Below are 163,968 nucleotides of genomic sequence, written 5' to 3' on the forward strand. Positions count from 1 at the left end.
AGTACCTGTGCTCAAACAAATCGTGGAATTTATAGCTGTATTCTACGTCGGCAGGTTTTTTACCCAGCCTAATGTGGCGGATATACTTTTGCATGGTGGTAAAGAGTGTGGAGTCGTGGGTGATATCGCCCCATACGGTAATGGTCTCCTGCTCCGGGTTTAGCTTCATTTCCTGCATCACAAAAATAATGTAGTAAATAAAGTCTTCCGGGCTTACGTAGTGGAAGATGTTGCAAAACTCCAGGCCACTCTGGCTGACTACCAGTACCGTGACATAGTTGCGTTCTACAAAGACGTAAATGCGCTTTTCGGTACGGCTTGCCTGTAAAAGTATACTTTTGATCAGGGCGCTTGTCTGATGTACAAACTGTACTTCTGTACCCGGGAAAATACCAAGAGCCGTTTCGTGAATGGCTGCATCCAGGGCAAAGATATTTACCGCTTCCAGGCCGCTGTGCCTGTATGATAAGATGACATCCTGCTCAGGGTTTACCTGACTATGCAGACGCAGGTAGTCCGTTTGGTGGTCAGGGTCGTAAAGTGTTTCGGGTACCAGTGTAAAGTGCTGATTACTTACCGACATACGGACTGTTTGCCAGTTTTTTTCCTGCAACAAAGGGTTTTCCAGCGCCACCATGCGCAGCTGCTCGGCAATCTGCACCGGGTTAAACACCGAAACCAATTCGTAATCTTCCAGCACCACAAATTTATTGCGGTTGGTGTCTACTACTGCCATGCGTATGGCTTTCTGGCTTACCGAGATGTACAGATTGGAAACTGATGCCTGTGCCAGCGAGAAAGCCTCGTCGTAGATTTTGTGTGATAGCCGGTAATGTACGCTTGTTGTGTTCAAAGTATAAATTTGGTGCAAGGCTGTATTTATAGATGCTGCCTGTGCAAGTATAAAAAAAATATGGCAAATGGCAGCACAGGCTACTTACCCGCAATAAAATAATGATCTAAGCCCAGCAGGTCATCGAGGGAGATCAGGTGTTGTAAGATGCGGTGTTTGTCCTGTATGGGTATGGCTATGATGTCTTTAATACTTAGCCACGCAAGGCTTTCTATCAACTGCTGGTCTGGCGCTGCCTCCGGGTCTGTGCCGGTTTTCAGTTCGCCGGCAGTTATACTTACCTCAAAGAAAAGCTCCATGGCATGCAGCGGGGGCTGTAGAAACTCGTTCACGAACAAAAAGCGGTTTACCTTTACGGTAAGGCCGGTTTCTTCCTTAAACTCACGTACTAGGCAATCCTGCACCGTTTCGCCATAGCTGAGGCCCCCGCCCGGTGGTGCCCAGAATGCACTGTTGCTAATAGTATGGCCATGTTTTACCAGTAGCAGTTTGTCTTGATATATGCAGATGCCGCACACCCTCACCCGAAGTTTATCGGCATAGCTGGCAGCTTTAGGATTTAGCTCTGTCATGTTTGTTAACCATTGGCATTGGTCGTAAATTTACAGAATGATTCAAACGTTTAACCCTGAATTTGAACAGGACATACGCTTAAAGCTGGAGCGACAGGAATTCATGAAGCTCATGGGCTTTAACGTAACAAAGATAGAAGTTGGCCGGATTGAAGGCGAACTTATACTGGAACAAAAGCACAAACAGCACAAAGGTTTTGCCCACGGCGGCGTAATTGCCACGCTGGCCGATATTGTGGCCGGCTTCGCAGCCGTTAGCCTGGTGCCCAAAGGTCATCATGTAGTTACAGCTGAAATAAAGGTGTCATACTTTCACCCCGGTGTAGGCGATAAGCTGATTGCCAAAGGCTACGTAATAAAGCAGGGCCGAAAGCTCAATTTTTGTGAGGCGGAAGTATACGTGGTATGTGGCACCGATGAGCCGCTACTGATTGCCAAGGCCAGCGCAAGTATGGCCAACATCAGGCCGGAAGAGTTGAAGAGCTAGTTTCGTTATTCGTTGTTAGTTGTTCGTTATTAGTTGTTTGTGGTAGATGTAAAGATGCAATTCGTTGCGTCTTTTCTGTAAACAACCTCACAGCGTCTTGAAGACCTGTGAGCGTCTTGGTGGCAACATAGCAAAAGCTCTTGATTTAACCCTCAGAGGATTTAATGCCCCTTTATTCCTGTTGTATGGCAGGAAAGGAAGTATAAAGCGAAAGAGTTTAAGAGTTAGAGAGGTTGAGTGTTAGAGAGTTAAAAAGTTTTGAATGAGTGATTGAGTGAATAAACAATCAACAATCAGCAATTAGCAATCAACAATTAACAATCAACCACCCACCCATTCATAATTCGTAATTCATCATTCATAATTTAAAAAAAATGCGCCCAGTAGAAGCCTTACGTTCCAGTTTTCCATTTGAGCCAACCGAGGACCAGGCGAAGCTATTTACAAAACTGGACGAATTTATACTTGATAAAGCGCAGGAGCGTCAGGTGTTCCTGTTAAAGGGATATGCCGGTACAGGTAAGACCACCGTGGTTACCTCGCTGGTGAAAATCCTGAACAAGTTTGGCTACAAGTATGTGTTGCTGGCCCCTACGGGTCGTGCCGCCAAGGTAATGGCCAGCTACAGCGGAAAAACTGCACACACCATCCATAAAAAGATATACCGCCAAACTGCCAATCCATTTTCCGAAGGCCTGAGTTTTACCCGCATGCCCAACAAAGCCGACAACACGATTTATATTGTGGATGAGGCCTCGATGATTTCGGATGAGAGCGGCTTTGGGGAAAATGGCCTGTTGCTGGACCTGTTGCAGTATGTGTTTGAGAAAAAGAATAACAAGCTGCTGCTGATCGGCGATACGGCCCAGCTGCCTCCGGTTGGCCAGACATTGAGCCCTTCGCTGGACGGTGAATACCTGAAGCATAATTTCCGGTGCCATGTGGAGCAATTGGAGTTAAGGCAGGTAATGCGCCAGGCCGAGAAGTCGGGTATACTGATGAACGCCACCAAGCTGCGCGACCAGATGAAGCAGGAACACCTGGATATAAAGCTGTTTACCAAAGGCTGGCGCGACATTTACCAGATGACCGGTGAGAAGCTGGAAGACGGTTTACGCTACGCCTATGATAAATTTGGCATCGAGGGCACGATCGTGATCTGCCGTTCCAACAAAATGGCCAACCTGTACAACCAACACATCAGAAGGCGTATTTTCTTTGCTGAGGATGAATTGGGGGTAGGTGATTACCTGATGATCGTGCGCAACAACTACTTCTGGCTGCCAAAAGACTCTGATATCGGTTTTATGGCAAACGGTGACTTTGTGGAGGTAACCAAGATCATCCGCTACGAGGACATGTACGGATTCCGGTTTGCAGATGTGCGCGTGCGGTTCATCGATTACCCGGATGCCCCTGAGGAGGAGGTAAAGATCATGCTGGACACGCTTTACACCGATGCCCCGGCACTGCCTGCCGATCAGAACAAGAAACTGTATGAAGAGGTGCTGCAGGATTACATGGACATCAAGAACAAGCGTGAACGCTATAAAGAGCTCAAGAAAAATCCATACCTGAATGCCCTGCTTGTGAAGTTTGCCTATGCTTTAACATGCCACAAAGCACAGGGTGGCCAGTGGAAAGCGGTTTTTGTAGACCAGGGATTTTTGAAAGAGGATATGGTGAACGAGGAGTTTGCACGGTGGCTTTATACTGCCCTAACGCGATCGTCGGAGGAACTGTACCTGCTGAACTTTAACCCCCAATTATTAGTTAGTTGACAAAAGAAAACGATATTTTGCATCGTTTTTGCTCTGTACAGAGTATAATACCTATCGCTTAAATCTTAACCCTTTATAAAATGAAAAAAATACTTCTTTCTTTCGCATTTGCTGCACTTGTTGCTGGCGGCGCTGTGGCGCAGGAAAAACCAAAAGCTAAAGTTTCAGCTCCACAAGAGCAGGCAGTTAATGGTCCGGTTCTTACGTTTGAAGAGTCTGAGTTTAACTTTGGCGACATTGCACAGGGAGATGTGGTAGAGCACGTTTTCAAATTTAAGAACACTGGCACGCAACCACTTGTTATTGAGCGTGTTGATGTTACCTGCGGTTGCACCACACCAGCCTGGACGAAAGAGCCTGTAATGCCGGGTAAAACAGGTACTGTAACAGCCAAGTTTAACAGCGCAGGAAAACTGGGCCAGCAAAAGAAGCCGATCACTATCCACTCTAATTCAGCTGACGGCGTGAAGTATGTTTATATTGTGACGAATATCAAAGAGAAAGCAGCTGCCAGCGCAAAGCAGTAGTTTGCTTTTATACTTAACCTATAAAAAGAGAGGGCTGCCAACTAAATGGCAGCCCTCTCTTTTTATAGGTTATTTATACTTACAGCGCTTTTAGAATGGCATAGAACAGGGCGCCCCAGCCAACAATAAAAAAGGTGCCGCCAATTGGAGTGATGGCACCCAACCAGGTAATACCGCTCAGGCAAAGCACATAAAGTGAACCCGAGAAAATAAGTATACCTAGGAAAAAGCACCATGCCGCCACCTGCAAAGCCGGTTGTTCTACCCTGAACAGCAGCAGGCCAACCGCCAGTAAAGCCAAGGTATGGTACATCTGGTATTTAACTGCTGTCTCAAAGGTATCAACGCGGCCAGAGCTTTCCAGTAGTTTAGCAAGGGCGTGTGCGCCAAAGGCACCAATGGCAACGGTTAATGCTCCTAATGCGCTTGCGATCAGAAGTATGGTTTTCTGTGTCATGAGTTAATTTCTTAGGCTTCGCCCTCGCCTTCAAGCGCCTCAATTACCTGCTCTTCAAATTCCTGCTGGCTTTCGTATTGCGTAAACTCAAGGGTTTTGCCCTGTGCTTTCAGCTCCTGAACAACATCCAGTGCTACCTCAAGCGGCTCTACTTCCTTGCCACTTAGATCCGAGGCCCAGTTTGCACCTACCAGCAAAGCGTCGCTGTACATGCCCACGCACCAGTTCTCCAGAAACTCCACTACAGAAATAGACTCCGGCGAGTAGTCTGCCCAGTCGTCTTCGGCGCAGGCTTTGGCACCTTCCGCATCCGACCAGAAAAGAATTACCTCCGTGTCTTCAAACTCCGCAGAGCTGGAAGTAGCCCAGGTATCGTCTTTGGCTAGTCCCCATACTTTGTTTGTTTCTACGATTGTCTTTACAAACTTCTTATAGCTTTTTTCAGCGTCTGTAGTGCTTTGGGTCATGTGGTTGTTGTTTTAATGTGTTAGTTGTGGTACAAAGGTGTATACTTTTAAGCTTAGTTTAAAGATATGGTTTTATTATTTATTTGTGGCAGTGTCTGCTAGGTGTTGTAGGGTGTTAAACTACAGGTCTTTGAACAGGTTTGGGTAATCTGTGATGATGCCGTCCACACCCATGGCCTTAAGTGCCTGCATTTCCTCTAAAGTGTTCACCGTCCAGGGAATCACTTTCATGTTCAGTTCGTGGGCTTTTTGCAGAAGGGAGGGCGTAACCAGTTTATAGTATGGGCTGTAAATGTCAGGCACAAAGCCGAGCTTATCCAGGTTTTTATCAAGGTTCCGCAGGTTCTCAACCAGCAGCGAGGTTTTAATCTCGGGATACTTTTGTTTCAGCACCTGCAGTGTGCGCACATCAAAAGACTGTATGATGACATAGGGTGCGATGCCTTTCTCAAGTATAACCTCCATCAAGTTATCTACAAACTCCTCAGGTTCCGGGTGGTAAACGCCATCGCCGGAGGGTTTAGATTTGGTTTCGATGTTGTAAAATACCTGCGGAATATGGTGCTTGCTGATGTAGGCCTGCACGGTGTCTATCACTTCGGATAGGAGGGGTTTATAAGTTTTCTGCAGCTGTTGTTCCGGAAACTTTTTGTAAAACCTGGAACCTACATCATACTTTTTTATGGCTGCGTAATCGAGTTGGTAAAGTATGTGTTCCTTTGCCTCTGTTGCCGGAATTCTATCGCCATCTGGCAGCAACTCGTGGTCGCGGTTAAAGTATGGGTCGTGGGAGAGTAGTACCTGGCCGTCTTTACTGATGTGGGCATCCATTTCCAGGGTTGTAACGCCTAACTCCAGTGCCTTCAGCATGGCGGGAATGGTGTTTTCGGGCATCAGGCCACGTGCCCCGCGGTGTCCCTCCAGGTCAAAAGCGGGAAGCTGTACAGTTGCTGACGCAGGTGTGGCCATAGGCGCAGTTTTAACCGGTTTACAGGAAGTATAAATCAGCAAAACGATTAGGAGGCATGTGATGAGTTTATGCATCGGCTAATGTTTTTCCCTGAACTATACTTCCATTTAAATATTAAAAAGTATACGCAATAGGCCTCGCAAAAGCTCTAAATTCAGGCTAACGATTGTAGTTTCTGCTACCAAAAATACCACTGCCTACCCGGATCATGGTGCTGCCTTCCTCCAGGGCAATTTTCCAGTCGGAGGTCATACCCATGGATATTTCCCGGAAGTCGTCGTTTCCGATAAAGAACTTTTCTTTTAGCTGTACAAAGCAGTAGCGCAGGCTACGGAACTCGGCACGAAGCTTTTCTTCGTCGTCGGTGTTGGTGGCGATGCCCATGACGCCTGTGATCCGGATAAACTTCATCTGGCGGTACTCCTCCGACTGCAGCAAAGCATCCGCTTCTTCCATCGTCATGCCATACTTTGTCTCTTCGTCGGCAATGGAGATCTGTAGCATGCAGTTTACAGGCAAGGTGCGGTTAAACTGCTCGGCGCGCTTGTTAATCTCCATCAAAAGCTTCAGGCTGTCAACGGATTGGATGGTGTCTACGAACTCGGCAATGTACTTTACTTTGTTTGTTTGCAGGTGACCGATCAGGTGCCAGGCTATATCGTGTGGCAGTTTGTCGCGCTTATCAACCAGTTCCTGCACCTTGTTTTCGCCAAACAGGCGGTGCCCCGCATCATACGCCTCCTGAATCACCTCCACCGGATGCGTTTTAGTAACCGCCACCAGCCGGCAAGGCGTGTTGCGCAGCTGCTCGTCAAAGTATAAAATGTTATCCTTAATGCTCATAGTTTAGTTATTCGTTGTTCGTTGATAGTTGTTCGTTATTTGAATGAGAGGTTTGTTTATTACCTCATCCATTCACTCATTCACTCATCCACTCATTCAAAATTCCCTCCCTCAGTCTTCCAGCACATTGGTGATGAAGGTGTTTTTGAGCAGCATCCAGCACAGCAGCAGGAGCAGGGCCCATTTCAGGTATACCTGGTAATAATCGCGGGTGTCGCGGAAGCGCCTTTCTGTTACCTCGGTTTTCTCCAGACGGTTGATGTTCTGGAAGATCTGCTGCAGTGCGTTTCTGGAGTCTGCCCTGAAGAACTGGCCTTCACCTATCTGGGCTATTTGCCGAAGACTGGTCTCATCCAGCTTTGTTTCAACGTAAAGTGTCTTGCCCGATTCATCCACATCGTAGGCCACCTGCCCGTCTTTTCCTATGCCGATGGTGTAAAGTTTAATGCCGTAAGCGTATGCCAGCTGCGCTGCCAGTTCGGGGTCCAGGCTGCCTGCGGTGTTCTCTCCATCGCTTACAAGTATGATCACCTTGCTTTTTGCCTCAGAGTCACGCATACGGTTTATGGCCACTGCCAGTGCGCTTCCTATGGCCGTACCGTCGTTTGGTATCATCCTAAACCCAATGGATTTTATACTTTCGCGCAGCAGCTGGTAATCGGTTGTGAGCGGGGCAAGCGAATAAGCATCGCCGGCAAAAAGCACCACCCCGATCCTGTCCTGCACACGGCCCCCGATAAAATCCAGGGCAACATCTTTGGCTGCTTCCAGCCGGTTCGGCTTAATGTCTGTCAGTTCCATCGAGCCGGAAATATCCAGTGCCATAATGATGTCGATACCGGCTGCGGTTTGTTCTATCTGCTCGTTTACGCGTTGCGGACGGGCCAGCGCTATAAGTACCAGTATCACAAAAAGCATGAACACGAGTGTTGGCAAGTGCCTTAGCAGGCTGGTCCATTGCCATTTCACTTTATCTGAAAACAGGGCCATGTCCAGTTTGCTCTTGCCGCTGTAAGAGAGCAGCCACCGGAAAATGAACAAGAGCAGCACCACAGGTACGGCATACAGCACCAGCGGGTACACCCACTCAAAAGAGCGAAGGGTACTGTAGCTGAACCATTCCAGGCTTAGCCAGTCCCAGAAATCATCGGGTAATTTTCGCATTTCTGATCTGTTCTCGCTGTGATTTGTAACGGCCTTTGGCAAAACGCCGGAGCATGCCCAGGGCTTGTTTGGTTTCAGTGTCGGCCTCTGCGGCCACGTTGCCATAAATGGCTTTGTCGCAGGTGCGCAGGGCGTTGTTTACGTCTTCGTCGTCGTGGTAAAATTCCACAATTTCCTTTGTGGTGAAAGAGTTGATGGCACTGCGTTCCAGTTTAGTAAGGTAGTTTTTCCAAAGCGAAACTGCCTTTTCCATACTTTGCGAAGAGCCGGACTTCACGAACCTGTCGAGGTGTGAGTTATAGCGCGACGTAAAGTATAAGTGGTCGTTGCGCAGGCGGTAAAGTTTATACTTCCGGATAATGGCTTGCCCAAAAACGAACCAGATCAAACTCACCAGCACCAGGCCCGCAACAATGTACACCAGCAACAATGGCCAGTTAAAACGCTGCTCTACTGCGGCCAGCTTCGTATTTTCCTTAACTGCAAGCGGCTCCTGCACTTTGTTTACCATCTGTTTTACAATAACGGCATCCGCACTGGCAAACACCTGCACCGTATCTGAGTTTCGTAAAACGTACACAGGCAAAGCCAGTTGCTGCACGGGTGCTGTCTCGAAGGTGCGCAGCGTGTAAATGGCGCTGTCGGTACTGATGCCGGCTTTTGTGGTGGTGGGAAAGTATAATTTACTTACAAACTCAAAGGGTGCAAAATTATAGTTAGAGTCAGGGAGCACCACCTCCTGGGTTGCCGGATGCTGGTGCACCAGCGTGTATTGCAGCAGCTGTCCGATCTTGGCCGTGTCCTGGGCAAAGTTTCCGGAGGGCTTTCGTGGCTGTTGCGCATGCAGGCTGACCTGCACCAGAAACAGAAGTATAAATAAGAGCTGGTTACGCACTTCGTTTGGTTGTTTTGTTTCTTAGCCTGAACAGGTTTACAAGCTGCGGCACATAGTCTTCGTTGGTCTGGATAGCCAGGTAGTTTGCCTGGTACTTCTGGCAGATGCGCACCACTTTGTCCTGATTTTCAGTGTAGCGTGCAATAAACCGTTTTTGGAACTCCTCACCTGAGGTATTTAGCCACACGGTTTTACCGGTTTCCTTGTCCAGCACGGGCACAATGCCCATGGCGGGCACCTTCAGTTCCCGCATATCCTGCAGGTGTATCACGATCAGGTCGTGGCGTTTTGCCAGCATGGCCAGCTCTTTTTCGTAATCAACATCAATAAAGTCAGAGATGAGCAAAATGATGCTTCGCCTTTTGATGATATCGAGGGTAAGCTTTATGCCTGCCGCGAGGTCAGTTTTTACCGATTGCGGCTTTAACTCGTGCAGTGCCTTGATGATGGCGTAGGCTTGTTGTATGCCTTTTGCCGGCTTTATATATTTCTCTTTTTGGTCGGAGATGCAGATGATGCCGATCTGGCTTTGCTGCTGCGCCGCCGAAAGGGCCAGGACGCCACAGATCTCTTTGCCAACGTCAATTTTCTGCTGCTTACCAGTACCTATACTTTGCGAGGCGCTCACGTCCAGCATCAGAAACACCGACTGCTCCTTTTCCTCGCGGTAGGTTTTCACGAAGGTGCCGTGGCCTTTAGCAGACACGTTCCAGTCGATGGAGCGCACGTCGTCGCCGTACTGGTAGGCCCGCACATCATCAAACTCCAGTCCTGTGCCCTTAAACACAGAATGGAAATCACCCTGCATTTGCGTGGTTATCGCCTTGCGGATGCGGATCTCATACTTGCGCAGCTTTTGAACAAGCTCTTTCATGATACGACTACTATGGCCTCAGATTTTAAAATTATGATATATTCTCGTAATTTTCAGCTGTGAAAAGACTTTTCTACATACTTTTTTGCATCGGATTGCTTGCCTGCGGCGAGAAAGAAACGAAGCAACCCGCCGGTCTGGTGCCCCGCGACCAGATGGTGCAGATCTTAGCTGATATCCATACGGCTGAGGCACAGATAGAATCAAACATGGTGTACCCGGATACGGCCATGATGAGCTACAACTACGCTGAGCAGCAGATCTTTAAAAAACATGGCGTAACAGAGCAGGAGTTTAGGGATACGTACCAGTATTACAAGGATAACCTAAAGGAGATGGACAAGCTATACGAGATAATCGTGGACACGCTGAGCCTGCGCGAAACCAAGGCAAGGGCTACCTCAACTCCTCAGCTAACCCCGGAGCAATAAGCTCAGCTATACCTGCCTTATAGCTAATTAACTCAAGTTGAGTGGCTCTTATTCTAAAACTGGATTTACCCACCCTTAACCCCTCCCGAGAGCAGGGCTGTTAAGTTCTAGTGAAATTGTCCCCTTGAGGGCAGGGCCATTTCATTCTACATTTTGCTGGCGCGGATCTGTGATCCGTGACTTGTTATACCGTTGGATTTGCAATCCAACTGGGCCAGAGGCCCAGCCATAGCCCGACACGAGCGAGGACGCACGCGCCATAATCATGTAATTTAATAGAATGAAAAGGCCCTGCTTCTCGGAGGGATTAGGGGTGTGTTCCACATACCAGAAATTAAACTGTTGTTGTATTTCGCAACTTGAGTTAATTAACAAAGCTCTTACATCAGCTTACTGCCATTCGGTACTTTGGCGGCAGGCTGGGCAAGTATAATGTCCCCGTTCTCGTCGGCGAACCCGGTTACCAGCACCTCCGACATAAATTTTCCGATCTGTTTCTTGCCCAGGTTGGTAACGCAGAGCACCTGTTTCCCTATTAGTTCTTCTTTAGTGTAGTGCCTGGTTATTTGCGCACTCGATCTTTTCAGCCCAAGCGGGCCCAGGTCCACGGTTAGTTTATAGGCTGGTTTACGGGCCTCCGGAAAATCCTCGGCGTCTACAATGGTGCCTACGCGTATATCAGTTTGTTCAAACTGTTGCCAGGTAATGGTATCCATAGTTTCGGATGGTGCGTGCATATATATTCTTTGATTTCAGTTTTGAATACCTAAGTATAAAGCTTGTCGTGCTCAATTCAAAGTATAAAATCAGCGTCCTTACTACGTGCGGCTTAAATGGAAAGTATAGGTATGATTCCTTGAGCTTCTGGTTTCCAGAAACTGTGCTTACAAGCCGGAAGAGGCTTGGCTTATAACCCTGTAGAAACTAATCGTTTTGGCACACCGTAATGCAAAGCAACAGGCAGGGCCATACTTTGGCAGCCAATCCTGAGCAAAATCTTGAACTATGAACAACGAATCCGGAGCTAGCATACCTTTTTGGGTAAAAGACATTTCTTTTTTAGAGACCCACCAACTTAACGAGAACCTTGCCTGCGATGTGTGCGTGGTAGGGGGCGGAATAGCAGGCCTTACCACTGCCTACCTGCTTGCCAAAGAAGGCAACAAGGTGGTTCTTTTAGAGGCAAAATCTATTGGTGGCGGCGAAACGGGCCGAACCACTGCCCACTTGTCCAATGCACTGGATGATCGCTTCTACAACCTGATAAACCTGTTTGGGAAGGACGGGGCACGACAGGCTTGCCAGAGCCATGCGCGAGCCATCGAGATAATAGAGCAGATCGCTAAAGAGGAAAGTATAGACTGCGACTTTAAGAAAGTGAACGGTTATCTTTTTGCCAACAGCCGTGCCCAGGAAGAAGACCTGATGAAGGAGCTGGAGGCGCTGCAGCAAATAGGCTGGCGTGATGTGGTGCTTCGTAAAGAGTGCCCGGTGCTAACGCTGACCGCACTGCCTTGCCTGCAGTTTCCGGAGCAGGCCCGCTTTCATGTGCTTAAATACATGGCTGGCTTACTGAAAGCTTTTGTAGAAAAAGGCGGCCGGGTATACACCCACTCCAAAGTGATAGACTTTAAGCCCGGCCTGGTGAACACCGTAAAAACCGAAGATGGTCACACGGTTTCGGCAAACCACCTGGTGGTGGCAACCAACACTCCTGTAAATGACCTGGTTACGATGCACACGAAACAGGCACCGTACCGTACTTATGCCATAGGTATTGCCGTGCCTAAAGGTGTTGTTGCTGATGCCCTGTTCTGGGACCTGGACGATCCTTACCACTACATAAGGCTGCAGAAAGCAGATGAGCGTGGCGCCGAGAGCGACCTGCTTATAGTTGGCGGCGCAGATCACAAGACCGGCCACGACGACCACCCGGAAAAGCATTTCTATGCGCTGGAGCGTTGGGCCAGGCTTAAGTTTCCGATGGCTGAAGAAGTGGAATACAGATGGTCCGGACAAGTGTTTGAGCCGGTAGACAAGCTCGCTTTCATCGGCAGGAACCCCGGAGACAAAAATGTGTATATCGCTACCGGCGACTCAGGGCATGGCATGACGCACGGTACGATAGCCGGAATGCTGATTACCGACCTAATCATGGGCCGGAACAATGAATGGGAAAAGATCTATGACCCAGCCAGGATCAGTCTGAAGTCGGCGGGCACCTTTGTAAAGGAAAATATCGGGGTAGTGGCGCACATGGCGGATCATGTTACGCCAGGCGAGGTAAAAGACCCTTCGGAGGTAATGCCAGGCATGGGCCGATTAATGCGAAAAGGGGCGTCTAAAGTGGCAGTATACTGCGACGCCGATGGCGTACGGCATGAATGCTCGGCTGTTTGCACCCACATGGGCTGCATCGTGCACTGGAACAACGTTGAGAAATCCTGGGATTGCCCGTGCCACGGCTCGCGCTTTGACCCATACGGGAAAGTAATAACAGGACCTGCCATTAAGAACCTGGAGAAATTGCAGTAGGTGATGAAGTATAAAAGAGAAGGTCCGGATAAAACTTATTATCCGGACCTTCTCTTTTATACTTTTGATTTTACTTAAATGCCTGTAGCTGATCTAATCGTTGTTTGATGTTGTCTGCCCAGGCTGCCTCCTCCGGCTTGTTCAAGCCATGGCTGCAGGATTTGTCGAATAATTCCTGCTCTGCTTTCCACGCTTTAAAGGCTTCGTTAACCGTAATAGTTAAATTACCTTTCAGGTTACTGCAGCTGCTTCCGAGGGTCTTTAGCTTTTTCCGTAGCTGGCGTGCGTGCACTTCTGTCAGGTCAAAGTGCAATTGCTCGTGCTTTAAAAGCGACTCAGACTTTTTGTTCTTAGACCATGACTCCTCCGGCAAAAACACACATTTTACATCATACGAAAATGCATTGCTGCTACATTTGGCATCAACGGCCAGGTTGGCTGCTGTCAGGGCATGGTGCGGGTTCTCCGACTCAGGTGCTCCTTTAAAATCGTCCCAGGTAAGCCTGCGGGTTTCTGACCAGGTTAGCTTTTCGGCTACTCTGGTTTCAGTGGTTTTGGCAGGCTCTTTAGAGCCCACAGGGGCATTTAATCCGGTTGCGGTTATGGCATGGGACAAAAGCCCGGCCCATAACGACAGGAGAAAGGAGGCTATAAGCATGTTAACTTCGGCTAAAAAGTTGAAACTCTATACTTTGCCAACGCACGGCCTTTTAATTTAGTGCCAAGTTATAATACAATTTTTCGATATTGGCCGCTAAGTGCCTTAAATCGGAGGAATAATAAAACGGCAGCTACGGAAAGTCCAACTAATAGCCCTGCCCAGACGCCGTTAACCCCGAAGCCCAGTTTAAAACAAAGTATATAGCCCACCGGTAAACCGATCACCCAGTAAGCCAGCAGCGAGATAAGGCTCGGTATACGGACATCTTCCAGGCCACGCAAGGCACCTAGCCCCACTACCTGTACCCCATCCGAAATCTGGAACAGCGCCGCAATAATGAGCAGGGTAGAGGCGATCTGAATTACCTCCACGTCATCAATATAAAGCATCGGGATTAGCCTGTTGCCTACCACCATCAGCAAACCACTGGCCAGCATAAACAGAGCACCCATGGCAAAGCTACTAAACCCGGCCACGCGCATCCCCCTGAAATTACCCAGCCCTTTCTGGTTACCTACCCGGATGGTGGCAGCTGCCGCAATGCCACTGGCCATCATGTAGGTAACTGAGGCTACGTTAATGGCGATCTGGTGTGCAGCCAGCTGCTTGGCTCCCAGCCACCCAATCATGATGGCAGAAAAACTGAAAGCACCCATTTCAAAGATCATTTGCCCTGATATAGGCAATCCAAGCTTGAAAATGCGGTAAATGTGCATGAACGAAAGATGGCGCAAGCGCAGGTAATGCCTGAATATCTCGAAGCGTTTTGCAAAGACCACGTAACCGCCCATCATCATGGCCATCACCACTCTTGAGATGAACGTTGCCCAACCGGCACCAAGCAAGCCCATTGGCTCGAAGCCCAACTTGCCGTAGATGAGTATATAGTTGAGCACGATGTTGAGTGAGTTGGCTACCAGCGAGATATACATAGCCTGCTTGGTAAGCGAAAGTCCCTCGGCAAACTGCCTGAACGCTTGGAAAACCATCAGGGGAACCATAGACAGGAACAGTACATTGATGTAAGGAACGGCCAGTTTCACCACGGCTTCCGGCTGATCAAGGTACGTGATGTAGGGCGAAAGGAAAAAGCCGGCTATGAACAAAAGTATACCTAGTATGACATTGGATACAAGGCCATTCAGGAGCAGTAGCGAAATGCGTGTGTAGTTTCTGCGGCCTTCGGCAGCGGCAATAAGCGGCGTAATGCTGTAAGATACACCAAGGCCAAACACCAGCGTGATCATGAAGATGCTGTTGCCCAGCGATGCGGCTGCCAGCGGCAAGGTACCGATCTGCCCTACCATCAAACTATCGAACACACTCACCATGATATGGCCCAACTGGCTGAGCACTACCGGGAAAGCCAGGGTAAAGTTTTTGGAAAAGTGTTCTTTGTATTCTGCGGTGTTCATGGCAAAGGCGTATCAGGCCGCAAAATTAGCTTTTTTATTTTGGATGGAAGGGCTTATTGGGAAGAAAGCAGTGCGGTTATACTTTAATTAAAATATAAGTATAAAAATCATAACCAGTTACTGGCTGAAAGCATTGTTTACTGGCACAGTACACCTTAAGTCAAGGCTTATTCATGGCCTTCACAAGCTGAAAGCATGCAACATTTATAGCCACAAGTTGAAAACTTGCGGTAGAAGAGTATTTTATACTTGTGTTCTAAGCGTACCTCCGAGGAGGTGAACTTTGATCGTGCATTTGATTCCCCTCTTGAGAGGGGCGCAGGGGTGTGTTTATATCTGCCTGGTTTATCTTATATAACTCAAGTTGCGAGATACAACAACAGTTTAATTTCTGGTATGTGGAACACACCCCTAACCCCTCTCAAGAGGGGAATTTCGCAGATGTAAAATTATTTCCCTCCTCTGGACTAGCCTAAACGAGCGTTTTGAGCTAGCGAGCGCAACTCTTTAGTGGTGGGTTAATCTCAACTCAGGTTAATCCTCCAAAAGATTACTACTGCAACCTATCCAAAGCAGTTGCCAACCGATTCATGGCATCCTGTAGCTTTTCAGTTTGAATGGCAAAAGAAAGGCGGGCATGTCCTGGTGAACCGAAATTGTCTCCGGGAGCAATGCTAAGGTTAAACTCCTGCTCCAGGTAAGCGGCCAGATCCATACTTGTAGTCAACACGTTACCCTGTGGCGTTTTTTTATTGAGGTATGCGCTAAAATCAGGGAAAAAGTAATAGGCCCCCTCCGGGAGATGATACCTCACACCAGGGATTGCGTCCAGCGCATCAGCCATCACTTTACGATTATGAGCCAGAATAGGCAACATTTCCTGTAAGGCCGTTTCCTGATGTTTCAGCGTAGCTTGGGCCGCTTCCTGCACAAAAACGCTCAAGCCAGAAAGCGTTCCAGCCTGGAAACTTACGCATTTCTTTACCCAGTCTGCCGGGCCAAGTATAAACCCGACACGCCAGCCCGACATGGCAAACGACTTGGAGAAACCGTTTACAATGAAGATCTTTTCTTCTTTTGCCCCCATGCAGGATAGGAGAGAAGTAAAAGGCCTGCTGTAATTAATATGGTCGTAAATCTCATCAGATATGATGTAAAGGTCCGGGTACTCGTTTGTTACCTCCAGCAAATCCTCCAGTTCCTCTTTTGTGTAAAGGCGGCCTGTCGGGTTGCCGGGGTTGGTTAGTAAAAGTATACGGCTGTTTTTGGTCAAGGTATTCCGCAGCATATGAGGTGTTAACTTAAAACCCTCTTCCAACTTGGTTGGCAGAGGCACCAGTTTACCGCAGTTATACTTCATCAACTCATGAAACCCGAACCAGGCTGGTGTTGGAATTACCACTTCATCGCCTTGCCTGAGTAACACGGTAAACAAGTTATGAAGCGCCTGCTTGCTGCCAGGCGTTATCAGTACCTGTTCTGGTTTCACCGCCAGGTCCATGGCGTTATACTTGTTGCATACTTCCTGCCGTAGTTCAGATGTTCCCTCGTTGGGGCCGTAAAAGGTTGCGCCGGCCTGTAAGGCATTTATTGCGGCTGCAGTAGCCATTTCAGGGCTTTGAAAGTAACTGGCACCAGAGGCAAGGGTAATGTGCTCCATAGCAGCAAATAGTTATCGGTTTATACTTTGTAGCTGCAAGTATACAAGTATAAGCGATAGGATAGTAGGGACTGCTTAAGAAACCGTGAAAAGCACGTCGGCAAATCGCTTTTCACCGTCTTGGTAAAATTGTTCTATGCTAAACCCGCACTGCCTGCCAAGTTCTTCAATTTCATCAAGGGCATACTTGTGTGAGTTTTCCGTATGGATGGCTTCCCAGGCTTTAAAATGATAGGTCTTGCCGATTTCATGAATGTAAACATCCTGGTCCTGAAGACTGATGAGGAAGCTACGCATGACACCCTCCAACGGATTATAGATGGCGTAGTGTTTGAACTGCTCCACCACAAAGTTACCACCAAGTTCCCGGTTGATGCGGTGCAGCAAGTTAAGGTTGAAGGCTGCCGTAACGCCTGTTGCGTCATCGTAGGCACGAAGTATAACATCCGGGTTTTTACGCAGGTCTATGCCCATCAGCAATCTGTCGCCGGGGCTGAGGTAGCTGCGCACGGTTTGCAGGAATTCTATACTTTGGTGTTTCTCAAAATTACCAATATTGGAGCCCAGGAACAGCACAACTTTTCTTTCGGATTTATACTCCTGTAGCCACTGCAGTGCTTTAAAATACTCACCTACCACAGCCTGCACTGTTACGTTTGGCAACTCATCGCGCAGGCTTTCTGTCAGTTGCTGCATCGCATCCCCCGATATGTCAACAGGCACATAGTCAAAATCGGAGTTTTGCTGCGAAAGCTGGCGCAGCAGGATCTTGGTTTTGGCGGCGTCTCCAGCCCCTAAGTCGATCAGATGAAAAAATCCTTCACCGGCGAACTGGTTTGCCATCGCCTGCCTGTTTGTTGTCAACACCTCATGCTCTGCCCTTGTCAGGTAATATTCCGGCAACTGCATGATTTCCTGGAAAAGCTGGCTGCCTCTTCCGTCGTAGAAATAGCGCGAGGGCAGGTCTTTTTGCTTCAGGTCTAGGCCATATGCCACGTCGTTTGCAAAGGCGGCAATATCATTGGTGCCGTCTTGTTTGCGGCTCAGGTCGATTAAAGGGGTTAGGGTAGTGTTTGGTGCCATATGGTTATTTTGAAGCCAGCCGTATACCATTGTACTGCCAGCGCTTGTCAGGGTGAAAGAAGTTACGGTACGTTGTGCGAATATGGTTTTCAGGGGTAGCGCAGGAGCCGCCACGGAGCACCATCTGGTTGATCATGAATTTGCCGTTGTACTCGCCAATGGCCCCAGGTGCTTTCGAAAAGCCGGGGTAAGGGTGGTACGCACTGTAGGTCCACTCCCAGGTATCGCCGTAAAGTTGCTGCATGCCTTCTTTTTCAGGGGATGCAGCAGTCGGCTCCAGTATATTGCTTTCTACAAAGTTTCCGGTTTCCGGCGTGTACACCTGTGAGGTCGCCTCCCACTCAAACTCGGTTAGCAGGCGCTTACCTGCCCAGTTGGCATAGGCATCGGCCTCGTAAAAGCTGATATGGGTAACCGGCTCGTTCAGGTTCACTTTCTGAAGCCCGTGCATGGTAAAGCGGTGCCACACTCCATCCTGCTCCAGCCAATACAGCGGCGCCTGCAACTTGTCGTTGCGCACCATGGCCCAGCCTTCGTCCAGCCAGTGCCTGAAATCCTGGTAGGCTCCGTCCTGCATAAACTCCAGGTACTCGCCGTTGGTTACCAGTCGGTTCATCACCGAAAATTCTTCGAGCAATACCTCGTGCACACCCAGTTCGTTGTCGAAGCAAAAATCATCACCACGGTAACCTATGGTGTAAACCCCGCCCGGCACATCCAGAAAGCGCGCTTTAGTGGCCATACTTTCTTTTTTGTCGGGCTGCGGAGTATAGGCTGGCAGCAGTGGGTTAGTGCTGAGGATGTACTTTATGTCTGTGATCAAAAGCTCCTGGTGCTGCTGCTCGTGCTGCATGCCAAGCTGCAATACCGGCAAAAGCTCATCCATTTTCTTCTCATCAATGCCTTGTAGCAGCTGTTGCATGTGCTCATCCACGTGCTGCCTGAACGCATACACATCGCGCAAAGGCGGACGTGTAAGTGTGCTGCGTTGGTCGCGCTGCACACGGTTGCCTACGTTGTTATAGTATGAGTTAAAAAGGTAGCTATACCGGGGGTGAAACTCTTTATAACCCTGCAAATGCGGCTTCAGCAGAAAGGTCTCGAAAAACCAGCTGGTGTGGGCCATGTGCCATTTCGGAGGGCTTACGTCCACAATGGGTTGTACTACGGTGTCTTCAGGTTCCAGGGGCTGACAAATATGTTCTGTCTGGGCCCTGATCTGCTGGTAGAGCTGCAGTATATTTTGAGTGGCAGTTGCTGTTGCTACTGGCATGGTTGTCGTGTTTTGGTACTGGTTTTAGTATAGCTAAATAACAATCTAGGAAGCAGAGGGTTATTAAAATTTTGTAACCGGCAAAAGATGCCTCCAAATTAGTTTTGGAACGCCCAGGATATAAACCTTTCCTTCAGACGTATACAGTAACGTTGTACTCCATCTACGGCATTTTTGGTGTTAATGGTTTATATTGCCCTGAAATAGATACCCTGTAAAATGAGCCTGAAACTTAGCTATACACCCCATACCCTGCAATTTAAGTTTGATGCACGCACCTCCCGTGGGGCCATAAGTGAGCATAAAGTATACTATGTCAGTGTGTTTGATAAAGCACAGCCTGAGGTTACGGGAGTGGGGGAGTGTGCTCCGCTAGCCGGGTTAAGTATAGATCACAGACCCGATCTGGAGCAGAAAATACAGCATGTGGTGGCGCTGGTGAATGCACAAAAGGTAACATTGGAGCCTGGTAAACCGCTTCCGGCAGAACTGGATCTTGCCGACTGGCCTGCCCTATACTTTGCCCTTGAAATCGCCTTGCTAGACCTGCAGAACGGGGGCAGGCGTATACTTTACAAAAATGCTTTTAGCAGTGGCGAGGCGGGTATTCCGATCAATGGACTGATATGGATGGGGGATGTAGATTTTATGCAGGAGCAGATTAGTGAAAAGCTGAAAGCTGGCTATACTTGCCTGAAAATGAAAATCGGCGGCCTTGACTTCGGGAAGGAACTGGAGATACTGCAGCGTATCCGGGAATATAACCCAGCCGACTGCCTTACACTGCGCGTGGATGCCAACGGCGCCTTTACCCCACAGGAGGCGTTTAAAAAACTGGAGCGCCTGGCAAAGTATGATATTCACTCCATAGAGCAGCCGATAAAGCAGGGGCAACACGATGAAATGGCGCAGCTGTGTGCTTACTCGCCTGTACCCATTGCCCTCGACGAAGAGTTGATAGGTTTGCAGGGCGCTAAGGAAAAGGAACAGTTACTGGACAAGATCAAGCCACAGTACATTATCTTAAAGCCTACGCTTGTGGGCGGTCTTGCAGCCACTGCCGACTGGATACATATGGCAACGCAACGCAGCATCGGGTGGTGGATGACCTCTGCACTGGAGTCCAACATCGGGTTAAATGCCATCAGTCAGTTTACCGCTCAGTATGATATAACCCTACCGCAAGGGCTTGGCACCGGGCAATTGTACCATAACAACATCCCGTCGCCGTTACAGATCGAGCAGGGAGAGCTATGGTATGCAAAAGATAAGGCCTGGGAGGATATACCGGCATAATACTTAACGAAGCAGGCTGTTTTGGCGTTAATACCAGGAAACAAAACGTATTAAAGTATGCCAACAGAACAGTACCACGAACCGCCACAGGAGTTATCGCAGGAGACACGCACCTTTGCCCGCATGATCACCTCTGTGATAGAGGAAGCAGAAGCCATTAACTGGTATGAGCAGCGCATTTCCGTTGAGAAAGACGCCGATGCCAAAGCGATCATGCAAAATGCCCAGGAAGAAGAGTTCAAGCATTTTGGTATGAACCTGGAATTCCTGCTCCGTAAAAAGCCGCGCTGGCGCAAAATGCTCCAAACCATACTTTTCACGAAAAGTGACATTGTAGAGAAAGGAGAAGAGGCAGAGGACTAAGTGTCTGATGCCTCCATTTTAGAAAGTTCGTTGTCTGCCAAGCATAATACCGTCTACGCTCAGGCGGCCGGCTCCGCCAACCACCAATGCCCAGGCCATACCAATCACAAGCAGGTGAAACTCATACCCCTCGCCAGCTTTGTTGCCTCCCCAGTTCATAAAAAAGCCATTTGGGAGATGCACCACCAGCACAATGCCTATAAATAAGCAGAGCATACTAAACGCCCAGAAACGTGTCCAGAAGCCGATGATCAGGCATATAGCACCCACAAATTCAATGATGATCACCAGCCAGGCCAGGAAACCGGGCAAACCTGTTACCTGACTGAAAAAATCTACAAAGCCAGCCGGACCGCCGCCACCAAACCAAGCCAGGAGTTTCTGTGCCCCATGTGGCCATATCACCAATCCAAGCATTACCCGCACGATGGTCAGGCTCCAGGTGTCGTGGGTTTGTAACAATCTGCTTTTGAAGTTCATAGGTTGAGGTTTTTTATACTATAACCTATTACGCAAATTGTATATAATTGATATTTAACTGACTAAAAGTATAGAAAAACAAAACGGGGAGCCGGATACGAAATCCTGGCTCCCCGTTATCAACTCGGCTAAAAGTTGAAAGCTATTTTCAAATTTATAATGTCTGATTAAATTATAAAAGCCTGGTTAGGTGCTTTTATCTGGCAGTGAATCACTTTAGTGGCTATGCCTGAAATGTAAATATATAAAAGTATATAATAACTTGTATGCAGGTAACATAATTATTTCCTGAACCTCGGCAACGTAAGGTTATACTTTACAGCTAAAAGACGTAGCGTGATAATGAACACAATAGCTATCAGGAAGCTGGTATTTCGTTCAACATCCAACCCATACATGGCCAGGTATAGAATGGCTCCCATCAGGCAGGCGCTTGCATACACCTCTTTTCGAAAAAGCACAGGCATCACATTGGTCAGCATATCCCGGATCACACCACCCATCACCGCAGTAAACATACCCATGATGGCGGCAATCTCGGGCCTTACACCCAGGCTGAGTGCCTTTTCAGTGCCCACGATCGTGAACAGTGCAATACCCAGCGTATCGAACAGCAGAAACGTGCGCCGCAGCCTAAGCAACCAGTCGTAAAATATGCCGGAGCACACAATGCCTGCGAGTATAGTATAAAGTATGCGCACATCGGCGATCCAGACCAACGGGTAACTTCCCAGCAGTATATCGCGCAGGCTACCACCCCCGATGGCCGTTACGAAGCCTGTGAAGGCCGCGCCAAACCAGTCCTGTTCCTTGTCCTGCTCGCTCATGGCCAGCGCCCCCGACATGGCAAAGAAGAAGGTACCCAGTAGTTCCAGTATGTATTGTATACCCAAGACTTTTTTTGCCCGTCAAGTTAGGGGAGTAGCAGGTGAAAAGAAAGGAAGAAAGGTATAAAAGTATAAAGGTAGAGAGTTATGATTCACTCATTCACTCATGCATTCATTCAACATTGAAGCAAAAGACGCTCGCAGGACCTTTGGACGCTCGTAGGACCTTCCGACGCTGCGAGGTCTTGGAATGCTGCGAGGTCGTATTAGATGCGCGGTCTTTTACATCAGGCCGAATTTGAGGCCGATGTAGAAAGTGCGTGGCCTTGCTGGTCCGTAAACGTAGTTGCTGTCGCGATCTTTGCCCAGATCGAAGTCCTGCTGGTACTGGTTAAACAGGTTCTGTACCCCGGCGCTAAGTTGCAGGTCCTGTTTTATACTTTTGATGGAAAAGCGGTAAGCCAGCTTCAGGTTCGTTTCTACGAATGTAGGAGAGGTAACCAGTTCATCTTCAATTACACCCGGGGCTCCACCAAAATGCGGCACCAGCATAGGACCCGTTATAACCCCCGACAAGGCTGTTGTGAACCTGCTTTGCGGTAACAGTGTGAGCACATAGTAGCCATACTTATCGGGGGTGCGCAGGTAAGTGCGTGTGCCTGCAATCTCCGTTGACCATTCTACCGGATTGTCGTAGCGGGAACGTTGTACTGTCATGCCTGTTTCCAGCTGAAACACCTGGTCGTAGTTTAGTCGTCCCTCCAGCGTAATGCCTTTTACGGTAGAATTGCCCCCGTTTTTGCGCAATAGCCTTTGGTTGCCGTTGTCGTCGGTGCCAACCTCCTCCAGCACAAAAGCATCATACAGGCGGGTGTAAAAGGCATCTGCCGTAAACCCGAAGATCATGTGCTCGCTTGGCTTATTAAAGTCGATGGAGGCGTTAAAGCTGTTAGAGGTCTCTTCTTTCAGGTTTGGGTCAACGGTAATAAGGGAAATGCCACCACCCGCAAAGGCAATGTGCAGGTCGGTTTCGAAAGCTTGTGGCGCTTTAAAGCCACGGGCATAAGATGCTCTGAACTGCGTGGTGCTGCCCAGTTTGTAAACCGAACTGATGCGCGGTGTGAATACCAGCCTGTCTACATTAGTGTGTTTGTTTGCCCTGATGCCGGAAAGTATGGTAATGGCAGGGCTCACATCCCAGTCGCTTTGCAGAAACAACCCTGTCAGGTTTGTTTTCTGGTCTATGAGGTAATCATAGGCTTCAATTTCGTCAAAAGTATAATCGTACAGGTGTTCGGCGCCGGTAGTAAAAGTGTTGGTGCCACCCAGGAAACTGTGCGTAGTGTAGTTTAGCTGAAAGCCTCCCTGCAACGTATGGTTTTTGGTGTTTCCCCACCCGTCAGCCTGATCAATACCGGTATAGTGAACCCGCTTCGTGTTTTGTGCGGCGCCATACACGCTATAGGAGGTTTTTCCGTTTTTCGAGCGGTGTTCATAGTTCACGCCCCCGATCAGGATATCGTGTATGCGGTACTCCGACTGATCGGCCTGGTCTGCAGGTTTGTCCAGTTTATTGCCACCGTGCCGCAATTCGTGAATGCTCCAGCCGTTAACTTCAAGTTTGCCCTGCTCAGATGGTTTAAAGTATGAGTTAAACCCGAAGGAGTTGTTTTTAAGTTTTGATAGCTCGGAAAAGCTGTCGCCGTTGGCATCGTAAGCTTGTTTATCGCGGTGCGAACCAAAAAAGGAGATGCCAGCGTTCTGTGCCTCGTTGACGACGTTAACGTTGGCGTTAAAAAAATTATCCCAGGCCTGCCCGTCTATCAGAGCCGTGTTACTGGATAAAGTATACGAACTCTCCTGTGGCTCTTTGGTAATGATGTTTACGGTGCCGGCTATGGCGCTGGAGCCATATAAAACGGAACCGCCACCACGTACAACCTCCACGCGTTCGATCATGTTGGTGGGGATCTGCTCCAGGCCATACAAACTCATAAGCGAGGTAAATACCGGACGGCTGTTTATGAGCAGTTGGGAATAAGAGCCACCCAGGCCGTTCATGCGTAGTTGTGTGTAGTTGCAGGTCTGGCAGTCGGTTTCCATGCGCAGGCCCGGCTGAAAGCAAAGGCCCTCGGAGAGTGTGTTGGACTGCGTCAGGCTAAAGGTTTTGCTATCGAGCACATTCACGGCTACCGGGCTTTCCAGGCGGCGCCTGGTAGTGCGCGTTCCGGTTACCACCACTTCGTTTAAAGTGGCGCTTGCCTCCGTTAGTTTTATATTTAATGTGGTTGTTTCGCCGGCTCTAAGACTTATACTTTGCTCCTGAGGCTTGAATCCAATTGCAGAAACCAGTAACTGATAATTGCCTGCCTCAACTCCGTTTATTTCGTAATTGCCCTGCTCGTTGGTTTGTGCCCCCCATTTGGTGCCCTTCAGCATTACGGTTGCGTAGGTTACATTTCCTGCACTGGAAGTAATGTTGCCTTTTACAATAGCAGTCTGTGCATAGGAAATAAGAGGGAATAAAATGCTTATAAGAAGTATTAGATGTCGCATAAATTTATTTAAGGCTTTGCATAACCGTTAATTAGTAACGCAAAATTATAAATTTAGGTTAATCTAAAAATGTTTTTTTGATTATTTATACTTGTCATAACTTTGGTCGGAAAGGCGTGATGCGTAAAATGTTGTCAACAACACATAAAAGCTTTGTTGTTTTCCCTCGTTCTTAAACAGAATTTATGTCCCCTGGAGGGCAGGGTCGTTTCATTCTAACAAAATCTATATTAGTGGCACATGCAAGCTTATGCTCAACCTGCCTTTTGGCCCTCTGGGCCAGTTGAGAAAGCCTGTCCCGAGCGGAGTCCCCGGGAAGACTCAACATTCATATTTAGTCACGAATCTGGAGATTCGCGACAGGAAAAATAGAGCTTAACGGCCCTGCCTTTTAGAGGGGTTAGGTGTAGGTTAACCACAACTTGAGTTACTTATCCTAGTTCAAGGCGGTGTAGGTCCTGTTCAGGTGTTCAAAATACTTTCTTCGGATGATGATATCGGATATTTTCCAGGCTTCTATTTTGTGCTGGATCTCTGAGTAAGGAGTAGCCGAAACATCCCCCACCACATCCAGGGACGGAGTAATGGCAAATGGGGCATATCCAGGTGCAAGTATACTTTTGCCGGCACCTTGCCACTCGTATTCATTCAGATCAAGCAGGTTAAGCAGGGTGGGGTATATGTCAATCTGGCCCATTACGGCGGTGTGTCGTTTTGTAACCGGGGCGTTTACCACGATAAACGGAATGGTAGCTGTTTCGCTGATATAGCTAAGCTCTTTGTGTTTCCCTATGATCTTTTTTCTGTCCTCTACACTAAATGCTTCGTGGTCACCGGCGATAACTACGATCGTGTTTTCCAGTTTGCCGGATATTTTTAGCTGTCTCATAAACGCACCGATGGCCCTGTCTGTATAGTTTATCGCTTCCAGGTAACGGGCAAGCGCGGCAGGAACCGAAGGCGGAAGTTCAATCCCTACTTCCTCGGCTGGTATATCGAAAGGCATGTGCGAGCTAAGCGTGATCAGCTGAGCGAAGAAAGGTTGTGGCAGGTTATCCAGTTTCTCAACGGCCTGCTTCAGAAAAGAGGCGTCGCTCAATCCCATACCAATCTCCTCGTCCATGTCAAAACTATACTTTGAGCAAAGCTCATCAAAACCCAGCGAAGGGTTCATTTCGCCCTGGTTCCAGAAAGAAGGCTCGTCGCCTAGCATGGTGACCGCATGGTAACCGGCATCGGCTTTAAGGGCACGCGGCAGGGAATAGTAATAGCTCTTGGGATACCTGAAAAAAACGGCACCACTGTTTAGCGGCAGCAAACCGCTGTTTATAATAAACTGCGCGTCGCTGGAACGGCCATCTTTAGTCTGGGGTATAACTTTTGGTGCGTAAAGCGTATTTTGGGCACTTAACAGTTCATTAAGTGTGGGCGTTATTTCAACACCGCCTATCTTCTTTTCCAGCGGCCACGTCTCCAGCGATTCGAAAAGTATAAGCACCACGTTTTTGGATACAGAATTATTTACTGAAACTAGTGGCTTGTGTTGCCGGCGCGCTGCAAGCCAGTTCTTTACTTTTGCCTCCTCCGTTGGCGATATCGGCTTGTCAGATTCGTAAAACTCGCTTATTTGCCATAGTATGTCCGAGATAATGCCATAGTCCCTAACAGCCTGACAGGGATCTATGTAAAAGACCTCCAGTTTTTTCTTGTTTTGCTGGCTTTCCTGAAGCAGGTCAGTGGCCTGGTACCCCAGAAACAGTAATGCAGGTAGCAAACTCATGTGTAGCCCTACCATCCGGATGTACAGTTTGCTGTTTACCATGCGTTGCCGGAAGTATGCATAGTATAAAAAGATCGTTGTAAGGGTTGGTACAAGCAGTAATACATCGTGCCACCTGAATGAGGAAACAATGCTGGGCAGCAACCCATTGATATTGTTAAGTTGTTTTATAGAGTTTATAGGGATAATGGAGTAGTAAGTTCTGTAGTACAGCACATTAGCCAGCAGGTAAGACAGGTGCAGCAGCAACAGAGCAAAGAAATACTTCTTACGCCTCCTGATCATAAAATAGGGAAGTGTAATAACAATACTCCAGGCAAGCGCAAAAGCATGCGGCGAGAGGTCTGTCCAGAAGCGGAAAGGGAGGCGATAACCAATAAGGAAGTTAAAGATGCTTGAGCTTAAGTATAACGAGGTCAGGATCAGTAAATAGAAGCTTATGTTATACTTATGGGTGTCGAGTATACGTAGGAGGCGTTTGGTTTCTATTCTCATAGCAAAACTATAGTTTGATGCCCGTACAGATACTGCAAAACAAAATTTGGCTATCTATATAAGCACAGCTTACTATTCATATCTAGTGATATAGTATTACTATGTTAAAACAATAAAGTTGTATTTAATGTATAGTTTTTAGTGTTTTGTTGTTAAATATTAGTTGCATTACCTGTTTAACTAAAATCAACCTGCACCAAAGGAGTTTTCAAGACATCTGCGCTCGCCAGTTCAAAATTCCAGTTTTGGCTAGTCCAGAGGAGTGGAATTTTGCTCGTGCATGTAATTCCCCTCTTGAGAGGGGCGCAGGGGTGTGTTTACACCTGCATGATTTAGCATATATCTCATGATTTTAAAGTCTAATCAGCTTCAAAGTATAAAAAGCAACTCTCGCAAGCTGAAAGCTTGCCCGCATGGACAACCACGCGTTGAAAACTCGCGGTAGATTGAACATTTTAAACCTGTGTCCCAAACATAGTTACAAAGAGAGCAACAGGCGCGTTACTCAACTCAGATTGTATTTTCAGAAATCAAGTTACAGATACTTCTCACGCAGGATTTTGGCTACTTTTTCCATACCGGTTGTGGCGTTTTCCTCGAACAAGTATAAATCGGGGCGTTTGCGGATAGAGGGCAGTTTGGGGTCTACTACAAAGATCGGGGCATCTTCGTCTACAAAATCCACGAGGCTGGCAGCCGGGTATACCAGCAGCGAGGTGCCTACTACCATAAAAATATCAGCCTGCACTGTTTCCTCCATAGCCTTTTCCATCATGGGTACAGGCTCACCAAACCACACGATATTAGGCCTTAGCTGGGAGCCGCGTTCGCATTTGTCGCCCAGGTTAAGTTGCCAGCCTTCTATCTGGTAAACAAGGGAGGGGTCGAGGGTGCTGCGGCTTTCGAAGAGCTTGCCGTGTAGGTGAATTACGTTGGAGGAGCCGGCCCGCTCATGCAGGTTGTCTACGTTTTGCGTAATAATGCGCACATCAAATTCGGTTTCGAGGTCGGCAAGTATCTGGTGGCCTGCATTGGGCGTAACAGTATGGGCGTTTTTGCGACGCTTATTGTAGAAATCCAGCACCAGTTCCGGGTTCTTGCGCCAGCCCTGCGGCGAGGCTACTTCCATCACATCATGTCCTTCCCAAAGGCCATTCGCATCCCGGAAGGTTGCAATACCGCTTTCTGCACTAATGCCTGCACCTGTCAGCACTACCAGTTTCTTTTTCATAGTCCTTTATGATATTTTAATTTACGATAACCCATGCAAGTGTAAACCCATCCCTAACCCCTCCCAAGAGGGGAATTTTACACGTGCATGTAATTCCCCTCTTGGGAGGGGCCGTGGATGGGTTAATCGCAAACTGATATACTATTCTAACTTACAAAATAGCTGTCAAAGTATAAAATCAACCTAAAACCTCTGGTATGATTACCTAAAAGTAGTTTCTGAATTTCAGGGCTGTAATTTAGATACGTGCAGGCATCCTTTTATACTTTGCACTATCGTATATTCGGCCAAATTTTGAGATATGATCAGGAGAAGTGAACGGTTGAATAATGTGTCTTATGACTTGTGCGGTCCTTTGTATGAGCGTGCAAAAGAACTGGAGCATCTGGGGCATAGCATTACGAAGCTGAATATCGGCAACCCGGCACCATTTGGCTTCGACGCACCCGCTGCGGTTACCGAACAAATTATCAGGAACCTGCGCGAGGCCCAGGGATACTCAGACCACAAGGGGCTATTAAGTGCACGGGAGGCAATTAAACGCTATTACACAAGCAAAGGCATCCCGAACATCCATACCGATGACATAGCCTTGGGCAATGGCGTGAGCGACCTGATCCTGCATGCGGTGCAGGCGCTACTGAACGAGGGTGATGAGGTGCTGGTGCCTTCGCCGGACTACCCGCTCTGGACAGCTGCCGTGCGCTTTGCCGGTGGTAAGGCGGTGCATTACCGTTGCGACGAGGAAGCCGACTGGTTCCCGGACCTCCACGACATCGAAAGCAAGATCAATAGCCGTACACGTGCCATTGTCATCATCAACCCCAACAACCCAACCGGGGCGGTGTACTCTAAAGAGCTGTTGCAGGAGTTGGTAGAGCTGGCGGCAAAGTATAACCTGGTGCTGTTCTCGGATGAGATATACGACAAGATCCTATACGACGAAACGGTTTATACTTCTACGGCCACAATTTCGGAGGAGGTGCTTTGCGTGACCTTTGGCGGTTTGTCTAAGAATTACCTGGCTGCGGGATTCAGGGCAGGGTGGATGGTTGTAAGCGGGGCCAAGCACAAAGCCAAGGCCTACATAGCCGGACTAAACACCATGGCAAGCCTGCGCGTGTGCAGCAACGTGCCCGCCCAGTTTGCCATAGAAACAGCCCTGGAAGGCGAGCAAACCATACTTGATCTCACGTTACCGACAGGCAGACTAGGCCAGCAGCGCGCCATTGCCTACGAAAAGCTGACTGCTATACCCGGGATTACCTGAGTAAAGCCGATGGGTGCCTTTTACTTGTTCCCGAAGCTGGATGTGAGGAAGTTTAAGATAGAAAGTGACCAGCAATTTGCCCTGGACCTGCTTACAGAACAACACGTACTGTTGGTACCCGGCACTGGCTTTAACTACCAGCAACACGACCACTTTAGAGTAGTATACTTACCGGAGCCAAATGAGCTTAGCTATACTTTAGACAGGTTGGCTAATTTCTTTGGAAACTATCAGCAAGACAAAGTATAAGCTCAGGCATTTAGGAAATGGAATGTTAACAGAAATCTGCTATATTAGTCTTGCACTATGAGGTTTGATGTTGTTGCCGGATTAGCTTGGTTGCAACTTGCAAAATTATTCCATACATATTGCAGATAGTAGGAGTAGGTACTCCTGCTAGCTGGTAGTTGAAGCATATTTAAATCAGTTAAGAATTGAAAACAGTTAAAAACACTTTTATTCAAGCAATACTATTTTATAAAAAGTCCTACTCAATAGTTTTAACTCTTTTTTTTATTTCTCTCTTAACTTTTTCCTGTAACGATCAAAGTAGTGTTCAGCGAGAGTATTATCCAAACGGGCAACTAAAAACCGAAACCGAAGTGCTTAATGATGCTTGGCATGGCAAAAGAATTACGTATTATCCAAGTGGAAAAGTAGAGACAATTGGCTATTATAAGGAAGGAAAGAACCATGGAACCCTCACCGATTATTACGAGGATGGCTCTGTAGAGGGGGAAGTTAATTTTAAGAATGGACGCTTGGATGGTATCTCCAAATATTACTACCCTAACGGCAAACTGGAAATGATGGTTCCTTATAAAAATGGCATCAGGATAGGATGGGGGAAATTTTATCGTAAAGATGGAAGTTTGGAGTCAATGGAAAGTAAGGCGGTTAATATTTACGAGCAGAATGGAAAAGAAGAGGTTAATCAGGTACTCATATTTAATAAAGATGGAAAAATATTGAAAGATAACAGCTATTATTTGAGTGTAAGTAATAACTGTGATACACTGGAGTTGGGTGATTCCTGTCAGATAACTGTTACGCTGGAGACACCTATACTGAAAAAGGACATGCAAATGCTGGTTGGTGGGTATGATGAGTTTTACAGGTTAGTGGATAGGAGCCGGCAGGATACTGTCCAGGGTAAGGATTTCAAGGCTACCTATACCTTTGTTGCAAGTAGTAGGGGGCACCATGTACTGCGGGGGCGCGTAGATGATTTTAAAGAGTGGGGGGATAAAAACGATACGACCTATGTCCGGCGTGAGCGACGTAGTTTCTTCTCAAAGAAGTTCTTTGTTAGATGAGTTGAAAAGAAAAACATGCTACAACAAAAACTATAAGGTAGCTTCGCCACCTTATAGCAGAGCACGTTAGGCTTCAATTAATATACAAAACGAATAAGGAAGTAAGTCGTAAATTTGTAAAGGATAATAATCAGGAATTATGTCTATAACGACTATAAAAACAAATTTTCATCAACTCATTGATCGCATTGAGAATGAAGAACTACTCGCAACTTTTTATCAGTTACTCACTCAAAGAAGCCAACAGCAGAACGGCCAGCTGTGGAACAACTTAACCGATGAGGAAAAGGAAGAGTTGCTTCTGTCCGACGAAGAAAGCAAAGATTCTAACAACTGGATAGCGGACAAAGAAGTAAGACAAAAGCATCACCAATGGCTAAGGAAATAATCTGGACTAAAAGAGCTGATAAAAAATTCATCCAGATTCTGGAATACCTGAGTCAAGAATAGGGAGAAAAAGTAACGCAAGCTTTTATCCAACGAACTTATGACTTCTTAGATATACTTGTAGACTTTCCTGAAATTGGCCCAATCCAAAATCTTAGTAGAAATATTCGTGGTTTCACACTTACGAAACAGATTACCATCTTCTACAGGCTTGACAACAATAGAATACTGCTGCTAAATTTCTTTGACAACCGACAACGGAAAGAGAAGAAATAAAATCGTCGCCTAATACAGTTCATAATTTAGGCTGCGGCTACGCCTTGCCCACATTATGTACGAGTAACGTTCAACCCCATCACCTATAAAACAAAAGCCGCAACAGTTTATCCTGCTGCGGCTCTTATTTTAAAATCCGAATCAATTCATAATTCGGCATTCATAATTCATAATTCTCAATCAAACTATAAAGTATACTTCCTGCCTTTGTTCTGCTCTTTCAGGTAGTCCATCAGCGGCTGGAAGTAGGCTACCATGGCGCGGGCACTTAGCTCTTCACCGGTCTTGTCTTTCAGCATCTGGCGCCAGTCTGCAGAGGAGCCAGGGTACATGATGTCGCGTAGGAAGTTGCCCACTTCTTTGTTGCCATAATAGTTGGTAGCATGCGGGTCTTGCTTCAGGATATTCTTGGCAATGTGGTCGTGCAGTTGGAACAGGATGATGTAGCTCATAGCATAATCGTAATACTGGGCGGCATCATCGTTGATGTGCGTTTTTGTTGCCGCATCCAGGTAATTCTCGCCACGCTCAGATGGCGGCACAATGCCCTGGTACTTTTTCTTCAGGTCCCACCAACGCTTATTCAGTTGGTTGGCAGGTAGGTTCTGGGCATAAAAATCATGCTCCCACTCACTCATCACCCCCGACGAGAAAGGTATGAACACCACATAATTCAACGCCTCTTTCAGCAATGTCTGCACCTCGTCTGTCTGGGTGTTTTTATCGATCAGGTTAAGTTCTGCCAGAAACGGTTTCTGCATAGCCGCCAGTCCCATTAGGCTGCCAATAGCCTCGTGGTAAGCGCGGTTGGCACCTCCACGCAGCAGTACCGGCACATCGGGGTTAGTATAGGTCATGTAGTAGTAGATGTGGCCCAACTCATGTAGGGTGGTTTCGTACCATTCGCCGTTTGGCTCAATGCTCATCAGGCTGCGCACGTCTTTGTCTAGGTCCATGTGCCAGGCCGAGGCGTGGTTATTTTTCTTGTAGTTGGCATTTGGCGGCAGCGGGTACAAGCTGGATTTAGTATAGAACGTCTCCGGCAGTTTCGGGAAGCCCAAGCTGGTATAAAACTCTTCTCCCTGCTTCACGATCCATTCCGGGCCTTTAGCTTTCAGGGTCGCATCCAGGTCAAGGCCTTTCACGTCTACCATCGAGCTCCAGTCCTGGCCCCAGCGGTTAGGCAGCCAATGCGCGGGCAGGTAGTCCGGCACCTGCTTTACGCCATACTTTTTGGCCAGCTCATAACGGGCATAAGTATGCAGTTCGCGGTACAGCGGCAGCAGTTCTTTGTTGATCTGCTTCATCAGGTCCATCATCTCCTGGCGCGTCATGCCGTAGTCGGAGGCCTGGTATGTAAAGTAATCGTCGTAGCCCAGGCTTTGCACGGTTTTGTTCCTGAGGTCACGCAGGTTCAGCAGTCCATCTCTCAGATTAGGGCCAACAGCTTTGCTAGCCTGCCACGCATCGAGGCGCTTTTTCAGGTCTTTTTCATTTTTGAGGATGTTGTCGATCTCGTTGGTGCTCACCGACTTCTCGTAGATGCGGTAATCGAAGCCGTACAGCTTTTCGGTCTGCTCTGTCTCTGCTTTAATGCGTGCCTTCACTACATCCGGAATTATCTGCGGGTTGTTGGCACCAGAGTAAAGTATGGCCTCGAACTGTTTTACCTGTAGCGGTGTCAGCTGGTCTTTTTTCTCCAGCATGGCCTTGGCCGTGTTGATGTTTTCGGTGCTGCCTGTAAATGCGGCAAAAGCCTCGTTGGCGCGGCGCGTGGCAGCTGCATTGGTGGTGTCGCCTTCCACGATCTTAGTGTTAGATGCCCATTCAGCCTCAGCCGATTTGGTATAAAGGTCCTGGTACGTGTTGGAGTACTGATCCAGAAACGCCTGTGCGTCTTTTTGCACTTGGGTCATCTCAGCGGTGGCTACTGTCTCGGCGGTTTCGGTTTTCTGGCTCGAGCAGGCACTAAGCAGAACTGCCGCCGTAAGGCCAGTAAAGATGAGTTTTTTCATAAGGTTAGTTTGTGGTTGATACTCTAAAATACAATGTAACGAAGCTTGAATCAAACACCGTGCTATACGGGTATCGTGCTTTTAAGTATAAACACGCAAGGTTAAAGTGCTGGTGTCGAGTCACCTTTAATTGATTTTTGAGTTTATTGTCTGCTGATCCTGACTTTCCTTGCCAGTTGAGTCAGAGACTCAACAAATATTAAGATTGCGAATCAGGAGATTCGCGCTAGGAAATATTAAAATGAAACGGATATGCTCCTGGAAGGGTGTAGTGGTAATGCCGTCAATTTAAGGAGAAGACATATCCAGTCTGTCATCTCGACGAAAGGAGAGATCTGTAGTATTTTACAGCAGTGCGATATTTCAGATTCCTCGCTAGGCTCGGAATGACAAAATCGATAACTTAATTCCGAGCCTGTTTAGAGTTTATTAAAATCTACTCTGTCTGCCCTTGCTGCGTGTTTTCACCAGCAAGTATAGTAGACAACGTCTTTTAATTGTTGGTGAAAAACACCAACAATGGCGAGGTCATACTTCTTAACTAAAACTCTAAACAGCTTCTCCTTGAGTTAACTACATTGGAGTTAGGGGTGAGGTTATTATTTCAGTTAAGCACCTCGAGATGAGCCTTATCTCAACTTGAGAACATCAGGTAACTTTTACTTTTCCAGTGTATCGGAATACAGCTTTTCATAGTCACCTCTGCTTAGCATCCAGCGGTTTACTTCCTGTTCAAAATTTAAAGAGCCAGGTATTGTTTTGTACCGCTTAACAAAGGTAAATCCTGCTTTCTCCAATGTTTTATTTGGAGCTGGGTTCAGGGCATAGGGTTCACAGTAAAGTTCTTTCAACTCCAGGTTCTCGAAAAAGTATGGAAGTGATAGCTGCACGAGCCTGGTTCCGATGCCTTTTTGCCTATGGTCCGGCTTCCAGAGGTGGAGGTGCATAAACGCTGATTCGCCAAACGCAATCGGGTTGACATTGGAGTGTCCGCTGGGAACACCGTCTATTAGCCAGATCAGGGCATAGGACTCTTTCTGGTTGTATGGGGCATTTATCTGCTGCGAGAGCATATTGGTTAAACGCTCACGGGTAGGGAGTTTCTGCAGGTCTACACCCATACTTTCCAGGTAGCCTGGCTCAGATTCTAACCAGTATCGGCAAATGTGTTCTATGTCATCCGGCTGCATCTCTCTGACAGAAAGTATAGGTTCCTTTTCCATGGCGGTTAATTAACTCAAGTTGCGTGATTCTTATTCTAAATCTGGATTTACCCACCCCTGCACCCCTCCGAAGAGGGGAATTTTACTCGTGCATGTAATTCCCCTCTTGAGAGCAGGGCCATTACATTCTAATAAATTACACGGTAATGGCGCGTGCGTCCTCGCTCGTGTCGGGCAATGGCTGGGCCTCTGGCCCAGTTGGATTGCAAATCCAACGGTATAACAAGTCACGGATCACAGATCCGCGCCAGCAAAAAATAGAATGAAACGGCCTCATCTCTTCCGGATTTGCAATCCGATATTATACTTTACCAACTGCTTAGCCTAAGCTAAAAGCCAACGTTATGAGCCGGATTGCAAATCCTTATCTAGGTACTCCGGGATTACAAATCCCTTAGAGCAATTGAAATTCTATAAAGTATTCTATCACAAGGTAATTACACCTGAGTTTCAGTTTGTGATCCCTCACTAGCCTCCGGTAACTGCGCTTCCTGCAGCAGGTTGTCGTCTATGGTTTTGCTGGTTTTTGCACCAAGTTCTCGCAATATCTCTACTCTTCTTACTAAGTTGCCTTTGCCTTCAGTAAGTTTGTTCATAGCTGCATTGTAAGAGCTTTGGCTGTGCTCCAGGTGCTTGCCAATCGTCTTCAGGTCTTCTACAAAGCCTACAAACTTATCGTACAGCTTCCCGCTTTCTTCAGCTATCCGGATCACATTGCGTTTCTGGTCTTCCTGGCGCCATACGCCGGCCACTGTGCGCAGCGTGGCGAGTAGGGTAGAGGTACTCACCAGAACAATATTGCGTTCAAAGGCATCGGTAAACAGGTCGTGGTCGTGTTGCAGGGCCAGGCTAAAGGCTGGTTCCAGCGGAATATACATCATCACGAAGTCCGGTGAATTGATACCGTTCAGGCGGTGGTAGTCTTTGCGGCCAAGATCTGTAAAGTGGGTACGGATGGAATTGATGTGGCTTCTCAGGTATACTTCCTGCTGGTCCTCGTCTTCGCAACTGCAATAGGCTTCGTAAGCCACCAGCGAAAGTTTGGAGTCTATGATCAGGTGCTTGCCTTCCGGAAGGTGCACGATTACGTCAGGGCGGTATACTTTTTTATCATCGTTCTGGCGTACCTCCTCACGCTCGTAATGCAGGCCTTTGCGTAACCCGGATTTCTCCAGCAAGTTCTCTAAGAGGTATTCGCCCCAGTTGCCCTGTGTCTTGCTTTCGCCTTTTAGGGCGCGTGTCAGGTTAAGCGCATCCTGGCTCATTTTCTGATTAAGCGAGGCCAGTTGTGTGATCTGCTCTTTCAGCGAAACGCTGTCTTTCAAGGTTTTCTCGTAGGTTTGGTCAACCTTTGCTTCAAATTCTTTAATGCGCTCTTTCAACGGTGAAAGTATACGCTCCAGGTTCTCAGAAGAAGCTTTGTTAAAGTGCTCCGCATTGTTCATCAGCACCTGGTTGGAAATGCTCTGGAACTGTTGCAGGAATTTCTCGCGCAGCTGCTCCAGCTCCTTGTTTTGTTCCTGCAGCCGTTTATTTAGATGTTCATAGTCAGTCTCGGCTTTGGTAAGGGCGTTGGTAAGGTCCAGCGTTTCGGTTTGTGCCTCGCGCAGTTGAGCCTTTAACTGGTCTGTTTCTGAAGTACATTGTTTTACCTGTGCCTCCAGCACACCTTGTGAAATGGCAGCCTGGTTTGCTGTCTGTTGCAAGGCGCTCAGTTTCCCCTTCAGTGCCAGATAAGCCACTACCAGTCCTGCCAGAAATGCGGCTATGCCTACGAGTATCTCCATAAGGTAAAGGTAAAGGAAATTAGCAATTGCAGCAATGATTTTGCTAATGAAATTAGTTAAAGTCCTGTTTTGTCTTGGGAGATGTCTGATATAAAGTTGCCATTGTTTTCACAGACAACTGCAGAAAAGCATTTAATGTATGCCATTTTCCTACCGCGAGTTTTCAACTCGTGGTTTTAAATAATGCAAGCTTTCAGCTTGCGAGGGCCTGTACTTGGCCTATGCGAGCTGAAAGCTCGCTATCAAGGACAGCCACAAGTTGAAAACTTGCGGCAGAAGTAATGCAGGTGTATATTTACTTTAATTCGATCTACAAACCATCATTACTACACTAAACCTTTTAACGGCTTGATATTCGCATTAAGTATGGCAGAGGAATCGGTTTGAAGCCATTGCTGTAACAGCGCCGCATAGATAGTCCTAAAGTCGATTGTATACTTCAAGTCGCCGGCATCGAGGTTTTGCAGGTTTGGGCCTTCATTAAAAATGCCTGGCGTGCGCAGTTTATTTCCTATCAAGTACACGTTGTTGGCAGTGCCGTGATCCGTTCCGTTGCTGGCATTTTGCTGTACGCGGCGGCCAAACTCCGAGAACACCATGATCAGGGTTTCATCGAACATATTTTGATGTTGTAGGTCCTGCACAAAACTGTAAACGCCTTCCGATAGCTCCTCCAGCAGCCTTGCCTGTTGGTTTAGTTGCTGTACATGGGTATCGAAACCAGACAGGGAAGCATAGTATACCCGCGCTTCCACACCCGATGTGATCAGTTCGGCAATTGTTTTCAGGTTTCGTGCAAACTCGCTGTTGGGGTATTCCTGTTTTGAGCGGTATTTCTTCACTTTTTCGTACAGGTAATCGGCAGACTGCTGCGTGTCAACGAGTGTCTTGTAAAGGTAATTTACACTGTGGTGCTCGTGTTCTTCCTGGTGGATGCGGGCTACAATTTTCAGAAATGCATCCTGGGAGGCCTGGTAAAAGCGCTGCACGTTCTGAACGGCCACACCCTTATACTTGTCGCCTTTCAGGGCGAGGCTGAGGGTGTCGTCTACCTCAATGGCGGCCATGCCAGCGTTGCAGCTATCCATGTAGCGGCCCAGCCAGCCGGTGCTCAGGTACTCGTTAGAAGCACTGGCCGTGTGCCAGATGTCCATGGACCGGAAGTGGGAGCGGTCGGGGTTGGGGTAGCCCACGTTGTTCAGGATGCTGAGTTTGCCCTGGTCATACAGCAGTCGCATTTTTTCCATCGCCGGGTTCAGCCCCAGTCCTTTATCGAGTGGCAGTACTTTTTGTGCCGGAATAGCCAGCGAGGGCCTGGCTTTAAAGTATAGATCGTTCTGGTAAGGTATAACGGAGTTCAGCCCGTCATTGCCGCCGCTAAGCTGCACGATTACCAGACGCTTTCCAGTGGATTTGCTTAGCAACTCAAGCGCCTGTCGGTCCAGGCCGTGCAGAAAATTTGGTACCAGCAGCATACCCGATGCCAGTGTAGACAGCTTTAGGAATTCTCTTCTTGATGCCATGAGATAATCTTTAAAGTATAAACTGATACATTAGCAAAGCTGGTACTCAGGCAAAGACAGCAGGCGTTGCGCTATTAAATGTACCTTTTCAGGTTTAGTTGCGGATGCAGGTATACTTTGCTGTATTAGCTGCAGCGTTTGCTGTGGTGGTTGCACCTGCAGCAGGTATTGGCTTAAAGTGGGTAGGAGGTCTTTTTCAGACACCTTTTCCATCTGTTGCGACAGGCTCACCATACTTGCCCTGGCTTGCACCACGCGCAGTCCGTCGGAGCGTTTTGCCAGTGGTTTGGCCGGCTCCGTATCATCATCAGGCTTTAAGGCTACTTCCAGTTCTGCTGCCTGCAATATGGCCGGCCCGATGCGTAACCGGAAGGCAAGGGTAGAGCTGTCGATCCAACTACGCCCTCCGGCCCAACCGCTTACGTTTGGCGGCATAAACAGCTCCTGACCTAAGGCGCGCTGCAAAACCAGGGCGCTTCTCTCGTCGGTGTAGTCTACATCAAACATGCGCTGCAAGCCAACCAGCAACTCAACAGGAGATTTAATGCGAGCACCCATCACCTCAGGCGAATAGAACCAGTCGGAGGTGAAGATCTGCTCCAAAAGCCCTGCGAAGTTATAGCCAGACTGGTAGAAAGAAGTGCTGAGTTTTTTGATCCGTTCCGGGTCGGGTGTGTCGCTTACGAAGAAAGTATAAAGTTTGGTGGTAAGGAAAGTGGCTGTTTGCGGGTTCTTCAGTATGATCTTCAGGATATCGTCGCCATTGAAAGTGCCTGTCTGGCCCATAAACGTTTTGACGCTAAAATCGTGCTGCCGCTCCCTGAACACAAACTCACCTTTCAAATTAAAGCCCCAGCCAGTAAAAGCCCGTGCTGCTTCTTTTATATCCTGTTCAGTGTAGTTACCGCGCCCAAGTGTAAACAATTCAAGCACCTCCCGCGCAAAATTCTCGTTGGGTTGCTGTTTTCGGTTCTGTTGGTTATTCAGGAACTGGAGCATGGCAGGGTCTTTTGCCACTGCCATCAGCAGTTCCGGGAAATTATCTAAAGCGTGTTTTCGTAGGGTGTTATTTTGTAGTTGTAGCAGTTGCGGAACCGGCAAGCGGCAGGCAAAATGTCCGTGCCAGAAAAGCGTCATTTTTTCACGCAGTTGTGCCTCTGAGGTAGCCATTTGGTTTAGCCAGGTCTTGTTGAGCAGGATTAAGGCCTGGCGGCGTTCCTGTTGCAGCTGCCTGCGTTGTTCGGGGGCCAGCATTTGTGTTTGCATGGCACTTCCAAAATCCGGCATGAGAATTGTCAACGATTCTGCTTTTTCGGATGACTTGAAGAGGCGTTGTACGGCGTTCCTTATACTTTTGTGTGCTTCACCGTGTTGCGGCAAAGGACCAAAGCCGGCACGCCAGTACAGGTGCCTTATTTGCTGATCGGCAGTAGTTGGTTTCATAGGTTGGAAGGCTATGTGGACAGCAACCACTGCATAAGGTGACCAGCGGTGCGATCCGGTGTAATCAAGAGGTATAGCCGGGGCAGCTTAGCTAACAGGTGTGGCAGCGTGAAAACCGCCCCGGTATTAAGTTTATTTTTAGCTCAGTATAGAAAATGGAATATTGTTAAAAGCAGCCTATAGGTGCTTTTTCCAGTGCATCCATTTCGCCAATTGCTCTGGGCCCAGAACAGACTCTATCTTGGCAAACAGTTCGGCACGGCACTGGTGCATGATACGGATATGCAGCTGCTTGTCGTGATGCTTCTGCATTTCTTCTCTTAGATTCTCGTGCAGGGCTTTCAGTTTGGCCTCCAGCTCCGGCTTGCTGATCTTTCCTGCCTTATAAGCTGCAACCAGCTCTTCGCGTATAGCATTTGCACGTTTCAGCATTTCTTCGTGGTGCTGCTGAATTTTACTGCGGTGATGCTTTACACAAGCCTCATGCTGTGCCACAAAGTTTTTGATGGCTTGCTGCTGTCTCTCGTTCAGGTTCAGACGACGCAGGATATAGATAAGCGTTTTTGTTTCGTCTTTCTTGTCGTGGCACTGTGCGTCAAAAGCAGTATTTTCATTGGCACCAGTAATCGCAGGGTTTTCATACCCATCTACGTTCGTGATCTGAAAATCGGCATCGTTTAACTGAATAGCTTCCTCTGCAATCGGGTCGATCTCATCTTTCTGGCACCCTGTTAAGGTAAAGAATGCGGTGCAGGCAAGTGCCGCAAAGGTCAGTCTTAGGTTTCTCATGTGTTTTACCGTTAAGTTTGAAAAATGTATTTAACCTTATGAAGTAAAAACGAGCAAAAGGTTAAATCCTGAATAATAAAATTTTTTAATATATTAATAACCAATTGATAGTTAGGTTATTAAATTAATCTGGATGTATCCGCTTAATGTCTGGAACTTAACTTGCTGCATGGTTTTAGCTGTTTTCAGAGTAGTTTAGATAAAATGCGAAGAATATGATAAATAAATCGTGTATAAACATGTATGGCATAAGAGTTTATACTTAATCTTATAAAATTTTAAAATTTTATCTACAATTCTATTTAACCTTTTAAGACTTTGTGTTTCTAAAAGGCAGCGATGGAAATTAATAGCACCCGGACTGAATGGCAGAGACGACTGACGAAGAGATTTTGTCGATGTTTCGTGAGGAGCGCACTAAGAGCAAAGCCTTTACCTTATTGATGAATAAATACAATGAGCGTATTTACTGGCATATCAGGCGATTGGTGGTTTCTCATGAAGACGCGCAGGATATTCTGCAGGAAACATTTATTAATGTATATAATAAGCTGCACACCTTTGCCGGCGAGAGTAAGCTGTATACCTGGTTGTACCGTGTAGCCACCAATGAGTGCATCCGCCTTTTCAGGACAAAAAAGCAATTCCTGACTTCTTATGACGAACTAAGTGAGAAACTGATAAATACATTGCACGATTCTGGATCAGAGGACGGTGACAAGATACTGGTAAAGTTCCAGGAGGCTATTTTACGATTGCCCGAGAAACAACAGCTGGTATTTAACCTTCGGTATTATGACGAATTAAGCTATGAGGAAATAAGCCAGGTACTGGATAGCTCGGTGGCAACGCTAAAAACGAACTACCACTATGCCAGTACTAAGATTAAAGAATTTATGATAAAAGGATAATGGAAGATAACTTTGATTTTGATAAAATAGGCAAAAAAATGCCTTATAAAGTGCCGCCAGCCTTTTTCGATAAGATAACCGAAAGCACCCTGGCTGAGGCAGAGCGCAGGGCAGCTGCCAAGAAGCAGACTACCTGGTTTAGCCTGTGGCCGGCCATGGCCGTGGCTGCTAGTGTGGCGCTTTTGCTCACCATCGGCTACTTTGTATACTCAGGCCGCACAGCATCAGATAACAACCTGGCCGTTACGGAGCCGCAACCAACCACCGAGCAAAAAACCGTAACCGCAGAGCCGCAGGTGTTACCTGAAAGTATGGAAATGCAACAGCCTGCCCTGGCACAAACCGACAGGCAGCCGCAAGAGCCAGGTACTAAAATGGAAAAGGAGCAAACTAAATCCCATACTTTACCCAAAGCCCAGCAGCCAGAATCACTTGACGATGTGCTTGCCAATATATCCGATGAGGAGCTAATGCTGTTGGCCGCTGTTGCGGAGACAGATTTAAACGTGTATGAACAGACTTTTGAATAATGAACAAGCTTAGTAAATTTATTTTAGTACTTACATGCAGTGTCTTCTGTTTTTCGGTCCGGGCACAGGATCTTAGCAGGAACCCGCAACTGCAGCAGCGCATTATACAGGCCAAGCTTTTTGAGATAAAGAATGCCCTTGAACTAAGCGACGCCAAAGCAAATGAGCTGGCCCCGATCTACCGGCGCTATGAACTGGAGAAAAGCGAGGTACAGTTTCCGAGGCAGGGGAGGTTGCTACGCACAAACCCCGACAGCCTCAGTGCCGAGGAAGCAGACAAACTAATTACCGCGCAACTGGACAATGCCATCCGGATGAGCACCATCCGACGGAAATATTACAACGAGTTTAAAACGGTGCTAACACCACAGCAGGTGGTGCAGTTATACCGGTCAGAGGCGCAGTTAAACCAAAAAGTAATGATGGAGCTGCGCAGAAGAATGAACAAAAGGATGAACCAGTAAAAATTACCTGACAGTTGAAACAGGAAGGGCCATACTTGCATGCAAGTATGGCCCTTCCTGTTTTTATACTTTTATACTTAGCTGTTGCTTTTCTTTTTTAATGCAAGCACTTTACCTTCCTGAAAAAGTGTGTTCTTTTTCCAGGATTTCTGTTCTTCCTTAAGCAACTGTTTCTCTTCTTTCGTGATCCTGCCACCCATCAGCTTGTCCAGGTCTGGCTTTCCACCATCAACCCAACAGGTATACCAGAAATCCGCCACCACCTCAGCGGATGCCTGCATGCGCTGTGCCACGGTAGGGCCCAGAAGCTCAGCATATTTTTTAGCAAACGCATCAGAGTAATACTGGCGCTTTCTGCCGTTGCGCTCTACGGTTACATACTTTGTTTCGGGTGTAAATGCTTTTGTTGCCTCCAGTTCCATTGCCAGCACCCCCGGGAATAGTTTGTGCGAGGATCTTACTACTTCCCAAATGGCGGTTTCTGTGTCTTTCAGGTAAGTGGCTTTTCTGTTCTGCAACCGGTACATCTCGGCGTGCATTTCCGGTACTTTGGATTCCCAGAGACTGTGCAGGCCGTGCTGGTTGGTAAGCTGCCCATCGTAGTTCAGGGTAGTGTGCAGCGGCACGTGGGCATCGGCAATATAATGGCCCAGGTCGGCTGCGTAAAAAAGTATACTATCAGCGTTCTGCTGGCGGAAGGCGTTGGTCAGACGCTCTTTCATCACCATCACATGCCAGGGCACAATGCCATACTTTTTAAGGGTATCCACGGGATATTTTTCGGCGGCTGCCTTCCACGACTGCGGCATGGTATAAACGGCATTTACGCCATATACATCCACATCGATAAAATGGCGCGGCGCTTCTTTCGGGTCATGGTTGCGACGTTCATCGGGTCGAATAGATTGCTGCACCAGGTACTCCTGGTTTTTATAAAAGAAGCCCTGCATCTGTTTTGGCAGTCCGTAAATAGCCAGCTGGTGCACTACCTTGTGCCCAAAGAAACCCCAGCCGTAAGTAGCCAGGGAACTGATAAACACGAGGGCAGCAAGCAACGTGAATTTTCTTTTCATGAAGTAGGATAAGGTGATTTTGATGTAAAGATAGGCACATGATCGAACAGATGCCCGTTTTTTATGGAGCTACAACAGAAGGTTGTGCTTCATTCACCGCTGCAAAGTCTTTTTCATTTATCGGCCTGTCGTCTATTTTGGCAAGTATGGTAGTGCCTAAATAGCCATGGCCACCGTCACGCACAACGCGCCAGCCCATTTTCTCCAGGTCTTCTTTTATGTAACGGTTCAGGAAACCATGGGCCACAAGCACTGCCTTGGAGTTTTCTTCCGTTGCGTCGTCCAGGCGTTCTGCCGCTTTGCGTGCGCGTGTCTTGGCCTCTGCAAAACTTTCAACACCTTCAGGCTCAAAGCCCATTATCCATTTAATTCGTGCCGCAGCAGTCCACAGTTTGATAGGTAACTTCAGCTTTGGCTTAATCTTGCCAATTGAGGTTTCAAACTCCCTGAAATCAGGCGAAACGGTAATGATGCTGTCCTGGCCAAAGAGGTAATCGGCAGTGGCACGCGCCCTGTTGATCGAGCTACAGAATATCGCCACCTCATCTGGCCTTGACACAGACAGGAAGGGCTTGTCAGGGCGGATAATGCCTACGCTGTCGTAGTCCACTAAAAACTTACGGGCTTCCTCATTCGAGAACTTGCCGGTCTTCTTCAGGTCAGGCTCGCCGTGGCGGATAAGGGCTATCTGGCGCAGCTTGCCATACTCTTTCACTACATTGTCCTCGGGCTGGATAAAGCGTGTCTGGTACGCAACCGGGGTATCGGCAATTTTCACCGCTTCGGCAGACGTGCTAAGCTCACGATATTTAGCTGCAATGTTTTCGAATACCAGGTCTGATGGTTTTTTGTGCTGTGATGATGCAGGTACGACAGACAGGCATAGGCACACTAAAAGCACAGAATACAGTAATTTCATAGAAGTATAAAAGAGGTTTAAAAAGGACAGGGTCCCGTTACTGAATACTTCTGATAAAATGCAAATAATCTGCCAGTTTTAGGTTGATAACTAGAAAGTTACAAAAAGATGCTGTTTAGGGTTTTGGCTAAAAGAAATCGAACCCGCCATTGTTGGTGTTTTTCACCAACAATTTAAGGGGCTGGCTATTATACTTGCTGGTGATAACACGCAGCAAGGGCGGGCAGTATGGATTTTAATAAACGCTAAACAGGCTCAAAATTATTGCACCAGATTTACCTTGTACTTGCGGCCTTTTATTTTCCCTTCGCTCAACTTTCTGGCGATCTGCCTGCTCTGGCCCTCGGGTACGGCCACATAACTCATCCGGTCCTGTATCTCAATCTTGCCGATCTGGTCAGCTTTTAGTCCGGCCTCAGCTATCAGTGCCCCAACTATATCTCTTGGGCTTATTTTATCGCGGCGGCCTCCGCTAATGTGCAGGGTGGCAAAAGCAGCCTGCGATGCCGGAGCCGCTTCTTTAGGCTGAGCCACGAAGTATTCAGCTTTCAGCCACTCATCCATGCGCACCTGTTCCCAGTCGCGCAGCTGTTTTTCGTCGCGGGGCGTTGCCAGCGTGTATACGGTACCGCTTTTGCCTGCCCGGCCTGTGCGGCCACTGCGGTGCAGATATGCTGCGGCATCTATCGGCAATTCATAGTGAACAATATTTTGCAGGGCATCGATGTCGAGGCCTCGCGCAGCCACGTCTGTGGCAACCAGTACCTGTGTAGTGCCATTTCGGAATAAGGTCATGGCTTTGTCGCGGTCTTTCTGCTCCATACCTCCGTGTAGTGCACGTGCAGCGAAGCCAGCGTTCTGTAGCTGTGTGGCCAGTTCATCGGCGGCAATGCGCGTGTTCGTAAACACCACTGTGCCTGTCGCATTTATACTTTGCAGCAATAGCTCAACAGCCTCTTTGCGCTTTTCATGATCTACTTTCACGCCGATAAGCTTTACTTTGTCCGGTATGGCGTTGGCAGAGGCTTTTACAAACTGTGGGTTTTTCAGGGAGTTGGCAATGAGCTCCTTCACATCGTCCGGCATGGTAGCCGAGAAAAGCACAGTCTGTTTTTTGCGTGGCAGGTTAGCCAGTATCTGATCCAGTTCTTCCTCAAAGCCCATCTCCAGCAGTTTGTCCGCCTCATCCAGAACAACCTGCTGCACCCGGCTTAGATCTAAGGTTCTGCGGTTCAGGTGGTCAGTCAGGCGGCCGGGTGTGCCTACAAGCAGCTGTGGCGGATGCGCCAGCGATGCTCTTTCCTGTGAAAAGGCATGGCCACCGTAAAAGGCGCTTATCTTCAGGTTATCAATGCGCTTGCCATACTGCTTTAATTCCTGCCTTACCTGCACAGCCAGTTCGCGGGTAGGCACGATCACCAGCGCCTGCACGGCCTGCAACTCCGGATTTATACTTTGCAGCAATGGTAAGCCAAAGGCTGCCGTTTTGCCGCTGCCTGTTTCCGCCTGCCCGGCCACATCCTGCCCCGACAGCAACAAAGGGATTGCGCTTTCCTGTATTGGTGTAGGTTTTGTGTAATTCAGGTCCTCCAGGCTCATCAGGAGGCTTTGGTTCAGGTTTAGGTCTTTGAAAGTGGCCATGGGTAAAGTATAAATTTCAGGCAAAGGTACGTTTTCCCTGCGTCATAGCTGTGTTTTAATTGATAAATGCCATTGCCCGAGGTGCTATTTGTAAAACTATATATACCTAAGTAGCAGTATGCACTAGTATGGCTACCAAGTATGAAACGCTAAAGAAACTTACCGTTGGGCTTTTGTTCGTCGTGTTGCTGGTATTTGTGCTGATTGCTGCCCGTGAATTCCTGTACCCGATCTTTATAGCGGTGCTGTTTGCCTACCTGCTATACCCGATAGAGAACCGTATGGAAAAATGGGGCATGCCCCGGATACTGGCAAACTTCATAACCGTTATCCTGGCCATGGCTTTTTTGATCGGGGTTATCATTTTGCTATACAACCAGCTGTCGGTCTTCATCGGCGATTTCCCGGCCATGCAGGAGAACGTATTGGGCAACCTGGATCGCCTGCAGGCAATTCTGGACAAGGAATTTGGCAGCGACCGTCCGCGCAACGAGCATTGGCTACGGCAACAGGTTATGGATGCCCTGGAACTAAGCGGAAGCTTTTTAAAGGACTTACTATCTGCCACCACCAACACCATCGTTAAGTTCGGGCTGATGCCGGTTTACATATTCCTGGCCCTGTATTACCGCAACAAGGTCGAAAAATTTTTATATCAGCTCACACCGTCGCAAACACACTCCAGGGTAAAAAAAATAATTCAGGACATCTCACACGTAACCAAGCATTACATGGCCGGCGTGGTCATCGTTATTCTTATCCTGTGCTTTATAAATTCTGCCGGACTGCTGATCATCGGGGTGCAATACGCCATACTGCTGGGTATACTTTCGGCCTTTATGAACTTTATCCCATACTTTGGTACTCTCATCGGAGGGGCCATACCCGTGCTTTATACTTTTGTGGTGCAAGGCGACATTAACAAAACCCTGGCTGTGATCGGATTTTTTATACTTGTGCAGTTTACAGAGAACAATATACTCACCCCGAACATCACTGGCAGCAAAGTCAACATCAACCCACTCTTTACCATTCTCAGCATCATCGTGGGAGGCATGATCTGGGGGCTTCCGGGCATGTTCGTGGCTGTGCCTTACCTGGGCATGTTCAAGATCTATTGCGACCACACCCCTGAGTTAAGGCCATGGGCTTTTATGCTGGGCACAGAAGGCACAGAGAAGCATGCCCTTACGCTGGATAAGATCAAAAGGGTACTGGGAATTGGGCGTACCAGGGATTGAAATTCTCCAGTGTTCTACCTTAAAAGCAAGGATCAGCTATCAATAGTACTAGCCATTTATGTTTAATAGCCTCATCAAAATTTCTGAAAAAGGCACAAAAGCAAAACGGCCAGCATTGCTGCCGGCCGTTTTAGTCTAACCAAATTTAAAACACTATTAATGTCCCATGCGTCCGCCGCCCCAGTTACCTCTGCGCATGTCAGTTGGGTCTGGCTGGTTGCCGCCGCTCTTGAACTTGCGCAGGTTGTAGCTGAAAGTAGCCATGAAGTAACGCTGCAGTACAGTAGACTGCACGTCTTCAATGTAATCAGCGGCTACGTTACGCTGTATGCTCACGTTCTGCTTCAGCAGGTCGTTCACGCTCAGGCTGATCTCACCCTGCTTGTTCTTGAATATCTTTTTGCCAAGGCTCATGTTCCAAAGCAGGTAGCTGTTCTCTACGCCAGCCGATAAGCCTGAATTATACTGGTGGTTCAGCTCTGTGCGGTATACCAGGTCTTTCCAAAGTATCCAGTTGTAGCGCAGGTTCGTGTTCTGGGTGTAATAGTTGTTATTGCCACGAACGCTTTGCAGTGTGTTGTCTACAATGTTGTAGTTACCAAACGTAGAAATGTTGAAGTCAATCTTCTCGCTGATGTTGCTGCTGATATTCAGGCCCATGCCAGCCGTTTTTGTGTTAGCATAGTTCTCCTGCCCGTCGATCATACCTGGAATTCTGGAGTAGCCGATTGAGCCGTTAATGTTCAGGTTCGACTTCATGAAGCTTAGCGGCTGGCCATAGTTGAAGAACGAACGCACATTCACGAAGCCGTCCATGTTTACAGGGCGGCTTAAACGCGCGCCAACTGGTATCGTGTAGGCATCAGTGGTCTTAAATGGAAGCTCATCTCTGTAGTTCTCGTTGCGGATGTTATACACACTGTTGGCAATGTAGTTCTGGGTGATGGTACCGAACATACCTACAAAGAACACCTTGTTTGTTTCAGGGCTGAAGTTGCGGAAACGTACATTGATACGGCTCTGGTAGTCCTGGTCCAGTTCAGGGTTACCTATGCGTGGCTGTAAGGTGTTGGATATATCCAGTACATCCTGCAACTGCTCTATTGAAGGCGTGTTAGTATTGGTGCGCAGGCTTATGTTCAGGTTGCTTGTGTTTGAGAACTTATACTCATACTCCGCCGAAGGAAGCACATTTGAGAAATTGCGTTTCAGGTTATTGGAAGGCTCCGGAAACTCGTTCTCGCCCTGCAAGGTAGCATACTGGTATTTCACATCAGCCTGGAACCTCACTTTATCCAGACGGTACTGGTAGCTAGGGCCAAAGCTCTGCGAAATGTAGTCGCTTTTGAAGGTGTTGCTAAGCTGCGGGTTAAAATTGCTGTATGTATTGGCTGTTTCCACAAAGTCGAATACCCTGCGGTCAGAGTCGTTTAGCTGGTTGCCGATGGTGTACTCCAACTGCAAACGGGTGTTCTCTGCGATCCACTGCGAGTAGTTCAGGTTCGCGTTCCAGGACGAGTTATCCTTATCCGTAGATATAAACTGGTTTCTGTAGCTGCTGCGCTCTGGTCTAATGTTATTTGTGATGTTTGCCAGTTCAAATAAATCGCCGGGGGAGCTGCTGTAGCTGTTTGTAAAGTTAGCAGTAAATATGCGGCCTGATTCGCCGAAACGGTGAGAATACAGGATGTTGTTGCTGAAATTAAAGCTGCCAACTTCGTTATCGTTTCTTTCCACAGATTCAGACTCAGTGCCCTGATTTGATGTTAAGAGGGCAGTGCTGTTACGCAGTGAGTTGTTGTTCTGGAATGAAATGTTTGGCGTTACCAAAAGCCTGTTGTTCTGGTTGATGTTGTACTGCAAACGGAAATTTAAGCGGTGGCTCTCTGTTCCGTTGGTGTTGAAGCTGTTCTCACGGTACACACGGTCCAGGTCAGTGGCAAAGTAATCCTGGAAGCGGAACTGGTTGTTAACCGTTTCGTTTTTGGCATAAGTATAGTTTCCGCCAACCTCGATCTTCTTGCCCCACATGTCGTTGTAGTTGATGCTGAAGTTGTTGTTTTCGCTGATGCCTCTTGGCGATCCACCTCCAAACATTCTGCGGCCACGCATGCCTCCACCCGGTGTTTCACCGATAGAGAAATCGGTCATGTTGATGTTGTTGGTAAGGCCTGTAACTGTTATTCTGCGGTTGTTGTTGAAGAAGTTTACAGTTGCACCCACCATGTAGCGCTCATCGGTGCCATAACCAACCGAAGCTTTTCCGGTATAGCCAATGCGAGCCTCTTTTTTCGTTCTGAAGTTCAGTGTTTTCAGTCTGTTGCCGTCATCAAAGCCGCTGAAAGCCGCTCTGTCGCTTTGGGCATCAAACACCTCCACGTTCTCGATCATATCGGCAGAGATGTTGCGAATAGCGGTGCTAACATCGCTTCCGGTAAATCTTTTGCCGTCGATCATTACCTGTCTCACATCCTCGCCCTGGGCCTGCACTCGACCTTCCTGAATAGTTATGCCCGGCATTTTTGTTACCAGGTCCTCAGCGCTGGCATCAGGGGCAGTCTTAAACGCTTTGGCATTAAACTGGGTGGTGTCGCCTTTTTGCTCACCAAGCGGCGCGCGGCCCACAACCTGTACTTCCTTTAAAGCCGTTGAGCCGTCCTGCAGCAACAGTTGGCCCAGGTTTAAGGTGGCACCCTGTACCTGTACGGTTCTTGTAAACTTTGCAAAGCCAATGTAATTGATCTCCACTGTGTATTGACCGTTGGCAATGCGCTCAAAACGGAAGCGGCCCTCGGTGTCGGTTACAGTGGCGGTTACAGTGGCATCAGTTGTTTTCTTTAGCACTATATTGGCACCTGGTAAAGCGGACTTGTCGCTGCCGCTTGCTACCGAGCCAAAAACAGCAAAACTCTGCGCGTAGGCATTAACCGTACCTACAAGTAAAAGCAGAAATGGTAGTAGTTTCTTCATTTAAGTTTAAGAAGTATAAGATCGTTTTATGCCTGTTTTGACAAACAGAAATTAAAATGGTTTAATGCTTTTAAAAAAAGATTTTCAGTGTTATGCCATAGAGTAAGGGTTGCTCTATTACGTTGCTGAGCTATTGCTATTTAAGTTAGGGTAGGGGCGGGTATTTTTTCAGGATCGAGGGTACTCGCATAAAGCGCCCTTCCTAATAGAGTTTAAAGATAACTGCGGACTATACGGTAGAAATGAAGTTATGCCAGGATCATTTGCCTTTAGTTAACTTTCTCTCAGGGCGTTACTATAAGAAACTCAAGTTGCGATATATGATAAACCAGGCAGGTGTAAACACACCCCTGCGCCCCTTCAAGGCTACAATTAGGACACAATTTTACATTCGCTGTTATTCCTGCCGAGAGTTGAAAACTCGCGGCTTATTATAGGGCAAGCTTTCAGCTTGCGTAGGTATGCAAAAGTATAAAAAACGGCTCACGCAAGCTGAAAGCTTGCCCACATGGACAACCACGAGTTGAAAACTCGCGGTAGATAGAGCGTTTTATACTTGTGTCCTGATAGTAGCTTGAACAAGAAGGGGAATTTAATTACACTTTTGTGAGAATCCCCTCTTGAGAGGGGCGCAGGGGTGTGTTTACACCTGCCTGGTTTATCATATATCGCAACTTGAGTTAACTAGCAAAGCTGCTGTGGGTACCCATGCACATGTTCCTATTCACGGGGACAAGGATGTTCCATGGCAGTTTTGCTTTCGGGCAAAGAGTTATTGAAGCTTGCCTGGCAGCAGGAGCAGAAAAAACTTAATTGCAGATGGGGTATTTATACTTAAACAACAAGGTTACTTTTGGGTTGTTAGCGTATAAAGGTGCAGTTTAATTCAGGACCGACTTTATTTTCAGGAAAGTATATTGGTCTGCAACTATTTTCGTTTGTGTAGAGTCTTTTGATTTAAAAGCACTACTGCAATTCTTCTATCTTCAATTATGTCCTTGTTGGGTATCACGGTAAGTTTTTTCAGGCGCAGGATAATTACACCTGTAACTAATCTGCTGAGGCAGGGGATGACCCCGCAGAAGCTTGCCGTTACTTTTGCGCTGGGCACGGTGGTAGGCGTGGTGCCAGCCATTGGCGTAACCACCGTAATGGGAACAGCGCTGGCTGCCAGGTTCAGGCTCAACATCGCGGCCACCATACTTATTACTTACCTGATGCAGCCCCTCCAGATCCTTCTGATAATTCCGTTTGCTAAAATGGGGATTTACCTGTTTGGTTTGCAGGAACTGCGTTTCTCACTTAGTGAGATAACGGCTATGTTTAAAGCAGACTGGCTACATGCCATTGGTATACTTTGGAAGGCTAACCTGGCTGCCGTTGCCTCCTGGGCTTTGATCGCATTGCCTGTCGGCGTGTTGTTATACTTTGCCTTGCTGCCTTTGCTTATAAAGTTTATGCCAAAAAAGGCGGAAGTATAAAATCATTCTGTGGTCATAAATAAAAAGAGAGGCCGGCAACTTCAATGCCGGCCTCTCTTTTTAATGAGTGTACAGAAGCTAACTCTTAGGTTGTCTCCAGTATCTGGAACAGCTCATCCAGTTTTGGAGTAAGGATAATTTCTGTGCGACGGTTCTTCTGGCGTGCTTCTTTTGTTTTGGCCTCATCCAATGGCACGTACAGCGAACGGCCTGATGGCGTTACGCGTGTTGGGTCTACGCCGGCGTTTGTAAGGATGCGGGTAATTTCTGTTGCGCGAAGTACGCTCAGGTCCCAGTTGTCCTGCATGCCCACAGTGCCTCTTGCTATCGGAACATCATCGGTATGGCCTTCCACCAGCACGTTTACATCTTTTTGCTCTTTAAGCACAGCTGCCAGTTTGCGCAGTGCGTCTTCGCCTTTAGGGTCTACTTTGGTGGAGCCGGAGTTGAAAAGAAGCTGCTCGGCAAGGCTCACGTATACTTTGCCGTTGCGCACGTTTATGCTCAAATCCTTATCATTGAAGCCAAGCAGGGCGTTTGTAACCTTATTGCGCAGGTTGCTCACGGCTCTTTCTTTCTCGTCCAGGATGCGCTGTAATTCTGCCAGGCGCTGCTCACGTGCTTTCAGGTCGGCGTTCAGGCGTTCGATCTGCGTTTTGCTCATGTTCAGGTTTTCGCCAAGGGCTTTGCCTTCTTTCAGGGCTTTTGCCAGGCTTTGCTGGTACTCAATCTTTTGCTGCTCCAGTTCGGCTTTGGCCTGCTCCAGGCTTGCTTTCTCCTCTTCTAGCGCTGCTTTCTGCTGCTCCAGGGTCAGTTTTTGCCTTTCCAGATCGGCCTTCTCCACTTCCAGGGTGTTCTTGCGGCTCATCAGGTCGTCGTACTTCTTCTTCGACACCACGCAGGATGATAGCGCCAAACTTCCTGCCAACACGAAGACAGACGCTCTGAGTAAATTCTTTTTCATACGGTATTATACTTTGGCTAATTGTGTGCACTAGGCTGATGAACAAATATAGCAAATTATGAATGCCGTAAACGAAAAAGCAGAATTATTTATACTGTTACTCAGAACATTGAAAGTTGCTCTGGCATAACTTCGTTGAGAGGTTGGTTTCGGGCCGCTTCCCAGCCGATCATGGCCATTTTTCGTTCGCTGCCCCAGCGGTACTCGCCAATGCCGCCCACACTCTTGATAACACGGTGGCAGGGGATAAGGAAAGCAACCGGGTTGCTGCCAATGGCTGTACCCACGGCTCTGCTGGCAGTAGGCTGGCCAATGTGCTGTGCCAGGCCAGCGTAAGAGGTCAGGCAGCCTTCCGGGATGCGCAGCAACGCTTCCCATACTTTCAGCTGAAACGGCGTGCCCTGTAAGTGTAACCGGAGGGTGTTGCGAGTAGTGTCAGAATTCTGGAAAAATGCCTGTACTTGCTCGTGCTGTTTGTCAAAAGTATAAACAAGCCTGGCTTTAGGCCATGTTTTCCGCAAATTTGCCAAAGCCTCGGTCTGGTTCTGGTAGAAATGGAGGTAACAAATTCCTTTAGCGGTAGAGGCTACAATGTAATCACCGAAACAGCAGGAGTTAAAACTATACTTCAGTTCCAGTTTATCTCCCAGTTGGCTGAAGGTGCCGGGCGTAACGCCTTCTATGTTCAGGAAGAGATCATGCAAACGGCTACTGCCCGATAAACCGCACTTTTCCGCTGCTTCTGACAGGTTGCCGGTTTGCGCCATTACTGCCTTGGCATGCTGCAGCGTAAGGTACTGCAGAAACTTTTTGGGGCTCACGCCGGCCCACTCCGTGAACACGCGTTGGTAATGGTACGGACTCATGCAGGCCTGCGCTGCCAGTTCCTCCAGCTTAGGCTGCGCTAGGGCGTTTGCCCTGATGTAAGCCAGTGAGTTTGCGATGGTCTGGTAATGGTTCATACTTCAAATCACAGAAAAGCTACCCATACTTCCAACCCGATTCTTGCGGATCTTAATGTGAACAAAAAGCCCCGAGCATTGCTGCCGGGGCTCTGTGTTATTTTTGCTCTTTAACAAGGTCTGTGGCGTCTGATGAACGGAAGAATCCTTCCGGGTCCGGCATCTTTTCCACCAGTTCCGAAATATAGGCGTAATCCACCACACTCATGTTAAGCTTGCGCGCTTTGTGCAGATTGTCCCAGGCTTCCGGGTATTTCTTTTCGTAGTACTTCGCCAGCGACAGGTTATACAGGGCATAAGCGTTTTGTGGCTCAGCCGTAAGCGCCTCGTTTAGCAACTGGTTAGCTTTTTTGAGATTCTTCTTTTTCTTCTTCTCTCTGTAAAGCGCCAGGTACGAGCTTGCCATATCAGAGAGCAGCATGGAATTTTTAGGCTCCAGAGCCAGCGCCTTTTCGTAATAAGTTATGGACTCGGCGTTATTGCCTTTAGATGCCGATATCAGACCAAAGGCCCAGTAAGGATCAACGTTATTCGGGTTAAGCAACCATGCCAGGTTAAAGCGATACATGGCCGTATCTACTTGTCCTTCGTTGTAATACTCCCAACCACGCTCCATAAAAAAGCTGCTTGCCTCCTGGCGGTTCAGGAAACTCTTGTCGCAACTGGTCAGGAATCTTTCATCCTTTTTTTGCTGCGCTTCTGTTTTAGGCTTGTTGCCGAACATCGGCAGCACCAGGTGGCTCTGGTCTTCCTGTGCAAAGCTTGCCGAGGCAGCCAGCACGATAAGGGCAAGGGCAAATAGTAGTCTTCTCATGTTTGGGTTGTGTTGATTAGCTGTACGAGCAGCGCTTTAAATTTAAGGTAATGGCATCTTATAAACAAACTTAGCGCAGTTTTGCCTTGGTGTAAACGCCTTTGGGGTCTTTCTGCTTGTCCAGCAAGGCCAGCACGAAGTTCTTGTCGGCCTTCGCTTTTTTGTTGGCCGTGCTCAGGTGCAGGTATTTCCAGGCTAGGTCGTACTCTTTTAGGTAATAGCTGTTAATGGCCAGTTTATAATAAGCCGTGGTTTGCTTAGGGGCCAGTTTTACAGCCTGCTGCAGCAGTTTTTTACTCTGCACCAGGTCATCGGGGTTGCTGGTGGCGTAAAACCTGTTCAGGTGGCTGGTAGCTACATCGGTCATCAGTTGCGGGTTGTTCTTGTCTTTCTCGAGGGCCCGGTAAAGTATGAACAAAGCTTTGTCGTGCGCCTTCTGTTCGCCGTAAATTTTGCCGTAGCCCCACAGTATGTCGTTGTTGGTGCTGTCGAGTAGCCAGGCGCGGCCAAGCAGGTAGCTTGCCGAGTCCAGTTTGTGTTGGTTAAAGGTACGCTGGGCGTGCATTACATAATATTTGGAGGCCACCGTTTTGCTCTTAAAGCGTTTGGTGCTGCTTTTTATGAATTTTTGCTGCGCTGCCTTTTGTGCCGCCGTTTTGGGCTTTTTAACCGGTACCACATCGGCCATACTCAGTGCAGTTACCTGTACCGTTTCCTCTTTTTTTGTATCTTTTACAGCGCTAAGGGTATTGCAGGCGCTTGTGCCTGCTGCAAGTAAACCAAGCGCCACTATCCAATTTCGCATGTTCTTTTGCTATGGTTCGGGGTATAAACGCGCCTGAACCGAAAAAAGTGCTGGAGGTAGTTATTTTGCCTGTAAGTGTTAATGCAATCTTTTTATACTTATACTTTACCAGTGCTTTGCAGACTGTGCTTATACTTGTGGGTTTGAGGTAGCAGCATATAAAAACCCTTAGCTAATTGGCTTTGTGGCTTATACTTTGGTAGTGCAAAAACTTAAATGCGACAAATGACGTTTTATTTGTGACAAGTTTCGTATATTTGAAAGTATAACCACCACCGATATGGGACAAGCCTTAAAAATAGGAGCAGGAATTAGCTATAAACTGATAGATGACCGGGACGTATTCATGCTTATCAGCACGGTGCGCGAAGGTATAAAGTATGCGCTATTTCAGAGCATTGCCGATAAAAGTCCGTTCAGCACTGCAGAGTGGTCTGGTTTTCTGCACCTGTCTGAGCGTACCTTTCAACGCTATAAAAAAGAGAAACGCACCTTCGATCCACTACACTCAGAAAAGATACTGGAGATAACCCTAGTCTATAACAAAGGGGTGGAAGTATTCGGCGACAAAGCCAATTTTGACGCCTGGCTGGAGGCAAAGAATGTGGCGCTTGGCGGCATCAAACCAAAAGAACTCCTCGATAACACCTTTGGCATTGGTCTGTTAAGAGACGAACTTACACGAATCGAACACGGCGTGCTGGCATGATCGTTTATCGCCTGAGCAGGAGCAAATTCAAAAATGACTTGAGCGGCAAAGGGGCGGAGCTGGCCGGCGGACGCTGGAACAGCAAAGGCGTGCCCATGCTGTATACCAGTGAGTCCATAGCGCTTTGTACCGTAGAGATTGCCGTACACATGCCCCTGGGCATCGTTCCCCTTGACTATTACCTGGTCCGGATAGAGTTACCCGATTTAGAAGAAATGCCTGAAGTTAAACCGGAAGACCTGCCCGAGGCCTGGAAAAGTTTTCCTCATGCCAACCTTACCCAGGAAATCGGCGATAATTTTATACTTGAAGAAAGCCATCTGGTTTTAAAAGTGCCTTCGGCCACGGTGCAGGGCAATTTCAATTACCTGGTCAATCCACGCCACCCGGATTTCAATAAAGTAAAAGTATTGGACGCGGTGCCGTTTGAGTTTGACAAGCGTTTGTTTGCGAAGTCCTGAAGCAAAGCCCTGGGGTGATCAGACTTACATTCTACCCCAGGAAAAGCCTTTTGTAAGGCAAAAGAGGTCGGTTATACTATAAATCGTAGGTTGCGCCCATTTTGGCTATCGTCACATCCCATCCAAAAGCATCATGGATCTTTAAGCGAAGTTCATCGCTGGCCTGTGGTTCTCCGTGATTGAGGTAAACCTGCTTTGGTGCTTTTGTGAAGTTGTCAAGCCACCATAGCAGATCAGCCTGGTCGGCATGAGCAGACAGGGAGCTTATTTTTCGGATCTCTGCGTGTACTGTGTAATAACTGCCGTGTATCTTGATATCGTTGCTGCCGCTTCGAAGCAGATTGCCTCGGGTGCCCGGTGCCTGGTAGCCGGCTAATAAGACTGTGTTCTTTTTGTCTTCCAGCAGTCGCTCCAGGTAATACAGCACACGCCCACCCGTAACCATACCACTGCCTGCAATAATTATTTTAGGGCCGGGATTATCCAGTACATGCATGGTGTGCTCAAACTCCCGGATTATATGCACGTTGTGCATCATAGCGCGGCACTCGGCAGGGCTAAGGCTGTGCCAGTCTGTATACTTGAGGTATAGTTCCGTAACGTTTGCACCCATTGGAGTATCAAGAAGAACCGGAATATTGGGTATTGCTTTTTCGTAGCGGAGTGTGTTAATGATAAGTAGCAATTCCTGAGCGCGTTCCACTGCAAAACTTGGTATCACCAAAATGCCGCCCTTGTGGTAGGTATGGTTCACGATCTCCTGAATTTCTTCGTACGGAGAAGCTGTGCCATGAAGCCTGTCGCCGTAAGTAGATTCCAGCACAAGGTAATCTGTTTCACTTATAAGGGCAGGCGGCTGCATCAGCATCGGACGCCTGCGTCCCAGGTCTCCGGAGAAAACAAATCGCTTACCAAGGCATTCCAGTTCTACAAACGAAGATCCGAGTATGTGGCCGCTATTGTGTAAGCGGAACTTCATTTCCTCATTTATTTCAACCAGTTTTCCAAGAGGCTGTATATCAAAAAGCGGCATGGTGCGGTCCACATCGTGTTCGTCGTACAGTGGTTTGGCAGGGTGGTGACGGCTATAGCCAAATTTGTTTGCTTTATCGGCATCCTCTTCCTGTATCTTGGCACTATCCCGAAGAATGATTTCGGAAACATCGCGCGTTGGTTGTGTAGCGTAGATTGGGCCGGCGTAGCCATACTTTGTAAGCACTGGCAAGTATCCGCAATGGTCCAGGTGCCCGTGCGTGAGAATGATCGCATCTAACTCAGGAACATCAAGAGGTGGTTTTTTCCAGTTAAGCAGGCGCAGCTCTTTTAAACCCTGAAACAGGCCGCAATCTATCAGTAGCTTGTGCTTTTTAGTTTTAACAAGGATTTTAGAGCCTGTAACGGTGCCTGCACCGCCTAAAAATTTAAGCTGCAGCTGAGAATGCTGTTCTGCCATAGGTTTATACTGATAGACGTTTATGGTTTGATGTTGTACGTACGTACCAGCATTAGAGTGCTTCTACAGCAGTGAATTTTACAGGGCCAATAATAAAAGTATGTTGTTTCGCGGCAGTGCTATTTGGTAACTGTAAAGTATAATGAACGCTGTCAGTCAGCAACAATTTAAAAAGCCAGCCCCTTTGCATTGGAACTGGCTTTTGGTGAGTTAAAAACTGGTGTTTACTAGTCTCTGCCTGGCAGGTAGATCTGTAAACCAAGCGATAAGCCCAGGCCACCGCCCCCTGTGCTGGAGCTGATGTCTGCTTTGGTATATGTATAGCCAAGTATACCCTCTATGGCCACATTGCGAGCCACAAAATGCGCATAACCGCCGCGTATGCCTATCAGCAGCGAAACGGGTTCATCTTCTTCGTTGTCTTTCGTAGAGCTGCCGGCTATACCAAATGCCACTTCCTGGAAAATTCGGCCAGTAGGACCACCGCCCTGGGTATAGTAATAGCGGGCAAACGGGGTGATGCCGTACTGAAAATTGGTGCCCCCGTCATAAGCTGTCAAGCCAAGTATAAGCTCGGTACCTATGGCAAGGTTCTCGCCGGCAAAGAAACCGGCTTTTGGGTTAATGAGCAGGTTGTAAGTATCGGTGCTGAAGTTGAAGCTTGTGGAAGCAATGCTGCCGCCCACCAGCCAGTTGCCTTTGCTAATGGCTTCGTCTGCCACGGCAGCCGAGGAGGCTGGTAATGGGGGAGTTGGTAAATCTTGCGCCATCGCACCGGTAAAGTATAACGCGACAGCAAATAAAGTAGTTAAAATCTTCTTCATAGCAGTAGTTAATTAGTTGCAAATAATTGTCTTGTATTAAGCTGTATACCAGCTTCCTAATATAAAAACGATTGCAGTTTAAATATGTTTGCACTTAACAGTCAGGGGGTTATGCGTTCGGGAGGCTTAATTTTGACACTTTCAAATTGCACTGTTTGCTGTTGTATAACTGCTAAGTTGAAATGTTGTATATTGAGCTGATGAAAGGTGCCTGTTACTAAGTTTGTTATGCTGTTAACTAAATATGTTAAACCCTAACCGATACCTGCTGTGTATACTGCTTCTGCTGCCTGCATGGTGCCTTCAGGCCCAGAAAAGCAAGCAGGAGAAATACCTGGAGAAGCTACTTTTAAAGCAACAAGACTCTTTTTTAAACCATGTGTTACAACACCCCGATAAATTCCAGGTGCAGATCATGTACACACAGGTAAACCGCGACAAGCAAAACAAAACGAGCTTTAAAACTTATACCTGGGGAGTAGATCCGGAGCGGTATTATTACCCTGCAAGCACCGTTAAGCTGGCCACCGCAGCCGCAGCCCTGGAAAAGATAAACAACCTGCAGGTAAGCGGCCTTACCCGCGATACACCCCTTCGCATCGACAGCGCCTACGCCCAGCAGAGTGGTGTTCTCCGGGATCCCAGTTCTGCCAATGGCCTGCCTTCGGTGGGGCATTATATAAAGAAGATTTTACTGGTGAGTGATAACGATGCTTACAACCGGTTGTATGAGTTTGTAGGGCAGCAAACCCTGAACGAAACCCTGCATAAGAAAGGCTATCAGGATGTACGCATTATTCACCGGCTTTCGGTTGGAGATGGGGCAGAACGTGCGCGGTATACCAACCCGATCAGGTTTTATGACGGTGACAGCATTGTGTTCCAGCAGTGGCTTGTCTATAACCCGAATGAGTACCCGAACAAGCTTAAAACTACACGCATGGGAGTGGGGTACTACCAGAACGGAAAGCTGGTGCAGCAGCCCATGGATTTTTCGGACAAGAATTTTTTAACCATCGCCACGCAGCAAGCCATACTTAAGTCGCTTATTTTCCCGGAGGCGGTACCGGCACAGCAGCGTTTTAACCTTACCGAAGAGGATTATACTTTCCTGTACAGGTACATGGGCATGCTGCCGCGCGAAAGCGATTACCCTGCCTACGACACTGCAACCTACAACGACAGTTATGTGAAATTCCTGCTTTTTGGTAACCAGAAAGAACCACTACCAAAACACATCCGCAGCTTCAACAAGGTAGGGGATGCTTACGGTTTTCTGATAGACAATGCCTACATCGTTGACTTTGAGAACCAGGTGGAATTTTTGTTGACGTTGGTTATACTTGTAAATGAGGCTATGGTATTTAATACCAATGACTACCAGTACGACAGCATCGGCTTCCCGTTCATGAAAAAGCTGGGGCAGGCTGTTTACCAGCACGAATTAACGCGCAAACGTAAGTATAAACCCAACCTGAACAGGTTTAAGGTGCATTAGTTTACTTGCTTCTGTAGTCTGCAATTATGCCGTCGCAGATCCAGTTGGCAAGCGCCTGGCGGTTGTTCGGGATCACGAGGCGGCGCTGGTCCAGGTCGTTGCGGATGTTGCCCAGTTCGATGAAAACCGTTGGCGGGTGGCTATACTTTACCACATACAAACTGCTGCGGTGCGAAACAGTGCCTGAGTAATCGCGGGAGGGCTGGTGGCGGTTATACTTTCTGTCAAAAGTAGCGTGTATACTTTCCGCCAGCTTTTTGCCGTCGCTGCTGTTTTCGTGGTGATAAAAGAACACGTCAATGTTTTTGCGTTCGCTGCGGCTGTCTATGTGCAGGGTAACCATGCGCTGGTAGGCTCCCTTGTGCTTTGCATATAATGAGTTGATGGCGTTTACCCGTTGGCGGAGGCGCTGCACCTGGCTACGCGAAACCGGTGATCCGTTGTAATTTTTCTCATCCTGGTCCATCTTCAGGATATTCTCGTCCCGGATGCCATCTTTCTCATCTTGGATGATCATGTACACCGTGGCGCCATGCTCCATCAGGCGTCGGGCCAGGCGTATTGTCACGTCATAGGCATACTCATCCTCTGCCAGCTTGTAGGGGCCATACTTTCCAACTGCACCCGGATCCGGACCACCGTGGCCGCTTACCAGGTAATACACTGCTCCCTTCAGCTTCTGGTCTATCAGTTCCACACGCTCATACTTTTTACCGAAGATAGGAACCGTCATTACCTTCGAAGGTGCTGGTTCGGCAGCGCCTGTTTCCGTTTTGCTTCCCTTTGCCGGAAGAATGTACGTGCGGCCTGCATAGAGGCTGTTGTTTTCGCCCAGGTTGTCTTTGTTCAGGTCCAGGAATTCTTTCAGCTGTGAAGTGGAAAGGCCATGGCGGCGCAGCAAAGTATAAATTCCGTCGCCTTGTTTGGCCTGCACGCGCAGCAAAGTGCTTTGGGCAAATGCCTGAAAGGTAATGAACAGCAGGAGTAAGGGTAAAACTACTTTTCGCAAAACGGTATACTTTTCTTTAAAATGAAATTGGGCAAAGCGATATTACTAAAAATGCCCGAGTGAAAAAAGTATAGCCGCATACTTTAATCAGTTGATATTACCGGGCAAACCTAAAAAACGCTTTCCAGACCTTATTTTAAAGTATAGCTCACTAGCTCATAACGGCGCATCAATACGTCTGAATCCACGAAGAACCTATCAGAGCGCACCAGACCTACTTTAGGACTAACGTAATCTTTCTGCTTAAACGTAAACGGTGTGGTACTGCCTGGTTGTGAGTGCTCCTTCCTGATCACAAAAGTATAGCCAGTTAGGTTCTCAAGTGCATCTTCGATAGGAGCTAGCTGGTATGTACTGCTTGTGCGCACCCATAGGGTATAATTGGGATACTGGTACCCATACCCGATAGGGCCATGGTTGGCATTAGGATAGATCAGCACAGCCTCGTCACCGGGCCTTCTGTTTTTATTGAAGTATGCATACCCGTTTCTGTGGTTATGCATAATGGATTTTCCGTTCAAAATGTACCATGTACCGCCATTTATCACGGTGTCGCGTAGCACCACAGTTCTGGATTCGCTGGTCGACATGATCTTGCCATTGCTATCGTAGTCTGTTACTTTATAAACCCATTCGTTGCCTACTTTTAAAGGTATCATTTGCTCTACGGGTGCGGGTGTCTCCTCTTTACGGCACGACACTAGCATAAGTAGCAAACACAGTAACAAAAGAGCTGGTGATGTTTTCATGCGTTTTTAAGTTTGTTTTTAACAGGACTCGGTTTTTACATCAACGGTTGCATGAATATATTATTATGATAATATTATCCTGCAATGTATTTTATACTTTGTGTATGTTCCTGCACAGCCTAAAAGTATGGTTTACCTGGCGCAAATGCCCCGGTAAGCGCACCATTTACAAACTTCGAGGTCATTCGTTTTTCGGATAGGCTCCTCCGGGTCTAGTAGTCGATTCACGAAGTCCGACAGAAGCGACTCAGAAGCACTTATAAAATCGCCGCCTATTTCCTCTGGAAAGTTAAACTCAGATGAAAGCACACCCCCCTCCAGGTTACGGAACGAGATGATGCCAGATTTAGGATCTACTGCCAACGGCGACACATGCGGCGCATTGCGGAGTATCTTTTCTGGTTCGCGCTGCAGGGTGCGGTGCAGAATATACTCATAAAGCCACAACTGTCGGGCTTTGCCATACTTTGCATCGGTCAGGAAGTGGGTTTCCACGTCATCAGTTTTTACGTTAAGCTGGCTTTTTTCAACTTTGCCAGTTTTGTAGTCCACTACGCGCAGTTCATGCCCTGTCAGGTCGATGCGGTCTGCTTTTCCAGCAACGCGCACCTGCAAAGTTTCGCCGTTTACCTGCACCGGAAGTATGGCATCCAGGGTTTCTTCGAGGCGCAATACATACAGCGGCAACTCATCCGAATCTTTTAACTGGTGCAGGTATTTCTCCAGCACTTCAACGGCCACTTTGTAAAGCAGGTAATTCATGCCGCGCTCTGGTTTGGCACCTTGCGTAACCTTGCTGAACTCAGCCTTTGTTTTGGCGGGCAGGGCCTTCTGCATTTGTGCTATATGTCCAGCGGTAATGGGTTCGCCGCTTTGTTCGTGCGGCTTAAAGAAATCTTCGAGCACCTGGTGCACGATGGTACCAAACTGGTCAGCGCCTAACTGCTCTTCCACCTCATCGATCTCCTGCATTTTGGCAATGCGGGTAAAGTAGTACTGCAGCGAACAGTTGATGTACATGTTCATGTGCGAAGGGTAGAGGCCACGCTCCAGTTCCTGCTTTAGTTGCGCAATGGTGGCTGCGTCTTTCTCAATCAGGATGTCCTCCTCATACTTGCGTGTCTGTTCCTGCTCCACGGCAGCCGTCATGTCGCGGAAGGTGATGCGTGGGTTGCGCAGCGCCAGGTCGTTTTGCAGCTGAAGTATAAAGCGGCTCTTCTCACCGGAGCCATAGGTGTCGGATGGCAGCACGTAGAGCAGGTTTACGTTTTTGGCGCGCTGCAGCAGGCGGTAAAAGTTATAAGCCATGGCACCCTCAGACTCGGCGTAGGTAGGCAGGCCAAACTGCTTCAGCACATCGTATGGCATCAGCGATTCGTGGCGTTTTGGTGCCGGCAAAGTGTTTTCGTTTACCGAAAGTATGATCAGGTTCTCAAAGTCCAGTGCACGGGTTTCGAGCATACCCATGATCTGCACATCAGAAATAGGCTCACCGCTAAAGGGCAGGCGCGTCTGGCTGATCAGTTCGTATAAAAACTTCTTGAAGCTGCGCACCGAGATCTTCTGCTCACGGCAATCGAAAATGGTATCGAGGCGTTTTACCAAAGTATAAAAAATGTACAGGTACTCCGTTTCGATGGAGTTGTGGCCGTGGCTGTATACCTGGCGCAGCAGCTCGATCAGCTCATACATCGCATGAATGATGTCGTCGCAATCGCGCCAGCTGGTGAACAGCACCTCGAAAAGCGGGTGGTGCTGGCTAAGTTCCAACAGTTCCTCAGCCCGTACCAGTACTTTGTTTTCCTGCACCATCTTCTCCAGCACGGTTTGTATCATGCCATGGTATTTGGCCTGCTCCGGGTCGTCGTTCAGGTGCAGCTCATACCTTCTGATAAAAGGGTGCGTGAGCAGTTTGGTAACCGACAGGTGATGGTACTGGTGCACTTTGTAGCCGGAGTCGGTGAGCTGGGTAACGCCGGTCAGGTGTACCTCAAACAGCAGGTCCACGAGGTTGAACAGGGGAGTGCCCTTAAAGCTCAGACCCATGGTTACGTTATAGGTCGGGATCTCCTCCGGAATGGAGTGCAGCACCGGTAAAAGCAAGGTTTCATCGGGCAGCACGATGGCTACCTGCGCATGCTTGTCTTTTTCGCGTATCTGCTGCAACAGCTGTCCGGCCAGTTTGCCCTGCATGCTGGCATTGGCTACCCCGATCACGTTTATTTCCTTGTCATCGGTCAATAGCAGGTTTTGTTGCCAGCGCCACTCCGGCAGTTTCCAGGTGCTTTTATACTTGCGCAGAAAGCTTCCAGCCCTGTTCGGTGTGTTATCCTCCATGTAAAAATCATCACTGTCGAAGAGCACCTCTGCTTTGTCATGCTTCAGCAGGGTTTTGATGATTTTTTCTTCGGATACGGTTAAGCTGTTCAGGCCAATGAAGATAAACTGGGCACATGCATCCGACTTGGCTATACTTTCGATGTCCCGGGCTACTTTCCGGAAGGCCATGCCGGTGTAGGCCTGCTTGTTTTCGAGCAGGCGCTTTTGCAGGTTATGATAGGTTTTTTCGATATTGTCCCAGAGGCTGAAGTACTTGCGCAGGGTAGGGGACACCTCCTTACCCAGAAACTTGGGGTCCCAGCGCTCCAGGGCTTTGGCTTCCGTTAAATACTCAAACAGTTTCCGGGTATCTACCAGGTTTTGGTCTATGCGGCTGAAGTCGTCGAGCAGGGTGGCCGACCAGGTTACAAACTGATCGAAGTCCAGATTTGGATCCTGCTCGCGCATCAGGTCATAGAGATCCAGTTGCAGGTTTATCGGCTCAACCACGTCCGTTTTGGCAAGCTTCCGGATGAAGTCTTCCATGGAGTATACTTCCGGCGACCAGATAGGCTCCGGGGCAGCCTGTGCCAGGGCAGTCTTAAAAAAGAAACTGGCACGCCTTGAGGGCAGCACAATGCACAGGTCGCTGATGTTCTCTTTATACTTCTCGTAAACGTATTTCGCTGTTAGCTCCAGGAAAGTCTGCACAGGTAATTTTGAATGAGTGGTTGAGTGAATTATTCTCTGAATCAGGATTTACAGGATTATAAGATGGACAGGATGATAGTGTAATCTTTAATTAGTTTTTATGAAGCGCTGTCGGAGATCACTAGCATACTACTTTGCTCTTTTTCTTTTTACAGCAAATGAATCCTGTCCATCAAATAATCCTGTAAATCCTGATCCTTAGTGTATCGATGGCATTTTGGTATTCCCAAGGTCATCCATTGGTAAGTATGGATTGTAGGCTATTTCCCAGAGGTTATCATCCGGGTCGGCAATGTAGCCGCTGTAGCCACCCCAGAATACTTTCTCAGGTTTTTTCATAACACGGGCACCTTTCTCTTCCAGTTGGGCAATCAGTTCGTCTACTTCCTGCTCAGACCTTACATTATGGGCAAGCGCATACTTCCTGAACCCCTGGCCAGCCGGGTCTACGCCGGCATCATCGGCTAAAGACTCCTGCGGGAACAGGGCTAACTGTATGCCGTTCAACTGAAAAAATACAATGCCATCGGTGCTGGCTTCTGTTGGCGTCCAGCCGAACACGTTCAGGTAAAAGTCCTTGGCGCGTTGCAGGTTGCGCACCCCAATGGTGATAAGTGTAATTCGTTGCTCCATGGTATTTTATACTTGCTTCGCTGCTAATGTCTTAGTAGCCTTAGCGTTCTATGCTTTTAAGTATAAGGTGATAGTTACTTAGCCTGCTCGTAGGCCTCGCGTAACCAGCCCATTAATGCTGGGGTAACATCTTCGGGCTGCTCAATTCTTACTCTGTGCGAGCACATGGCATTAAAGCTGCCCGATTTCTCGAGTTTTCCCTCCGGCTCTTTGCCCTTTAAATTGATGCCCACATCCAGGCGTGTTTTGGTGGACGGCTGTATCAGCGCAAATTGCTTTTTTGCTTTCACACTTACATAGGCCTTTTTAGGAACAAACGCCACATCGTCGCCAAACTGCTTCATTTCGTTTACAAGGCTCTCATAAACTGGGTACAGGCTTTCCTTGCCCTTGTACTGGTCCTCGATCAGCTGCTGAGGGTTTTCCGAAGAGCCAGCATCGCTGCCTTTGGCCTTGTGCGCCACCAGGTTGGCAAAGCCGTGCGTAAACCCATGCTCTGTTTTCAGGTACTTGATAATTTCGCCGTGTTTCTCTATTCTTGAAGCTTTTACAATACCTATCCATTCCTCCAGAGACTTTCCCGTGTTTTTCTGCAGGTTGTCGATCATCGTTTGCGTAGCCTGATCCATAGTGTATGCGGTTTTTTTGGTTTATACTGGTCTTTTTGCTCTGCTTACAAGATAAGTAAATCTATACTTAATCACTGCAGGCAAGTATAATTTCAGCCATACTTTGTAAGCCTTGAGCAATACATTTTAATGCTGCTTGTTTGCAATGGATGCCGGGAAGGCTATGGTAAAGGTAGTGCCTTGGTCCGGCATGCTTTCTATACTTATAACACCGCCAATAAGCTCTACCTGTGTTTTTGTCAAGTACAAGCCAATGCCCTTCGAGTCTTTGTTGCGATGGAATGTGTTATACAGGCCAAACATTCGTTGCCCTGCTTTTTCCATGTCTACACCCAGGCCGTTATCCGACACAGAGAGGTAAACCTTCGTTGCGTCTGACCAAGTTTTTATAAGTATGGCGGGTACTCTGTTGTCTGACCTATACTTCAGGGCATTGGACAGCAGGTTGTGCAGGATACTTTCCAGGTAAACTTTGGGCGCGTGCAGGTCTGGTACCTGCAGGTCTGTTTCAATCCTGGCACTTGTTTTACTGATGGTAGGCATTTGGTTCTGCACCTCTTTCTCGATCAGGTCGGCGAGGTGTACGGTCTCTTTATTTTGCTCATCGGTGGTAGCAGATCGTAGCACAAGATTCAGGTCGTCAATCGTAGCAGACATGTTGTCTATCATTTTACTCATGCGCCTCATTACCTCTTTGCTTGTTTCCGGGCTGGGCTCTGCGTTGTACAGGTCGTATAAGCCTTTAATGTTGCTCATAGGCGATCGCAGGTTGTGTGCTATGATCTGTGTAAAGTCCTCCAGTTTTTTATTTTTCCGTTGCAGGTCCTCAGACGAGGCGTTCAGTTCTTCGTTCATTTCTGAGAGCTTCTCGGCTTGTCGCTGCATCAGCATAGCCACAATTTCTTTCTGAAAGATATAGGCGATCGCTGTGTCTCCTGCAGACCAAGGCATTGATTTACCCCTGACAGTTTCTTCCCATTTATTGAAAGATTCGCGTGGATGTATACGGGCATCAGCACCTGGTTCCGGCTTTTCGGGATTGCCCGCCCAAATCCGTGTTTCCTTTATCTCTGGTTTGAAGAAAAGTATAAACTCTTTGTTATACCTTGATATTTCAACAGCAAGCATTCCGCTGGCCACTTCGCGGTAGGCAGCTGCTTCTGGAATGTGCTTTGACATTTCGCGCGTAGTAAAAACCTGATCAAACTCCAGGGTGGAAAGCAACTGAAGTATTTGCTGAATTTGCCCGGGTGATGGCGTAATGCCTTTTGTCTCGATGCGTCCTTCCAGGCATACTGCCACGCCAAGTGCCTCCGAGAGGTCAAACACGTCCACCTCGCCATTTAAAAGCCCTTTGGACAGGCTGTCTTCTGCCTGTACCTGCGCGACAAGCTTCTTGCTGACATTGCGGTAACGGGCCATCTTCTGCTGGTCTGCCTTCTCCTGGTATGCCAGAATGGTGTTGGCAAAGGTTAGGGCAGCAAACAGGCAGGTTTGCCGCTTCCAGAAATTCGTGAAAAGCGCAGACTGATGCTGGCAAGCGATAATTCCCCATAAACGGCCCTGCACGATAATAGACACAGACAATGTGGCCCCAACCTCCATGTTGCGCAGGTACTCCAGGTGTATTTCTGAAGGGTTGCGGAGCTCCGATTGGATGATGTTTGTAGGTGCGCCGGTTCTGGGGTCAAAGTATGGTATGATATCAACGGCACCGGCGTTTACATCGGCTATTTGACGTACATGCTTGAGCAACAATAGTTCGCGTGCCTGAGCCGGTATGTCCGAAGACGGGAAATGGTGGTGCAGGTATGATCTGACCCCCGGCTTCACTTTCTCGGCGATTACTTCTCCGTGCCAGTCCTGGTCAAAAACATAGAGCATTACACGGTCATAGTCCAGCAGTTGCTGCACATACGCAACCAAGGCATTGGTCTGCTCTTCGAAGCTGGGCAGGTTGTTTAGCTCGGCATGGAACTGGGAGTAACTGAGCATGTTTTGCAGCCTGTTCTCGTTCAGGGCCATGCTCATGGGCTCAAATTCCAGTACCAGCTTGTCATCGCTTTGGCTTATGTAACCAAAAAAGTTGTTTTGCTGCATCACCACCATCTGCGGACTAACCATTGCACTGCTGGTGATCTGATTTAATAGGGTGGCATGCTCATCAGGCGAAAGTATAGCGCTTAGGTTGCTGCCCGGCAGATACGTATCGTTAACTTGTAGAAAGTCCTTAATATTCTGACTTATCTGAAGTATGGTCAGGCTCGACTTGTCCAGGATCATCATGAAACCATGCGGCTGAATCCGGCCTATGATGTGAATAGGCTCTTTGTCACAGTTGGTAAGATCTACTTTTAAGTTCTTGTAGTTTTGCATGGTTTATACTTATGCACAGCCGGTTAGCAAATTAAGCTGCATTGCCACCACAGTGCAAACAGGCTTTCTCAATCCAGACAGGAAATACATTACGCTGTTAAAATGCTTGTAACAGCTCACAAATTATAGAATTAAAACGAAAGCCCTAGCTGTTCTGCCGGTTTAGTGCCGTAAATCCACGTTAATACCTGTTGTGTATCGAAGTAGTATAGTATGCACTTTACTTTTTTATAGCCAAGTTGCCGGAAGCGTACAGCGTAATGGTCTAGTTTGTTCCGATGTGCCGGCTCGGGTGGCGGTGTTTTAAACTCTATCAGCACTACACCCTCGCTGTCGAACACAATGCGGTCGGGTTTATACAGGTAGGCCCTGGCATCCAGCACTTCTTTCTCGTGCTCCACGGCGACTTTCTCAGTAAAATAACGGGCCAGTTCGGGGTGGTTCAGTACCTGCGCCAGCTTAGTACGCATTTCCGGCTTCTCACGTTCGCTTATAATGCCCTCGTATACCATTTGGCGAAGCACTGCATCCAGCTCAGAGGCAAAGGCAATGCGTGCCAGGGCAAAATGCAGCTTGCGGTTCAGCTGGCGTTGCCTGGCCTGGGTATCAAAGTCGAACACGTTGTTGGCGTGCTGTTTTATTTTAAGGCGCTGCTCCCAATCGCTGGCCACCAGGTTTTCCAGAAAATAAGTATGGCTCAAATCCAGGCGCTTATGCTGCACACCCACACTACCTTTTGCCAGTTGGTAGCAATGCTTTCCGAACTCCCACATTTCTTTGTGCAGCAGGTAGCGGTATAGCAAATGGCTCACGTTTTTCGCCTGTCCTTCCAACTTTGGTGCCTTCCGCTCGTCCTGCAGGTCTTTCGCGTTGCCGATTAGGTACAGCCTGTTGATGGGGCGGGTAAGGGCCACATACAGCATGTTCAGGTTCTCGATAAAGGTTTTCTCTATCTCGGTGCTGTACTGTTTGGTAAGTATGGTATTTTCGAGTTTAGAACTAATATTTACGGCCACACTGCGCAGCTTGCCAGTAACACTGATCTCTTCCGGCAACTGGCTCCACATCAGCGATCCGCGCTTGGGCTCTGTGCTCCAATCGGCAAACGGTATGATCACGATAGGGTAGGCCAGGCCCTTGGATTTATGGATGCTGGTAATGGTGATGGCGTTGCGGTCCTTGGGGGTGTTTATACTTAGCTTTTCTTTCTGCACATCCCAGTATGTCAGGAAATTGTTCAGGTTATTGCTGTGTTTCAGGCTGTACTCCAGCACCAGGTCCAGGAACCGGAAAAGGTATTCGCTCTCGTTATTCTTGCCCAGCAGGTTAAAGATCCGGATAAGCTTTTCAGTCAGTTCGTAGATAGAGAGGTTGCCTGTTTCACGTTCCTGCACGTCAAAGCCAAATACACGAAGCTGTTCGAAGAATGTCTGGTTCTCCTTGTCGTTGGCAATGTCGGCAATTCTTTTTGTCATTTCCACGTCCGGTACGGCGCCCAGCGCCACTTTGCAAACAAGGTATAGCGCCTCTGATTTTGCAAGTGAATCGTTGGGACGGTTAAAAACCCGGAACATTGCCACCAATAGGTTGATCACTTCAGCAAATTGCAGCGAAAGCGAGTCCTGCGAGATGATGTCGAACTTGCGCTCTTTCAGGAAATTGGCTATCAATTTACTTTTGATATTGGTGCGGCAAAGTATAGCCATGTCTTTCAGCTCGTAGCCTTCCGCCATGGCCTCCGTTACCAGCTGCAGCACCATGTTCAGCGTGCTTTCATCGTAGGTCAATGCCTTTTCATGCTGGTATCCATCGTAAAACTGATCAATGCGCTGGCAACTGTTCAGGTCATACTTGTAGTTCAGGTCATCATCGTGGGTAAACAGCACCTGTATATGACCGCCATTATTCTGGCTGCCGGCTGGTGTCTGCTGCTTAAAGTCCTCGTCGTAGATGGACGTGAACATGCTAAACTCCGGGTGCCCCTCGCTTATAAAGCTGAACAGTTCGTTGTTGAACTCGATGATCTCGGAACGACTGCGGTAATTGGTTTTGAGGTTATCTGGCAGCAGGGCCTGGTCCACGGAGTCGTAGCGCTCTTTAATAAGCGGACCATGTTTGCGGTTCTCGTACAGTTGCCTGGTTGATCTTTTGTAGAGGTGCAGGATCTGCTCCATCTCGCCGCCGCGCCAACGGTAAATGGCCTGCTTGGCATCGCCTACCACCATGCTGAAGTGCCCTGATGCCAGGGCATTGTCTACCAGCGGCAACAGGTTGTTCCATTGCAGCACCGAAGTATCCTGAAACTCATCAATCAGGATGTGGTTATACTTTTCGCCTAGTCTCTCATAGATAAACGGTACCGGCTCCTGCAGCACAATGTCAATAATGCGCTTATTGAACTCAGAGATATGCACCGTGTTGCGGTCCAGCTTTATTTCCTGCAGGCATTTCTCCAACTCATTCAGCACCGATACCTTGTAAAGGTGTGGCACGATCTGCTGTATCAACGTATAGGTTTCGGCGTACACGGTTTTTATTCTTTCGATGTGGTAGTATAAGTCGGTGAGTTGCTGTTTTATACTATCTATCTGGCTTTTGGTATAGGCGCTGGCTTTTCCGGCATACCACTTATCGTCTTCTATACTTTGGCGTGCAAAGTTGTTGCCATAGTTCAGGTCTATGTCTTTATTTGCCCACTTGTTCAGGTAACCCCAAATGCCGCGATTGCCCTGGAAAAAATCGGAAGGGGAGAGGTCGGCATTTTCGATCAGCTGCATGCCCTGCATTCCTGCTTCCTGCACGGCCTCTTCTATTTTCCTTTTTGCCTCAAACAACTGCTCGCGCACCAGTTTAAAGTCCTCCAGGCTCAGTTGCTGAATATCGGTGATGGCTTCGTATACCTGTTCGTTCAGCAGGTTTCTGGCAAAGTCCATCAGGTCTTCGGCCAATAAGGTCCAGCTTTTGCCTTCACGGGCTTTCTCCAGCACATACTGCTCCAGGGTCTGTGACAGAAGGTCGTCTTTGGCGTCGTTCACCTTGTCAAGCAACAGTGATACCGCCGTGCTCAGCAAGGCATTAGAGTCCAGGTCAACCTCAAAGTTGTGGGGTATGTTCAGCTCCCGCGTAAAGGCCTGCACGATCTTGTTCACGAAACTGTCTATGGTGCTCACGCTGAAGTCGGAGTAGTTATAGAGTATCTGCCGGAACAGGTTTGCTGCCCTTCTGCGTACTTCCTCCACGTCGAGGTGTTCCTCAGGGTATTCCTTTTGCAGGTCTTCGGTTATACTTTGCAGCAGGCTCTCACTCTTCGCCTTTTCCTTATCGGGCAGGTTGGTGTCGTTAAAGTTTCGCAGCGCGGCAAGTATACGCTCTTTCATTTCGGCGGCCGCATCGTTGGTAAACGTAATGGCCAGTATGGAACGGTAATAATCCGGATTAGGCGTGTGCAGCGCAAGCTTCAGGTACTCTTTAGTAAGGTGGTATGTTTTACCGGAGCCGGCAGAGGAGGAGTATATCTTAAAAACTGAGGGCATAAGTATAGATCTATACTTTAAAGATACAGCAAAGCGGCTGCATTGCACAAATTATACTTTGAAAGATTTTTGCAGGCTGTTGATCTGTAACAAAAGCGCCATATACCAAGAGCGGGAATTGAACCGGAAATTTTCAACAGTCCATGTTGGGGATATTTTGACGTTTTAAGGTCATCAACTAGTAATAAACACAACAGCCCTTCCTGTGCAGGAAAGGGCTGTTGAAGTTTTATGCTCAGGCTGGCTTAATTATGCATAAGCCGGCTCCTGTTCTTTAACAACAGGCTGAAGTTGCGAGCTTGTGTCCTGCACGCACACGTGGTACATGATGCGGGCCATGGATAAAGAGTAGTCAGTGATCAGGCAGTGCTGTTGCTCAGGCGTGATAAGTGCCTTGCTGCTACCCAGGTTAAACTTGCTCAGTTCCATTACTTCGTCAAAAGTCTGACGCAGCATCTTTAATGCTTTAAAAGAAGGCTCGTTGTAGTATAACGGAATCACCTGGCAAACGGCATAGCTGCCTTTTGCCTTTTCTTCTTTGATCATCTGGCACAGCGACTCGATGTTCGTTCTGTCTACATCTGAGATAATCACGAAGAATACTTTCTTCTTGTCAGTGTTAGCTGATCGGGCAGGTGCGCTGCCCAGCAGCATGTTGCGCGAGATCTTGGTACCCTGCTGAAAACAGTCGTCTTTCAGGATCTTGTTGTGGATCTTGAATGCTAAAGCACCGGAGGCTATCAGGTTAAAATCTTTGCCTTGAGTTGAAATTTTGGAAAAGTGTAACATAATGAATTAAGGACTAAAGGGTTTAAGGTTTATTTAACTAGCTGTTCAGGCGGCTTGCCTGCTTCTCATTAGCCTAGGTAAATAAGACTTGTCACACGAAATAAAATGATGATTGGTCGGTTAGTGGTCTTGGGTCAAATTGTTGTCATAAGGGTTCTGGTTATGTTGGGTTTGGGTGTGTTTTGTTTGTGTTTACGGTGCAAAAGCAAAAACTATATATTTGAAAATACTATATATGGTGAACGTACTGATTTTAAGGGTGAACTGACCGTTTTAACGTGTGAAAGTATATTAAGTTACCTATTTTAATAAATAATTTAATTATTGGTATAAAAATATAAAATAAATATTGGTTAAATTAAATTATCTGAAATTATAAGTAAACAGCCTTAATAAACAGGTGAACCCACCCGATTTTGGGGTAGCTATACTTGGATAGAAATAAAATAGTTTATTAAAATAAATGTGCGTACCTTTGCGGCCGATTTGGACACGGTCTGATTACTGTATAACTGGGTACACCGTTTTTTGGCATATACTGGTTGTTTTAAGTTTTTCATGTCGCTCTCTCTGCGTAGAGATAGGTTAATTAGCAGACTGCTTCCAGATATGTCTTAAAAGTTATAAGTAATTAGATGAACAAAATCAGATTTGATGAGCTTCCGCTTTCGCAGGAAGTTCAGCGAGCAATCGCAGACATGGGTTTCGAAGAAGCCTCTCCCATCCAGACAGCAGCAATCCCTGTAGTTTTAGAAGGAAAAGATATTATCGGTCAGGCCCAGACGGGTACTGGCAAGACTGCCGCCTTTGGTATTCCTACCATCGAAAGCATTGATCCAAACAACAGAAACGTACAGGCGCTTATTCTTTGCCCTACCCGTGAGTTGGCGATCCAGGTTTCCGGTGAGATCCAGAAGCTGGCTAAGTATAAGTCTGGCATCAGCACCGTTCCAATTTATGGTGGACAGAGCTACGACCGTCAGCTGCGTGCCCTGAAGCAGGGTGTGCAGATCGTGATCGGTACGCCAGGCCGTGTAATGGACCACATCGACCGCGGTACGCTGGTACTGGATAACGTTACCAAGATCATCCTGGATGAGGCGGACGAAATGTTGGACATGGGCTTCCGTGAGGATATTGAGTATGTGCTTGAGCGCATCCCGGAAGACCGCCAGACAATCTTCTTCTCTGCTACCATGTCTAAGCCGATCATGGAGATGACCAAGCGTTATCAGACAGACCCGGTATTGGTAAAGGTAGTACACCAGGAGCTGACAGTAAGCAATATAGACCAGGTATACTTCGAGGTAAGAAACAACATGAAGCAGGAGGTGCTTTCGCGCCTGCTGGACATGTATAACCTGAAGTCGGCCATTATTTTCTGTAATACAAAGCGTATGGTGGATGACCTTGTGTCTGGCTTACAGGCACGCGGTTACTTTGCCGATGGTCTGCATGGTGACATGAACCAGAACCAGCGCTCTAACGTGATGAACAAGTTCCGTAACGGAACACTGGAGATACTGGTAGCTACTGACGTGGCTGCTCGTGGCCTTGACGTAGAAAATGTAGAGGCTGTATTTAACTACGACCTGCCTCAGGACGAAGAATCTTATGTACACCGTATTGGCCGTACAGGCCGTGCCGGTAAGTCTGGTAAGGCGTTCTCGTTTGTTGGTGGCCGTACAGATGGCTACAAGCTAAAAGACATCATGCGCTATACCAAGGCGAAGATCGTATTGCAGCAGGTGCCATCGCTTGAAGATGTGAACGAGATCCGTACAAACCTTTTCTTTGATAAAGTGAAAGAAGTGCTGGAGAAAGGACACCTTGCCAAGCATGTTGCACGCATCGAGCGTTTCGTGAACGAAACGGAAGGCTTTACTCCGCTTGACGTAGCCGCTGCGCTATTGAAGATGAGCCTGAAAGAGCAGAAGGTGAAAGAGAAGGGTGCTGAGGCTGAGAAAGGCCTGGGTGCAACCAAAGAGGGTATGGACCGTCTGTTTATCACTATCGGTAAAAAAGACAGAGTACACCCACGCGACCTGATCGATCTTCTTGCTCAGAACTCAAGCATCCCTGCCAGCCAGGTAGGTGATATCGACCTGTACGACAAGTTCAGCTTTGTGGAGGTGCCAACCGAATTTACTGCCGAGATCGTGGCCAACGTAAACCGCACGGATTACGAAGGACGCTCTATCGTGGTAGAGAAATCGCAGAAAAAAGGCTCTGGCCCGAAAGAAGGCGGCGACCGTGAAGATTTCGGCTTTAGCGGACGCTCTGGCGGCGAAAGACGCAGAAGCGGAGGCGGAGGCGGCTCATTCAGAGACCGTGACCGTCGTGGCGGTGGCGACAGAGATCGCGGCTTTGGTGGTGATCGCGGAGATCGTGGCGGTTTCGGAAGAGGCGAGCGCGGCGAAAGAGGCGGTGACCGTGGTGGTTTCAGAAAGAGAAGGTTCTAATATTTTTCTGAAGGAAATGTAACCTTGCCAGTGATCTGGCGTTATATATACTATACAGTGTTTGGAAGCTTAAAAACTTCTAAAGCTGTTAGAAAAGGCTGACTTGAAACGTCAGCCTTTTTGTTTTTTCAGGCCCTTTCTGCCCCGCCAAAAAAATATTTTAATTATTTAAGGTTCTTTCGTAACCAAGCTTAAGGCAGGGCGTAAAAGGAGTATCATAAAAAGGTTGGAAGATTAAGCTGACTGTTTACGCAGTTAGATATAACAAGGGTGAGATCAGACGGATCCCACCCTTGTTGCATTTCAGGCCCTCCCTTTATACTTCCAGATCCTCCAAATGCTCCACGTTATAGATAACCCGCTTGATGAACCCTTTAAAGTAAGTATACTCACCTTGTGGCAATTGCCAGGCAGCCTTTAGTTCGGAGGGTAAAGTATAACCATTCGTATTTTTATACTTCAGGTAGTAGGCCGTCCAGGGGTATTGTTCATATGCGCTGCCACTCGTGGAGTAATATCTGTCTGATGTCTCGAAAGCAACCGGCAATCCATCGGCATTAAAACGAAATTCACCTTTTACACTAATACCGGCATCCCGGATACTAGCCTCTAACTTCTCGTCACTGACTTGCTGCCAGTAAATATACCCGCTAAGTATAGCACCGGGCAGCAGGATAGCCTCTGATAGAAAGGTGACAAGTGCGGAGGCATTCATTTCCGGGCCTTTGGCATCGCTAAGCGTAAATCCGGCCAGCTTTATTAGCATATTGCCCATACCGTTTTTATACATGTCCTGCCCAGTAAGGGGCGCCAGTCCCAGCATTTTACCAGCCATAAAAGCAACCCGCATAGGCGGGTGAACTGCATTAAATTGTGAGCAGCTGATCGGCATCCAGTCTTTACCGGGTTTAAGCTTCAGGTAAGTGTCCTGCCACTCCAGGTACATGTTCTGTGCAACGGGCCTATCCAGGAATCCAGCCACCTGCATGTAACGCTGCAACAAAGGAGGGAGGTTGGTTATTTGTTCCTGGCTAAGCAACCTGGGTTCTATCAGGCCCTTACTCAATGCTTCTTCTATTTCGGTGTAAAAGGATTGCTGCATACGTATAAACCAGTGAGTGAATTTACCTGAAATAAAAAAAGGAGCACGAGGGCTCCTTTCCTAAGTATACTTAAATAAGTTTATGCGCTTTTGGCTGCATCACGAAGCGATCTGATATGGTCGTGGGCGCTCTTAACATCGTTGTATTGCTGTTGCACAATGGCCTTCAACTCTGCAGGCAGGTCCTTTTTCAGGGCGTCCTGGTAAGCACTAACGGCATAGTCCTCGCCACGCTCACATTCCTCCAACACACGGGTTCTGTCCTTGGATGACAACGCAGATTTCAGATCGATCCAGGCACGGTGAATGGTACCTTCGATAGAGCTGGACTCGGTGTCGGTATGGCCGATCCTGTGCAGGTAGTCCTGAAGCTCTGTGATCATGCTGTCGCGCTGCACTGCATACTTTTTAAAAAGGTCTTTCAGGTCTTTGTCCTCAACGTCTTCAGCTGCAGTTTTATACCCTTTTTCACCGTCTTTGCAACGCTCAATCAGATGGTGTACGGTTGAGTATACTTCCTTATTATTTTCCATAGTTTAACATTTTTATCTTTTAATATGCAGGTGTACTGATATCAGATAAAATTTGTTGCTTATGGATATTTTAATATTTACAGCATCAGAGAGAAGAAGCCATGGCCTGTCCGGCCAGGTAGCCAGTTGTCCAGGCTGCCTGAAAGTTGAAGCCACCTGTTATGCCATCTATGTTCAGTACCTCGCCGGCAAAGTATAAACCAGGGTGTACACGGCTTTCCATGGTCTTCATGTTTACCTGGCTCAGATCCACGCCTCCGCAGGTAACGAATTCTTCTTTAAATGTAGTTTTGCCTTTTACCTCGAAGGGGGCCCGATGTAAAGCCTCTACTAGTTTGTTGGTGTTTTTGCCCGGAAGTTCTGCCCAACGGGTTTCTTCCGGAATTTCGGCAAGTATGGTTAAAGCTTTCCATAGGCGCTGCGGAAGTCCGAACATCGGGTTAGAGCTGACTACTTTTTTAGGGTGAGCCTGTCTGTATTGTTGTAACTGTTCACGAAGGGCTTCTTCTGTGTAATCCGGAATCCAGTTGATCAGGGCCGTAAAAGTATAGCCAAGGTCATGGAACAGGCGCGCACCCCAGGCAGACAGTTTCAGCACGGCGGGTCCGCTATAGCCCCAATGTGTGATCAGCAGCGGTCCTTCGTACTCCAGTTTCTGGCCTGCGATGCGCACTTTCGCTTTAGGCACCGATACCCCCATCAGGTCTTTCAGGGCATTGTTGGGTACGTTGAAGGTAAACAAAGAAGGCACAGGCTCCTGTATCTCATGGCCTAAGGCACGCAGCCAGTCATAAGACTGCGATTTAGGGTTACCGCCTGTGCATACGAGCACCTTGTCAGCAGTTATACTTTGGCCATTACTCAGGTCGAGTTTAAAACCATTTGACTCTCCGTTTATACTTTGCGGTATGATTTTCTCAACGCCGGTACTGGTTTTTATACTAACCCCGACGCGCCTGGCTTCCTGTAGCAGGCAGTCTATGATGGTCTCGGAGTTATCAGTGACCGGAAACATACGCCCATCTGCCTCTGCCTTCAATTTTACGCCTCTTTTCTCGAACCAGGCAATTGTTTCTGTGGCTCCAAATACCTTAAAGGCCTCTTTTAGCTGTTTAGCTCCGCGTGGGTAATGCTGTGAAAGCACAGATGGCACAAAGCAGTGGTGCGTTACGTTGCAGCGGCCACCCCCAGACACCCTTACTTTGGAAAGCAGCTTGTTTGATTTCTCAAGTATGGTTACCTGCGCTTCGGGGTTTGCTTTGGCACAGGCAATTGCCCCAAAAAAACCAGCCGCTCCGCCACCTATGACTATTATATTCATTGTAGATTTTTGCTTGCTGATTGTTACCAGTTGTTTGAATCTGATTGCGTTTGACCCACCCCTAACCCCTCCAAGGAGCAGGGGCGTTTCATTCTAATAAAAAAGTAAAAAAACTTCTGTCATTCTGTAAAGAAATTTGTGAGAGAAAGAGGGCCCCTACCCCCGGAGGTTAAGCTTGTCCTCCCAGCCCCCAAGATCCTTCCAGGATGACAGAAAAGTTAGAATGAAGCGGCCCTGCTCCAAGTAGGGGAATCAGTGAACGATTATCATCCCCCTGCCCCCTACACTTCAAAGTGGGGACTACTATATAAATTGACTATACAACCAGCCAACAAGTAACAATCAAACACAAAGGTACTAAAAGAAATACATTGGGTCGGGGTGCAGGAACACGTAGGCCAGGTCATCTTTCAGTTTCTGGCTATTGATCAGTTTAAAGTGTGTTTCCTGCATATCGTCGAATTCCGGTGGGGTAAGGCCGAGGCGCCTGGCTGCCTCCGGGAAAAACTCTTTGCGGAGCGGGTGTGCGTCGGCGCAGGCATTGTATACTTTGCCCCACTTGTCCTGCTCTATTATGCGGCTAATTATGGCTACACAATCCTCCAGGTGTATCATGTTTACCGGCGCATCGCCGTTTGGCAGGTGCTTTTTACCAGCCAGGAACTTGCCTGGGTGCCTGTCGCCACCAACCAGCCCGCCAAAGCGCACGATGGTCGTTACCCAATCTTCCCGGTCCTGGAAAAGACGCTCTGCCTGCAACAGCATATGGTCTGGTTCCTGTTCGTCTGTAAAGCTGATGTCTTCTTCGGTTACGATCCGGTTCAGGTCCTGGTACACTGACGTGGATGAAACAAAAAGCACACGGCTTACTTCCGAATCAATCAAGGCTTTTAATAAGGTTTTAAGTTGCTCCAGATAGCCCTTTCCGCCATCAGATCTCAGCTTGGGAGGGATGTTGAGCACTAAGACATCAGCTTTAAGAAATTTTTCAAGATCATCACTTTGTTTATTATCCGGATGCAGGTTTATCAGGTAAGGCTGTATTCCGCTTTCTTTTAGTAACTCCAATTTTTCCGGGGATGTTGTAGACCCTTTTACGGTATAACCTGCCTTTACAAGTTGCGTTGCCAGCGGCAAGCCAAGCCACCCGCATCCTAACACACTGATTACCTGTTTATCTCCCATTTTATACTTTTTGTATGTGTCTAAAACTTAACAAATATAGCAGCTTCCGGTTTAGAGAAGCAGTTAAAGATGTATATGGACTATGACGTTATACTTGTAGGCTCTGGGTTTGGATCGCTTTCGGCTGCGGCATTACTGGCGAAGCGCGGACTCAAAGTATGCGTGCTTGAGCAAGCCAAGTACCCCGGCGGTTGCGCCACGTCTTACAAGCGCAAAGGCTACTGGTTCGAGACGGGGGCTACCACCCTGGTTGGTTTAGATGAGCACATGCCATTGCGCTACTTAGTGGATGAACTTGGCTTGGAGATACCTGTACGCAAACTGGAGCCACCCATGCAAGTGCATTTGCCAAACGGTGAGGTACTGCTTCGTTACACGAAGCTGGAAGACTGGATACAGGAAGCGGAGCGTGTGTTCGGCAAGTATAAGCAGCGGGAGTTCTGGGAACATTGCTATGGTATCAGCCAGCAAGTATGGCGTACCTCCCTGGAGCAACGCAGTTTTCCGTTTTCTAACCTCAAGGACTTGCTGCTAAGTATAAAACGTGCGCGACCTGCCCAGGTAAAGTTGTTGCCTGCCGCCTTCAGAACCATGCAGGATATGCTGCGCAAGTATAAATTGCATGATAACCGCCTGTTTACAGACTTTGTGAACGAGCAGTTGCTGATTACCGCACAGAACCATGCCCATGAGGTAAATGAGCTCTTCGGCGCCACAGCCCTTTGCTATACGCTATACTCGAACTATTATGTAGATGGGGGACTGATCAACCTGGTAAAGCCTGTGGTGCGTTACATTGAGCAGCATGGAGGCGAGATAAAGTATGGCCAGCAGGTAAGGCAGGTAGAAACATTGCAAACAGGCTACAAGGTGACAACCTCTAAAGCCAGCTATCTAAGCCGTTACGTGATCAGTGGCATTCCGTTAAATAATACTGCAGAGATCTTCTCTGATGCAAAAATAAAAGGCAGTCTGCAACCGTACCTGTTGTCTTCAGAAAAACTGAATGGCGCCTTTACCATGTCGCTTGTGTTGCGCCTGCAGGAGCCGGTAAAAGTGCTGCATCACCAGGTGCATGTTCCGGAGGGGTTGTCTGTAATCGGCAGTAATAGCATTTTCATCAGTTTCAGCCATCCAAAAGATATGCAAAGATCCAAAGCAGGGGAGGTCCTCGCCTCGGTTAGTACCCACGTACCGCATCCGGAAAATCTGCATATAAGCGATAAGGCGCAGGTAGAGCAGGCCATACTTGATACCCTTGAAAATGCTGGCCTGCTTGAACAAGAAAGTATAGTTTACAGTCAATCGGCTACGCCAGGTGCATGGATCTTCTGGACCAACAGGGCTTACGGGGCTGTTGGTGGTTACCCGCAATATCGTAACATCAAACCCTGGCAGATGAAAGATGCACGACTCGACCATAAAGGGGCTTACGTGTGCGGTGATACTGTTTACCCTGGACAGGGAATAGTTGGCGTTTGCTTAAGCGGCATTATTGCAGCTAATAAGCTTTGGCAGGATCATTTCTGATCAAGAAACTGAGGTCAAGTATAGCATTTAAACATGCTGGCTTATAGTTGTTTAAAGAATGTAATCCTTTGAAAATATTTTAACACTGGGATAACAATCAATCCGAAAACATCAGGCATCTTTGAGTATCCAAATAACTCTATATGTCTATGTTAAAACAGTTCAAACAGTTCGTGTATCTGTCCCTGGTGGGACTGATGCTTGTTTCCTGTTCGCAGGAAACCGTTGCCCCGGAGGCAGACATGCAAAAAGTTGGCAAGCTAAGCGAGGCCGCCAACGCCACCGCCACCCAGGACAACAATATGGCGATGGGCAATCCAAGCGGTGCCAACACCAGCTATTCAAATTACCTGATCAACAAGTCGCAGTACTCTATGTCGTACAACAGCTACCGAGGCACTCCAAACTGGGTAAGCTGGCACCTGAGCAGCGCATGGCTGGGCTCTACACCGCGTCAGGACGATTTCAGGGCAGACAACTCGCTGCCAAGCAGTTTTTACAAAGTAACTTCTTCTGATTACACTGGTAGCGGTTTCGACCGTGGCCACAACTGCCCATCAGCAGACCGTACCCTTACTGTGGCTGATAACTCGGCTACTTTCCTGATGTCTAACATGATACCGCAGGCACCAAACAATAACCAGCAAACTTGGGCAAACCTGGAGAACTATTGCCGCACCTTGGTTAACCAGGGGAATGAGCTGTATGTGATCATGGGTAGCTATGGTACAGGTGGCACTGGCTCTGGGGGCTATAAAACCACTATCGCCAGCGGAAAAGTAACCGTGCCAAACCGCATCTGGAAAGTGATCGTGGTATTGCCTGTTGGCACCAGCGACGTAAGCCGCGTTACAACCAGCACACGCGTTATCGCTATCGATACGCCAAACTCAACATCTATCAGCAGCAGTTGGGGCACTTACCGCACTACTGTTGATGCGATCGAGGCTGCAACAGGTTATAACATACTTTCAAACGTGCCTACCTCTATTCAGAGCGTGATAGAGGCCAAAGTAGATAACGGCCCGACGTCGTAAGTATAAAATAATTAACTAGCTCAAGTTGCGATACATGATAAACCAAGCAGGTGTAAACACACCCCTGCACCCCTCTCAAGAGGGGAATTTTACCACCCAGCTCCTCTTCCTCCCATAACAGAAGTGGAGAATTCCTAATCAAGTGTCCCCCTTTGAAGGGGGTAGGGGGATGACAATCGTTCCTGATTTCCCTCCTCTGGATTAGCCAAAGCAAGCGTTTTGAGCTAGCGAGCCTAGCTCTTAGGGGTGGGTAAATCGCAACTTGAGTTAAAAAGAAAAGGGCCTGCATTGTTCAGGCCCTTTTTTTATGTTTCTACCACCAGCGTTTTAAGGCCGGCATAATCTCCGTTATCGGTTTCGCCAAGCAAGTATACCGGCATGCTTATCTCGCTTATCTTATAAGCCTTCACGTTCTTTAGCAGTTCTTTTAGCTTGGCTTCCAATTGCTTAAAGCGTTCGGCGTTTTGTTTCTGGGTTTGGTCTGCATCAGGGTGTGGGTTTTTCATGCGATGCAGGAAATCCTCCAGTTCCAGTACCTGTACCGATGTACCCGCAGGCTTGCCATCCCATTCTACCACGAGTTCTTCAGTAAAGGGCTCGTCGGGTTTTTCGTGAAAATAAAACTCAAATGCCTCGTCTGTTTCGCTCATCATCAGCAAACCATTGCTGGCTTTAAGCAGCTCTTGTTTAAGTTGATCTTTGTCCATGGTTGTAAACTTCAATTTTTGGGGCACGATTTTCCGGTAATTTATATCAATATGCTTATATTTCGTAAAAGGGGCCGAAAGTATTGGTCCTGAAACTGAAAGTATAAACGTAAATAACTATGATAAAAGCCGAACCGATGTTAAAAGAGGGCTCCCTAAAAGGTAAGACCATTATCGTTACCGGTGGTGGTACGGGACTTGGGCGCTCTATGGTTAAATATTTTTTAGAGCTTGGTGCCAATGCTGTTATCTGTAGCCGCAAAATAGAGGTGCTGGAGCAGGCAGCCAAAGAGCTGGAAGAGGAAACAGGCGGGAAAGTACTGCCAATTGCCTGTGATGTGCGCAAATATACCGAGATTGAAGCTGTGATCGAAACCGCTATAGAGCGCTTTGGTCGGGTGGATGTGCTGGTTAATAATGCGGCCGGTAACTTCGTGAGCCCAACAGAGCGCCTGAGCCATAAAGCTTTTGACGTAGTTACCGACATTGTGTTAAAAGGTACTTACAATTTTACCCTGGCTATGGGCAAACGCTGGATCGAGCAGAAGCAGGAGGGAACCATGCTCAACATCGTGACTACCTATGCCTGGACAGGTTCCGGTTATGTGGTGCCGTCGGCCTGTGCTAAAGCCGGTGTGCTGGCGCTTACCCGTTCGCTTGCCTCTGAGTGGGCAAAGTATGGCATCCGGTCCAACGCCATTGCTCCAGGGCCATTCCCGACAGAGGGTGCCTGGACTCGCCTGTTCCCGAAACAACTTGCCGATAAACTGGACCCATTGAAGCGCATACCTGTGGGGAGGTTTGGTGAGCACCAGGAACTGGCCAATCTTGCCGCCTACCTGGTTTCGGACTTTGCCTCCTTTGTGAACGGTGAAGTTGTAACGATTGATGGCGGCGAGTGGCTGTACGGTGCCGGTGAGTTCAACGCCTTCGATCAGATACCACAGGAGATGTGGGATGCCATGGAGAAGCAGATGCGCGGCAAAGGGCAGTAAGAGTAACCTGAAGTATAAAAAAAGCCTCTGCTTAATGGCAGAGGCTTTCCTTTTTCCGGGTGTTAACTATTAGCTGCCACTTGTTGCAAGTAGTACCAATACCAGGTTTGTACCAAAGCCTATAGCCCAGTTTTTCCATACTTTACCTGATTTTATTTTGCGGGCACTCTTTCGGTAGCCATTGGCATAATCTGGCTGCTGTAGTAACTGGTTATTTGGAGCATCAAGGTTTTCCATTTTAGGAGTTGATGAGGAGGTTGCGATAGCAGGAATTAAGCCTATTAACGGAGACACAAGACTAGCTATCAATACACCTGTTCCGGCAGGTTTGTACCCATCATAATACATCTGTGCATCGTTCTGTCCTTTCTGGTAAAGCTGTAAGGGCGCCTCAGAAGCAAAAGATGCAGGCTGATTCGCAGAAGGTGTTACACCTGTGGCGTTAGAAGCAACCAGATTGTCATTTGCAGGCAGTTCAAACGACTCTGTAGTTTTATCGGCGTACTGTATCAGCATAACCTCGCCTTTTGCAACCACATACGTTGGGCCCTCCAGGTTACTGAAGCGCTTATACTTTATTTCAGAAGTAGACACTTCCAGAACCTTTGCCTCCAGTTTCTCGCCAGAGCGTTTTGTAATGATATCCTGTGCCTGTAAGGCAGCGATCGAAAGGAACGCGAAAATGAAAGAGAGTATTACTTTTCTCATGTGTTATTAGTTTGTTTTCTTAAATAATTTTCCCCAATATTAATATAATTCATTCAGGCTAACAATAGGTGAATTAAAATATTTTAAGCGCCTAATATTCTGTCTGCGCTAGCTTAACTTGCGGTGGATCATATCTTAAACTTGCCTATAGTTTGATGATGGAAGTATAATTTTCCGCTTGAGTGGCATGTGCCTACGTTTAGGACACAAGTATAAAACGCACTATCTACCGCGAGTTTTAAACTCGTGGTTGTGCATGAGGGCAAGCTTCCAGCTTGCGTGAGTCGCTTTTTATACTTTTGCATATCTACACAAGCTGAAAGCTTGCTACAGAATAAGCCACGAGTTTAAAACTCGCGGCAGGAAGAATAGCGAATCTAAATTTGTGTCCTAATGGTAGTTTGAGAGGGGCAGGGGTGTGTAATCGATCGGAGATTTATACTTTCAGAATTCCAGATTTCTCCCATTGATCAAAATGACACACTATTAACGCTCATTCGCTTTATAAACCCTCAGGAAATTACCGCCCAATATCTTGTATACATCTTCTTCTGAGTAACCTCTGGCTAGTAGCTCTTTGGTGATGACCGGGTAATCGTTTACGCCGTCGAGTTGGCGCGGGGTAGAGGAGATGCCGTCGAAATCGGAGCCCATGCCTACGTAATCAACCCCAACCAGTTTTACGATGTGGTCCAGGTGGTCGAAAAGTATGGATAGGGGTGGACGAACTGCCTCAACTTCCTCGGGGTATTTTTGGCGCAGCCTTTCTGCAATGTTTGAGCTGGACCAGCCCAGGCTGCGCAGGGAGTCTGTTTCGGTTTTGTGTCTTTCCCTAAAAGCTTTGCTGCGGCTGTCGAAATCGGGATCAAGGAATCCGGAGTAGAAGTTTAGCTGAATGACACCACCGTTTTTGGCAATGGCTTTTATCTGATCGTCTTTCAGGTTGCGGGGCAACGGGGCAATGCTGTGCACGCAACTATGCGATACCAGAACCGGTTTTTTAGTTACATCCATAGCGTCCCAGAAAGTACGCTCTCCAACATGGCTCAGGTCTACCAGCATGCCCATTTTATTCATGCGCTTCACTACCTTTTTCCCGAATTTCGTAAGTCCTTTTTTATCCTCAGGCAGTTTGCCGGAGGCTTCGTCGGCAGCAGAAGTCGCCCAGGGCGTGGAGTTGTTCCAGGTAAGGGTCATGTAGCGGGCACCTTGTTTATAGAGGCCTTTTAACTTCTTCAGATCATTGTCTATCATGTGGCCGCCTTCCACGCCAATCATACTTGCCATTTTGCCTTGTGCTACTGCCTGCATCATGTCGTTGTAAGATGTGGCAAACAGCATGTGCTGTGGGTTGCGGGCAGCTACTGCTTTCAGGGTGTCGATCTGTAATGTGGCATACTTGTAATCCCCGGTCTCATCGCTCCACACCGAAAAGAACTGCACATCCACGCCGCCCTCTTTAAAGCGTGCCAGGTCGGAGTGTGTTTTGCCACGCAGGTCTTTGCTGATGTCCATGCCTTCAAGTATCGAGATCAGCACGTCGTTATGGGTATCCACAAGTATGGCTTTCTCGTGTATTTTTTTGTAATCCGGAGCCTGGGCGTAAGCCAGTCCAGCTACTGCGGAAAGGGCAATGGTTAAGGCTGCTTTGCGTAGCAGGGAAGGATTAGCGATATTTTGTTTCATTGTAATTTCTGGTTTGATGAAAGAAATGAGAAACGGATTTAGAGCTTTTCGGATGATATTAACCCACCCCTGCCCCTTTGAAGGGGGTAGGGGGATGACAATCGTTTCCTGATACTCCACCTTGGAAGGGTTAGGGGTGGGTTAACACAGTCATGAGAATTAAAACATCCATCATATCTATCCCTATTCACTTACCACCACAGCTAGTTTGTTATTACCTGGGTCTACAGCCAATCGCGTAATTCCTTTTAACACATCTGCTTGGCCAGATACTTTTACTTCCTGCCATACCTTGTCTTTGCCCGGTTTGTAGCTAAAAATCTTTTCTCCGTCGCTGCTAAGTATAGTGCCGTTAGTAGTCCAAGTAATGTCTTCGCGGCCTGGCAAAGTAGGTGCTATGGTTGTTATACTTCCAGTTTTTATATCATAACGTTTTATCAGCCATTGTTCCTTATCCGACTTATCAATAAAACTCATGGCAGCCTGTCCGGGTATTTTGTGTAGCGAGCGGCCAATGCTTTTTGCTAGTACTTTGTTTTGCTTTGTATCGAGGTTATAGTGCTGTAGTTCGTGGCCGTCTTCGGCAAGGATAAACAGCAACAGGTTTTTGCTGTCTATCCAGGCGTGGTAACCAACCGTCAGGTTGTCTATCAGTATTGTTACATCTTTGCTCTCCAGGTTATACATGCCCAGGTCTTGCTTGCCGTTTTCGTGCTGAATGATACAGGAAATGTGCTTGCCATCGGGCGTGAGGGTAGGAGAGAACTCGTTTTCTGGCGTGGCAGTAAAGTCGGTGGTTTGCTTCGTGTTTATGTTATAGCTCCGGATGTCCATTTTACCATCTGGCTGCGCAGAGGAATAGTATACCAGCGGCTCCGATTTATGGAAATGTGGCTGGTTGTCGTACCCCGCATGGTTGGTGATGTTGCGCGGGTTCGAAAGTATGATTTCATTCTTCTTTTTGGCCATATCCAACAACAGAATGTCGGTGTTGGTTTGGGCCTTTAGAATTGATGGAAAAAGAAGTACGAGTGAGTATAATAAAGTTCTTTTCATAAGATTCTGTAAAAGAAGTATAAGATATTGCAGCAAAAGGAAATAAACTACAATTATGTGCTTTAAATTTGCGGCCGCTTAGTTATTCTAAATTGTATAATAGATTGAAATTAAGTGCCTAAGCAGAAAAGCTTAATTGAAAATATTCAGGCTATACTCTAATCCAACCTGCAAATCCGGTGCATTGTCCACATCAAGATCTTCTCGTAAGTAAGCTGAAATGCTGTTCCCATTCTGGCTATACGAAATGCTAACACTATGGGCAGAAAGTGGTCTGTATAAATGCGATAAGGTAAAGTGCCAATGGCTAACCACTCTTTCGCCAGTGTTTACGAGATAATCATACTGTGAGCTTTTGTTGAATGATGATTGCACGTAGTAAGTTGTTGCAAATGACAAAAAGCCTGTATTGGGTAATTTTTTCTGATAATTCAGAAATAGTTCGGTGCTATGTAGAAAGGGATTGTTGCCCAACTCAACGCCCGAATTAAATTGAATGGCTTTTTGACGCAAAGTACCTAAACTGATACCGATGTTCAAGCCTGCGTTATCTGATATAGTTGCCTTTTTAATCGCTGAAGCAGATAAGCCTACATCAATAGAAGAATTTACCTTTGAAGTGTTTACACCTACATGCGTACCAATATTTAGGCTAATTTTTCGGGCATTTAATGATTCAGCAACTGGGAAATAAGTATACGTAGCCTCTATTCCACTCAATACAAAATCTCTATTGTTCAGTGTCAGATTCCTGCCGTTTACATCTTTGTATTTAATAAGTGCTTTATTAAAGCCATAGTATTTTCTCCCGAAAGGGTCTTCACCTCCAGCGATATTTGAATGAAACCATTCTATGAACTGGTCACTGGTGAGAAGTGACACTGGAGGCCTGCCTTTGTCTAATGAAAAAGCACGGGCTGTTAACCCTAATTGCGTATGTGGAGAAACCGAAGTTGAGTAGTTAAATCTGTAAGATCTGATAACTCCATCTGCATGAAATTCTAACTGCTGTGCCGGAGAAATTGCCGGGTTGAAGCTGCCCCCTCTGTGGTGCCACACCATTGATTTCATTCTGTTGATGCTTTCGGTCTCTAATGGCAAGTAACCGATAGCGTTTGGTAACCATACGTTTCCACTCGAAAAATTTAGAGTTAAGCGTGGTTTGCTCAACGGTTTTTTTTGGAGGTTATGCTCAATTCTGATTATATAAACCCCAAAAGGATGCACTGGTAATGTGTTTAATCTATATTCTGGAAACTCTGAGTTATTGGATTTATTTGTGCTGTCATTTTCTGTGTGATTGTAAAAATTAATCATTAACAGCAAAAAAATAAATTTCATGAATGTAGTGCTATAAAAGGCTGAAGTATAACTTGTTAAGTGTTTACAAATATAAATGAATTTATATATTAAATGCTGATTAGCAGGCAGTCTGCAATAACTAAAACCGTTTTGGCTGGGCTAAGTGAAGATTTCTTTAATAGAATTGCTTGCCAAGCAAGATTATTCGAGGGTTTTAATTCAGAATAGATTCTGATGTAAATGTTACCCATCTGAGTTTAGTTGAGCAAGCTTGTTACATTGAATTATTGAATTCCTGTATCGCCATTTTACAGTACAAATATGTGCATGCAACTTTCCATGCTCATGAAATGCAGCATGCTTTGTATGCTTTAAGTGTTAAATACAGATTGTTTTAAACAAAAAAAGCCCCGCCTTATGTGAAAGCGGGGCTTTGAGTTATTTAAAGAGCAAGCTAGTTTAACACTGCCTTTTCCTTCTTTTTTTTCTTCTTGTCTTTTTTAGAAGGTTCTTCAGATTTCTGGTTACGACGCGCATCAACCTGCGGTAAGCCAGAAGTCTCGTCAGTTACCAGCGTCATTTCCTCTACCAGGTGGGCGGCGCCGGCAAATTTGTCTACGATGAACAGCATGTAGCGCACGTCTACTGAAATGTTGCGCACCTGGTCCGGGTTGTACACGATGTCGCTCATGGTGCCTTCCCAGTTTCTGTCGAAGTTAGTACCGATCAGCTGGCCATTGGCATTGATTACCGGAGAACCAGAGTTACCACCTGTAGTATGGTTAGAGGCAATAAAGGCAACCGGAAGCTCACCGTTTACTCCGTAGCGGCCGTAGTCTTTCTGCTCATACAGCTCCTTCAGGCGGGCAGGTATGGCATAGTCCTCAGCTGCACCAGACTCAGCTTTCTCAATAATACCCTCCAGGGTAGTATAGTGCAGGTACTTCACACCATCCACTGGCTCGTAAGGCTCTACTTTGCCGTAAGCCACGCGCAGTGTAGAATTCGCATCCGGATAAAATTTCTTGTCGCTCTGCATCTCACGCAAGCCAGCCACATAAGTTCTATACAACAGGTTCAGGTTATCGTTTACCTGGTTGTAAGTCGGCATTACGTTCTTGTTGTAGTAGTCTGTGATGCTGCTTGCCAGTTGTAGGGCCGGGTCGTTCTTCAGTGCATCCTTCTTACCAGCTTTCACATCAGCCAGGGCTTTTCTTACACCAGCCTCCGAAGTAAACACAGACTTGGCAAACACCTCATCGGCATACTTATTAAAGTCGCCTTTATACTTGCTGCGCACCATGGCAAAAGCGCCTGGGTGCATTTTAGCGTCTATGTTCTTGTAGTATAGGTCAAGCAGGGCGGCGAATACTTTCTTGTCGGTAGGGGCGTTGTAGTCTTTGTAGAAAGGAGCAATGGTTTTCTCTAGTTTATCTACCTGCGCGTCTATCTCATTCTTAGGCGCATATGCCTCCAGCATTTCCTGCAGCTTTACGAAGGTATTGGCAAAGCGCACGATCTCCACACCATAAGCAGCCTCCGAAATGTAATCACGGGAGAGCGTGATGCCATCCAGTGCCTTGTAGTTTTTCTCAAATTCAGCTAATACATTGCCATACTTTGCCTGGCGTGTCGGGTCTGCAGCAACCCAGTTGGAAAACTGCTTCTCTAGCTGCTGTTTCTTCTCGATCGCGTTGGCCTTACGGATGCCACGGTTCTCACCTATCCATTTTTTCCAGGCATTGGCAATGCTGGCATACTTGGCTGCATACTGAATACGCACCGCGTCAGAAGCCTTCATGTCCTTGTCCAGGATATTCAGCTTTGTTTCGCGGATATTGATCTTGTGCGGGTTAGACACCGAGTAAATTTCCTGAACCGCCTGCGAGGTAAGGTACTCGTTGGTACGGCCCGGGAAACCGAACACCATGGTAAAGTCGCCTTCGTTTATGCCGCTAAGCGAGATAGGCAGGTGATGCTTTGGCTTGTATGGCTTGTTGTTTGGTGAGTAGTCGGCCGGCTCGTTGTTAGGGCCTGCGTAGATCCTGAAAAGTGAGAAGTCACCGGTATGGCGTGGCCACATCCAGTTATCCGTATCGCCACCAAATTTACCGATGGATGATGGCGGCGCACCTACCAAACGCACGTCGCGGAACGTTTCGGTGATGTACATGTAATACTCGTTACCATAGAAGTATGGCTTGATAATGGCATCGTAGTGCGTACCAGCAGTAGACTCGCGGCGTACCTTGGTCATGTTGCGCTGGATGATGGACTCACGGTCAGCCTCTGTTTTGGCATTGGCGGTACCCTCCATTATCTGCTTCGTAACGTCTTCCATACGCACAATAAAGGTAGCTGTCAAGCCTGGATTTGGCTTCTCCTCGGCTTTGGTTTTAGCCCAGAAACCATTGGTCAGGTAGTCGTTCTCTACAGAGCTGTGCTGCTGTATCTGGCCATAACCGCAGTGGTGGTTTGTAAGCAAAAGGCCCTCCGGAGAGATCATTTCGCCGGTACAAAACCCGCCAAACGACACAATAGCATCTTTCAGGCTCGACTGGTTTACACTGTAAATGTCTTCGGCAGTAAGCTTCATGCCCTTCGCCTGCATCGTAGACTCGTTAAGCTGCTTTAAAAGCATAGGCAGCCACATACCCTCGTCAGGTGGGGTGGCCGTAGTGATACCTAAACTCAAGCAAGCAGCCGCAAAAAAGGATAATATGCGTTTGCTGATCATTGGAAAGTTAAATTGATTAGTTCTTTTAGCGCTTGAAGTTACGCATTTTTTGGCATTCGTTATTGGTTGGTGGCTGGTCGTTGCTCGTTGTTGGTTATTCGTTTTTCGTTGTTAGTTATTAGGGATTCGTAGAGACGCAATACCTTGCGTCTTATTAGCTACTGGGCGATAGGTTTCGATATGGGTTGATAGATCCGTAGAAACGCAATATTTTGCGTCTTGTTAGCTACAAGGCACAGACGCTCACAGGTCTGGAAGGCGCTGTGAGGTCTTGCAGGCTATATTTCCAAATTATACTTTAACTGATATTGCTAAAGTGAACCCAATTGCCCTGTTGCTGGCAAGACGCAAGGTATTGCGTCTCTACAAAATCGAACAACGAACAACGATCAACGAAAAACGAATAAAAGCCACTTCCTTTGCAGAAAGCGGCTTTTAGCATGATTCAAGAATGTGGCTTTAAAACGTTCCGATGCGTGTATGGTCAAAGCTCCGGTCATTTTCCCAGTTTCTGAATTTTGTGATCTCGGTTTGGAATGCATCAACAAACCAGGCGATCAGGCTGAGGTCGTCGAGCAGTCCGAGGCCGGGAATAAAGTCGGGTATAATGTCGATGGGTGTTACGAGGTAAATCAAAACCGCTACTCCAATCATCAATGATTTTGTAGACACGTTTCGGTATTCGCCACTCATGTATGCTTTTACCAAGCGCATAAATGCCTGCAACTTGTCTTTTATCTGCGCAAATCCCGACTCCTTGTTTTCTGCATCTACTAGTTTTCCATAAGCCGTGGAAAGTAGCAACGCCATTTTGGCTGGTTTGGCCAGCAATCTGCCCGCTCTCCCTAAAAACCTTTTAAATATAGGATTCTGCGAGAATTGAAGGCCTTTTTGAATCCAGTCGTTTATCATATTAGCTATATATTTTAGTCTCTATGTTACCCTGTACGATATCTGCAATTTTTAAGCCGAATTATCACGATCATGAAATGAATTTAACAGCAGCTTCCTTAAAAATATTTATACCTGTTCTGCTTGTTTACTAACAAAATACTCCTTTAAATTGGTGTAGAAATTCCTGCTTATAGTACAAACGTAATTTTCCTCCTTTTAAACCCATGAAATCGCTGAAGATTGTAATTCTGGCTTTACTGCTGCTGGCTGTTGCGCTTTTTGGCGCATCGTATCAGTTGCCGCTACAGGTTGAGGTAGAGCAAAGTATAGTGTTGGCAGCAAAGCCGGAACAAGTATACCCTTACATCGAGAACCCAACGCTCTGGGAGAAATGGAATGCGGTAAACACGGCTACAGATCCAAGTATGATCAGGCTTTACAGCGGACCCATGACAGGAACCGGCGCTCGCATGCAATGGAACGGCGACAGGGTAGGAAAAGGAGAGGTGGTGTTTCTGGAAAGTTTAAGTCCTAAGCAGCTTAATTACAAGCAGACCGAAAGTAAGGCAACAGGTGAAATTAACGCTAGTATAAAACTGGAACCTGTAGCCGGTGGCACCAGAATAAACTGGAGACTTGTAAGCCCTGTAGAGGATAACCCGGTGGCCCGATGGTTAGGGGTCTGGCAAAAGTTTAAAAAGCATGAGGAACTGGAAAAAGGCTTATATGGCCTGAAGACTTTGCTGGAAGATAACACTGCTAAGGCCGTAGGAAGCAAGCGAATAGCCAATAAAGATTAACCGCCTCCATAATACCTAAGTTTGACACAAATACTATTACCTACACACAAAATAGAACTATGTATATCCCAAAACACTATCACGTAGAAGACCGGCAAAAACTGCTGAGCTTTATGAAAGAGTTTAGCTTTGCAACCCTGGTCTGTATCCAAGACAATATCCCTGCAGCTTCTCATGTACCTTTTATTGTTTCTGAAGAAGGGGATCAGGTTGTGCTACTGACGCATTTGGCACGGCAAAACCCACAATGGAAGTACCTGCTGGAAGGGCAGGAGGCGCTTGTTATTTTCCAGGAACCACATGCCTACGTTTCCCCTTCATTGTTAGAGAAAGAACTGAACGTACCTACCTGGAATTACTGTGCCGTACATGCTTACGGCAAAGCAAGCGAGATAAGCGAGCCGGAACATATGCTGGCAGCCATGGAACGCAGCATCAATACGTATGAGCCGGAGTACTTGAAGCAGTTCAGAAACATGCCCGAGAAATTTGTAAACGGACTGCTAAAAGGTATCGTGATGCTGGAGATCAAAGTCTCTAAACTGGAAGGGAAGTATAAACTGAGCCAGAACAAAAGTGCGGCCGACCGATACAATGTGCGCGAAAGTATGCTTAACAGTTCCGATTCCACTATCCGGAGAACCGGGGAGTTAATGCAGGAGGAAGAGAATTAATTAATAAACCATTCAATTAAAAAAGCCTGAGCTGATTTATACTTTCAGCTCAGGCTTTTTTACTTAACTCAAGTAAAGATTAACACACCCCTGAGAGCTACGCTCGCTAGCTCAAAACTCTCGTTTTGGCTAGTCTGCAAGAGGGGAATCTCTGCTATTACTATATTGTGATGTAAGTTTAATTGTTGAGGCCATCCCTCGGACAGGTCGCGACCCAACGCCGTAAACTTAAGGTAAAAGCTCTTTCGGACTTCTTTGTCCGAAAGTAAAACTGCCAGGGGACATCCTTGTCCCCGTATTCCGCAACGCGGACAAGAGTGTCCGGATCAGTTTTCAAAATCCTTAAATTGACGGCATTGGGTTTACACCTGCCTGGTTTATCATATAGCGCAACTTGAGTTATTTATACTATGATCCTATAACAGTTCATTTGCCAGGTTAGCCAGTTCAGAACGTTCGCCTCTCAGCAGCGTGATATGGGCATAAAGCGGATGGTTTTTGGCCCTGTCAATCAGATAAGAAAGACCGTTACTCTGCGAGTCCAGGTATGGGGTGTCGATCTGGTAGATATCGCCTGTAAAGATGATCTTCGTGTTTTCACCGGCCCTGGAGATAATGGTCTTCACCTCATGTGGTGTCAGGTTCTGAGCCTCATCCACGATAAAGATGATATTAGATAAACTGCGGCCACGAATATAAGCCAGCGGTGTTATCACCAGTTTCTCCAGGTCTACCATATCCCGTATCTTCTGGTATTCCTTGCTGGTTTCCGCAAACTGGTTCTGAATATACTTCAGGTTATCCCACAACGGTTCCATGTATGGGTTCAGCTTCGATTTTATATCGCCGGGCAGGTAACCGATATCTTTGTTGGAGAGTGGTACAATGGGACGTGCCAGGTAAATCTGCTTGTACTCGCGGCGCTGCTCAATGGCAGATGCAAGTGCCAATAATGTTTTACCGGTACCTGCCACACCCTGAACAGTAACCAACTTTACCTGCGGGTTTAGCAGGGCGTGCAGGGCAAAGGCCTGTTCGGCATTGCGTGGCTTTACGCCAAAAGCGTTTAGCTTGTCTACACGCTCCAATACTTTATCTGTGGCATTGTAATAAGCTAGCACAGAGTTCTTGAAGCTTTTCAGAATGTAATAGTGGTTATCCGCTGGCGCCTCTGTAAACACTTTGCCTACCTCACACTGGCCTTTCTCGTAAAGCTCGTTTACAACGTTTGCCTGTACGTCTTCCACAGTGTCGTTGCCGGTGTAAAGGCCTGCCACGTCCTGTATCTTGCCTGTTTCATAATCCTCGGCCACCAGATTCAACGCGCGGGCTTTAAGGCGCAGGTTTATGTCTTTGGTCACCAGAACCACCTTGTGGGTGGGCATCTCATGCTGCAGCTGCAGGGCTGAGTTAAGTATACGGTGGTCGTTCTTATCCCCGAAAATATTTACAGCATCTACCGACGAACTGTTGTTCATCAGCACTTTAAACTTGCCTTTTGTCTTGCCGTTCAGGGGCAACCATTCCTGCAGTTTATGCTCCGCAGAAAGCTTGTCTATAAAACGAATGAACTCACGTGCCTCAAAGTTCTTGATGTCATTGCCTTTTTTGAAATTATCAAGCTCTTCCAGCACGGTGATCGGGATGGCTACGTCATGTTCCTGAAAATTCTGGACGGCGCTGTGGTCGTAAAGTATAACCGATGTATCCAGAACAAATATTTTCTTATGTTCGGTAGTTGCTGATTTTTTTGGTTTTGCTTTCGTTTTTTTACTTCCGTTTACGACGTTTAGGATAGGTTCTTGTTCAGGGTTGTTCGTTTTGCTTAGGGTTGCCATAGGCGAGGGATTAGGGTGAAACCTTCTTTTTTAGCAGTGCAACTCGGTCGTGCTGCCTGCTTACTGTTCTGGTGCTTTATAGTTATTTACGAATATTTAAGCCTCATGGCTGACTAAATACACACCTCTTATCAAAGTTTTGATCACGAACCTGGTGCAGCAATTCATACTTGCCTGACCCATAAAACATTACAGGTGAAACAAAGTATAACTAAAAAATTAGTTAATAAAAAATTAAATTTTTATCTTCGGGAAATATCGCTGTAAACCTGCATAAACTATGAGAATTATACTTTTACAGCTGTTTATACTTTTACTGCCCTTTGGCGCAATGTCGCAGCAGGTAGTTACCCCAAAGCCAGTAAAAAGCTTTCTGTGGTTTAAGATCAACAAGTATGACAAAGAGGGTAACATGCACGGCCGCTGGAAAGTGTTTTTCGGGAAGGACAACATCGTGATACGAAATGGCCGGTTCAGGCATGGCCACGAAGCTGGCACCTGGAAGTACTATTACCCGGACGGCACACGGTACATGCGTGAGAAGTATAGCCGCAACAGCGAGATAATTAAAGTAACCAAATACCACGAGAATGGAGAAATAGCCCGTAAAGGCGAGGCCCGCCTGATCAAAACGTCTACTTTGGATAAATACTTCTGGTTCGGGGAGTGGGAGGTGTACGATGAGAACGGCAGCTTCAGCCACATAGAAGTGTACCAGGACGGCAACCTAATAAGCAGAAAATAACCCCGGCTAGATTTGAGTTAATTTACTTTTATAGGCTGCAAGCTCTTCTTCTATGGCAGGACTGAGTATAAGTATAAGATGCTCGGCAAATGCGGCGTTTTCAATCGTTTTCTCGTCCATGATGGCTATCAGCCCAAGCAGTTCGCTTTGGTCAGACAGCAAAACGCTTCCAAGGTAACTCTCAATGTTAAAATCCTGCAGCTCTTTATCCGTAGGAAAACTTTCGGTTACCTGGCTGGGGTAATAGCAAAAGCGCTGCGTAAGCACGGCGTCGCAAGGGGTGCCTTTAAGTTGATAGGTGAAATTAGGGAGCGGCATTCCGTTTTTTAGAAACACGCAGGTATGCACGCGCGTGCAATCTTCTGAGGTTATCCCAATGGTAACGTAGGATGCGTTGGTGTACCTGCTTATAAAGGCCGCGGCTTTCGTAAGGAAATCCTTTCCCCTCGCGTTGTTTGCAAGCTCCACCGCCGCCTGAAGAATCGTGTTTTCCTCAATGCCGGGTTCATATTGCCAATGATGTACAAACCTATACTCCATACTTGCCTTCAACAGTTCATGATCCGGTGTGTTACACTTCTAACACAAAAGTATAAACTTAAAGTTTAAAAGCCTGATCTGCTTTGCATTTATGAAGGAGGTGTACGCTATATTTATACTTTAGCTAACTGAGCGTGTAATAGTCTTCCTTTTCTTTGTCGTGGAGCCGCAGGTAACCGTGTATCACCAGCTTAACCAGGGTGCGGTAGGCACGGCGCTGCGACAGGTTGGCCAGTTTCATGTATTGCTTTAACGTGATGCGCGGATTTACCTCCAGGTACTCCAGCACTTTGCTTTCATGGCGCTCCAGGGGCAGTTTTTCAAATGGCTCTGGGAGTTCGTTCTCAAGGGTTTTGTTCACCATCTTGCTTGTCTGCACGCTGGTGTCTTTCACTCGCACGTAACCCCGCCAGTCGTCTTCCTTTACCCTGGCAAAATGAGGCTTGGAGGTGCTTTCCGGCACAGTTACGATCAGTACAGTGCGGTCATTGCTTTCAATCTCCTCATAGTTAAGCACTATTGGCGGGTCGCAGTAAAACTCCGATGCCATGCGCAAAGTATGCATCTCTTCGTCTGGGTCTACCCCACAGATGTATCCGTTGTCTTTTACCCCTATAAGTATGGTGCCACCCCGCGTATTGGCAAAAGAAACCAGTGTGCGGGCAATTTTTTCGGGCTGGGTTACGCGTTGCTTAAAGTCCACGGTATCGCTTTCGCCGCGCAGTATCATGCGTCTGAGTTCTTCCAGGGGTTTGTGGGGTGTGCTGAACATGGTGTCTATCGTTAAGGCAGCGTCGTGTGTATAGCGTTACTTGGGAGGCACTTTATACTTATAATCAAATTCCGGGCCTTTAGTTGTGTTCCGGGGCAAAAAAAAAGCGGACACTAATGCCCGCTCTCTGTATAGTTATACTTGCTTTCCTAGAAAGGCAAGTCGTTGTCGGCATCGTTGCTGTAGAAAGACGGCGCCTCCTGCTGCTGTGGTGCGGACGGAGCACCGTAAGCGTTTGATGCTGGCTCCATTCTCCAGGCCTGCAGGTTAGTAAAGTACATTGTCTGGCCATTTTTTGTGAAAGGCTTGCCAGTAAGGTTAAATGTAACCTTCACTTCGTCACCGTTTTTAAACTGGTCTAACAGGCTGCACTTGTCCTGCGTTAACTGGAACTTTACAAACTGTGTAAATGAGCCATCCGGAATCTCCAGCACGAATTCACGCTTTCTGAATTTTTCGCTTATCTGCTGCTCCTCAAATACCTCGTAAAGTTTACCTTGGATATCAAACGACATAATTAATCTATTAAATAAGTTATTGGTACAAGAACAAAGATAACTATTTTCCTGCTTAAAAAGGTTCTTTGGTGCTGAGTATTTATCCTGTTTATTTAGGCCGATTGTCAGGTAAAGACCAACTGCATTATACTTAGTGGCGTAAGCATATCCTGTACCCATTTACTATATACTTTGTTATGAGCAAGTATGCGATTGCAATACACGGCGGCGCCGGCACTATTACCAAAGCCACCCTCACCGCAGAAAAAGACAGAGCTTACCGCGATGCACTGGAACAGGCAATTATGGCAGGTCATGGTATACTACAGGCTGGCGGCTCTGCCCTGGATGCCGTTGAACTAGCCGTGGTGCACCTGGAAAACAACACGTTGTTTAATGCAGGCAAGGGTTCTGTATTCACAAAGGAAGGCAAGCATGAGATGGATGCCTCCATTATGTGGGGCAAGACCCTGGAGGCGGGCTCAGTGGCCGGGGTGCGCAACATCAAAAACCCGGTAAAGCTGGCCAGGGCTATAATGCAGTACTCTGACCATGTGATGCTGAGCGGCTATGGCGCTGAGGAGTTCGCCCTGACCCATGCCGTGGAGTTTGCCCCTGAGATGTATTTCTTCGATGCCTTCAGGTATAACCAGTGGACGGAGATACGCGACTCCGACATATTTATGCTGGACCACACAGAGGATGTTGAGAAAAAGTTCGGGACGGTAGGTGCCGTGGCCGTGGACCAGGAGGGCAATGTGGCAGCCGCCACTTCTACCGGTGGCATGACCAACAAGCGTTACAACAGGATAGGGGATACGCCCATTATCGGCTCCGGCAACTACGCTAATAATAAGACCTGCGCCATTTCCTGCACCGGGCACGGCGAGTACTTTATGCGTGCAGTGGTGGCCTACGACGTATCGTGCCTGATGGAGTACAAAGGCTATACTTTGCAGCAGGCTTGTGATGAGGTGGTGATGAAGAAACTTGTGGCTTTTGGCGGGGAGGGTGGCCTCATCGCCGTGAATGCGGCGGGGGAGGTGGTACTGTCCTTTAACTCGGAGGGCATGTACCGAGCCAGCAAAATAAACGATGAAGAAACGTATACTGCCATCTACAGGTAGTATACCTGCATGTGTGAAGCACAGTAGCCCGTCTACCCAACCTGGGCATCTACTGGCTTTAGCGCCTCGTGGTCTTTAAAGAATTCACGTGTTTCGATGTTGTAAACGTTGCCTTTGGCCAGCACATGCATGATCAGGTTTGAAATGGCAACCGGCCTGCCTGGATCCACATCGTTGACATTCGTGTACTTTACCTCATGGCTGTCTGCGATCACCACCAGGTTTGAGCCGATGGTCTCAATCATGTGACCTTCCGTTATCAATACGCCGGTGTCCTCGCCAAGGCCTATACCCACCGTTTTGGGATGTGTTACCACGGCTTCCATTAGCCTGCCAAAGCGGCCGCGCGTAACAAAATGGGTGTCAATGATGACCTCGTCAATAAACCCAAGCCCGTGCCCGATCTTAACAGCGCCCTTCAGCAACGACTCCGGAGCACTGCCGCCTTTGATCATTACCTGAGACATGGCCATGGCGCCGGCGCTGGTTCCCGCAATTATAAAATCCTCGTTTTGATACCGTTTCATTAAAATATCGGCTATTTCGGTACCATGAAACATGCGTGTGATGCGAGACTGGTCTCCACCGCTGAACATCACGCCGTCGGCTTCTTTTATCCTTTTAATGTACTCCGGCAGATGTGCGTCCTCCTCAGTCTTTACATGCATCAGGTTCACGTTTTCGGCACCTAAAATTCCGAAAGCGCTCAGGTATCGTTCACCTACCTCTTCCGGGATCATGGAAGCCGTGGTGATGACCTCAATTCTGGGCTTTTTAGTTGGGATCTCCTGCAGAAAGCGCTTAAGTATTCCTAGTTCGAAAAAATCAAGGTAGTATTTTCTTTTAGACTTCGGGTTTGGGTACGTGCCCTTGTCTTCGTTGCCTCCAACAGCTATAAGTTTTCCTTTGGGTCTGTTCACGTCAGGGTATTATTTTTTAGTTAATAGCCGGCAGCATTTCTGTTTATCGTTATCTGCCGCCACATTCTTCTGATTAGATTACCGCTTTTCTTAAAATTCGTTTCAAATTCCGGTTTTTAGTGTGCCATTACTGGTTGTATTGCTGGATGTCAATATATACGTATGAAGTTATAGTGTATTGGATATATTATACAATAATTGCAGTTTACTGCTATATGAATGGGCTTGCCTAATAAAAACAATATTTTGAGAACCTCAGGTATGGCCTGCCGTATAGATAGCCACGAGCAATTCGAGAATACATAATTTTTAACGCGTAACCTTTCCAAGCTATGAAACTTAATAATTTGAAAGACCTATTTGTCCATGAACTTAAAGACCTGTACAATGCAGAGAATCAAATTCTGAAGGCTTTGCCTAAAATGAAGGATGCCGCAGCCTCTAAGGATTTGCAGCACGCTTTCAGCAAGCATCTTTCAGAAACTGAGCAGCATGTGCAGCGCCTCGAAAAGGTATTTAAGATCTTGGGTGAGAAGGCTGCTGGTGAGAAATGTAAGGCAATGGAGGGGATTATCCGGGAAAGCAATGACATGATCAATGAGAAAGCAGATGCGGATGTAATGGATGCTGCCCTCATAAGTATGGCACAGCGTGTAGAGCATTATGAGATTGCCGGGTATGGTACTTTGTGTACGTATGCCAAGCAGTTAAAAATGCAGGATGTGCTGGACCTGCTTCAGATGAACCTGGATGAAGAAAAGAAAACAGACCAAACCCTGACGTTCATTGCCGAAAACAAGATCAACGTTAAAGCAGAACACAGATCCAGATAACACTGGTAACTATACAGCGACATTGAAAAAACTCTGTACTTTCGCCTGGCTTTTCCTAGCAGGTAATGAAAGTGACAGAGTTTTCGCTTTTTAGGGGAAATAACAAAGCCCGGCCATCAGTGGCCGGGCTTTGTCGTTTATTTTATGAACATTATCTATTTCAAAAGATCGTCCAGCGTAACTGTTGATACAGCGTGGTAATTTGGTCTTGCCTTTGCGTAAATAGCCAGTGCCTTTTTCTTGCCCTCTGGCGTGGCTATCAGTGCCTTGTAAATCGGCACCAGGAATTTTCTGCGGCCAACGTTGGTCAGGAAGGTCTCCAGTGCTTTGTCGGCGGTAGTATAGTTGTTTCTGATGGCATGCAGGAGCCAGGCGGCCAGTACTTCGGAGTTGCCAGAGTTCGTGAAATTGAAGGCTTTGTCAAGCTCTGCCATTTGCTGCTGCGTCATGTTTTCCGGCAGCATACGGATAAAGTGCAGCCACTCGTGGCTCGACCAGTCTTTGGTGCTTAGTTGCGCCGCTGGCTTGCCGCCTTTCCAGGCTTTGAAGGATTCCTCAACCTTTGCGAAACGCGAGGAGGTAGGCTTCACAAAATCCTCTGGTAAACCAGGCGAGTACACCCATCCTTCAATGTTGATCTTCTCGGCCAGTTGCTCGTCGCCTTTAATAAGTTCAGCGCGAAGGAAGTTCAGAAACTTATCGGTATCGGTGCTCTGGAAAGCAAAGGTGTTAAAGTAATCGTTTACAAACTTGTCGAAGCGCTCACGGCCTACAGCTTTCTCTATGTTCTGCAGAAAGAAGTTGCCTTTCTCGTATGCGATGTCAGTTAAGCCATCATCCGGGTCACGACCCTCCAGGTCCAGCTTCAGGTGTGTGTCCGCGCTGCCGGCGCCCAGGTCGTTGATGGTGTTGATCATGTCCTGGTAACCTAATACGTTAAGCATGGCGGCATAATCCTTTCCATAGAGCTCTTCCATAATGCGGCGCTCAAAGTATACGGTAAAGCCTTCGTTCAGCCAGAAGTCGTCCCAGGTGGCGTTGGTAACCAGGTTGCCGCTCCAGCTGTGTGCCAGCTCATGCGCTATCAGGCTGGTAAGGGATCTGTCTTTGGCCAGTACGGTAGGGGTAACAAACGTAAGGCGTGGGTTCTCCATACCTCCGAAAGGGAATGACGGCGGCAACACCAACAGGTCGTAACGGTCCCATCTGTATTTGCCGTAGATCTTCTCTGCAGCCTTCAGCATCTTATCCATTTCTGCAAATTCATAGGCAGCGGCCTCAATAGTAGCCGGTTCCGCGTAGATGCCTGTTTGTTCACCAATCTTACGGAAAGTCAGGTCGCCTACCGACAGTGCCATCAGGTAAGATGGGATCGGCTGCTTCATCTGGAAAGTATAAACGCCTGTATCGTTTTTCTGCATTGGGTTTTCGGCACTCATTACCGCCAACAGTTCCTTAGGTACTTTTACCTTGGCGTTGTAGGTAATGCGTATGCCCGGGCTGTCCTGTATCGGTATCCAGGTGCGGGCAAGTATGGCCTGCGACTGCGTGAAAAGGAACGGATACTTTTTACCGGCTGTCTGCTGTGGGTTAAGCCACTGCAGGGCGGCTGCTTCCGGCGACGTTTTATACTTTATCGTTACTTTTTTAGTGTCCGGCTTAATGCTTACAGTAAGCGGCTGGCCCAGGTGCGGCTGCGAGTCACCCAACTCAAATGTGGTTTCCTGCATGTCGTCTCCCAGGTATACTTTCTCAATCTGCAGATCCCTGGCGTCAAAAATGATCTTATCGGTGCCGGTCAGGTTATCGATCATGTATGAGGCCGTACCGCTGATCATCTTCTGTTCAAAGTTCACCTCAATATCCAGGTCAAGGTGTTTTGCTACGGCCTCTGCGGGCTGGGCATAGCTGTGAACGTCTGCAGACATTTTCTCGGTTGCGGTTTGTGCTGTTGTCATAGTTTCACCGTCTTGTGTGGGTTGTGATGTACAGGAGGCAAGCTGCAAGGCGCCTGCCACGCTTAAACCAAGTAAGCAACGTTGGTATGGTTTCATAGGTTTTCTGGGTTTCATTTAAAGCCTAAGTTAGGCATTATCTCCTGCAATTGGAAAATAAGTGCCACAAATAAGCATGGGCGGTTTGATCGGTTTCTTACCCCGTTTTGTACCCTGCCGTTTGCTGGTTACAAGCTTTTAGGTTGTGTCCGTAACATGTAGCTGATGTATTGCCATGATATATAACTTTTTGTACTGTTTAAGAGTACATATAGCTTGAAAGCTAATAGTATGTCAAATCTGACACGTTAATTGTATTAATCTAATATTTTTGATTGTAATATGATACTGCGAAACTGCCCTATTTGGGTAGTGCAGCTACTAATAACCAGAATAGAAATATGTGCCCTTATCAGATAAAAATGAATGTATTCGCCTTGATGCTGTTGTTCGGGGTGGCTGTGAGCACCGGCTGCAACAAGTCCGAAGGCGAAACGAAGGCGGCCGTGAGTGGCGTTGAGAGCGTTAAAAGGATCTTTGCCAAAGAAGAGTTACCTCAATCTAAAACAGATAGCCTTGAGATTATCAGCTATCTCAAAAAGAAACCCGCATTTAAAAAACACCAGGACCTGTTATTCCTGTTTTATGGAGACAGGAATTATGAATTGGCGTGGTTCCGGGACAATGAAATTGTGCCGGAGGCAGAGAAATTCCTGAATGTGATCAACGAGGCATCTAAGGAAGGGCTTCAGCCTAAAAATTACCTGCTGCTGGACTTCGACAGCCTATTTAACAAGTATAAAGGCATGGACGGGCAAGACTCTTCCCGCCTGGAACTGCAAAAGCAGATCGACCTGGGACTGACGGCCTCATACTTTAACTATGCCTCTGATTTTTACAGGGGCCGCATCAATCCGCAAAAGTCGGGGGCGGTAAACTGGAATGTCAAGAAAAACAAGATCAAGCTGCACAAGGCACTGCAAACCATCCTGAAAGAGCGTGAAAGTACCTACCCATACTATGAGTTTGAGGCGCTGCATAAAGGGTACGCAGACCTTCGCGAAGCATTGGCGAGGTACCGTGCGATTGAGGCCAAAGGTGGCTGGCCCAAAGTAGACCTGGGTAAGAAGAAAGTACTTGCCAAAGGCGATTCCTCAGCTGCGGTAATTGCCCTGCGCAAACGCCTGAACCCGGACAAGAAGTTTAATGAGGCCGACAAGAACATGCGGATCTACGATGAGACCCTGGAGCGACAGGTAAAGCAATTCCAGATGCTGCACGGCCTGAAAGAAGACGGTGTGGTAGGCGGCAATACGCTCAAACAACTGAATGTGCCTATCGAGGACCGCATCGATCAGATCATGATCAACATGGAGCGCTGGCGCTGGATACCCAAACGCATGGTGCCTAAAAACCTTGACCAGAAGTATGTATGGGTAAACATACCAGAGTATAAACTATACATCTATGAAGACCCCGACAATGACCCGGAAGCCGAGCGTGAGTACAAAGAGGTAATGAACATGCGGGTGATCGTAGGCAAGACCATGCACTCTACGCCTATTTTCAGTGATAAGCTGGAGTACGTTGTAATGGCGCCGTACTGGAACGTGCCGAACAGCATTGTTGAGAATGAAATAAAGCCTGCCATGCTTAAAAACCCGAACTACCTTGCCTCGCAGGATATGGAAGTGGTTACCAAAGAGCGTAACCCGAAGCAGGTCAGCCCTTATTCTATTGACTGGGCAAGTGTAACCCAGGAGAACTTCCCGTATATGGTAAGGCAGCGTCCCGGCCCAGAAAACTCGTTAGGAGCTGTAAAATTCCTGTTCCCGAACGAGTATAACGTATACCTGCACGATACGCCGGCAGACCAGTTGTTTAGCCAGAACCAGCGCGATTTCAGCCACGGCTGTGTGCGGTTAGAGAAACCAATCGAACTGGCCAAGTACATGCTGCGCGATATGCCTGAGTGGGATGAAAGCCGCATCAGGTCCACGATCAACGGTGGTGAAGAGAAGTGGGTAACGCTACCCAAGCGCGTGCAGGTGTACATAGTATACTTTACCAGCTGGGTGGATAAAGACGGCAACGTGCATTTCAGGGAGGACCTGTATGGGCACGATAAAAAATTGAAGCAGGCATACTTTGGCTGATCAGCTTGAGTTTCCGAGAACAATATGGTTAAGACCCGTTATGAAGCGTTTATGTTACTTACTGGTGATTCCAGCTGTGCTTTGGCTGCACGGGTGCGGCAGCACTGAACAGGATGACCTGCCCGAAACTGTAGCCACTTCTGACAGTGCGCCTGTTAAACAAGAGCCTGACACAACCCTTCAGCAGGTAACTAATTTAACCCTGAAAGCAGTCGGCAATAGTGCAGACCAGATGATGTATGATCAGGATACACTGGAAGTGAAAGCTAATGCTCTGGTTAAACTGGTGCTGATAAATGAAGGCACTGAACCCACCATGGTTCACAATGTGGTATTTACGCAGCCCGACAAGCATAAGATAGTTGCGCTTGAGGGTGCCAAAGCAGGGGCACCCGGCAACTACGTGCCCCAAAGCGATGCTGTGATCGCAGCATCTCCGCTGGCGTTGCCGGGGCAGCAGGTGGAGTTAGAGTTTACCGCACCAGGTGTTCCAGGGTCTTACGATTTTGTTTGCACCTACCCAACCCACTGGAAGCGAATGAATGGTGTATTCCTGGTAAAATAACTGCTCTGCCATGTACTTCCATACTTTACGCTTAGCTTAGGGCTTGTATGGCAAAAGTGCAAACCAACACATAGTCTGGATTCAATTTTGGGGTGGGGGTAAGGCTTCACCTCATTGGTACCGAACTCCATGATAAAGCAGATGCCTGGCTTATAGTTTAATGTTAGCTTTAGTTTAAGGGTGTAACTAACTATAAAGTAGCAATTTAGGGCGATGTGGATAACTCGTTTTATCCACATCGCCTTTTTTGTGCATGCGCCAAACTGTCAGGTATACTTTTAAGAGTAAAAATAGCCAATACCATGTAAATGTATTGATATGCAGGTACATACAAGCAGCAGGGAGTTGGTGAGTCAGGAATATGTTAGGGTTTACAAATGTATATACAATTGTAAATTGCTTGTTGTGAATCTGACTTCGCTTAATGTAAGTGCTTGCTAGTTAAGTATAAGTGATAAACTTGTAAAGTATAAGTTTAATGTGTGTTTTCAGGTGTGTCTATTCTTTGCTATACTTTAATTTTAGATTAATTACAATTGTATATACATTTGTAATGTATAAGATCATAGCCTAATGGTAGATAGGATTAAGGAATTGATGCAGGAGCAGGGGTTAACCTCCACTCAGTTTGCCGACAAAGTTGAAGTGCCAAGAGCTGTTATCAGTCACATTATCAGTGGCAGAAACAAACCCAGCCTGGAGGTTGCCACTAAAATTATAACTGCTTTCCCGGAGGTTAATTTAAACTGGCTGCTGCTGGGTGAGGGGGAAATGCTAAAACCTTTAGCCCCGGAAATAGCACCGCCACATGTATCTGATAAACAGCCTGAAACGCTTGTAAAGGACATTGAGCCTGAGGATGGTAATCCGGAGCATAACGATAAAATACAAAATAAGGAGTCTGCGGTTCCTACTAATACTGAATCTAAAAACGAGGAAAAGGAGATCGAGCAGATCGTGATCTTTTACACCGATAAATCTTTTACCGCTTACAAACCCTGATATTCTGTAGGTTATGCCAGCCTCCCAAGCTCCCCTCAATGCCCGATCATAACCTAGTGCTGTAAGTATAAGTACATAGCAGTAAATAAATGTGTGGCTAAACAAGGCAGATGAAAAAGATCTTCGGTAAGCTGAAATTTCTTTACGATTACATAATTAACAGCATCGGGTTTTATCCAACGGTTATTTCCCTTGCTTTCGCCCTGTTAGCTATTATCATGCTCTACCTTGAAGCTTTGGGTATGAGCAAGGTTATAAACAAAGCAGCCCCGATACTGATCATATCGGATGATAACACAGCCAGGCTAATACTTAGCTCCATTACAACAGGCATCATTTCCCTTACAGTTTTTAGCTTTACGATGGTGATGCTGGTTTTAAACCAGGCAAGTGCCAACTTTTCTCCACGCGTTATTCCGGGGCTTATTTCTTATAAGTCAAACCAACGGGTTATGGGTTTATATCTTGGCACGCTTATTTATACCCTGATCATCATGGTAAACGTGCATTCGGACTATTATGCCATCACATTACCCGGCTTCTCTATATTTCTGGCGATGTGCTTTACTATTATATGCCTTGCCTTTTTTGTCTATTTTATACATTCCATTTCAATTTCGATCCAGATAGAGAGTATCCTGGAGAGTATTTATACAGTTACCCGTAATAAGTTGGAAGATGAGATAGAGAATGACAAGAGCGGGCATATTAAGCTTGATGACTTTGGTAAAAACTGGTACCTGCTTAAGAGCCCAAAAACAGGGTACCTGCAGAGCGTGGAAAGAGAATCCCTTGCAAAACTCTGTAAAAAGTATGGTGTCGTGTTGTGCTTTATAAATCCGCTGGGCAGTTTTTTTATAAAAGGGATACCCTTTGCCAAAGTTAACAAAGAGTTGCAATTGCCAGATGAATTCTCTGAAGAGCTCTCTTCCAATCTGTATTTTTATAGAGAGGAGAGACCTGATATAAACTATCTGTTTGGTTTTAAGCACATAACTGAGAGTGCCGTAAGAGCACTTAGCCCTAGCCTGAACGATCCGGGTACGGCTATAAAGGCCATCGACTACCTGACAGACCTTTTTATCCTGCGGATGAAGCTCAGCGATGAGAGAACGGTAGTGGACGATGAAGGCACGCCCAGGGTATTGTTTCTGGAGGAAACATACGAGCAGGTGCTCAGCCTGTGCCTTAGCCCCATCAGGCTTTATAGTAAAGAGAACACTATTGTCGTGATGCGCCTGTTATTTCTTTTCAGGAGCCTTGTGCTAAAACTGGAAGATCACCCGCACCTTGGGCAGATACTTTACAAAGAGTTGATCTGGTTGATAGAGGATGCCGACAAGTCAATAGAGAACCGTGCTGACCGTGAGAGGATCAATGAGCATGTGAAGAGCCTGAATGATATGAAGCATCTATATAAAACCTTACCTTTACTTCAAATACATACGCACAGCAGCGGTTAAATAACAGGTGCGTATAAAGTCTGAGCTCTTAAATAATACTTATGGCTTCATCGCAAAATGTGAGTCTGCGGAAAAAGATATATACTATAATTTTTGAGGCAGAAACCCCGGCAGGAAAACTGTTTGATGTTGTGCTGCTTGTACTTATACTTTCAAGTGTAACGGTAGTAACGCTGGAAAGCGTGGTTGAGCTTAGAAGTAAATACCTGCAGCTTTTCATTAGCCTGGAGTGGATTTTTACCGGCCTTTTTACGATTGAGTACCTGCTCAGGATCTACAGCTCGCCGAAGCCCGGTAAGTATATGGTTTCATTCTTCGGTATCGTGGATCTCTTGTCCATTATACCTACATATCTCAGCCTGTTTGTATTGGGTTCACAGTATTTCCTGGTAATCAGGGTGCTCAGGCTGCTGAGGGTGGCACGTATCTTTAAGCTTACCCGCTTTATTAATGAAGGGGAAGTACTGTCCAAAGCGTTACGTGCAAGTGCTGCCAAAATACTCGTTTTCCTGGGTGTGGTGATCACCATCGTGATCATTGTGGGGTCTATGATGTATATTATTGAAGGCGCCAAAAGCGGGTTTACCAGCATCCCTAAAAGCATTTACTGGACCATTGTTACCCTAACTACTGTTGGCTACGGCGACATAGCGCCGCAATCGGCTTTGGGGCAGGTTCTGGCAAGCTGTATCATGATCATGGGATATGGCATTATTGCGGTGCCTACGGGTATTGTGTCTGTAGAGCTGGCCAAAACGGAAAAAACACCTTTAGAGCCAACCAGGGTATGCCCGAACTGCCACCAGGAGGGGCACCCGGAAAATGCCAACTATTGCTTTAACTGCGGCTACCACTTTCCGAGCTTCAAGTAAGTGTTTCAGGTAACGATGTGGCGGGGTATGTTCATCGGCAGGCGTGTAAGCAATTCGTAATTAAGCTGCGTGCTTAACTCTGCAAAAGAGGCTACACTTATACTTTGGTTGCCCTGCTTACCCAGCAGCACCACTTCATCATCGGGTTTTACATCCGGTATGTCCGTAACATCAACGGTGAGCACGTTCATGCCCACTATGCCTACTACGGCAGCCCTGCGGCCTTTTACCAGTACCTGTCCCTGGTTGCTCAGGCTGCGGCTGTAACCCCACGCATACCCTACAGGTACAATGGCCAGCGTCATGTCGCGGGGAGCCTTGTAGGAAGTACCATACCCTACAAAGCTGCCTTTGGATGCATGCTTCAGCGTCATGATGCGGCTTTTCCAGTTTATCAGTCGGTTAAGCGGGTCTTTTTTGGAGGGGTGCCTGCTTAGATAGTAAGAGTAGGTTTCGGGGCTGGGCCAAAAGCCATACTGCATAATACCGATGCGAACCATATTAAAGCGGCTTTCCGGGTAACTGATGGTGGCCGCCGACGATGCCGTGTGGAGTTGCTCTGGCCGCAGTCCGAGGGCGTTCAGCTCGTTTACCTGTTGCCTGAACTGCCGTAGCTGTTCCTGAACCCTTTCCCTGTTCTGCAAGCTCTCAGCACCAGCAAAATGGGTGCAGATGCCCTTCAGGTGTATGTAGGACCTATACTTCTGAAGTATGGACTTTGCCTTATCCAGGGAGTGCTTTTCTAAACCCGTCCGGTTCATGCCTGTTTCCAGCTCAAAGTGTACTATGGCCTGTTTGCCCAGTTTTTTCGCTGTTCTGGCAGCCTCTTCCAATCTTTCCGGGTCAAAGATAAAGAACTCGATCTCGTGTTGTATGGCCCATTCCATTTCATCTTTGTCCAGGTAGCCCATTATAAGTATAGTGGCTGGCTTTTCTAAAATGCCGAGCATGCGGTGCGCCTCATCCGCACTGAACACCGAAAAATGGTGCACGCCACATGCCTGTGCCATCGGCACAAACTGTTCTATGCCATGCCCGTACGCATTGCCCTTTATCACCGAAGATAGCGTTACACCCTGGCCGATCTCTTTGCGGAGGAAGTTGATGTTGTTTTGAAGGGATGATTTACTAAGTTCGATATAAGAGCTGTGAAACATAGAGTGTTATGGATTTAAAATGGCGGCGGCTATGGCATAGAACAAGGAGGCACCTGTAGGTATGAGCTCATCCGGAAAATCGTAATCAGCATGGTGCAGTTGTGCTTGTTTCAGGCCCGCACCCAGGCCAACCAAAGCCCCTTTATACTTTGCTGTAAAGTGACCGAAATCTTCTGACCATTTAAATGGGTGTACGGCTTCATACAGGTCAAGTTCCAGTTGTTGTGCGGCTTGCTTTACCAACCCAACCGCTTGCATGTTGTTTGCCGTTGCCGGAAATTCCTCCACGAAGCGAATCTTTAAACCGAGCTTATACTTGTCTGCTACTGCCTGTGCCGCATCAACGCAAAGGATCTTAAGCAGGTCCAGGTCGGCTTGCTGGTAGGAGCGGAGGGTGGCCATTACGGTGGCAAACCCGGGGTTGGTGCCAAAAGCGATCTCGCCTAACCGTGCATGGATCACGGTAAGCAAAGTAAGATCCTGGAAAAGGTCCTTCTGAAGTATAAGCTGATTGTATGCAAGTATAAGCTCTGCCATGGCCTGCCCGGGGTTAAGCCCATTTTCTGGTTCTGCGGCATGCGAGGCCTTCCCGTAAAACTCCACTATCATGCCCGTGGATGCGGCCGCAAACGAATGTTGCCGTATAACGACCTGGTGTGCAGGGTAGCCTGGTAAATTATGGAGCGCAAAAACATAGTCTGGACGGAGCATCGGCTCAAACCGTTCATCAGCCAGCACATCCAAAGCGCCCTGCCCGGTTTCCTCTGCCGGCTGAAACAAAAGTATAACCCGGCCTGTGCGGAGTCTTTGCTCGTGCAGAAGCGCGGCCAGACCGGCAAGTATAGCCATGTGCCCGTCGTGCCCGCACTTATGGCTGATACCGGCCCTGTCGGAAGCATACGGCATCTGATTCTCTTCCCGGATCGGAAGCGCGTCCAGTTCGGCCCTGAAGAGCACCGTCGGTCCATCAGGCAATTGGCCCGAAAAAACTGCGGCAACCCCTGTGCCCCCAAGCCTCGTGTAAATGTGGTCTGGCTGGAACTGCTCCAACAGCTTTGCGACGCGGGCTGCTGTTTCCTGCTCTTCACCGGATAGTTCCGGGTGCCGGTGCAATTCCTGCCTGAAGGCTACGATCTGGTCTATTTCCGGGAAAGGGTGTTGCATGCTGTTGTTTGCTTATATGCTGTAAATGGCAAAGTATAAATTGTAAGTATGTAACACCATTATTTATGCCCATACTTTAGGTGCTACGGAGTCAGGCATCAAAAGTATAGCCTTTTGGCACAGACACAAAAAAACGTCCTGCGGCGAAACTGCCACAGGACGCTTCCTGATTGGGTGCTGATGCTTTATACGTCTGCCTTCATCTGGGCCAGTACCTTTGCCATAACTTCCTGCAGGTAATCAATATTTTCTTCCAGCGATGTGTCTGGTGTGTCAGCCTTAGCCCCGGACTCGATCTGCCTGATCACTTCCTTTAATCTGGCAATGCGCAGCGTATCAATAGTTGACTTTAGCTTATGCGCTGCGGCGCTTACACCGGGCCAGTCGTGGTTTAGCTGCTTTGTTCTGATGTCCGTGATCGTTTCCGGCACCGTCTGCATAAACAGGTCTTTTGTTCGCTTGATAAAGGCCTCATTCCCTCTCGACATTTTGTGCAGGATGCTCAGGTCGTACAAGGGCTCTGCGGGTACATCTTCGGCAATCAAAGCCTGGGTTTCAGTTTCTGGTTCAGCAGCCTGCATTTTGTGCGGCAGCATGTTGGAGATCTTCAGGAACAGAGACTCTTCCTCGAATGGCTTTGAGATGTAGTCGTTCATGCCGCTGCTCAGGTACTTCTCGGCATCGCCCTTTAATGCATTTGCTGTGAGGGCGATGATCGGCACACTGGACTTTGCTTCATCCGGGAAAGAACGGATCAGTTCTGCTGCGTCTATTCCGCTTAGTTCTGGCATCTGTATGTCCATCAGAATGATGTCGTAAGTGTTTTCTGTTGCCATGCTTACTGCCTCCAAACCATTCTGCGCCACATCTACCTTAAAGTGCCAGTTCTCCATGATCGATTTCGCCAGAAAAACATTTACCTCATTATCTTCTGCCAACAGCACTTTAGTGCCTTTCATGCTCATGAAATCAATTATCTCTTTCTCTAAACGCATAGCGTCAGGATTTTTATACTTTGGGTAGGTCAGGATAAAACTGAACGTACTGCCGCTGTCTTCCTCGCTTTCTACCCAGATCTTGCCGTTCTGCATCTCTACCAGGTTCCGGCAGATATTCAGCCCCAGGCCGGTGCCGCCATACTTTCGCGTAGTGCTGGAGTAAGCCTGTGTAAAGCCCTCAAAGATATATTCCAGCTTTTCAGGTGCAATGCCAACTCCCGTGTCCTTAACAGAAAACGCAAGCGTAATGTCTTCATCTGATTCGTCTAAGACCTCGGTGCTTAAAGTAACACTTCCGGTGTCTGTGAACTTAATGGCGTTGTTCAGAAGGTTCAGCAATACCTGGTTCAGCCTGTACGGATCACCTAAAATGATCTGATCGGAGAGAGGGGCCGGTTTAAAATAGTAGAGCAGTTCTTTCTCTTCCGCCTTATAAATAAGGGTTTGGTATGCCGCTTTAATGGTATCGTTCAGGTTAAACGGAATCGCCTCCAGTTCCAGCTTGCCGGCCTCGATCTTGGCAATGTCAAGAATGTCGTTGATGATAACAAGCAGGTTGTCTGCCGATTTCTGGATGATCTTGATGTAGTTTTTCTGCACCGGGCTCAAAGAGCTCTTCTCCATTAAGCCTACCATACCCATTATTCCGTTCAGCGGTGTCCTGATCTCGTGGCTCATATTGGCCAGGAAGTTCTCTTTTACCCTGGCCGATTCCTCGGCAGCCTCCTTTGCCTTCTTAAGCTGCTGCTCTGTGTGCATCCTGTCGGTAATGTCCTGGGCAATACCGATGATAAAAGGCTCTGTATTGGGCTCTTCTACTTTATAGTTCTTATAAAACAGAAAGCGTTCTTCCTTTTCCTTGTCGAGCACCGTTAAAATGCCCTCTACCAGGTTGCGGTCCCGGAAGCTTTGCAGGTACTTTTGTAAGTTGGCCTTGTGGCGCTCCGGCAGGAATTCCTGCAGGTTGTGGCCCACCATGTCTTCGGCGGTATAGCCCAGCCTGTCGAGCATGTGGGGGTTAACCTCCTGCAAAACACCCTGCATGTTATGGGTACAGAAAAAGGCCGGGCTGTAGGTTATCAGATTGCGGTATTTCTTCTCACTTGCCTTCAGTGCCTCTTCCGATTTTTTACGCTCGGTTATGTCACGCACCGCCGACTGCACCTTTACTACCTCGCCGTTCTCGCCAAGTATAGGTTTTATGTTGGTCTCCACCCACTGCACTGACCCGTCTTTGCGTATAAGCCGGTGCTGTACAAGTATGTTTTTGTGCTCTAAAAGGTAATCCGCGTTGCCTTTCTGGTTCACCATCAGTATGTCGTCGGGGTGCAGTATTTCTACCGGCATGCGCCCGATCAACTCTTCAGGTTCATAACCAAGCAGCTCTTTACAGGCTTTAGACACGTAAATATACCTGCCATTGGGCTCGTGGAGGCTTATAAGGTCTTTGGAGTTCTCAGAGAGTAACCTGAAAAGCTCTTCGCTTTCTTCCAGGCGTTGCTGTGCCTGTCGCTGCTCTGTTATATTAGTGGAGATACCCAGCACATGCACCTCTCCGTTTGCCGATATCAGAGGCTTTTTAACTGTATTAAGCCATACTACCTCTCCGTTTTCCTTGGTGAATTTTTCGGTTACCCTAACTTCCTTCCCCTCATCTATCACCTGTTTGTCAACGAGGTTGTAAAATGCCGGCTCTTCCTTACAGGCGTAGAAAAGGTTTACATTAACACCGATTATTTCCTCAACCGGTTTCCCGAATAGGTTGGCGCATTCTGTATTGACAAATGAAAAATTGCCTTCGGCATCTTTCACGAAAATTATACTTGGGCTGGTGTCTACCACCTGCTTTATAAACTCGTTCTTGTCTTTTACCTCCTGGGCCGCTTTTCTTTCCTCGGTATTGTCCCGGATAATGGCAAGGGCTTCGTTTTCGCTGTACCTGATGATCCTGCTTTCATAATACCTGGTGCCGTCTGGGAAGGGGAGTTCATACTCTGTTTTTTCGCTCTGGCCGGTGTCAATAACCTTTTGTATCAGCACTAGCAGCTTGTTAGCCAGATCCTCGGGCAGCAGGTTTTTGATGTTGCTGCCTATTATCTGCTCTTTTGGTACAAACTGGCGTTCCTCGTCCACGTTTTTCATGTCAAGGTACACGCCCTCATAATTCACGATAAACATCAGGTCGGGCAGTACCGCCAGAATGGCCCTGTTTTTGGCTTCACTTGCCTCAATCCTTTCCTGCGCTTTTCTCAGATCGGTAATTTCAAGGCCATGGCCAATCACCAGCTCTACACCGTTGTCGTCGTTCAGTACAGGGTTTAGCCTGCGCAGAAAGTACAGTTCGTTGCCGTCTTTGCCAAGTATGGTTTCCTCAAACTCAACCAGTGATTTTTCTTCCATTACCTTGTGCAGGTGCTGCTCACGTACCTGCATGCGCTCATACGGGATGCCCCGATAATGACTGTAGTCCTTATTGGTTTTGCCAACAAGCCATTTGCGCAATGCCGGGTCCTTTACAGCAGCCGGGTTCAGGAAAATATACTGCAGGCTATTGTTGTAAACGGCTATGTCTGAAGGAATATGGTTGAGTATGGATTCGTAGAAGTTCTTCTGGGCAAGTAGCATTTCGCCTTTTTTGCGCAGTTCCGTTATATCCTGGGCCGAGCCGATGATCTGCTTTACCTGCCCACGGTCGTTTCTCAGGAAAACACTCTCGCGGCAAAATAGCGTCTTAACTGATCCGTCCTTGCATATTACATTGTATTCCACTTCCAGTACCTGCCCATCGGCCGCCTGGCGCATGTGGTACACATGTCGATATAGTTTAAGGGTATCAGCAGGCAGCACCAGCGTCCGGAGCATTTTGCCTGTGATGTTGGCCAGCTCTGTGTCGGTGTAGCCCAAAACAGTTTTGATGTGCTCGTTTAGATAAGTGTTCTTATGCTCCTCTAGATCATACACATAAATAATGTTGGGGATGGTATGAGCTATATTCCTGACAAAATTCTGGCTCTGCTGCAGGGCAGTCTCGATCTTATGCTGGCTGGTCAGGTCAACCATGCTTACATAAAAGGCATTTGGTGCCGGGGCCGCCGCAAACGACAAAGTATAAAACCTGCCTGAGATATGTGCCTGACCTGGCGCGTCGTGGCTGGCATTCAGTTTAGCGTAATGCTTGTTCAGCAGCTTTGTGAAGGCAGGAATGCGATCGGTTGTCAGCTTATCAAGCAGTTGTTGGGCGGCAAAGTTTAATGCTTCGGGGGCTCCGGCTGCAGGCACACAAAACAGTAAAGAGGCAGTGCTTGGTGATTTTGGGTCCGGAGCATCCTGGTTCAGCTGCAGGGTGGCCATCAGTAAGTTGGCCTGCGATTCGGCCAGTCGTTCAGATGCCAGTCGTGCTGCTTTCTCAGCTTCCAGCTGCGCTCTCAATGCTTTTACTTCGTCGAAGTGCTCCATTTAAAAAAAACGTTTGCCCATGGTATTACAAGATAAGCCTTTATGAAAGCAAAAAATTCCTTTTTATGGTAATTATACCAAATTATTGGTATACGAAAGTATAAAATTGCTTAAGTATAATTTTTAGCAGATGCTAAATCCTCTGAGGGATTTGGTTGGGGAAGAGAAACAAAAAATAAACCCCGTTAAGGGGCTTATGAGGTAGGGATTTAGTTTTAGCGTAACTCCAGTTCCTTGTTCTGTATCATCCTGTAAATTGTGGATTTTCCGATACCCAGCTTGTCGGCCACGTACAGCACGTTGTAATCATACTTTTCAAGGAAGCGTTGTATGATCTCGGTCGTGTATTCTTTTAGAGTGCGTTCGGTTGCCAGAAAATCCTTCTCAGTGTTGCCTGCCGTCAGGTTAATGTCGTGTTCCTGTATCTGCTCTTCATCCGAGAGCACCACTGCCAGTTCCACGATGGCCTTCAGTTCACGCACGTTACCCGGGAAAGAGTAGGAGAGCAGCTTCTTCTGTGCTTTCTCAGATAAGCTCTTTTTGCCCATACTGTTCTCTTTCGCAAAGGCATCTATAAAGTACTTGGCCAGCACCAGTATATCGCTGCCTCTGTCGCGGAGCGGCGGTAAAAGTATAGGCAGGCCTAACAGCCTGTAGTACAAGTCTTCCCGGAAATTGCCTTTTTTAACTTCTTCAGCTAGGTTTTTATGCGTTGCCACAATAATCCGCACATCCACGGGTACAATAGAGTTGCCGCCAACCCGGGTAATTTCCTTCTCCTGCAGCACGCGCAATAGCTTGGCCTGAAGGCTAAAGTCCAGCTCGCCGATCTCGTCCAGGAATATGGTGCCTTTGTTGGCCTCTTCAAATTTGCCCAGACGTCTTGCCACAGCTCCGGTAAAGGCGCCTTTCTCATGTCCGAACAGTTCGCTTTCTACAAGCTCTTTAGGAATAGCGGCTACGTTTACAGCCACATAAGGCGCTTTTTTGCGATTGCTGTTATAATGTATGGCCTTCGCCACAAGCTCTTTACCCGTACCCGTCTCACCGTTGATTGAAACGGTGATGTTGGTTTTAGACGCTTTGTCCATCATGGCAAACACCCTTTTAATGGGCTCGCTGTTGCCTATGATAACCTTGCTGAAATCATACTTCTGGCCTATTTCCTCGCGCAGTTGACTAATTTCCTCACGCAGGGAAACGTTCTCACGGATCTTGGTAATAGTGTTCCAAAGACGTTCCGGTGTTTCCTCGTCCTTAACAATATAATCGTAAGCCCCTTTTTTCAGCAGGTCTACAGCAGTGGCCACATCCTCCTGTCCTGAGATGATAATAACCTGGGTGTCAGGTGCTTGTTCCTTGATGTTCTTTAAAACCTCATCCCCGTTCTTGTCTGGCAGGGAGTAATCCAGGGTGATCACATTGGGGCGTTCATACAGGTTGGCCAGGCAGTCTTTGGCAGCGTGAAACTTCCTGATCTCGTAGTCAGGGTTCAGGGAGAGGTGATACTCCAGTAGTTCACTATACCACACATCATCGTCCAGAATAAAGATTTTAAATGGCGTGTTTTTCATTTAAAAATTAGATGCGTTGCGTTTGTTTCACCCAAAGTTAACATTTAATGCAATTGAGAGATTCTATTTTGGCATATTTAAATTTTATGTTTTTGCAGGATGATATATTGTTCTTGTGGTTAGAGAGTTAAGCCGTTTGCATTGCCGCAAAGTATGGATGCAACCGTATCGTGTTCGCTGCCATAAAAAAATGCCAGGCAATGACTTTTACAAAAGCTTACCTGGCAGTTAAGTATCTTTAACTCAAGTTGCGATTAACACACCCCTGAGAGCTAGCGTAGCTCTCAGGGGTAGGTTTACACCCAATGCCGTCAATTTAAGGATTTAGTGAAGCTGATTCGGACATCCTTGTCCGGATCTCATTCTACTGCGGACATCCTTGTCCGCGTTGCGGAATACGGGGACAAGGATGTCCCCTGGCAGTTTTACTTCCGGACAAAGAAGTCCGAAAGAGCATTTTCCTTAAGTTGACGGCATTGGGTTTACACCTGCCTGGTTTATCATGAAGCGCAACTTGAGATATTTAATAGTTGGTTGTTATGGGCTGATACTTGGCTCTCATGAACATGTAAATTCCATAAAATATCAGCCCGATGGCGACTGCACCCAGCATGTACGAGCCGTATGAGGAGCTTTCCAGGAAGCGGAACGCATCAGCGCTTCCGCCGGCCTCCTGCGGGTCGGACTGCAGGGCCGCACGCAGGAACATGTAGCCGATCAGGATCCAGACAACACCACGCGCCACGTAGCCGATCTTACCCATGCGTATCATTTTCTCTTCCACCTCATGTTTCAGGCCGGCCCCTTGTACATGCTTTTTATACTTATCCGACAGGCCATAGTAGATCTGATAAATACCAGTACCAATTACGGCAAGGGCAACAATGCCCAGTAACCATTGGCCAAAGGGCTGTTGTAAGAGTTGGCTGGCAATGGTTTCCCTTGTATCGCCGCCACCGGAGCTGCTGCCACTGCTGTTGCCGAGCACCATATTTGCGGCCAGGTACGTAAGGCCACCATATACAAATCCACTGAAAATGTAGCGTGCCCGTACTGCTATGCCCTTGGCATCGTTGCCTTTGTTTTCGGTATCTTTTATACCCTGAATAAAACGCCAGATAGTATAACAGGCAAGGCCAAGGGCCACAATGGCCAGCAGCCACTTGCCAAACGGCTGGTTTTCGATAAACTGGAATACACCTTGCTTGCCTGCGCTTTGCGATGATTGTCTTCCTAGCTCGAAAGCAGCCATAAAGGCTAATATGCCCACCAGGCAATATACTACCCCTTTGGCCGATAAGCCAACCCGGGCAAAGTTCTCAACCCACTTTGGCGGTGGGGCCGGTACATGTGCAGATATGTCTCTCATATATTCAATACTTAGATTATCTATTATTTCTCACATACACGTAATAATGCACACAGAGTTGTTATTTCCTGCTTTTTTCAGTGCCTGGCATCTTTGTTCTGTTATATCGAGTATGTTTAGGGGCATTACTACTATAGGATATATGGCGTTAAAACCGGCTGCAGCTTTTATGCTACAGGAATTGATTTTACATTTGCCCATTACCGTTTAGCTTTTAATGACAAAACCATAACTATGAATACCTGCCATTTCAAAAACCTCCTGCTGTTTTCGCTTTTTATACTTTTGTTGCCTGCCTGTGTAGTTACCTCAGGTATAAAAAATACCTCTTCCATCACGGCACCGGGGGCCAACACTAAACTGTACCGTACTTATAGCTGGTATCAGCCCATACCTCCGGCGGCGGCATCTTTCGATAAGGGCTATAAACCCGTATTGCATGAGCAGATCACCAAGGCCATTGAAGCGCAGTTACAGAAAAAGGGCTACAGAAAGGTAGATGAGAATGCCGATGTGCTTTTGGCTTACGATGTTAGTGTGTCGGTGCCGGTAGAAAAAGACAATCCGGATAATTTTGCGCCTGGCTTTGGCTATAGCTATGGATACATGAACGGGTACCGCTATAACTACGGCAACGCCGGTATGCCAGGCTACAGAGCCGTGGATCTGTTCAAGTCCGGGACGCTTATCATCGACATGGTAAACCCAAAAACAAACCAATTAGTGTGGCGTGGCTGGACAGAAGGTGCCTTCGATGACTTTACGCCTGGCTCCGGTAAAGTAGAGCAGGAGGTAAGCGAGATACTCAACAAGCTATAAAACTTTTTAAAGCTTAGCTTTTAAGCACTCTTATTCATCCTTGAAGCTGTTTAGGGTTTTGGCTAAAGGAAATCGAACCCGCCATAGTTGGTGTTTTTCACCAACAATTTAAGTCTCTGGTTATTATACTTGCTGGTGAGAACACGCAGTAAGGGCAGGCAGTATGGATTTTAATAATCTCTAAACAGGCTCCTTGGGTAATCTTATATAGTGAAAGTAATGCACCTTTGCTTGTACATTACTATTCTGGATAAGCCTTGATGCAGAATAACTGCCCCATTTTTTAGCGTATGGGAAATTCATTATTGATGAATTCGGCTTGCCCTTGCTCGCCTCTGGCGAGTGTGCAATACATATTGGCCACTGGCCATTTTACGCTACTGTTCAGGCTTTATTGGCGGGACGTCACAAGAAAACGCACACTCGCCAGAGGCGAGCGAGGGCGTAAGATTTTATAATAACAAATCGTGAAACAGTCTTGGCGTTTTAATCTGCCTTCAGGTAGTTGTTAAAGCGCATCACATCATCGGGTTTGCCTACAACATACACAATGTCGCCGGTCTTAAGGCTGGTGGTGGCATTTACGTCCAGTATCGTTTTGTTTTCGCGCTTAATGGCTACAATAGTGATACTAAAGTTGTTGCGTATGTTTGCCTCCAGTAAAGGTTTATCAACTATTTCCGGATCGTTGGTATATACCCGCAGACTGGCCACCTCAATGTCCTGCAGGTCAAGTTCCAGGCTGGTCATGGCGGTAGTACGACCAGTCAGGCTACGCAGCATCTCGTAATTGTCCGCCCTGATCATATGTGTGAATGCTTCTATCTGGTCGCGGGGAAGCAGGTATTTGGAAAGGACGCGGGTAAAGATCTCAATGGAAGTTTCAAACTCTTCAGGTATAACCTCGTCTGCCCCGATACGGTAATTTTCCTCCATTTCCTGCACAAAGCGGGTTCTTACGATAATGTGCACTTTGTCGCTGATGAGGCGAATGCTGGATATGATGCGCTTAGTTGCTTCCGGGTCCGAGATGGCGATCACGACCACACGTGCCTTATGGATGTTTACATGCGAAAGTATGATGTTGTGCACGGCATCGCCGTAAATGATCGGCTCACCCTGGTGTCGTTCGTGGCGCACGGTAACCGCATTTAACTCTATGATGACATAAGGGATATTGGCGTGTTTCGCCGCCTTTGCTACATTACGTCCGTTGATCCCAAAGCCTATGATAACGATGTGGTCGTTCAGGTCGGGGAGATCGTGGTGCTCATTGGGCTCCTGGTGTTCGAAAGGTATAGGCTCTTGTGTGTTACCTAAAAGTGAGCTGATGGATGCGCTGATTCGTTGGTATGATCCGATTATAAACGGTGAGACAGCCATCGTGAGCAGCGAAACCGAAAGAAAATACTGGTAGGTTTCCTGCGACAGTACCCCGTTGGTGATGCCCGTATTGGAAAGTATAAAGGCAAACTCACCTACCTGAAACAAGGACAGACCTACGAGTATGGATATCCTGCTGGGGTACTGCAGCATGCGGGCGGCCACGGTTGCCACAAAAGCCTTAAGTATAAACGTGGCAATGGTAAAGCCAAGTACAACCAGTAAGTGCTGCACCATAAAGGCAAAGTCCAGGAGCATGCCAATGGAAACAAAGAAAAAGCTCGTGAATATCTCCCTGAAAGGTAGTATGTTGCCCGTAGCCTGGTGGCTGTACTCTGACTCTGAGATGATCAGGCCCGCCATAAAAGCCCCCAGCGCAAGCGAAAGTCCCAGGCTGGAAGTAAGCCATGCAACGGCAAAGCAGATAACCACGATGCTAAGTATAAAAAGCTCCTTGCTTTTGGTGCGTGCAACCAGGTAAAGCAGCTTAGGCACCAAATACCGCGCACTTACCAGTACAAATATGATCACCAGAATGCCCTTCAATACCATTAGGGTTAACTCCCAGGCTATGTTTTGCGTGCCTCCAGCCATCAGGGGGGTAAGCAGCATCATAGGAACTACAATAATGTCCTGGAAGATCAGAATGCCGAGCACCACTCTGCCCTGCGGACTGTTGATCTCACCTTTGTCCTGGAGTAGCTTCAGTACGATGGCTGTACTGCTCAGGGAGATCAGGAAACCCATGAAGATCGCCTCACCGGTACTGAATTTAAGGAGCAGCATGATACCCGCCACCAAAACAATAGTAGCCAGTACCTGCGTGGTGCCACCTACCAGCACGGTGCGCTTGATCATGGCCAGGTTGCGCAGCGAAAACTCCATACCGATGATAAAGAGCAAAAGTATAACGCCTATCTCGGCCAGTATCTCTATTTCATGTGTTTCGTGAATCAGGCTTAAACCATGCGGACCAGCAATTACCCCGGTAGCCAGAAAACCCAGAATGGTAGGTAGCTTCAGCCTTTGGAAGAAAAGGATCACGATCACCGAGAGGCCAAGTATAATGACTACATCCGAGAGTAATGGTATCTCCATGGGTTAAATGCTGGTTGCTATTTGTTGACTGTTTACTTTAGTATTCGTAAAGTGTTTGTTCCGGAGCTGATTCTTCTTTGGGCAATGACCTAAGCTTTTGAAGGAATAAACTCAGCACTAAATTAGAGTTTTTATACTACACTCTATACTTAATATAATGAGATAAGCACATTGTTTGCTTATGTTACTGTTGCTGAGAAAATGTAAATAATTGATCGAACACTACTGCGATGCGTTTATAATTCCCCTCTTGAGAGGGGTAGGGGTGTGTTAATCATTTGCTGTACAAATGCAGAGAGGCTATGTTCTAATGAAATTTTCCACTTGAGGGAGGGGCATTTCATTCTAATTAAACTCTATACTTATGGCGCGAGTCTATGAGCCCGAAACAAGTCTGGGATCTGAGACTCTTGATCAGTTCTAGCTGGGCCTCCCCGTGACCGCGCCCGGGGCAGGCTGGCCCAATTGGATTGCAAATCCAATTGTATAGCAAGTCACGGATCACAGATCCGCGCCAGCAAAATGTAAAATGAAACGACCCTGCTCCGAGGAGGAGATTTTAGCTCGTGGATGAAATTCTGCTCTTGCAGACTAGCCAAAACGTGAGTTTTGAGCTAGCGAGCGTAGCTCTCAGGGGTGTGTTTGCACCTGCCTGGTTTATCATATATCGCAACTTGAGGTAACTATATAATCTTATAGTTTCAAAGTAAAGCTATGTAGAAACGATGACTCGAGCTACAAGCTCGCGCCAGCAAATTCGGATAATTCCACTTATACTTATTCTCTCGCAAGTCAGACTTATAATAGCATAGCAAACAAGACGCAAAGTATTGCGTCTCTACAAACTGACAACAATCAACAATCAAACCGCTTCCCACTCCTTGTAAAACTGATCCAGGAACTCCACCATGTACTGGTGTCGCTGCTCTGCCATCTGGCGTGCAGTAGGGGTATGCATGCGTTCCTTTAGTAATAAAAGCTTTTCATAGAAATGATTTATGGTAGGGGTGGTGCTGGACTTGTAGGCCTCAAAATTACTGTGCATCTCTGGCTTGATCTCAGGGTTATATAGTTCGCGATTTTTATGGCCACCGTAGGCAAATGTTCTGGCAATGCCGATGGCGCCTATGGCATCCAGTCTGTCGGCATCCTGCACAATTTGGCCTTCGATACTTTGCATCTCCGAAGATGTGCCGGCTCCCTTAAAGGAAAGGTCACGGATAATGGTGCAAACATGCTGTATATCAGCTTCTGATACGTGATGTGCTTCCAGCCACTCCCTTGCCATGCGTGGCCCTACTGTTTCGTCACCGTTATGGAATTTATGGTCGCCGAGGTCATGCAGCAAAGCCGCCAGTTCAACTACAAACAGGTTGGCGGCAGTTTCTGAGCGGGCTATACTTTGGGCATTTTTCCAGACGCGGTACACATGCCACCAGTCATGCCCGGAGCCTTCACCAGACATGCGTTCTTTCACATAGGCTTCCGTTTTACTGATGATGGAATCGTTGGTATGCATTAGGCTTTCTTTTGTATAGCCCAAAACTCCGCATTTATTTTTTAAGCATCAAGCAATGATTTCTTGTTGCTTGCAACCGCCTCTTCCAACTCAGGCAGCGTTACTTCCTCCAGCAATTGTTTTTCCAGCAGATCGGCCCAGGTTCGGAGGTACAGCACCACATCGTCACGCACGTTATGTTTTATGTATCTCCTGGAAGGTGGTAGGGCATCCAGCACTTCCCTGGATTTCAGGCGCTCCAGGTTTTCCAGGTCTTCGCGGGTAAAGCCGGTTTCGAGCATTTTATCAATCACTTCATCGAGGGGTAAACCGCTTTGCGGGCAATAATCGCGCAGCTGCTCAGACCAGTCTCCGTAGCGCAGCATGGCCGCTTTGTGTATATCTGCCTTGTTATGGCGGGTTATGGTTTGTGCCAGATGTCCGCAGTTACAACTACCCATGTGGCCCCACTGGTAAGGTGCCCCGTTTTTTATACGACTGGCAGTTTCTCGCAGCACTTGTATAATCTTTATTGAACTTCTTGCCATAGTATTGTAGATTTGCTATTTAAGAATTGTCGGGTGTTACGTCTTTATACGCGAACCAGGTCTATAAATAATCAACATGCCCGGACAGCCATTGTTTGTCTTTAGCTTTAGTAATGCCAACCTTCAAATCATACTTTTCATGCCTTATTTTAACGATTGTGCTCCTTTTGGCAGGGCAGGAGTCATGTGCCCAGATCCTCAACATCGAACGTGCCCGGATCAGCCGTGACACCAGCAATTACTTTACAGGTAAGGCAGGGCTTAACTTTTCGATGTTTAACCGGAATGCCGGCAAAAACAACCCGAACAACTACCTGCAGCTAACTTTTAACGGCGATCTGGCGTACATCTCGGGCAAACACAGTTACCTGCTTTTGAATTACTACAACTACCTACTGGTAAACTACGACTCGCGTGAACAGCGCAATACCGTGGCCAGCACCGGATACTCACACCTTCGCGCAAACTTTTTCCGCGCCCGTAAACTTTCCTATGAGCTTTTTGCCCAAGCCCAGGCCGACAAAGCCCGCGGCCTTGAGTTTAGAAGCCTGCTGGGGGGAGGCCTGCGGCTGGCCATACTTCGTGGCCAGGATGTTACTTTATACTTTGGCACCGGACTTATGCACGAACACGAGGAGTGGGAGAATCCGGAGCAGGACCAGCGGCTGGTAGTGTCGGACCTCCTGAAAGCAACCAATTATTTTAGCGCCAAGGCAAAACTAAGCGAGCATGTAAGCACAGATGGCATCGTTTACTACCAGGTTGGCTACGACGATACAATTGATGATTTCCGGAATCGGGTAAGCGGGGATGTATCGCTAAATTTCAAAGTCAACAGCAAATTCTCTTTCCGGACAAACTTTAACTGTGTGTTTGAGGATGAGCCGATTGTGCCCGTTACGAAGTTCGTTTATGCTATCTCGAACGGAATAACGTTTAATTTTTAATGCAAATTATTTCCGATTTAACGTAGCTTGCTATTAAATTACACAATAAAATGCCTAATTTGTACTTTGTAAATCGGGCAGACGCCAAAAAAGCTACGAGAACTATTTAAACTGAACAGATACCCAAATGCGCAAATCCCTTATCGCATTTTATACTTTAATTACTCTGGCCTGCCTCGCTTCCTGTGTGCCGCAGAAGAAGGTTATACTTTTGCAGGAAAACCCCGAAGTAAAGAACCAGGTCAATGCCGACGTTTTACTCAAAACCTATGATCTGAAACAGCCGGTTTATACATTGCAACCGGGGGATGTGCTTTCGCTGAAAGTGCAGAGTACTACGCCCAGCGAGTACAATTTTCTGAGTACAGGTGTAGTAAGTGCTGGCGGCGATCCTGTGTTGGAAGGGTATACCCTGGATGCGGAAGGAAACATGGTATTGCCAGTAGTTGGTAAAGTAAAGCTAAGTGGTTTAAGTATGCCGGATGCGCGTATAAAGTTAACAGATGCACTGCAGCCTTACCTGAAAGAACCAACTGTAAACCTGCGCCTACTCACGTTCCGTTATACCATTATCGGGGAAACCGGCGGACAGGGACAGTACACGACGTACCAGGATAATATAAACCTGCTGGAGGCAATTGCCAATGCCGGAGGTTTTACCCCATACTCAAACAGGGGAAGTATAAAACTAATCCGCTACGAGAATGGCCAGGCAAAGCTTTATAAGTTCAGTTTACTGGATGATAATGTGCTGGCCATGTCTAACTTTTATTTAAAGCCCAACGATACGATCGTGCTGGACCCACTGCCGGCAAAGTATTTCAGGGAGAACGTGGTAGCCAATGTCGGACTAACTCTATCCGTTTTTACGACCTTGCTACTCCTTGTTGATCGATATTTATTATAAAAGCTGCATCTGTGTTGATTTAAATCTTTAGGATTTTGGAGAAGAAGAACATACAAGACAATGGCATAGATGTGATGAAGCTGGTGGGCAAGGTTTTGTCCTACTGGTACTTTATACTTGCCTCTGTCATTATAGCGCTTATCATCGCCTTCCTGGTAAACAGGTATACCATTCCGCTGTACGAGGTAAGGTCTTCGGTCATGATCACGGAACCGGTAAAAGAGGGGGCCTCAGCAGCGGCTATCATTTATGGTGAAGATCTGTTTAGGGGTTCCAAAAGCTTGTCTAACGAGACACTGGTGCTTAAAACGGCCGACCTGGCCCTTCAAACACTGCAAAAGCTGGACTTTGAGGTTTCCTATTACCAAGAGGGAAATGTAAAGCTTACCGAAGTATACAATACGTTGTCTCCGATCCAGGTTTTACCCGATACCTCATCAGCTTTAATACCTTATGGTGTTATGTTCCGGGTCGACTTTATTGATCCAAATTCCTTTAAGTTGATAACCGAAAATATCGACTGGAATAATAGTGTTAAAGATAAGGTTTTCAGAGCTGGCAAAAAGCAAACAGTAAACGGATTCAGTTTTACTTTAAATGTACTTTCTGAGGGTATCATGCAGATGCCCAACCAGCTGCTGTTTACGATCAATGATATTGAGGCGCTGGCAGGCTATTATGCCGGCGCACTCGACGTATCGCCTTATGCACCCGGTACTTCCGCGCTTACACTTAAACTAACGGGCACCACGCCGGCCAAAGACGTAGATTTTCTGAACGCACACATGGAAACCTACCGTCAGAACAACCTTGCTGTTAAGAACACCAATGCCGTTAATACCCTGAACTTTATTGATGATCAGTTGCAGCAGATCAGTGATTCGCTATACTTTATTGAATCAAGGCTCGAGGCCTTTAAACAGCGCAATGCCGCCCTGGACCTGAGTAGCGAGGGAGGAAAACTGGCCTCTGAGATCCAGGCATTTGAGAAAGAGAAGGCCGTTTTACTGATCAACGAGAAGTATTACCAGTACCTTCGCGACTATTTCAGGAAAGGGCGTGAAGATGAGGCCGTTATTGCACCGTCTAATCTTGGTATCTCTGATCCGGTCCTGAATGGCGCAATCAGTAAGATCATTGAGTTGCAGGCTGAAATATCTGTCATAAAGGAAAACTCAAAAGCTGCCAATCCATTGGTGGCCGACGAATTGAAAGTAAAAAGGCAGCAGCTGAACGAACTGAAAGCTGTTTTGCTGGAGAATCTGTCCAGTATCGAAAACGCCAATGCCATTGCACTTCGTGATCTTAACAGGAGAGTAGCTACTGCCACGGCCTCTTTAAAGCAATTACCGACTGCCGAGCGCCAGTTGATCAATATACAGAGGCTATATAACCTCAGCGAAAACCTGTATGTGTTCCTGATGGAAAAAAGGGCAGAGGTAGGCATTACCAAATCTGCGAATACCTCCGACGTTACCATTCTGAGTGATGCCTGGGTATCGGCGCCAATTACGCCTACCAAAACCAAAAACTACATGGTAGCCCTGTTATTGGGCCTGGCACTGCCAATAGGCCTGATCTTTTTAAAGGATCTGCTCAATAATAAAATAAGCACATCAGAAGACGTCCAAAAGCTTACCACGCTGCCCATACTTGGTATGGTGGGACACAATAAAAAAGAAAACAAGAACCTGATCGATCAAAGCCCTAAATCCGCTTTGTCTGAAGCATTCAGAACAGTCCGTTCCAACCTGCGCTTCATGACGAACAATGAAACAGAACAGGGTAAGATCTTTGTGATTACCTCCTCCATCAGCGGAGAGGGCAAAACATTTTCTGCCAAAAACCTGGCTTATATCTTCGCCATTTCCGGTGAACGCACCATCCTGATCAATGCCGATATGCGTAAGCCGAACAACAACACCGATTTTGGCGTAAGCAGCGGTATTGGTTTAAGTAACTACCTGGCCGGATACGCTGGCCTGGAAGAGGTCATCCATACAACCATACAGGAAGGCCTGGATATTCTGCCATCCGGAGATATACCGCCAAATCCATCCGAGTTGCTCTTAAATAAACGCATGAGTTTCCTGATAGAGGAGCTAAAGCGCAGATACGACTATATTATTTTAGACACGCCACCGGTTGGTATCTTATCCGATGGCCTTGAGTTGATGCAACTGGCTGATGCCAATATCTTCATGATTCGCCAGGACTACACGTTAAAAAGCTTCGTTACAAGTATACAGCAGCAGTATGAAGCCGGCAAAATAAAGAACACCGCCATTTTGTTCAACGACGTGGACTTCAAGAAGCTCAATTACGGCTACGGCTACGGCTATGGATACGGCTATGGCTACGGTTATTATGCAGAAGATAACCAGGAGAGACCCTGGTGGAAGAAACTGACGCGGGTGTGATACCTCCCCCTGCCCCCTCCTAAAAACAGGAGGGGGTGTAGATTACTGAAGGGAAATGATTCCCCTCTGGGGGTAGGGGCCGTCTTTAAAGAGAGGGGCAGGGGTGTGTTAATCGCAACTTGAGTTAACTTTAAAAGAATTAAACACAATAGAGTACATATACTAACTATGGAATTAAACGCTAAGATATATGTAGCCGGGCATAGAGGGATGGTAGGTTCTGCCATTGTTCGCAAACTTAGAAGCAACGGCTATAGCAATATCATCACCCGAACATCTTCCGAACTGGACCTCCGGAACCAGCAGGCGGTTAATGAATTCTTTGCAGTTGAAAAGCCGGATTACGTTTTCCTGGCGGCGGCTAAGGTAGGAGGGATACAGGCCAATAATATTTACCGTGCCGAATTCCTGTATGATAACCTGATGATTGAAGCCAATATCATACATGCTGCTTACCTGCAACAGGTTACCAAGCTTATGTTCCTGGGCTCGTCATGCATCTATCCTAAATTGGCACCGCAGCCTTTAAAGGAAGAGTACCTGCTAACAGGACCACTGGAGCAGACCAACGAGCCTTATGCCATTGCAAAGATCGCTGGCATCAAGCTTTGCGAAGCTTACCGTGACCAGTATGGCTGTAATTTTATCAGTGTGATGCCTACGAATTTGTATGGCTTTAACGATAATTACGACCTGAACAACTCGCATGTGCTTCCTGCCCTGATCCGTAAATTTCATGAGGCCAAGGAAAGCAATGCTAAAGAAGTTGTAGTATGGGGCACCGGCAGCCCGAAACGTGAATTTCTGTTTGCCGACGATCTGGCAGAAGCCTGCGTATATCTGATGGAACATTACAACGAGAGGGAACTGGTTAACATTGGCACCGGCGAAGATATCTCGATCAAAGAATTGGCCATGCTTGTGAAAGAGGTGATTGGCTTTGAAGGAGAGATCACATTTGATACAACTAAACCTGATGGAACACCACGTAAACTAATGGATGTGAGTAAGCTGCATAGCACTGGCTTCAGGCATAAAGTAGAACTGCGGGAAGGTATTGCCCTGGCTTATGCTGATTTCAGGGAGAAGTACCCCTCCCCAGCCCTCCCCATTTAAAGAGGGCACTAACCCCCATAACAGGGGGGAGTTAAATAATATGCGCTCTTTTGTCATTACTTGCTATGGTTCGAAATGATAAAGAGAAGTTGTCATCTCGAACAGAGTGTGAAATATGAAGTGCTAACCGCAAAATGGTTTCAGATTTTTCGCTGGTGCTTGAAAGAACATTACACTAGTTGCTCTTCTGGATTTGTAATCCAGAAGTACATACTACCAGGATTTTCAACCCGGTGTTCTGCTATAGCGCATCTGTTGGCAAAGTAGAAAATCGGATCACAGATCCTGATAATAACATACTTTCGGATTGCAAATCCGAAATAGCAGAAGTAATGACAGTAGATGAATTCCCCTCTTGCAGACTAGCCATAAAGAAAGTTTTGAGCTAGCGAGCGTAGCTCTAGGGGTGTGTAAATAAAAATCAATAACTTACAGAAACTTATCCATTTTTTTTAAGTATAAGCCTCTGTATATATAAATTTTACTATTAACAGAATTACCATGAAAACAGCCCTTATAACCGGTGTAACCGGACAAGATGGAGCTTATTTAGCAGAACTACTTTTAAGCAAGGGATATAAAGTACACGGTGTGAAGCGCAGAAGCTCTTTGTTCAATACCGAGCGTATCGATCACCTGTACCAGGACCCGCACGAGAAGAACATTAACTTTAAACTGCACTACGGCGACCTGACTGACTCCACTAACCTGATCCGGATTATCCAGGAAACGCAGCCGGACGAGATCTATAACCTGGCTGCTATGAGCCACGTGAAGGTAAGCTTCGATACGCCGGAGTATACGGCCAATGCCGACGGTTTAGGTACGCTTCGTATACTGGAGGCGGTGCGCATACTTGGGCTGACCGAGAAAACCAAGATCTACCAGGCATCTACTTCTGAGCTTTATGGTTTAGTACAGGCTGTGCCGCAATCAGAATCCACACCATTCTACCCGCGCTCGCCTTATGCCGTGGCTAAACTGTATGCCTACTGGATCACGGTGAACTACCGCGAAGCTTATAACATGTTTGCCTGCAACGGTATTCTGTTCAACCACGAGTCCCCGCTGCGAGGCGAAACTTTTGTTACCCGTAAAATTACTCGTGCCGCAGCCCGTATTGCAATGGGGTTACAGGACAAACTTTACTTGGGTAACCTGGATGCCAAACGCGACTGGGGCCATGCCAAAGACTACGTAGAGGCCATGTGGCTGATCCTGCAGCAGGATAAACCGGAAGACTTCGTAATCGCTACTGGTGTTACCACTACTGTGCGCGATTTCGTTAAAATGTCTTTTGCAGAAGTTGGCGTTGACATCGAGTTCAAAGGCGAGGGTGTAGAGGAAAAAGGGTATGTAGCAGCTTGCAATAACCCTGAGTATCAGATAGAGATAGGAAAAGAAGTGGTTTGTGTAGATCCTAACTATTTCAGACCTACTGAGGTTGAGTTGCTGATTGGTGATCCTACTAAGTCTAATACTAAACTAGGCTGGAAACCGAAGTATGATCTTGCAGCGCTGGTGAAAGATATGATGCAATCGGATCTGGAGTTATTTAAGCGTGATACCTACCTGATGGAAGGTGGGCATAGAGTATTAAATTATCATGAATAAAAATTAAAAAAAATAAATTATGGGAGTCTTTTCTTAAAGACTTGTATCTTTATAAGGCAAAGCTTGTGCAATTTTTAATTCACTAGTTTTGCCTTATTTTTTTGTTTACTAGCAAATAGTGTTATGAGCATTCAATTGAGTGATGAAGATAAATGGGACTTAGTTATTGAGCCTAAAAGCCGTTTATTTGAACTAAAACTAAAAGAGGCTTTAAATTATTCCGACTTATTAATCTTATTTGTAAAACGAGACTTTAAAGCTCAATACAAACAAACTATATTAGGCCCTTTGTGGCACTTTATTCAGCCAATTTTCACAACAATTGTATTCGTTGTTGTTTTCAGTAATATCGCAGATATCCCTACCGATGGGATTCCACCTGTATTATTCTATCTTAGTGGCCTTACAATATGGAATTACTTTTCAAACTGCCTTAATTCAACTTCCAATACATTTGTAGCTAATGCAGGTATATTTGGTAAGGTATATTTTCCGAGAATTATCCTCCCACTTTCCTCTGTACTTTCTAATTTAGTTAAATTTAGTATACAGCTTTTAATGTTAGTAGCAGTATATTTATATTTTGTTATAGAAGAAGGTATGACAATCAATATTGGTTGGGGCATTTTCTTGTTACCATTGCTTTTAATTATACTTGCAGGTTTAGGCTTAGGCACTGGTATTGTTATTTCGTCTTTGACAACTAAGTATAGAGACTTTACAGTTTTAATAGGCTTTGCTGTTCAATTGTTAATGTATGCTACACCTGTTGTCTATCCTCTATCTTTCATAGGAGAGAAAAGTTATAGATGGTTTATCATATGGAACCCATTAACTCCAATTATTGAAGCTTTTAGGTTTGCCCTTTTTAGCCAAGGGACTATTTCAAATTATTCCATATTATATAGTTGCCTCTTTATGAGTGTAGTTTTATTTATAGGTCTCTTGGCTTTTACTAAAGTAGAGAAATCATTTATGGATACAGTTTAGGAATCGTAACTTTAATAATTAAAGATTTTTATACATCAATTATTTATGTTACCAATATTACATATATGATAAATGGCAGATACAGTAATTGAAATTGAAAACGTATCCAAACAGTATCGCTTAGGTGAAGTTGGCACTGGTAGTATTAAACATGATTTGAACAGATGGTGGCATCGATTAAGAGGTATGGAAGACCCTTACATGTTGATTGGTGAGGAAAATAATCGATTGGTAAAAGGGAATAGTGAATATGTTTGGGCTTTAAAAGATATAGATTTTAAAGTTTATGAAGGCGAAGCATTAGGTATTATAGGTCGTAACGGGGCAGGTAAATCCACTCTACTTAAGATTCTAAGTCGCACTACGACTCCTACAACTGGTAAAATAAAAATAAGGGGCCGATTAGCTAGTTTATTAGAAGTGGGTACAGGTTTTCATCCTGAACTAAGCGGCAGAGATAATATTTATCTTAATGGTGCAATCCTTGGGATGAATAAATTTGAAATTAATAAAAAGTTCGATGAAATTGTTGATTTTTCAGGTGTTGAACGTTACATAGATACTCCTGTTAAGCGATACTCATCAGGAATGTATGTTCGATTAGCTTTTGCAGTAGCAGCACATTTGGAGCCTGACATTCTTATTGTTGATGAAGTTTTAGCTGTTGGTGATGCAGACTTTCAAGCAAAATGCATTGGTAAAATGAGGGATGTAAGTGAAAGAATGGGCAGAACAGTTTTATTTGTAAGTCACAATCTAACAACCGTGCAAGCTCTTTGTAAACGTTCTATTTTGATGCAGAATGGATTTATTCAAGCAGATGGAAATACACAACAAATAATAAGACAATATTTAGATAAGAACAATTCAGAATCAAAAGCTAATTTAGAATCTGTTGGAGAATTTAATTTATTAACTAATGCATCAAAAGTATATTCAAACAATCACGGGCTAAAGTATGTACGAACCTTTTGTAATGGGCTTTTATCTACTACTGTATATTCTGGTGCAAAATTTTCAATTGAAATTGATTTTGAAGAAAGTAAATTAAAGTCGAACTATGTTTTGGGACTTGCAATTAGAGATCCCGACCAAAGAGTAGTTTTAGCAATAAATAATAAACATTTGGGCGTAAAACTATTTAATATTCCTACTACTGAAGGTACTTTTTTGGTTGAATTCCTGAAATTTCCACTCTATGGAGAAGGTAGATATACTGTAGATTTATATTTGGGAGATGGGATATCAGATTATGATATCATATATGATGCTTTCTATTTTGACTTACAAATGACTGATGTTTTTTTGTCAGGGACTTTATTAATTAAAGAATATAATTGCTTTTATACTGAGCAAGTAAAAATCACTAGCAAATAGTTATAATATATGTATATACATAAAACTGATGTGCATAATACTTCTGCTGCTTTAGAGGTAGTACCATTATTAATAAAGGAATTTTCTCCACAAAGTGTTCTTGATGTAGGATGTGGTATTGGTACTTGGCTTTCTGTTTTTAAGGAAAATGGTGTAGCCGATATTATCGGTATTGATGGATATTATGTGGATAAGAATTTACTGTATCAATTCATAGATGACTCTGAATTTGCTGTACATGATTTAACTAAAGCCTTTGATTTAAAAAGAAAGTTTGATTTAGTGATATCACTAGAAGTTGCTGAACATTTACCTTTGACTAGTGCTGATTCTTTTGTTACCTCAATTTGCAAGCATTCCGACACTGTTATTTTCTCAGCTGCTATACCAAATCAATGGGGGCAAAATCATATCAATGAGCAGTGGAATTCGTTTTGGGTTCATCTTTTTAAAACCAAAGGATACCAATGTTATGATGTTTTGAGGCCAGTAATTTGGGATAATGAAAATATTGAATGGTGGTACAAGCAAAATATCCTAGTTTTTTCCAGCAAAAAATATGAGAAGTGGGCGATTGCAGAAACTAAAATTGATATTATTCATAAAGAGCATTTTAATCAGAAAATACGAAGAATAGCTGACCTAGAAAAAAAAATAGTTGAATTAGAAATAGAATTAGATAATGTAAAAAATGGAAGGCAAGGTGTACATTTAGGACTTTCTGCATTTAAAAAATCAGTAATTAATAAGTTTAAATCTTGATTTTGAATAGTTTACCAATCTTATCTATTATAATAGGTTATAGAAACCGCGAAATAGAGAGAGTAAAGAATTGTCTTGAATCCATAGCTAATCAATTAATTATAAACTTTGAAGTAATCTTTATTGATTACGGAAGTAATAAGGATATCGCACATGAAATCAAGATTCTTACCCAATCGTACTCTTTTATTAATTACATTTACTCAGATACTCGTGGATGGTATTGGAACCGCGCTCATGCTTTAAACACAGGTTTGAAACAAGCCAGAGGAAAAGTAATTTTGATTGCCGATATAGATCTTATCTTTCCTCAAGAATTTATTTCTAAACTTCTAAAACTTTCTTTTGATGATTGCTTTTATACTTTTAGTTGTTATTACCTCCCTGAGAACTCGGCCCCAAATTCAATATCAAAAGAAGTAATATTAGGTTCAGAAATAAATTATGTAGGTTTATGCGCTGTATCTAGATCGCATCTACTCGCAATTTCTGGATTCGATGAATTCTATATGCATTGGGGTGGTGAGGATGATGATCTCTACGGAAGGTTGGTTGACCTAGGATGCGAATGGAAGAAAGCATCTATAGAAGATTTTCCCGTTTTACATCAATGGCATCCAGTTCAGGCACCCAAGGCTCCAACATCATGGTATCTGGAAATGGTAAGCCGATTGTACTCTTGTAAAAGAAAGTGCTCTAGTAATCTTAATAGCTTTGGTCTACTTGTAAAAACTACTGACAGAACTTTACTCAATAAAATTAATACCCATACATCATTAAAAAAGCTAGAACTTTTTCCCAATCCTACTTTTCAGTTCAATATCTTTCTAGAAAGTTTTTATAAGATGAATTCAGGTGAATATGGATATCTTGAACTAAAGATTTCTCCAGAACTCCCCAAAGGAAGAAAACAAATTTTAATTGATAGGTTAAATGAAATGTTTATTAAATACAATATTTCATATTCTATCAATAAAATCCATAGGAATAGTTCAGTTCATGATAAAGCAGTATGGGATGATTTTGTGATGTACTTTATAGGAAGGAATAGGCATTTAATAAATGACTATTTCGTAATAAATTCACATCACAAAAGAGTATTAATTATTCATAAGAAATGATTATTAAGAGGTTACGAGATAAATTTGTTAGATTTATAAATGATAATGAAAGCAAATTAATAAAGAAGAGAGCTAAAAGGTTGGGCTTTATAGTTGAAGAAACGCTTTCACCTACTATATCTGAGGTTGTTGTTTGCAATTATTTTAAAACAAATTTTAGTAAAAATGCCTTAATTTCATATGTTATTAATCCTTTTATAGGACCTATTTCTTCCAGGCATTCGAATCAACAGGAGTGCTATGTAATAGCAGAAATTTTACATGGTTTTTCTTTTAATGTTGATATTATTGATGGGACTAACAATTCTTTTAGGCCAACTAAAAAATATGATATTGTTATTGACAACCACAGCACACTTGAAAGGCTTCATGCTTATTTTGATACACACTGTATAAAATTACTTCACATAACTCATGCTCATTTGCTATACCAGAATACTGCTGAGTATAGGCGCTTATTAGAATTGCAAATAAGAAAAGGTATTAGTTTAAAACCAATAAGACATTATTTGCCTTCAAATTCTATACAATATTGTGATTTTGCAACTTGTTTAGCTTCTCAATTTACAAGCGAAACATATTCTTATGCTGGAAAAGAAATATATTATATTCCAATTACTACAAACTTTGAAATTGCAGCAAACATTAGTAGAGAATATGATGAATGTAAAAGAAGTTATTTATGGTTCGGAAATACTGGCGCAGTCTTAAAGGGATTAGATTTAGTATTAGATGCTTTTGCTTTGATGCCTGATTTTAATCTTACTGTATGTTTTCCTTTAGAAAGTGAACCAGAATTTGTGAAGGCCTATTATCACGAACTGTTTGAACTTCCTAATATCAATACAGTAGGTTGGATCGACGTCTCCTCTTTGGAGTTTATTAATTTGCTTAAAAATCACCTCTTCATTATTTATGCATCAGCTTCTGAGGGTGGCGGTGGCAGTATCATAACTTGTCTCAAAGGAGGATTAATTCCTGTTGTAACTTATCAAACAAGTATTGACATTAAAGATTTTGGAATCTTGATTGATGAATGCACTGTTGATAATATTCAAAAAATAATTTATTATGCAAGTAGTATTGATAACTCAAAATTAAAAGAGATGTCTAAAAGTGCATTCGAATATGCAGGCAGCACCCACACCATACAAAATTTTAAACTATATTTTCAATCAATATTGAAAGAAAAAATATGCTAAGGAAATTATATTATTTAGTTTATAAATTCAGATATAATTCTATTTTAAATAAAATCGCAAGTTATAAAGCGATTCAAGGATGGTTGAGCGAAAGAGAAGCCTATGGATTGTATAATATCTCCTCAAAGCTCTCAAGCAATTCTACAATAGTTGAAATAGGTAGCTGGAAAGGTAAATCTACTTTTTGTTTGGCTATGGGTTTGAAAACAGGTACTATATATGCTATTGATCCTTTCAATGCAGAAGGAGAAGAAGAAAGTATAATAGAGTACGCTAGTAAAAAGGGTCATGTACCACTGTTGGAAGAGTTTATAACTAAAATGAAACTATTAAAGGTTTTAGATAAAATTTCTATACTAAAAGGTTACTCTTTTGAGTATGTAAATTATTTAGATAAAATAGATTTTTTATTTATTGATGGTGATCATAGTATACAAGGGTGTAATTATGATTTTGAAAATTATGCTCCTAAACTTAAAAAAGGTGGATATTTAGCATTTCACGATTATTATCCAGATCGTGCAGATTTAGGCCCAACGTGGGTAATTCAGAATAAAGTTTTAAAAAGTAACTTATATGAGTTTGTAAACTTATATGACTCTCTGTGGATTGCAAAAAAGGTGAAGGATGAATCCTAAATGTAAAGTTATCTGTCTTACACCAGTAAAAAATGAAGCTTGGATTTTAGATAGTTTTCTTAAATGCACTAGCATATGGGCAGATCATATTATTATCGCAGATCAAAATTCTACAGATGGATCTAGAGAGATTGCATTGAAATATCCTAAAGTTATCTTTATTGAAAATAATAATGATAATTACGATGAACTTGAACGGCAAAATTTATTATTGAATGAAGCAAGAAAAATAAGCGGTCAAAGATTACTTGTTGCTTTAGATGCTGATGAATTCTTTACAAGTAATTTTAGAAGTCTACCAGAGTGGCAACAAATTATTAATTCAAACCCTGGTGATGCTTTTTATTTAAAATGGTTAAATGTTTCTCCAAATCTTAAGTATGGTTGGCATTCTACTGAAGCATTACCCTTCGTGCTGATGGATGATTGCAAATCTCATAAAGGTAAATTTTTACATAGTCAGAGATTGCCTATTACTAATGAGTCAACAGTAAATAAATTATCAACCATACATGTTCTACATTTTCAATATGTGTTCTGGAACAGGATGAAAAGTAAACATAGATATTACCAGTGTCTTGAAATAATTAATTATCCAGATAAACATGCTATAGATATTTATAGAATGTATCATCATATGTACACAATTACTAAGAATGAAAGGGTTTTGTTGAAGAATTCATTTTTCAATGAGTATGAAAAGGTAGGTGTCTTTTTACTAAAGCGGCCTTCTGGTAATTTATTTTGGTTTGATGTTGAGGTCTTAAAATTCTTGAGTTTTTATGGTGAAGATAAATTTAAGAAGATAGACATATGGAATATAAATTGGAAGAAAATTGCTAAAAAGTTAAATACTACCACTCCCAAAGACCCTCGATCTATTTTAGATAAACTTATACTATTGTGGTTAAAATTTACTCAAAAATATCAAAATACTCGTTTTGTTAAAAGGGTAGAACTTACTATTCGTTACAGGTTAAAATGGTAAAAATAGATTTATTACTATCTACTCTGAATATGTTATTGAATTCTTAATAGTACAAATGTATACAAGTGTACCTAAAATCTCTGTTATTACGGTTTGCTATAATGCAGCAAATTTATTGAAGAAGACTATTGAAAGTGTATTAGAACAAACTTATCCTGTATTAGAGTACATTATTGTAGATGGTGCCTCTAGTGACCATACACAAGAAGTTATTAAAGCATATGGTAAGGAAATAAATCAATTTATAAGCGAAACTGATACAGGTTTATTTGATGCAATGAACAAAGGCATCAACATCGCAACTGGAGACTTGATTGTTTTTCTCAATGCTGGAGATTATTTTGTATCTCAAGATGTTTTAGAATTTACCGTTTCTAAAATGAATTTGAAAAATGCAGATTTGTTTTTTGGCAGAATTGTTTGGAATGACCCAAGAAGCAAAGATATTGTATTATCAGACCATAGCTGTTGTAACTTTACTTGGGATTTAAAAAACAATAACTTTCCACACCCTGCCACATTCTACAAGAAAACCTTATTTAGTTTAATCGGTGTTTTTGACTTGAATTTTCCTATCGCAGCAGATTATGAATGGAATGTAAGAGCACTTGTTAAAGAGAAAGTAAAATTTCAATACATTAATATCATAGTTACTGTTTTCTTTGCAGATGGCATCTCTAATAATCCATCTCTAGCATTAAAACACAATGCGGAGTTAGACCAAATAAACAATAAGTATTACCAGCCTAAGTATGTTCATGATAAATTAAGTAAGAACTATGACTTTGCATTTCGAAATTTAGTTGAGAAAATCTTATCAAAAGCATTTCATTGTCGGCTTTCCCGTATTTATTATTAAGATAATTTCAAGCTGCTAAAACGGCTGCATCTAACTATATTTCTGTGAAGCTTTTTGTTATTCAACCCAATTTCTCAGCAAAATCTGAAGTCTGGTTATACAGAATGAATCAGATGCTTGAAAGCTACATTTGTGGAATGGCGGCTTTTTTGCATAATGAGAATGTAAACGAAAAGTATCCTGTTTTCAACTTAAATGGCAGGCGTAATACTTTTATTGAGCGTCAGTTGATACGCTTTAAATTATTAAAACTGGACAGTGGAAAAAGAATAAGTAATGAGTTGCTGCAAAGTATATTAAAATCTGGTGCCGAAAAGTTAATTGTTCACTATGCAACAACTGCACATTATCTGTGGAATGTACTAGATGAGTTAACCATTCCTATCTTTATATATGCCCATGGGTATGATATTATATGGGATCATAAAAGTAATGAAGGAGTAAAACTTCATGCAAATTCTTATGTGCAGGACATTTTAAAAATGGTAAAAAAACCCAATGTATACTTTATTGCCAATTCAACTAATACTGTTGAGAGTCTTGTTTCAATTGGGGTGCCAATAAGTAAGATAAGCAAAAAGGTTTTTGGCGTTGAAATACCTGTAATAGATCGCGATTATTCTAAAAATGAACTTAAGGTACTATATTTAGGAAGGTTTGTTGACTTTAAAGGCCCCGATATAGTGCTTGAGTCTTTTATTAAAGCCTGTGATATGGGGTTTGAAGGTTCTTTAGTTATGGCAGGAGATGGTCCGCTCAAACTTATGTGTGAAATGATTGCAAAGCGTTCTCAGTATGCAAAACGGATTACTTTTACAGGAGCTGTCACAAAAGAGCACGCTGAAAATCTTTTCAGGAGCGCGGATATTTACACTATGCATAACTCTATAGGTATCATTTCTAATGGTTATGATACTTTTGGGGTTACTTTTATTGAAGCCATGTCTTATGGGTTACCAATTATTACTGCACCGGTAGGTGGTCCTGCTGAAATTATTGAAGATGGTGTAGATGGCCTTTTTGTAAAACCAAATGATATAGATAGTCATGCAAAAGCATTTATGCAGTTGTTTTATGACAAAGAGCTTAGAAAAAAAATAGGCGTTAACGGTATAAGTAAAATTAGAATGAAGTATAGCTCAGCTATAGAGAAAAAAGAGTTGTTTGATATCCTGGGTATACCTGTTTTAAAATAGTCTTAAATTTTTATCTGAAATTATGTGTGGGATTCTTGGAGTTTTGCCTTCAATAGATAGTAACGTTTTCAAAAGATCGCTTGATAAAATTGAGCACCGGGGACCTGATGGCTTTGGTATATGGGAAGATGATTCGTTAAGAGCAACCTTAGGCCACCGACGTCTTTCTATTTTAGATCTTTCTGACAATGGAAAACAACCTATGGTTTGGCACGAACGCTATGTAATAACCTTTAATGGTGAAATTTATAATTACATCGAATTAAGGGGTGAATTAGCGAAGAAAGGTGTTAAGTTTAGAACAGAATCTGATACAGAAGTATTACTTGCTTTATATGCGGAAGAAGGACCGGACTGTTTGAAAAAATTAAATGGTATGTGGGCCTTCGTTATTTTTGATAAACAAGATAACTCTTTATTTATATCTAGAGACCGAGTGGGTAAGAAACCACTCTTTTATATTAATGATAATATAAAATTTGCCTTTGCTTCAGAAATGAAAGCATTATATGGCCTACTTGATGAAGTAAAACCCAATAGTAGGTTAGTAGAAAGAGCAAAAGTAAATATGTTTTGTTATGAATCTACAGAAGAATGTTTGATAGAAGGTATCAAACGCTTTCCTGCTGGTTCGTATGGCTACTATCGAAATTGCAAATTGAGCATCACTAAATTTTGGGAGCCCTTAGAAAATCTTATTGATGTTCCTAAGTGTTATGAAGAACAAGTAGAAATGTTCAGAGAACTATTTATTGATGCATGTAAAATTCGAATGCGTAGCGATGTGACTATCGGAACAGCCCTTAGTGGTGGTATAGATTCTAGTGCCACTATTTCTACCATGGCTCATATTTCCAGGAGTCTGAAAGGTGACTACAATAAAGATTGGCAGCATGCATATGTTGCTTCATTTCCTGGGTCTTTGTTAGATGAAACAAATGAAGCTAAAAAGGTTGCCGATAATATTAATATAAATGCTACCTTTTTAAATATAGATCCGCTAAAAGATATTGATAAATTATTTTACTACTCCTATTTATTTGAAGAGTTTTACCTAACTTCACCTATTCCATTTATACAACTATATGGTAAGATCAAAGAGAATGGCACTACTGTAACACTAGATGGACATGGTAGCGATGAATTATTTGGAGGTTATAGTTTTGACTTATATCCTAAAGTTATAGATGACTATCCTAACCCTTTCAAAATTCATGAAACGCTGCAAACTATAGTTAACTGTCAAGGTAATGACACGAAGATATCTCTAGGAAGAGTTTATTTAGAGTTTAAGAATTTAACCAAACGAAAAATTGCTGAAATTAAACTCAATGGTTTTCGGCGTGAAACTCATTTGCTTGACCATCTAAACCAACGGTTATATCAGTCTTCTTTTATAACAATTCTTCCAACACTTTTAAGGAATTACGATCGATATTCAATGATAAATGGTGTTGAAATACGAATGCCATTTTTAGATCACCGCTTAATTTCTTTTGCTTTCTCAATTCCTTCAGATTCTAAAACAAGAAATGGCTATACTAAAGCAATTGTCAGAGATGCCATGAAAGGTTTTATTCCAGACGAAATTAGAAACCAAAAAAAGAAAATAGGCTTTAATTCACCATTCACTGAATGGGTAAAAGGCCCATTGAAGCCTTGGATACTTGACCATATTGAAAGTGCTGATTTCAAAAATGCATCATTTATTAATCACAAACAAGTTGCAAATCAATTAATTAACGTAATCAACAACCAATCTGCTTCACTATTTGATGGTGAAGATGCATGGAAGTCGTTGATGCCTTATATTTGGGAAAAGTCTCTAGCATTTGCAAAATGAAATATGCTCCTGTAGTCTTATTTGTATATAACAGGCCATCCCATACACTAAAGTGTCTAGAAGCCATAGCAAGGAATAAGTTATCAGATGAGTCGGTGCTATATATATTTGCTGATGGGCCAAAATTTGGTGCGTCGCAAGAGAATATAAATGATATATATAAGACTAGGCAAATTATCAGAGAAAGGAAATGGTGTAAAGATGTTATCATTATAGAAAATGATAAAAATTTAGGCTTAGCTGAGTCTATAACAATGGGGGTAACGCAAGTTATCGATCAATTTGGAAAAGCCATAGTTTTAGAGGATGACATCGTCACATCTCCAGGATTTTTATTATATATGAATAAGGCATTAACACTATATGCTTATGATTCTAAAGTAATGCATATTTCTGCTTATTTGCCACATACTACAAATGCAGATAAATTACCTGAAACTTTCTTCTTGAGATATATGAGTTGCTGGGGATGGGCTACTTGGAAAAGGGCTTGGGATCAAATTGTTTTAGATGAGGTGTGGCTTTATGAGAATATAAAGGTTAGAAAAGATTTTGCCGCTTTTGATCTAGAGGGCTCTGTTCGCATTTTTCGACAACTAGAAGATAATATATCTGGAACTTTAAACACATGGGCGGTAAAATGGTATTCAACCATTTTCTTAAAAAACGGTTTATGCTTGTATCCTAAGAAATCTCTAGTTCAACAAATAGGTTTTGATGGCTCTGGTACTCATTGTAACTTCGATAATAGTTTAACTTACCATGTGGATGTTGCTGATGAAATATTAGTTGAAAGAATAGAACCCAAAGAAAGCAAAGTTGGAAAAAATTACCTTAAAAGATTCTATAAGTATGGTTCTGACTCTTCTATTGTTAAAAGACTGAAAATTGCCAAAAATAAAGCTGTTTTACCCTTAATAAGAGTAATTAAAAAGTATTGATGAAAATTTTACATATTTCTAAATGGGATGCTGGAGGAGCAGGTAATGCTGCATTAAGATTACATGATTCTCTTCTGAGACATGGTATTGATTCTTATTTTCTATGTTCAGTAAAATCTAATTATAGTGTAGAAAAGGTCTATGCAACTTCCCCTATAGAAAAAAAATACCCATCTTTACTTGTAAAGTTATTGAATAGAATTGATTTAGGTTATAACTATAATGAGAAACTATTTAAAAAATTAGGTAAAGTTAAAGAAGAAATAGAACTGTTTACTTCTCCTTTTTCTGATTATAGAATTCATTTACATGAACTTGTACAAGATGCTGATATAATTCATCTTCATTGGATAGCTAATTTTATTGATTATCCAACCTTCTTTGAATTAAATAATAAGCCTATAGTATGGACTTTTCATGATTTCAATCCTGATCAAGGTGGGTTCCATTTAAAATACGATAAAGATAAAACAGTTGATCCTTATGTATCCAAAATTGAAGAAGAGCTAATTAAAATAAAAAGAGATAGTTTAAAGAAAAGTAATGTAACAATAGTGTCACCATCCTTGTGGTTAAAAAAGCAACTTAAAAACAATGTGTTTCCTGAAAACACAAAAAATATTGTTATACATCACGGCATAAATGAAGATGTATATAAGCCTTATGACAAGTTATACGCTCGTGAAGTGTTAGGTATTTCGGCTAGTGAAGTTTTGTTTATTTGTGCAGCATCGAATTTAGAACGTAATGCTAAAGGATTCAAATTATTAATAAATACTTTAGATAAGCTTTATAATGACCAAAGGTTTACACTTTTAGCTGTTGGTTCCGTAAACGCTCTTACCAGACCCTATTTAAGATATACAGGCACTATCAATCAAGAATCTTTTTTAGCATTTACATATTCAGCTGCTGATGCCTTTCTTACTTCTAGTTATGAGGAATCGTTCTGCCTTAGTGCAGCAGAAGCTCTGATGTGTGGGCTTCCTGTAATTTCCACTCCTGTAGGGTTTATGGAAGAATTAATTAATAATGGTTTTAATGGCTATTTATCGTCTGGTTTTGAGGTTGATGATTTTTGTAAAGCAGTAAATGCTTTCTTGATAAATAGAAATGATTTTAATAAAGATAAAATAATTGAATTTGCAAGAGGTACACTATCCTTAGATATACAATCAAAAAAACATGTTGATCTGTATAAAAGTATTAGCTCGTTTGGGAAATCTTTTTCACAATAAATAACTTTTATCGTTCAATTTTATATTTATAATGGACAATGTACGTGTTTTTTCCAATGTGTATATGGATGAAAATTCAGCCTATACTTTTGAGCAATTGAATGAAAAGGAGTACTTATATAAAATACTACTACTATGTAAAGAAAAGATGAACGATCGTTTCGATGAGTTTATCTTCTTTATTTTTTCAAGACATGACAATCTAATACCAGCTTCTGCTAATTATTTTTCTGAAAAAAAGAAAATCCTTATTTATATTTCTGATGAAGCATCTCATTCTCCAATACACCTTCAGGAAAAATATTATGTGATATTTAAAAGTTATCTTGAATCCAGTTTGGAAGTGGTCGGTTTAAATGTTTTTCCATTTCCACTAGGTTACGTTAATGGATTTAAAGTTGATCATAGCATCAGCATAGTAGAGAGGAAGCATGACCTGTTTTTTTCAGGTAACTTAAATTATAATAGATTCAATTTTTATAAGCAGTTTACTTTATTTTCAAATCTTCCTGATTCTGTATTTTATAAGTTAATGGCCAATACATGGTTAAATAAAAAAGTTTTACGTGTTTTAGGAACCAGTTTTTCATCAAAAAAAAAGAACTATTATATTAAGTTTAATCAAGGATTTAAAACAGGTTTAGATATAAACACTTACTCTCGCATGTTAGCAAATAGTAAAATTGTTTTATGTCCTAAAGGTTTTGTAAGTACAGAAACGTTTAGATTAACAGAAGCATTAAGTTGTGGATGTGTTGTAATATCCGAAAAATTACCTAATTACTCTTTTTACTATAATGCTCCAATTATTCAGATAGGCGATTGGAATAAGGGGCTTAAAACTGCTAAGTACCTTTTGAATCAACCTAAAGTTCTAGCTAAGTATCAAAAAGAATCTATAAAATGGTGGAGAGAAAAGCTATCAGATGAAGCAGTTTCATCTTATATATGTAATTTAATTCGAGATCTGAACAAAAAAAAATACATTCAACAAACTGATTTTCATGATTTGTTCTTTTAATTAACGCAGCTCTTAAATAAGTAAAGCAATAGCAAAATTCATCAGACGATTAATTTCGTTAGATTTATGCTTATTGAAATTAATCTGAATATTACGCAAACATTATACTTGTCTAACAGGCAGAGCATTAGTCTTAATTCGTTTGATTTGAGTAGAAATTGGCCTAAAATATCTATAGTAACCCCCTCTTTCAATCAGGGACAATATATTGAACAGACGATTCTTTCTGTCATAAATCAGAACTATCCTAACCTGGAATATATCATAATTGATGGCGGTAGTACTGATAATACTGTTGATATCATCAAGAAGTATGAATCCTTAATTACATATTGGGTAAGTGAGCCCGATAGAGGCCAAAGCCATGCAATTAACAAAGGTTTGGAGAGGTGTACTGGCGAAATATTTAACTGGCTAAATAGTGATGATTGGTATGAGCCTAACGCTTTGATTGATGTAGCTAATCAGTTTATAAGTAACCCTAAGATACAAGTTGTTTCAGGCTTCGAAATTCATGTCTCATCTAATGAACAGATTATTCATCAAGGTACAAAGTTGGAATATAATTTATTACAGACAATAGAACGTTGTGAGATCACGCAACCCTCTACATTTTTTAGATTAAGCGCTATAAAAAAAGTAGGAGTTGTATCTGAAGATTTACATTATATTATGGATGGAGAGTTGTGGGTGCGATTTCTTTTGCTGTACGGCCAAGATAATTTTTGTAAGCTTAATAAACCTCTTGTTAATTTTAGGCTCCACGAGAGTTCAAAGACTGTAAGTAATGCTGTAATTAATAATTTTTTAATTGAAAGGAGTAGTATAATATTAGATTTACTTCATTTCGTAAAAGTACCTGAGGATATTATATATTACTGGGATAACCATATTTACCAATCACCTAAGATTCAATCTCTAAACAGAGCCTGGAAATTTAACAGAAATATTATTACAGAAAAGGACGTAAGGGCCTACTTTATTAAGAAGTATATTAACATGATGTTCCAACAGGGGGAATTAAAAGATGCTTTTTGGGGAATTAAGAAACTAAGCATGAATAAGAATTTAGATTTCTTTTTATTAAAAAGTTTAGCTAAGTTGATTACTAAATCTGTACTGAAGTAATGGATTCAAAACCTCTAGTGTCTATAATTATACCTTGCTATAATGTCTCGAACTATGTTGCTGAGGCAATTATGTCAATAGTAAATCAGTCTTACACTCATCTTGAGATATTGGTTGTAGATGATGCCTCTACCGATAACACTCTTGACATAGCAAGACAAATAAATGATGAAAGAATAAAGATAATAGAGTACAGCAAAAATACTCAAAAGATTGGCGCTGTTAACGACACGCTTAAGATTGTTAATGGTGATTTGATAGCCTTCCAGGATGCTGATGATTGGTCTGAAACTACAAGAATTGAAGAGCAGGTGAAAGCATTTTTGCTTAATTCAAAACTTGGAGTTTGTTTTACAAAGTATAATAATATTGGTAAAAAAGTTAACACTCCGAAATCCATCGCTTTAAGTAATGAAGAGTTAAGAGATGAGTTTTTAAGATTTGGATCCAAAAACTTTACAGATTTAAGTCCGACATGCTGTCCTTCTATGATGGTAAAAAAAGATGTAGTCTCCATAACAGGAGGGTACCATCCTTACTTTAGAGGGCGTGTAGCAGAAGACATTCATTGGATTTATCGAATTCTAAAAAGGTATGAAGGTATTGCTATTGATAAGCAATTGTATAACTATAGAATCAGGGAAGGATCACTCACACAAAATCAACTATCGGGAGAGAACGCAAAGGCTGCTTATACTTGGAAGTTACTATCAAAAATAATAGATGCAGATATCAATAAGAATCTAGATTTACTTTCACTAGAACACCTAGATAATTTAAAAGAACTAGAATTAGAGGCTTGTGAGGAGACTCTTGTAGAAAGTATGAAAGCAATAAAATATATTATTAGTAAATACGAAAACAGTAAAACTTTTAAAGTCGGAAAGCTTCTAACTTATCCAGTTAAGCTATTTAAAACATGAATTTTAAATTCATATTTTGGAATATTAGTGTAGTTAAAATAAAAGGTATAAATGTAGAACGTAGATTATAGCCAAATACCTTAATATTTGTTTTGTCATTTGATCACATATATATAAATAAATATAATATGGAAAAGAAATATATACATGACAAGGTGGTACATAATACAAGAGCTGCTGAATTTCTTGTTCCAGAGATTATTAAATGCTATAATCCTAAAAGTGTCGTTGATGTAGGTTGTGGTATAGGAACATGGCTCCATGTTTTTCAAAAGCATGGAATAGATAATATTTTAGGTATTGATTGAGACTATATATATATCATGAGTTATTAATGATTGATCCTGATAAGTTTGTTTCTGCAGATTTAAATATACCTTATTCATTAGATAAAAAATTTGATTTAGCGATATCGCTTGAAGTCGCTGAACATTTATTTAATAAATCAGCAGCAAATTTTGTGCAATCGCTTACTAAATTAAGTGACCTTGTAATATTTTCTGCAGCGATTCCTGGGCAAGGGGGGCAGAATCATTTGAATGAGCAGTATCCTGAGTTTTGGCTTGATTTATTTATGAATGAAGGTTATAAATTAATTAATGATTTTTCATCAATACTTTGGAATAAAAATGAAGTAGAATGGTGGTACAGGCAAAATATACTAGTTTTTAAAAAATCGCCTACTTTCGAGGAAATTAAACAGTTACATTTTGGCGTTCATCCTGAACTTTATAAATTAAAACTGAGTGAAATTGAAGACTTGAAATTTCAACTTAAGGCTTTGCAGTTTGGTAATACTTCAATTTACCATGGACTAAGAATTTTCCTAAAATCAATATATTATAGTATAAGGAAATAATTTGCTCCAATCTTATTGCTTCCTAGTTATCAAATTAGTTTCAAAAATGACTAGTCCTCAAATATCTATTGTACTCCCTGTCTTCAATTCAGAGCTTTTTATCAAAGAAGCAATAGAAAGTATCCTAAAGCAAAGTTTTAAAGATTTTGAGGTATTAATTTTCGATGACGGCTCTACTGATGGAACAAGTGAAATAATTCAATCTTTTAATGATAGTCGAATTGAGTATAAAAGGTATGATACCAATGTAGGTTATTTAGTTCATTTAAATGAAGGACTAAAGATAGCAAGAGGTAAATACATTGCACGAATGGATGCTGATGACATTGCCTTGCCTAATCGTTTGGAAGAACAGTTTAAGTTTTTGGAAAATAATGTTGATGTTGGTATTTGTGGTTCCTGGTGTGAATATATAGGTACCGAGACAGGTATAAACAAAAGACCTGCAACGTATAAGGATGTTCAATATCATATGTTTTTTGGGTGTCCACTAACTCATCCTACCGTTATGATGAGAAAGGAAAGCTTACTAAAATTTAATTTGAAATATAATCCTGAATTTTACTACGCAGAGGACCATGATTTTTTTGCTACAGCATCAATTTACTTTAAAGTAATCAATATTCCTCAAGTTCTTCTTAAATACCGTGTTCATGCTTCTCAAATTGGATCAGCTAAATGGAAGGAACAATATCAGGTTAAGAGTAGAGTGCAAGCAAAAATTTTTTCTAAGGCTATTATAAATTGTACCAAGGACGATTTAAAATGGTTAGAGGATTTCTTTATTGAAAAGAGCTTGCCTTGTAGATCTTGGTTAATGCAGGTTCAGGAGTATAGGCTAAGAATTGTTAATGATAATAAAAAGATAATGACTTATCCTCCTGCTATTTTGGAAAAAGCTTGTCAATAGCTTTTTGATAATAAAGTTTCAAAGAATATTCTTAATTATTTCATTAACAAATATTATAGTCAAAATAAGCACTCTTTGGGTTTATTTAAATCGTTTCTAAAAGATGAAATTTCATTTAGAAAACATATCGGACCAAAGTTAATTGGATCGCTTTTAGTGAAAAGTGTAATTGGGTATAACAAAAAGTGATATTTAGTATTGAAAATAGCTATTCTTACCCGTCCTGATTATAAAAGCCCAAGGGTTTTATCAGAGTCATTGAAGATACAAATTGAAAAGGCTGGAGCTCAAGCAGATATTTTCTTCTGTGTTGATGCGTTATCTAGGTTACAGAATTATGATGATGTTAAACATTTGGTAAAAATCCATTTTTGGCTAAGGAGGAAATTAGTTAACTTTTTATCTGATAAGCGCTTACTTAAAAGCCTGAAAAATTATGATGCCGTTGTAATAAGTGAGTGCAGCCCCAACGGTTTTTGGAAGCACCTTTATCAAGTCGAGAAGCTTAAGTCTATACTTTGTAAACCAGTACTTTATTACGAAGTTTATTTTTTAGGTAATGCTCCCACTCAGATTGCCAAATTAAAGGAAGCTGGGCATCCCTTAATAGAAAGGTATGATTGGCATTTAGCTGTAGCCGATGTAACGGAAATAAGAACAGCACCTAAAGCCCCATGGAGTTGTATCGGCCTTGACTTAACTAACACAGGTTTAAGTCCAACCTGTAAAAATGAGTTTATCGCCTTAGTTGACTTTGAACAAAGAGGATTTGAGAAATATAGACAAGTACAGCTGGAGGTACTTAAGGATTTAGGTATCAAAACGATCATACTTAATGGTAGCTATAGTTCAGATGAGATAAGAAAGTTATATAAAAAAGCATCAGTATTTTTTATGCAATCTTCAGAGGCATTTGGATTACCTATTGCTGAATGCTTTGCCTGTGGAGTACAGGTGTTTACGCCACACACTGCATGGCCTATGTCATGGAGGTTAGATGAAAAACCTGGTATTCATGCAGAAGGTAAATTACCTGAAATCTTTACTTCTTATTACTCTTCCGAAGATTTAAAGAGTAAACTTATCGATTTCATGAATAAGTATGATAAACAAACTACTCCAGTTGTTATTTTTAATAAATTTAGAGATTACTACCCTCATTACTATTATGGAAATGTATCTGAGGTACGAAATTTAATACAGCGAATTAGGATAAAGCATTTTAGCTGATGGCAAAAATTTTAATGATAATTCCTTATAGGTTTTATCCTCCCCAAGGAGGTGGGGCTCTGCGCTGCTTTTATATTTTGCGAGAGTTAGCACGTTACCACGAAGTATATGTTTTAACAAGCCAGCCAACTTCTGATTTTAAAGAGGAATATTCTCCTGCTTTTCCTGAAAATGTGCGAGTAATAACTACTTTCGGCTCTTCGAAGTATAAATCAGCTTTTAATCTATTACCTAAAAGAGCCGCTGATGCTATCAATTTTCGTATGCTAAGCCGTAGATTTTTTGAGCCTACCAATACTGCTTTACTAGATATTTATCCTTCTGTAAAGAGTTTACTAAATAATATAGAATTCGATATTATTTTATATGAAAATTTAGAAAGCCTTGATCTGCTATGGGGAATTATTAAACGGAAAAATAAAAGAGCAAAACACCTATACGATGCCCATAATTGTGATTCGGATCTCTGGCTACAGCTTGCTCAAGCGAACGAAGATATTAAATTTTACAATTATGCAGAAAAGGCCCTAAGTTTAGAAAGCAATCTTTTTAGAAAAGTCGATGCTTTCTTTAGTTGTAGTAAGATAGATTTTTCAAGATTAACAAAATTAAACAATGGTAAAGTAAGAGGATTTATTATCCCTAATGGGATTGATAGTACATCAAAAGAATGTGACTTAAGAAATGAAAAGTTTACAATCAAGAATTTAATATTTTGTGGAAGCCTTGATTATTTCCCAAATAAAGAGGGAGTACTTTGGTTCTATAATAAAGTGTTTTACCTATTAAAGCAAAATATTCCTGATCTTACATTTACGGTTATAGGAAATATAACTCAATTTGATGATTATCAGGATATTATTTGTGATCCTTCTGTAAATTTTGTTGGTAAAGTAAAATATGTAGAACCATATTATTATAATGCATCAGTTGCGATAGTTCCACTTCTAAGCGGAAGTGGAACTAGGTTAAAGATTCTGGAAGCAATGTGCCTAGGTACACCAGTTGTATCAACTACGATAGGTGCTGAGGGAATTGATTTTAAAGATGGACATCACTTATTTGTTGCTAATAATTCAATAGATTTTTCAAATAAGATTTATCAATTGCTTAATGACAGGGAAATGTATAACCGGGCCAGACTCAGTTCCCTAAAATTAGTTTCCAGTAAATATAATTGGTTAACTATTGGAAATAGTATTTACCGATATATTGACGAGGTACTGAATATAAAACCAAATGCAGCTATTAATATTTAAGATATGCTAAAAAGTTTAGAGGATATTTTTGATACCCTTCAAATCGAAGCACCTAATAAGGAATTCGTTAAGGTTAACTCTCACACTTCAAAAGAACAAGGTCTGTTTCTGCAACGCTTATTGAATGAAGTTAGACCTGTAAAGTCGCTCGAAGTAGGATTAGCATTTGGAATTTCTACCTTATTTATTTTAGAGAGTTTAAATACTTTTGGCAGTAAATCAAAATCCCATATTGTTATAGAACCTTTTCCTTGGGGAGGAGTGGCTGAATATAATATTCAAAAAGAGGGATTATTCGATCTTGTTGATATTAGATATAATAAGTCGGATGAAGTTATACCTAAATTATTCTATGAAAACGTCAGAATACAGTTTGCATATGTTGACACAACAAAGCTGTTTGATACGGTCTTGCACGATTTTTATTTCATTGATAAAATTCTTGATGTTAACGGCGTCATAGTCTTAGATGATTGTAACGGAGGTTGGCCTGGCGTACAGAGAGTTGCCAGGTTCATAAATACACTACCTCATTATCAGTTAGTTGCTGCTCATAATAAAAGTCAAACTACTTTTAAAAGAAAATTCGCTGAATGGATTATAAGTAGAGTTATTAGGTCCATACCCTACAAATCAATGTTTTACCCTACTATTGATTTTAAAACAGATAGCGATCTTGGTTTAAACTATAGCTGCATTGCATTTAAGAAAATAGCTGAAGATACTAGAGACTGGAGTTGGGATTCAAAGTTTTAAATAGAGCGTGTATTTGCTTTTTAATTAAATTAGTTAGTTTATAAGTCAGACCTTTATGGAAATTATGCCCTTGGTGAGTGTGTTAATGACATCTTATAATCGTCAGAACTATATTGCTGAGTCTATTGAAAGTGTATTGGCTTCATCATACCAAAATTTTGAATTGATTATTGTAGATGATGCCTCAGAAGATGAGACTGTTGCAATCGCACGCAAGTATGAGGCGCAAGATAATCGAATTAAAGTTTTTGTTAATGATCAAAATCTTAGCGATTACCAGAATCGCAACAAAGCTGCCTCTTTTGCCAAAGGTAAGTACATCAAATATTTAGATTCTGATGATGTCATTTATCCCTGGGGCCTGGAGGCGATGGTTCAGTGTATGGAAAAATTTCCTCAGGCTGACTTTGGGTTAGTATCTTACGGCTTGCAAACCAAATTTATGTATCCGTTTCTTGTATCATCTGCAGAAGCATATAGTTTCTTTTATTTTGAAGGTGCTTTGCTTATTAGTGGTCCTTCTGGGGCAATTGTTAAGAGAGAAGCTTTCGAGCGGGTAAAAGGATTTAGTGGTAAAAGGTTCATTGGCGATACAGAGTTATGGCTTCAGTTATCTAAGTTTTCACCTGTTGTAGCTATGCCTGAAGATTTAGTTTGGTGGAGACAGCACGATGAACAGCAAATGAAAGAAGAGTTAACAAACTATTTGATAGAAGCTCAGAGATTTCAACTATATAAAAGAATGCTTTTAGATGCTGACTGTCCTCTTCCTGTGGATCATAAAAACTTTGCTATTAGAAATTTAGTAAATGTAAAGTCAAGAAAATTAATTAAGTTGCTGCTAAGAGGGAAAATAAAAAACGCTTTATCATTGTATAAGGCATTCAATTTACATCCTCTAGATATTGTCAAGAGTTGCCGGTTAAATAAATATCCTGTATAAATTTAGTTTAAGGATTAGATGATTTACTGGATATTTTCAAAGTGGAATGCTTTATTAATTAGGCTTAGAGCTTTACTTAAGTATTTTTTCTTTCGAAGGTTTGATATCATAATCGGCCATAATGTTTATATAAGGGGTGGTAAAGGGAAACATACATTTGGTAAAGGAGTTGTCATTTATGACAATGCCTTATTTGAGGTGCACAAAGATAAAGCTTCAATCTCTACCGGTAACAACTGTATTTTCTCATATGGTTCTTTGATAGTATGTTCAACTAAAATAGAATTGGGAGACAATGTCTGGATAGGGGAGTATAGTTCAGTTCGTGATGCTACTCATTCATTTTCATCAAGTTTACCAATAGGAGAACTACCAGATAAAATTGGAGGGATCAAAATTGGAAATAATGTTTGGATTGGTCGTGGCTGCCTTATCTTACCAGAAACAGTAATTGAAGATAACGTAATTATAGCTGCAAACTCTGTTGTTAAAGGTTGCATTAAAGCTAATAGTATCTATGGAGGTTGCCCAGCAAAATTTATAAAGTATATAGATACACCATCAAAATCTATAACAACCTAGCGACTCAATTTGGATTCAAGAATTTATATTACTAACAATAACGGTGCTTCTTAACAAACCAAAATGAGAATTTTATTGATAATGGATCCGGGTATTCTAGTGCCTCCAAAAGGATATGGGGGACATGAAAGGCTTGTTTACATGTTTGCCAAAGAATATAGTCGGTTAGGGCATGAAGTTCATTTGTTAGTCACTGAAGGTTCTGAAGTTGAAGGGTGTACTGTTCATCCTTTCGGTCGAGAGGGCTTTCCCCCTAAAAAATGGAATGCCAGGAAAGCTGTGCCTAAAGCTTGGAAATTCCTATGGAATAATCGAAAGAGGTTTGACCTAATTCATAACTTTGGCAGATTGATTTATTTAATTCCATTGTTGAACCATCCTGTAAAAAAAATAATGACCTATGGACGTGAAATTAGCACAAGAAATATTAGATTAATTAATAAAATTCCAAACAAAAACCTTGTCTTTACTGGCTGTAGCTCTGATCTAATATCTAGAGGTGGAGTAGCGGGTATATGGAAAACTGTATATAATGCAATTCCATTCAATAAATATACCTTACAGGAGGTTGTTGATGATGATGCACCGTATATTTTCCTAGGAAGATTAGAAAGAGTAAAAGGATGTCATATTGCAATTAATGTTGTTAAGCTGATGGGAGCTAAATTACTTATTGCAGGGAATATTTCGCCACTTCTCGAGGAGCAGAGATATTTCGAAACAGAGATAAAACCTTTTATAGACGGAGATCAAATAAAATATATTGGTCAGGTAAATGATTATGAAAAAAACTTTTATTTAGGGAAAAGTAAGGCTTTACTTTTCCCTATTGAATGGGATGAACCATTTGGAATGGTTATGGCAGAAGCAATGGCTTGTGGAACTCCAGTAATTGGATTTAGGAAAGGATCAGTACCAGAAGTTATAAATGACGGATTGACTGGATATGTTGCTGAAGATATTGAACAGATGGTTCAATTCATGTCATTGATTTCTAATATTAATCGTAGAACATGCCGTAATACTGCACAAGCTAAATTCGATGTACCTGTAGTTGCTTCTAACTACTTAACATTAATATAGTTATTCATGCTTGAGTCATTAAAGAAAGCAATAAAAATTAGACTAGGTGTACCTTCAGTTGAACATAGCCTAGCTTTAGCAAAAATAAACTGCTATAATCCTAAGGTAATTTATGATGTTGGAGCATATAAAGGTGAATGGACCAAAGAAATGCTGGAAATTTTTCCTACTTCTTCCTTTTATATGTTTGAAGCGCAGGAGTCGAAGGAGTCATACCTTCGTAAAGTAACAGATAAATACTCAGGTCAATTAGATTATCATATCAGTTTATTAGGGGCAGTTTCAGGAAGAGAAGTAACTTTTAATGAGTATGAGACAGCCAGTTCAGTTCACTCGGAATATTACCAAACCGAGGCAGTTACAACAAATAAACAGCTTCAAACCTTAGATGAAGTAATACAGAATAGAAGTTGGCCGCTTCCAGATTTGATTAAGCTTGATACACAAGGCTATGAGATTGAAATACTAAAAGGGGGATGTAAAGCTATAGCTAATACTGAAGCTATATTAATGGAAGTTTCATTTTTAGAAATTTATAAGGACGCTCCTTTATTTAAAGATGTAATGAATCAAATGTCTGATTGGGGTTTTCAGATTTATGACATTTGTGCTTTAATGCGCCGGCCATTTGATCAGGCTTTATATCAGGCAGATGTATTATTTATCAAAAGCACATCTAACCTAGTAGCCAGTAAAAGGTGGGCTTAACAAGAAACATAGTTCTTATTTCATCTGGGCAACCCTCAGCTAATCCTCGCTTAGTAAAGGAAGCTATCGCTTTAAATAATGCTGGATATTACGTAACTGTAATATATGTTCCTATTTCTATTTGGGCGGACCAATTTGATAACCTGTTAATCAAAAACTATCCTTCTATAAAGTTTGTACGAACAGGATACCATTTTCATAATCATAAAATTGGCTATTATTGGGCTCGATTAAGACGTAAATTGTTTTTTGAATTATTTAAAAGCACAGGTGATATTTTTAATATTGCTGATAATAGCTCAGTTTTATATTGCCAAGAACTGGTAAAGGAAGCAATGCGCCATAAGGCTGAGTTGTACATTGCTCATAACCTAGGCGCTTTACCTGCTGCTGTTAAGGCTGCTAGGCTTTGCAACGCAAAAGTTGGTTTTGATGCTGAGGATTTTCACCGGGGAGAATTTGCAACTAATAGCATAGAACAACAATTGACAGTATTATTAGAAAATAAGTACTTTAAAAAGTTAGATTACCTGTCAACTGCTAGTCCATTAATTACTGAAGCTTATCAAAAGATTTTTCCAGATTTATTGCCAGTAACCATTAACAATGTATTTCCTTTGAGAGAAAAGGATAGCTTTTCTGAGACCGAGGAGAGTGATGAGTGCTTAAAGCTATTCTGGTTTTCCCAAGTGATTGGAAAACAAAGAGGCATTGAAATAATTGTTAGAGCAATGGGGTTACTAAAACAATATCCTATTACTCTGACACTGTTAGGTAACATTACAGAAGACATGAAAGCGTACTTGATTTCATGTGCCCGCGATGCAGGAGTAGAGGATAACCAAGTTCTATTTTTAAATCCTGTTTTGGAAGAGGAAATAGTTGATATTGCAGCTACACATGATATCGGGTTTAGCTCTGAGGTGCCTCATTGTCTTAACAGGGAGTATTGTTTAACAAATAAGATATTTACGTACCTTGTTTCTGGGATAGCTTTGGTGATGTCAGATACAAAAGCTCAAAGCAAATTTTTGGCAGACTATCCTGGTATAGGAGCACTATATAAATTTGATGATCCAAAAAGCCTTGCAGAGGTATTGCTAATGTATATTAATGATCCTGTTCTATTAAAGTTTCACAAAACAAATACGAAAAAGCTTGCGGAGGAAGAAATGAATTGGGAACGTGAGAGTGAGAAATTTTTATATACAGTTGCCTCTGTTTTATCTAAATGAAACAACTGCTTATCATATATCCACATTGGGTTCCTTCAAATTTGGCAGGTGTGCATCGTCCCAGGCTAATAGCCAATTTCTTGCATGAATTTGGATGGGACTCTATTGTGCTTACTGTTTCTCAGGAATTTTACGAAGAGACAAATGATCCTGACATAGCGAAAACAGCTTCTGAAAAAATTGAAGTTATTTATACAAAAGCATATAGAGCAGGAAAGCCGCGTATAATAGGGGATATAGGACTAAGAGGCTTTTTATTTCTTTATCGGGAAGCCCTTCAGATTATAAATTCAAGGCATATAGATTTTGTCTGGATACCAATCCCATCTTTTTATACTGCTTTGCTAGGCCGATTGCTTTATCGTAAAACCAGGGTGCCTTATGGCATTGATTATATAGACCCGTGGGTCCGCGATATCAGCAACCGAAATAATATAAGGGCAAGGTTAAGTCTTCTAACAGCAAAAGTTCTGGAGCCAATAGCGGTGAAGCATGCAGCACTGATCTCTGGTGTTTCTACTGCATACTATGAGCCTGTGCTGCAACGAAATTTTAAGAATAAGCGGGTACTGCATGTCGGGATGCCTTATGGTTTTGACCCTAACGATCATCAAATAAAACTTAATGGTATAACTTATCCCTGGGATAGTGGTGAAGAAGTTCATCCGATAGTATATGCCGGTGCATTTTTACCTAATTCACAACCGTTTATTAAAGCCCTTTTCAGCGTTGTTAAAGATCTTAATAATAAAGGTGTTTGGGATAGTAGAAAGCAGTTCTACTTTTTAGGAACCGGCTCTTATACCGGTATTACGATTGCAGATTATGCCAAAGAGTATGGTATTGAAGACTTGGTACGAGAAGAAAGATCACGCTATCCTTACCTGCATGTGCTTAATTTTCTTTCAGCGGCTCATGCTGTGTTGGTCGTAGGCAGCACAGAGAAGCATTACACTGCTTCTAAAACATATCAGGCTATACTTAGTAAAAGACCGGTCTTTTCTGTATTTCATGCAGAAAGTAGCGCAGTCAAAGTACTGGAAGAATGTAAGGCAGCTAATCTCCTTGTGAAGTATTATGAATCTGCTTCTATTAAAACCTTGGAAGAATCTATTACTGAAAAGCTATCAAAGCTGATTTCCGGTGAATATAGCTGGAGCCCTGACACAAAGGCACTTGATAAGTATTCAGCTAAGGCTTCAGCGCGTGCTTTGGTGGAGAAATTAGACGAGATCGTATGAAGAGGTTAGCCATCATCACGTCTCATCCCATCCAATATAATGCGCCATTCTTTAAATTACTGGCTAGGGAGGAAGGAATCCTTCTTAAAGTGTTCTATACATTAGGGAAGAATCCTTCTGGTATAATTGACAAAGGATTCGGCAAAAAGATAGACTGGGATATCCCCTTGCTGGATGGGTATGAGTATGAATTTGTGCTCAACGCTTCCCCTGATCCGGGAACGTCACATTTCAGAGGCATCATAAATCCTACCCTTAAAGCATCAGTTGCGAAATTTAACCCTACACACCTTTTGGTTTATGGTTGGAGCTTTTACAGCCACCTGAAAGTTATGAGTCATTTTAAAAATAAAGCTGTAATAATGTTCAGGGGCGACTCAACTCTTCTTGATGAGCAAAGGGGAGTGAAGAAGGTGTTGAGAAGATTGTTTCTTACTTTTATATACAGATACATAGATGTAGCACTCTATGTTGGGAAGAATAACAAAGATTACTTTATAAAGCATGGCGTGTCTTCCCAACGTTTGTTTTTTGCTCCGCATGCTATTGATAACACACGGTTTGGCATTGACGAACAGTATATTCAGCATGCGGGACTTTTGAGGAGTGAGTTAGTAATACCGCCCGAAAATATTGTATTCCTGTTTACGGGTAAGTTTGAAATGAAAAAAAACCCACTACTTTTAATAAAGGCCTTCAAAGAATTAAATGCTGATAGAACTACACTTTTGCTGGTAGGTGATGGTGAACTGGAAAAGGAACTCAGAAAGGAAGCAGAAGGCTGGTTAAATATAAAGTTTCTTCCTTTCCAGAATCAGTCCCGGATGCCTGTTGTATATAGGGCTGGTGATGTGTTGATTTTACCCTCGGATGGTCCTAATGAAACATGGGGATTATGTGTGAATGAGGCAATGGCCTGCGGTCTTCCAGTTATTGTAAGTAACAAAGTTGGATGCGCTGCAGATCTGGTGAAGGAAAATAAAAACGGTTATGTTTTTAGGGCTGGTAATAAAGAGGGTTTGGTTCAAAAGTTAAGTATGTTTGCTAAGATGAGGCCTGCTGAACTCAACCAATATGGTCGTATTTCCAAATCAATTATTAATGGCTGGAGTTATACAGAATTAGTAAAGTCTGTCAAGGCTGCTATGCAGATTGAGTAATACAAGTACGGGTATATAGAGATGCAACTAGTTATTTCAAAAAGCAATAAGAGTACATACCAGGTAACATCCCTTGTTATTGCCGGGATTTTGCTGTTGTTTTCTCCCTTGTCTTTTCTAGCTACTATAAGCGCTATTTTTACGCTATTTATATTGAATAGCCTTATTCTCAGCCTAGGAGAGGGAATTCCAGTTAATCTATTGATTATTTTTCTTGCTTGCCTGCAATGGCTTATTGGACCAATCTTTAGTTATTATATAGGAATAAATCACCCTTTTTATGGCATGCAGGTGCCTGAGCAGGAATACTTTAGCATGGCTCTTCCTGGTGTGTTGCTTTATCATTTTGGATTATTACTGGCTATATTTGGTATAAAAGATAAGCCAAAAGAAGTTGTAGACCAACTGTTTCAAAATGTTTCTGATAAAACTAAAGGGGCCTACTATCTTATTGGTTTGGGTTTTTTTGCCTCATTTGCTATGCCATTTGTCCCGGGGTCATTGTTCTTCTTTCTGTACCTTGTTTCGCAGCTAAAGTTTGTTGGATGCTTTTACCTGTACATGAGCAGTTCTAGAAATAACCTTGTACTTTACTTAGTGGCAGGTACGTTAGTTTTAAATGCATTGGCTGCCGCCATGTTTCACGATCTGATCTTATGGGGTATGTTTTTCCTTTTCATTTATGCTTTTAAGAACCGGGTAACTCTTAGCCGCAGACTTATTGTTTTGTGCTTTGGTTTTCTGATGGTGTTTATGTTACAGTCTATTAAGTACCAGTACAGAAGCATAGCCTGGACAAATACTTCCCTGGATGTGCTTGACAAAGCTGGGGTTTTTATAGGAATGTTTGCAGAAAGGATATGGAATCCTGGCTCTATGTTTGATGATAAGCTTAATGAACTTGCAGTAACAAGGCTTAACCAGGGATGGATTATTACACGTGTGATGAGACATGTGCCTTTCAATCAACCTTTCGCGGATGGTGAGACTGTAAAAGATGCATTTAGTGCGGCATTACTCCCCCGCTTTATCGCTGAGAATAAGGCTCAGGCAGGTGGTCGTTTTAAAATGGAGCGTTTTACCGGGATTATATTACAGGACGGCACCAGTATGAATATCAGTTTACTTGGCGAAGGATATGGAAATTACGGAAGGGATGGAGCTATTATTTTTATGTTTATGATAGGTTTATTGTATAGTTTGATCCTGAGATACGTTCTGGTTAAAAGTATAACAAATCCTACCATACTGTTCTGGATACCATTTCTTTTTCTTCAGGTAATTAAAGCAGAGACAGACCTGGCAACTACTTTAAACTACCTGGTTAAAGCAACCATCGTAATGGGTATTGTATTCTTTGGCTTCAGGAAAATTCTGAAGGTTGATATTTAATGCTACCTGGTTAAATGCGTGTTACCTACTTTTTCCGTAAGCCAGCAGCTTCCTTCTTTAGCATTGAGCAGCTTTTTGCTACTGTAATTAATGCGTTGCGATCTTTTTCGCCGGAACAGGTTTACCTGCCTGTAAAGGAAGCGAGCCCCGTTGGTATTTTACGCAACAGCCTGTTTGCCAGGTTAAGGCAAGGGAGGATAAACCATATTACCGGTGAAGTATATTATATTGCGTTGGCTTTGAAAGGCAGCCGTACCATTCTGACGATCCATGACCTGGAGTCTCTGTATAGCCCTAATAAGTATAAGAACTATTTGCTGCAGTTACTGTGGTTAAAGTTGCCTGTTCAAAAAGCAAAGTATATTACCGTAATATCGGAGCACAGCAAACAAAAATTGCTTTCAGCAACCGGCGTGTCTCCGGACAAAGTGTTTGTAATACCTAACTGTGTAAACTTCAGGGATCAGGATTTTCAGCCTAAACAAGAAATAAAAAGTTCGGAGCCTGTTCTGCTGCAGATAGGCACGAAGCCTAACAAAAACCTTGAACGTTTGGTGGAGGCTATTTCAGGCTTGCCCTGCAAGTTGCTTATAATCGGAAAGCTATCTGAAATGCAACTGGCGTTGCTGTCTCGGTATAGTATAAAGTATGAAAACTTTGTGCAGCTGCCTTATGAGGATGTCATAAAGCTGTATTATAAAGCAGATATTGTTACATTCGTATCTACCTACGAAGGGTTTGGCTTGCCGATTCTGGAGGCGAATGCATTGGGCCGTCCGGTGATAACAAGCAATGTAACTGCCATGCCGGAGGTGGCGGGGGAGGGCGCTCTGATCGTAGACCCGTTTAATGAGGCTGAGATACGGCAGGCTATAAACAAACTGATTACCGAAGATGAATATAGGAATGAGTTGGTTATGGCCGGCTTTAGAAATGTGCAGCGCTTTAAGCCCAAAAATATAGCGGCACAGTACGAATCAGTGTACAGGAAAGTGATGAATGAGACAACGTGAGTACTCCTAAAAAAATATTGATCTTTGTAGACTGGTATTTGCCGGGTTTTAAGGCAGGGGGGCCTATACAATCTTGTGCTAACCTGGTTGCGCACTTAGGAGTGGAGCATAACTTTTATGTGGTTACCCGCGATACGGATTACTGTTCTGATCAGCCTTATACTTCTGTTGTTTCGGATACTTGGCAAAAGGCGCATGGCGGTACCTGTTATTACATATCCAGTAAGAACTTAGGATACAGGGCATTAAAAAAGCTTTATAAGGAAGTTGATCCTGATATTGTGTATATAAACGGCATCTATTCTTTGTACTTTTCGATCTTGCCCCTGATCCTGGCCCGGCAACTGAAGTATGAGCGCCTGATCGTGGCTGGACGCGGGATGCTGGCTGCGAGCGCTGTGAATGTAAAATCGATCAAAAAACGTGTCTTCTTTCATGCTGCCCGTTTTGCAAAGTTGTATCATGGTGTGATGTTTCATGCTACAAATGAGCAGGAGCGCTCGGATATACAGTCTTTGCTTGGGGCTGATACCAAAGTAAGGGTCGCGCCAAATCTCCCTGCCAAACAAGTATGCTTGCCGGAAATTGTCAGTAGACCAAAGACTAAAGGTGAATTGCGTTTGGTAAGTGTTGCCAGGATCTCTCCAGAGAAAAATACGTATTATGCGCTTGAACTTCTGGCTAAGTATAAAGGAAAGGATAAGATCGTTTTCGATATCTTCGGACCTGTTTACGACGAGGCCTATTGGGAAAATTGTAGTAGCCTGATCAAGGATATGCCTTCTAATGTTCAGGTAAACTACTTTGGAAGCTTAAAGAAAGAAGAGGTTGGACCCAAGCTTACGAACTATCATGCCTTGTTCCTTCCGACCCGAGGCGAGAACTTTGGACATGTTATTCTGGAAAGTATGATGGCCGGTTGTGGTATTATCATCAGCGACCAAACGCCCTGGAAGGAGCTACAAATAAAAGGAATTGGCTATGACATTCCGCTCTCGGATACATCTGCTTTTCTGGAAGCAATAAACGAATTAGCCAGTCTGGACCAGGTGGGTTTTGACAGGCTCTCGGGCAGGGCGTTTTCCTTTGCCAGATCTTATACCGAAAATGAGGAACACCTTGAAGCAAACAGAGATTTATTCAGATAGACAGCCAGGAATGGTTCAGGCAAAAGGTAAGGTGAACCTTGAAGGGTACGATAACAGCTGGTATGATACCGGAGCTGGTGCCCTGAAGCGCACGCTGTGGTATTTTGTAAATGCACTTCTCTTTATAAACCCGTTAAATCCGATCAGTAGCCTGAAAGTATGGCTGCTTCGGGCTTTTGGTGCCCGGGTAGGTAAAGGTGTTGTTATTAAGCCTGGTGTCAATTTAAAATACCCCTGGCTGTTGCAGATTGGTGATCATGTATGGATCGGGGAGAAAGTATGGATCGATAACCTGGCTAAGGTTACTTTAAAGAACCATGTCGTGCTTTCGCAGGGTGCTATGTTGCTTACCGGCAGCCACGACTATAAAAGCAGTACGTTTGACTTGCTTACAAAAGAAATTATACTGGAAGAGGGTGTTTGGATCGGGGCAAAGGCTATTGTTTGTCCGGGGGTAACTTGTGATAAGTATAGTATACTGGCGGTTGGGTCTGTAGCTACGACAAACCTTTTGCCTTACATGATCTACCAGGGAAACCCCGCAACCGCTAAACGCGAACGACGAATAAGTTAGAAGTTTTAAGGTTCAGAGGTTCGTTTTTCAATTCAGCAATTTAACAACCAGCAATTTCACCCATTGAAGATCTCCATTATAACCATTGTTTACAACAACCGCGAAACTATAGCCGATGCTATCGCATCCGTTTTGTCACAGACATACCCGGATATTGAGTACATAGTTGTAGACGGAGGCTCAACTGATGGAACCGTTGATGTTATCAGTGCCTATAAAGACAGGATCTCGGTATTTATTTCAGAGAAAGACAATGGTTTGTATGATGCCATAAACAAGGGTATTGGCCTGGCTACTGGTGATGTTGTAGGTCTGCTGCACTCTGATGATCTGTTTGAATCAGATGAGACGATCGCCAAAATTGTGACTGCTTTTAAACAACATGGTACAGAAAGCGTTTACGGCGATCTGTTGTATGTTCGCAAGGAGGATACCGGGAGCGTTGTGCGCAACTGGGTATCCGGTAAATTTAACAGGAAAGACTTTTTATACGGTTGGATGCCGCCACATCCTACCTTTTATGTTAAAAGGGAAGTATACCTGCGGCTAGGCTTATATAACACACAGTTTAAAAGCGCAGCTGATTATGAACTAATGCTGCGGTACCTTTATAAACACAATGTCTCCACGGCATATATAGCGGAGAAGTTGGTAAAGATGCGTATTGGAGGCAAGAGTAACGTCACGATCAAAAACCGTATCAGGGCTAATCAGGAAGACCATAAAGCATGGCTGATAAATGGTCTGCAGCCGTTGTTTTTGACACGCTATTTAAAGCCTCTCCGGAAGCTTGTGCAGTATTTTTAGTCTGAATCAGGATTTGCAGGATTCTTAAAGAGGACCCCTCCCCACTACTGTTCGAAAGCTTTCACAAATACGTAATCTATAAGGATGTATTAAGAAAGGAGGTTGTTGTGAAGGTGAAGGATTTGCTTTGTTTATTCCGGATAAGGATCTTTCTGAACTGGCAGCCCAGACCCGGGTGGACCATCAGGTCAAAAAACTCAGCGGCAGGGTGATGTTCCAGCTGCTTTTGCTCTCGCTGCTGGAAGGG

Annotated in this window: 141 protein-coding genes (1 of these 141 running past the window's edge); 72 read left to right on the forward strand and 69 right to left on the reverse strand. The window is 44.7% G+C overall.

Annotated elements, in window-relative coordinates:
- A protein-coding gene (locus AC4BAP_RS08400; RefSeq protein ID WP_490582182.1) for a DUF3822 family protein crosses the window boundary here: on the reverse strand, positions 1-853 show its 5' portion. Its footprint begins 32 nt before the window's first position; only the first 853 of its 885 coding nucleotides appear in the window; it begins with the start codon at positions 851-853; its stop codon lies off the left edge, out of view.
- Between the two features lie 80 nt (positions 854-933).
- Complete coding sequence (locus tag AC4BAP_RS08405; protein ID WP_490582183.1) at positions 934-1,425, reverse strand: NUDIX domain-containing protein; 492 nt, start codon at positions 1,423-1,425, stop codon at positions 934-936.
- A 37-nt stretch (positions 1,426-1,462) separates the two neighbouring features.
- On the opposite strand from AC4BAP_RS08405, the gene AC4BAP_RS08410 reads away from it, so the two are divergent.
- The 3 genes from AC4BAP_RS08410 to AC4BAP_RS08420 all read left to right on the forward strand — a co-directional run bounded on the left by AC4BAP_RS08410 (position 1,463) and on the right by AC4BAP_RS08420 (position 4,220).
- Complete coding sequence (locus AC4BAP_RS08410; RefSeq protein WP_490582184.1) at positions 1,463-1,912, forward strand: PaaI family thioesterase; 450 nt, start codon at positions 1,463-1,465, stop codon at positions 1,910-1,912.
- 374 nt (positions 1,913-2,286) lie between these two features.
- The gene (locus AC4BAP_RS08415) at positions 2,287-3,693 is read left to right on the forward strand and encodes an ATP-dependent DNA helicase (RefSeq protein ID WP_490582185.1); all 1,407 of its coding nucleotides are present in this window, start codon (positions 2,287-2,289) and stop codon (positions 3,691-3,693) included.
- Between the two features lie 80 nt (positions 3,694-3,773).
- Entirely contained in the window at positions 3,774-4,220 is a 447-nt protein-coding gene (locus AC4BAP_RS08420) for a DUF1573 domain-containing protein (protein ID WP_490582186.1), read from the forward strand.
- A 79-nt stretch (positions 4,221-4,299) separates the two neighbouring features.
- Here the strand turns inward: AC4BAP_RS08420 and AC4BAP_RS08425 are convergent, their stop codons facing one another.
- The 7 genes from AC4BAP_RS08425 to AC4BAP_RS08455 all read right to left on the reverse strand — a co-directional run bounded on the left by AC4BAP_RS08425 (position 4,300) and on the right by AC4BAP_RS08455 (position 9,890).
- Positions 4,300-4,677: a DUF423 domain-containing protein gene (locus tag AC4BAP_RS08425; RefSeq protein ID WP_490582187.1), complete on the reverse strand. Its 378-nt coding sequence runs from the start codon at positions 4,675-4,677 to the stop codon at positions 4,300-4,302.
- Between the two features lie 11 nt (positions 4,678-4,688).
- A complete protein-coding gene (locus tag AC4BAP_RS08430; protein ID WP_490582188.1) occupies positions 4,689-5,144 on the reverse strand; it encodes a DUF2750 domain-containing protein in 456 nt (151 codons plus the stop codon).
- 120 nt (positions 5,145-5,264) lie between these two features.
- Entirely contained in the window at positions 5,265-6,113 is an 849-nt protein-coding gene (locus AC4BAP_RS08435) for a glycerophosphodiester phosphodiesterase (protein ID WP_490582189.1), read from the reverse strand.
- 160 nt (positions 6,114-6,273) lie between these two features.
- Entirely contained in the window at positions 6,274-6,957 is a 684-nt protein-coding gene (locus AC4BAP_RS08440; protein ID WP_490582190.1) for a YggS family pyridoxal phosphate-dependent enzyme, read from the reverse strand.
- 111 nt (positions 6,958-7,068) lie between these two features.
- Complete coding sequence (locus AC4BAP_RS08445) at positions 7,069-8,121, reverse strand: VWA domain-containing protein (RefSeq protein WP_490582191.1); 1,053 nt, start codon at positions 8,119-8,121, stop codon at positions 7,069-7,071.
- The gene (locus AC4BAP_RS08450) at positions 8,102-9,016 is read right to left on the reverse strand and encodes a hypothetical protein (RefSeq protein ID WP_490582192.1); all 915 of its coding nucleotides are present in this window, start codon (positions 9,014-9,016) and stop codon (positions 8,102-8,104) included. The genes AC4BAP_RS08445 and AC4BAP_RS08450 overlap by 20 nt, the downstream gene beginning before the upstream one ends.
- Entirely contained in the window at positions 9,009-9,890 is an 882-nt protein-coding gene (locus AC4BAP_RS08455) for a DUF58 domain-containing protein (RefSeq protein ID WP_490582193.1), read from the reverse strand. Before AC4BAP_RS08455 ends, AC4BAP_RS08450 begins: the two co-directional genes overlap by 8 nt.
- 59 nt (positions 9,891-9,949) lie before the next feature.
- On the opposite strand from AC4BAP_RS08455, the gene AC4BAP_RS08460 reads away from it, so the two are divergent.
- Positions 9,950-10,321 carry a DUF4296 domain-containing protein gene (locus AC4BAP_RS08460; protein ID WP_490582194.1) on the forward strand — a complete coding sequence of 124 codons (372 nt, stop codon included), beginning with the start codon at positions 9,950-9,952 and terminating at the stop codon, positions 10,319-10,321.
- 380 nt (positions 10,322-10,701) lie between these two features.
- Here AC4BAP_RS08460 and AC4BAP_RS08465 read toward each other — a convergent pair whose 3' ends face one another.
- Entirely contained in the window at positions 10,702-11,037 is a 336-nt protein-coding gene (locus tag AC4BAP_RS08465; RefSeq protein WP_490582195.1) for a tRNA-binding protein, read from the reverse strand.
- Positions 11,038-11,326: 289 nt separating this feature from the next.
- Here AC4BAP_RS08465 and AC4BAP_RS08470 point away from each other — a divergent pair, with 289 nt between their 5' ends.
- Positions 11,327-12,856, forward strand: a complete 1,530-nt coding sequence (locus AC4BAP_RS08470) for an FAD-dependent oxidoreductase (RefSeq protein ID WP_490582196.1) — start codon at positions 11,327-11,329, stop codon at positions 12,854-12,856.
- Positions 12,857-12,926: 70 nt separating this feature from the next.
- On the opposite strand, the gene AC4BAP_RS08475 is transcribed toward AC4BAP_RS08470, so the two are convergent.
- The 5 genes from AC4BAP_RS08475 to egtB all read right to left on the reverse strand — a co-directional run bounded on the left by AC4BAP_RS08475 (position 12,927) and on the right by egtB (position 18,948).
- On the reverse strand, positions 12,927-13,514 hold the full coding sequence (locus AC4BAP_RS08475) for a DUF922 domain-containing protein (RefSeq protein ID WP_490582197.1): 588 nt from the start codon (positions 13,512-13,514) through the stop codon (positions 12,927-12,929).
- Between the two features lie 68 nt (positions 13,515-13,582).
- Entirely contained in the window at positions 13,583-14,932 is a 1,350-nt protein-coding gene (locus AC4BAP_RS08480; protein ID WP_490582198.1) for an MATE family efflux transporter, read from the reverse strand.
- Positions 14,933-15,485: 553 nt separating this feature from the next.
- A complete protein-coding gene (locus AC4BAP_RS08485) occupies positions 15,486-16,592 on the reverse strand; it encodes a pyridoxal phosphate-dependent aminotransferase (RefSeq protein WP_490582199.1) in 1,107 nt (368 codons plus the stop codon).
- Between the two features lie 75 nt (positions 16,593-16,667).
- Positions 16,668-17,675 carry an L-histidine N(alpha)-methyltransferase gene (gene egtD, locus AC4BAP_RS08490; RefSeq protein WP_490582200.1) on the reverse strand — a complete coding sequence of 336 codons (1,008 nt, stop codon included), beginning with the start codon at positions 17,673-17,675 and terminating at the stop codon, positions 16,668-16,670.
- 4 nt (positions 17,676-17,679) lie between these two features.
- On the reverse strand, positions 17,680-18,948 hold the full coding sequence (egtB, locus tag AC4BAP_RS08495) for an ergothioneine biosynthesis protein EgtB (protein ID WP_490582201.1): 1,269 nt from the start codon (positions 18,946-18,948) through the stop codon (positions 17,680-17,682).
- A gap of 219 nt (positions 18,949-19,167) precedes the next feature.
- Here egtB and AC4BAP_RS08500 point away from each other — a divergent pair, with 219 nt between their 5' ends.
- The gene (locus AC4BAP_RS08500) at positions 19,168-20,244 is read left to right on the forward strand and encodes an o-succinylbenzoate synthase (protein WP_490582202.1); all 1,077 of its coding nucleotides are present in this window, start codon (positions 19,168-19,170) and stop codon (positions 20,242-20,244) included.
- A 57-nt stretch (positions 20,245-20,301) separates the two neighbouring features.
- On the forward strand, positions 20,302-20,607 hold the full coding sequence (locus tag AC4BAP_RS08505; RefSeq protein ID WP_490582203.1) for a ferritin family protein: 306 nt from the start codon (positions 20,302-20,304) through the stop codon (positions 20,605-20,607).
- Positions 20,608-20,625: 18 nt separating this feature from the next.
- Here the strand turns inward: AC4BAP_RS08505 and AC4BAP_RS08510 are convergent, their stop codons facing one another.
- From AC4BAP_RS08510 to AC4BAP_RS08530, 5 genes are all read right to left on the reverse strand, one after another.
- Positions 20,626-21,087 (reverse strand): DoxX family protein, encoded by a 462-nt coding sequence (locus AC4BAP_RS08510; RefSeq protein WP_490582204.1) that lies wholly within the window; start codon positions 21,085-21,087, stop codon positions 20,626-20,628.
- Between the two features lie 281 nt (positions 21,088-21,368).
- Entirely contained in the window at positions 21,369-21,980 is a 612-nt protein-coding gene (locus tag AC4BAP_RS08515) for a trimeric intracellular cation channel family protein (protein ID WP_490582205.1), read from the reverse strand.
- Between the two features lie 216 nt (positions 21,981-22,196).
- Positions 22,197-24,470: a TonB-dependent receptor gene (locus tag AC4BAP_RS08520; RefSeq protein WP_490582206.1), complete on the reverse strand. Its 2,274-nt coding sequence runs from the start codon at positions 24,468-24,470 to the stop codon at positions 22,197-22,199.
- A gap of 436 nt (positions 24,471-24,906) precedes the next feature.
- The gene (locus tag AC4BAP_RS08525; protein ID WP_490582207.1) at positions 24,907-26,745 is read right to left on the reverse strand and encodes an LTA synthase family protein; all 1,839 of its coding nucleotides are present in this window, start codon (positions 26,743-26,745) and stop codon (positions 24,907-24,909) included.
- 535 nt (positions 26,746-27,280) lie between these two features.
- Entirely contained in the window at positions 27,281-27,976 is a 696-nt protein-coding gene (locus tag AC4BAP_RS08530; RefSeq protein WP_490582208.1) for an SIR2 family NAD-dependent protein deacylase, read from the reverse strand.
- Positions 27,977-28,277: 301 nt separating this feature from the next.
- Between AC4BAP_RS08530 and AC4BAP_RS08535 the strand changes: the two genes are divergently transcribed.
- From AC4BAP_RS08535 to AC4BAP_RS08550, 4 genes are all read left to right on the forward strand, one after another.
- Positions 28,278-29,246: an aminotransferase class I/II-fold pyridoxal phosphate-dependent enzyme gene (locus AC4BAP_RS08535; protein WP_490582209.1), complete on the forward strand. Its 969-nt coding sequence runs from the start codon at positions 28,278-28,280 to the stop codon at positions 29,244-29,246.
- Positions 29,247-29,255: 9 nt separating this feature from the next.
- Positions 29,256-29,495 (forward strand): hypothetical protein, encoded by a 240-nt coding sequence (locus tag AC4BAP_RS08540; protein ID WP_490582210.1) that lies wholly within the window; start codon positions 29,256-29,258, stop codon positions 29,493-29,495.
- Positions 29,496-29,680: 185 nt separating this feature from the next.
- A complete protein-coding gene (locus AC4BAP_RS08545; protein WP_490582211.1) occupies positions 29,681-30,562 on the forward strand; it encodes a toxin-antitoxin system YwqK family antitoxin in 882 nt (293 codons plus the stop codon).
- A 139-nt stretch (positions 30,563-30,701) separates the two neighbouring features.
- Entirely contained in the window at positions 30,702-30,950 is a 249-nt protein-coding gene (locus tag AC4BAP_RS08550) for a hypothetical protein (RefSeq protein ID WP_490582212.1), read from the forward strand.
- Between the two features lie 460 nt (positions 30,951-31,410).
- On the opposite strand, the gene AC4BAP_RS08555 is transcribed toward AC4BAP_RS08550, so the two are convergent.
- The 6 genes from AC4BAP_RS08555 to AC4BAP_RS08580 form a co-directional block, all read right to left on the reverse strand.
- Positions 31,411-33,240 (reverse strand): M2 family metallopeptidase, encoded by a 1,830-nt coding sequence (locus tag AC4BAP_RS08555; protein WP_490582213.1) that lies wholly within the window; start codon positions 33,238-33,240, stop codon positions 31,411-31,413.
- A gap of 659 nt (positions 33,241-33,899) precedes the next feature.
- Positions 33,900-34,463: a GNAT family N-acetyltransferase gene (locus AC4BAP_RS08560; protein WP_490582214.1), complete on the reverse strand. Its 564-nt coding sequence runs from the start codon at positions 34,461-34,463 to the stop codon at positions 33,900-33,902.
- A gap of 437 nt (positions 34,464-34,900) precedes the next feature.
- Entirely contained in the window at positions 34,901-36,250 is a 1,350-nt protein-coding gene (locus AC4BAP_RS08565; protein WP_490582215.1) for a DNA recombination protein RmuC, read from the reverse strand.
- Between the two features lie 326 nt (positions 36,251-36,576).
- Positions 36,577-37,773, reverse strand: a complete 1,197-nt coding sequence (locus tag AC4BAP_RS08570) for a DUF1501 domain-containing protein (protein ID WP_490582216.1) — start codon at positions 37,771-37,773, stop codon at positions 36,577-36,579.
- A 30-nt stretch (positions 37,774-37,803) separates the two neighbouring features.
- Positions 37,804-39,216 (reverse strand): DUF1800 domain-containing protein, encoded by a 1,413-nt coding sequence (locus AC4BAP_RS08575; RefSeq protein ID WP_490582217.1) that lies wholly within the window; start codon positions 39,214-39,216, stop codon positions 37,804-37,806.
- 177 nt (positions 39,217-39,393) lie between these two features.
- On the reverse strand, positions 39,394-40,005 hold the full coding sequence (locus AC4BAP_RS08580; RefSeq protein ID WP_490582218.1) for a hypothetical protein: 612 nt from the start codon (positions 40,003-40,005) through the stop codon (positions 39,394-39,396).
- Between the two features lie 365 nt (positions 40,006-40,370).
- Between AC4BAP_RS08580 and AC4BAP_RS08585 the strand changes: the two genes are divergently transcribed.
- Genes AC4BAP_RS08585 through AC4BAP_RS08595 form a run of 3 tightly spaced genes read left to right on the forward strand, consistent with a single transcriptional unit; the run spans position 40,371 to position 41,910 of the window.
- Entirely contained in the window at positions 40,371-40,916 is a 546-nt protein-coding gene (locus tag AC4BAP_RS08585) for an RNA polymerase sigma factor (protein WP_490582219.1), read from the forward strand.
- The gene (locus tag AC4BAP_RS08590) at positions 40,916-41,446 is read left to right on the forward strand and encodes a hypothetical protein (RefSeq protein WP_490582220.1); all 531 of its coding nucleotides are present in this window, start codon (positions 40,916-40,918) and stop codon (positions 41,444-41,446) included. The genes AC4BAP_RS08585 and AC4BAP_RS08590 overlap by 1 nt, the downstream gene beginning before the upstream one ends.
- A complete protein-coding gene (locus AC4BAP_RS08595; protein ID WP_490582221.1) occupies positions 41,446-41,910 on the forward strand; it encodes a hypothetical protein in 465 nt (154 codons plus the stop codon). The genes AC4BAP_RS08590 and AC4BAP_RS08595 overlap by 1 nt, the downstream gene beginning before the upstream one ends.
- A 77-nt stretch (positions 41,911-41,987) precedes the next feature.
- On the opposite strand, the gene AC4BAP_RS08600 is transcribed toward AC4BAP_RS08595, so the two are convergent.
- The 3 genes from AC4BAP_RS08600 to AC4BAP_RS08610 all read right to left on the reverse strand — a co-directional run bounded on the left by AC4BAP_RS08600 (position 41,988) and on the right by AC4BAP_RS08610 (position 45,543).
- The gene (locus AC4BAP_RS08600; protein ID WP_490582222.1) at positions 41,988-42,983 is read right to left on the reverse strand and encodes a zinc dependent phospholipase C family protein; all 996 of its coding nucleotides are present in this window, start codon (positions 42,981-42,983) and stop codon (positions 41,988-41,990) included.
- Positions 42,984-43,044: 61 nt separating this feature from the next.
- Entirely contained in the window at positions 43,045-43,902 is an 858-nt protein-coding gene (locus AC4BAP_RS08605; RefSeq protein WP_490582223.1) for a histidine phosphatase family protein, read from the reverse strand.
- A gap of 261 nt (positions 43,903-44,163) precedes the next feature.
- Entirely contained in the window at positions 44,164-45,543 is a 1,380-nt protein-coding gene (locus AC4BAP_RS08610) for a DEAD/DEAH box helicase (RefSeq protein ID WP_490582224.1), read from the reverse strand.
- A gap of 128 nt (positions 45,544-45,671) precedes the next feature.
- Between AC4BAP_RS08610 and AC4BAP_RS08615 the strand changes: the two genes are divergently transcribed.
- Complete coding sequence (locus AC4BAP_RS08615; RefSeq protein ID WP_490582225.1) at positions 45,672-46,784, forward strand: AI-2E family transporter; 1,113 nt, start codon at positions 45,672-45,674, stop codon at positions 46,782-46,784.
- Positions 46,785-46,940: 156 nt separating this feature from the next.
- On the opposite strand, the gene AC4BAP_RS08620 is transcribed toward AC4BAP_RS08615, so the two are convergent.
- Positions 46,941-49,754: an outer membrane beta-barrel protein gene (locus AC4BAP_RS08620; protein ID WP_490582226.1), complete on the reverse strand. Its 2,814-nt coding sequence runs from the start codon at positions 49,752-49,754 to the stop codon at positions 46,941-46,943.
- Between the two features lie 992 nt (positions 49,755-50,746).
- Here AC4BAP_RS08620 and AC4BAP_RS08625 point away from each other — a divergent pair.
- Positions 50,747-51,235: a DUF2062 domain-containing protein gene (locus AC4BAP_RS08625; RefSeq protein ID WP_490582227.1), complete on the forward strand. Its 489-nt coding sequence runs from the start codon at positions 50,747-50,749 to the stop codon at positions 51,233-51,235.
- Between the two features lie 85 nt (positions 51,236-51,320).
- Here the strand turns inward: AC4BAP_RS08625 and AC4BAP_RS08630 are convergent, their stop codons facing one another.
- The 4 genes from AC4BAP_RS08630 to AC4BAP_RS08645 form a co-directional block, all read right to left on the reverse strand.
- Positions 51,321-52,199 (reverse strand): OmpA family protein, encoded by an 879-nt coding sequence (locus AC4BAP_RS08630; RefSeq protein ID WP_490582228.1) that lies wholly within the window; start codon positions 52,197-52,199, stop codon positions 51,321-51,323.
- A 101-nt stretch (positions 52,200-52,300) separates the two neighbouring features.
- The gene (locus tag AC4BAP_RS08635) at positions 52,301-53,161 is read right to left on the reverse strand and encodes a methylated-DNA--[protein]-cysteine S-methyltransferase (protein ID WP_490582229.1); all 861 of its coding nucleotides are present in this window, start codon (positions 53,159-53,161) and stop codon (positions 52,301-52,303) included.
- 97 nt (positions 53,162-53,258) lie between these two features.
- Positions 53,259-53,975 (reverse strand): tetratricopeptide repeat protein, encoded by a 717-nt coding sequence (locus AC4BAP_RS08640; protein WP_490582230.1) that lies wholly within the window; start codon positions 53,973-53,975, stop codon positions 53,259-53,261.
- Between the two features lie 70 nt (positions 53,976-54,045).
- Positions 54,046-54,780: a tetratricopeptide repeat protein gene (locus AC4BAP_RS08645; RefSeq protein WP_490582231.1), complete on the reverse strand. Its 735-nt coding sequence runs from the start codon at positions 54,778-54,780 to the stop codon at positions 54,046-54,048.
- Between the two features lie 280 nt (positions 54,781-55,060).
- Between AC4BAP_RS08645 and AC4BAP_RS08650 the strand changes: the two genes are divergently transcribed.
- Together AC4BAP_RS08650 and AC4BAP_RS08655 are read left to right on the forward strand one after the other, a co-directional pair.
- Complete coding sequence (locus AC4BAP_RS08650; protein WP_490582232.1) at positions 55,061-55,489, forward strand: Xre family toxin-antitoxin system antitoxin; 429 nt, start codon at positions 55,061-55,063, stop codon at positions 55,487-55,489.
- Positions 55,486-55,950 (forward strand): RES family NAD+ phosphorylase, encoded by a 465-nt coding sequence (locus AC4BAP_RS08655; RefSeq protein WP_490582233.1) that lies wholly within the window; start codon positions 55,486-55,488, stop codon positions 55,948-55,950. Before AC4BAP_RS08650 ends, AC4BAP_RS08655 begins: the two co-directional genes overlap by 4 nt.
- A gap of 76 nt (positions 55,951-56,026) precedes the next feature.
- Here AC4BAP_RS08655 and AC4BAP_RS08660 read toward each other — a convergent pair whose 3' ends face one another.
- Both AC4BAP_RS08660 and AC4BAP_RS08665 read right to left on the reverse strand, forming a co-directional pair.
- On the reverse strand, positions 56,027-57,403 hold the full coding sequence (locus AC4BAP_RS08660; protein WP_490582234.1) for an MBL fold metallo-hydrolase RNA specificity domain-containing protein: 1,377 nt from the start codon (positions 57,401-57,403) through the stop codon (positions 56,027-56,029).
- A 227-nt stretch (positions 57,404-57,630) separates the two neighbouring features.
- The gene (locus AC4BAP_RS08665) at positions 57,631-58,227 is read right to left on the reverse strand and encodes a hypothetical protein (RefSeq protein WP_490582235.1); all 597 of its coding nucleotides are present in this window, start codon (positions 58,225-58,227) and stop codon (positions 57,631-57,633) included.
- A gap of 244 nt (positions 58,228-58,471) precedes the next feature.
- Between AC4BAP_RS08665 and AC4BAP_RS08670 the strand changes: the two genes are divergently transcribed.
- Positions 58,472-59,725 (forward strand): serine hydrolase, encoded by a 1,254-nt coding sequence (locus tag AC4BAP_RS08670; protein ID WP_490582236.1) that lies wholly within the window; start codon positions 58,472-58,474, stop codon positions 59,723-59,725.
- 1 nt (position 59,726) lies between these two features.
- On the opposite strand, the gene AC4BAP_RS08675 is transcribed toward AC4BAP_RS08670, so the two are convergent.
- The 8 genes from AC4BAP_RS08675 to AC4BAP_RS08710 all read right to left on the reverse strand — a co-directional run bounded on the left by AC4BAP_RS08675 (position 59,727) and on the right by AC4BAP_RS08710 (position 72,473).
- On the reverse strand, positions 59,727-60,734 hold the full coding sequence (locus AC4BAP_RS08675; protein WP_490582237.1) for an N-acetylmuramoyl-L-alanine amidase family protein: 1,008 nt from the start codon (positions 60,732-60,734) through the stop codon (positions 59,727-59,729).
- A 131-nt stretch (positions 60,735-60,865) separates the two neighbouring features.
- Positions 60,866-61,483, reverse strand: coding sequence for a hypothetical protein (locus AC4BAP_RS08680; RefSeq protein ID WP_490582238.1), 618 nt, complete (start codon positions 61,481-61,483; stop codon positions 60,866-60,868).
- 132 nt (positions 61,484-61,615) lie between these two features.
- Positions 61,616-64,513, reverse strand: coding sequence for a PD-(D/E)XK nuclease family protein (locus tag AC4BAP_RS08685; protein WP_490582239.1), 2,898 nt, complete (start codon positions 64,511-64,513; stop codon positions 61,616-61,618).
- A 198-nt stretch (positions 64,514-64,711) separates the two neighbouring features.
- Positions 64,712-65,146 carry a VOC family protein gene (locus AC4BAP_RS08690; RefSeq protein WP_490582240.1) on the reverse strand — a complete coding sequence of 145 codons (435 nt, stop codon included), beginning with the start codon at positions 65,144-65,146 and terminating at the stop codon, positions 64,712-64,714.
- A gap of 74 nt (positions 65,147-65,220) precedes the next feature.
- Complete coding sequence (locus tag AC4BAP_RS08695; RefSeq protein WP_490582241.1) at positions 65,221-65,775, reverse strand: DUF4287 domain-containing protein; 555 nt, start codon at positions 65,773-65,775, stop codon at positions 65,221-65,223.
- Between the two features lie 126 nt (positions 65,776-65,901).
- Positions 65,902-68,151 (reverse strand): ATP-binding protein, encoded by a 2,250-nt coding sequence (locus AC4BAP_RS08700; protein ID WP_490582242.1) that lies wholly within the window; start codon positions 68,149-68,151, stop codon positions 65,902-65,904.
- A 131-nt stretch (positions 68,152-68,282) separates the two neighbouring features.
- Complete coding sequence (locus AC4BAP_RS08705; RefSeq protein ID WP_490582243.1) at positions 68,283-71,684, reverse strand: UvrD-helicase domain-containing protein; 3,402 nt, start codon at positions 71,682-71,684, stop codon at positions 68,283-68,285.
- Positions 71,685-71,933: 249 nt separating this feature from the next.
- Positions 71,934-72,473, reverse strand: coding sequence for a hypothetical protein (locus AC4BAP_RS08710; RefSeq protein WP_490582244.1), 540 nt, complete (start codon positions 72,471-72,473; stop codon positions 71,934-71,936).
- A gap of 635 nt (positions 72,474-73,108) precedes the next feature.
- On the opposite strand from AC4BAP_RS08710, the gene AC4BAP_RS08715 reads away from it, so the two are divergent.
- The gene (locus AC4BAP_RS08715; RefSeq protein ID WP_490582245.1) at positions 73,109-74,935 is read left to right on the forward strand and encodes a DEAD/DEAH box helicase; all 1,827 of its coding nucleotides are present in this window, start codon (positions 73,109-73,111) and stop codon (positions 74,933-74,935) included.
- Positions 74,936-75,251: 316 nt separating this feature from the next.
- Here the strand turns inward: AC4BAP_RS08715 and AC4BAP_RS08720 are convergent, their stop codons facing one another.
- From AC4BAP_RS08720 to AC4BAP_RS08735, 4 genes are all read right to left on the reverse strand, one after another.
- A complete protein-coding gene (locus tag AC4BAP_RS08720) occupies positions 75,252-76,037 on the reverse strand; it encodes a DUF6544 family protein (protein WP_490582246.1) in 786 nt (261 codons plus the stop codon).
- An 80-nt stretch (positions 76,038-76,117) separates the two neighbouring features.
- The gene (locus AC4BAP_RS08725) at positions 76,118-76,570 is read right to left on the reverse strand and encodes a ferritin-like domain-containing protein (protein WP_490582247.1); all 453 of its coding nucleotides are present in this window, start codon (positions 76,568-76,570) and stop codon (positions 76,118-76,120) included.
- Positions 76,571-76,655: 85 nt separating this feature from the next.
- A complete protein-coding gene (locus AC4BAP_RS08730) occupies positions 76,656-77,891 on the reverse strand; it encodes a BaiN/RdsA family NAD(P)/FAD-dependent oxidoreductase (RefSeq protein ID WP_490582248.1) in 1,236 nt (411 codons plus the stop codon).
- A 357-nt stretch (positions 77,892-78,248) separates the two neighbouring features.
- Positions 78,249-79,076 (reverse strand): SDR family oxidoreductase, encoded by an 828-nt coding sequence (locus AC4BAP_RS08735; RefSeq protein ID WP_490582249.1) that lies wholly within the window; start codon positions 79,074-79,076, stop codon positions 78,249-78,251.
- A gap of 69 nt (positions 79,077-79,145) precedes the next feature.
- Here AC4BAP_RS08735 and AC4BAP_RS08740 point away from each other — a divergent pair, with 69 nt between their 5' ends.
- Positions 79,146-80,606 (forward strand): phytoene desaturase family protein, encoded by a 1,461-nt coding sequence (locus AC4BAP_RS08740; protein WP_490582250.1) that lies wholly within the window; start codon positions 79,146-79,148, stop codon positions 80,604-80,606.
- Between the two features lie 149 nt (positions 80,607-80,755).
- Entirely contained in the window at positions 80,756-81,643 is an 888-nt protein-coding gene (locus AC4BAP_RS08745; protein ID WP_490582251.1) for a DNA/RNA non-specific endonuclease, read from the forward strand.
- A 305-nt stretch (positions 81,644-81,948) separates the two neighbouring features.
- On the opposite strand, the gene AC4BAP_RS08750 is transcribed toward AC4BAP_RS08745, so the two are convergent.
- Positions 81,949-82,350 carry a nuclease A inhibitor family protein gene (locus tag AC4BAP_RS08750; protein WP_490582252.1) on the reverse strand — a complete coding sequence of 134 codons (402 nt, stop codon included), beginning with the start codon at positions 82,348-82,350 and terminating at the stop codon, positions 81,949-81,951.
- Positions 82,351-82,469: 119 nt separating this feature from the next.
- Between AC4BAP_RS08750 and AC4BAP_RS08755 the strand changes: the two genes are divergently transcribed.
- Complete coding sequence (locus AC4BAP_RS08755) at positions 82,470-83,345, forward strand: SDR family oxidoreductase (RefSeq protein WP_490582253.1); 876 nt, start codon at positions 82,470-82,472, stop codon at positions 83,343-83,345.
- Positions 83,346-83,414: 69 nt separating this feature from the next.
- On the opposite strand, the gene AC4BAP_RS08760 is transcribed toward AC4BAP_RS08755, so the two are convergent.
- From AC4BAP_RS08760 to AC4BAP_RS08785, 6 genes are all read right to left on the reverse strand, one after another.
- Positions 83,415-84,053, reverse strand: a complete 639-nt coding sequence (locus AC4BAP_RS08760; protein ID WP_490582254.1) for a hypothetical protein — start codon at positions 84,051-84,053, stop codon at positions 83,415-83,417.
- 486 nt (positions 84,054-84,539) lie between these two features.
- Positions 84,540-85,739: a dipeptidase gene (locus AC4BAP_RS08765; protein WP_490582255.1), complete on the reverse strand. Its 1,200-nt coding sequence runs from the start codon at positions 85,737-85,739 to the stop codon at positions 84,540-84,542.
- Between the two features lie 183 nt (positions 85,740-85,922).
- Positions 85,923-86,795 (reverse strand): TolB family protein, encoded by an 873-nt coding sequence (locus tag AC4BAP_RS08770; protein ID WP_490582256.1) that lies wholly within the window; start codon positions 86,793-86,795, stop codon positions 85,923-85,925.
- Positions 86,796-86,927: 132 nt separating this feature from the next.
- On the reverse strand, positions 86,928-88,136 hold the full coding sequence (locus AC4BAP_RS08775) for a hypothetical protein (RefSeq protein WP_490582257.1): 1,209 nt from the start codon (positions 88,134-88,136) through the stop codon (positions 86,928-86,930).
- Positions 88,137-88,551: 415 nt separating this feature from the next.
- On the reverse strand, positions 88,552-90,792 hold the full coding sequence (locus AC4BAP_RS08780) for a S46 family peptidase (RefSeq protein ID WP_490582258.1): 2,241 nt from the start codon (positions 90,790-90,792) through the stop codon (positions 88,552-88,554).
- A gap of 501 nt (positions 90,793-91,293) precedes the next feature.
- A complete protein-coding gene (locus AC4BAP_RS08785) occupies positions 91,294-91,644 on the reverse strand; it encodes a YkvA family protein (RefSeq protein ID WP_490582259.1) in 351 nt (116 codons plus the stop codon).
- Positions 91,645-91,952: 308 nt separating this feature from the next.
- Here AC4BAP_RS08785 and AC4BAP_RS08790 point away from each other — a divergent pair, with 308 nt between their 5' ends.
- Positions 91,953-92,528, forward strand: coding sequence for an SRPBCC family protein (locus tag AC4BAP_RS08790; RefSeq protein WP_490582260.1), 576 nt, complete (start codon positions 91,953-91,955; stop codon positions 92,526-92,528).
- A 59-nt stretch (positions 92,529-92,587) separates the two neighbouring features.
- Positions 92,588-93,202: an FMN-binding negative transcriptional regulator gene (locus AC4BAP_RS08795; protein ID WP_490582261.1), complete on the forward strand. Its 615-nt coding sequence runs from the start codon at positions 92,588-92,590 to the stop codon at positions 93,200-93,202.
- A gap of 416 nt (positions 93,203-93,618) precedes the next feature.
- On the opposite strand, the gene AC4BAP_RS08800 is transcribed toward AC4BAP_RS08795, so the two are convergent.
- Positions 93,619-95,040 (reverse strand): PhoH family protein, encoded by a 1,422-nt coding sequence (locus AC4BAP_RS08800; RefSeq protein WP_490582262.1) that lies wholly within the window; start codon positions 95,038-95,040, stop codon positions 93,619-93,621.
- A 280-nt stretch (positions 95,041-95,320) separates the two neighbouring features.
- Between AC4BAP_RS08800 and AC4BAP_RS08805 the strand changes: the two genes are divergently transcribed.
- The gene (locus AC4BAP_RS08805; RefSeq protein WP_490582263.1) at positions 95,321-95,785 is read left to right on the forward strand and encodes a toxin-antitoxin system YwqK family antitoxin; all 465 of its coding nucleotides are present in this window, start codon (positions 95,321-95,323) and stop codon (positions 95,783-95,785) included.
- A 6-nt stretch (positions 95,786-95,791) separates the two neighbouring features.
- On the opposite strand, the gene AC4BAP_RS08810 is transcribed toward AC4BAP_RS08805, so the two are convergent.
- From AC4BAP_RS08810 to AC4BAP_RS08820, 3 genes are all read right to left on the reverse strand, one after another.
- Entirely contained in the window at positions 95,792-96,325 is a 534-nt protein-coding gene (locus tag AC4BAP_RS08810) for a hypothetical protein (RefSeq protein ID WP_490582264.1), read from the reverse strand.
- Positions 96,326-96,449: 124 nt separating this feature from the next.
- Complete coding sequence (locus AC4BAP_RS08815; protein ID WP_490582265.1) at positions 96,450-97,097, reverse strand: AlbA family DNA-binding domain-containing protein; 648 nt, start codon at positions 97,095-97,097, stop codon at positions 96,450-96,452.
- Positions 97,098-97,246: 149 nt separating this feature from the next.
- Positions 97,247-97,612 (reverse strand): DUF3127 domain-containing protein, encoded by a 366-nt coding sequence (locus AC4BAP_RS08820; RefSeq protein WP_490582266.1) that lies wholly within the window; start codon positions 97,610-97,612, stop codon positions 97,247-97,249.
- Between the two features lie 179 nt (positions 97,613-97,791).
- Between AC4BAP_RS08820 and AC4BAP_RS08825 the strand changes: the two genes are divergently transcribed.
- Positions 97,792-98,721 (forward strand): isoaspartyl peptidase/L-asparaginase family protein, encoded by a 930-nt coding sequence (locus AC4BAP_RS08825; protein ID WP_490582267.1) that lies wholly within the window; start codon positions 97,792-97,794, stop codon positions 98,719-98,721.
- 32 nt (positions 98,722-98,753) lie between these two features.
- Here the strand turns inward: AC4BAP_RS08825 and AC4BAP_RS08830 are convergent, their stop codons facing one another.
- Complete coding sequence (locus AC4BAP_RS08830) at positions 98,754-99,641, reverse strand: cyanophycinase (RefSeq protein ID WP_490582268.1); 888 nt, start codon at positions 99,639-99,641, stop codon at positions 98,754-98,756.
- 332 nt (positions 99,642-99,973) lie between these two features.
- On the opposite strand from AC4BAP_RS08830, the gene AC4BAP_RS08835 reads away from it, so the two are divergent.
- Entirely contained in the window at positions 99,974-100,474 is a 501-nt protein-coding gene (locus AC4BAP_RS08835) for a YciE/YciF ferroxidase family protein (protein WP_490582269.1), read from the forward strand.
- 155 nt (positions 100,475-100,629) lie between these two features.
- Here AC4BAP_RS08835 and AC4BAP_RS08840 read toward each other — a convergent pair whose 3' ends face one another.
- Positions 100,630-102,528, reverse strand: coding sequence for a M1 family metallopeptidase (locus AC4BAP_RS08840; RefSeq protein WP_490582270.1), 1,899 nt, complete (start codon positions 102,526-102,528; stop codon positions 100,630-100,632).
- Between the two features lie 362 nt (positions 102,529-102,890).
- Here AC4BAP_RS08840 and AC4BAP_RS08845 point away from each other — a divergent pair, with 362 nt between their 5' ends.
- The 5 genes from AC4BAP_RS08845 (at position 102,891) to AC4BAP_RS08865 (ending at position 108,526) form a co-directional block, all read left to right on the forward strand.
- Positions 102,891-104,624: a L,D-transpeptidase family protein gene (locus AC4BAP_RS08845; protein WP_490582271.1), complete on the forward strand. Its 1,734-nt coding sequence runs from the start codon at positions 102,891-102,893 to the stop codon at positions 104,622-104,624.
- A gap of 40 nt (positions 104,625-104,664) precedes the next feature.
- Positions 104,665-105,189, forward strand: a complete 525-nt coding sequence (locus tag AC4BAP_RS08850) for a plastocyanin/azurin family copper-binding protein (protein WP_490582272.1) — start codon at positions 104,665-104,667, stop codon at positions 105,187-105,189.
- A gap of 573 nt (positions 105,190-105,762) precedes the next feature.
- Positions 105,763-106,191, forward strand: coding sequence for a helix-turn-helix domain-containing protein (locus tag AC4BAP_RS08855; protein WP_490582273.1), 429 nt, complete (start codon positions 105,763-105,765; stop codon positions 106,189-106,191).
- 110 nt (positions 106,192-106,301) lie between these two features.
- Positions 106,302-107,654 (forward strand): DUF2254 domain-containing protein, encoded by a 1,353-nt coding sequence (locus AC4BAP_RS08860; RefSeq protein WP_490582274.1) that lies wholly within the window; start codon positions 106,302-106,304, stop codon positions 107,652-107,654.
- Positions 107,655-107,695: 41 nt separating this feature from the next.
- Positions 107,696-108,526 (forward strand): ion transporter, encoded by an 831-nt coding sequence (locus AC4BAP_RS08865; protein ID WP_490582275.1) that lies wholly within the window; start codon positions 107,696-107,698, stop codon positions 108,524-108,526.
- 5 nt (positions 108,527-108,531) lie between these two features.
- Here the strand turns inward: AC4BAP_RS08865 and alr are convergent, their stop codons facing one another.
- The 5 genes from alr to AC4BAP_RS08890 all read right to left on the reverse strand — a co-directional run bounded on the left by alr (position 108,532) and on the right by AC4BAP_RS08890 (position 118,244).
- On the reverse strand, positions 108,532-109,683 hold the full coding sequence (gene alr / locus AC4BAP_RS08870) for an alanine racemase (protein ID WP_490582276.1): 1,152 nt from the start codon (positions 109,681-109,683) through the stop codon (positions 108,532-108,534).
- 6 nt (positions 109,684-109,689) lie between these two features.
- Positions 109,690-110,847, reverse strand: coding sequence for an amidohydrolase (locus AC4BAP_RS08875; RefSeq protein WP_490582277.1), 1,158 nt, complete (start codon positions 110,845-110,847; stop codon positions 109,690-109,692).
- Positions 110,848-111,032: 185 nt separating this feature from the next.
- Positions 111,033-115,301 carry a PAS domain S-box protein gene (locus AC4BAP_RS08880; protein WP_490582278.1) on the reverse strand — a complete coding sequence of 1,423 codons (4,269 nt, stop codon included), beginning with the start codon at positions 115,299-115,301 and terminating at the stop codon, positions 111,033-111,035.
- Positions 115,302-115,516: 215 nt separating this feature from the next.
- Complete coding sequence (locus AC4BAP_RS08885; RefSeq protein WP_490582279.1) at positions 115,517-116,875, reverse strand: sigma-54-dependent transcriptional regulator; 1,359 nt, start codon at positions 116,873-116,875, stop codon at positions 115,517-115,519.
- Positions 116,876-117,398: 523 nt separating this feature from the next.
- Positions 117,399-118,244: a DUF1206 domain-containing protein gene (locus AC4BAP_RS08890; RefSeq protein WP_490582280.1), complete on the reverse strand. Its 846-nt coding sequence runs from the start codon at positions 118,242-118,244 to the stop codon at positions 117,399-117,401.
- A 234-nt stretch (positions 118,245-118,478) separates the two neighbouring features.
- Here AC4BAP_RS08890 and AC4BAP_RS08895 point away from each other — a divergent pair, with 234 nt between their 5' ends.
- Positions 118,479-119,063, forward strand: coding sequence for a DUF4136 domain-containing protein (locus AC4BAP_RS08895; RefSeq protein ID WP_490582281.1), 585 nt, complete (start codon positions 118,479-118,481; stop codon positions 119,061-119,063).
- Positions 119,064-119,549: 486 nt separating this feature from the next.
- Here AC4BAP_RS08895 and AC4BAP_RS08900 read toward each other — a convergent pair whose 3' ends face one another.
- The 3 genes from AC4BAP_RS08900 to AC4BAP_RS08910 all read right to left on the reverse strand — a co-directional run bounded on the left by AC4BAP_RS08900 (position 119,550) and on the right by AC4BAP_RS08910 (position 123,590).
- Complete coding sequence (locus tag AC4BAP_RS08900; RefSeq protein ID WP_490582282.1) at positions 119,550-121,544, reverse strand: monovalent cation:proton antiporter family protein; 1,995 nt, start codon at positions 121,542-121,544, stop codon at positions 119,550-119,552.
- 862 nt (positions 121,545-122,406) lie between these two features.
- On the reverse strand, positions 122,407-123,063 hold the full coding sequence (locus tag AC4BAP_RS08905) for an HD domain-containing protein (RefSeq protein WP_490582283.1): 657 nt from the start codon (positions 123,061-123,063) through the stop codon (positions 122,407-122,409).
- A 41-nt stretch (positions 123,064-123,104) separates the two neighbouring features.
- Entirely contained in the window at positions 123,105-123,590 is a 486-nt protein-coding gene (locus tag AC4BAP_RS08910) for a hypothetical protein (protein WP_490582284.1), read from the reverse strand.
- 113 nt (positions 123,591-123,703) lie between these two features.
- On the opposite strand from AC4BAP_RS08910, the gene AC4BAP_RS08915 reads away from it, so the two are divergent.
- From AC4BAP_RS08915 to AC4BAP_RS09100, 38 genes are all read left to right on the forward strand, one after another.
- Entirely contained in the window at positions 123,704-124,537 is an 834-nt protein-coding gene (locus AC4BAP_RS08915; RefSeq protein ID WP_490582285.1) for a DUF481 domain-containing protein, read from the forward strand.
- Positions 124,538-124,664: 127 nt separating this feature from the next.
- Positions 124,665-125,444 (forward strand): polysaccharide biosynthesis/export family protein, encoded by a 780-nt coding sequence (locus AC4BAP_RS08920; protein WP_490582286.1) that lies wholly within the window; start codon positions 124,665-124,667, stop codon positions 125,442-125,444.
- A gap of 35 nt (positions 125,445-125,479) precedes the next feature.
- Positions 125,480-127,864, forward strand: a complete 2,385-nt coding sequence (locus tag AC4BAP_RS08925; RefSeq protein ID WP_490582287.1) for a GumC family protein — start codon at positions 125,480-125,482, stop codon at positions 127,862-127,864.
- 168 nt (positions 127,865-128,032) lie between these two features.
- Positions 128,033-128,980, forward strand: a complete 948-nt coding sequence (gene fcl / locus AC4BAP_RS08930) for a GDP-L-fucose synthase (RefSeq protein WP_490582288.1) — start codon at positions 128,033-128,035, stop codon at positions 128,978-128,980.
- A 501-nt stretch (positions 128,981-129,481) separates the two neighbouring features.
- A complete protein-coding gene (gmd, locus tag AC4BAP_RS08935) occupies positions 129,482-130,594 on the forward strand; it encodes a GDP-mannose 4,6-dehydratase (RefSeq protein ID WP_490582289.1) in 1,113 nt (370 codons plus the stop codon).
- A 123-nt stretch (positions 130,595-130,717) separates the two neighbouring features.
- Positions 130,718-131,584: an ABC transporter permease gene (locus AC4BAP_RS08940; RefSeq protein ID WP_490582290.1), complete on the forward strand. Its 867-nt coding sequence runs from the start codon at positions 130,718-130,720 to the stop codon at positions 131,582-131,584.
- Between the two features lie 72 nt (positions 131,585-131,656).
- Positions 131,657-132,961, forward strand: a complete 1,305-nt coding sequence (locus AC4BAP_RS08945) for an ABC transporter ATP-binding protein (RefSeq protein ID WP_490582291.1) — start codon at positions 131,657-131,659, stop codon at positions 132,959-132,961.
- A 9-nt stretch (positions 132,962-132,970) separates the two neighbouring features.
- Positions 132,971-133,723 carry a methyltransferase domain-containing protein gene (locus tag AC4BAP_RS08950; protein WP_490582292.1) on the forward strand — a complete coding sequence of 251 codons (753 nt, stop codon included), beginning with the start codon at positions 132,971-132,973 and terminating at the stop codon, positions 133,721-133,723.
- Between the two features lie 2 nt (positions 133,724-133,725).
- A complete protein-coding gene (locus AC4BAP_RS08955) occupies positions 133,726-134,844 on the forward strand; it encodes a glycosyltransferase family 2 protein (RefSeq protein WP_490582293.1) in 1,119 nt (372 codons plus the stop codon).
- Positions 134,841-136,046 carry a glycosyltransferase family protein gene (locus AC4BAP_RS08960; protein ID WP_490582294.1) on the forward strand — a complete coding sequence of 402 codons (1,206 nt, stop codon included), beginning with the start codon at positions 134,841-134,843 and terminating at the stop codon, positions 136,044-136,046. The genes AC4BAP_RS08955 and AC4BAP_RS08960 overlap by 4 nt, the downstream gene beginning before the upstream one ends.
- Positions 136,040-136,684 (forward strand): class I SAM-dependent methyltransferase, encoded by a 645-nt coding sequence (locus tag AC4BAP_RS08965; protein ID WP_490582295.1) that lies wholly within the window; start codon positions 136,040-136,042, stop codon positions 136,682-136,684. The genes AC4BAP_RS08960 and AC4BAP_RS08965 overlap by 7 nt, the downstream gene beginning before the upstream one ends.
- Positions 136,674-137,672, forward strand: a complete 999-nt coding sequence (locus tag AC4BAP_RS08970; protein ID WP_490582296.1) for a glycosyltransferase family 2 protein — start codon at positions 136,674-136,676, stop codon at positions 137,670-137,672. The genes AC4BAP_RS08965 and AC4BAP_RS08970 overlap by 11 nt, the downstream gene beginning before the upstream one ends.
- Before the next feature lie 55 nt (positions 137,673-137,727).
- Entirely contained in the window at positions 137,728-138,531 is an 804-nt protein-coding gene (locus tag AC4BAP_RS08975) for a glycosyltransferase family 2 protein (protein ID WP_490582297.1), read from the forward strand.
- Positions 138,532-138,575: 44 nt separating this feature from the next.
- Entirely contained in the window at positions 138,576-139,727 is a 1,152-nt protein-coding gene (locus AC4BAP_RS08980; RefSeq protein WP_490582298.1) for a glycosyltransferase family 4 protein, read from the forward strand.
- A gap of 22 nt (positions 139,728-139,749) precedes the next feature.
- Entirely contained in the window at positions 139,750-141,570 is a 1,821-nt protein-coding gene (asnB, locus tag AC4BAP_RS08985) for an asparagine synthase (glutamine-hydrolyzing) (protein ID WP_490582299.1), read from the forward strand.
- Complete coding sequence (locus AC4BAP_RS08990; RefSeq protein ID WP_490582300.1) at positions 141,516-142,511, forward strand: glycosyltransferase family 2 protein; 996 nt, start codon at positions 141,516-141,518, stop codon at positions 142,509-142,511. Before asnB ends, AC4BAP_RS08990 begins: the two co-directional genes overlap by 55 nt.
- Complete coding sequence (locus AC4BAP_RS08995; RefSeq protein WP_490582301.1) at positions 142,511-143,749, forward strand: glycosyltransferase; 1,239 nt, start codon at positions 142,511-142,513, stop codon at positions 143,747-143,749. The genes AC4BAP_RS08990 and AC4BAP_RS08995 overlap by 1 nt, the downstream gene beginning before the upstream one ends.
- 64 nt (positions 143,750-143,813) lie before the next feature.
- Positions 143,814-144,770 carry a hypothetical protein gene (locus tag AC4BAP_RS09000; RefSeq protein ID WP_490582302.1) on the forward strand — a complete coding sequence of 319 codons (957 nt, stop codon included), beginning with the start codon at positions 143,814-143,816 and terminating at the stop codon, positions 144,768-144,770.
- A 66-nt stretch (positions 144,771-144,836) separates the two neighbouring features.
- On the forward strand, positions 144,837-145,898 hold the full coding sequence (locus tag AC4BAP_RS09005) for a glycosyltransferase family 2 protein (RefSeq protein ID WP_490582303.1): 1,062 nt from the start codon (positions 144,837-144,839) through the stop codon (positions 145,896-145,898).
- Positions 145,898-146,821 carry a glycosyltransferase family 2 protein gene (locus AC4BAP_RS09010; protein ID WP_490582304.1) on the forward strand — a complete coding sequence of 308 codons (924 nt, stop codon included), beginning with the start codon at positions 145,898-145,900 and terminating at the stop codon, positions 146,819-146,821. Before AC4BAP_RS09005 ends, AC4BAP_RS09010 begins: the two co-directional genes overlap by 1 nt.
- A gap of 128 nt (positions 146,822-146,949) precedes the next feature.
- Positions 146,950-147,129 carry a hypothetical protein gene (locus tag AC4BAP_RS09015; protein ID WP_490582305.1) on the forward strand — a complete coding sequence of 60 codons (180 nt, stop codon included), beginning with the start codon at positions 146,950-146,952 and terminating at the stop codon, positions 147,127-147,129.
- A gap of 26 nt (positions 147,130-147,155) precedes the next feature.
- Entirely contained in the window at positions 147,156-147,680 is a 525-nt protein-coding gene (locus AC4BAP_RS09020; protein ID WP_490582306.1) for a hypothetical protein, read from the forward strand.
- A 46-nt stretch (positions 147,681-147,726) separates the two neighbouring features.
- Entirely contained in the window at positions 147,727-148,590 is an 864-nt protein-coding gene (locus AC4BAP_RS09025; protein WP_490582307.1) for a glycosyltransferase family 2 protein, read from the forward strand.
- A 198-nt stretch (positions 148,591-148,788) separates the two neighbouring features.
- Complete coding sequence (locus AC4BAP_RS09030) at positions 148,789-149,820, forward strand: glycosyltransferase (RefSeq protein WP_490582308.1); 1,032 nt, start codon at positions 148,789-148,791, stop codon at positions 149,818-149,820.
- Entirely contained in the window at positions 149,820-151,079 is a 1,260-nt protein-coding gene (locus AC4BAP_RS09035; RefSeq protein ID WP_490582309.1) for a glycosyltransferase family 4 protein, read from the forward strand. The genes AC4BAP_RS09030 and AC4BAP_RS09035 overlap by 1 nt, the downstream gene beginning before the upstream one ends.
- A 3-nt stretch (positions 151,080-151,082) precedes the next feature.
- A complete protein-coding gene (locus AC4BAP_RS09040) occupies positions 151,083-151,835 on the forward strand; it encodes a class I SAM-dependent methyltransferase (RefSeq protein WP_490582310.1) in 753 nt (250 codons plus the stop codon).
- 55 nt (positions 151,836-151,890) lie between these two features.
- Positions 151,891-152,778 carry a glycosyltransferase family 2 protein gene (locus AC4BAP_RS09045; protein ID WP_490582311.1) on the forward strand — a complete coding sequence of 296 codons (888 nt, stop codon included), beginning with the start codon at positions 151,891-151,893 and terminating at the stop codon, positions 152,776-152,778.
- Positions 152,779-152,796: 18 nt separating this feature from the next.
- On the forward strand, positions 152,797-153,360 hold the full coding sequence (locus tag AC4BAP_RS09050) for an acyltransferase (protein ID WP_490582312.1): 564 nt from the start codon (positions 152,797-152,799) through the stop codon (positions 153,358-153,360).
- Between the two features lie 63 nt (positions 153,361-153,423).
- Positions 153,424-154,443 carry a glycosyltransferase gene (locus AC4BAP_RS09055; protein WP_490582313.1) on the forward strand — a complete coding sequence of 340 codons (1,020 nt, stop codon included), beginning with the start codon at positions 153,424-153,426 and terminating at the stop codon, positions 154,441-154,443.
- Between the two features lie 6 nt (positions 154,444-154,449).
- A complete protein-coding gene (locus tag AC4BAP_RS09060; RefSeq protein WP_490582314.1) occupies positions 154,450-155,151 on the forward strand; it encodes an FkbM family methyltransferase in 702 nt (233 codons plus the stop codon).
- Positions 155,142-156,386: a glycosyltransferase family protein gene (locus AC4BAP_RS09065; RefSeq protein WP_490582315.1), complete on the forward strand. Its 1,245-nt coding sequence runs from the start codon at positions 155,142-155,144 to the stop codon at positions 156,384-156,386. Before AC4BAP_RS09060 ends, AC4BAP_RS09065 begins: the two co-directional genes overlap by 10 nt.
- A complete protein-coding gene (locus AC4BAP_RS09070) occupies positions 156,383-157,627 on the forward strand; it encodes a glycosyltransferase family protein (RefSeq protein ID WP_490582316.1) in 1,245 nt (414 codons plus the stop codon). Before AC4BAP_RS09065 ends, AC4BAP_RS09070 begins: the two co-directional genes overlap by 4 nt.
- Positions 157,624-158,787: a glycosyltransferase family 4 protein gene (locus tag AC4BAP_RS09075; protein WP_490582317.1), complete on the forward strand. Its 1,164-nt coding sequence runs from the start codon at positions 157,624-157,626 to the stop codon at positions 158,785-158,787. The genes AC4BAP_RS09070 and AC4BAP_RS09075 overlap by 4 nt, the downstream gene beginning before the upstream one ends.
- 21 nt (positions 158,788-158,808) lie before the next feature.
- A complete protein-coding gene (locus AC4BAP_RS09080) occupies positions 158,809-160,179 on the forward strand; it encodes a hypothetical protein (protein WP_490582318.1) in 1,371 nt (456 codons plus the stop codon).
- Positions 160,180-160,193: 14 nt separating this feature from the next.
- On the forward strand, positions 160,194-161,192 hold the full coding sequence (locus AC4BAP_RS09085; protein ID WP_490582319.1) for a glycosyltransferase family 4 protein: 999 nt from the start codon (positions 160,194-160,196) through the stop codon (positions 161,190-161,192).
- A 101-nt stretch (positions 161,193-161,293) separates the two neighbouring features.
- Entirely contained in the window at positions 161,294-162,340 is a 1,047-nt protein-coding gene (locus tag AC4BAP_RS09090; protein WP_490582320.1) for a glycosyltransferase family 4 protein, read from the forward strand.
- A gap of 10 nt (positions 162,341-162,350) precedes the next feature.
- Positions 162,351-162,914 carry a WcaF family extracellular polysaccharide biosynthesis acetyltransferase gene (locus AC4BAP_RS09095; protein WP_490582321.1) on the forward strand — a complete coding sequence of 188 codons (564 nt, stop codon included), beginning with the start codon at positions 162,351-162,353 and terminating at the stop codon, positions 162,912-162,914.
- A 63-nt stretch (positions 162,915-162,977) separates the two neighbouring features.
- A complete protein-coding gene (locus AC4BAP_RS09100; RefSeq protein ID WP_490582322.1) occupies positions 162,978-163,721 on the forward strand; it encodes a glycosyltransferase family 2 protein in 744 nt (247 codons plus the stop codon).
- Positions 163,722-163,968: the final 247 nt, after the last annotated feature.

The organism is Pontibacter sp. GD7, assembly GCF_058216375.1.

Coding starts and splice junctions, on each gene's coding strand:
- AC4BAP_RS08405 (WP_490582183.1), bottom strand. CDS start 1,425: ATGACAGAGCTAAATCCTAAAGCTGCCAGCTATGCCGATAAACTTCGG.
- AC4BAP_RS08410 (WP_490582184.1), top strand. CDS start 1,463: ATGATTCAAACGTTTAACCCTGAATTTGAACAGGACATACGCTTAAAG.
- AC4BAP_RS08415 (WP_490582185.1), top strand. CDS start 2,287: ATGCGCCCAGTAGAAGCCTTACGTTCCAGTTTTCCATTTGAGCCAACC.
- AC4BAP_RS08420 (WP_490582186.1), top strand. CDS start 3,774: ATGAAAAAAATACTTCTTTCTTTCGCATTTGCTGCACTTGTTGCTGGC.
- AC4BAP_RS08425 (WP_490582187.1), bottom strand. CDS start 4,677: ATGACACAGAAAACCATACTTCTGATCGCAAGCGCATTAGGAGCATTA.
- AC4BAP_RS08430 (WP_490582188.1), bottom strand. CDS start 5,144: ATGACCCAAAGCACTACAGACGCTGAAAAAAGCTATAAGAAGTTTGTA.
- AC4BAP_RS08435 (WP_490582189.1), bottom strand. CDS start 6,113: ATGGCCACACCTGCGTCAGCAACTGTACAGCTTCCCGCTTTTGACCTG.
- AC4BAP_RS08440 (WP_490582190.1), bottom strand. CDS start 6,957: ATGAGCATTAAGGATAACATTTTATACTTTGACGAGCAGCTGCGCAAC.
- AC4BAP_RS08445 (WP_490582191.1), bottom strand. CDS start 8,121: ATGCGAAAATTACCCGATGATTTCTGGGACTGGCTAAGCCTGGAATGG.
- AC4BAP_RS08455 (WP_490582193.1), bottom strand. CDS start 9,890: ATGAAAGAGCTTGTTCAAAAGCTGCGCAAGTATGAGATCCGCATCCGC.
- AC4BAP_RS08465 (WP_490582195.1), bottom strand. CDS start 11,037: ATGGATACCATTACCTGGCAACAGTTTGAACAAACTGATATACGCGTA.
- AC4BAP_RS08470 (WP_490582196.1), top strand. CDS start 11,327: ATGAACAACGAATCCGGAGCTAGCATACCTTTTTGGGTAAAAGACATT.
- AC4BAP_RS08475 (WP_490582197.1), bottom strand. CDS start 13,514: ATGCTTATAGCCTCCTTTCTCCTGTCGTTATGGGCCGGGCTTTTGTCC.
- AC4BAP_RS08480 (WP_490582198.1), bottom strand. CDS start 14,932: ATGAACACCGCAGAATACAAAGAACACTTTTCCAAAAACTTTACCCTG.
- AC4BAP_RS08485 (WP_490582199.1), bottom strand. CDS start 16,592: ATGGAGCACATTACCCTTGCCTCTGGTGCCAGTTACTTTCAAAGCCCT.
- egtD (WP_490582200.1), bottom strand. CDS start 17,675: ATGGCACCAAACACTACCCTAACCCCTTTAATCGACCTGAGCCGCAAA.
- egtB (WP_490582201.1), bottom strand. CDS start 18,948: ATGCCAGTAGCAACAGCAACTGCCACTCAAAATATACTGCAGCTCTAC.
- AC4BAP_RS08500 (WP_490582202.1), top strand. CDS start 19,168: ATGAGCCTGAAACTTAGCTATACACCCCATACCCTGCAATTTAAGTTT.
- AC4BAP_RS08505 (WP_490582203.1), top strand. CDS start 20,302: ATGCCAACAGAACAGTACCACGAACCGCCACAGGAGTTATCGCAGGAG.
- AC4BAP_RS08510 (WP_490582204.1), bottom strand. CDS start 21,087: ATGAACTTCAAAAGCAGATTGTTACAAACCCACGACACCTGGAGCCTG.
- AC4BAP_RS08520 (WP_490582206.1), bottom strand. CDS start 24,470: ATGCGACATCTAATACTTCTTATAAGCATTTTATTCCCTCTTATTTCC.
- AC4BAP_RS08525 (WP_490582207.1), bottom strand. CDS start 26,745: ATGAGAATAGAAACCAAACGCCTCCTACGTATACTCGACACCCATAAG.
- AC4BAP_RS08530 (WP_490582208.1), bottom strand. CDS start 27,976: ATGAAAAAGAAACTGGTAGTGCTGACAGGTGCAGGCATTAGTGCAGAA.
- AC4BAP_RS08535 (WP_490582209.1), top strand. CDS start 28,278: ATGATCAGGAGAAGTGAACGGTTGAATAATGTGTCTTATGACTTGTGC.
- AC4BAP_RS08540 (WP_490582210.1), top strand. CDS start 29,256: ATGGGTGCCTTTTACTTGTTCCCGAAGCTGGATGTGAGGAAGTTTAAG.
- AC4BAP_RS08550 (WP_490582212.1), top strand. CDS start 30,702: ATGTCTATAACGACTATAAAAACAAATTTTCATCAACTCATTGATCGC.
- AC4BAP_RS08555 (WP_490582213.1), bottom strand. CDS start 33,240: ATGAAAAAACTCATCTTTACTGGCCTTACGGCGGCAGTTCTGCTTAGT.
- AC4BAP_RS08560 (WP_490582214.1), bottom strand. CDS start 34,463: ATGGAAAAGGAACCTATACTTTCTGTCAGAGAGATGCAGCCGGATGAC.
- AC4BAP_RS08565 (WP_490582215.1), bottom strand. CDS start 36,250: ATGGAGATACTCGTAGGCATAGCCGCATTTCTGGCAGGACTGGTAGTG.
- AC4BAP_RS08570 (WP_490582216.1), bottom strand. CDS start 37,773: ATGGCATCAAGAAGAGAATTCCTAAAGCTGTCTACACTGGCATCGGGT.
- AC4BAP_RS08575 (WP_490582217.1), bottom strand. CDS start 39,216: ATGAAACCAACTACTGCCGATCAGCAAATAAGGCACCTGTACTGGCGT.
- AC4BAP_RS08580 (WP_490582218.1), bottom strand. CDS start 40,005: ATGAGAAACCTAAGACTGACCTTTGCGGCACTTGCCTGCACCGCATTC.
- AC4BAP_RS08585 (WP_490582219.1), top strand. CDS start 40,371: ATGGCAGAGACGACTGACGAAGAGATTTTGTCGATGTTTCGTGAGGAG.
- AC4BAP_RS08590 (WP_490582220.1), top strand. CDS start 40,916: ATGGAAGATAACTTTGATTTTGATAAAATAGGCAAAAAAATGCCTTAT.
- AC4BAP_RS08595 (WP_490582221.1), top strand. CDS start 41,446: ATGAACAAGCTTAGTAAATTTATTTTAGTACTTACATGCAGTGTCTTC.
- AC4BAP_RS08600 (WP_490582222.1), bottom strand. CDS start 42,983: ATGAAAAGAAAATTCACGTTGCTTGCTGCCCTCGTGTTTATCAGTTCC.
- AC4BAP_RS08605 (WP_490582223.1), bottom strand. CDS start 43,902: ATGAAATTACTGTATTCTGTGCTTTTAGTGTGCCTATGCCTGTCTGTC.
- AC4BAP_RS08610 (WP_490582224.1), bottom strand. CDS start 45,543: ATGGCCACTTTCAAAGACCTAAACCTGAACCAAAGCCTCCTGATGAGC.
- AC4BAP_RS08615 (WP_490582225.1), top strand. CDS start 45,672: ATGGCTACCAAGTATGAAACGCTAAAGAAACTTACCGTTGGGCTTTTG.
- AC4BAP_RS08620 (WP_490582226.1), bottom strand. CDS start 49,754: ATGAAGAAACTACTACCATTTCTGCTTTTACTTGTAGGTACGGTTAAT.
- AC4BAP_RS08625 (WP_490582227.1), top strand. CDS start 50,747: ATGTCCTTGTTGGGTATCACGGTAAGTTTTTTCAGGCGCAGGATAATT.
- AC4BAP_RS08630 (WP_490582228.1), bottom strand. CDS start 52,199: ATGAAAAAGAATTTACTCAGAGCGTCTGTCTTCGTGTTGGCAGGAAGT.
- AC4BAP_RS08635 (WP_490582229.1), bottom strand. CDS start 53,161: ATGAACCATTACCAGACCATCGCAAACTCACTGGCTTACATCAGGGCA.
- AC4BAP_RS08640 (WP_490582230.1), bottom strand. CDS start 53,975: ATGAGAAGACTACTATTTGCCCTTGCCCTTATCGTGCTGGCTGCCTCG.
- AC4BAP_RS08645 (WP_490582231.1), bottom strand. CDS start 54,780: ATGCGAAATTGGATAGTGGCGCTTGGTTTACTTGCAGCAGGCACAAGC.
- AC4BAP_RS08650 (WP_490582232.1), top strand. CDS start 55,061: ATGGGACAAGCCTTAAAAATAGGAGCAGGAATTAGCTATAAACTGATA.
- AC4BAP_RS08655 (WP_490582233.1), top strand. CDS start 55,486: ATGATCGTTTATCGCCTGAGCAGGAGCAAATTCAAAAATGACTTGAGC.
- AC4BAP_RS08660 (WP_490582234.1), bottom strand. CDS start 57,403: ATGGCAGAACAGCATTCTCAGCTGCAGCTTAAATTTTTAGGCGGTGCA.
- AC4BAP_RS08665 (WP_490582235.1), bottom strand. CDS start 58,227: ATGAAGAAGATTTTAACTACTTTATTTGCTGTCGCGTTATACTTTACC.
- AC4BAP_RS08670 (WP_490582236.1), top strand. CDS start 58,472: ATGTTAAACCCTAACCGATACCTGCTGTGTATACTGCTTCTGCTGCCT.
- AC4BAP_RS08680 (WP_490582238.1), bottom strand. CDS start 61,483: ATGAAAACATCACCAGCTCTTTTGTTACTGTGTTTGCTACTTATGCTA.
- AC4BAP_RS08690 (WP_490582240.1), bottom strand. CDS start 65,146: ATGGAGCAACGAATTACACTTATCACCATTGGGGTGCGCAACCTGCAA.
- AC4BAP_RS08695 (WP_490582241.1), bottom strand. CDS start 65,775: ATGGATCAGGCTACGCAAACGATGATCGACAACCTGCAGAAAAACACG.
- AC4BAP_RS08700 (WP_490582242.1), bottom strand. CDS start 68,151: ATGCAAAACTACAAGAACTTAAAAGTAGATCTTACCAACTGTGACAAA.
- AC4BAP_RS08705 (WP_490582243.1), bottom strand. CDS start 71,684: ATGCCCTCAGTTTTTAAGATATACTCCTCCTCTGCCGGCTCCGGTAAA.
- AC4BAP_RS08710 (WP_490582244.1), bottom strand. CDS start 72,473: ATGTTACACTTTTCCAAAATTTCAACTCAAGGCAAAGATTTTAACCTG.
- AC4BAP_RS08715 (WP_490582245.1), top strand. CDS start 73,109: ATGAACAAAATCAGATTTGATGAGCTTCCGCTTTCGCAGGAAGTTCAG.
- AC4BAP_RS08720 (WP_490582246.1), bottom strand. CDS start 76,037: ATGCAGCAATCCTTTTACACCGAAATAGAAGAAGCATTGAGTAAGGGC.
- AC4BAP_RS08725 (WP_490582247.1), bottom strand. CDS start 76,570: ATGGAAAATAATAAGGAAGTATACTCAACCGTACACCATCTGATTGAG.
- AC4BAP_RS08730 (WP_490582248.1), bottom strand. CDS start 77,891: ATGAATATAATAGTCATAGGTGGCGGAGCGGCTGGTTTTTTTGGGGCA.
- AC4BAP_RS08735 (WP_490582249.1), bottom strand. CDS start 79,076: ATGGGAGATAAACAGGTAATCAGTGTGTTAGGATGCGGGTGGCTTGGC.
- AC4BAP_RS08740 (WP_490582250.1), top strand. CDS start 79,146: ATGTATATGGACTATGACGTTATACTTGTAGGCTCTGGGTTTGGATCG.
- AC4BAP_RS08745 (WP_490582251.1), top strand. CDS start 80,756: ATGTTAAAACAGTTCAAACAGTTCGTGTATCTGTCCCTGGTGGGACTG.
- AC4BAP_RS08750 (WP_490582252.1), bottom strand. CDS start 82,350: ATGGACAAAGATCAACTTAAACAAGAGCTGCTTAAAGCCAGCAATGGT.
- AC4BAP_RS08755 (WP_490582253.1), top strand. CDS start 82,470: ATGATAAAAGCCGAACCGATGTTAAAAGAGGGCTCCCTAAAAGGTAAG.
- AC4BAP_RS08760 (WP_490582254.1), bottom strand. CDS start 84,053: ATGAGAAAAGTAATACTCTCTTTCATTTTCGCGTTCCTTTCGATCGCT.
- AC4BAP_RS08765 (WP_490582255.1), bottom strand. CDS start 85,739: ATGAAACAAAATATCGCTAATCCTTCCCTGCTACGCAAAGCAGCCTTA.
- AC4BAP_RS08770 (WP_490582256.1), bottom strand. CDS start 86,795: ATGAAAAGAACTTTATTATACTCACTCGTACTTCTTTTTCCATCAATT.
- AC4BAP_RS08775 (WP_490582257.1), bottom strand. CDS start 88,136: ATGAAATTTATTTTTTTGCTGTTAATGATTAATTTTTACAATCACACA.
- AC4BAP_RS08785 (WP_490582259.1), bottom strand. CDS start 91,644: ATGGCGTTGCTACTTTCCACGGCTTATGGAAAACTAGTAGATGCAGAA.
- AC4BAP_RS08790 (WP_490582260.1), top strand. CDS start 91,953: ATGAAATCGCTGAAGATTGTAATTCTGGCTTTACTGCTGCTGGCTGTT.
- AC4BAP_RS08795 (WP_490582261.1), top strand. CDS start 92,588: ATGTATATCCCAAAACACTATCACGTAGAAGACCGGCAAAAACTGCTG.
- AC4BAP_RS08800 (WP_490582262.1), bottom strand. CDS start 95,040: ATGGCAACCCTAAGCAAAACGAACAACCCTGAACAAGAACCTATCCTA.
- AC4BAP_RS08805 (WP_490582263.1), top strand. CDS start 95,321: ATGAGAATTATACTTTTACAGCTGTTTATACTTTTACTGCCCTTTGGC.
- AC4BAP_RS08810 (WP_490582264.1), bottom strand. CDS start 96,325: ATGGAGTATAGGTTTGTACATCATTGGCAATATGAACCCGGCATTGAG.
- AC4BAP_RS08815 (WP_490582265.1), bottom strand. CDS start 97,097: ATGTTCAGCACACCCCACAAACCCCTGGAAGAACTCAGACGCATGATA.
- AC4BAP_RS08820 (WP_490582266.1), bottom strand. CDS start 97,612: ATGTCGTTTGATATCCAAGGTAAACTTTACGAGGTATTTGAGGAGCAG.
- AC4BAP_RS08825 (WP_490582267.1), top strand. CDS start 97,792: ATGAGCAAGTATGCGATTGCAATACACGGCGGCGCCGGCACTATTACC.
- AC4BAP_RS08835 (WP_490582269.1), top strand. CDS start 99,974: ATGAAACTTAATAATTTGAAAGACCTATTTGTCCATGAACTTAAAGAC.
- AC4BAP_RS08840 (WP_490582270.1), bottom strand. CDS start 102,528: ATGAAACCATACCAACGTTGCTTACTTGGTTTAAGCGTGGCAGGCGCC.
- AC4BAP_RS08845 (WP_490582271.1), top strand. CDS start 102,891: ATGAATGTATTCGCCTTGATGCTGTTGTTCGGGGTGGCTGTGAGCACC.
- AC4BAP_RS08850 (WP_490582272.1), top strand. CDS start 104,665: ATGAAGCGTTTATGTTACTTACTGGTGATTCCAGCTGTGCTTTGGCTG.
- AC4BAP_RS08855 (WP_490582273.1), top strand. CDS start 105,763: ATGGTAGATAGGATTAAGGAATTGATGCAGGAGCAGGGGTTAACCTCC.
- AC4BAP_RS08860 (WP_490582274.1), top strand. CDS start 106,302: ATGAAAAAGATCTTCGGTAAGCTGAAATTTCTTTACGATTACATAATT.
- AC4BAP_RS08865 (WP_490582275.1), top strand. CDS start 107,696: ATGGCTTCATCGCAAAATGTGAGTCTGCGGAAAAAGATATATACTATA.
- alr (WP_490582276.1), bottom strand. CDS start 109,683: ATGTTTCACAGCTCTTATATCGAACTTAGTAAATCATCCCTTCAAAAC.
- AC4BAP_RS08875 (WP_490582277.1), bottom strand. CDS start 110,847: ATGCAACACCCTTTCCCGGAAATAGACCAGATCGTAGCCTTCAGGCAG.
- AC4BAP_RS08880 (WP_490582278.1), bottom strand. CDS start 115,301: ATGGAGCACTTCGACGAAGTAAAAGCATTGAGAGCGCAGCTGGAAGCT.
- AC4BAP_RS08885 (WP_490582279.1), bottom strand. CDS start 116,875: ATGAAAAACACGCCATTTAAAATCTTTATTCTGGACGATGATGTGTGG.
- AC4BAP_RS08890 (WP_490582280.1), bottom strand. CDS start 118,244: ATGAGAGACATATCTGCACATGTACCGGCCCCACCGCCAAAGTGGGTT.
- AC4BAP_RS08895 (WP_490582281.1), top strand. CDS start 118,479: ATGAATACCTGCCATTTCAAAAACCTCCTGCTGTTTTCGCTTTTTATA.
- AC4BAP_RS08900 (WP_490582282.1), bottom strand. CDS start 121,544: ATGGAGATACCATTACTCTCGGATGTAGTCATTATACTTGGCCTCTCG.
- AC4BAP_RS08905 (WP_490582283.1), bottom strand. CDS start 123,063: ATGCATACCAACGATTCCATCATCAGTAAAACGGAAGCCTATGTGAAA.
- AC4BAP_RS08910 (WP_490582284.1), bottom strand. CDS start 123,590: ATGGCAAGAAGTTCAATAAAGATTATACAAGTGCTGCGAGAAACTGCC.
- AC4BAP_RS08915 (WP_490582285.1), top strand. CDS start 123,704: ATGCCAACCTTCAAATCATACTTTTCATGCCTTATTTTAACGATTGTG.
- AC4BAP_RS08920 (WP_490582286.1), top strand. CDS start 124,665: ATGCGCAAATCCCTTATCGCATTTTATACTTTAATTACTCTGGCCTGC.
- fcl (WP_490582288.1), top strand. CDS start 128,033: ATGGAATTAAACGCTAAGATATATGTAGCCGGGCATAGAGGGATGGTA.
- gmd (WP_490582289.1), top strand. CDS start 129,482: ATGAAAACAGCCCTTATAACCGGTGTAACCGGACAAGATGGAGCTTAT.
- AC4BAP_RS08940 (WP_490582290.1), top strand. CDS start 130,718: ATGAGCATTCAATTGAGTGATGAAGATAAATGGGACTTAGTTATTGAG.
- AC4BAP_RS08945 (WP_490582291.1), top strand. CDS start 131,657: ATGGCAGATACAGTAATTGAAATTGAAAACGTATCCAAACAGTATCGC.
- AC4BAP_RS08950 (WP_490582292.1), top strand. CDS start 132,971: ATGTATATACATAAAACTGATGTGCATAATACTTCTGCTGCTTTAGAG.
- AC4BAP_RS08960 (WP_490582294.1), top strand. CDS start 134,841: ATGATTATTAAGAGGTTACGAGATAAATTTGTTAGATTTATAAATGAT.
- AC4BAP_RS08965 (WP_490582295.1), top strand. CDS start 136,040: ATGCTAAGGAAATTATATTATTTAGTTTATAAATTCAGATATAATTCT.
- AC4BAP_RS08970 (WP_490582296.1), top strand. CDS start 136,674: ATGAATCCTAAATGTAAAGTTATCTGTCTTACACCAGTAAAAAATGAA.
- AC4BAP_RS08975 (WP_490582297.1), top strand. CDS start 137,728: ATGTATACAAGTGTACCTAAAATCTCTGTTATTACGGTTTGCTATAAT.
- asnB (WP_490582299.1), top strand. CDS start 139,750: ATGTGTGGGATTCTTGGAGTTTTGCCTTCAATAGATAGTAACGTTTTC.
- AC4BAP_RS08990 (WP_490582300.1), top strand. CDS start 141,516: ATGGAAGTCGTTGATGCCTTATATTTGGGAAAAGTCTCTAGCATTTGC.
- AC4BAP_RS08995 (WP_490582301.1), top strand. CDS start 142,511: ATGAAAATTTTACATATTTCTAAATGGGATGCTGGAGGAGCAGGTAAT.
- AC4BAP_RS09000 (WP_490582302.1), top strand. CDS start 143,814: ATGGATGAAAATTCAGCCTATACTTTTGAGCAATTGAATGAAAAGGAG.
- AC4BAP_RS09005 (WP_490582303.1), top strand. CDS start 144,837: ATGCTTATTGAAATTAATCTGAATATTACGCAAACATTATACTTGTCT.
- AC4BAP_RS09010 (WP_490582304.1), top strand. CDS start 145,898: ATGGATTCAAAACCTCTAGTGTCTATAATTATACCTTGCTATAATGTC.
- AC4BAP_RS09015 (WP_490582305.1), top strand. CDS start 146,950: ATGGAAAAGAAATATATACATGACAAGGTGGTACATAATACAAGAGCT.
- AC4BAP_RS09020 (WP_490582306.1), top strand. CDS start 147,156: ATGATTGATCCTGATAAGTTTGTTTCTGCAGATTTAAATATACCTTAT.
- AC4BAP_RS09025 (WP_490582307.1), top strand. CDS start 147,727: ATGACTAGTCCTCAAATATCTATTGTACTCCCTGTCTTCAATTCAGAG.
- AC4BAP_RS09035 (WP_490582309.1), top strand. CDS start 149,820: ATGGCAAAAATTTTAATGATAATTCCTTATAGGTTTTATCCTCCCCAA.
- AC4BAP_RS09040 (WP_490582310.1), top strand. CDS start 151,083: ATGCTAAAAAGTTTAGAGGATATTTTTGATACCCTTCAAATCGAAGCA.
- AC4BAP_RS09045 (WP_490582311.1), top strand. CDS start 151,891: ATGGAAATTATGCCCTTGGTGAGTGTGTTAATGACATCTTATAATCGT.
- AC4BAP_RS09050 (WP_490582312.1), top strand. CDS start 152,797: ATGATTTACTGGATATTTTCAAAGTGGAATGCTTTATTAATTAGGCTT.
- AC4BAP_RS09055 (WP_490582313.1), top strand. CDS start 153,424: ATGAGAATTTTATTGATAATGGATCCGGGTATTCTAGTGCCTCCAAAA.
- AC4BAP_RS09060 (WP_490582314.1), top strand. CDS start 154,450: ATGCTTGAGTCATTAAAGAAAGCAATAAAAATTAGACTAGGTGTACCT.
- AC4BAP_RS09070 (WP_490582316.1), top strand. CDS start 156,383: ATGAAACAACTGCTTATCATATATCCACATTGGGTTCCTTCAAATTTG.
- AC4BAP_RS09075 (WP_490582317.1), top strand. CDS start 157,624: ATGAAGAGGTTAGCCATCATCACGTCTCATCCCATCCAATATAATGCG.
- AC4BAP_RS09080 (WP_490582318.1), top strand. CDS start 158,809: ATGCAACTAGTTATTTCAAAAAGCAATAAGAGTACATACCAGGTAACA.
- AC4BAP_RS09085 (WP_490582319.1), top strand. CDS start 160,194: ATGCGTGTTACCTACTTTTTCCGTAAGCCAGCAGCTTCCTTCTTTAGC.
- AC4BAP_RS09095 (WP_490582321.1), top strand. CDS start 162,351: ATGGTTCAGGCAAAAGGTAAGGTGAACCTTGAAGGGTACGATAACAGC.